The sequence below is a fragment of the Endoryza foliicola genome (assembly GCF_050589245.1).
In the GTDB taxonomy this organism is placed as follows: Bacteria; Bacteroidota; Bacteroidia; order Chitinophagales; family Chitinophagaceae; genus Endoryza; species Endoryza foliicola.
Window position 1 is genome coordinate 346,029 of record NZ_JBOBEW010000004.1, and the last position, 218,322, is coordinate 564,350.

At 40.6% G+C, this 218,322-nt stretch carries 206 protein-coding genes, 1 tRNA gene and 1 pseudogene (1 of these 208 cut by a window edge); 68 read left to right on the forward strand and 140 right to left on the reverse strand.

Features of this window, described 5'->3' with window-relative positions:
- The 4 genes in view from ACQ2HE_RS11250 to ACQ2HE_RS11265 are tightly spaced (at most 56 nt apart) and all read right to left on the reverse strand, a layout consistent with a single transcriptional unit that may run on beyond the window.
- Nucleotides 1-192 carry the beginning of an ATP-binding cassette domain-containing protein gene (locus ACQ2HE_RS11250; RefSeq protein WP_430899440.1) on the reverse strand. Its footprint begins 450 nt before the window's first position, so 192 of the gene's 642 nt are visible here — the first part of the coding sequence; its start codon is at nt 190-192; its stop codon lies off the left edge, out of view.
- Nucleotides 193-248: 56 nt separating this feature from the next.
- Nucleotides 249-1,931 carry a DUF4836 family protein gene (locus ACQ2HE_RS11255; protein ID WP_430899438.1) on the reverse strand — a complete coding sequence of 561 codons (1,683 nt, stop codon included), beginning with the start codon at nt 1,929-1,931 and terminating at the stop codon, nt 249-251.
- Between the two features lie 29 nt (nt 1,932-1,960).
- Nucleotides 1,961-3,340: a histidine--tRNA ligase gene (gene hisS, locus ACQ2HE_RS11260; protein WP_430899437.1), complete on the reverse strand. Its 1,380-nt coding sequence runs from the start codon at nt 3,338-3,340 to the stop codon at nt 1,961-1,963.
- Nucleotides 3,341-3,373: 33 nt separating this feature from the next.
- Nucleotides 3,374-3,835: a low molecular weight protein-tyrosine-phosphatase gene (locus ACQ2HE_RS11265; RefSeq protein ID WP_430899435.1), complete on the reverse strand. Its 462-nt coding sequence runs from the start codon at nt 3,833-3,835 to the stop codon at nt 3,374-3,376.
- Nucleotides 3,836-4,118: 283 nt separating this feature from the next.
- Between ACQ2HE_RS11265 and ACQ2HE_RS11270 the strand changes: the two genes are divergently transcribed.
- The 19 genes from ACQ2HE_RS11270 (at nt 4,119) to ACQ2HE_RS11360 (ending at nt 21,974) form a co-directional block, all read left to right on the forward strand.
- Entirely contained in the window at nt 4,119-4,922 is an 804-nt protein-coding gene (locus ACQ2HE_RS11270) for an energy transducer TonB (RefSeq protein WP_430899433.1), read from the forward strand.
- A 105-nt stretch (nt 4,923-5,027) separates the two neighbouring features.
- On the forward strand, nt 5,028-5,267 hold the full coding sequence (locus ACQ2HE_RS11275; protein WP_430899431.1) for a hypothetical protein: 240 nt from the start codon (nt 5,028-5,030) through the stop codon (nt 5,265-5,267).
- A 1-nt stretch (nt 5,268) separates the two neighbouring features.
- Nucleotides 5,269-6,201 carry a PstS family phosphate ABC transporter substrate-binding protein gene (locus ACQ2HE_RS11280; protein ID WP_430902446.1) on the forward strand — a complete coding sequence of 311 codons (933 nt, stop codon included), beginning with the start codon at nt 5,269-5,271 and terminating at the stop codon, nt 6,199-6,201.
- A gap of 50 nt (nt 6,202-6,251) precedes the next feature.
- Nucleotides 6,252-7,916: a tetratricopeptide repeat protein gene (locus ACQ2HE_RS11285; protein WP_430899427.1), complete on the forward strand. Its 1,665-nt coding sequence runs from the start codon at nt 6,252-6,254 to the stop codon at nt 7,914-7,916.
- Nucleotides 7,917-8,050: 134 nt separating this feature from the next.
- Nucleotides 8,051-8,455, forward strand: coding sequence for an NADH-quinone oxidoreductase subunit A (locus ACQ2HE_RS11290; RefSeq protein WP_430899425.1), 405 nt, complete (start codon nt 8,051-8,053; stop codon nt 8,453-8,455).
- 154 nt (nt 8,456-8,609) lie between these two features.
- Complete coding sequence (locus tag ACQ2HE_RS11295; RefSeq protein ID WP_430899423.1) at nt 8,610-9,188, forward strand: NADH-quinone oxidoreductase subunit B; 579 nt, start codon at nt 8,610-8,612, stop codon at nt 9,186-9,188.
- A gap of 28 nt (nt 9,189-9,216) precedes the next feature.
- Nucleotides 9,217-9,729: an NADH-quinone oxidoreductase subunit C gene (locus tag ACQ2HE_RS11300; RefSeq protein ID WP_430899421.1), complete on the forward strand. Its 513-nt coding sequence runs from the start codon at nt 9,217-9,219 to the stop codon at nt 9,727-9,729.
- Nucleotides 9,730-9,770: 41 nt separating this feature from the next.
- Nucleotides 9,771-11,006: an NADH-quinone oxidoreductase subunit D gene (locus tag ACQ2HE_RS11305; protein WP_430899419.1), complete on the forward strand. Its 1,236-nt coding sequence runs from the start codon at nt 9,771-9,773 to the stop codon at nt 11,004-11,006.
- A gap of 37 nt (nt 11,007-11,043) precedes the next feature.
- The gene (locus ACQ2HE_RS11310; protein ID WP_430899417.1) at nt 11,044-11,541 is read left to right on the forward strand and encodes an NADH-quinone oxidoreductase subunit NuoE family protein; all 498 of its coding nucleotides are present in this window, start codon (nt 11,044-11,046) and stop codon (nt 11,539-11,541) included.
- Nucleotides 11,542-11,544: 3 nt separating this feature from the next.
- Nucleotides 11,545-11,985 (forward strand): nuclear transport factor 2 family protein, encoded by a 441-nt coding sequence (locus ACQ2HE_RS11315; protein WP_430899415.1) that lies wholly within the window; start codon nt 11,545-11,547, stop codon nt 11,983-11,985.
- A 20-nt stretch (nt 11,986-12,005) separates the two neighbouring features.
- Nucleotides 12,006-13,355, forward strand: coding sequence for an NADH-quinone oxidoreductase subunit NuoF (nuoF, locus tag ACQ2HE_RS11320; RefSeq protein ID WP_430899413.1), 1,350 nt, complete (start codon nt 12,006-12,008; stop codon nt 13,353-13,355).
- Nucleotides 13,356-13,402: 47 nt separating this feature from the next.
- Complete coding sequence (locus tag ACQ2HE_RS11325) at nt 13,403-14,515, forward strand: NADH-quinone oxidoreductase subunit G (protein WP_430899411.1); 1,113 nt, start codon at nt 13,403-13,405, stop codon at nt 14,513-14,515.
- Between the two features lie 27 nt (nt 14,516-14,542).
- A complete protein-coding gene (nuoH, locus tag ACQ2HE_RS11330; RefSeq protein ID WP_430899410.1) occupies nt 14,543-15,604 on the forward strand; it encodes an NADH-quinone oxidoreductase subunit NuoH in 1,062 nt (353 codons plus the stop codon).
- A gap of 61 nt (nt 15,605-15,665) precedes the next feature.
- Nucleotides 15,666-16,220 carry an NADH-quinone oxidoreductase subunit NuoI gene (gene nuoI / locus ACQ2HE_RS11335; RefSeq protein ID WP_430899408.1) on the forward strand — a complete coding sequence of 185 codons (555 nt, stop codon included), beginning with the start codon at nt 15,666-15,668 and terminating at the stop codon, nt 16,218-16,220.
- Between the two features lie 34 nt (nt 16,221-16,254).
- A complete protein-coding gene (locus ACQ2HE_RS11340; RefSeq protein ID WP_430899406.1) occupies nt 16,255-16,758 on the forward strand; it encodes an NADH-quinone oxidoreductase subunit J family protein in 504 nt (167 codons plus the stop codon).
- Between the two features lie 32 nt (nt 16,759-16,790).
- Nucleotides 16,791-17,120, forward strand: coding sequence for an NADH-quinone oxidoreductase subunit NuoK (gene nuoK, locus ACQ2HE_RS11345; protein ID WP_430899404.1), 330 nt, complete (start codon nt 16,791-16,793; stop codon nt 17,118-17,120).
- Between the two features lie 24 nt (nt 17,121-17,144).
- A complete protein-coding gene (gene nuoL, locus ACQ2HE_RS11350) occupies nt 17,145-19,028 on the forward strand; it encodes an NADH-quinone oxidoreductase subunit L (protein ID WP_430899402.1) in 1,884 nt (627 codons plus the stop codon).
- A gap of 80 nt (nt 19,029-19,108) precedes the next feature.
- A complete protein-coding gene (locus tag ACQ2HE_RS11355) occupies nt 19,109-20,575 on the forward strand; it encodes a complex I subunit 4 family protein (RefSeq protein WP_430899400.1) in 1,467 nt (488 codons plus the stop codon).
- 19 nt (nt 20,576-20,594) lie between these two features.
- Entirely contained in the window at nt 20,595-21,974 is a 1,380-nt protein-coding gene (locus ACQ2HE_RS11360; protein WP_430899398.1) for an NADH-quinone oxidoreductase subunit N, read from the forward strand.
- Nucleotides 21,975-22,291: 317 nt separating this feature from the next.
- Here ACQ2HE_RS11360 and ACQ2HE_RS11365 read toward each other — a convergent pair whose 3' ends face one another.
- The gene (locus ACQ2HE_RS11365; RefSeq protein ID WP_430899396.1) at nt 22,292-23,572 is read right to left on the reverse strand and encodes an ABC transporter permease; all 1,281 of its coding nucleotides are present in this window, start codon (nt 23,570-23,572) and stop codon (nt 22,292-22,294) included.
- A gap of 92 nt (nt 23,573-23,664) precedes the next feature.
- Nucleotides 23,665-26,217, reverse strand: a complete 2,553-nt coding sequence (locus tag ACQ2HE_RS11370; protein ID WP_430899394.1) for a zinc-dependent metalloprotease — start codon at nt 26,215-26,217, stop codon at nt 23,665-23,667.
- A gap of 304 nt (nt 26,218-26,521) precedes the next feature.
- Here ACQ2HE_RS11370 and ACQ2HE_RS11375 point away from each other — a divergent pair, with 304 nt between their 5' ends.
- The 7 genes from ACQ2HE_RS11375 (at nt 26,522) to ACQ2HE_RS11405 (ending at nt 34,862) form a co-directional block, all read left to right on the forward strand.
- The gene (locus ACQ2HE_RS11375) at nt 26,522-27,382 is read left to right on the forward strand and encodes a MotA/TolQ/ExbB proton channel family protein (RefSeq protein ID WP_430899392.1); all 861 of its coding nucleotides are present in this window, start codon (nt 26,522-26,524) and stop codon (nt 27,380-27,382) included.
- A gap of 133 nt (nt 27,383-27,515) precedes the next feature.
- Nucleotides 27,516-28,187 (forward strand): ExbD/TolR family protein, encoded by a 672-nt coding sequence (locus ACQ2HE_RS11380; protein ID WP_430899390.1) that lies wholly within the window; start codon nt 27,516-27,518, stop codon nt 28,185-28,187.
- Between the two features lie 31 nt (nt 28,188-28,218).
- On the forward strand, nt 28,219-28,758 hold the full coding sequence (locus ACQ2HE_RS11385) for an ExbD/TolR family protein (RefSeq protein ID WP_430899388.1): 540 nt from the start codon (nt 28,219-28,221) through the stop codon (nt 28,756-28,758).
- A gap of 58 nt (nt 28,759-28,816) precedes the next feature.
- Nucleotides 28,817-29,644 carry an energy transducer TonB gene (locus tag ACQ2HE_RS11390; RefSeq protein WP_430899386.1) on the forward strand — a complete coding sequence of 276 codons (828 nt, stop codon included), beginning with the start codon at nt 28,817-28,819 and terminating at the stop codon, nt 29,642-29,644.
- A gap of 456 nt (nt 29,645-30,100) precedes the next feature.
- The gene (mnmE, locus tag ACQ2HE_RS11395; protein ID WP_430899384.1) at nt 30,101-31,486 is read left to right on the forward strand and encodes a tRNA uridine-5-carboxymethylaminomethyl(34) synthesis GTPase MnmE; all 1,386 of its coding nucleotides are present in this window, start codon (nt 30,101-30,103) and stop codon (nt 31,484-31,486) included.
- Nucleotides 31,487-32,052: 566 nt separating this feature from the next.
- Complete coding sequence (locus ACQ2HE_RS11400; RefSeq protein ID WP_430899382.1) at nt 32,053-33,777, forward strand: AAA family ATPase; 1,725 nt, start codon at nt 32,053-32,055, stop codon at nt 33,775-33,777.
- A gap of 2 nt (nt 33,778-33,779) precedes the next feature.
- Nucleotides 33,780-34,862: a hypothetical protein gene (locus tag ACQ2HE_RS11405; protein ID WP_430899380.1), complete on the forward strand. Its 1,083-nt coding sequence runs from the start codon at nt 33,780-33,782 to the stop codon at nt 34,860-34,862.
- Nucleotides 34,863-34,914: 52 nt separating this feature from the next.
- Here ACQ2HE_RS11405 and ACQ2HE_RS11410 read toward each other — a convergent pair whose 3' ends face one another.
- The 6 genes from ACQ2HE_RS11410 to ACQ2HE_RS11435 all read right to left on the reverse strand — a co-directional run bounded on the left by ACQ2HE_RS11410 (nt 34,915) and on the right by ACQ2HE_RS11435 (nt 44,402).
- Complete coding sequence (locus ACQ2HE_RS11410; protein WP_430899378.1) at nt 34,915-36,030, reverse strand: AbiH family protein; 1,116 nt, start codon at nt 36,028-36,030, stop codon at nt 34,915-34,917.
- A 58-nt stretch (nt 36,031-36,088) separates the two neighbouring features.
- Nucleotides 36,089-40,027 (reverse strand): HsdR family type I site-specific deoxyribonuclease, encoded by a 3,939-nt coding sequence (locus ACQ2HE_RS11415; RefSeq protein WP_430899376.1) that lies wholly within the window; start codon nt 40,025-40,027, stop codon nt 36,089-36,091.
- Between the two features lie 68 nt (nt 40,028-40,095).
- Complete coding sequence (locus ACQ2HE_RS11420; RefSeq protein ID WP_430899374.1) at nt 40,096-40,518, reverse strand: hypothetical protein; 423 nt, start codon at nt 40,516-40,518, stop codon at nt 40,096-40,098.
- A gap of 10 nt (nt 40,519-40,528) precedes the next feature.
- Nucleotides 40,529-41,656, reverse strand: a complete 1,128-nt coding sequence (locus ACQ2HE_RS11425) for a restriction endonuclease subunit S (RefSeq protein WP_430899372.1) — start codon at nt 41,654-41,656, stop codon at nt 40,529-40,531.
- Nucleotides 41,649-43,349, reverse strand: a complete 1,701-nt coding sequence (locus ACQ2HE_RS11430; protein ID WP_430899370.1) for a type I restriction-modification system subunit M — start codon at nt 43,347-43,349, stop codon at nt 41,649-41,651. The genes ACQ2HE_RS11425 and ACQ2HE_RS11430 overlap by 8 nt, the downstream gene beginning before the upstream one ends.
- A gap of 132 nt (nt 43,350-43,481) precedes the next feature.
- A complete protein-coding gene (locus ACQ2HE_RS11435; protein ID WP_430899368.1) occupies nt 43,482-44,402 on the reverse strand; it encodes a DUF4268 domain-containing protein in 921 nt (306 codons plus the stop codon).
- Between the two features lie 530 nt (nt 44,403-44,932).
- On the opposite strand from ACQ2HE_RS11435, the gene ACQ2HE_RS11440 reads away from it, so the two are divergent.
- A complete protein-coding gene (locus tag ACQ2HE_RS11440; protein WP_430899366.1) occupies nt 44,933-45,205 on the forward strand; it encodes a hypothetical protein in 273 nt (90 codons plus the stop codon).
- A 201-nt stretch (nt 45,206-45,406) separates the two neighbouring features.
- Here ACQ2HE_RS11440 and ACQ2HE_RS11445 read toward each other — a convergent pair whose 3' ends face one another.
- Together ACQ2HE_RS11445 and ACQ2HE_RS11450 are read right to left on the reverse strand one after the other, a co-directional pair.
- The gene (locus tag ACQ2HE_RS11445; protein WP_430899364.1) at nt 45,407-46,747 is read right to left on the reverse strand and encodes a sensor histidine kinase; all 1,341 of its coding nucleotides are present in this window, start codon (nt 46,745-46,747) and stop codon (nt 45,407-45,409) included.
- Nucleotides 46,737-48,080: a sigma-54-dependent transcriptional regulator gene (locus ACQ2HE_RS11450; RefSeq protein WP_430899362.1), complete on the reverse strand. Its 1,344-nt coding sequence runs from the start codon at nt 48,078-48,080 to the stop codon at nt 46,737-46,739. Before ACQ2HE_RS11450 ends, ACQ2HE_RS11445 begins: the two co-directional genes overlap by 11 nt.
- Nucleotides 48,081-48,461: 381 nt before the next feature.
- Here ACQ2HE_RS11450 and ACQ2HE_RS11455 point away from each other — a divergent pair, with 381 nt between their 5' ends.
- The 8 genes from ACQ2HE_RS11455 (at nt 48,462) to ACQ2HE_RS11490 (ending at nt 62,516) form a co-directional block, all read left to right on the forward strand.
- A complete protein-coding gene (locus ACQ2HE_RS11455) occupies nt 48,462-50,909 on the forward strand; it encodes an ABC transporter permease (RefSeq protein WP_430899360.1) in 2,448 nt (815 codons plus the stop codon).
- 115 nt (nt 50,910-51,024) lie between these two features.
- On the forward strand, nt 51,025-52,284 hold the full coding sequence (locus ACQ2HE_RS11460; RefSeq protein ID WP_430899358.1) for an efflux RND transporter periplasmic adaptor subunit: 1,260 nt from the start codon (nt 51,025-51,027) through the stop codon (nt 52,282-52,284).
- Nucleotides 52,285-52,307: 23 nt separating this feature from the next.
- A complete protein-coding gene (locus tag ACQ2HE_RS11465; RefSeq protein WP_430899356.1) occupies nt 52,308-52,985 on the forward strand; it encodes an ABC transporter ATP-binding protein in 678 nt (225 codons plus the stop codon).
- Between the two features lie 81 nt (nt 52,986-53,066).
- On the forward strand, nt 53,067-55,484 hold the full coding sequence (locus ACQ2HE_RS11470; RefSeq protein ID WP_430899354.1) for an ABC transporter permease: 2,418 nt from the start codon (nt 53,067-53,069) through the stop codon (nt 55,482-55,484).
- Nucleotides 55,485-55,513: 29 nt separating this feature from the next.
- On the forward strand, nt 55,514-57,970 hold the full coding sequence (locus tag ACQ2HE_RS11475) for an ABC transporter permease (protein WP_430899352.1): 2,457 nt from the start codon (nt 55,514-55,516) through the stop codon (nt 57,968-57,970).
- Nucleotides 57,971-58,000: 30 nt separating this feature from the next.
- Nucleotides 58,001-60,400 (forward strand): ABC transporter permease, encoded by a 2,400-nt coding sequence (locus tag ACQ2HE_RS11480; RefSeq protein WP_430899350.1) that lies wholly within the window; start codon nt 58,001-58,003, stop codon nt 60,398-60,400.
- Between the two features lie 13 nt (nt 60,401-60,413).
- Nucleotides 60,414-61,082: an ABC transporter ATP-binding protein gene (locus tag ACQ2HE_RS11485; RefSeq protein WP_430899348.1), complete on the forward strand. Its 669-nt coding sequence runs from the start codon at nt 60,414-60,416 to the stop codon at nt 61,080-61,082.
- Nucleotides 61,083-61,091: 9 nt separating this feature from the next.
- The gene (locus ACQ2HE_RS11490) at nt 61,092-62,516 is read left to right on the forward strand and encodes a TolC family protein (RefSeq protein ID WP_430899346.1); all 1,425 of its coding nucleotides are present in this window, start codon (nt 61,092-61,094) and stop codon (nt 62,514-62,516) included.
- Nucleotides 62,517-62,861: 345 nt separating this feature from the next.
- Here ACQ2HE_RS11490 and ACQ2HE_RS11495 read toward each other — a convergent pair whose 3' ends face one another.
- Nucleotides 62,862-63,944 (reverse strand): hypothetical protein, encoded by a 1,083-nt coding sequence (locus tag ACQ2HE_RS11495; protein WP_430899344.1) that lies wholly within the window; start codon nt 63,942-63,944, stop codon nt 62,862-62,864.
- A gap of 211 nt (nt 63,945-64,155) precedes the next feature.
- Between ACQ2HE_RS11495 and ACQ2HE_RS11500 the strand changes: the two genes are divergently transcribed.
- The 6 genes from ACQ2HE_RS11500 (at nt 64,156) to ACQ2HE_RS11525 (ending at nt 73,981) form a co-directional block, all read left to right on the forward strand.
- The gene (locus ACQ2HE_RS11500) at nt 64,156-65,592 is read left to right on the forward strand and encodes an NADP-dependent isocitrate dehydrogenase (RefSeq protein WP_430899342.1); all 1,437 of its coding nucleotides are present in this window, start codon (nt 64,156-64,158) and stop codon (nt 65,590-65,592) included.
- Nucleotides 65,593-65,707: 115 nt separating this feature from the next.
- Nucleotides 65,708-66,586 carry a DUF6671 family protein gene (locus ACQ2HE_RS11505; protein WP_430899340.1) on the forward strand — a complete coding sequence of 293 codons (879 nt, stop codon included), beginning with the start codon at nt 65,708-65,710 and terminating at the stop codon, nt 66,584-66,586.
- A gap of 13 nt (nt 66,587-66,599) precedes the next feature.
- Nucleotides 66,600-67,931 carry an amidohydrolase family protein gene (locus ACQ2HE_RS11510; protein WP_430899338.1) on the forward strand — a complete coding sequence of 444 codons (1,332 nt, stop codon included), beginning with the start codon at nt 66,600-66,602 and terminating at the stop codon, nt 67,929-67,931.
- A gap of 224 nt (nt 67,932-68,155) precedes the next feature.
- Nucleotides 68,156-68,938 carry an ImuA family protein gene (locus tag ACQ2HE_RS11515; RefSeq protein WP_430899336.1) on the forward strand — a complete coding sequence of 261 codons (783 nt, stop codon included), beginning with the start codon at nt 68,156-68,158 and terminating at the stop codon, nt 68,936-68,938.
- Between the two features lie 476 nt (nt 68,939-69,414).
- Nucleotides 69,415-70,914: a Y-family DNA polymerase gene (locus ACQ2HE_RS11520; RefSeq protein WP_430899334.1), complete on the forward strand. Its 1,500-nt coding sequence runs from the start codon at nt 69,415-69,417 to the stop codon at nt 70,912-70,914.
- Nucleotides 70,898-73,981 (forward strand): error-prone DNA polymerase, encoded by a 3,084-nt coding sequence (locus ACQ2HE_RS11525; protein WP_430899332.1) that lies wholly within the window; start codon nt 70,898-70,900, stop codon nt 73,979-73,981. Before ACQ2HE_RS11520 ends, ACQ2HE_RS11525 begins: the two co-directional genes overlap by 17 nt.
- Before the next feature lie 273 nt (nt 73,982-74,254).
- Here the strand turns inward: ACQ2HE_RS11525 and ACQ2HE_RS11530 are convergent, their stop codons facing one another.
- Nucleotides 74,255-75,316, reverse strand: coding sequence for an NADH:flavin oxidoreductase/NADH oxidase (locus ACQ2HE_RS11530; protein ID WP_430899330.1), 1,062 nt, complete (start codon nt 75,314-75,316; stop codon nt 74,255-74,257).
- Between the two features lie 137 nt (nt 75,317-75,453).
- Between ACQ2HE_RS11530 and ACQ2HE_RS11535 the strand changes: the two genes are divergently transcribed.
- Nucleotides 75,454-76,065: an alpha-ketoglutarate-dependent dioxygenase AlkB family protein gene (locus ACQ2HE_RS11535; protein ID WP_430899328.1), complete on the forward strand. Its 612-nt coding sequence runs from the start codon at nt 75,454-75,456 to the stop codon at nt 76,063-76,065.
- Between the two features lie 526 nt (nt 76,066-76,591).
- Entirely contained in the window at nt 76,592-78,385 is a 1,794-nt protein-coding gene (locus ACQ2HE_RS11540; protein ID WP_430899326.1) for a MutS-related protein, read from the forward strand.
- A 606-nt stretch (nt 78,386-78,991) separates the two neighbouring features.
- Here ACQ2HE_RS11540 and ACQ2HE_RS11545 read toward each other — a convergent pair.
- Entirely contained in the window at nt 78,992-80,188 is a 1,197-nt protein-coding gene (locus ACQ2HE_RS11545; protein WP_430899324.1) for an NAD(P)/FAD-dependent oxidoreductase, read from the reverse strand.
- 230 nt (nt 80,189-80,418) lie between these two features.
- The gene (locus tag ACQ2HE_RS11550; RefSeq protein WP_430899322.1) at nt 80,419-81,087 is read right to left on the reverse strand and encodes a MarR family winged helix-turn-helix transcriptional regulator; all 669 of its coding nucleotides are present in this window, start codon (nt 81,085-81,087) and stop codon (nt 80,419-80,421) included.
- 121 nt (nt 81,088-81,208) lie between these two features.
- Between ACQ2HE_RS11550 and ACQ2HE_RS11555 the strand changes: the two genes are divergently transcribed.
- The 14 genes from ACQ2HE_RS11555 to ACQ2HE_RS11620 all read left to right on the forward strand — a co-directional run bounded on the left by ACQ2HE_RS11555 (nt 81,209) and on the right by ACQ2HE_RS11620 (nt 98,469).
- On the forward strand, nt 81,209-81,907 hold the full coding sequence (locus tag ACQ2HE_RS11555; RefSeq protein WP_430899320.1) for an ABC transporter ATP-binding protein: 699 nt from the start codon (nt 81,209-81,211) through the stop codon (nt 81,905-81,907).
- Nucleotides 81,908-81,929: 22 nt separating this feature from the next.
- The gene (locus tag ACQ2HE_RS11560; protein WP_430899318.1) at nt 81,930-82,871 is read left to right on the forward strand and encodes an HlyD family secretion protein; all 942 of its coding nucleotides are present in this window, start codon (nt 81,930-81,932) and stop codon (nt 82,869-82,871) included.
- A 10-nt stretch (nt 82,872-82,881) separates the two neighbouring features.
- The gene (locus ACQ2HE_RS11565) at nt 82,882-84,018 is read left to right on the forward strand and encodes an ABC transporter permease (RefSeq protein WP_430899316.1); all 1,137 of its coding nucleotides are present in this window, start codon (nt 82,882-82,884) and stop codon (nt 84,016-84,018) included.
- An 11-nt stretch (nt 84,019-84,029) separates the two neighbouring features.
- Entirely contained in the window at nt 84,030-85,364 is a 1,335-nt protein-coding gene (locus ACQ2HE_RS11570; protein WP_430899314.1) for a TolC family protein, read from the forward strand.
- Nucleotides 85,365-85,713: 349 nt separating this feature from the next.
- Nucleotides 85,714-87,054 carry a sigma-54-dependent transcriptional regulator gene (locus tag ACQ2HE_RS11575; RefSeq protein WP_430899312.1) on the forward strand — a complete coding sequence of 447 codons (1,341 nt, stop codon included), beginning with the start codon at nt 85,714-85,716 and terminating at the stop codon, nt 87,052-87,054.
- Nucleotides 87,035-87,763 carry a hypothetical protein gene (locus ACQ2HE_RS11580; RefSeq protein WP_430899310.1) on the forward strand — a complete coding sequence of 243 codons (729 nt, stop codon included), beginning with the start codon at nt 87,035-87,037 and terminating at the stop codon, nt 87,761-87,763. The genes ACQ2HE_RS11575 and ACQ2HE_RS11580 overlap by 20 nt, the downstream gene beginning before the upstream one ends.
- Before the next feature lie 620 nt (nt 87,764-88,383).
- Complete coding sequence (locus tag ACQ2HE_RS11585) at nt 88,384-88,461, forward strand: potassium-transporting ATPase subunit F (protein WP_430899983.1); 78 nt, start codon at nt 88,384-88,386, stop codon at nt 88,459-88,461.
- Between the two features lie 2 nt (nt 88,462-88,463).
- On the forward strand, nt 88,464-90,161 hold the full coding sequence (gene kdpA / locus ACQ2HE_RS11590; protein WP_430899308.1) for a potassium-transporting ATPase subunit KdpA: 1,698 nt from the start codon (nt 88,464-88,466) through the stop codon (nt 90,159-90,161).
- Between the two features lie 11 nt (nt 90,162-90,172).
- Nucleotides 90,173-92,215 carry a potassium-transporting ATPase subunit KdpB gene (gene kdpB / locus ACQ2HE_RS11595; RefSeq protein ID WP_430899306.1) on the forward strand — a complete coding sequence of 681 codons (2,043 nt, stop codon included), beginning with the start codon at nt 90,173-90,175 and terminating at the stop codon, nt 92,213-92,215.
- Between the two features lie 10 nt (nt 92,216-92,225).
- Nucleotides 92,226-92,780, forward strand: a complete 555-nt coding sequence (locus ACQ2HE_RS11600) for a potassium-transporting ATPase subunit C (protein WP_430899304.1) — start codon at nt 92,226-92,228, stop codon at nt 92,778-92,780.
- Nucleotides 92,764-93,831, forward strand: coding sequence for a porin (locus ACQ2HE_RS11605; RefSeq protein ID WP_430899302.1), 1,068 nt, complete (start codon nt 92,764-92,766; stop codon nt 93,829-93,831). The genes ACQ2HE_RS11600 and ACQ2HE_RS11605 overlap by 17 nt, the downstream gene beginning before the upstream one ends.
- A 113-nt stretch (nt 93,832-93,944) precedes the next feature.
- A complete protein-coding gene (locus ACQ2HE_RS11610; RefSeq protein WP_430899300.1) occupies nt 93,945-95,069 on the forward strand; it encodes a sensor protein KdpD in 1,125 nt (374 codons plus the stop codon).
- 11 nt (nt 95,070-95,080) lie between these two features.
- Entirely contained in the window at nt 95,081-96,802 is a 1,722-nt protein-coding gene (locus tag ACQ2HE_RS11615) for a sensor histidine kinase (protein WP_430899298.1), read from the forward strand.
- A gap of 179 nt (nt 96,803-96,981) precedes the next feature.
- Nucleotides 96,982-98,469, forward strand: coding sequence for a glycoside hydrolase family 32 protein (locus ACQ2HE_RS11620; protein WP_430899296.1), 1,488 nt, complete (start codon nt 96,982-96,984; stop codon nt 98,467-98,469).
- Between the two features lie 109 nt (nt 98,470-98,578).
- On the opposite strand, the gene ACQ2HE_RS11625 is transcribed toward ACQ2HE_RS11620, so the two are convergent.
- The 12 genes from ACQ2HE_RS11625 to ACQ2HE_RS11680 form a co-directional block, all read right to left on the reverse strand.
- Entirely contained in the window at nt 98,579-99,289 is a 711-nt protein-coding gene (locus ACQ2HE_RS11625; RefSeq protein ID WP_430899294.1) for a hypothetical protein, read from the reverse strand.
- A gap of 68 nt (nt 99,290-99,357) precedes the next feature.
- Nucleotides 99,358-99,615 (reverse strand): hypothetical protein, encoded by a 258-nt coding sequence (locus ACQ2HE_RS11630; RefSeq protein WP_430899292.1) that lies wholly within the window; start codon nt 99,613-99,615, stop codon nt 99,358-99,360.
- Nucleotides 99,616-99,620: 5 nt separating this feature from the next.
- Nucleotides 99,621-99,893 (reverse strand): hypothetical protein, encoded by a 273-nt coding sequence (locus ACQ2HE_RS11635; RefSeq protein WP_430899290.1) that lies wholly within the window; start codon nt 99,891-99,893, stop codon nt 99,621-99,623.
- 403 nt (nt 99,894-100,296) lie between these two features.
- Nucleotides 100,297-101,736: an amidohydrolase gene (locus tag ACQ2HE_RS11640; protein WP_430899288.1), complete on the reverse strand. Its 1,440-nt coding sequence runs from the start codon at nt 101,734-101,736 to the stop codon at nt 100,297-100,299.
- A 93-nt stretch (nt 101,737-101,829) separates the two neighbouring features.
- Nucleotides 101,830-102,363, reverse strand: a complete 534-nt coding sequence (locus ACQ2HE_RS11645; RefSeq protein WP_430899286.1) for a hypothetical protein — start codon at nt 102,361-102,363, stop codon at nt 101,830-101,832.
- Nucleotides 102,364-102,454: 91 nt separating this feature from the next.
- Nucleotides 102,455-103,129 (reverse strand): dioxygenase family protein, encoded by a 675-nt coding sequence (locus ACQ2HE_RS11650; RefSeq protein WP_430899284.1) that lies wholly within the window; start codon nt 103,127-103,129, stop codon nt 102,455-102,457.
- A 22-nt stretch (nt 103,130-103,151) separates the two neighbouring features.
- Nucleotides 103,152-103,640 carry a PH domain-containing protein gene (locus ACQ2HE_RS11655; protein ID WP_430899282.1) on the reverse strand — a complete coding sequence of 163 codons (489 nt, stop codon included), beginning with the start codon at nt 103,638-103,640 and terminating at the stop codon, nt 103,152-103,154.
- Between the two features lie 74 nt (nt 103,641-103,714).
- A complete protein-coding gene (locus tag ACQ2HE_RS11660; protein WP_430899280.1) occupies nt 103,715-104,200 on the reverse strand; it encodes a hypothetical protein in 486 nt (161 codons plus the stop codon).
- A gap of 15 nt (nt 104,201-104,215) precedes the next feature.
- A complete protein-coding gene (locus ACQ2HE_RS11665; protein ID WP_430899278.1) occupies nt 104,216-105,301 on the reverse strand; it encodes a DUF695 domain-containing protein in 1,086 nt (361 codons plus the stop codon).
- Between the two features lie 63 nt (nt 105,302-105,364).
- Complete coding sequence (gene aac(6') / locus ACQ2HE_RS11670) at nt 105,365-105,814, reverse strand: aminoglycoside 6'-N-acetyltransferase (protein ID WP_430899276.1); 450 nt, start codon at nt 105,812-105,814, stop codon at nt 105,365-105,367.
- 20 nt (nt 105,815-105,834) lie between these two features.
- Nucleotides 105,835-106,245, reverse strand: coding sequence for a hypothetical protein (locus ACQ2HE_RS11675; RefSeq protein ID WP_430899274.1), 411 nt, complete (start codon nt 106,243-106,245; stop codon nt 105,835-105,837).
- Between the two features lie 111 nt (nt 106,246-106,356).
- Nucleotides 106,357-106,689, reverse strand: a complete 333-nt coding sequence (locus ACQ2HE_RS11680) for a hypothetical protein (protein WP_430899272.1) — start codon at nt 106,687-106,689, stop codon at nt 106,357-106,359.
- A gap of 1,243 nt (nt 106,690-107,932) precedes the next feature.
- Between ACQ2HE_RS11680 and ACQ2HE_RS11685 the strand changes: the two genes are divergently transcribed.
- Nucleotides 107,933-108,004 (forward strand) — tRNA-Ala (locus ACQ2HE_RS11685).
- A 773-nt stretch (nt 108,005-108,777) separates the two neighbouring features.
- Here ACQ2HE_RS11685 and ACQ2HE_RS11690 read toward each other — a convergent pair.
- The 5 genes from ACQ2HE_RS11690 to ACQ2HE_RS11710 all read right to left on the reverse strand — a co-directional run bounded on the left by ACQ2HE_RS11690 (nt 108,778) and on the right by ACQ2HE_RS11710 (nt 111,826).
- Entirely contained in the window at nt 108,778-109,074 is a 297-nt protein-coding gene (locus ACQ2HE_RS11690) for a hypothetical protein (protein ID WP_430899270.1), read from the reverse strand.
- Nucleotides 109,075-109,430: 356 nt separating this feature from the next.
- Nucleotides 109,431-109,793: a YrdB family protein gene (locus ACQ2HE_RS11695; RefSeq protein ID WP_430899268.1), complete on the reverse strand. Its 363-nt coding sequence runs from the start codon at nt 109,791-109,793 to the stop codon at nt 109,431-109,433.
- 10 nt (nt 109,794-109,803) lie between these two features.
- Entirely contained in the window at nt 109,804-110,346 is a 543-nt protein-coding gene (locus tag ACQ2HE_RS11700; RefSeq protein WP_430899266.1) for a hypothetical protein, read from the reverse strand.
- Nucleotides 110,347-110,417: 71 nt separating this feature from the next.
- Complete coding sequence (locus tag ACQ2HE_RS11705) at nt 110,418-111,218, reverse strand: sulfite exporter TauE/SafE family protein (RefSeq protein ID WP_430899264.1); 801 nt, start codon at nt 111,216-111,218, stop codon at nt 110,418-110,420.
- An 83-nt stretch (nt 111,219-111,301) separates the two neighbouring features.
- Nucleotides 111,302-111,826 carry a DJ-1/PfpI family protein gene (locus tag ACQ2HE_RS11710; RefSeq protein WP_430899262.1) on the reverse strand — a complete coding sequence of 175 codons (525 nt, stop codon included), beginning with the start codon at nt 111,824-111,826 and terminating at the stop codon, nt 111,302-111,304.
- 128 nt (nt 111,827-111,954) lie between these two features.
- On the opposite strand from ACQ2HE_RS11710, the gene ACQ2HE_RS11715 reads away from it, so the two are divergent.
- From ACQ2HE_RS11715 to ACQ2HE_RS11725, 3 genes are all read left to right on the forward strand, one after another.
- On the forward strand, nt 111,955-112,569 hold the full coding sequence (locus tag ACQ2HE_RS11715; RefSeq protein ID WP_430899260.1) for a hypothetical protein: 615 nt from the start codon (nt 111,955-111,957) through the stop codon (nt 112,567-112,569).
- A gap of 595 nt (nt 112,570-113,164) precedes the next feature.
- Nucleotides 113,165-113,743, forward strand: a complete 579-nt coding sequence (locus tag ACQ2HE_RS11720) for a YdeI/OmpD-associated family protein (protein WP_430899258.1) — start codon at nt 113,165-113,167, stop codon at nt 113,741-113,743.
- A gap of 9 nt (nt 113,744-113,752) precedes the next feature.
- Nucleotides 113,753-114,679 carry an SMI1/KNR4 family protein gene (locus tag ACQ2HE_RS11725; RefSeq protein WP_430899256.1) on the forward strand — a complete coding sequence of 309 codons (927 nt, stop codon included), beginning with the start codon at nt 113,753-113,755 and terminating at the stop codon, nt 114,677-114,679.
- An 11-nt stretch (nt 114,680-114,690) separates the two neighbouring features.
- Here the strand turns inward: ACQ2HE_RS11725 and ACQ2HE_RS11730 are convergent, their stop codons facing one another.
- From ACQ2HE_RS11730 to ACQ2HE_RS11780, 11 genes are all read right to left on the reverse strand, one after another.
- Nucleotides 114,691-115,386 carry a LytR/AlgR family response regulator transcription factor gene (locus ACQ2HE_RS11730; RefSeq protein WP_430899254.1) on the reverse strand — a complete coding sequence of 232 codons (696 nt, stop codon included), beginning with the start codon at nt 115,384-115,386 and terminating at the stop codon, nt 114,691-114,693.
- Nucleotides 115,376-116,428: a sensor histidine kinase gene (locus tag ACQ2HE_RS11735; RefSeq protein ID WP_430899252.1), complete on the reverse strand. Its 1,053-nt coding sequence runs from the start codon at nt 116,426-116,428 to the stop codon at nt 115,376-115,378. Before ACQ2HE_RS11735 ends, ACQ2HE_RS11730 begins: the two co-directional genes overlap by 11 nt.
- 1 nt (nt 116,429) lies before the next feature.
- Nucleotides 116,430-117,203 (reverse strand): ABC transporter permease, encoded by a 774-nt coding sequence (locus ACQ2HE_RS11740; RefSeq protein WP_430899250.1) that lies wholly within the window; start codon nt 117,201-117,203, stop codon nt 116,430-116,432.
- 6 nt (nt 117,204-117,209) lie between these two features.
- Entirely contained in the window at nt 117,210-118,112 is a 903-nt protein-coding gene (locus ACQ2HE_RS11745; protein WP_430899248.1) for an ABC transporter ATP-binding protein, read from the reverse strand.
- Nucleotides 118,113-118,223: 111 nt separating this feature from the next.
- Nucleotides 118,224-118,625, reverse strand: a complete 402-nt coding sequence (locus tag ACQ2HE_RS11750) for a hypothetical protein (protein WP_430899246.1) — start codon at nt 118,623-118,625, stop codon at nt 118,224-118,226.
- Between the two features lie 13 nt (nt 118,626-118,638).
- A complete protein-coding gene (locus ACQ2HE_RS11755) occupies nt 118,639-119,670 on the reverse strand; it encodes a patatin-like phospholipase family protein (RefSeq protein WP_430899244.1) in 1,032 nt (343 codons plus the stop codon).
- An 8-nt stretch (nt 119,671-119,678) separates the two neighbouring features.
- Nucleotides 119,679-120,791 carry a pyridoxal phosphate-dependent aminotransferase gene (locus ACQ2HE_RS11760; protein ID WP_430899242.1) on the reverse strand — a complete coding sequence of 371 codons (1,113 nt, stop codon included), beginning with the start codon at nt 120,789-120,791 and terminating at the stop codon, nt 119,679-119,681.
- Between the two features lie 403 nt (nt 120,792-121,194).
- Complete coding sequence (locus tag ACQ2HE_RS11765; RefSeq protein WP_430899240.1) at nt 121,195-121,668, reverse strand: hypothetical protein; 474 nt, start codon at nt 121,666-121,668, stop codon at nt 121,195-121,197.
- Between the two features lie 113 nt (nt 121,669-121,781).
- The gene (locus ACQ2HE_RS11770) at nt 121,782-122,954 is read right to left on the reverse strand and encodes an MFS transporter (protein WP_430899238.1); all 1,173 of its coding nucleotides are present in this window, start codon (nt 122,952-122,954) and stop codon (nt 121,782-121,784) included.
- A 142-nt stretch (nt 122,955-123,096) separates the two neighbouring features.
- Nucleotides 123,097-123,741, reverse strand: a complete 645-nt coding sequence (locus ACQ2HE_RS11775) for a WG repeat-containing protein (RefSeq protein WP_430899236.1) — start codon at nt 123,739-123,741, stop codon at nt 123,097-123,099.
- Nucleotides 123,742-124,370: 629 nt separating this feature from the next.
- Nucleotides 124,371-127,679, reverse strand: a complete 3,309-nt coding sequence (locus tag ACQ2HE_RS11780; protein ID WP_430899234.1) for an SdrD B-like domain-containing protein — start codon at nt 127,677-127,679, stop codon at nt 124,371-124,373.
- Nucleotides 127,680-127,753: 74 nt separating this feature from the next.
- On the opposite strand from ACQ2HE_RS11780, the gene ACQ2HE_RS11785 reads away from it, so the two are divergent.
- Nucleotides 127,754-128,038: a hypothetical protein gene (locus ACQ2HE_RS11785; RefSeq protein WP_430902447.1), complete on the forward strand. Its 285-nt coding sequence runs from the start codon at nt 127,754-127,756 to the stop codon at nt 128,036-128,038.
- Between the two features lie 226 nt (nt 128,039-128,264).
- Here the strand turns inward: ACQ2HE_RS11785 and ACQ2HE_RS11790 are convergent, their stop codons facing one another.
- The 19 genes from ACQ2HE_RS11790 to ACQ2HE_RS11880 all read right to left on the reverse strand — a co-directional run bounded on the left by ACQ2HE_RS11790 (nt 128,265) and on the right by ACQ2HE_RS11880 (nt 143,245).
- Nucleotides 128,265-129,173 carry a hypothetical protein gene (locus ACQ2HE_RS11790; protein ID WP_430899230.1) on the reverse strand — a complete coding sequence of 303 codons (909 nt, stop codon included), beginning with the start codon at nt 129,171-129,173 and terminating at the stop codon, nt 128,265-128,267.
- 89 nt (nt 129,174-129,262) lie between these two features.
- Nucleotides 129,263-129,736, reverse strand: a complete 474-nt coding sequence (locus ACQ2HE_RS11795; protein WP_430899228.1) for a pyridoxamine 5'-phosphate oxidase family protein — start codon at nt 129,734-129,736, stop codon at nt 129,263-129,265.
- Between the two features lie 6 nt (nt 129,737-129,742).
- Nucleotides 129,743-130,864, reverse strand: coding sequence for a DUF3179 domain-containing (seleno)protein (locus ACQ2HE_RS11800; RefSeq protein WP_430899226.1), 1,122 nt, complete (start codon nt 130,862-130,864; stop codon nt 129,743-129,745).
- Between the two features lie 117 nt (nt 130,865-130,981).
- Nucleotides 130,982-132,526, reverse strand: coding sequence for a rhomboid family intramembrane serine protease (locus tag ACQ2HE_RS11805; protein ID WP_430899224.1), 1,545 nt, complete (start codon nt 132,524-132,526; stop codon nt 130,982-130,984).
- A 14-nt stretch (nt 132,527-132,540) separates the two neighbouring features.
- Nucleotides 132,541-132,765, reverse strand: a complete 225-nt coding sequence (locus ACQ2HE_RS11810) for a DUF4177 domain-containing protein (protein WP_430899222.1) — start codon at nt 132,763-132,765, stop codon at nt 132,541-132,543.
- A gap of 139 nt (nt 132,766-132,904) precedes the next feature.
- Nucleotides 132,905-133,465: a DapH/DapD/GlmU-related protein gene (locus ACQ2HE_RS11815; RefSeq protein WP_430899220.1), complete on the reverse strand. Its 561-nt coding sequence runs from the start codon at nt 133,463-133,465 to the stop codon at nt 132,905-132,907.
- A gap of 58 nt (nt 133,466-133,523) precedes the next feature.
- Complete coding sequence (locus ACQ2HE_RS11820; RefSeq protein ID WP_430899218.1) at nt 133,524-134,024, reverse strand: hypothetical protein; 501 nt, start codon at nt 134,022-134,024, stop codon at nt 133,524-133,526.
- A 68-nt stretch (nt 134,025-134,092) separates the two neighbouring features.
- Nucleotides 134,093-134,542, reverse strand: coding sequence for a GyrI-like domain-containing protein (locus tag ACQ2HE_RS11825; RefSeq protein ID WP_430899216.1), 450 nt, complete (start codon nt 134,540-134,542; stop codon nt 134,093-134,095).
- A gap of 276 nt (nt 134,543-134,818) precedes the next feature.
- Nucleotides 134,819-135,256 (reverse strand): hypothetical protein, encoded by a 438-nt coding sequence (locus tag ACQ2HE_RS11830; RefSeq protein WP_430899214.1) that lies wholly within the window; start codon nt 135,254-135,256, stop codon nt 134,819-134,821.
- Between the two features lie 277 nt (nt 135,257-135,533).
- On the reverse strand, nt 135,534-136,208 hold the full coding sequence (locus ACQ2HE_RS11835) for a flavin reductase family protein (RefSeq protein ID WP_430899212.1): 675 nt from the start codon (nt 136,206-136,208) through the stop codon (nt 135,534-135,536).
- Nucleotides 136,209-136,289: 81 nt separating this feature from the next.
- Complete coding sequence (locus ACQ2HE_RS11840; protein ID WP_430899210.1) at nt 136,290-137,153, reverse strand: bifunctional transcriptional activator/DNA repair enzyme AdaA; 864 nt, start codon at nt 137,151-137,153, stop codon at nt 136,290-136,292.
- A 650-nt stretch (nt 137,154-137,803) separates the two neighbouring features.
- Entirely contained in the window at nt 137,804-138,316 is a 513-nt protein-coding gene (locus ACQ2HE_RS11845) for a DUF4199 domain-containing protein (RefSeq protein WP_430899208.1), read from the reverse strand.
- Nucleotides 138,317-138,426: 110 nt separating this feature from the next.
- Nucleotides 138,427-138,888 (reverse strand): response regulator transcription factor, encoded by a 462-nt coding sequence (locus tag ACQ2HE_RS11850; protein ID WP_430899206.1) that lies wholly within the window; start codon nt 138,886-138,888, stop codon nt 138,427-138,429.
- Between the two features lie 106 nt (nt 138,889-138,994).
- Nucleotides 138,995-139,456 (reverse strand): hypothetical protein, encoded by a 462-nt coding sequence (locus ACQ2HE_RS11855; RefSeq protein WP_430899204.1) that lies wholly within the window; start codon nt 139,454-139,456, stop codon nt 138,995-138,997.
- A gap of 30 nt (nt 139,457-139,486) precedes the next feature.
- Complete coding sequence (locus tag ACQ2HE_RS11860; protein WP_430899202.1) at nt 139,487-139,912, reverse strand: hypothetical protein; 426 nt, start codon at nt 139,910-139,912, stop codon at nt 139,487-139,489.
- Between the two features lie 139 nt (nt 139,913-140,051).
- Nucleotides 140,052-140,384, reverse strand: a complete 333-nt coding sequence (locus ACQ2HE_RS11865; protein ID WP_430899200.1) for a hypothetical protein — start codon at nt 140,382-140,384, stop codon at nt 140,052-140,054.
- Nucleotides 140,371-140,778: a DoxX family protein gene (locus ACQ2HE_RS11870; protein WP_430899198.1), complete on the reverse strand. Its 408-nt coding sequence runs from the start codon at nt 140,776-140,778 to the stop codon at nt 140,371-140,373. Before ACQ2HE_RS11870 ends, ACQ2HE_RS11865 begins: the two co-directional genes overlap by 14 nt.
- Nucleotides 140,779-140,901: 123 nt before the next feature.
- Complete coding sequence (locus ACQ2HE_RS11875; RefSeq protein WP_430899196.1) at nt 140,902-141,489, reverse strand: Crp/Fnr family transcriptional regulator; 588 nt, start codon at nt 141,487-141,489, stop codon at nt 140,902-140,904.
- A 523-nt stretch (nt 141,490-142,012) separates the two neighbouring features.
- Nucleotides 142,013-143,245, reverse strand: coding sequence for a hypothetical protein (locus ACQ2HE_RS11880; RefSeq protein ID WP_430899194.1), 1,233 nt, complete (start codon nt 143,243-143,245; stop codon nt 142,013-142,015).
- A 58-nt stretch (nt 143,246-143,303) separates the two neighbouring features.
- Between ACQ2HE_RS11880 and ACQ2HE_RS11885 the strand changes: the two genes are divergently transcribed.
- Entirely contained in the window at nt 143,304-143,537 is a 234-nt protein-coding gene (locus ACQ2HE_RS11885) for a hypothetical protein (protein ID WP_430899192.1), read from the forward strand.
- Nucleotides 143,538-143,763: 226 nt separating this feature from the next.
- Here the strand turns inward: ACQ2HE_RS11885 and ACQ2HE_RS11890 are convergent, their stop codons facing one another.
- The 8 genes from ACQ2HE_RS11890 to ACQ2HE_RS11925 all read right to left on the reverse strand — a co-directional run bounded on the left by ACQ2HE_RS11890 (nt 143,764) and on the right by ACQ2HE_RS11925 (nt 151,116).
- Nucleotides 143,764-145,041, reverse strand: coding sequence for a serine hydrolase domain-containing protein (locus ACQ2HE_RS11890; RefSeq protein WP_430899190.1), 1,278 nt, complete (start codon nt 145,039-145,041; stop codon nt 143,764-143,766).
- 103 nt (nt 145,042-145,144) lie between these two features.
- Nucleotides 145,145-145,690 carry a dihydrofolate reductase family protein gene (locus tag ACQ2HE_RS11895; protein ID WP_430899188.1) on the reverse strand — a complete coding sequence of 182 codons (546 nt, stop codon included), beginning with the start codon at nt 145,688-145,690 and terminating at the stop codon, nt 145,145-145,147.
- A 26-nt stretch (nt 145,691-145,716) separates the two neighbouring features.
- The gene (locus ACQ2HE_RS11900; RefSeq protein WP_430899186.1) at nt 145,717-147,429 is read right to left on the reverse strand and encodes a tetratricopeptide repeat protein; all 1,713 of its coding nucleotides are present in this window, start codon (nt 147,427-147,429) and stop codon (nt 145,717-145,719) included.
- Nucleotides 147,430-147,497: 68 nt separating this feature from the next.
- Nucleotides 147,498-147,890, reverse strand: a complete 393-nt coding sequence (locus tag ACQ2HE_RS11905; RefSeq protein ID WP_430899184.1) for a DUF1801 domain-containing protein — start codon at nt 147,888-147,890, stop codon at nt 147,498-147,500.
- A 15-nt stretch (nt 147,891-147,905) separates the two neighbouring features.
- A complete protein-coding gene (locus ACQ2HE_RS11910) occupies nt 147,906-148,637 on the reverse strand; it encodes a hypothetical protein (protein ID WP_430899182.1) in 732 nt (243 codons plus the stop codon).
- An 88-nt stretch (nt 148,638-148,725) separates the two neighbouring features.
- Nucleotides 148,726-149,910 (reverse strand): serine hydrolase domain-containing protein, encoded by a 1,185-nt coding sequence (locus ACQ2HE_RS11915; RefSeq protein WP_430899180.1) that lies wholly within the window; start codon nt 149,908-149,910, stop codon nt 148,726-148,728.
- A 29-nt stretch (nt 149,911-149,939) separates the two neighbouring features.
- Nucleotides 149,940-150,236, reverse strand: coding sequence for a hypothetical protein (locus ACQ2HE_RS11920; protein ID WP_430899178.1), 297 nt, complete (start codon nt 150,234-150,236; stop codon nt 149,940-149,942).
- 211 nt (nt 150,237-150,447) lie between these two features.
- Nucleotides 150,448-151,116: a pyridoxamine 5'-phosphate oxidase family protein gene (locus tag ACQ2HE_RS11925; protein WP_430902448.1), complete on the reverse strand. Its 669-nt coding sequence runs from the start codon at nt 151,114-151,116 to the stop codon at nt 150,448-150,450.
- A 61-nt stretch (nt 151,117-151,177) separates the two neighbouring features.
- Between ACQ2HE_RS11925 and ACQ2HE_RS11930 the strand changes: the two genes are divergently transcribed.
- Nucleotides 151,178-152,023 (forward strand): hypothetical protein, encoded by an 846-nt coding sequence (locus ACQ2HE_RS11930; protein ID WP_430899174.1) that lies wholly within the window; start codon nt 151,178-151,180, stop codon nt 152,021-152,023.
- A gap of 19 nt (nt 152,024-152,042) precedes the next feature.
- Here ACQ2HE_RS11930 and ACQ2HE_RS11935 read toward each other — a convergent pair whose 3' ends face one another.
- The 17 genes and pseudogenes from ACQ2HE_RS11935 to ACQ2HE_RS12015 form a co-directional block, all read right to left on the reverse strand.
- On the reverse strand, nt 152,043-152,654 hold the full coding sequence (locus ACQ2HE_RS11935) for a dihydrofolate reductase family protein (RefSeq protein WP_430899172.1): 612 nt from the start codon (nt 152,652-152,654) through the stop codon (nt 152,043-152,045).
- 207 nt (nt 152,655-152,861) lie between these two features.
- A complete protein-coding gene (locus tag ACQ2HE_RS11940) occupies nt 152,862-154,526 on the reverse strand; it encodes a glycosyl hydrolase family 95 catalytic domain-containing protein (protein WP_430902452.1) in 1,665 nt (554 codons plus the stop codon).
- Complete coding sequence (locus tag ACQ2HE_RS11945) at nt 154,522-155,307, reverse strand: glycoside hydrolase family 95 protein (protein ID WP_430899170.1); 786 nt, start codon at nt 155,305-155,307, stop codon at nt 154,522-154,524. Before ACQ2HE_RS11945 ends, ACQ2HE_RS11940 begins: the two co-directional genes overlap by 5 nt.
- Nucleotides 155,308-155,418: 111 nt before the next feature.
- Nucleotides 155,419-156,696, reverse strand: a complete 1,278-nt coding sequence (locus ACQ2HE_RS11950) for a hypothetical protein (RefSeq protein WP_430899168.1) — start codon at nt 156,694-156,696, stop codon at nt 155,419-155,421.
- A 25-nt stretch (nt 156,697-156,721) separates the two neighbouring features.
- A complete protein-coding gene (locus ACQ2HE_RS11955) occupies nt 156,722-157,531 on the reverse strand; it encodes a CPBP family intramembrane glutamic endopeptidase (RefSeq protein WP_430899166.1) in 810 nt (269 codons plus the stop codon).
- The gene (locus ACQ2HE_RS11960; RefSeq protein ID WP_430899164.1) at nt 157,524-158,945 is read right to left on the reverse strand and encodes a serine hydrolase domain-containing protein; all 1,422 of its coding nucleotides are present in this window, start codon (nt 158,943-158,945) and stop codon (nt 157,524-157,526) included. Before ACQ2HE_RS11960 ends, ACQ2HE_RS11955 begins: the two co-directional genes overlap by 8 nt.
- Nucleotides 158,946-158,992: 47 nt before the next feature.
- A complete protein-coding gene (locus ACQ2HE_RS11965) occupies nt 158,993-159,448 on the reverse strand; it encodes a hypothetical protein (protein ID WP_430899162.1) in 456 nt (151 codons plus the stop codon).
- Between the two features lie 286 nt (nt 159,449-159,734).
- Nucleotides 159,735-160,514, reverse strand: a complete 780-nt coding sequence (locus ACQ2HE_RS11970; RefSeq protein ID WP_430899160.1) for an aminoglycoside 6-adenylyltransferase — start codon at nt 160,512-160,514, stop codon at nt 159,735-159,737.
- A gap of 48 nt (nt 160,515-160,562) precedes the next feature.
- Nucleotides 160,563-161,213, reverse strand: a pseudogene (gene bla, locus ACQ2HE_RS11975) (subclass B1 metallo-beta-lactamase); the annotation flags it as partial.
- Between the two features lie 192 nt (nt 161,214-161,405).
- Nucleotides 161,406-161,849 (reverse strand): hypothetical protein, encoded by a 444-nt coding sequence (locus ACQ2HE_RS11980; RefSeq protein WP_430899158.1) that lies wholly within the window; start codon nt 161,847-161,849, stop codon nt 161,406-161,408.
- A gap of 70 nt (nt 161,850-161,919) precedes the next feature.
- Nucleotides 161,920-162,492: a dihydrofolate reductase family protein gene (locus ACQ2HE_RS11985; RefSeq protein WP_430899156.1), complete on the reverse strand. Its 573-nt coding sequence runs from the start codon at nt 162,490-162,492 to the stop codon at nt 161,920-161,922.
- Nucleotides 162,493-162,501: 9 nt separating this feature from the next.
- A complete protein-coding gene (arr, locus tag ACQ2HE_RS11990) occupies nt 162,502-162,903 on the reverse strand; it encodes an NAD(+)--rifampin ADP-ribosyltransferase (RefSeq protein WP_430899154.1) in 402 nt (133 codons plus the stop codon).
- A gap of 28 nt (nt 162,904-162,931) precedes the next feature.
- A complete protein-coding gene (locus ACQ2HE_RS11995; RefSeq protein WP_430899152.1) occupies nt 162,932-164,368 on the reverse strand; it encodes a S41 family peptidase in 1,437 nt (478 codons plus the stop codon).
- 313 nt (nt 164,369-164,681) lie between these two features.
- The gene (locus ACQ2HE_RS12000) at nt 164,682-165,179 is read right to left on the reverse strand and encodes a DUF2004 domain-containing protein (RefSeq protein WP_430899150.1); all 498 of its coding nucleotides are present in this window, start codon (nt 165,177-165,179) and stop codon (nt 164,682-164,684) included.
- 120 nt (nt 165,180-165,299) lie between these two features.
- Entirely contained in the window at nt 165,300-165,662 is a 363-nt protein-coding gene (locus tag ACQ2HE_RS12005; RefSeq protein ID WP_430899148.1) for a VOC family protein, read from the reverse strand.
- A 95-nt stretch (nt 165,663-165,757) separates the two neighbouring features.
- Nucleotides 165,758-166,126 (reverse strand): hypothetical protein, encoded by a 369-nt coding sequence (locus ACQ2HE_RS12010; protein ID WP_430899146.1) that lies wholly within the window; start codon nt 166,124-166,126, stop codon nt 165,758-165,760.
- A gap of 177 nt (nt 166,127-166,303) precedes the next feature.
- The gene (locus ACQ2HE_RS12015) at nt 166,304-166,663 is read right to left on the reverse strand and encodes a hypothetical protein (protein ID WP_430899144.1); all 360 of its coding nucleotides are present in this window, start codon (nt 166,661-166,663) and stop codon (nt 166,304-166,306) included.
- A 55-nt stretch (nt 166,664-166,718) separates the two neighbouring features.
- Here ACQ2HE_RS12015 and ACQ2HE_RS12020 point away from each other — a divergent pair, with 55 nt between their 5' ends.
- Nucleotides 166,719-166,898, forward strand: coding sequence for a hypothetical protein (locus ACQ2HE_RS12020; RefSeq protein ID WP_430902449.1), 180 nt, complete (start codon nt 166,719-166,721; stop codon nt 166,896-166,898).
- Between the two features lie 208 nt (nt 166,899-167,106).
- Here the strand turns inward: ACQ2HE_RS12020 and ACQ2HE_RS12025 are convergent, their stop codons facing one another.
- The gene (locus ACQ2HE_RS12025) at nt 167,107-167,652 is read right to left on the reverse strand and encodes an acyl-CoA thioesterase (RefSeq protein ID WP_430899142.1); all 546 of its coding nucleotides are present in this window, start codon (nt 167,650-167,652) and stop codon (nt 167,107-167,109) included.
- A 105-nt stretch (nt 167,653-167,757) separates the two neighbouring features.
- On the reverse strand, nt 167,758-168,264 hold the full coding sequence (locus ACQ2HE_RS12030) for a hypothetical protein (RefSeq protein ID WP_430899140.1): 507 nt from the start codon (nt 168,262-168,264) through the stop codon (nt 167,758-167,760).
- Between the two features lie 258 nt (nt 168,265-168,522).
- Here ACQ2HE_RS12030 and ACQ2HE_RS12035 point away from each other — a divergent pair, with 258 nt between their 5' ends.
- The gene (locus ACQ2HE_RS12035) at nt 168,523-168,723 is read left to right on the forward strand and encodes a hypothetical protein (protein WP_430899138.1); all 201 of its coding nucleotides are present in this window, start codon (nt 168,523-168,525) and stop codon (nt 168,721-168,723) included.
- A gap of 153 nt (nt 168,724-168,876) precedes the next feature.
- On the opposite strand, the gene ACQ2HE_RS12040 is transcribed toward ACQ2HE_RS12035, so the two are convergent.
- From ACQ2HE_RS12040 to ACQ2HE_RS12110, 15 genes are all read right to left on the reverse strand, one after another.
- Nucleotides 168,877-169,308: a VOC family protein gene (locus tag ACQ2HE_RS12040; protein ID WP_430899136.1), complete on the reverse strand. Its 432-nt coding sequence runs from the start codon at nt 169,306-169,308 to the stop codon at nt 168,877-168,879.
- Nucleotides 169,309-169,496: 188 nt separating this feature from the next.
- A complete protein-coding gene (locus tag ACQ2HE_RS12045; protein WP_430899134.1) occupies nt 169,497-170,114 on the reverse strand; it encodes a hypothetical protein in 618 nt (205 codons plus the stop codon).
- Nucleotides 170,115-170,245: 131 nt separating this feature from the next.
- A complete protein-coding gene (locus ACQ2HE_RS12050) occupies nt 170,246-171,157 on the reverse strand; it encodes a hypothetical protein (protein WP_430899132.1) in 912 nt (303 codons plus the stop codon).
- Between the two features lie 593 nt (nt 171,158-171,750).
- Nucleotides 171,751-172,122, reverse strand: a complete 372-nt coding sequence (locus tag ACQ2HE_RS12055; RefSeq protein WP_430899130.1) for a DUF2200 domain-containing protein — start codon at nt 172,120-172,122, stop codon at nt 171,751-171,753.
- A gap of 909 nt (nt 172,123-173,031) precedes the next feature.
- On the reverse strand, nt 173,032-173,610 hold the full coding sequence (locus ACQ2HE_RS12060) for a hypothetical protein (protein ID WP_430899128.1): 579 nt from the start codon (nt 173,608-173,610) through the stop codon (nt 173,032-173,034).
- A gap of 238 nt (nt 173,611-173,848) precedes the next feature.
- Entirely contained in the window at nt 173,849-174,568 is a 720-nt protein-coding gene (locus ACQ2HE_RS12065) for a hypothetical protein (RefSeq protein WP_430899126.1), read from the reverse strand.
- Nucleotides 174,569-174,711: 143 nt separating this feature from the next.
- Nucleotides 174,712-175,134: a hypothetical protein gene (locus tag ACQ2HE_RS12070; RefSeq protein ID WP_430899124.1), complete on the reverse strand. Its 423-nt coding sequence runs from the start codon at nt 175,132-175,134 to the stop codon at nt 174,712-174,714.
- 128 nt (nt 175,135-175,262) lie between these two features.
- Entirely contained in the window at nt 175,263-176,423 is a 1,161-nt protein-coding gene (locus tag ACQ2HE_RS12075; RefSeq protein WP_430899122.1) for a DmpA family aminopeptidase, read from the reverse strand.
- Between the two features lie 225 nt (nt 176,424-176,648).
- Nucleotides 176,649-177,062 (reverse strand): GNAT family N-acetyltransferase, encoded by a 414-nt coding sequence (locus ACQ2HE_RS12080; RefSeq protein WP_430899120.1) that lies wholly within the window; start codon nt 177,060-177,062, stop codon nt 176,649-176,651.
- A 57-nt stretch (nt 177,063-177,119) separates the two neighbouring features.
- Entirely contained in the window at nt 177,120-177,971 is an 852-nt protein-coding gene (locus ACQ2HE_RS12085; protein ID WP_430899118.1) for an alpha/beta fold hydrolase, read from the reverse strand.
- A gap of 156 nt (nt 177,972-178,127) precedes the next feature.
- On the reverse strand, nt 178,128-178,664 hold the full coding sequence (locus ACQ2HE_RS12090) for a GNAT family N-acetyltransferase (protein WP_430899116.1): 537 nt from the start codon (nt 178,662-178,664) through the stop codon (nt 178,128-178,130).
- 78 nt (nt 178,665-178,742) lie between these two features.
- Complete coding sequence (locus ACQ2HE_RS12095) at nt 178,743-179,372, reverse strand: hypothetical protein (RefSeq protein ID WP_430899114.1); 630 nt, start codon at nt 179,370-179,372, stop codon at nt 178,743-178,745.
- Between the two features lie 228 nt (nt 179,373-179,600).
- The gene (locus ACQ2HE_RS12100; RefSeq protein WP_430899112.1) at nt 179,601-180,449 is read right to left on the reverse strand and encodes a hypothetical protein; all 849 of its coding nucleotides are present in this window, start codon (nt 180,447-180,449) and stop codon (nt 179,601-179,603) included.
- A 128-nt stretch (nt 180,450-180,577) separates the two neighbouring features.
- Nucleotides 180,578-181,180: a trimeric intracellular cation channel family protein gene (locus tag ACQ2HE_RS12105; protein ID WP_430899110.1), complete on the reverse strand. Its 603-nt coding sequence runs from the start codon at nt 181,178-181,180 to the stop codon at nt 180,578-180,580.
- A 162-nt stretch (nt 181,181-181,342) separates the two neighbouring features.
- A complete protein-coding gene (locus ACQ2HE_RS12110; RefSeq protein WP_430899108.1) occupies nt 181,343-182,251 on the reverse strand; it encodes a hypothetical protein in 909 nt (302 codons plus the stop codon).
- Between the two features lie 859 nt (nt 182,252-183,110).
- On the opposite strand from ACQ2HE_RS12110, the gene ACQ2HE_RS12115 reads away from it, so the two are divergent.
- Together ACQ2HE_RS12115 and ACQ2HE_RS12120 are read left to right on the forward strand one after the other, a co-directional pair.
- Nucleotides 183,111-183,560 carry a GIY-YIG nuclease family protein gene (locus ACQ2HE_RS12115; RefSeq protein WP_430899106.1) on the forward strand — a complete coding sequence of 150 codons (450 nt, stop codon included), beginning with the start codon at nt 183,111-183,113 and terminating at the stop codon, nt 183,558-183,560.
- Between the two features lie 547 nt (nt 183,561-184,107).
- Nucleotides 184,108-184,557 carry a GIY-YIG nuclease family protein gene (locus ACQ2HE_RS12120; protein ID WP_430902450.1) on the forward strand — a complete coding sequence of 150 codons (450 nt, stop codon included), beginning with the start codon at nt 184,108-184,110 and terminating at the stop codon, nt 184,555-184,557.
- Nucleotides 184,558-185,028: 471 nt separating this feature from the next.
- On the opposite strand, the gene ACQ2HE_RS12125 is transcribed toward ACQ2HE_RS12120, so the two are convergent.
- The 33 genes from ACQ2HE_RS12125 to ACQ2HE_RS12285 all read right to left on the reverse strand — a co-directional run bounded on the left by ACQ2HE_RS12125 (nt 185,029) and on the right by ACQ2HE_RS12285 (nt 218,086).
- On the reverse strand, nt 185,029-185,454 hold the full coding sequence (locus tag ACQ2HE_RS12125) for a hypothetical protein (RefSeq protein WP_430899102.1): 426 nt from the start codon (nt 185,452-185,454) through the stop codon (nt 185,029-185,031).
- 20 nt (nt 185,455-185,474) lie between these two features.
- The gene (locus ACQ2HE_RS12130) at nt 185,475-185,882 is read right to left on the reverse strand and encodes a hypothetical protein (RefSeq protein ID WP_430899100.1); all 408 of its coding nucleotides are present in this window, start codon (nt 185,880-185,882) and stop codon (nt 185,475-185,477) included.
- 97 nt (nt 185,883-185,979) lie between these two features.
- Complete coding sequence (locus tag ACQ2HE_RS19920) at nt 185,980-186,333, reverse strand: FEKKY domain-containing protein (protein WP_472846344.1); 354 nt, start codon at nt 186,331-186,333, stop codon at nt 185,980-185,982.
- Between the two features lie 7 nt (nt 186,334-186,340).
- Nucleotides 186,341-186,601, reverse strand: a complete 261-nt coding sequence (locus ACQ2HE_RS12140; protein ID WP_430899096.1) for a hypothetical protein — start codon at nt 186,599-186,601, stop codon at nt 186,341-186,343.
- A 1,321-nt stretch (nt 186,602-187,922) separates the two neighbouring features.
- Nucleotides 187,923-188,375 (reverse strand): hypothetical protein, encoded by a 453-nt coding sequence (locus ACQ2HE_RS12145; RefSeq protein ID WP_430899094.1) that lies wholly within the window; start codon nt 188,373-188,375, stop codon nt 187,923-187,925.
- A 34-nt stretch (nt 188,376-188,409) separates the two neighbouring features.
- A complete protein-coding gene (locus tag ACQ2HE_RS12150; RefSeq protein WP_430899092.1) occupies nt 188,410-189,207 on the reverse strand; it encodes a sterol desaturase family protein in 798 nt (265 codons plus the stop codon).
- Between the two features lie 100 nt (nt 189,208-189,307).
- A complete protein-coding gene (locus tag ACQ2HE_RS12155; protein ID WP_430899090.1) occupies nt 189,308-189,835 on the reverse strand; it encodes a hypothetical protein in 528 nt (175 codons plus the stop codon).
- A 55-nt stretch (nt 189,836-189,890) separates the two neighbouring features.
- Nucleotides 189,891-190,688, reverse strand: coding sequence for an alpha/beta hydrolase (locus ACQ2HE_RS12160; RefSeq protein WP_430899088.1), 798 nt, complete (start codon nt 190,686-190,688; stop codon nt 189,891-189,893).
- Between the two features lie 632 nt (nt 190,689-191,320).
- A complete protein-coding gene (locus tag ACQ2HE_RS12165) occupies nt 191,321-191,851 on the reverse strand; it encodes a DUF2199 domain-containing protein (protein ID WP_430899086.1) in 531 nt (176 codons plus the stop codon).
- A gap of 133 nt (nt 191,852-191,984) precedes the next feature.
- The gene (locus tag ACQ2HE_RS12170) at nt 191,985-192,374 is read right to left on the reverse strand and encodes an RDD family protein (protein ID WP_430899084.1); all 390 of its coding nucleotides are present in this window, start codon (nt 192,372-192,374) and stop codon (nt 191,985-191,987) included.
- Nucleotides 192,375-192,765: 391 nt separating this feature from the next.
- A complete protein-coding gene (locus tag ACQ2HE_RS12175; protein ID WP_430899082.1) occupies nt 192,766-193,236 on the reverse strand; it encodes a hypothetical protein in 471 nt (156 codons plus the stop codon).
- Between the two features lie 34 nt (nt 193,237-193,270).
- Complete coding sequence (locus ACQ2HE_RS12180; RefSeq protein ID WP_430899080.1) at nt 193,271-193,753, reverse strand: hypothetical protein; 483 nt, start codon at nt 193,751-193,753, stop codon at nt 193,271-193,273.
- Nucleotides 193,754-193,922: 169 nt separating this feature from the next.
- Nucleotides 193,923-194,342, reverse strand: a complete 420-nt coding sequence (locus tag ACQ2HE_RS12185) for a hypothetical protein (protein WP_430899078.1) — start codon at nt 194,340-194,342, stop codon at nt 193,923-193,925.
- A gap of 246 nt (nt 194,343-194,588) precedes the next feature.
- Complete coding sequence (locus ACQ2HE_RS12190) at nt 194,589-195,080, reverse strand: hypothetical protein (protein ID WP_430899076.1); 492 nt, start codon at nt 195,078-195,080, stop codon at nt 194,589-194,591.
- A 153-nt stretch (nt 195,081-195,233) separates the two neighbouring features.
- Nucleotides 195,234-195,860: a hypothetical protein gene (locus ACQ2HE_RS12195; protein ID WP_430899074.1), complete on the reverse strand. Its 627-nt coding sequence runs from the start codon at nt 195,858-195,860 to the stop codon at nt 195,234-195,236.
- A gap of 47 nt (nt 195,861-195,907) precedes the next feature.
- Nucleotides 195,908-196,498, reverse strand: coding sequence for a hypothetical protein (locus ACQ2HE_RS12200; RefSeq protein WP_430899072.1), 591 nt, complete (start codon nt 196,496-196,498; stop codon nt 195,908-195,910).
- 205 nt (nt 196,499-196,703) lie between these two features.
- Complete coding sequence (locus tag ACQ2HE_RS12205; protein ID WP_430899070.1) at nt 196,704-197,528, reverse strand: hypothetical protein; 825 nt, start codon at nt 197,526-197,528, stop codon at nt 196,704-196,706.
- A 1-nt stretch (nt 197,529) separates the two neighbouring features.
- Complete coding sequence (locus ACQ2HE_RS12210) at nt 197,530-198,414, reverse strand: DUF488 domain-containing protein (protein WP_430899068.1); 885 nt, start codon at nt 198,412-198,414, stop codon at nt 197,530-197,532.
- A 415-nt stretch (nt 198,415-198,829) separates the two neighbouring features.
- Nucleotides 198,830-200,296: a ligand-binding sensor domain-containing protein gene (locus tag ACQ2HE_RS12215; protein ID WP_430899066.1), complete on the reverse strand. Its 1,467-nt coding sequence runs from the start codon at nt 200,294-200,296 to the stop codon at nt 198,830-198,832.
- 244 nt (nt 200,297-200,540) lie between these two features.
- Nucleotides 200,541-200,975: a hypothetical protein gene (locus ACQ2HE_RS12220; protein WP_430899064.1), complete on the reverse strand. Its 435-nt coding sequence runs from the start codon at nt 200,973-200,975 to the stop codon at nt 200,541-200,543.
- 218 nt (nt 200,976-201,193) lie between these two features.
- On the reverse strand, nt 201,194-201,517 hold the full coding sequence (locus ACQ2HE_RS12225; RefSeq protein ID WP_430899062.1) for a hypothetical protein: 324 nt from the start codon (nt 201,515-201,517) through the stop codon (nt 201,194-201,196).
- A 422-nt stretch (nt 201,518-201,939) separates the two neighbouring features.
- Nucleotides 201,940-202,152, reverse strand: a complete 213-nt coding sequence (locus ACQ2HE_RS12230; protein WP_430899060.1) for a GDCCVxC domain-containing (seleno)protein — start codon at nt 202,150-202,152, stop codon at nt 201,940-201,942.
- A complete protein-coding gene (gene merTP, locus ACQ2HE_RS12235) occupies nt 202,152-202,769 on the reverse strand; it encodes a mercuric transport protein MerTP (RefSeq protein ID WP_430899058.1) in 618 nt (205 codons plus the stop codon). The genes ACQ2HE_RS12230 and merTP overlap by 1 nt, the downstream gene beginning before the upstream one ends.
- Entirely contained in the window at nt 202,766-203,137 is a 372-nt protein-coding gene (locus ACQ2HE_RS12240) for an ArsR/SmtB family transcription factor (protein ID WP_430899056.1), read from the reverse strand. The genes merTP and ACQ2HE_RS12240 overlap by 4 nt, the downstream gene beginning before the upstream one ends.
- A 255-nt stretch (nt 203,138-203,392) precedes the next feature.
- Nucleotides 203,393-204,562 carry a tyrosine-type recombinase/integrase gene (locus ACQ2HE_RS12245; protein WP_430899054.1) on the reverse strand — a complete coding sequence of 390 codons (1,170 nt, stop codon included), beginning with the start codon at nt 204,560-204,562 and terminating at the stop codon, nt 203,393-203,395.
- Nucleotides 204,563-205,753: 1,191 nt separating this feature from the next.
- Entirely contained in the window at nt 205,754-207,283 is a 1,530-nt protein-coding gene (locus ACQ2HE_RS12250) for a S10 family peptidase (RefSeq protein WP_430899052.1), read from the reverse strand.
- Between the two features lie 412 nt (nt 207,284-207,695).
- Nucleotides 207,696-208,766 carry a PorP/SprF family type IX secretion system membrane protein gene (locus tag ACQ2HE_RS12255; protein ID WP_430899050.1) on the reverse strand — a complete coding sequence of 357 codons (1,071 nt, stop codon included), beginning with the start codon at nt 208,764-208,766 and terminating at the stop codon, nt 207,696-207,698.
- A gap of 397 nt (nt 208,767-209,163) precedes the next feature.
- The gene (locus ACQ2HE_RS12260; protein ID WP_430902451.1) at nt 209,164-212,796 is read right to left on the reverse strand and encodes a DUF7948 domain-containing protein; all 3,633 of its coding nucleotides are present in this window, start codon (nt 212,794-212,796) and stop codon (nt 209,164-209,166) included.
- Between the two features lie 63 nt (nt 212,797-212,859).
- Entirely contained in the window at nt 212,860-214,950 is a 2,091-nt protein-coding gene (gene recG, locus ACQ2HE_RS12265) for an ATP-dependent DNA helicase RecG (RefSeq protein WP_430899046.1), read from the reverse strand.
- 477 nt (nt 214,951-215,427) lie between these two features.
- On the reverse strand, nt 215,428-215,592 hold the full coding sequence (locus tag ACQ2HE_RS12270; RefSeq protein WP_430899044.1) for a hypothetical protein: 165 nt from the start codon (nt 215,590-215,592) through the stop codon (nt 215,428-215,430).
- A gap of 23 nt (nt 215,593-215,615) precedes the next feature.
- Nucleotides 215,616-216,017 carry a response regulator gene (locus ACQ2HE_RS12275; RefSeq protein WP_430899042.1) on the reverse strand — a complete coding sequence of 134 codons (402 nt, stop codon included), beginning with the start codon at nt 216,015-216,017 and terminating at the stop codon, nt 215,616-215,618.
- A 525-nt stretch (nt 216,018-216,542) separates the two neighbouring features.
- Entirely contained in the window at nt 216,543-217,145 is a 603-nt protein-coding gene (locus ACQ2HE_RS12280) for a hypothetical protein (RefSeq protein ID WP_430899040.1), read from the reverse strand.
- A gap of 407 nt (nt 217,146-217,552) precedes the next feature.
- Nucleotides 217,553-218,086 (reverse strand): LOG family protein, encoded by a 534-nt coding sequence (locus ACQ2HE_RS12285; RefSeq protein ID WP_430899038.1) that lies wholly within the window; start codon nt 218,084-218,086, stop codon nt 217,553-217,555.
- Between the last annotated feature and the right edge of the window lie 236 nt (nt 218,087-218,322).

Consider the following 218,322-nt stretch of genomic DNA (forward strand, 5'->3'; position numbering starts at 1 on the left):
AATGCTTCCGGTATAGCTGGAACGGGTACCGTAAAGAAAATGGATCAAGGATGTTTTGCCACTTCCCGATGGGGCTACAATGTGAACACGGCTGCCCTTCTCAAAACGTATATCTTGCTTCCAAATTTGTGAAGCGCGTTGATGCGCTTCAGTGAAGTAAACGGGCCATAATTCTTGTATGCGTAAACTCATAGCTGCAATTTAAAAAACCCCGCATTTGCGGGGTTTTTTATGAAGGAAAATATTCGTTATTTATTTTCGACTGCCGGTGGCGCCACCACTGCAGTGTCTGATATTACTGCATTGCCATCGTACATAGAGTAAGACGCTTTACGCTTTTCTTCAACAGCTGCCAATTTGTTTAAGTAGGTGTTCAACTGTTTTAAACTGTTGGTGGTTTTGTCGATTAAATTGATTTCAAAATAACCTTGAGATGCACCGTCTTTAAAACCTTCTGATTTAAAGAAAATGTCTTGCCAGAATTTTTCAGAAATCACCAGGCTTTCCATGCTCAAGCTGTCTGTAACGGCTTCTTTGCCACCTTTGATGAATTTTTGAATATCAACGAATCCACCTCCCGTTGCACCTTTCAATTGTTCCGCCCAAGCTTGTTTGGTAGAAGCCCCACCAAGGAATTTCGTATTATATGTTTGATCGTTTCCGGCAACAAACCAGTTCTTATCCAATTGATAATTGATGCCTGGAATTGAACCCGCTTCACCAAGTTGACCTTGTAGGGTAACAATCAATTTATCGAATGCAGCTCTATCGTTGATAGAAGCGGCAAACAAATACTTGGCATCAGGAGTTTTGTTGGTATAAGTATACGGCTCCATTCCGTCGCCACCACCAATGGTTTTGGTTTCACTTTTTACCGCGAAATCGGTAACTGCTACTAAAATGTCTCCTTTGTTTGCTTTTACAAACTCATCGATGCTGTAACCTGCTTTATCGAGGAAGCCATTAGCCAAGCCATCTACGCCCATAAGTTTGATGAATTCTTTCAATCCTTCAGGAGGATAGTTGAAAGCAAATGCCGCAGCTACATTGGTTGAAGGAATGCGGTTGTACAAATCATCGGAAATTGGTTTTGAAGGATACTTCTTGGCTAGGTCAGCTAATTTCTCGTTCACATATCCTTTTGAAACCACTGTAATTTTACCATTTTCAAAGTTCAACGTAGCTGTTGAAATATTGCCTTGAAGAATATCGTTGATTTTCATCATTCCTAACATGCTACCAGCTATTCCGTTCAAGTATTGTTCACCACTGATCCAGAAATGCATGTCACCTACTGTTGTGAGCATTTCATTGAAACGTTTATCGCTGCCAATACTTGCATCTCCACTGAGGTCAAGTGTAACCTGACCAAAAACTTTTAAACTATCTGTAGGAAACTTGTACAGTTCGCTCATTCCGCCACCAAAACCCGACATGCCATTCATGGCTCCTAGTGGAACATCGTTAATGATAGAGAATTGCTCATTACCCCAAACAATAGCAGGTCCATTTGTAATGTTGGCCGATTTGTAAGAACCGGTTTTGCCAACTGCTGCGTTGTTGGTGATTTTCGCAACAAACTTTTCAAAAGCGGCTGCATCTTTTACACCACCGCTAACGCCGGCATATCCGCCTTTGCCTTGTTTCTTCACAAACACATAGAAATCGCCGTCGGTATTCATACCGGAACTGGCAGGATTTTCCATCAGTTGTTTGGCAAAGCTGTCGGTTGTTTTATCAAATCCTTTTTGGAAGAATTCGCTTTTTTTGATTTCATCCCAGCTGAGTTTGCCGGAAAGACTTTTAGAGTTGATGTGCATTACGAACATCGCATCTTTCGGAACGGCTATTTTTGTTGATTTGCTGCCGCAAGCACTAAGAATTAGCAGGCCCATCGCGAGCATGCCGAGTAATAAGGAATTACGTTTCATAAAATGGTTAATGGTAATTGTATTTCGGGTCAAATAAATGAATATTTTTCGAGTTCTGCCAATGAAACCGTGATTTGGGTACGATTTTTCAAATCTTTCACCACACAAGTCCCTGCTATTAGTTCCGTTTCACCAATTATTATTACAAAGGGAATGTTCTTTTTTTCGGCGTATTTGAACTGTTTATCGAATTTAACGGATTCATGGTACAATTCAGCTCGAATTCCTCTGCTTCTTAACTGCTGTAACTGGGTAAAATTGGCGGTTTGGCTGGCCTCACCGGTATTGAAAAAAAGAACTTGGGTGCCCAAAGCCACCGTATTGGGGAAGAGGTTTAGTTCTTCCAAAACGTCGTAAATGCGGTCGAGACCAAAACTGATACCTACACCCGGAATTCCGGTTACACCAAAGAGGCCTGTTAAATCATCGTAACGGCCACCACCTCCAATACTGCCCATTTTCACTTCGGCAGGAGCTTTCACTTCAAAGATGATTCCGGTATAGTAATTAAGACCGCGAGCCAGGGTAAAATCAATCAAAACATTCAATCCGCTGGTACTTCCTACTCCATTCAAAACCGTTCTCAATTCCTCCAATCCTGCTTTGGCCAATGCTTCATTACCGAGTAAAGATTCTAAAGCAGCCAATCTTGTGGCATTATCGCCCTCAATTTGAAGGTATTGCTCAATTTTCAGAATTTGATCTGCATTCAATCCACTGGAGGTCAATTCTTCTTTTACTTTTTCAAGACCTATTTTATCCAATTTATCGATGGCTACTGTAATAGGCACCATGAAGTTTTCTCCACCACAGGCAGCTGCTAAAGCGGCGAGGATTTTTCGAGAGTTAAGTCGAATTTCATACCCTTTCATTCCTAGTTTGGTAAAAACATCGTGGTAAATAAGGGTCAATTCCATCTCATTTAAAAGAGATTTCGAACCCACCACATCGGCATCGCATTGGTAGAATTCGCGGTAGCGCCCTTTCTGTGGGCGATCGGCGCGCCATACCGGCTGCACTTGATAGCGTTTGAAAGGAAAAGTCAATTGCGCATGGTTCATGGCCACGTACCGAGCGAACGGAATGGTGAGGTCGTAACGCAAAGCACGTTCTGTTAAGTTTGGGTCGTTTTTGCCTTGTAAAACTTTTTCAAAAGCAACTTTACCCTTCTCTTGATTTTTCGGATCATTCAATCCGTTATTGAGAATTTTGAAGATCAGTTTGTCTCCTTCTTCTCCGTACTTTCCCATCAAGGTTTCCAGATTCTCCATCGCCGGAGTTTCCAAAGGTTGAAATCCGTACTTCTCAAAAACTTCTTTGATGGTATTGATGATATAACTGCGTTTGCGAACTACATCCGGACCAAAATCGCGGGTGCCTTGAGGTAGTGATACTGTTACTTTTGCCATAGTGCGTTCTGAATTCTTTATTTAGGGTAGGCATTAACGTGATCCGTATTTTTTGATGATTTGATCACAGGCCCGGTCTATCAATTCAAATACTTCGTGGTATCCTTCTTCTCCTCCATAGTAGGGGTCGGGAACTTCGAGGTCTTCCTGAGGATTTAATTCATGTAATAAGAGTTTCACTTTTTCTGCTTGATACGTTTTTTTCGCCAAGCGTTTCATGTCGTCTATTACATCGGGTGCCATTGCGTAGATCAAGTCGAATTGCTCGTAATCTTCGTTTTGAATTCTTCTCGAACGTTGCTTGCTGATGTCAATTCCATGGAGTTGGGCCACTTTTTGTGACAAGCGATGCGGGGCCTCTCCATTATGGAATCCATTGGTTCCCGCACTTTCCACACTCCAGTTCAATCCCGCCTCCCAGGCCCTTTTTTGCAAGATCCCCTCCGCTAGGGGTGAACGGCAAATATTACCGAGGCAAACCATGAGAATTTTCATGGGGCAAAGGTAGGTAAGTTTTTGGTATTGGGCCTTGGGTTTTAGGCCTTAGGCTTTTGGCTTTGGGCTGTTTTCGGCACACGATCAATGCTCTCGCTTCGAGTATAAAATCGAATACCAATTCACTACGAAGTGATAGACATCTCATCTATCAAGAACGGCCTAATGCCTAACACCTAAAGCCTAAAAACTAACCTCCACTTATGGAATCCCCCCACTCCCTGCATCTAACTATTGAGACCTGCGCATGTTTCATCTTTTCTAACCAATAAATCATTGCAAGATGAAACCCGAATCAATTTTAAAAGCCGATGTATTGGACATAGTATTTGAAGGAAGAAACAAAGAATACGGAGCGTATGTTCTTCGACGTGAGTATGATAAACGCATGTACATCGCCCTCTCCGGAATGTTGTTGCTCACCCTATTGTTTGTTGGGTTTCAGTTGATGCCCAAGAATCAAAAATTTGTGAATGCAACCACAGTTACCATTCCTCCCGATTTACAATTGAGCGAACATTTGGTAGAACCGCCCAAAGAGGAGCTTCCCAAGCCCCAAACCAAGGCAGCTTCAATACAATATACAACGCCCGTTATTTCGAAAATAGTGGATGTACCGCCTCCAACAGTTGATGATTTGAATAAAGATGTACAGATTAGCACCACTACTGTTGACGGGCCTCCTGCCTCCACGGTAGTGAATCCCGGTCCGGTTGATGTTCCACCTGCCGCTCTGGTTGTGCCCGACGAACCTGCTGCTCCCAGTATTCTAGAGCGCTCGGAAATAATGCCCGAATATCCGGGAGGTGAAGCTGCCTTGAGACGCTTTCTTCAACGTAACCTGCGTTTCGATTTTGATGATATGGAGCCCGGAGCACGCATAGAAATACGTTGCAAGTTCATTGTTGGAAAAACCGGTAAAGTTGAAGGCATTCAAATTACAAAAAGTGGTGGTCAACAAAAGTTTGACAATGAAGTGGTTCGCGTAGTGGGAAAAATGCAAGATTGGAAACCCGGACTACAAAATGGAAAAAACGTAAATGTGTATTACACCATTCCGGTAATAGTGGAAGTTCCTGTTGAATAATCACGCCCCCTGCCACTGATGTAAAATTTCAAACTACATCGGTTTGGTCAGGGGGATTTTAATTTAAATAACTTAACTTGCCCGAATTGTTAAAACTGCCGAAAAGTGGAAACATCTGAAGGAAGAAAAAAGAGAGCCTATATGACCCGCAGATCCATCATGGACTTCGGGATGGGCGCTATTATTGCCGGTTTTGGATTGGTGTTTTTGTTTTCCAAGAAATTACAAATGGTAGTTGATTTGGAGCCTGTTTTTTTGTACAGCATCGCGGGCCTGAACCTCCTCTACGGTGGGTTTAGAATTTACCGCGGTTTCCAAAAAGACTATTTTAAAGATGAAGAGTAATATGTTTTTGTTGAGATACAGTTGGAACTTGATTCTTGGGATGGGTTTGCTTGCCGGATTGCTCCTTCAATCCTGCGCGGGCAATGCCACGCAAAAACCCCAAGAAACGCTCACTTCAGGCGTGATCCACATCAGCGCCGATGCCAGTTTCCAACCCATTGTAGATTCTCAGATTCAGGTTTTCGAGTCGCAACACCCGGAGGCAAAGATCATCGTACACTACAAATCGGAGGCCGACTGCTTCCGCGATTTAAATGTAGACAGTATCCGCATGATCATTGTAACCCGCGGCCTTTCTCCCGAAGAACAGAAAATTCTAAAAGATACCCTTACCTACAATCCTCCATTTGGAGTAATGGCCTATGATGCACTGGCCCTGATCGTGAACAATCAGTCTAAAGACTCGCTTTTCACCATGCAAGACGTGCGTTCCATTGCCAAAGGAACCAGTGGCTACCCTTACAAAATGATGCTCGATGGCAAAACGGCTACTTCGGCGGTTCGTTTCGTGCGCGACACTCTTCTGAATGGGGAAAAAATTGGCCCCAGTATCGTTGGTGCCGAAAATAGTAACGCCGTAATCAATTATATTAGCGAGCATAACGATGCAGTGGGTTTAATTGGAGTGAGTTGGATCGGAAATCCGGAAGATTCCGAGCAAGCGAGTTTCTTAAAAAAAGTTAAAATTGCTTCCATCGAATGCCGCAAGTGTACCGATGGTCCTTACGTAAAACCTTATCAAGCAAACATTTATAGATCCAGATATCCCATGATCCGCCCTTTGTACTACATTTTAAAAGAAAATTTTGATGGCCTTGGCAGCGGGTTTAAGAATTTTCTCATCTACGAGAAAGGACAGCGAATATTCAAAAGAGCATATTTGCTTCCGGCTAGGATGAACTTTGAAGTACAGAATATGGACATAACTCAGTAAGCTAGGATTTTAATACATTTACAAACTATTATTAACACAAGCAATCGTACATGAAGCGTTTATTCAGTTTAGTAGCGGGGGTTGTAATTGCCAGCAACCTGTTTGCCCAGAGTGTGGATCAGGGTAGAAAGTTCTATTATTACGAGCGTTATAATAGCGCTAAGGAAGTTTTCGAAAAAGTATTGGCCGCAAACCCCAATAATTTGGATGCGGTGTACTGGCTCGGACAAACCTTGATCAGTTTGAAAGACACGGTGGCAGCAAAAGAAGTGTTTTCTAAGGCCTTGCAATCGAACGGAAGCGCTCCTCTGGTAATCATTGGAATGGGTCAAATTGAGTTGATGGAAGGCAAAACTGCCGAAGCTCGTCAACGTTTCGATTTTGCACTTACGTCCACAAAAAACAAAGACATCAATGTGATCAATGCCGTTGGTTTGGCCAATGTACGCGCCCGCTCAGGCGATGCAACCTATGCCATCGAAAAACTCACCTTGGGTACTCAATTGAAAGATTTCAAAAACGCAGAGACATACGTAATCATGGGTGACGCTTATCGCAAACTCATCGACGGGGGTAACTCTGTAGTTTCTTATACAAAAGCACTGACCTACGATGCTCGTTTGGCCGCTGCCAAACACAAAATTGGTATGGTGTACCTTACTCAGAACAACAAGGAGTACTTCCTCCCTGCGTTTGAAGAGGCGGTTGCACTCGATGCAGCCTACGCTCCAACCTATTTCGAATTGTTCTACTACTGGTATTTCCGTGACGTTAACAAAGCCGCCGGATACTTAGACCAATACGTGGCTAATACCGACCAAGGTCCTAAAGTAGAATACTTGAAAACAGACTTCTTGTATGCTTCCGGTAAGTTCGGAGAAGCAAAAGACAAAGCGAAGTCTTTGATCAGCCAATACGGTGAGAAAGTAGATCCTCGTATGTTCCGTTTGGTGGCATATACCGCCGATACTACCGGAAACTTGGCAGAAGCTAAGGAAGCCATGCTTACCTTCTTGAAAAAGGCAGATGCTTCTGATATTTTACCTACCGATTATGAAGAATTGGCAAATATCAGTGCAAAAACTGCCGGTGCAGAAGCTGAAGCTTTTGGTTATTTGCAAAAAGCAGTGGATCTCGATACCTTGGTTGAAAACAAAGTAAAATTGATCAACAAAGCAGCTGCATTGGCCAAGAAAATGGGCAACCGTAAAGAAGAAGCCAATTGGTTGGGTGTTGCGTACCGCTTGAAGAAAAGCCCTTCAAATACTGATTTGTACAACTGGGGTATCTCTAACTACCAAGCCGGCGATTACGTTACTGCCGACAGTATCTTCTGTGGCGTTTACCAGTCAAAATACCCCAACGAAATCTTCGGATATCTTTGGTGTGCTCGTGCGAAACAAGCACAAGACGATTCTACCAACTCAAAAGGATTGGCAGTTGAAGCCTACAAGATTTTGGCAGAGAAAGCACGCGCTTTTGATTCAGTGAAATACAAGAGCCAAGCGATTTCTTCTTATTTCTTCTTGATTCAATATTATAATGACATCGCTAAAGACCGTCCAACGGCCATTTCTTATTGCGATAAGATTTTGGAAGTAGATCCGGCGAACGAACAGGCGATTAAAATCAAGGATATTTTGAGCAAAGCCGCTACCAGACCTGCACAACCGGCTCCCAAGAAACCGGCATCAGGTACCAAAGGGGGCAAGTAACTCCAAAACCTGAAATTTATTTTACATATAAGCAATCCCTCCAATCATTTGGAGGGATTTTTATTTATTTGAATTGATACTATTGTTTTTATGCGTAGCTACCTTATTTTTGCCCATTAAATATCGATCGGTATATGATTCAATACCTATTGCAAGTAACGAATACTCATTCAGCCGACAGTTCATTCTGGTACCTCCCCGTCGGCGTCCAATTTATCTTCGCGATCGTCTTCGTTGCAGCCATGATGGGATTAACCCATTTTCTAGGCCCCAAACGTAAAACTTCCGACAAACTTGAAACATTTGCCAGTGGTATCAAAACACACGGTGATGCCCGTCAACCCATGGCAATCAAATACTTTCTGGTAGCAATCCTGTTCGTTCTGTTCGATGTGGAAGTCATTTTCTTCTACCCGTACGCAGTTAACTTCAAATCACTTGGTTGGGATGGCTTCATGGCCGTTCTGATGTTTGTAGCCTTTTTCCTTGCAGGATTCATTTACATTATCAAGAAAGGTGCTTTAAACTGGGAAGACTAATAACAAGCCTTTCCAACCCCTATGGATAAGAGGTTCCGCTAAATTCGGAGCTTTCAAGAAATAATGAAACAATAAAACAAGTTTGTTTGTTGTTGTATCGGTTGATTTGAAATTTGTTAGATCATAATTGAGCGTTTAAACTAAACATATTTTTATGGCACGTCCGGTTCAGTACAATATTTACGGCCAAACAGATGTGAAATTGGTGAAAGAAGGCCCCGAAGGCTATGCCGGAGAAGGTTTTTTCACTACTTCTCTCGACAAAGTGGTAGGCTTGGCACGTAAGAATTCCATCTGGCCTTTACCCTTTGCAACTTCTTGCTGCGGTATCGAATTCATGGCTACAATGGCTTCCCATTACGACTTGTCGCGTTTCGGCTCTGAGAGGGTAGGGTTCTCCCCCCGTCAGTGCGATTTGATGATGGTTATGGGCACGATCGCTAAGAAAATGGCACCGGTGGTTCGTCAGGTATACCTTCAAATGGCAGAGCCCCGTTGGGTTATGGCAGTAGGTGCTTGCGCTAGCAGCGGTGGTATTTTTGATACTTATAGTGTGCTTCAAGGGATTGACCAGGTGATTCCGGTAGACGTTTACGTTCCCGGTTGCCCTCCTCGTCCGGAAGCCATTATCGACGGATTCATGCGCGTTCAAGAATTGGTTCACAACGAGAGCCTCCGCCGCAGAACCAGTGATAAATACAAAGATTTGATGAACGCCTACGGCATTCAGTAATTCGATTATTAATGTTCAACTATATTTCGTGTTAACCAACGAGTCCATTCAACAGAAATTAACCGAGAAATTTGGGGATCAGGTTACCGGCTTCACCGAGAGTTTTGGTATGATGAGTTTCGAAGCCCCTAAAGATTTGAATCTGAAAGTACTGCAGTTCCTTTACGATGACGAGGAGCTGCAATTCCGTTTTTTGTCGGACCTCCAAGCCGTTCACTATCCCGATCAAATTGGTCGTGAGTTGGCGGTGGTTTACCACCTTCACAATTTGGTAAGCAATGTAAGATTGCGTTTTAAAGTGTTCACCAATATCCAAACTCCTGATGTTTTTAGTGCCACTGCACTGTTTTCTTCGGCGAACTGGATGGAACGCGAAACCTATGATTTCTTTGGCGTGAACTTCGTGGGGCACCCCAATTTAAAGCGCATTTTGAACGTAGACGAAATGGACTATTTCCCAATGCGGAAAGAGTTTCCATTGGAAGACCAAACCCGTATAGATAAAGACGACGAGATGTTTGGAAGAGGCGGAACCTTTTAATTTCAGTGCGAAGCACCGATCACAATTATTCAAAATCGATTATGTCAGATACTTCAACAATTCATCACATCAAGTTACCGGATGGATCCATTGAAAAGCAAACAACCACGCTAAACCTTGGACCCACACACCCTGCCACCCACGGGGTTTTCCAAAACATTCTGGAACTCGACGGTGAACGTATCATTTCAACCGAGTCAACCGTTGGTTATATTCACCGCGCTTTTGAAAAGCTGGCCGAACGTCGCCCGCTCTTTCAAATCACGCCGATCACCGACCGTTTGAACTATTGTAGCAGCCCCATCAACAATATGGGCTGGCATTTGACTTGTGAAAAATTATTGGGGATTCAAACTCCAAAACGCGTCGACTATCTGCGCGTCATCATCATGGAGTTGGCTCGTATTGCTGATCACCTCATATGTAACTCCATTGTTGGGGTGGATACCGGTGCTTATACCGGATTCCTCTATGTGATGCAATACCGCGAATTGATCTATGAAATTTATGAGCAGATCTGCGGATCTCGCTTAACTACCAATATCGGCCGCATCGGAGGTTTCGAAAGAAACTTTACCAATGACGCATTCAAAAAGTTGGAGAAATTCCTCGATGAATATCCAAAAGTATTGGCCGAATTCGAGAACCTCTTTACACGTAACCGCATTTTCATGGAACGTACCATTGGTGCGGGTCCTATCAGTGCAGAAAGAGCATTGAACTACGGTTTCACCGGTCCTAATTTACGCGCTGCCGGTGTTGACTACGATGTTCGTGTACACAATCCTTACAGCAGCTATCAAGATTTCCAATTTGAAATACCGGTGGGAACTACCGGCGATTGTTATGATCGTTTCCTCGTTCGCAACCAAGAAATGTGGCAAAGTATCAGCATCATTAAACAAGCCTATCAAAAAGTTCAAGAGTTCAAAGGCGCTGATGCTGAGGTTTACCATGCCGATGTTCCTGAATATTATCTTCCTGAAAAGAAAGATGTATATACGAAAATGGAAGCTTTGATCTGGCACTTCAAAATCATCATGGGTGAGATCAATATTCCTCCGGGTGAATTGTACTTCCCTGTGGAAGGTGCGAATGGAGAATTGGGCTTCTACCTCATTAGTGATGGTGGACGTACACCGTACCGCTTGCATTTCCGCCGCCCTTGTTTCGTTTACTACCAAGCGTTTGAAGAATTAGTAAAAGGAAGCATGTTGAGTGATGCGGTAATTGTAATGAGTTCGCTCAACTTGATTGCAGGAGAAATGGATGCATAATATTCCGTTTGAACGGAAGCAAACTATATCATTTGTTATGACTTTTTCAGAAGAACAATTAAAGAAAGTACAGGAAATCATCGCTCGTTATCCGGAAGGAAAACAAAAAAGCGCGTTGATTCCGGTATTGCATTTGGCACAAGAAAATTTCGGACGTTGGTTGAGTGCTGAGGCGATGGATTATGTGGCAGGCTTGCTCAATTTAGATCCAATTGAAGTGTACGAAGTAGCCACCTTCTACAGCATGTTCAATTTGAAACCGGTTGGTAAATACATTTTAGAAGTATGCCAAACGGGTCCTTGCATGTTGAGAGGTAGCGATAACATCATCAATTATATTGGTAAAAAGCTCAATATCAAACCAGGCGAAACTTCTGCAGATGGTTTGATTACCTTGAAAACAGTGGAGTGCTTGGGTGCTTGTGGATATGCTCCAATGTTACAGATGGGTAAGCATTACCATGAATTCTTGACCGAAGAGAAAATTGATCTCTTGATCGAGCATTGTAAAGAGAACCAACACTTGGTGAAATAAGAAATGAAAAAGCATTCTTATACCGCCCTTTTGTTCTTTCTAATAAGCTTCTTTGGCGTAAACGCCAGTGCACAATCTAAGCAAGACAGTACTCCGGTATTGAAAGCCTTGCAAGGAATTGAAAAAGCATTGCAAGCCAAAGACAGTGTTTCGTTGAAGCCACTCTTACACAATGACCTGGTTTTTGGTCATTCAAACGGGTGGACACAGTCGAAAACACAAGTACTGGAAGACATGCGTACCGGCTATTTGGTGTACGAAGAAATTGTTCCAACGGCAGTTTCTATTACGATGCTTAAAAAGAGAGCTTTTGTAAAAGAAAAAATGCAAGTAAAAGGAAAAGTAAACGGTACCGCTTTTCAATTGCAGTTGTTCATGCTTGCTGAATTTGTGAAAGAAGGAAAGCAATGGCAACTAGTGGTAAGGCAGAGTACAAAATTGTAAAGACTAGATAAGATTCAGATATGGGAGTAAAATTATTATTAGACAAAGCTCATGTTCCCGGAATTCGTTCTTACGAAGTATACCGCAGAGAAGGCGGTTATGCAGCAGTAGAGAAGGCACTCAAAATGAGTCCAAACGATGTTGTGGAAGAAGTAAAGAAAAGCGGTCTTCGTGGTCGCGGTGGTGCGGGATTCCCATCGGGAATGAAATGGAGTTTTTTGGCGAAGCCTGAAGGCGTTCCCCGTTATTTGGTGTGCAATGCCGATGAAAGTGAGCCCGGTACTTTTAAAGACCGCTATTTGATGGAATTCATCCCTCACTTATTGATCGAGGGTTTGATTGTTTCTTCTTATGCTTTGGGAAGTAGCAGAACTTATATCTATATCCGTGGCGAATACGCTTGGATTCCTGATATTTTGGAACAAGCCATTGCAGAAGCAAACGCCAACGGCTGGTTAGGAAAGAACATCATGGGAACAGGGTTTGATTGTCAGATCTATGTTCAACGTGGTGCCGGTGCCTATATCTGTGGTGAAGAAACAGCGTTGATCGAATCATTGGAAGGAAAGCGCGGCAACCCTCGTATCAAGCCTCCATTCCCTGCGGTAAAAGGTTTGTACGATTGTCCAACAGTAGTGAACAACGTTGAAACACTTGCTGCAGTTGTTCCCATTATGAATATTGGTGGTGAAGCGTATTCCAAAATTGGAGTAGGTCGCTCAACCGGAACGAAACTCATCAGCGCTTGCGGTAATATCAACAAGCCCGGTGTTTATGAAATTGACATGACGATCTCTGTTGAAGAGTTCATTTATAGTGATGAATACTGCGGTGGTATTGCGAACGGTAAAAAACTGAAAGCATGTATCCCCGGAGGTTCTTCAGTACCCATTCTTCCCGCTAACTTGTTGCTGAAAACAGCAAAAGGTGAAACCCGTTACATGAACTACGAAAGTTTGTCAGACGGTGGTTTTGCAACCGGTAGTATGATGGGTTCTGGCGGTTTCATTGTGTTAGATGAAGACCAATGCGTGGTGCGCCACACTTTGAGCTTGGCTCGTTTCTATCGCCACGAAAGTTGCGGACAGTGTTCTCCTTGTAGAGAAGGTACCGGTTGGATGGAAAAGATCCTTCACAAAATTGAATACGGAAAAGGTCAAATGAGTGATATTGATTTGTTGTGGGATATTCAAAGAAGAATTGAAGGAAACACCATTTGCCCATTAGGTGATGCTGCGGCATGGCCGGTGGCAGCAGCCATCCGTCACTTCCGTGATGAATTTGAATGGCATGTGTTGAACCCTGAAGAAAGTCAAACTAGAAATTTCGGATTGGCGCATTATGCAGACCCAAGAGAAGTGATAGCATAACCCTCATCCTTAATTGAAAATTCGCATTCTGTAAAGAGCAATATATTATGGCTGAAGAAAAAAAATTATTCAAAGTAACCATCGATAATATTACGGTGGAAGTGGAGCCCGGAACAACCATCCTGAATGCTGCGCGCATGATAGGTGGTGATGTGACGCCTCCTGCGATGTGTTACTACAGCAAATTGAAAGGCAGCGGTGGTAAGTGTAGAACTTGTTTGGTGGAAGTAGCTGCCGGATCTACTGCCGATCCTCGCCCGATGCCGAAATTGGTGGCCAGTTGTCGTACCACAGTTATGGATGGTATGATCGTGAAGAACATCACCAGCGAAAAAGTACCCGATGCCCGTGCCGGTGTGGTGGAATTTTTGTTGCTGAACCATCCGCTCGATTGCCCTGTGTGCGATCAGGCAGGAGAATGTCATTTGCAGGATTTGAGTTTCGACCATGGTAAAGAAGGAACGCGCTATGAATTCAAACGCAGAACCTTCGAGAAGCACAACCTCGGTCCTTACATTCAATTGCACATGACCCGTTGTATTCTTTGCTACCGTTGCGTGTACACAGCCGATCAATTGACTGAAAAACGCGCTCATGGTGTGTTAGACAGAGGCGATCATGCGCAGATTACTACGTTTATTGAAAAGAACTTAGACAGCGATTTCATTGGAAACGTGATCGACGTTTGTCCGGTAGGAGCGCTTACTGATAAAACCTTCCGCTTTAAAAACCGTGTTTGGTTTACCAAGCCGGTAGATGCTCATCGCAACTGTACCAAATGCTGCGGCGAAGTGCAATTGTGGATGCGTGGTGATGAAGTGTTTCGCGTAACCGCTCGTAAAGATGAATGGGGTGAGGTAAAAGAAAGTACCAAAGGCGGTACCGGTTGGATTTGTAATGACTGTCGTTTTGATAAGAAGAGTGTGAGCGATTGGACCATTGAAGGTCCAAGCAATGTGAGCCGTCATTCGGTGATTTCACAAGGACATTATGTTGGTATGCAAAAACCTGCGGAAACCATGCCTGCTATTATGGGCGGTCGTCAACCTCGTTTGTTGATGGACATTCACAGTGTGAGTCAGGTAAATCCGGAAAGTGTTGAGCTGAGCAAGATCAATCGTCCGGCGCACAGTTCAGATTTCAATTCAGATAAATCTTAATTACGAACGAACTCATAATTTTTAGAAATGCATTCTTCTTTATTAGTTGTAGACTGGTTTTTTTTATTGGAGAAGCTGATCATGATCATTGCGATCGTATCAGTATCGTTGGTAATTGCGATGTACGAAACCTATTTCGAGCGTAAAATTGCTGCATACTTGCAAGATCGCCGCGGACCTAACCGTGCCGGTCCATTCGGATTGTTGCAACCGCTTGCCGATGGTTTGAAATTGTTCATGAAGGAAGAGATCATTCCAAACACTCCCAATAAGTTTTTGTTCATTCTGGGTCCTTGTTTGGCGATGTTAACTGCAATGATGACTTCAGCGGTAATTCCCTGGGGTGGTACCATTGATGTGTTTGGTCGACCTGTAAGTTTACAAATTGCAGACATCAACATAGGTATCCTCTTCATTTTTGGTGTAGTGAGCATGGGTGTGTATGGTATCATGATCGGAGGTTGGGCTTCAAATAACAAATTCTCCTTGTTAGCTGCTTTGCGCGGTGCCTCTCAAGTAATCTCGTATGAACTTCCCATGGGCTTGTCGCTCATTGCTTTGTTGTTCATTACAGGTTCATTGAAAATGAGTGCCATCGTTGGAGGTCAATTGGATCAACTGTATAATATCACGTATCAGCCATTGGGCTTCCTTATTTTCTTTATCTGTGCATTGGCTGAGTGTAACCGTACTCCCTTCGACTTGCCGGAAGCTGAGAATGAATTGAACTTTGGTTACCACCAAGAGTACTCTTCCATGAAATTGGGATTCTATCTATTCGCTGAATACATCAATATGTTCATAAGTAGTGTGGTAATGGCTACCTTGTTCTTTGGAGGTTACGACATTCCCTTTGTGAACGATGCAGCCCTGGGTCAATCAATAGGTGCGAACTGGTTAGCTGTATTGGAAGCGATTTCCTTGATTGGAAAAGTGGCCATCTTCATCTTTACATTCATGTGGATTCGTTGGACCATTCCACGTTTCCGTTACGATCAGTTGATGAACTTAGGTTGGAAAGGATTGATTCCTTTAAGTTTGATTAATATGTTGATCACAGCAGCGGTAGTTTTGTGGCTGAAAAAGTAAGAGAGAATAAGATCAAAAAAATATATTTGCACACTTTTCAAAGAGTATAAAACGCATTGATATGCAATCATTAACAAGTAGAGCAAAGCAGGTAGATCGCAGTCCGATGACCGTAGTAGAGCGCCTGTATCTCTGGAACATCTTTAAAGGCATGTGGATCACGTTGAAGCACTTCTTCAGAAAGAAGCCAACCATTCACTATCCTGAAGAGAAGAGACCATTCAGCCCTGTATTTAGAGGATTACATATTTTGAATAGAGACGAAGAAGGAAGAGAGCGTTGCACGGCCTGCGGTTTGTGTGCCGTTGCTTGTCCTGCAGAGGCCATTACCATGGAAGCAGCAGAGCGCGTAAGTGGTGAGGAGAACAAATACCGTGAAGAGAAGTATGCGGCTCGATATGAGATCAACATGCTTCGTTGTATTTTCTGCGGATTGTGTGAAGAAGCCTGTCCGAAAGATGCGATTTATTTAAGTGAAACCTTTGCTCCGGCAAACTATCAGCGTAAAGGATTTATTTACGGAAAAGATGATTTATTGATTCCGCATCCGAAAGAGAATCCTGAAGAATATCAAAAAGCAGTGGGTAGCCGTGCGAAAGCTCCTGCCAACGCTTAATTTAAATTGTAGAAAAGACTAACCGAAGCATACAATGAGTGCAACACAAATTTTATTCTGGTTTTTAAGTGCATTAGCAATTGTTAGTGCATTATCGGTAGTGATCAGCAAGAACCCTGTTTACAGTGTGCTTTCTTTGATCATTACGTTCTTCGCTGTTTCCGGTCACTATATTTTATTAAACGCTCAATTCATCGGTATTGTTAACCTGATTGTGTATGCAGGTGCCATCATGGTACTCTTCCTGTTTGTGATCATGTTGATGAACTTGAATCAAGACAATGAACCACAGAAAAACAAATGGTTGAAAATGGCCGGCGTAGTTTCAGGTGGTTGCTTGATGTTGGTATTTGTTGCCGCTTTCAAAACTTCTGAGGTAAATGGAAAGATCGCTCAAACCATCGATGGAAACATTGGATTAACAGAAACATTGGGTAAAGCCCTTTTCAACGAATACGTTGTTCCTTTTGAAATTTCCAGCATTCTGTTTTTGAGTGCCATGGTAGGCGCAGTAGTAATTGGAAAGAAAGGAGACTAGTCATTTATTCAACTAACTAAGAAAACAACAACATGAACATAGAATATTACATCTACCTCGCGCTGGCTTTGTTCAGCATTGGTGTGGTAGGAGTGCTCACTCGCAGAAACGCTATCATCATTTTCATGTGTATTGAATTGATGCTAAACGCAGCCAATTTGCTGCTCGTGGCTTTTTCAAAAATGCATCATGGAATTGGCGCGGCCACTAATCCTACGGCCGGTATCGACGGACAATTATTTGTTTTCTTCATCATGGTGGTTGCTGCCGCAGAAGTAAGTGTGGGCTTGGCAATCATTGTAATGATGTACCGCAATATTCATTCTGTTGACATTAATTTCTTAAACCGGTTGAAGCACTAAGCTTTCACCATTGGCATATAGATTATGAACACTATTTTTGAATTGGTTTGGTTAATACCCGCACTTCCATTAATTGGATTCTTCATCAATGGTTTGCTGCGCAATCAATTACCAAAAGCAATCAGCGGTTTGGTTGCCTGCGGCGTATTACTCGGTTCTTTTGTTTTGAGCGTGCTGGTATTTTTACAGGTGAAAGCAGGAGCCGCTCAAACCGTTCACTTATTCGACTTCATTAATGTAGGAAACCTGAAGATTCCATTCGATTTCAAGATCGATCAATTGTCTTCTTTGTTCCTTTTGATCATTACCGGTATCGGTTTCTTGATCCATTTGTATTCTACTTCATATATGCATGAAGAGACCAACGGACATTTTGCTCGTTATTTCTCTTACCTCAATCTCTTCGTTTTCTCGATGTTGTTGTTGGTAATGGGTGCGAACTATGTAATCATGTTCATTGGTTGGGAAGGTGTAGGTCTTTGTTCTTATTTGCTTATTGGCTATTGGTTCAAAAACGTCAATTATACGGCAGCTGCAAAGAAAGCTTTTGTAATGAACCGAATTGGTGATTTGGGCTTCTTATTGGCATTGTTCATGATGATCAACCAATTTGGCACCCTCACTTATGGTGATGTATTTGCAAAAGCAGGAGAAGCGTCTACTACTATTATCACCGGCATCACCTTATTGTTGTTTGTTGGTGCTACCGGTAAAAGTGCTCAAATTCCTTTGTACACTTGGTTGCCCGATGCGATGGCGGGTCCCACTCCGGTTTCAGCCTTGATCCACGCCGCAACCATGGTAACGGCAGGGGTTTATATGATCGCTCGTAGCCAGGCTTTGTTTGTAATGGCACCGGTTACTACAAATATTATTGCATACATTGGTTTGGCCACTGCTTTGCTTGCTGCAAGCATCGCCATTTACCAAAACGATATCAAAAAAGTATTGGCTTACTCAACCGTAAGTCAACTCGGTTTCATGTTCCTCGCCCTTGGTGTTGGAGCGTATACTACCGGTGTGTTTCACGTGATGACGCATGCCTTCTTCAAAGCCTTGTTGTTCTTAGGCGCTGGTAGCGTAATTCACGCAATGAGTGGTGAGCAAGACATTACCAAAATGGGTGGATTGAGAAAGAAGATCCCCATTACCTATATCACCTTTTTGATCGGTGTATTGGCGATCGCAGGATTTCCTTTCACTTCCGGCTTCTTTTCGAAAGATGAAATTTTAGTAGCAGCCTATGAAAAGAGCCCGATTCTTTTCTGGGGCGGTGTTATTGGAGCCATCATGACAGCATTTTACATGTTCCGCTTGTTGTTCTTGACGTTCTTCGGATCCTTCCGCGGAACACATGATCAAGAACACCATTTGCATGAATCTCCTATCAGCATGACCTTCCCTTTGATGGTATTAGCTGTATTGAGTTTGGTAGGTGGTTTGGTGCAAGTACCTCATATTTTTGGCGGACACCCTTATTTCAATGAGTTTCTTGCTCCTGTTGTAAATTCTGTTGAACATACAGGTATTGAAACCCTTGAATATGCCTTGTTAGGAGGAACTGTGGTTCTGCTTGCAGCGATCATAATTATGACTTTCAAGAAATTCAGTGTGGATAGCGCTGATGGCGAATATACCGGTTTCAAAAAAGTATTGGCCAACAAGTGGTATGTAGACGAAGTTTACGATTTCATCATCGTGAAACCCATTCGTTTTTTAAGCAAAAAGATTTTAGTGTTCACTGAGAACGAAGTAATTGATTGGTTGGTGAATGGAGTAGGACGCAGCGTGCAGTGGACCAGTCGTCAAATTCGTTTGGTGCAAAGTGGTCAAGTAGGAAGCTATGTATTGTTAATGGTATTGAGCATCCTAGTGTTCTTGGGGATTCAGTTATTGACAAAAAAATAAGCAATTGATGCCGTTGTTACGGGATCAATAGGATCAAATAATATTTTCTAATTTAAATGTCCGCGTAAGCGGTTTTGGGAATGATACCAGTTTTATTGATAGTAATTCCGTTATTGAGTGGCCTGCTCGGGTTCTTTATGAAGCAGGAAAAATTGGCAAAAGGCTGGTCCTTATTGTCGTCACTCATTACCATGGCTGTAGCGATCAGTGCCTATTTTACAAAAGATGTGACCTTGCTGAGAAGCACACATGAATGGATTCCTTTGATGGGAAGTAATTTCAGTGTGTCTGTTGTAGATGGTATGGGTCGTATGCTTGCTATTTTAACCGGCATTTCTTTCCCACTTATTTTCCTTGCAACTTATAACACCAATTATACCAATGGCAATCGTTTTCATGCGTTGATGCTGTTGAGCCAAGCAGGTTTGATGGGTGTGTTTGTAGCTACTGATGCAATGTTGTTTTACTTCTTCTGGGAATTGGCTTTGATCCCAACTTATTTCTTGTGCAGCATTTGGGGAGGAGAGAAGCGCATTGCAGTTACGTTTAAATTTTTCATCTACACATTCATCGGTTCTTTACTGATGCTAGTAGGTATTATCTATTTATATTATCTCACTCCCGATCACAGTTTTGCGTTGCAAGCATTCTATGATCTGAAGTTGAACAACGATCAGCAAGGTTGGTTGTTCTGGTTGTTCTTCATTGCGTTCGCAATTAAGATGCCTATTTTCCCTTTCCATACTTGGCAACCCGATGCATATGAACAAGCACCTACAGCCACTACCATGGTTTTAAGTGGTATAATGGTGAAGATGGGTGTATTTGCTATGTTGCGTTGGTTGATCCCCATTTTCCCTGCTGCGTTCTGGAGCTGGGGCGATTTCATTTCTTTCCTCGGCATGTTCGGAATTGTATACGCAAGCTTGTTGGCAATGCAACAAGATGATCTGAAAAAATTGGTAGCGTATTCATCTATAGCCCACATCGGATTGATGGTGTTGGCATTGGTATCTACAACAGACTCCGGTATTCAAGGTGTGATGATTCAAATGTTCAACCACGGTATCAACATCATTGGTATGTGGGTAGTGGTAGCCTTAACAGAGCGTCAATTTGGTACGCGTAAGATTTCTGAATTGGGTGGTATTGCGCAGAAAGCACCGGCACTTACAATTCTATTAGTTGTGATTGCTTTCGCTAACATCGGTTTGCCTTTAACCAATGCGTTCATTGGTGAATTCTTAATGTTTACCGGTGTGTTCACTTCGAATGTATCTCAGTTCAACTATATCTACACAGCAGTTGCAGGATTGGGAATTATTCTTGCCGCCGTGTATACCTTGAACATGATTCAAAAAGTATTCTTCGGTAATACCAACAGCATTACTGCTAATGGGGTTGACATCAGTTTTACCGAAAAGTTAGCATTGTCTGTTCTCGTAATAATCATTTTAGTTGTTGGGGTTCATCCTCAACCAATTTTAGATTTAACGAACGACACAACCTTGTCTATCTTAAATAAAATGATCACCAAACATCCATAAGCAACACAAGATTTAAATTATGAACGCACTTATATTATCGGCTATTTGGGGAGTTGTGATGATGTTCTCCGGAATTTTCACCAAATCGGGTGCTGCTATACGTGGCATTGCGATTACCGGATTGGCATTGTTGTTAGTGGTGAACGTATTGGATTTTCAAGGAACGGCTTTGGTTGACATCAATACCAGAGGCATGTTGGTATACAATACTTTTAGCTACATGTTCCTCAACATTGTTTTTGGTGCCACTTTGCTGTACTTCTTTCTTTCCGGATCGGATATGGAGCGTGTGGGATTGCATTTGGCGGAATACTTTGCTTTGATCTTTTTCATTTTAGCAGGTATTAGCATTGTAGCAAGTTTCCAAACGCTGTTGATGTTATTCTTAGGTATCGAGATCATTTCTATACCATTGTACATCTTAACCGGTAGCGATAAAAGAAACTTGAAAAGCAACGAAGCGGCATTGAAATACTTCCTGATGGGATCTTTCTCAACAGGTTTGATGTTGATGGGTATTGCACTTATTTATGGTTCGAAAGGTTCTTTCTCTTTAGAAACCATTGGAGCCGGCACAGGAGTAATCACTCCTTTATTAGGAGGGGGTATGTTGCTTCTATTGGCTTCTATGAGTTTTAAAGTATCAGCTGCGCCTTTCCACTTCTGGACGCCTGATGTTTACGATGGAGCACCCACAGTGTTTACCTCTTTCATGGCTACCATTGTGAAGGTGGCAGGTTTCTTTGCATTCATTCGTTTGTTTGAAACTTCTTTTGGATCGGTTCAAGCACAGTGGCAATTGTTTGCCGCTATTATTACTGCCGCAACCTTGTTGATCGGTAATATTACAGCGGTGTTCCAACAAAGCGTGAAGCGCATGTTGGCGTATTCGAGTATTGCTCAGGCAGGTTTTATGATGTTTGCCTTGGTGAGTTTGAATGGGAAAGGGTCTGAAGGATTGATCTATTATGCGGCCGCGTATTCTTTGGCTACCATTGGCGTGTTCGCTGTATTGATCAAGTTGAATGATTATACATTTGAAGGATTTAATGGATTGGGTAAATCACATCCATTGTTAGCCGCAACAGTTACCATTTGTTTGTTGAGCTTGGCAGGTATTCCTGCAACCGCAGGATTTATGGCAAAGTTCTACATGTTGAGTGCGGCGGTGGAAAATGGTAAAGTTATTTGGTTGGTGATCTTGGGTGTGTTGTGCGCCGCGATTAGCGTGTACTACTATTTCAGAGTGATCCAAGCAATTTATTTTAAAGACGGTGAACCTCAGGTTGCTGAAGTTTCTACAACTTTTAAAGTAGTGATGGTGTTGATTGCCGTGTTGGTGGTGTACTTTGGTATCTTCCCGCAGCGATTGACGGATTTCTTGTATATGGTTTATTAATAGCGAAGAGCGTTATAATAGGAAGAGCAGGGAGTGGGTTTCTATTCCCTGCTTTTTAATTTTACACAAAGAGCGCAAAGGCCGCAAAGAGTTCGCAAAGAGTCGTGTTCTTCTTTCACCGCAGCGACCACAGCGAATACGCAAAGTGTTCTTTTTACTTGTATTCCGGCTGTTGAATTAATAGTGAGGCTATAGGCTTTAGGCCTTAGGATTTTCACCACAGATACCACAAATTATTACAGATTCCCACAGATTAGCCTCCGATATTCAATCAACCTGACTGCCGGCTGTTCAATTATTAATTATTAATTATTAATTTACTCGTATCGCAACGCCTCAATCGGGTTCAATTTCGAAGCTTTTCTTGCAGGATAGAGGCCTGCGCCTAAACCTGTGAGCGTACAAATGATCACGCCGCCAATGATCCAATTCCAAGGGATCAAGAAGCTAGTGCCTAAGAGGGCTCCGGCGATATTGCCTAAACCGATTCCTAAAATGATGCCGATGCCGGCACCCATTAAACTGATCAAGATAGATTCTATTAAGAATTGATCGCGAACCGTACCTTTTTTGCCGCCGATGGCTTTGATGAGTCCAATTTCTTTGGTTCTTTCAGAAACAGAAACGAGCATGATGTTCATTAAACCAATAGCCGCTCCTAATAAAGTGATGATGCCAATGAATACGGCTGCTGTAGTGATTAATGAGAGGTTTCTGATCAACATTTCTGCGAAGCTGTCACTTTTATCGATCACAAAATTATCGTCTTCTATAGTGGTTAATTTGCGGATAGGTCGGAAGATACCGGTAGCCTGACTAATAGCCGCATCCATCATCTTTAAATCGCCCACTTTCACTTGAATGGCAAAAGTGGCGTTGGGGTTGCTGTTGAAATAACGACGTACGTTGTTGTACGATGTAATAACGATATTGTCTAAACTCATTCCGAATGTAGAACCCTTGGCTTTCAAGGTTCCGATTACACGGAATGGGATGTTGTTTACTTTAATAATTTTCTCGATCGGGCGTTCCAGATTATCGCCAAAGAAACGCGCCGCCACATCTTTACCAATTACGCATACATTGCGTCCGGTACTGATGTCGAGACCTGAAAGATTACGGCCATATTCAACCGTAAATCCATTTTGACTTAAATAGTTTTCATCTCCACCAACCACACGCACGGTTGGATTCGATTTTTTACTTTGGTAGCTCACCACACCATCTCTCACACCAAACATATTGATGCTCACTTCTGCCGGAAAATTGTAGCTGTCTTTGAAGGTCTCTGCCTGAATTTTTGTGATCGGCTTGTTCAGGTTCGACTTCTTTTCTTTTTTCGCTCCTTTCTTTTCTTTCTTCAGGTCGTTGTTGTTTCCACCAAACCCGAAGCGGGGTTCTTTGAAACGTATGGTAAATCCATTGGCGCCCATCGACGAGAAACTCTCCGTGAATTTCTGCTTTACTGCTTCAATGGCGGTATTGATGCCCACGAGGGCCATGATACCAAAAGCAATAATGGAAACGGTGATACCGGTTCTAAGGCGATTGCCGCGAACGGTTCTAAAAGCGAGGGAGAAAGTGTCTTTGAATGCCATGGCTAGTTCTTTTTTTTCTAGGTAAGGTTCTGTTCTGCAAAGTTAGAAGAAAGAACCCTGATGCAGTTGATCAGGGTTCTTTTCAGAGAAAATTATCTTGGATTCAAAATGCGGTCGATGCGCTCGTTCAAATCTTGCAAGTGCATCTTGCTCATTTTGTCGGTATACAAAGGAAGTGCGGCTGCAATTTCTGCTTTCAATTGACGCAAGGTTCCTTTTGCTACTGAATATACATCCGATTTTTTAGGATCGATAGCTGGTCCGAAAGTGATGGTGATACCGCCACCGAGCGATGGAGTTGGAGCCGGGTTGATCAATGCACCCAAACGTTCTACAAAGCTCTTTTGGAGGTTACGACGGTAGTTATCGATCACCTTCTTAGTTGCCAATTCACTGTACAATCCTTTTCTGAGATCGTCCATGTACTCATCAATTTTATATGAAGAAGCATCACGGTTTGCATTCAACACAAAACGTTGAAGGCGGCCGATGCTCAACATAGAACCGAGGAATTGTTCTTGAATGGTAGCAACACGGTCGGTACCGGCCGGATTGTTGATACGCTCTAAAATGGTTTTATCTAACAACCAAGTAGGCGTTTCAAACAATTGCTTTTGCATGAAGGCCATTGCTTCTTTTTGTTGTGCTTTTGGAACAACAGAATACACTGCACCATCTTGATCGGTTGTTTTGTAATCGGTAAACACACCTGCAAGGTTGGTAGCTACGTGACCATTGTAACGAGAGAATTGAGACAATACTTCGTTGTATACTTCAGTAAGGTTCTCATAATTTTCAGCTCTTTCGTTTAACCATCCTTGTAATTTAGGCATCATCCACTTCAAGTTTTTGATACCATATTCACCGGCTTTCATGTTGTTATCACCCAAGCTCTCTGTTTGAGCGCGAGGATCGATACCATCTTGGTGAAGGAAACGAAGGCGGTTATTAGCAAAGCGAGCTTTCACCCACTCATTCAATTGTTGTTTTTCTTGCTCTTCGGTAGCACCATAGATAGGCTTATAACCCCACTCAATGCTCCACAAATCGTAATCACCGATACGAGGGAAAAGACCTACTTGGCTGATACCATCTTCAGGCTGTGCTACATAGTTGAAACGAGCATAGTCCATGATAGAAGGAGTGTGGCCATTGGCTTCTACCCAAGCTTTATCGCGTAATTTTTCAACAGGCACAGATGAAGAAGAACCCATGTTGTGAGGCAATCCTAGTGTGTGACCTACTTCGTGAGAAGAAACGAAACGGATCAATTGACCCATCAATTCATCTTCGAAGTTCGCTGTACGAGCTTTTGGATCACTTGGTGCTGCTTGAATTAAATACCAGTTGCGCAACAAACGCATTACGTTGTGGTACCAGTTGATATGCGATTCAAGGATTTCACCACTGCGAGGGTCGTGAATGTGCGGACCGCTGGCATTGGGGATGTCAGAAGGCTTGTAAACGATGGCTGAGTAGCGGGCATCTTCAAGGCTCCAAGTGCTGTCTTCCTGTTTAGTAGGAGCTAGGCGAGCTTGGATTGCGTTTTTGAAACCTGCTTTTTCGAAGGCTTTCTGCCAATCGTTCACCCCTTGAATAAGGAATGGAACCCATTTTTTAGGGGTAGCCGGATCGATATAATATATAATAGGTTTCGCAGGTTCAACCAATTCACCTTTTTTGAAACGCTCGAGGTCTTCAGGTTTTGGTTCCAGTCTCCAACGAGTGATCATAGAGATGTCTTTAACACCTTGTGGATCAGCGTCGAAATCGGTGTATTCGGTAGTGAAGTAAGCCACGCGGTCGTCGTAGTAACGAGGGCGCATGGGCACTTTCGGAAGGGCTACAATAGAAGTATTGAGTTCGAAAGTAGCATTACCGGTAGGACCGAGGTTGATTCCACCCTGCATCATTTGCGGGTTGGGGAGTTTACCGTAGGTTTTAACGGTTTTGATTTCGGTATTATTAGGGTAGGTTTTTACGTCAACGATATACGATTTATCGCCTTGTACACCACCTACACGTAATGCAGATTTGAAGAAAGAGGCGAAAAAGAGGATATCGTTATCGCCACTGATATAGTCGGTTAGGTCAATTACAGAACCGGTGCTGTCTTTAGAGAACGCTTTGATATCGAAAGCCGCTGCGATGGGCTGGATATTAGAGTTCTGCACGGTTTTGTACATGGGGGAAGTAGAATCTTTTGAGTAAACAGAGAAAGAGATGTTTCTCAAGAAGATTTTGTTATTAGGTCCTTTTTCGAAACGGATCACGTTTTCGTTGATTTCGTCACCGGCGTAGCCGAAGAAACCGGAGCGGGTGTCGATAGGGGCTTTAGAGATACGGCCTACTACAAGGATGTCTCTTCCGAGGAGGGTATCACCGATTTCGAAGAAATAACGGTCGTCTAATTTGTGGACGTTGAACAAACCTTTGCGAGAGATTGCTTTGTCGGTCACTACGTCTTTAAAGGCTTTTGGTCCGGGTTTAGCAGCTGCAGCCGGAGGGGCGGCAGGGCCACCTTGGCCGGGAGTGGGTGCACCACCGGTTTGAGGGGGTCTAGTTTGCGCCAGGGCCGATAAACCGAGGCTGGCAGCAAAAGCTACTAGGGTCAGTTTTCTGGCGAAGCAGATAGAAGTATACATGTTCGAAAAAAATTTAGAAAATGAAGATACAGAAAAGGGAAGGCACGCACGTGTACCGTTTATAGAATAGTAACGAAGGTTAATGTAGGGTATGAACAATCCATTAAGTGTATAAATGGTAATGTTTTTTCAAATCAATTCCCTTAATTTTAAGGCCCATTAAAATTGTGCAATTTCCATTCCTTTGAATCCCATTGAAAAATTTCCGCAAAATTTTGGCGGATAAGGCATTTTTTCAGTAGACTTGTGTGCTCTTAATTTTTTAAAATACAGTTTAAATTTCAAACACTAAAAACAAACGATCATGGCTGAAACAAAACCAACTGCTACTGCATCAAAGAGTAGTACATCTGTTCAACCCAAGAAAAAGAGTAACGCTATCTCGTGGATTGCGCCCGTTATGTGTATCGTCGTAGGATTTATCATTTGGCGTTTCATTTTGGGTAATCCATCAAATTTCACTACACCAGATTTGAATGGTGGTTTCTGGCCTAATCACAAAGGACCTAAGGGCGGATTGGTGAAAATGTACGAGGGTGGTATCATTGTACCGATCCTTATCGCTAGTTTCTTAACTGTAGTTGTATTCGTAATTGAGCGTTTATTGACCATCGTTAAAGCTACCGGTACCGGTAACATTGCTGAGTTCATCCGCAAAGTACAGTACCACTTAGCTAACAAAAACGTTGACCAAGCTATTGCTGAGTGCGACAAGCAAAAAGGTAGCGTAGGTAACGTAATGAAAGCGGGTCTTCGCAAGTACAAAGAAATGATCACTAACACTGAGTTGGATACTGAACAAAAAGTATTGAACATCCAGAAGGAAGTTGAAGAGGCTACTTCTCTTGAATTGCCTATGTTGGAAAAGAACTTGGTATTCTTATCTACCATCGCTTCTGTAGCAACCTTGTTGGGTCTGTTAGGAACGGTATTGGGTATGATCAAGTCGTTCTCGGCTCTTGGTGAAGAAGGTGGTGGTGCTGCTGCTGCTGAATTGTCAAAAGGTATCTCTGAAGCGTTGTACAACACCGCATTGGGTATCGGTACTTCAGCTATCGCGATCATCATGTATAACATCTTTACTACAAAGATCGATGGTATCACTTACGGTATCGATGAGTCTGGTTTCACTTTAACTCAAAGCTTCGCTTCACTTTATAAGTAATCGAAGAATTCCGGATCTGCTCCTAAAGAGTTGGTAATCAGGAATGAGTAAACTCCGAAACGCTGTGAATTACAGTGTTTTATGGAAATGGTGCCGAAAAGCATCTTAATTAAAACTGAAATCAAACTAAATCATGCCAAAAGTTAAAGTACCTCGGAAAAGTACCACGATCGACATGACAGCGATGTGCGATGTAGCCTTCTTGTTGTTGTCGTTCTTCATCTTGACCACAAAGTTCAAGCCTTCAGAGGCTTTGGCGGTAACCACCCCTAAATCGGTGAGTACCAAAGCTGTGGAAGCAAAAGATGCGGTACTGATTACGCTCGACAAAGACGGAAAGGCATATTTTTCTGTATCAGACGAAAATCCAAGTGAGAAAATGGACATCATCGATTATATCGATGAAACCAAATCATTGGGTTTGACCAAGGCAGAAAAAGACGCGTTTGCTAAGAAGAATGCTTCTTACATCGGCGTTCCTTTCAGTCAGCTTAAACAGTTCTTAAACTTATCGACCGAGCAACTTCAGGCTTTCAAAGCTCCCGGAATTCCGGTAACGGATTCTGCCAGCAACGAACTCGTTGAGTGGATGCGTGCTGCTAACACAGCCTTCGCAGGAACCAAAATGAACCTGATGTTGAAAGGTGATAATTCAGCCAAATACCCCGCTTTTAAAGGCATCATTTTCGCCTTTAAAAAGAATGATATCTTCAAATTTTCAATGGTAACCGATCCGGAGAATGCTCCTGTAGGTACCGATTTGTATAAGACTCAGACTAGCGGCGGTAAAAAATCTGAAGAGTAAACAACAGTTATAACCCAAAATATTTTGCGACATGGCAGAAATGGATACCTCGAGTGGGGGTGGACATAAGAAAGGCCCGGGAGTGAAGAAAGGTAAAAAACTTTCTACCCGCGTTGACTTAACCCCCATGGTGGATCTCGGCTTCCTGCTGATCACATTCTTCATCTTCACCACAACCATGAGCCAACCAACGGCCATGCGTTTGTTCTTGCCTAAGGACACTGAAAAGCCCGAAGAGCAGAACAAGGTGAAAGCTTCAGGCGCACTTACCATCATGCTTTCTAAGAATGATGCAGTGTTCTACTATGAAGGTGAATTAGCACCCGATGGTTCAAACTTCAAATCCGCTACATTCAAAGAATTGCGTACGATTATCATCGACAAGAAGAAGTCTACCGATCCTAAGGATTTCGTAGTGGTGATCAAGCCGGGTCCTGAATCTACTTACAAAAACACAGTAGATGCATTGGACGAAATGGCGATCAATGAAGTAAAACGTTATGCTCTGGTTGATATCTCAGATACTGAGCTTGGTCTCATTAAAGCAACTGAGGGAGCTTCTGGAAATTAATGTAAAAAAATGTATGGAAATTGGATGCTCGATGCATCTTAATAACAAATAACGTAACATGGATGTAAATAAAATTTTAAGCGCTGATATCCTCGATATCATCTTCGAAGGAAGAAATAAGGAGTATGGTGCTTATGATCTCCGCAAGACGTACAATAAGCGCCTCGCAACGGCTCTTATTGCAACTGCTGCTCTTTGTTTGCTCCTCTTTGTTGGTTATATCTTGTCGAACACTTTGGCCAATCAAAAGAAAGAAGTGGTTGTTCAAGACGTACAACTGGAAGACATGAAGACAGAAGAGAAGAAAAACGAACCACCTCCTCCGCCTCCTCCCAAACCACCAGAACCACCAAAAGTGGAAATGGCAAAGTTCACACCTCCTAAAATCGTAAAAGATGAAGAGGTTAAAGAGGACGAGAAACCACCTGAAATCGAAAAACTGGAAGACACCAAAATTGGTACAGTTAACCAGGAAGGTATTAAAGATGAAGGTATTGTTGCTCCTCCGGTGGACGACGGAAAGGGTGTAGTTGAAGCTCCTAAAAAGGACGAAGAAGATTACGACAAAACCTTTACGAAGGTGGAAATCGAGTCTGACTACCCCGGAGGTACCAGTGCTTGGGCGCGTTACTTGAACAAAAGTTTGAGATACCCTCAAGAAGCCATCGACAACGAGATTCAAGGTACAGTAGTAGTTCAGTTCATCGTAGATAAAGAAGGAAACGTGAGTGATGTAGAGGCCGTAAGTGGTCCTAACGAACTGAGAGACGAAGCGGTACGTGTAATCAAGAAGAGTGGTAAATGGACTCCCGCCATCCAGAACGGACGTCAGGTGAAATCTTACAAGAAGCAACCGATCGTGTTCCGTTTGGAAACAGAAGGATAAGCGTTAATTAATAATTAAGAATTAATAATTAATAATGAAGGTCTCGCGTTTGCGAGACCTTTTTCTTTAACTAGGATTCTGTAGGATGGGGCGAGATGAGGCGGGATTAATTAAGAATTAAGAAGTAAGAATTAAGAATTGAACAGCGGAGTACAGGAACGAGGATAAGAGGAAACGAGGAAAGACAGGAGGGAAGATAGAGGAAAGACAGAGAGACTGCCAGCGCTGCGTTTTCGCTGCGGACGCTGCGCCGCTGCGGTGAAAAAGAAAGATCGAGAGTCGGGAAATTGGAAAACAGGAAGAATGCAAAACAACCATTCTTCGCGACTCCTTTGCGGCCTCTGCGCTCTCCTGCGGTGAACCTCAAGCAGCGGAGCTGCGCAATACTAAAAAACCTAAAACTTAAAACTTTCCACTCAACTCTCTCTCCCCCCTACTATTTCTTACTTTTGCCCCATGTACGGAAAACTAGCACAATGGGATGATACCATCGTGGCATTGGCCACACCGCCGGGGGTAGGAGCAATTGGAGTGATTCGCGTGAGCGGTCCGGAAGCCTATCCTATTATGGATGCCTTGTTCCCTTCAAAGCGATTGGCCGATCAAGCCTCTCATACGGCCCATGTAGGCGTATTGAAGGACGGTCCGGTAGCGCTCGATGAAGTGGTGCTCACCCTTTTCAAAGGTCCACGCAGCTATACCGGTGAGGATGTAATTGAGATCAGTGCGCACGGGAGTCCCTACGTACAGCAACGCATTATTCAAGCCATTGTAAACAGAGGCGCCCGGATCGCCAAGCCCGGAGAATTCACTCAAAGGGCTTTTTTAAAAGGCAAGTTGGATCTGGCCCAGGCCGAGGCCGTGGCAGACCTCATTGCAGCCAATTCTGAAGCCTCTCAGAAAGCTGCGCTCCATACCATTCGCGGAGGCTTTTCCGCCGAATTAAGGCAGCTACGCAATCAATTGCTCAGTTTTTCGGCTTTGATAGAGCTGGAACTCGATTTTAGTCAGGAAGACGTAGAATTCGCCGACCGCAGTCAGCTCTACACCCTTCTCCGCGAGGCGGACGGCATCACCAAACAATTATTAGACAGTTTCTCTTTAGGCAATGTGATCCGCAACGGGGTAAGTGTAGCCATTGTAGGCAAGCCCAATGCGGGTAAGAGCACCCTGCTCAATGCCTTGCTCAACGACGAGCGGGCCATTGTAAGTGATATTGCCGGTACTACGCGAGATACCATTGAAGAAGTGTTGAATATTGAGGGAGTCTTGTTTCGCTTGATAGATACGGCGGGCATTCGTGAGCACACGGCCGATGTAATAGAAAGCATTGGGGTGGAGCGGAGTATGGAGAAGATCGAGCGGGCCGATGTGGTGGTGGTATTGTTTGATGCGGTGAATGAAACGCCGGCGAGTTTGCAGCAAGACTGGGCATTTTTGGAAGAAAAGAAATCGAAAGTGCTGTGGGTAGGGAACAAGATTGATGCGGGTGAATTGCAGCAGTTGCAGGAGAAGTGGCGGCCATTGTCGCAGGCCTTATTGATCAGTGCCAAAACAAAAAATCAGATCGACCTACTCAAAAAGCGGTTAGTGGATCTCGTTATATCGGGTGCCGTAAATACCGAAGGAACGATAGTGACCAATGCGCGTCACTACCAAGCCCTTCAAAAAGTAGCCCAATCGATCCACGATATTCTTTCCGGTCTTGATCGCGGCCTGCCCGGCGACCTCATCGCCCTCGACATTCGCAGGTGTTTGCATTTCTTAGGAGACATAACGGGTGAGATCACGAATGAGGATCAGTTGGATTATATATTTAGTAAGTTTTGTATTGGAAAGTAAGGGAGAGTTGTTGGGTTTTTAGTTTTTGAGTTGTTGAGTTTTGGGCTGCTTCGATGTTTGGGGTTCAGAGCGGAGGGAAGGAGGGAAGGAGAGGCGCGGCGGGTTTTTGGGGCTTCCTGAAATTCGAAGAGTTTACTCGACCGTAACGGAACAAAGAACGCAACGGTTCGCAACGATTTGGATATTACTCTGCGTTGCTTTATGACTCAGCTCTACTTTTAGACTCAATCAAATTCAGTTCTCCCTCTGCGACTATAGTATGTTCCTCTACGTACCTCTGCGTCTATAGAGGGAATTTTGTACATGTTTCAGGTTGGGAGTAGTTTATAGTGCAACAAAGATAGAAAGCGTTTGAAGTTTTTGCGGAGTTATTCTTTTGGTTTTTCCAACTTGGTCTTCTTGAGTTTTTTGGTACTTACAAATTACTTTTCACAATAAATTGTCTTTATTTAAAATTATTAGTTAACTTACTATCTAGTATATTGATAAATGATAGTGTTATAAAAACTTCGATTTTTTTCGAATAAGTGGGTTAAACTCTTTAGAACTATTTAGAATATCAAAAAATGACAAGCAAAATAGAATTACTGTATATCTATATTTTTGATTTCAAGTCGTTAAAAAACATTGAAATTGTATTGTCAAATAAATTTAAAAAATGCAAATACGATTCTAATAAAAATTCAATTGAATTTGAATATGAACTTGATATTAAAAATTCGATATATGGAAATGAAATTACAAATATTCATGCAATTGTAGGAGCAAATGGAGTTGGCAAATCAACAGTTTTCGATTTCCTTTGCTCTCTCTTGAATGGAGATATTAATTCATCGAGTGGATTCTTGATTTATAGTAATAGTGGAACTGTTTTTACCAATCAGATTAATTTGAATTATAGTAATAACAACTTTGAAATATTCTTTGATGATCTTTTAAAAGACTTTAAGTCCGAAGTAGATACAGTCTTAATAAATTCTAGCTTAGATATAAGTCGCTTGCAAGAAGAACAGATTTCTAAAAAGTATGTAAACGATTTGTCGTTCTCTCAACTAATTGTCAACTCCTCGAAAAAATACTTGCATTTTGAAGATAGTAGTATTAAAAGATTGCCTCTTCAAGATGCTGTGAATTATTACAAGGTTCTTGAGAATAGCCGAATCATTGTAGCTCTTAGCTGGTTGATCGAAAGTGAAAAAGAACTTAATCTCTCGTTTAATTTCCCAACTATTTTGAATATAGAAATTGTAGAAATGCCTAAGGGACAATTTACAGATTTTTATCATAACATAATTGGAGTAATTGAGAGTAAAGTAAAGTCATTTACAGATCTCGATTTTTTCAATAGTAAACTTTTACTTACACATTATTTTTTGATTTTAGAAAATAGGGCTCAATCAAGCACGTTCTTATCATCTTCCGAAATTAAGGATCGGTTACAAAAATTTTTGGCTCTTCTTGGGAATGATATGGAATTGAATAAGATTAAAAAATTTAAGGATTTATACAGATTGATGATTGATACTCTTAAACTCGAAAACGTACTTTTGTTTAGATCTACAGACTTTTGGAGAGTCATTAGGGAAGATAATTTAGGAAATAGCGTTATTGTGTCAAAACGGAACATTCGGTATAGATTTGATGGTAAGAATCAGCAAAATCAATTTATTAGTTGGCTGTTATCTTACTTAGGTCATGCAAGATATATTAGTGCCCTAGAGGTTAAGATTTCGCATGCTGAAAACTTTGAAACATCTTTAAGTGCAGGTGAATATTCACTTCTGAGTTTGTTAGGAAAAGTTTTTATTTCGGGTGAGCAAAAGGATAATATTTTGTTTTTGTTTGATGAAGTGGATATTAATTTGCATCCGGAATGGCAGAGAAAACTGGTTAATATTTTGATTAATGTCATACAGTTAAGATTTTCCGTTAAGAACAGCCAACTAATTTTCACTACTCATTCCCCATTCATATTGTCCGATATCGTTTCCGAAAATGTTTCATATCTCGATAGGGATTCAAGTGGTATTGTTTATTCAAGGAAACCCCAGTCTGGTGTAACTTTCGGGGCTAACATATATAAGATGCTTAGTGATAGTTTTTTCATGAAAGAAGCATTTATCGGTGATTTTGCGGTACACTTTATAAGAGAAATAATTGAAGAAATTAAACATTATAAAGGTAAAGAAAGTGAGAAAGAAGATAGTATCCGATACAAAATTAACCTTATATCTGACGATATAATTCGACTTACATTAAATGATATGCTGGATTCAAAAACAAATACTTAGTTATGATGAGAATTTATTTGAGTAATCCAACTAAAATTGAAAAGGAATTTTATGATTACTACAGGCCTGAAATTTCGTCAAGAATTGGAAGTCAAATCAAATATGTAAGTGATCGGATCAAAAATGTGAAGCAACGAGATCAGTTCTTTAATACCAAACAAATTAAAAAGCTAGATTTAAGTAAGGGGAAAAGACTTTCCAAGCTGAAAGATGTGTATTTCATTTTGAAAGGTCTTAGTTCAGAAGATGAACTCAAGCGAATATTAATAGGTGCTCCTTCTGTTTTAGCGGATCTTGCTAAATCGAAGCAATATGAATGTCGCCTTGTGAAGTTTTTTCTATCGAAGATTTTCGATTATAAAAGTTTGTCAAAAAAAAGTAAAGGTTATTATTTGTATAAATTGTCATCTGATATAGGTATAAAAGTCTGCGTTTATTGCAATATTTCATTCATAAAGACGGTTTATTCGAAAGAGAAAAAGCAGGTTTTAAGGCCTATTTTTGATCATTTTTACAGCAAGAGTAGATTCCCATTATTGGCAATGTCACTATACAACTTGATTCCTTGTTGCTATTATTGTAATTCTAGCTTAAAAGGCAATGTTGAGTTCTCTTTAGAAAATAATTTGCATCCTTACATAGAAGGATTTTCGAGTGACATTGAATTTGGGCTTAGTTATGAAAGCCAATCAAGCGTCAATTTTCTGGATGAAAGTAGTTTTTCTATAGTACTTAATAAGTCTAAAAGCTGTACTAAAGATAAAGAAAGAAGAGGTTTGGGGACTGCAAAGAACTCTAAGAATGCAAATGCAAAAGTTTTTAAAACTACTGATGTCTACAATAATTATAAAGATGTTATTGGGATTTTTTTGTTTCAAATTCAATCTTTTCAACAAGACTATCAAATCGCTGTTACAAATATTACTAATACTTCAAGAGAAAGTGTTTTGAAGCGAATAGATAGGGTACTTGGGATTAGGAGGCCTCCAGAGCAACAAATTCATCATTCTTTCGGAAAAATTAAAAATGATATTGGCCGTAAATTTTTAAAAGTTTCATATATGGTTAAATTAGACTCTAACTAGTAAGAACTATTTTAATCCTTTATTGAATTGATTCTATTTAGATATTATATAGTTATTGTGCATTTTTCTGATTTGTTGGTTTAGGCTGCATCATTGCCGAGCAGTATTGTTTATTCACAACCCTCGCTCTAAGTTCTGCTTTCGATTTGAAGTTCCGTGCAATAGCATAGCTTTTCTCTTCATAATCATCATTACCATTATTTTGATAAAAGAAAGGTTTGATGGAAATACAGTTTTCATGTTCGAAAATTGTATTTAGTAAAGTACGATCAGATAAGCCACAAGAATGTCCATATATGTGGATTTGGTAAGGCCTACTCTCAACAAAGTCTAAAAGAGCTTTGTAGTGTCCAAATTGCAAATATTTGAAAGATTTAATATGTTTAAGTAACTCGTCATTATTTTGGTCTTCGAATTGTTTGTAATTCGGGTCAAGTTCATCTCCAAATCCGAATACGGGTTTTTGAGTGTCACGATCATCGCCTCGTAGTTCACCGTGAATTGGAATGTATAGTTTATTTGGATACCATAACCCTCGCAAATACCATTTTGCGACTTCAGTATAATTAAAGTTTAGTATGCAATAGTTCGACGGTGGAGTATTTGATTTAAGGGTATTTGATTTTACTTCCTTTACATCGATTTGTTCCATAAATTGGCTTAGTAGAACTTTATCTGCATTTTCTGAATATTTTTCTTGTTCTTTCCCTAGATAGTCAATCAATTTAGATTTAATTATTTCTAAATCTGAATTGAGTTTTATTATCGAGGTCTTTGTATCTGATCTAAAGAACATTTTTAATAGTGCGTAGTATATTAATTCAATATCTACCCACTTCTTTGATTCTAAATTTGATTGTATGTGTTTAAATAGCGCTGAAGTGTATATTATTTTAAAGGTTTTATCATTTTCTATTTTTTTGAAATGCAAAAAGGATTGTTGAGGAGTGAGTACTTCAATTTGATGTTTTTCTAGATGAAGAGATCTTTCCGATGAGATTGAAATGAGTTCATCAAGAAATCTATTTTCATTGTATAGATTGTAGATCAAATTCTGGAAATAGGAGTAAATAAAGTCTTGGAAACTAGTTTTCAATCCATGCGCCAGATCAAATCCGTTTCCAATAATTATTAAACGATTGACTTTCTCAAAATCTTTATCATTCATTGTATGTGATTATAAATATTAACGGGGACATATTGTTCAAGTTTGTCTTACTTGTTTCTTAGTTCACGCCACTCACCTCATTCGCAATCAACTCCGCCTGTTTCAATACCGTATCTGTTGCAAGCATTTGCATGTCGGGGGGGTAGCCGTATTTGCGGAGGAGGCGTTTTACGGCGACGCGGAGTTTGGCCTTGACGCTTTCTTTGATGGTCCAGTCGATGGAGGCGTTTTGACGGATGGTTTCGGTGAGTACTACAGCAAGCTCTCTTAACTTGTCTTTTTGCATCAATTCACGGGCACTGTCGTTGTTGGCGACGGCTGTGTAAAAGGCATATTCGAAATCTGTGAGACCCATTTGCTTGGCTTCTTCATCACCCTTTACAATATCCTTACTTAAGTTGATGAGCTCTTCAATCACTTCCGCAGCAGTCAAAATTTTGTTGTGGTATTTCTTGATGGAGTTCTCTAGCATTTCAAGGAAAGTACGACTCTGTATGAGGTTCTTTTTCGCCCTTGACTTAATTTCATCATTCAATAACTTTTTTAATACTTCCAAGGCTAGGTTCTTTCGTTCCATTCCTCTTATTTCCATCAAAAACTCCTCTGAAAGAATGGATATATCGGGTTTCTTGATTCCCGCTGCATCGAAAATATCAATGACTTTCTCAGATACCAAGGCTTTATCAATTACCTGACGGATGGTCGTCTCTATTTCTTCATCTGTTCTCCCGGTTCCGGTGGCATCAAATTTCGCTAACCTGGCTTTTACCGCTTGAAAGAACGCAATTTCATCTTTGGCATCCATCGCTTCATCGTGTGGTATGGCAATGGCAAATGCTTTGGATAGTGCAGTCACTTCATTGATATAACGTTTCTTTCCATCTTCCAATCCTAATATGTGCTCTTCCGCCGATAGTATCAGCGATAATTTTTTGGAGGTATCGGCATCGAAGTAATCTTCATACGCAAAGCCGTGGAACATATTAGAGACTACTTCTAATTTCTCTCTCATCAGGCTTACCGCTTGTTCCTGCTGCTCCGTTGGATCGCCCTTGCCACCGGCATCTGAGTAGAACGACAATGCTTTCTTCAAGTCTGCCGCAATACCTAGATAGTCCACAATTAATCCACCCGGCTTGTCTTTGTAAACACGGTTGACCCTTGCAATGGCTTGCATTAAGTTGTGACCCTTCATCGGTTTGTCGATGTAGAGGGTATGCATACTGGGTGCATCAAAGCCCGTGAGCCACATGTCGCGGACAATCACTAATTTCAGTTCATCATCCGGATTCTTCATTCGCTCCGCCAACATTCTGCGCTGATCTTTAGTGGTATGATGTTTTGCAATTACAGGTCCATCAGAGGAAGCCGCTGTCATCACAACTTTGATCACACCTTTTGTTAGATCGTTGGAATGCCATTCCGGTTTTATTGCAATGATGGCATTGTATAGCTCTACGGCGATTCTTCTGCTCATCGATACAATCATTCCTTTTCCTTCAAATGCCTCTTGACGTTGGGTGAAATGAGTGACTATATCTTTCGCTATGTTTTGTATGCGATTCTCACTTCCTACCAAAGCTTCTAATTGCGTCCATTTTGCTTTGGCTTTTTGAGTATTAGTGAGCTCTTCTTGTTCCAATTCATCGTCTAGTTCATCAACAAGTTGGCGGCCCTCTTCACTGAGATTTACTTTTGCGAGTCGACTCTCATAATAGATACGAACAGTAGCGCCGTCTTCTACTGCTTGAGCGATATCGTAGATGTCAACATAATTCCCGAATACGGCGGGGGTATTTACATCCGTGTTTTCAATAGGTGTACCTGTAAAGCCGAGGTAAGTGGCATTCGGCAATGCATCGCGCATGTATTTGGCGAAGCCATAAACTACTTTCTTGCCAATCACATTTCCGTTTTCATCCTTCGCGTCTACTGTTTTCGCTCTAAAACCATATTGGGTTCTGTGTGCTTCATCGGCAATTACCACAATGTTTTTTCTATCAGAAAGAAGTTCGTATACATTCCCTTCTTCCGGTTGAAATTTTTGGATGGTGGTAAAAATGACACCACCTGAAGCCACTTTTAGTAATTCTTTTAATTGATATCGATCCTCAGCTTGCACGGGTTCCTGTCTCAATAGCTGTTTCGATGCAGCGAAAGTGTCGAAAAGTTGATCGTCGAGGTCATTACGATCCGTAATCACAAGAACGGTTGGGTTGTCGAGTGCCAATACGATTTTACCTGTATAAAATACCATCGACAAAGACTTTCCGCTTCCCTGTGTATGCCATACCACTCCTCCCTTGCGATCTCCCACGGGTTGACTACTCACCGCCGGCAATCCGTAACTCACCGGATCCTCCCCCAAGTCAAACTCGCGCCCATTCCCCTCCTTTGGAGGGGTGCCCGTTAGGGCGGGGTGGTTTGTATTCTCCTTTGGAGGGGTGCCCGATAGGGCGGGGTGGTTTGTATTCTCCTTTGGAGGGGTGCCCGATAGGGCGGGGTGGTCTGTATTCTCCTCCGTCGAACCCCCCGTTTCATACGGCAAATCCATCTCCTCTATCACCCATTGCTTTTGAAACGCTTCATGACCTTCTAAATAGCTCATTACCGCTCCCAGCGTTTTCATGATCTGCTCAACGGGTATATGTATGACTGTTAGATGCAGTGATTCCAAGTATTTATCTCTTGCTGCATCGTATTCTTGCTTGTCATCGTGACTGCTGCCATCAATTTCAATTACAACTCCGCAATTAGGGCAGTAGAAATCAACGATGTAGTTACCTATAATTTTTTGTCGGTCGAAGTCCAATCCCTTGAACTGTTTGTTCTTTACTTGGTTCCAGAACAGTACTTCCGGAAGGTTACCGGCTTGTCGTAACGCGCGCGCTCTTTCTTTGAGTTGCGGGTTGTAGGGTAGGGCGAAGTAGTTTTTGGAGGCGCGGTGGGGTGGGGTTTTACCTGGTGCAGGAGGGACCACCCCGGCCTGCGGCCACCCCTCCAGAGGAGGGGAATTGAACAGCCCCGCCTGTGGAGGCAGTTGCTGAGTGGGGGAATTGAACAGCCTTGCTTGCGGTGGCATATAGCCGGCGGCGCGGAGGGTTGATTCTACGGCGCGGTTGACGGCATAGTATTGATGATAGGCAGCGATTTTTTTGACGGTATGGATGCTTGTGATACCGGTTTGAGAGTCTTCTTTTTTTGATTTTTCAAAGACGATGAAATGACGGATGAGATCTAATAAAGTCCGCTTGTTTAACATGCCCTTGATGAGGGTTTCTAGTTGACTTACCAAATGCGAGGCTTCTGCTTTGCCATCTGCCGATTTCCAACTCATGAAACGACTGAAACCCGAAGAAAGGTTACCCGCTTTGGCTTCCAATCCATCTGAGATTACCAAGAATCCATTGTAAGTGAATAGACTTGGAATAATACTCTTGTAGGTATCTAATTGCTTGTAAGCGGAGAATGTGGTTGTGTTTTCATCGGTAGCGTTTTTGAGCTCTATCACTACCAAGGGTATCCCATTTACAAAGAGTAGAATGTCCGGTCTTTTATTGTTGCCGTTCTCGATGATGGTGAATTGATTGGCGACTACAAAATCATTGTTCAACGGATTTTTAAAGTCTACCAACCATACTCGATCTCCTCTGTCATCTCCCTCTACTCTCTTGGTTACCGGCACTCCTTCTGTGAGAAAACGGTGAAAAGTTTCGTTGTTAGTAAGTAGTTCCGGAGAGGCAATGCGCTGAATTTCTTTTATGGCTTCTGCTTGCACTGCAGCGGGAATGGAAGGGTTGATCCGCTTTACAGCTTCTTCCAAGCGATGCAAGAGAAGGACTTGTTCAAAACTTTCTCGTGTATCTGCACCTGAAGCTCCATCTGTATCCTCCCACTCACCCGCTTGTACAGGTGCGATAGAGGGCGCATAGATATACTCATACCCGAGTTGGGTCAGGAGCTCTATGGAAAAGGTTTCGATGGTGTTTTCGGTCATGGGAGATCGCTTTCTAAAGGAATTCTATTTTAAATATAAAACATATTGGCTAAGCCTCCAATTGCCCTCTATAGATTTAAGTGGGAAAGAAGTCTTTTTGCATCATTAAAATTCACGATTCTAAAAAGTGTTTCATCTGATGTACTTGTTTTGTTCTCGATTTTATGATCGGTATATTTTTCAACAGCGGATATGATTTTAGGATTGTTTCTGCATGCACAAATTGCGATATTGCATTTTTCCTTTTCTAGATTTAATAGAAGATTTTTTAGACTAGAATTTCCATTTATATAATCTCCCATAGCTACAATACCTAATTTAATATTGTCTTTTGTTAGTATATCTGTAAAGTCTTCGTATTTAGGGTTGCCTAGATTTTCAAATTTATTAGTCACCTGTATATATCCCATTTCTAAGAGTAAAGTGTAAGCAATGTTAATGGTGTGAGATTTTCCGCTATTTTCTGGTCCGTTTAATGCAATGACTTTCATAATTGATTGGTTAAGGTTTAATAGTTATTTCTCCAGACATGAGTTTAGGTAAAAGAATTTCTCGAAGTTCTTTTAAGTTAAGAAGTTCAATATTATTATTCTGTAATTTTTCAAACCAAGGGTTGGTGATTTCACCAAAATTATATACCAGCTCAGGAGGTGGAATTGAAATTTTTATGGCATCTAAATCAGATTTTCCTAGATGAATGACAGTTGTTCCGACTTTAGTCATTTCATAGAAGTGTAGATGTGGCTTGACTAATGAAAAAATGAAAAAGTTAGAAATTGAGTCGTTCTTAGGAATAAACTTACACGTACGTTGATTCATTAGGGAGTCAATGCCAGACCAAATGTATAGTCTGAATTCACCATCCATGCCAGCTACTAAATCTCCGTTTTTTAATATGTATTTTGTGTCAAATTCTTCATCAGTATAAATATTCGAATAGCCGTCTTTCAAGTCACGGATTCTAATTAAAGGCTTTCCTCTTCTTTCTTCATTGAAATGCTTTGATTTAAATGGAAAGCCATAGACAATATCCACAAAGTTATAAATATCTCCTTCCTCCCAATCCTCCTTCGCCTCTTCCACAAACCACTGCCTAAACAAAGTTTCCGCCATTTTTTCTAAGGTGGCGTTTTGACGATGAAGAAGATCTATTTTGTCGTCTAAACTGCTGAGGATGGAGGCGATGGCGGTTTGGGTTGCAATACTTGGAATAGCGATCTTATAATTGAGAATTGCGTCTTTGTCTCCTCGAGGCATTTTTGCTCCCTTTGAAGTCAAGACTGTATACTCTGTAAATTCAGGTTGGCAAAGTAAGTAGTACAAAAATTTACTAGTGCATTTCTGAGGTTTGCTTCTGAACACTAAAACATCTGGTGAAACAGTACCATTAAATTTGCTGTACCAGACTTTCTTAAAGTAAGTACGAATGTTTGAGAACAGTGTATCCCCTTCGTTAAAACTATTGATGGACGGAACGTTTGGAATACTTTCGGATTTTGATACTCCTCCGAAATTTGGTATTAGATTTTCAGTTGAAATATAGTTATCCAAGTTTGCCTTTGATATGGAAACTCGATTGGATATAATTTCGGCTATTTCTGCCAGAAAGTACTCTTTCCACTCACTCATCTATCTTAATTTTTGAAAGGTTAGCGATAATGAGTTCGTTCAATTTTGCTTCTTCTTTTAGTTGTTCTTCTAGTTCTGCTTTTAGTGTATTGAAGCGTTCTGCGAAGTTGAAATCGTCTTCTTCGTCGGGTAGGCCTACATAGCGGCCGGGTGTGAGTACGTAGTCGAGTTCGGCTACTTTACTGATGGGTGCTGAGGCGCAGAAACCGGGTATGTCTTGGTATACACCTCTTGAGCCATCGGGGGTTCGCCAGGCATGGTAGGTGTCGGCTATTTTTTTGATGTCTTCGGTGGAGAGCTCGCGGGTTCGGCGGTTGATGAGGTGGCCGAGGTTGCGGGCGTCGATGAAGAGGATGTGGGCTTGGTTGGTTGTTTGACCACCCCGGCCTTCGGCCACCCCTCCAGAGGAGGGGAATTGAACAGCCCGGCCTTCAGCGGCCTTTCCAGAAGAGGGGAATTGAACAGCCCCGCCTTCGGCGGCCTTTGCAGAAGAGGGGGATTGAACAGCCCGGCCTTCAGCGACATTTCCGAAGGCGGATTTTGGGCTGCGCTTCATGAACCAAAGGGCGGCAGGGATTTGAGTGTTGAGGAAGAGCTTGGCAGGTAGGTTTACAATGCAGTCGATGAAACCATTTTCTACCAAAGCTTTTCGGATATCGCCTTCTCCCGATGTTTTGGATGTGAGGGCGCCTTTGGCGAGTACAACACCGGCCTGGCCAATTGGCGACATGTGATGCAAGAAGTGTTGCATCCATGCGAAGTTGGCATTGCCTGTTGGTGGTACGCCGTATTGCCAACGACCGTCGTTGCGCATGAGTTCTCCACCCCAGTCACTTACGTTGAAGGGTGGGTTAGCTATGATATAGTCTGCTTTTAAGTCTTTGTGTGCATCGTTGAGAAAGCTTCCTTCGTTGTTCCATTTTACTTGTGAACTGTCGATGCCTCGGATGGCAAGGTTCATTTTAGCGAGTCGCCAAGTGGTTTGGTTGCTTTCTTGTCCGTAAATGGAGATATCGTTTACTTTACCTTTATGACTGTCTACAAACTTTAAGCTTTGTACAAACATTCCCCCTGAACCACAACAAGGATCGAAAACACGGCCTTTATAGGGTTCTAACATTTCTACTAATAACTCTACTACGCTTCTTGGGGTATAGAACTGGCCTCCTTTCTTTCCTTCTGCAAGGGCAAATTCTCCCAAAAAGTATTCGAACACATGTCCTAATACATCGGCGCTGCGGGCTTTCGCATCTCCAAGGGCGATGTTTCCTACCAAGTCTATTAGTTCACCTAAACTGGTGGGGTCAAGGTTTTGGCGGGCGAATACTTTGGGTAAAACTCCTTTAAGTGACGCATTTTCTTTTTCAATGGCGTCCATGGCTTCATCTACATATTTGCCTATTTCGGGTTGTTTGGCCTTTGATTGTAAGTACTTCCAACGGGCTTCTTGGGGAACAAAGAATACGTTTTCAGCTTTGTATTCGTCTTTGTCTTCCGGATCGGCACCATTTATTTCGTCAGCTTTAAGGATGGCAAAACGTTCTTCAAATGCGTCGGAGATGTATTTCAGGAAGATGAGTCCGAGTACAATGTGCTTGTATTCGGCGGCATCGATGTTCTTTCGGAGTTTATCGGCTGCTTTCCACAGTTGCTTTTCTAAGGGCTCTTCTACAGTAACTTTTGCTTTCGCCATGGGGTAATTAATTGTTTATGGGGCAAGTTAGATTTTTATGGGAAATTTTGGAAGACAATGATTTGTTAGCGTGACACTTGGATTACAAGAGAGAAGGATTCCATTGTTTCGAATTCATTTAACAGAAGGTCTTTATTTATTGATGAATGGAGCAATTGCTTTTTCCAATCGAATCATACTATCGATCATCATATCGGCCAATTCTTCCCAATTATCTTCGTCTTTATAGCCGATGCCGGTGAATGTTTTTGCGATCCTGGAAGCACGTTTGTTGTCAAGTCGTTGCCAGCTTAGCTCGCCTCCGTAACTTTTTTCTATTGCTTCTTTTTGTGCATAAAGACGGTCGAACAATTCTTTGTTTTCTTTTCCATCTTCTTTGTCTTTATCGATGTATAGCTCAGTTTTGGCATCGTGCTGTCCAATTACATAATTGTAGGTAACTCCTGCAATACCGGAGCCGGTTCCAACCCAACTATAAATATTGGGTGATATGTTAGCGTGTAATTTGGTTTTCTGTTTGGCTCGTTCCAATAGGAAAGTCCAGAATGATTTTCGGTGATGATGTCTTTCTGCGTATTCTTTTTTCGTTACACCGGCTTCTCGTATTTCCTCGCTTGGACCTACAATAAGAGTGAATAAAGGAGCAGGATCAGACGCGCCAATTTTAATCGCTTCTATTTTTATCAAATAGAATTCTGCCGCGGTTGATTCGTTCAACCATGAAATGGCTTTTACGTGTTCTTGTCTTGGATCCGAAACAATCCAAATTGCTTTCTCGGCTCCAATTGAAGCGAGGTACGTGATTACTTTTCCGAGATGGTCGTGGTTGCTTTTTTCTAGTTGATTTTCTATGATTACCGGATTACCATTTTCATCTTCGGCAACTAGATCTACGTTAAAATTACCCGTTGACTGTTCTCTTTCAACATTGGATATTTGAAAGTCGAGTACTTGATTTAAAGAATCGATGTTTTCCTGTAGCCAGGTAGTAAAGTCTTTTGCTTCGTGTTTCCAAATGCTCCTCAGAGCCACTTTTTCAATTTTTCCGATCATGGATAGGTTTTGTTAAGTTTTAATTTATTCGGAGAGCTGCACTCCTACAATATCCGATATCGATGATTTTAGAATTCAATGAATATTATTGAAAATATTCATGTGTTCGGCTTTTAGTACTGTTTTACAATTCAAGTTTTAGGATTGAATTGACTTTTAAAGTTAATAAAAACTTACGATAACAAATACCCGTATAATTACGGATTTAAACGACCGATGTGGGGCTATGTGAGGCAGTATTGCGTTGTTGATATTAAAGGTTTAAGGTGGTGTGGTTACTCGACCGCAACGGAACAAAGAACGCAACGGTTCGCAACGGAGGTTCATCAAGGAGAGTTGGCGGGAGTTTTTGGGGCGAGGCCGTTTTTTCAATGTATTGGCTATTTATTCCTTGTTTAACCTTAATTTATTTATCTGATTTCTCACATTTTTATCAAAGTTTTCATGTCTTCCGGAAATGCCTCATTCCTTGCGTGCATAGTAGAATTCAATTAATTTAGAGTAATTTACTAAAAATAAATACAACACCCATGCCCACCCTTAAAATTGTGATTAAAGCCGAATGGTTTGATGAAATTGCTTCCGGGAAGAAGACGATTGAGTACAGAGATGTGACGCCGTTTTGGACGAGTCGATTGTTTGATGAGAATGGAAAGAGAAGGGCATATGAAAAGATTGAGTTTATTAATGGTTACAATACCGATGCGAGAAGGATGATTGTTGAATACTTGGGTTTTACGACTCGGAATAATACTTATTGTATAAAGGTGGGGAAGATTTTGAGGAAGCCTTTTCGGAAGTGAGATGGTTCATCGCGGAGGGAAGGAGAGAAGGAGATACGCGGAGGTTTTTTTTGGGCTTCCTGAAATTCGAAAAGTTCCCCCTACCGCAACGGAACAAAGGACGCAACGTTTCGCAACGATTTTGATATGACTCTGCGTTGCTTTGCGACTCTGCTCTACTCTCAGACAAATAAACTTTAATACTCCCTCTGCGTCTAAAATTTAAAACACTAAGGTAAACACCGTTCCCTCACCCTCTTTCGAATTCACTTGAATGGTGCCGCGGTGGATGAGCATGATTTGTTTGCAGAGACTGAGGCCGATGCCGGAGCCGCTTTTTTTGGTGGAGAAGAAGGGGATGAAAATTTTGTCGGCGATTTCGGCAGGGATGCCGGCGCCATTGTCGATGACTTTGAGCTGCACTTTCTTGTTTTCTTGCTGGGCTTGTAATACAATCTTCGCACCGGCACGCTCTTTTACCGCATCGATGGCATTGGTGAGTAAATTGATGAGCACTTGCTCTATTAAATTGATGTCAACTTCAATTGTGAGCAACGGATCTTTTAAGATGATTTCTAACTCAATGTTCTTCTGCAACAGCGTTGGATGCATCAGCCGCTGAATATTGTCAAACAATTCGTGCACAAATACTTTCGATACATCTGCTTTTGTGATCTTGTTTAAACTGCGATAGGTTTCCGTAAACTTCAATAATCCATCGCTGCGTTTCTTAATAGTAGATATGCCGAGTTCTAAATCTTCGCGACTCGATTCGTCTAATTCCGACTCGCTTTGTTGCAATCTGTTTTGCAAAGTGCCTGCCAGAGAAGAAATCGGTGCAACCGAGTTCATGATCTCGTGCGTCATCACACTCAAGAGCTTTTGCCAAGCTTTCGACTCGGTTTCATCCAATGCCTCATTTACATTTTGAAAGGCAATCAATTTGTATTTCTGATCACCGGTTTGAAAAGAAGTAGCCGATAATAGAATTTTCAGCGTGGTTTTATCGTGATGAATAACAGTTACGATATTATTTCCCGCTTTCAAATTAATAATGTCTTGATAAAGCGTTTCATCTCTTCGTTCCAAACTCTGGATGGTCTTTAAATAAGGAATGTTCAAGAGTTTTTTCAAGGTTTCATTCATCCACAACACTTCTCCGGTTTCCAACTCATATGATAAGATGCCGGTATCAACCAATTCCAAAATGTTCTGTAAATACTGATACTGGGTTTCTTTTTCTTTCGTAATTAATTTGAAAGCAGAATTGATATCATTGAATCCCCTTCTTAAGGGCTGTAATTCAGTGGGCGCCTGCTTTACATTGAAGCTTCTCGAAAAATCGCGGTAGTGCACCGACTGCACAAAGTCTTCCACTTCCCGCTGCGCTTTGTTATGAAAACGGTAGAAATCAACAATTTGAAAGATAATAATCGGTACAACGATCAATTCATACACATACCATCCTTTTACAAACAGAAAAGAAGCGGTGAGCAAAGTAATGGTGAGTAAGATTACTTTGATAAGTATAGTGAAGCCCGATGGTCGTTTGTTAGAGATCATATTTGTTGAGTCTTCTGTACAACGCTGTTCTGGTAATGCCCAATTCCTTCGCTGCCTTGGTGATATTGCCGTTGTTCTTTTCAATCACTTTTAATATCGTGTTCTTCTCAATGGTGCTGAGTTTGCTGTTTTCGCCTTCCGATCCTTCTTCCATGGGAGCCGATTCAATAGGAGAGAAGATCAGATCATCCCCGCTGAGTTCCATCGAGTCTGACATAATAATGGCTCGCTCAATGATGTATTGCAATTCCCGAATGTTTCCGGGGAAATGATAGGTTTCTAGTTTTCGAATCGCTTCATTGCTCAAACTCACTTCAGGCTTGAAGTATTTATTGCCATAGAGTTTCAAGAAATGCTTCGCCAGTATTTCAATGTCTTCTTTTCTTTGGCGCAAAGGTGGCAATACAATCTCAACCGTATTGATTCGGTAGATCAAGTCTTTCCGAAAGCGCGCTTCATTGGCCAATTCTTGCAAAGGCAGATTGGTAGCACAAATCAAACGAATATCAATGGGGATGTTTTGATTGGAACCAATTCTTGTGATTTGTCGATTTTGCAAAGCCGTTAGTAACTTGGCTTGCTGTTGCAAACTGATGTTTCCAATTTCATCTAAAAACAAGGTTCCTTTATTAGCCGCTTCAAATCGTCCGGTTCTATCTTCACGGGCATCTGTAAACGCTCCTTTTTTGTGTCCAAACAATTCGCTTTCAAACAAAGATTCCGTCAAAGCGCCTACGTCTACTTTCACAAATGATTGACTTGCGCGAAGTGATTTTTCATGAATGGCTTTCGCCACCAGATCCTTACCGGTACCGTTTTCGCCAAGAATGAGGATATTGGCATCAGTAGGAGCAATCTTGTCTATTTTATAAAATATATCCTGCATGGCTTTACTGGTGCCTACCATACCTCCGGTATCGGAAGCCGAGCTATGCAAGTGTTGCGTTTTCTTTTTATAAAGTTCTGTAAGCGTAGTGATCAACTTTTCGTTGTGCCAAGGCTTTACAATGAAATCGGAGGCGCCTTCTTTTAGAGAACGAATAGCGAGTTCGATATCGGCATAGGCCGTTATCATGATCACCGAAGTTTGCGGCGCCCAGGTTTTGATTTGTTTTAACCAGTATAATCCTTCGTTGCCCGTGTTTACAGAGGCTTTGAAGTTCATGTCGAGTAGTACGATATCGAAACTATTCTTGGCCAGAATGGACTGAATTTGTTCCGGGTTCTTTTCAGTGATTATTTTCTGGATTTCCGTTTTTAATAGCAGACGCACGGCGGTTAATACGTCGATATCATCATCAATTACTAATATGCTTGCTTGTTTTAAACTCATGCTTCTTTTTCTTTTACCGCTAAGCAATGTTCGCTCGGAATTCGCGAAACGCATCGCTCCTTGTTCAAAAGTTTTTCAAAGTAACTACTTTCAACTGTTCGTGCTCGTTTTTTTGTGCTAAAAATTTGGAAATCAGTGTAGTGTAACGCTAGCGAACAACAACTGTATCAAAACCGAACAGTTTTTCGGTTGGATAAATACTAAGTGTATGATTATCAGTTGAATGGAATTTTGGCATTGCGTTTTGTATAAGTACTGTGGAACAATTGGACGGTTTCGAAAACGGATTAAAAAAAGCTTGGATGTGTTGTTTTTACTTAATTGGAACAGCATTCGAAAAGCCCAATGTTTCACAGCCATGAACCTGAACAAAAAATACCCATGCTGAGAAATTATTTCAAGACGGCTTTTAGAACCTTGGTTCGCCACCTTAATTATACCATCATCAATGTGGCGGGACTCACAGTTGGCATCGCGGTTTGTATGATGATTTTCGTGATCATACAATATCAAACTAGTTTCGATACCTATCATGCTAACCGCAGCCGTGTTTACCGTGTATTAACAGAGCATCGCAGTACGGATGCGGCCAATATCTCCTTTAGCAAAGATGTTCCTTTTCCTTTGCCCAATGCCTTGAAGACGAGCTTTCCCCAGATAGAAAAAGTAACACCGATTTTCGCGAGTAACAACGATCAGATTTTGGTGACAGATGAGAATGGCAAGACCCTACAACAGTTTATTGAACCCAAAGGAGTTTTCTTCACAGAACCGAGTTTCTTCGAATTGTTCGATTTTCCTCTATTGGCCGGTACTTATAATTCTCTTCAAGAACCGAATAATGTGCTATTGTCGAAGGCCACTGCTGAAAAATATTTCGGCGATTGGCATCTAGCCTTGAATAAAACCATTAAGATTCAAGTAGGCGGTTATGTTTTTGAACATGGAACAGAAGTGTTGAAAGTATCCGGAATTCTTGAGAACCCTCCAACCAATACCGATTTCCAATTCAAAGCATTGGTGGCTTATGGTACCGGATTCACGGGTAGTTTGATGAACAAGTCAATCGATTGGAACGATCGCACCAACCAAGGGTTCAGTTGCTTTGTGCGACTACCTGAGCAAACGGCTGCTTCCGGAATCAATAAAGAGCTGGCCAGTTATGCTGCTAAAGTTCAGTCGGCCGATAATAAAGACGTTTATCAATTACAGGCCCTTGCCGATGTTCATTACGATACGCAAGCCGGAAATTTTAGCAATACCGCTATCAGCAAACAATTGATCAATGTGTTGTGGGTGATCGCAGCATTTATTCTTTTGATTGCTTGTGTGAATTTTGTCAATCTTTCTACTGCTCAAGCTGTGAACCGCGCGAAGGAAGTAGGTGTACGGAAAGTATTGGGCAGCAACAAGTCGCAGTTGCAAATTCAATTTATTGTAGAAACGTTTTTGGTGGTTTTGTTTGCAGTTATACTGGCCATCATTTTAACAGTGCTAACCTTGCCTTATATCAATCAATTGTTGAATCTGTCTTTGTCGTTGCAAATAGTTGACCGCGTTCAAACCTTATTATTCTTATTAGCAATAACTATTGGTGTTACAGTGCTTGCGGGTTTTTATGCAGCGTTGGTACTGTCACGTTTCAATCCAATTGAAGCTTTGAAGAGTCGGTTTAAAGTAAATTCTGGAAAAGGATTATCGCTGCGTAGAGGGTTGGTGGTGTTTCAATTCATCAATGCTCAGGCATTGATCATCGGAACCTTGGTGATTGTGAAGCAGATGAATTTTTTCATGAATGCTCCTTTAGGATTTCAGAAAGAAGCAGTGGTAAACATTCCATTTCGAGTGGATAGTTTGCGCATCAGCAGACTCGATTATTTGAGAGGAAAACTGATGAGCATTAAAGGGGTAGAAGGGGTAAGTTTCAGTTCCAATACGCCGGTAGAAGATGGAGCCGATAACTGGACTAGTTTCCGATTCAACAATGCCACCAAAGAATCCGATTATAAAGTCATCACCAAGTTTACAGACGATCAATACTTGTCTACCTACCATTTACAATTGGTAGCCGGTAGAAATCTAAAGCCATCTGGTTATACCCAAGAATTTGTAGTGAACGAATCTTTTGTGAGAAGCTTGGGTATTAAGAATCCGGAAGACGTACTTCGTAAGAAAGTGAGTATTTGGAATGGATTGATCAACTGTGAAGTGGTGGGTGTGGTGAAGGATTTTAATAACCGCTCGTTCAGAGATCAAGTGGCTCCATTGGTAATGACCACTAATAACACGATGTACAATCAGGCCGGCATTCAATTAACGGCTACTAATATACCTGCAACCTTGGCCGCAGTTAAAGCCTTGTTCAGTGAAACTATCCCTGATTTTGTATTTGAATACAAATTTTTAGATGAGAAGGTAGATGGCTTTTATCGTTCTGAAATGCAATTGGCGCAGTTATATCAACTTTTTGCCATTATTGCCATTTTCTTGAGTTGCTTAGGTCTTTATGGATTGGCTTCTTTCATGGCGGCGCAACGGGTGAAAGAAGTAGGTATTCGAAAAGTATTAGGAGCGAGCACCGGAAACATCATCTACCTTTTTACGAAAGAATTCATTTTGTTAATCGGTATTGCCTTTGCCATTGCTACACCACTGGCTTGGTATTATATGCATCAGTGGTTACAAGATTATGCGTATCGCATTGAAATTGTTTGGTGGTTGCCGCTGATTGGTGGCATCGGCGCCCTTGTGATTGCACTTCTAACCATTAGTTTCCAGGCGGTGAAGGCTGCGGTGGCGAAACCGGTGAAGAGTTTGAGAACGGAATAAATTAAGAAGTAAGAATTAAAAATTAAGAATTGAGGGCCTTCATTACTTTTTTACGAAGCGACTAAATAGAGAGTTGAGATAAAATTTTTTAATACACATACTGAATAGAGCGATTATGGCTGATAGAATTATTGAAAAGAAAAAATGGAGTTCGAAGCGGATCTTGACGATTGTTGGGATTGTAGCATTGGTAGCATTGATTGTTGGGAGTTTTTATTTCACTTCCGGCGGTTCGAAGTTAAATGTAGAAGAAGAAAGGATCACTATTAGTGAAGTGAGTAAGGGGCCGTTTCAAGAATTGATCTCTGTGAACGGCGTAGTGCTTCCAATTACCACTATTTATTTGGATGCCATTGAAGGGGGTAGGGTAGAAGAGCGCTACGTGGAAGATGGTGCCATCATGAAAAAAGGGCAACCTATCTTAAAACTCTCTAATAGCGATTTGTTGATGAATATGGTGAGTCAACAGAATACCGTTTACAATACCCTTACCCAAATGCAGATCAACAAGAACGCAGCTTCTCAGAATACCGTAGTGAAGTTGAATCAGATGGCCGATGTAGAGAGCTTGTACAAAGAAGCGGAACGCTTGTATCGTCTCAATAAAAAATTATATGAAGAGAAGGCCATCGGTTTTCAGGAGTTCAAGAAGTCGGAGAACGATTACAATTACTATTTGCAAAAAAGAAATTTAACCCAGCAAATTTTACAGCAAGATTCCCTTTCTAGAAATCAACAAGAAGCACAAGATAAGCGCTCTTATGCCGCTTCTCAAAATGCCTTGGATATTATGCAGAAGAAGGTGAACGATCTAATTGTTCGTGCTCCGGTTGATGGACAATTGACATCTTTGGATGCTGAAGTGGGTCAGAATAAAAACAAGGGCGAGCGCTTGGGACAAATTGACGTGATGAGTGGATTTAAAGTTCGCGTAGATATTGACGAACACTACATCACTCGCATCTATGCCGGATTGGTTGGTCAAGTGCAAATTGGAGATGCGGTGTATAAATTGAAGATTAGCAAAGTGTATACGCAGGTTACCAATAGTCGCTTTCAGGTGGATATGCAATTTGAGGGCAAGGTTCCTGAGAATGTGCGTCGCGGACAGAGCTTGCAGATTCGTTTGGCCCTGAGTGACGAAAAGCAGGCCATTCGCTTGCCACGAGGTGGATTCTTTACTAAAACCGGTGGTAACTGGGTGTACAAGTTAAGTGCCGATGGAACCACAGCATATAAAGTTGACATTGTATTGGGAAGTCAGAACCCCGATTATTTTGAGGTAGTGAAAGGATTGGAAGTAGGAGATAAGGTGATTACATCCAGCTACGACAATTATGAAAACATTCAAGAACTCGTTATCAAGAAAAAATAAATACAAAAAATAAACACCGAGCTATGATAAAGATTACTGATTTAGAAAAGTTTTATCGCACGGAAGAAGTGGAAACCATTGCACTGAACAAGCTTTCGATGGAAGTAAAAGAAGGTGAGTTTGTTGCAGTGATGGGGCCTTCCGGTTGTGGTAAAAGTACCTTGCTGAATATTTTAGGCATGTTGGATGATGCAGACGCGGGCAGCTTCGTCTTCAACGGAATTGAAGTGTCGAAATTCAACGAACGCAAGCGTGCTGATATTCGCAAACACAATATTGGATTCGTGTTTCAGAGTTTTAATCTGATCGATGAATTGACGGTTTATGAAAACGTAGAATTGCCTTTGATCTATACAGGTGTGAAAGCATCGGAGCGAAAAGAGAAAGTAGAGAAAGTGTTAGATAAGATGCAGATCATGCACCGCAGAAACCACTATCCGCAGCAATTGTCGGGTGGTCAGCAGCAGCGTGTGGCAGTAGCGCGTGCCGTTGTCAACAATCCGAAATTGATTTTGGCGGATGAACCTACCGGTAACCTCGATAGTAGCAATGGTAATGAAGTAATGGAATTGCTTACCGATTTGAATGAGCAAGGAACCACTATTATAATGGTAACACACAGTGAGCACGATGCGCGTTTTAGCCACCGCATTATTCGCATGCTCGACGGACAAACCGTAACAGAGAATATTTTGGTGTAAGTATGTATCGTATAGCCATCGATCATATGTATAGCCACTGAAAAACAAAAATGTTCCCTTGGGTGGGAGAAAACCTAGACTATGTTCAAAAATTATTTCAAGATAGCTTTTCGAAATTTATGGAAGCACAAAACCGATAGTTTCATCAATGTTATTGGTTTGTGTATAGCCTTCACCAGTGCTTTGTTGTTGTTGTTGAGTGTTGCGTATGAGTTTTCTTATGATAAGTTCAATAAGAACGCGAAGGATCTTTACCACACTTATTTTCAAACGCAGTCCCCTTCGGGCGATACTCGCTTATCGAATGCAATGCCTGTTCCATTGATGGGCGCCTTAAAGCAGAATTTTCCGGACATTAAATATGCAACCAGAATGGCCAGTGGTGGTAGCTGGTTTCGGTATAACGAGAAGAAGATTGAAAAGGGCATCACCTATGCAGATGCTGATTTTTTCAAGATGTTTAGTTTTCCAATTGTTTCTGGTAATAGCAGCAAACCATTTGAAGGAACCAATAGTATTGTGATCAGTGAAAATGCAGCTAAAGCAATTTTTGGTACTGAAAATCCAGTTGGCAAAAGCGTACAGGTTCAAGTGGAGGATCATTGGGATGCGTTCACTGTTACAGCAGTGGTGCAAGATTTTCCTTCCAATTCCAGCATTAAGTACGATATCATCATGCCATTTGAAGCACAGTCGTATTACAAACAACTTGAAAATGAATGGAATTCGAACTTTTTGGATTTGTTTGTTCAACTGAATACGGCCATTTCGGGAGTGCAGTTTGAGAAGAAGATACAATCGTTCATTAATAAGCAATACGAGGAAACGATTAAGAACATGAAGCGCGATGGCGCTGTTCCTGCTAAGGATGGTTCTTATATTAAATTATCGATGCAGCCTTTGCTGGAAATGCATACCAATACTGAGATTGCTGGTGGCGACTCAATTGGACTTTTCTACCTCTACATGTTGATGACCATTGCCATTCTGATCATTGCCATTGCTTGTATCAACTTTATCAATTTAAGTATTGGAAAGAGTTTTACAAGATCAAAGGAGATCGGACTGCGCAAAACCTTGGGGGCTTTGAAAAATCAAGTAGCCATGCAGTTCTGGGCGGAAGCTTTTTTGGTTTGCTTTATCGCGTTCTTAATAAGCATTGTAGCTACTTATTATTTAGTGCCTCCATTCAAGCAATTGTTCGCCTTGAATATTCAGCAATCCATTTTGAAGGATGCGAGCGTTTGGCTTTATATTTTGATTGGGTTTGTTATCGTCACCTTGTTGGCCGGTGGATACCCCGCTTGGCAAATGGCTAAATTGAATGTGATCAATGTATTAAAGGGCAAGACGAATGTAGGGGGCTCTAATAGACTTCGAAATGCTTTGATATCCTTTCAGTTTGTTATTTCTGTTTTGTTGATTTCATGCACGCTTATTACCTGGCAACAGATGAATTACTTGAGAGCGAAGCCACTAGGGTACGATACCCATCAAGTAATTAGCATTCCCATTGCCGGAGATATTGATAAAACGCAGGCCTTGAATTTGATGAGAGATAAATTAGCGGGTTCAGCATTGATTGAGAGCGTTACCGGTTTGTATGATAATTTGGGATCCGGTAAAGACCAGAGTTCTCGCACATCTATTAGAGGATTCGATTATAAGAACCGAGAATTGAGGAGCACTTGGATCGGAACTAGCTACGATGTAGTGAAGACCCTTGATCTAAAACTGATTGCAGGAAGAGACTTCTCTCGCGATTTTGCAACCGACAGCGCTGCCGTGGTTATCAACGAAGCCATGGCCAAACAGATTGGAGAGAAAGATGTGATTGGGGTGAAATTGCCCGTTGATTCGGCAAGACCGTTAACGGTGATTGGCGTGGTTCAAGATTATAATTACAAGAGTTTGAAAAAGAAAATCGAACCCTTGACTCTAGTATTAGACGGCAATTTTGAAGTGAACTATATTTTGGTAAAAGTGAAAGGTGGCCAATTGAAAGAAAGCATGGAATTCGTGAAGAATACCTGGGCCAAAGTATCACCCGATTCTGAGTTTCAAGGCTCTTTTTTGGATGAAAACGTAGACCGCCAATATCGAAGAGAAGAGAAACTGATGCAAATGTTCTCAATTGGGGCTTCCATTGCCATCGTACTTAGTTGCATGGGCTTATTGGCGATGGTAATCTTGATCATTTCACAACGAACAAAAGAAATTGGAATTCGAAAAGTGTTGGGTGCATCCGTTGGTGGAATTGTAAAATTGATTGCGAAGGACTTTCTGCTCCTCGTTTTGATTGCAGCCTGTATCGCAACACCTATTGCTTGGTATTTTATGAATAAATGGTTGCAAAGCTTCGCATACCGAATCAATATCAGTTGGATGGTATTTGTGGTAGCTGGAGTGGTAACAGCGCTGGTTGCCTTTATTACCATTGGATGGCAAGCGATAAAGGCGGCGTTGGCCAACCCGGTAAAAAGTATCAAGTCGGAATAAATCTTATTCAAATAAACTAATTGCATCTTATGTTTAAAAAATATTTCACTACCACCCTCAGACATCTTTGGAAACAACGATTGTTTAGTGGTCTTAATATAATGGGATTAGCCATCAGCTTGAGTGTATGTTGGCTGGTTTATAGAGTGGTAAGTTTTGAATATAGTTATGAGAAGGATTTCAAAAATATCGACAAAACTTACCGTGTTGTAAGCGGGTTTATTTTTGACGAGAAGGAATCTTTTAACGGAGGAGCATCGAAACCGATTTACAAAGAATTGAGGCGAACTCCCGGAGGATTTGAAAAAGTAGTGCCTGTTTTTGGAATGTGGACGAAGTCGGTAAAGACCAATGATGCATCTTCTAAGCAAGTGCTATTGGAGGATGTGCAAGGAATAGTACAAACGGATTCCAGTTACTTTGAAATGGTAGCGTACAAATGGTTGGCAGGTTTTTCCAATACTGCTTTTAAAGCTCCCAATTCCGTTGTACTTACTGCGTCTCGTGCCAAAGAATATTTCCCCGGATTGAAGATTCCGGAAATCTTGAATCAAACACTGACCTATACCACCTATCGAGATACAACCATAAGAACAGTTACTGGAATTGTTGCCGATTTAACGTACAACACTGAGTTCAATGGCAAAGAGTTTTGTTCACTTCAAGAGATCGATTATCCATTGAGCCAATGGACAAACACCAATGGAAGTGATTTACTCTATATTCAATTGAGTAAAGAAACCGATGAAAAGAAGGCTTTGGCCGTGATTGAAAACATGGTTCAAGCGAAGACCAAGGAATTCATGGCGAGTAAAGACAATGGCTTCAAATTCAAACGTTGGATGCAGTTGTTACCACTCAGGGAATCCCATTTCTCTACTTATATTCAAGAATGGGAAATTCACAAGGCGAACAAGAAAGTATTGTTTGGTTTGATTGGAATAGCAGCCTTTCTTTTGCTGCTGGCGATCATCAATTATGTAAACATGAGTGTGGCTTCTATTCCTCAAAGAGCAAAGGAGATCGGAGTTAGAAAAACATTGGGAAGTAGCAGTGGTACCTTGATTTTACAATTCTTTATAGAGACTTTGATTATTACTGTTCTTGCCTGTGTGTTGGCCTATTTCTTAGGAAGCATTGAATTCAAGTTGTTGAGCGGTATTATTCCTGAAGGTGTAGGAACGATGCAAGACGGGATTGTAATGGTGCTGTTTATGGTTTGCCTCGCGCTGGTGGTGGCCTTATTGGCGGGCTTGTATCCGGGTTGGCTGATCACAAAAGTGAAAACGGTGAATGTGTTTAAAACAGCTTTTGTTTTCAAGAACAGTAGCAGCCGTATTGGTTTGCAAAAAGCGCTGATCGTATTTCAATTTATCATTGCCATTGTTTTTATTACGGGTGCACTTATTATGGGGCGTCAATTGAACTATGTGGTTCATACTGATATGGGTTTCAACAAAGATGCAGTGGTGCTTTTGAACATTCCCTACAAATACGCAACCGATGATAAATACAAAGGGAAGCATAAAGTGTTACTGGCTGAGTTAAAGACCTTGCGCGGCGTTGAAGCGGCTTCTTTGGGAACACCTCCTCTAACCGGCGGGTATTCGTCTAGTCATTTTAAATATTTTCAAGCAAACAAAGAACCCATTGAACGACAATTGTTCAAAAAATACATCGATTCCAATTATTTGAAACTATACGGATTTCAACTATTGGCAGGAAGGGCTTTAAGTCAATCCGATACCACCAATGAATTGATCATCAACGAAACTGCGGTAAAAGCCTATGGATTTGCTTCTCCTCAAGATGCCATCGGTAAAATGCTTGGGCAGAGTCAAGAAAGTTTGGTTCCCATTGTTGGCGTGGTGAAAGATTTCCATGCGCAAAGTTTTTACAATTCAATAGATCCCTTAGGATTTATGATGGATGGAGAGAATGTCTTCAATATTAATCTCAAACTGAACGTAAACGATGCCGCCAATTGGCAGAAAACCTTGAGTGAAGTAGAACGCAAGTGGTATGAGGTTTATCCACCCGATACTTTTAAGTATGAGTTCTATGACGATTCCATTGCTGCTATGTATAAAACTGAACAAAATTTGATCATCATGATCAACTTGGTAACCGGTATCGCTATTTTCATCAGTTGCCTAGGGTTGTTTGGATTGGCGGTTCTTACCGCATACCAACGAACCAAAGAAATTGGTATTCGCAAAGTGCTGGGTGCTTCTGTTAGTGGCATTGTAGCGCTGTTATCAAAGGAGTATTTGAAGTTGGTATTGGTTGCTATGTTGGTAGCAATTCCGGTGAGCTGGTGGGCCATGAATAAATGGTTGCAAGACTTCGCCTACAAAATTCCCTTGAGCTGGTGGCTATTCGCAATGGCAGGGGTATTGGGATTGATGGTGGCCTTCTTAACGGTAAGCTTCCATGCGTTGAAAGCTGCGAATGCCAATCCGGTCAACAGTTTAAAAACAGAATAATTCAACAGGGTTTATAAAAAACACAAAGCCATGTTTAAAAACTATTTGTTAGTAGCCTTGCGTAACCTTTCGAGGAATAAGGGATATGCATTCATTAATATCACAGGTTTGGTTGTAGGACTCACCTGTACCATGTTGATCTTGCTCTATATTAAAGATGAAGTAAGCTTCGACCGGTTTCAAACCAATGCAGATACTATTTATCGCATTGTAAGTAAGAGTAAGCGAGGTGGTAAACTGGGATATTCAGTAAGTACCGGATATTTTCAAGGACCAAAGTTTGCTCAGAATGTACCCGGTATCAAGCATTTTGTGAGAGTGCAGAGTAATTCAGAAGATATCAAAACAGGAAATGATATTCATTCTCAAGATTTGCTTTATGTTGATTCCAGCTTTTTTCAGGTGTTTAGCTTTCCCCTCATTGCCGGGAATAGAATCAGTTGTTTAAAAGATCCCAATTCGGTTGTCATTTCTGAGGATGTTGCCAAAAGGCAGTTCGGAACAAAGGATGCAGTTGGTAAGACGATTCAGATAAAAAGGGATGGTGCTTTCAAGCCATTTACAGTGTCGGCTGTGGCAGAAAATTGTCCTCAGAATTCCTCGATACAGTTTGAAGTATTGTTGCCAATAATGGAATCGGATGCTGACAAAGCAAATAGCGAAAACTGGTTTAATTTCTTCTTAAACACATTTGTAGTGTTGGATGAGAATGCAAAAGCGGAAACGGTTAGCACACAGATGCAGCAGTTTTACATAGCCGATGCCAAGCCTGTGTTCGAGATGTTGATTAAAAAGTACGGAGGTGGCCCCGATGCTTCTATGGGCGAATATTTTCTGCAACCCTATTTGGACATCCACATGAGTACCGATATGCCGGCACAGAATGGAATGGTTCATGCGAGTAATCCCATGTTTAGTTATATTTTGTCGGGCATTGCTTTGTTTATCTTGTTGATCGCCTGTATCAATTTCGTGAATCTATCGGTGGCACGTTCAGTGAAAAGAGCCAAGGAAATTGGCATTCGTAAAGTAGTGGGTGGAGATCGAAAGCAACTGGTATTTCAGTTTTTAGGCGAATCGTACATACTTTGTTTGATTGCTTTCTTACTATCAGTAGCTGTGGTAATTGTATTGTTGCCCTTTTTCAATCACCTAGCCGATAAGGCTTTAGCCTTTTCCTATTTGTTAGATACGAAACTGATCATTTCCTTTATTGTATTGTTTCTGATCACTGGATTTTTGGCCGGATTTTATCCTGCCATGGTGCTATCGGGTTATAATCCCGTTGAAACCTTGTACAGTCGATTCAATATTACGGGCAAGAATTATTTGCAGAAATCATTGGTGGTGCTGCAGTTCAGTTTGGCCTCTTTTCTTATTATCGCTGCATTCGCAGTGTACTACCAGTTCGATTATCTGACCAAGAAAGACCTTGGATACGATGATAAAGATGTGGTTGTTGTAAGTAAGAATCAGTTTTCATATTCTGGCGCATCTGCCTTTAGAGAAGAATTGGAGCGTAATTCTTCCATTGTAGGGGTAGCATTTAAAAATGCCGGCGATTGGCAAACAGCCGCTAGAAATGCAGTTGATACTACCATTCAATTTGCGTATGAAACGGTGGATGAGAACTACATTCCGATGATGAAGATCCCTTTGATTTCGGGACGTAATTTCTCAAAAGAGTTTCCGGCAGATTCCAATAGTTCCGTCATTGTAAACGAAAGTTTTGTAAAAGCAGCGGGTTGGAAGAATCCGATCGGAGAAACGGTTAATTTCTGGTATAATAACAATGAACGTTACCGGGTGATTGGCGTGGTAAAGGATTATCACTTCAAAAGTTTAAATGAGAAGATCATTCCTCAATTGTTTACAATGAAGCGCGATAATGGATACGGTGAGTTTTATATCAAAATCAAACCCGGCTCAGCCTCTGCTTCATTAGCAGCCATTCAAAAAACATTCCGTCAATTCTTCCCCTTGGATCCATATAGTTATGACTTCAAGGATGTAAAGAATTACCGTGAATACGAGTCCGTTTCTAAATGGAAACAGATCATCCTGTTTGGAGCAATACTTACAATTTTAATTTCCTGTTTTGGATTGTTTGGACTTTCTGTATTGAGTGCTGAAAAACGAATGAAAGAAATTGGCATTCGGAAAGTATTGGGTGCTTCTGTAAACACCATTGTACGTTCCTTATCAATAGACTTTGTGAAATTGGTATTGATATCATTGGTCATTGCTATTCCGGTGAGTTATTGGGCGGCCGAAAAATGGTTGCAAAACTTTCCGTATCGTGTTTCATTGGGATGGTGGTTGTTTGCTGCTGCAGCCGTTTTGGTGGTGTTGATTGCCTTAGCTACCATCAGTTTTCAATCGATCAAAGCGGCTGTTGCCAATCCGGTGAAGAGCCTAAAATCTGAATAATAATTTGAATGCTATGATTCGTATTAATAGGTTAAGTAAGTGGGTGAATAACGGCAACAATCGGATATTCTTACTAAAAGATATCCATGTTTCTATAGAAGAGGGAGAGTTTGTGTCTATTATGGGGCCATCAGGTTCCGGTAAATCAACATTGTTGAATGTGATGGGTATGTTGGATCAATTTGATGAAGGTGAATATGTGTTTATGGATACCCCGGTTCATCAATTAAAAGAGAAGCAACGTACGGAGTTGTACAAAACGCATATTGGATTTGTGTTTCAAGCCTATCATCTCATTGATGAGTTAACAGTGTACGAAAACATTGAAACGCCTTTGTTGTATCAAAACATAAAATCAAGCGAACGGAAGGCAATGGTAGCTGATGTATTGGATAAATTCAACATCGTTGGAAAGAAGGATTTGTTTCCGGCTCAACTTTCGGGTGGTCAGCAACAATTGGTGGGCATTGCCCGAGCCTTGATTGCCAAGCCGAAATTGATTTTGGCGGATGAACCCACGGGGAATTTGAATAGTAAGCAGGGGGAGGAGATCATGGAATTGTTTAGGAAATTGAATAAAGAAGAAGGGGTGACCATTATTCAAGTAACACACTCAGAGAAGAATGCACAATACGGAAATCGTATCATCCATTTATTGGATGGTAGAATTGAACAGCAATAACTAAAGAAGATGAAACAAAAGATTAAAATAGTAAGCGGACTAGTGATTGGAGTAATAATGAGTATCTCAGCGTATTCACAATCGAACACCGTGTATTCCTTACAGCAATGTGTTGACATCGCTCTCAAGAATAATCTGGATGTCTTAAATGCCGGTTTCCGTGCCCAAAATGCAGAAGTAAATGCTGCGCAGGCTAGGTCTACCTTGTTTCCTACGCTGAATGCGAACATTAATCATGGTATTAATCAGGGAAGAAGCATCAACCCTTATACGAATAGTTATCTGGATCAAACCTTGAATACTGCGCAGTACAATTTGAGTTCAGGAGTTGTTTTGTGGAACGGTTCTGCAACCATCAATTCCATTAAGCAGGGGCAACAAACATTAGAAGGCGCCAAAATGGATTTGCAGCAAGCGAAGAATGATTTGACCATCAATGTAATACTAGCGTACTTGTTAGTGCTGAACAACCAAGATCAATTAGCGCTGGCTACTAATCAGGCCGATGTAAGTAAAAAGCAAGTAGAACGCTTGACCTTGTTAGATAAAGATGGGGCTATAGCACCGGCAACCTTATACGATCAGAAAGGTCAATTGGGGAGTGATGAGTTGAGTATCATCGCTTCTAAGAATGCGTTGGAGAGTTCGAAGATTGCCCTGTGTCAGTTAATGAATATCCCTTATACCAATGAAATGGGACTAGAGAAAATTGATGTGAACGATTTGAAGCGCTACAGTACATCAATTGAAGAAGTGTACAATGCTGCCGGAAAAGGATTTGCATCGGTTCAAGCAGCGGCATTTAAAACACGTGCCGCTAGTTTGGGGGTGAAAGTTGCGCGCGGGTACCTGATGCCCACTCTAAGTTTGAATGCTTCCTTGGGTACGAACTATTCAAGCGCTGCTAATACATTGAAATTTTTAAGTACAACCGATGTTGCTACAAACGCTTATGTAACGGTTAATAACGTAAAAACTACGGTGTATACGAGTCAAGATAATTTTGAGAGTCAAAAATTAAGTTATGGGAGTCAGTGGAAAAATAACCTGAATTCTTATATTGGAGTGGGACTGCAGATACCCATATTCAATGCGGCTCGGGTGAGGGCTCAATATAAGCTTGCGAAAATTACGGAGCAACAGTTGGTGAATGCGGAGAAAGCCATCAATATTCGATTGAGACAGGCGATTGATTTGGCGTATATCAATATGAATACTGCGTTTGAGCGGTATCAAGTATTAGAGCAACAAGCGGCCGATTATGCAGTTTCTTTTAGAGCTGCAACTACAAAGTTTGAAGCGGGGGTGATCACATCTGTTGATTATATTATTGCCAAAAACAACCTTGATCGCGCGAATACAAATTTGATTGCAGCGAAGTATGATTATATTTTGAAGACGAAGGTGTTGGATTATTATCAGGGGTTGAAATAGAGAGGTTCATCGCGGAGGGAAGGAGGGAAGGAGAGGCGCGGAGTTACTATTTGTTTCTGTAGCGGGTTTACATTTGAAGATTTTTACTCTACCGCAAAGGAAGTAAGAGCGCAACGGTTCGCAACGTATTGCAAATAGCAGAGACGTTTTTAAATTTTAAGTCAGCTTGAAGTTTAGGCAGAGCTACTCAGAGTAATTTGAACTCCGTTGCGAACCGTTGCGCCCTTTGTTACGTTGCGGTAGAGTAAACTCTTCGAATTTCAGGAAGCCCCACAAACCTCCGTGCTTCTCCTTCTCTCCTTCTTTTTGCGATGAACAAGACCTCATTCCTTCTACTATGAATCATTACTGCCCAATCAAAATATCATAAGGATATCCCCCTAAATTATTAATCGTTGGAAGCGAAGTGATAGATCCATCTTTCCAATAAAACGGTTCTCTTGATCCGTTAGTAGCAACAATGAATCCACTTAAATACACGCTGTTGTTTGCTACTTTAATAGAAGATGCACGGTTTTGGCGGTTGGCACTTTCTGTTGCCAAAACGTTCATTACTCCGTCTTTCCAATAGCAAGCTTGATCGGGTTTTCCTTGCTTTACGTAATAGCCGGCAAGATAAACCGAACCCTTGTTTACCACCATATTCCCTTCTATCTTGCTTTCATTCGCCATTGGATTGGAGATAACCACACCCTCAAGATTGTCTTTCCAAAGCATACCGGTCCAGTATTGATCGTTTTTGTCGGTGGCAACACCAGCAACATAAACGGAACTGCCTGAAATAGCGATGGTATTGGGAATACCCCAAGTGCCAATGGCTGAGCTTGGTTGTTCCATAAGTCCGCCGTTCTTCCAAATTACCGGTACTCGCTTTGTTCCAAGTTGGCTATATCCAGTTAAATAGACATCGTTTTTATCTACAGCAATAGCGCTTACTAAATTGTATTTGTTGGGTTCTAAAATGGCAGTATAGGCTGTAGGTACATCGTTTTTCCAAACGGTAGGCAAATAAGAACTTCCACTCTTGCTGGTACCCCCTATGTAAACATCGGTACCTGAAACAAATACCCCCGTAGCATTGCCTTCTCCATAACCATTAGCGGGAGTAAGGCCTACCATAACACCGTTCTTCCAATATACCGGTTTGAGAACGCCGTTGATATACAGCGTGCCTACCACATAAATATCTTTTCCCAATTGTGCAATGGTTGCAGCGCCACCGTAAGCACCGGGCGGAATGGGCAAATCAGTGCGTACACCGTTTCTCCAGATACAGGGAGTACCTTGTCCACCCACCGGTTGAATAACGGTGCCGCTTACATATACAACTGTATCGGAAGGGTTGTTGGTAATGGGCTGCGCTTCGTGATCTTTCTTACAAGAAACGAAAGCAATTGAGAATAATAGGATGGTAATAAGCTGTTTCATGTGTTTAGTTTATGAAACAAACGTATTCGATACAAAACTCGCTTTCCTCCCCTAAAAACATGATTTTATAGGAGAGTGTAAGAAACTGCCTGTGAAGGATGCAGGAGCTTTTCAAATAACACATAAATAAAAGATAATGTATAATATAAAAACAATAAATATAAACTTATGAAAATTAAACCCAGTTTTGTGGTACAAAAAACAACAACCAATGACAAGAATCACCATCGCGAAAGGGGACGGAATAGGTCCCGAAATCATGGAAGCCACTCTCAAAGTGCTTTCTGCTGCAGGCGCAGCACTCGAGTATGATGAAATTGAAGTAGGTGAAAAAGAGTACCTCGCCGGTAATACTTCCGGTATCAAACCCGAATCTTGGGATGTAATCCGCAAAAACAAAGTTTTCCTCAAAGCCCCCATTACCACTCCTCAGGGCGGCGGTTACAAAAGCTTAAACGTATCAACACGAAAATTCTTAGGACTGTTTGCCAATGTTCGCCCTTGCACCAGTTTGTATCCTTTTGTTGACACGAAGCATCCGAAAATGGACATCGTAATTGTTCGTGAAAACGAAGAAGACTTGTACGCCGGTATCGAACACCAACAAACCGATGAAGTAGTACAGTGCTTGAAACTCATCAGCCGCCCCGGTTGTGAAAAAATCATTCGCTATGCTTTTGAATATGCAAAGCAAAACAATCGCAAAAAAGTGACTTGTTTCACAAAAGACAATATCATGAAACAAACCGATGGATTGTTTCATCAAGTGTTTGAAGAAATTGGAAAAGAATATCCTGAAATAGAGCAAGAACATTGGATCATCGATATTGGTGCGGCTAAAATGGCCGATACGCCTGAAAACTTTGATGTGATTGTAGTGCCTAATTTGTACGGCGATGTGCTCTCCGATGTTGCCGCACAAATTGCCGGATCGGTTGGATTGGCAGGTTCTTCCAATATCGGTGAAGAATGTGCGATGTTCGAAGCTATCCATGGTTCTGCTCCAAGAATGGCTGGTAAGAATACTGCGAACCCTTCAGGATTGTTGCAAGGTGCAGTGATGATGTTGAACCATATTGGTCAGAGCGATATTGCTGCTTCCATTCAAAACGCATGGTTGAAAACCATCGAAGATGGCATTCATACCAAAGATATTTATCAAGAAGGAATCAGTAAGCAACTGGTAGGTACCCAAGAGTTTGCAGACGCTATCATTAAAAACTTAGGACAGAAGCCGAATCAACTTCAACCAGTATCCTATAGTCAGGAATACAAAATTCAAATCCCTAAATACCAACGCAAACCGCAACAAGCCAAAACACTGGAAGGAGTAGACATTTTTGTACACTGGCCGGGATTTGAAGCCAACCAATTGGCTGAACTAATGACACAGTTACAGAAGGATAAAATCAAGTTGTCGATGATCACCAACCGTGGTATCAAAGTATGGCCCAATGGTTTCGAAGAAACCTTCTGTACCGACCACTGGCGTTGCAGATTTGTGAAGGAAGATTATCAAGAAATGTCGCGCGCAGAGATCATTGAACTCTTGCAAAGAGCCATTGAAACCAAAGTAGAGGTCATCAAAACTGAAAATCTCTACAGCTTCGAAGGCAAGAAAGGATACTCGCTTGGTCAAGGTCAATAAATGTATACCGCCGGCACTTGGTTCGCCATTAACCAACCAATCAAGTAGCCGGCATTTTTCTGCCTAATCAATCAAATAAAGCAAAGCCGCCTGATTGCTTTATAAAATAAATCATATGACCGTTTTAGCAATGTCAACCCAATTCAGTGTTCATCAGTTTTTTGAAGGAAGGCGCATTGCCCTTCTTACCAAACATGGAAAGGAATCGGTGATGGCACCACTATTGAAAGAGAAACTTGGAATGGAGCTAGAAGTAGTAACAGGGTTTGATACCGATCTTTTAGGAACCTTCTCAGGTGAAATTGAAAGAGAATTGGATCCTTTATCAGCAGCCAAACGAAAATGTGAATTGGCTTTGCAGTTTTCCGACTGTGATATTGCTATTGCCAGTGAAGGATCTTTCGGTCCACATCCGCATATTCCTTTTGCAAGCTGCGATGAAGAATGGGTAGTTATAATGGATCAGAAGAACAACTTTCTTTTTATCGAAAGAGAGTGGAGTTTGGAAACCAATTTCAGTGGAAGAGTAGTTAGTACGGAAGCGGAACTCATGGAATTTGCTCAAAAAGCACAGTTCCCTTCTCACGGATTGATATTGCGAAAAGAACAAGGCAAAAATAGTTTAGTGATTAAAGGGGCCAATACTCCTGTATTGCTTAAATCACATTTTCACTATTTAAACGAAAAGTGGGGAAAGGTATTTGTTGAAACAGATATGCGTGCGCATTGCAATCCAACACGTATGAATGTGATTCAGCGCACTACGGAAAAGTTGATTCAGAAAATGCTCAGTGCGTGTCCACGTTGTAAATTACCCGGTTTTGGTGTGGTATCGGCAAGCCCCGGGCTTCCCTGCAGCTTATGCGAAGCGCCTACGAACAGTGTTTTGTATTTGGTAAAAAATTGTCAGTTCTGTAATTATTCCGATAAGCTTTATTATCCGCATAACAAGCGAACGGAAGATCCAATGTTTTGCGACCAATGTAATCCCTAAACAAAAAAATAAAATGAAGACGCTTGTTAAAAACGTTACGATTGTTAGCGATCATGAGAAAAAAGTATCGGATGTGCTTGTGTCCGATTTTCGATTCGAAAAAATTGATTCAGTTATTGATGTAAAAGCTGATGTGGAAATTGATGGTACCGGATTGGTAATGTTGCCTGGTGTGATAGATACACATGTTCATTTTAGAGAGCCGGGATATACGAACAAAGCCACGATACTTTCAGAGTCTTCAGCAGCAGTGGCCGGTGGTGTTACTTCGTTTATGGACATGCCCAATACAAAACCGGACGCTACCAGTTTGGATGTTTTGGAAGAGAAGTACAAATTGGCTTCTCAATCATCTATGGCCAATTATTCCTTCTACTTAGGAACAAACGGATATAATATTGAAGAGATCAAGCGTATGAACCGCAATACGATTTGTGGTGTAACGGACGATGGTTTGTATTTCAAAGATGGTGCTTTGTGCAATCGCCCCGACTTATTAGAGAAAGTAATGAAAAGTACAGATGCAATTGTGGCGCTTCATTGCGAGCAAGAAGATATCATTGCAAAAACATCGTCGGTATTTAAGTTTAGTTTGCGCAATGCCATCACTCCGGAGAAGCATACCATGTTCCGAAGCAGAGAAGCTTGTTTTGAAGCGAGTAAGAAAGTAGTAGAATTGGCAAAAGAAACCGGAGCTCGTGTTCATTTGTTACACCTCAGTACAATGGATGAATTGGCTTTGTTGGAAGACAGTCCTTTGAGTAAGAATAAAAGAATTACGGCAGAAATTTGTTTGCCTCACTTGATGTTTTCTTATAACAATTACAAAGAACTAGGGTATAAAATGAAAGTGAATCCTTCCATTAAATTGGAATCGGATCGTCAGAAATTGATTGCTGCTTTGTTAACGAACAAGATCGACACCATTGGGAGTGATCACGCACCTCATTTACTTTCAGAAAAAGAAGGTGGATATGATGAGGTGAAATCGGGAATGCCCGGGGTAGGACATAGCCTGTTATCGCTTTTAGAAAAGTACAAGAAAGGGATCATTTCTTTAGAACAGGTAGTGAATAAGATGTGTCACAATCCGGCTAACCTCTTTCAAATTTTGGAGCGAGGATACATTCGAGAGGGCTATTTTGCCGACTTTGTGTTGGTAGATATGAATGCAAATGAAGTGAAGCCAAGCATTTCCTATGCATGTGGTTGGTCGCCTTATGAGCAAACAACTTATAGTACACAGATCAAAGCTACTTTTGTAAATGGAGTGCAAGCTTATAGTGAGGGAAGAGTGCAAGCCTTACCAGCCGGAATGCGGTTGCATTTTGCAGTAGAGAACTAGATGCCGGTTTCTTTTTCTAGTGAGGGAGAAGTAGTGGAACGATGGGATGAAAAGTGAAGCACATTTTTACTTGTAATAAATGTTTGATGATTTTGTTTGCGCGGTTTTTCGTATGAATCCGTGGGCGGAAGTGTTCTCACTTCCGCTTTATTTTTTTAAAAAAAGAGAATTTAAATTTGGTGAAATGCTAAAAATTTTAGTATTTTTGATTTAAATAAGTGTGGATGGATAAGGCAACAGTCATCTCGCAATTGCGAAGAGATCTGATGGCCCTAGGGGGTATTCGTGCCAGTACTGTGGGGAGTTTTCAGCCAACTTTACCTGAATTCTGTCGCGATCATTTTCCATTAGGAGTTTTTCCAAGTGCTGCCGTTCATGAGATATGTTGTTCGGATCCGGAGTCGATAGCAGCAGGGTATGGTTTTATAGCCGGAATGATAAAGTCGGTATTAAAAACCAATGGTGTGATAGTATGGATATGGGATCGATGGTCTTTATTTCCTCATGGCATATCAGCATTTGGGATTGATTCTCAACATATATTATTTGTTCGTCCACCAACATTAAAAGCACGTCAATGGATACTCGAAGAAGCAGTAAAATGCGAAGGGGTAGCCATTGTGATAGCGGAGACCCATAAGGTTGATTTCACCCTTTCACGGCGATTGCAACTGGCCGTTGAAACATCAAAAGTTACCACATTCCTGCTCAATACATCTAAGCAGGAACCCATCAACAATTCATGTGTGAGTAGATGGCGTATTCAGCCATTACCCAGTAGTTCAGACAATGCCCTGCCTGGAGTAGGATTTCCTTGCTGGAAGGTTTCTTTATTGAAAATGAGAAATGGAAAACCCGGCGAATGGGAGGTTCGATATAAGCAAGGTCAATTGGAAGAATGGACCAAACCTATTGAACTCGCCAACGAAGTGCTTGCACAAAAGCAAACACCATTAGTGTATAAGTCGAAAGGCGATGGAGAGGAGAAGGGGGTTGTGGCAGCGTAGGAGAGTAATTAAGAATTAACAATTAATAATTAAGAATGGAACAGCCGGGAGTAATTAATAATTAACAATTAATAATTAATAATGGAACAGCCAGAATACAGGAGGGAGGATAGGAGGAGACGAGGAAGGAGGAAATACAGAGAGCCTGTCAACGCTGCGAAAACGCTGCGATCGCTGCGCCGCCGCGGTGAAATAATTAATAATTAAGAATGAATAATGAAACAGCCGGAGAAAAGGAGGGAGGAAGATGGAGGAGGTAGATTATCCATCCTGTAAATCCTTTAATCCTGTAAATCCTGATCTAGGAAATACAGAGAGACAGCACCGCTGCGGTGAAAAAAAGAATTCTTTGCGAGAACTCTGCGCTCTTCGCGGTCTCTGCGGTGAACCCCAAGCAGCTGCACAAAACTAAAAAACTTAAAAACTAAAAAACTCAAAACTTATAACTCCTAACTCCCAACTCCCCATACCTTCCTTTGCCACGCTTCCTCACCATATGGTTCCCTTACTTCAAAACCGATTGGATATCAAAACGAGATGCCAACGCGAAATGCAATCCAACTGTTTTTTATACTGTATCTCACGGGAAACAATTAGTGATAGCAATGAATGCACATGCTCAAAAACTGGGTGCTCGAAAAGAGATGGTACTGGCCGACGCTAGAGCCATTGTTCCCAATTTGCAAGCAAAAGAAGATCAGCCCGAACAATTCAAATTGATCTTGCAAAAAATTGCGGATTGGATGATTCGTTATACGCCTCAAGTATCTGTACTCTCGGAAGACTGTATTTTACTTGATGCTACCGGCTGCGCTCATCTTTGGGGTGGTGAAAAATCTTACATCACCGCCATCAAAGAACGCCTGCGAAGTTTTGGATATACTGCTAAAATTTCGATGGCCTCCACCATTGGTGCAGCTTGGGCACTTACTCATTATGGTGAGGAAGATCAAATTGTTGCTCCCGGTGAAGAATTACAAGCTATTTTATCACTTCCACCCGAAGCCCTTCGTTTGGAACCGGAAGTAATTGAACGACTTTACAAACTAGGGTTCAAGCGCATCAATGATTTTGTAAAAATACCCTCTGCTGCGCTGAAACGCAGATTGGGTGAATCGTTCGTAAAAAGATATTATCAGGCCATTCAAAAAATGGATGAGCCTTTTGCTACTATTGTACCATCCGTATCCTATGTAGAACGCCTTCCCGCACTAGAACCAATCACTCATCGCAATGGTGTTGAAAAAGCGTTGGAAGGATTACTCGATCAATTGCTTCCCAAATTGGAAAAAGAAGGACTGGGTATTCGGAAGATTCGGTTAACGCTGCACCGAATCGATGGAACGCATCAATATTCCGATTGCAGTTCTTCTTTACCTACTCAAAACAAAACTAGTTTGTTGAAATTGTTTGAGTTGAAATTTTCCGACTTGCTCTTAGAGCCTGGTGTAGAAGTGTTTTTGTTAGAAGCGATTCATACCGAAAAAATGATCGCCACGCAAGAAGCCATGTGGGAGCAGAAAAAACATTTGGCCGATCCATCCGTAGCCTATCTGATCGATAAAATGCAACACAAACTTGGAAACAATGCCGTGAATCGTTACCTACCCTATGCTCAACATTTTCCGGAACGGTCTATACAACCACAGAAAGACTTGGGAGCCATTACTGATTTAAAATGGGAATCGAACATGATCCGACCTATTATGATGCTAGAAGATCCCGACCCTATTTCAGTAATGGCCCCGGTACCGGATTATCCTCCTATTTTATTTCGACATAAAAAGGAAGTTCATAAAATTATCAAAGCAGACGGGCCAGAACGAATTGAAGCTCCTTGGTGGATAGAAACCGGACTTCACCGCGATTACTACAAAGTGGAAGACGATAAAGGAAGACGTTATTGGATCTATCGATTGGGTCATTACGAAGAAACCGGAAACCCTAAATGGTTCTTGCATGGATACTTTGCTTGATGGATATGTGGAGTTGGAAGTGACTACCAATTTTAGTTTTCTACAAGGGGGCTCGCATCCTGAAGAATTGGTGGAACAAGCATTGCTATTAGGATACAAAGAAATCGCCATTGCCGACCACAATACACTGGCGGGAGTGGTGAGGGCGTATGCTGCTGCAAAAAAATGTGGTGTTCGAGTGATTGTAGGATCGAAGATTATCATGCAAGACGGTTTGTCTGTTTTGGTTTATCCTATCAATTTAAAGGGATACACCCAACTCTGCGAATTATTGTCGCGCGGAAACATTCGCACCGAAAAAGGGAAATGCGAATTGTATAAAGAAGATTTGTTTGAATTGCTTCACGACTGTATCCTAATCATGCCGGCACCTTTCAAGCTTACGCCGATCTATGAATTGGAAGAAAGTTTTGTATCAGCATTGCTTCAGTTTAAAGAAGTATTTCAGGATCGATTTTACATGGCGATTACGAGAAGGTACCAGTCGTTCGATCAAAAACTAATGTTTCAATTAGAGCAATGCAGTAATAACCACGGAATACAAATGGTGGCCACCAATGATGTGTATTATCATCATCCGAGTCGTCGTCCTTTGCAAGATGTGTTGACTTGTATTAAAAACAAAACGACCATTCAAAATGCAGGATTTCTGTTGCATTCCAATGCTGAGCGCTATTTGAAATCGATACGGGAAATGAACCGTCTTTTTAAATGTTATCCACAGGCCATCAAAAATGCTCGATTGATTGCCAATCGATGTCAGTTTTCTCTGAGCAAATTAAAATATGAGTATCCAGAAGAAATTGCTCCCGATGGAAAAGATCCACAATTGCTATTAGAGGAATTGTCATGGAAAGGAGCGCATGAATTTTATGGGGAGCATATTCCGGAGAAAGTTGTAAAAAACATCTTGCATGAATTGAGTTTCATCAAGCAAATGAACTATGCGCCTTACTTTCTAACCGTGCATGATATTGTTCGGTTTGCAAGGGAACGTGGTATTCTTTGTCAGGGAAGGGGTTCAGCAGCCAATTCAACGATCTGCTATTGTTTAGGCATTACAGCAGTTGATCCATCAAAATTCGATTTGCTCTTTGAACGATTTTTATCAGCCGCTCGCAACGAACCTCCCGATATTGATGTTGACTTTGAACACGAACGAAGAGAGGAAGTGATTCAATACATCTACAATAAATATGGGAGAGACAGAGCGGCCATTGTTGCTACCGTTACACAACAACATTCGAGGGGAGCCATTAGAGATATTGGTAAGGCAATGGGCCTGTCGATAGATACCATTGAGAAAATTTCAAAATCTGTTTTTAGGTATACAGATGAGATGCTTGAAAATGATCATCTGAAAGGCTTGGGCATCAATATTCAAGATGCCTATATTCAAAAAGTGATTCGTTTAACGCATCAGTACATAGGATTCCCTAGGCAGTTAGGGCAACATACCGGTGGGTTTATTATTTCTCGTAATAAGCTCACGCATTTATGTCCCATATTGAATGCTCGGATGGAAGATCGTACCAATGTGGAATGGAATAAAGATGATATTGAAGTACTGGGATTTTTGAAAGTTGATGTATTGGCGTTGGGGATGCTTACTTGCATTCGAAAATCATTTGATTTGATAGAACAGCATTATCATATAAAATATCGATTGGCAACTGTTCCACAAGACGATCCAAAAGTATATGAAATGATCAGTCGCGCCGATACCATTGGCGTGTTTCAAATTGAAAGTAGGGCACAGCAATCGATGTTGCCTCGACTTCGTCCCAAGTGTTTTTATGATTTGGTGATTGAAGTGGCCATTGTTCGTCCCGGTCCAATTCAAGGTGATATGGTGCACCCTTACTTAAGAAGAAGGAATGGGGAGGAGCCGGTGACTTATCCTTCGGAAGCAATGAAATCTATTTTGGGTAGAACCTTAGGGGTGCCTTTGTTTCAGGAACAAGCGATGAAAGTAGCGATGGTAGGCGCTGGTTTTACACCAACAGAAGCCGATCAGTTGAGAAGAAGCATGGCGAGTTTCAAATCGAAAGGGATGATTGCGGTGTTTCAAAAGAAATTGGTTGATGGTTTTCTGAAGAATGGATACAGTCTTGATTTTGCCAACAGAGTATTTGCTCAGTTGAAAGGTTTCAGTAATTATGGTTTTCCGGAAAGCCATGCTGCGAGCTTTGCGCAATTGGTCTATGTTTCATCATGGATTAAGTGTTATTATCCGGATGTATTCGTATGTGCATTGCTGAACAGTCAGCCCATGGGTTTTTACCAACCTGCGCAATTGGTTGCAGATGCAAAAGAGCATGGGGTAGAAGTGAGACCGGTAGATATCAATCATTCTTTCTGGGACAATAGCTTGGAGATAAGTGGTGGCAGATTCAAAGCCTTGCGACTTGGATTTCGTCAGGTAAAAGGAATGCACAAAGAGGATATTGATTTGATTGTTTCTAACAGAACAAAGCCTTATCGAAAAATTGCGACCCTGTATCAAATGGGAGTCAGCGATGCTGTATTGGAACGAATGGCAGACGCGGATGTGTTTCAGTCGATGGGATTGGATCGAAGAGCGGCTTTGTGGGAAATTTCTATTAAAGACAAACCGACAGGATTGTTTTCCGAAGAGGAGGATATTGAATCAACGCAACACGAAATTGTATTGCCCAAAATGCCAATGCAAGAAGAAGTGGTTTATGACTATGCCGCAACCTTTCTTTCTTTGAAAGCTCATCCGGTTAAATTCTATCGCGAAGCGTTGGATCAACTGAATGTTATTAAAATAAAACAGTTCGAATCATTAAAGAACAGTGCTTTTGTTAGAATTGCAGGACTGGTTTTATTAAAACAAATGCCGGAAACAGCCAAAGGAGTCATGTTTATTACACTTGAGGATGAATCCGGAACAGCCAATATCATAGTGTTCAACAATATATTTCAGGAATACAAGAAGGCCATTTTGCAATCGAGGTTGATGTTGGTGGAAGGTAAATTACAACGCGAGAAAGAAGTGATACATGTGATTGCGAGTAAGGTGAAGATAGTGTTGGCAAAATAAGAACATCATGTATTTTTTTTAAGAGAAGTATCTCAGATAAGTACAGATTTGAACAGATTGCAGATTGAAACTACATCTGTCTTTTAATAAATTGTTCTTTTACCGCAGCGGCGCGGCGTTCGCAGCGTATACGCAGCGAATCCTCGTGCCTATGTGCATCCGTGGTTCTGTATTTCCTACTTACTCTTTCGTCTGCCTCCCCCTGTTCTTCTTCCTGTTCTTTCTTGATCTCGCCGGCTGTTTAATTATTAATTATTAATTTTTAATTAATAATTATTTCGCTCTCACATACTGATTCGGCCAATCAATATCATCTCCCAATACCTTAGCTGCGTGGAGAGGAAAATGAGGGTCGCGGAGACTTTCACGAGCAATGAGAATGAAATCTGCTTTTCCATCTATTAGAATTTGTTCCGCTTGTTGCGGAGTGGTGATCAGTCCTACTGCACCAACCGGAATACTCACCGCCTTTTTGATTTGCTCAGCAAAGGGTACTTGATAGCCGGGTTCCAAAGGTATTCTCGCTAATACATTTCCGCCGGAGGATACATCGATCATGCTCACTCCCAGCTTTTCCAATTCAATGCTTAGCGCAACACTGTCTTCAACTGTCCAGCCGCCTTCTGTCCAATCGTTTGCAGAGATTCTAACAATCACCGGATAATTTTCTCCAACAGCCTTGCGCACGGCAATAACTGTTTCAACCAGGAATCGAATTCTATTTTCAAAACTTCCACCGTATTCATCGGTTCTATGATTGGAAAGTGGAGAGAAAAATTCATGAATGAGGTAGCCATGTGCTCCGTGAATTTCAACTAAATCGTAGCCGGTATTTTTTGCTCGAATAGCTGCAGTCGCAAAGGCGTCTATGATCGACTTGATTTCAGTTTTTGAAAGTTCAGCAGGCACCGGATGTCCTTCTTTGAAAGGAACTGCCGAAGGTCCTACGGTTTGCCATCCATTTTCAGAATTTGGATCAATGGGGTGTCCGCCTTTCCAAGGTAGATCACAACTTGCTTTTCTTCCGGCATGCGCCAATTGAACGCCCATTTTCGAACCTTGACTGTGAACAAAGTCTACAATTTCTTTCAGTTTAACGGTATGCTCATCTTTCCATAAACCTAAATCTGCATAGCTGATACGTCCTTCGGGCACCACTGCAGTTGCTTCTTGAATGATCAGTGCAGCACCCCCCACGGCTCTTGCTCCCAAATGTACCAAATGCCAATTGTTGGCAAATCCATCCACAGCACTGTATTGACACATGGGGGAAATTACAATACGGTTTTTAAGTTCTAACGGACCAATTTTATATGGAGAAAACAATACTGACATGGTTGAGATTTTAAACAAAATTAGGAGAGAATAGGTTAAGCATCTTACTATTAACAATTGAATGTTCAAACTGTTGACCGCCAAAAAAGCCGCAAGATTCGGATTTCAAGAATAAATGAAAATATTAATATTGTACTATGCAGTCGAACTTGTTTAATGAAGAAGCTTTTGTGAAACTTCCCATGTCAGATGGAGAAGTATATTATTATGGAAAGATCATGAGTGAAAAGGAAAGCAAACATTACTACGACGCTCTAATGAAAGAAATAGAATGGGAGCACGATCAAGCTATTATCATGGGAAAACTGCTCACCACCAAACGCAAAGTAGGATGGTACGGTGCTCAGCCGTTTCAATACAAATATTCCGGAATTACCAAAGTAGCGAAACCTTGGACACCGGCTTTGAAAGAATTGCTTGATTTATCGGAAAAACTTTCAAAGGAAACCTATAATTCTTGTTTACTTAATCTGTACCACGATGGTTCGGAAGGTATGGCTTGGCACAGCGATGCCGAGAAAGACCTCAAGCCGCTTGGTGCCATTGCCTCACTTAGTTTCGGTGTAGAACGCAAATTCGCGTTCAAACACAAACAAACCAAAGAAGTGGTGTCGGTTCAATTGGAACCGGGATCTTTGCTGGTGATGACAGGCCCTACACAACTTAATTGGTTGCACCGTCTTCCGCCAACAACCAAGGTGAAAGAGGCAAGGGTGAATTTGACGTTTCGAACAATAGTGGGGAATTAAGAATTAAGAGTTAAGAAGTAAGAATTAAGAATTGAACAGCCGGGGTAATTAATAATTAACAATTAATAATTAATAATGAAACAGCCGGGAGTAATTAATAATTAATAAGTAATAATTAATAATGGAACAGCCGGGAAAACAGGAACGAGGATGCGAGGAGACGAGGAACGAGGAAGAGTGCGGAGAAAGAAGAAGGGGGAATACAGGAAGGAGGGTGAGAGTAAACGGGCTGCGAGTAAGAGTATGGAGAAACTGAGAGCATGTGGAGTTTAAGAAATTATCCTGTACATCCTTTAATCTTGTAAATCCTGATCACAGTTATGTTGATTGAATATCGGAGGCTAATCTTTGTGAATCTCTAATAATCGGTGTTATCTGTGGTCAAAAAGGAACCTTAGAAAGACAAACACTTTACGTTTCTCTTCAACTCAATCCATCACTGCAAAACGAGAAGCCTACCATCTCCGCATCTTAATTAATAATTTTTAATTCTTAATTATTAATTAATTTCATCCAATATCACACTATGTATCCCACACCTCACTATACATCTTCACTCGAATCTGTAAATATTCGAATCAAAGAAGCTAAAGCCAATTCAAAGACTTATGGCTGGATCCGTTTTTCAATTATTGTTGGCGGCGGATTGTTGTGGTGGTTCGTTGAATGGCCAACCTTGCTGTGGAGCGCTTTTTATTTGATATTGGTGGTAGCTGGTTTTTTGATAGCCCTTAAAAAAGATTTAGCTAACAAAGACCGATTGGCATTGGATCTTGCATTGAAACAAATTTATGAGAATGAATTGGAGGTGTTAGAACACCGATTCCTGCATCAAGCAACCGGAGCTGAATATGTGAATCCCGAACACCCCTATACGCTCGATTTAGACATCTTTGGACGTTCATCCATATTTCAATATGTGAATCGCACTCATTCTGAAAAATCAAGTGATCTCTTAGCCAAATGGATGATGGCACCTGCCGATGCTGCTGAAATTGCGAAACGACAAGCAGCAGTGAAAGAGCTTTCTAACATGCATGAATTTCGCGAAAGGTATCAGGCTATCAATATTTTAACACCACTTACTTACGATACTGAAGACAAGGTAAAAGGATGGCTGAAAGAAGAACCTAAGTTCACCAAAGGCTATTTATGGAAGGTGATTCGCTGGGTAGTACCGGCTTTTATGCTCACAATTCTTGCGCTCTATTTCTTAGAATATGTAAGTACGGTGAATTTAATTCGAATCTCAGCAGCGGCTTCTGTTATTGCTTTTTCTATTTCTGCCGGTATTCAACAATATTACAATCAAATAAATAAAATCAATGCTGAAGTAAAAACCTTGGCTTTGTTGATGAAGGAGATAGAGTCGGCGAAGTTTACCGATCCTTATTTACAATCTTTACAAGCAAACTTCTTAAATAAAGAACACCGCGCTTCTGTTTTGATAAAGGAACTGAACGAGATATTAAATCGATTCGATTATCGACTGAATCTAGTGGTCTTTATTCCACTGAATACCTACTTACTCTGGGATCTGCAACAGGCCATGTATTTAGAAGCTTGGCGTGAAAAGCACAAGCAGTATATGAAAGATTGGATGAGTTTGTTGTCGACCTTTGAGGTATTGAATAGTTTAGGAACGCTCAGCTTTAACAATCCCGATTGGGTTTATCCTAGAGTTTCTGAGGAAAAGAAGTTTATTGGAAGGTTTATGTGTCACCCACTTATTCCTCCCGGTGCACGCATATTCAATAGCTTTGTTACCATTGGTGAGAAGCAAATCGCCTATATCACCGGTTCCAATATGGCCGGGAAAAGTACTTTTTTGAGAACGGTAGGAGTGAACCTAGTGCTTGCGAATATGGGAGCTCCGGTTTGTGCGAAAGAAATGGAGTTTTATCCTTTTGCCATTGCATCGAGTATGCGGGTGAAAGACAATCTGGAAGAGAATACCTCTACCTTCTACGCTGAGCTGAAAAAACTCAAGATGATCATTGATCGCGTGACCGCGAAAGAACCGGTGTTGGTTTTGCTCGATGAAATTTTCAGAGGTACCAACTCTAATGATCGACATATCGGTTCCAAAGCACTCATGAAACAACTCTTGCACGAGAATGCCATTGCAATAGTGGCTTCGCACGATTTGCAACTCGCCAGTTTAGCCGATGAATTCCCCGATCATTTCACGAACTATCATTTCGAAGCAACTATTAAAGGAGAAGAACTGCATTTCGATTATCAAATAAAAGAGGGCGTGTGTACGAGTATTAACGCGAGTATTTTGATGAAGAAGATTGGGGTGAGGTTGGAGGGATAATTAGGAATTAACAATTAATAAGTAATAATTAATAATGAAACAGCCGGCAGTCAGGTAGATTGATTATCGGAGGCTAATCTGTGATAATCTGTTATAATTTGTGTATTCTGTGGTCAGAAAAAGAAAATTTGCTAAAGCCTCTCTTTGTGTACCTTTTCTCTCTTCTCTAACCTTTGCGAATTCCAAGCAGCGCAGCTGCGCAAAACTTAACAACTAAAAAACTCAAAAACTCAAAACTTGATCTAAAGGTATTCTGTAGTCAAAAAAAGCCTAACACCTAAAGCCTAAAGCCCAATGCCTAATGCCTAATACACAGAACCTTCTCATAACTCTTCCTTCTTTCCAAAAAAAATGATACCCTTTCGGATATCACTTCTACAATTTTAGTGGTGTTTCTCGGCTATCTTATCGTAAAAAAATCAACTTAATAAGTGCAGTAATTGCAACAGCAGCGAGAATGATTAAGGCGGCCATAGTATAAGGTGTTGACGTTTTGTATCAACGACGAGTCAAAGGTATATCGCTTTGTTTCGATCCACCAAAAAAATCGGTATGAGTGGTATAGTTGCGTCCTAAAATATTGATTATCAGTCTGCTAAATTTTTGTTAATCGGGGTATTCGATCTTGAAAGCAGCTGCTTCATAGGGTTCAGGGAAGCTTCGGTTCTGCGCAAAAAAGGCACCCAATTTCCCAATACTGTCTGAACACATCGCCGAATATCCATTGCATCCTCCCGCAATAATAATTCCCTCAATACAATATTCACCAATGTAGGGCCTTCCATGTTTGGTATAACTCACCACACAAGGCTTACTCTGATAATTCGAATTTTCGGGTAAGGATGGTAGTATGTCTTTAAGTCCTTTGAATAATTTTTGAGAAAGGGTAGTAGACGGACCTGATTGAAACCATTTCGCTATTTCTTCTTTCGATTCAAACCATTCGTCTTCCGATACATTGGCACCGATCTTTATATAGGTTTTGCCATCTGGGTATTGCACCGGAGGTAATACATATATGGCTTCAATTTCAGGATGTACCAATTCGTATAAGATCGAAGGAATTTTTGACGTGTTTGGATCCTTGGTATCCCATTCAATTAAAATGACTGATTCTGTTTTGGAACGCATGGCCACCGGTTGCTCCAACAATCCACTAAAATTTTGATAGGATCCCGTTGCAATGATCACTTGACCTGCGTGAACGATAGTGCCTCTATTGGTGACAATTGTGAATACACCGCCCACCTTCTTTAGCGAAACGGCTACTTCATTGATTGTTGTTACTCCATTGCTCTTTGCTACCGTTAATTGTGCTTGAAGGAGTTTACGAGGATTGATCAATCCGGCCGGGCCCTCCTCCAACATTCCCACTGTTCCTTCAGGAAATGTAAGGAATGGGAACTGTTGATTGATTTCTTTTTCAGAGGAATAAAAAACGGGGTTGGTTCCTATTTGCGTCGCTTGGTGTGACGCAGCTTTTAAATAGGCATCTACGCCGTGTGGATTTACATACAAGCAGCCCATATTTTCATGGAAATGAATGCCTGATTCTTTTTCCAATGCTGCGTAAGCGTTGATGGCATCTTGGTTCAGTCGAGTCCAGTGAATGTCTTTGCCAATGATGCGTTGTACCCGTGCTTGGTCGTAATGACTCGCGAATATTTGTGATTGATGGAAGTCGCTTGGTTCGTCGGGGCCAATGATGGCTACTTTCGCTTCTTTGGAGAGGTAACGTGCAGCAGCGGCACCCACCAATCCTTTTCCGATGATCACGTAGTCGTATCCTGACATTCTGCTCATAACAATCGTTGATTAATGAGGCAAAGTTAGTGTATTCGGGTTTGCAGTTTAATGGTTCACCGCAAAGAGCGCCAAGCCCGCAAAGATTTCGCAAAGTATTCTTTTTTTTCACCGCAGCGGCGCAGCGACCGCAGCGCTCACAGGAACTCTGTATTTCCTCGTTCCTCGCTTCCTCGTCTCCTCGTTCCTGTATTCCGGCTGTTTCATTATTAATTATTACTTATTAATTATTAATTAATCGCTCTTCCCACCAATTCATCCAACCCCACATTCCTCTTGTTCACAAAAATATCATTGTGAAAATGATCCAATTTGCGCAAGATGTTTAAGAGTCGTTGTTGCTCTTCATTCGATAGATCTCCGGCAACAATGGTGCTTACTTTTTGCATTTCGGGTAGCAAGGCGTAGAGCAGGTATTTTCCTTTTTCGGTGATTTTCACATGTACACTTCTCTTGTCTTCCTTGTCTTCTAACTCTTCCATCAATTCAAGTTTAATGAGTCGTTTGATGATATCGGCTCCGGAAGTTTTTTCGACTAGGTTTTTATTGATGAGTGCTGTTTTGGAAAGACTAGGATAGGTGAGTAGTGTAATAAGAAAGCCAAACTCATCGGCTGTTTGAATGGGACTGTCTTTCAAGGCCTTCTTGATATACATTTTCGCATAGCGATACATGAGTGAAATGAGCACTGTAATGTCGGTTTGAACCGATTCGTATTTTTCTTCCACCCATTTTTCCTCTCCTCCGGAGATTTCCCTTTTGGCAACTTCATCGGGTTGTTGATGATTTTTTAAAAAATCTCCGAATTCTGCTAAACTAAACTCCTGCTTTGAGGGTTGTGCTTCCCGAAAGAGATAGAACTGTTCGATCAGGGAATGGAGAAAAGCTTGTTCTTTCATGGTCGATTTCGTATAAAATTCAGCTCAAAAATAAGACAAATAATACGAAAACGTAAAATAAATTTGGTTAAAAGAACGAAAACGTTATAAATTTGCCTCATCAATACGAAAACATATTAAAATGACCGTAGTAGCTAAAGTGGTAAATGCCAGCAAAGAATACAAGACAGGGGACACCCTGATCACGGCTTTGCAGCCTACCAACTATGAGTTTAAGAGCAACGAACTGACTTTGATCATTGGTCCCTCCGGTTCAGGCAAAACAACCTTACTCTCTCTTTTGGGATGTGTGATCTTCCCTACGAAAGGTGAAGTATACATCAACAATCAGTTGGTAAATGGGCTCGATCAAAAATCGCTTGCGAAACTCCGCCTCAACAATATTGGTTTTGTGTTTCAAAGTTTCAATTTGATCGCCCCGCTCACCGCATTGGAAAATGTAATGCAGCCCTTGCTTCTAATGGGGATCTCAAGAAAAGAGGCTTCCGAGAAAGCCAAAAAAGCCTTGGATAAAGTGAACATGCTCGATCGCATGAACAATTTACCGAAAGCGCTTAGTGGCGGTCAGCAACAGCGTGTTTCCATTGCGCGCGCGCTCGTTACCGAACCTTCTTTAATTCTCTGTGATGAACCGACCGCTGCACTTGATATCAAAAGCGCGGCTATGGTAATGAATGAATTGAAGACCTTGTCTCAAACCGGTAAATCGGTGGCCGTAGTAACCCATGATTTACGTCTTCGAAAATTCGCTGATCGAGTTATTTATGTAAACGATGGTATTGCTTCTGATACCGCTACCGACGAACAATTTTTACACTAACACTTATACAAAATAGAGATACATGACACGCAACATTCTATTCATGGCAGCCCTTGGTTTACTCGTTTCTTGCGGAGGCAAAGAAGACAGTCCTTCGTCCATTGCCAAGCAAAACTTAACGGTTGATACCATTGCTGTTAAAGAAGTAGTGGCTATTGGAAAAATTGAACCGGAGAAAGGATTGATAGATATAGCCAGTCCAAGTGATGGCATTGTTACCGACTTGTACAAACAAGAAGGCGATTCTATCAAAGCCGGAGAACTCATTGCACAATTGGATGCCTCCAGTACGAACTTAAAAGTAGCCGATTTAAACGAACAATACCGCGCTCAGCAATCGCAAGTGCAACTAGAAGAAGCTTCCTTGCGTGAAACGATGGCTACGTATTCCAATCAACAACGCAAAGTAACTGTTGCTAAAGATCTAGTTGCAAAAGGAGCGGAGCTCAAAGACAATTTAGACGATGCTTCCATGCAATTAAAAGCTACAGAAGCGCAAGTAGAAAAAGGAAAAGCAGGTGTTCAAGTAGCACAAGCAAAATTATTAGTATTGAAAGAACAGATCAAACTTGCTGCCTTTGAATCTTCTCAAAAACAAGTACGCGCGCCTTATTCCGGAATATTACTCACGGTTCCTGTGAAGAAAGGCAATGCTATGAAACAATACGAGACCTTGGCAACACTTGCTCCCGATGGGGCTATTATAGTACGAGCTGAAGTAGATGAGTTGTTCAGTAGCAGATTGAAGTTGGGACAAGAAGTATCGATTCGATATGTAGGCAATACTACTTTAATTGCAAAAGGAAAATTGATTTACATGGCTTCTTATCTCAAAAAGAAATCTATTTTTTCTGAGCGTGCCGATGATCAAGAAGACAGACGTGTTAGAGAAATCAAAATTTCACTTGACACCAAAGACAACTTGTTGTTGAGTTCAAAAGTAGAATGTACCATCAAACTCTAATACCATCGATATGATCAGAACAGCATGGAAATTTATGAAGTTCGACCGGGCCAAGAGTTTCGGTATCATTATCGGAATTGTGATCAGCATTTTCTTGATCGGTCAACAGTTGGGAATTCTTACGTTCCTAACCGGCTTGATGGGTGGATTGGTTGAGAATTCTCGTCAAGACATTGGTCAAATTTGGGTGATCGACAATATTACCAAAAACGCCAACGAATTGGCGCCCTTAGATGAACGCTTGGTGCGTGAAATTCGCTCCCTGCGCGGAGTTGAATCTACTTATCCAATTATTGCCGCAAATGCTTCGGTGAAGTTCTCAAATGGTAAAACGGCTCCGATACTAATGGTGGGAAGCGAAGCTCCCTTGTTTGTAGGTGGTCCGAGTCCTGATAAGGTATACCAAGGAAATTTACAATCGCTCAGCGATGAAGCAGCGGTGAGCGCAGAATTTTTCGATGAAGCCATCTTCAATAATTCAGTTGCCATTGGAAACAGGGTAGAAATCAATGGTAAAGAAGCTTTCATTAAAGTGCAGACGAAAAATGCCCGCGGCTTTGCAGGAGCTTTCTTCTATACTAATTTAAGCAAGGCTCGCTTTTACACTGCATTCTCAGAAAACAAAGTAAGTGCGGTGGCAGTAAAAGTGAAGCAAGGCTATTCTATTGATGAGGTGGTGAAATCGATCAACGATGGTATTTATGGAGTGAAAGCATGGAATGCCGAGACCTTAAAAAATGAAACCATTCGCTTTATTACCATTTCTTCAAATATTGGTACAAGTGTTGGTTCTTTGGTGGTGTTTGCTATTATAAGTGGCTTTTTCATTATTGGATTAACGCTTTATTCATCTGCCTTGGATCGCATCAAAGACTACGGAACATTGAAGGCCATTGGTGCCACGAATGGGTATATCCGAAAATTGATTTTGATGCAAGCATTTTTGTTTGCCTTGGTCGGATTTGTATTGGCAATGTTGTTGCTAGAAGGCTTCCGAAAAGGTGTGTCGAACGCCGGCTTGGTGTTTTCTTATTCGCCGGTGCAATTGACTGCATTGTTTCTCATTACATTATTTATTGCGGTAGGTGGATCCTTGTTTGCGATACGCAAAATCAATGGAGTGGAACCTGCTTCTGTATTCAGATAAAACATAGTTATATGAAATATTTTGGGGTCTTGTTTTTTGGAATGATGCTGAGTTGGTCGGCAACAGCGCAAACAATCAGTTTGCCGTATTGCTACGACCAGGCTTTGAAACATCAAGCAATTTTGCGTGTGAATCAAGCCGCGGTATTGAATGCAAGTTTGAAAGTAGAAGAATTGAGAGCGCGATTTTGGCCACAGATCAGTGCGGCTTATGACTATCGCTACAATCCAATTTTGCAAAGTTCAGTGATACCGGTGGGCTTGTTCAATACGGCGGCCCCTTCCGACAAAACCATTGCCGTGAAGTTTGGTACTTCTTGGAATCAAACCGCCGGTGTAACGGTATTGCAACCCATTCTTGATTTTGCTGTGAAAGCCAATAAACAAGAATTGCAAACACAGGAACGCATTGAAAAGAACAAATTGCAACAACAAGAGCAAAGCTTGCAATACCAATTGCTCAGTTCCTATATCAAGATTCTTTTGCGTGAGAAAGAATTGGCGGCTGCTGCTGTCGACTCACAAAGAACCTACACGACCCTTCAATTACAAAAAGTGAAACTAGATGCGGGAAAATTACTGGTGACCGACTACAATACTGCCTTGATTCAGCACCGCGCAAACATCAAAGCCTTTCAGATGAGTGCTTCGGCTTGGATGAAAGAACAAGTAGTATTGAGTTATTTGACGGGTATTTCACTCGATAGCTTGATAGGATTGAAATTTGAAACGAAAGTATTGGATCAATTGCAGCAATCCGGTTTGGGAGAGATTGTTCTGGATTCACTCGCGAATTACCGCGATTTGAAACTGCAAGCCGATTTATTAGAGCAGCGTAAATACTCCGAGAAAGTAAAATACAAACCAATTCTTTCAGCACAAGGGTACTTGGGGGCGAATCAGTTCACAAATCAGTTCAACCCCTTTCAATCGAATACTTGGTTCGGTAATAGTTATGTGGGGATCGTAGCCAAGTTGCCGATTCTTATTGGAGAAGATAAGAAGAAGCGCATTCGTCAGCTCGAAGTACAGCAAAATGGATTGCAGGAGCAAATGACGGATCTACAACAAAGTTTGGAGCAACAAAGAAGTTTGGCAAGAGAAGAATTGAAAGAGTTGAATTTTGAGGAAAAGCTCTATGAGGAGAATGTTCAGTTGTATCGTCAGAACGTACAAGTATTGCAAGATCGTTTTGAAAAGGGATTGGCTACTGCAACCGATCTGAATCAGCAAGAATTGTTATTACAAGGCGATCAATTAAAAAAGCAACAAGTGGCCATTTCCGCTGCCGAAAAGCGATTGGAGTATTGGAAGAATAGTGGGAGTTTGGTGGGGTTTTTTAAATAGGGGAGTTAATTAAGAAGTAAGAATTAAGAATTAAGAATTGAACAGCGGAGTACAGGAACGAGGAAAAGAGGAGACGAGGAGCGAGGAAATACAGAAAGCCGCTAGCGCTGCGCAAACGCTGCGATCGCTGCGCCGCCGCGGTGAGAAATAGACCGCTTCGCGAAATCTTCGCGGTCTCTGCGATCTCTGCGGTGAACTAAAAGCATTAACACCACTGATAACATCTTCTACGCCCCCAGCTCAATAACTCAAAAACTTAGAACTTTAAACTCAGAACTATCTACCCTAACAATTCATCCCTCCTTCCCCTACCTTTGTACCCAAGTACCGCTAATGGGTACCCCTTTCTATGCAAGCATCCGTTTTAATTATTGACGACGAAGTAAAGATCAGAGAGCTCTTGGCCAAGATCATCCAATTGGAAGGTTTTGACGTACAAACGGCTGTGGATGCGAAATCGGGCTTGAAGAAATTGCAGCAACAAGCATTCGATGTGGTGCTGAGTGATATCAAACTCCCCGATGCCAATGGCTTAGACCTGCTGCCTGAAATAAAGAAACTCCAGCCTACCGCCGAAGTCATTCTATTGACGGCCTACGGTACCATCCCTGATAGTGTAACTGCCATTAAATTGGGTGCTTTTGATTACCTCACCAAGGGCGATGATAACAATAGAATCATCCCGCTTTTATACAAGGCGGTTGACAAAGCAGCGCTGAACAACCGCTTGGCACGACTTGAAGCACAAGTGCAGAAAAAATATTCCTTTGAATCCATAATTGGTGAATCGAAACTGATCAAAGACGCCGTGAATGCAGCTTCTAAAGTAGCTGCTACCGATGCAACGGTATTGTTGGCGGGTGAAACGGGCACAGGAAAAGAAGTGTTTGCGCAAGCCATTCACCAAAACAGTGGACGTTCCAAAGCTCCTTTTATTGCCATCAATTGTGCCGCCTTCAGCAAAGAGTTATTGGAAAATGAATTGTTTGGTCACAAAGCCGGAGCCTTTACAGGTGCGGTTAAAGACAGTAAGGGTATTTTTGAAGAAGCGAATGGAGGCACGGTTTTTTTGGATGAGATCGGTGAAATGGCACTCGATTTACAAGCCAAGTTGCTACGCGTATTGGAGACCGGTAGCTTTTTAAAAGTAGGAGATAGTAAGCCTACACAAGTAGATGTGCGTATTGTAGCAGCTACCAATAGAAATTTAAAGGCAGAAATTGAGGCGAAGAATTTTAGGGAAGACCTGTATTACCGCATTTCCACTTTTACCATCGAGTTGCCGGCCTTAAACGAGCGGAGATCTGATATTCCATTGCTTACCGATTTTTTTATTGTTCAGTTGTCGAAGAAGATCAATCGTCGCATTACTGGCGTGGAAGCAGCCTACAGTGAGGCATTGCAGAAGCATCATTGGAAGGGGAACATTCGAGAATTGAAAAATGTGTTGGAACGAAGTGTGATATTGTCGGACGATGGTGTGCTTTCGGCAGCAACATTACCTGCTGATTTTTTAGGGCAAGCGTTGCAATCCGGCAGTGCGGCTACAGATACATTGGCCACAGTAGAAAAAGCGCATATTCAGCGGGTGTTGAAATATACAGAGGGAAATAAGGCGGAAGCAGCGAAAATTCTTGATATTGGACTAACAACTTTATACAGAAAGATCGATGAATACAAAATTGGTTAATCTTTATATATGCCTATTATTACTGGCCTTGAGCTCATGCTCTGTTATTCAGAAAAGTTCAGTTGACGAAATACCCGAAGGTATTTACCGCGTTCAGTTGCATCAAACTGCCGTTATAAAAGACACAACGAAAAGAATTCCTGAATGGACAAAAGTGTATTTGATAAATGATAACGATTCGATAAAGGGATATGCGTTAGACACCACCAAATACCATTCCGAGCCTTTTTTGTTGTATCCTGCAATGCATGTAGGAAAAGGGGTATCGTTGATTCAGACATCTTTTGATTTTGATGTTTTCACTACGCCTTTTAAATATCGAGCTCCCATTGCCGGCTTCCCCAGACAATTCAATGCTGATTTTAATGGATCTGTTTTTTTAGGGTATAGAATTGATAAATTGACCATTAATCAAAAAACACTCTTCAAAGATGTTAAACGAGATCAATTTAAGAAACGTGGATTTGGTATTGGTGGCTTTGCCGGGTTGAGTACTGTTTTTATTTCTCCGGCGTTTATGAACAATACCATCGACTACGAATACGATGGGTTGGGAATTGATTATGGTATTGCCGCATTGTTTGGTTTCCGAAAATTCAATACCGGTCTCTCCTTGGGCAATGATTTGTTGATAGATGCCAATGCGAAGAACTGGGTGTATCATAATAAACCTTGGATTGGTATTTTTATTGGGTTTAATTTGAATTGATTGGATTTTTTATCCAAGGTAATAAAGTACTCATCGCAAGGATTGTTCTACTTAAGGTTCACCGCTACATCGCGAAGTACAGAAATTGCTTACTTTTTCTTCTACCTTTTCTTATTAGTTTTTTTACCGCGGCGGCGCAGCGGTCGCAGCGGCAACGCAGCGAATCCCCGTGCCTCTGTGCCTCCGTGGTTCTGTATTTCCTCCCTTCCCGCAACGGCTTCGCCTGTCCGGTATCGTTCCTCACGGGATAGACTCGACTGCTTTTGCTACGCAAAACCAGCCTACTCCTTCGTCTGCCTCCCCCTGTTCTTCTTCCTGTTCTTTCTTGATCTCGCCGGCTGTTTCATTATTAATTATTAATTGTTTTTCCATTTTGAAAACCCACCCTTCCATTTTGAAAAAATAATGCTACTGTTTTTTTTATTCATATTTTCTAATTATCACATTATCAGATAGTTGTCGCTTGTTCTTCAAATCGGTCTTTGGTTTGGTATGCTACTGTTGAAACAAGCATTTCTCAATCCAAATTCAGTCAATATGACCATTCTCCTAACCGTATTAGGCATTGCGATCTTTCTCGCGATGTATAAAATCATTCACTACTTCGAAAAAATTTAACCATGGTATTCCTCTTTGTTGTGGCCTTGTTCCTCTTCGGTTACATCGCCTATGTTCTTCTTAAACCCGAAAAATTTTAGTTATGTTTTCAGAAATACTGGGCGTAGTGCTCATGTTTATCCTACTATTCTTACTGGCCATTCCTTTGGGTAAATACATGGCCAAGGTGTTTCAGTTTCAATCTACCTGGTTGGATAAGATTTTCAACCCCCTCGACCAATTGATTTTCAAAATAGCCCGCATTCGTGTGAAAGAGGAAATGAATTGGAAACAACATTTAACAGCTCTTCTAACCATCAATCTTTGTTGGTTTTTGATCGCCATGTTTGTATTAACGAATATGAGTTGGTTGCCTTTAAATCCTGATGGAAATCCTTCTATGACGGGTGATCTGGCCTTCAATACGGCTATCAGTTTTATTACCAATACCAATCTTCAACACTATTCCGGTGAAACAGGCGTGAGTTATTTAGGTCAACTCACCTTGCAATTGTGGCAGTTCATTAGTGCAGGTTGCGGTATCGCTATTGCCGTAGTGGTGTTTTTTGCGATGCGCGAAAAAACACAAACAAGCTATGCTAATTTTTATGTGTTGTTTGTGAAATCTTGTACACGCATTTTATTGCCACTATCATTGGTAGTGGCTGTGATCTTGTTGTTCAATCATGTTCCTATGACATTTCAAGGTAAAGACACCATGATTGGCTTGCAAGGTGATACGGTGCAGGTGAGTCGCGGACCGGTTGCGGGCTTTGTGGCCATCAAACAACTTGGTACAAACGGTGGTGGTTTCTTTGGCCCGAATTCAGCGCATCCATTAGAGAATCCCAATTACTTAACGAATATCGTAGAAACCATTGCCATAGTGTTGATTCCGCTGGCTTTGATTTTTACAATGGGTCATATTTTAAATAGAAGAAAACTGGCTTGGTCTATTGTGGGTGTTATGACCATCGGTTTCTTCTTGCTTTGTATCCCCACCATTCTTCAAGAAGTGAAAGGAAATGCGGCAATAGCCAAAATGGGCATAGCACAACCTCACGGAAGTATGGAAGGAAAAGAGCTTCGTTTTGGAGCCCCTGCTTCAGCTTATTGGGCCATCAGTACAACTACTACCAGTAATGGTTCTGTGAATGCGATGCATGATAGCTTGACGCCACTATCGGGTATGTTCACTCTACTGGGTATGATGGTGAACGCCTTTTACGGTGGTGTGGGTGTTGGTTTTCTGAACTACTACATCTTTATTATTCTAGCTGTATTTATAAGTGGATTGATGGTAGGGCGTACCCCTGAATTCTTAGGAAAGAAAATTGAAGCCCGCGAGATGAAGATCGCCATGATCATCGCCTTGTTGCATCCGTTTTTAATTCTTACAGGAACGGCCATTGCTTCACATGTGTATGCTCACAATCCAACCGCCTATGCTGCTTGGTTAAACAATCCCGGCTATCATGGTTTTAGTGAAATGCTCTACGAGTTCACTTCTTCCAGTGCCAATAATGGTAGTGGCTTTGAGGGATTGGGCGACAATACGCCTTTCTGGAACATCGCCTGTGGTATTGTAATGCTGCTTGCGCGATACTTGCCTATTATTGGTCCGGTGGCCATTGCAGGCAGTCTTGCCGCAAAAAAATACATTCCTGAAAGTGCCGGTACGCTGAAGACAGATACCCCCACTTTCTCGCTTATGGTATTTGCAGTGATTGCCATTGTGGCCGCACTCTCGTTCTTCCCAGCGTTAACCTTAGGTCCTATAGCAGAATATTTTTCTATCTAAAGCATTGAATCATGAAATCAGAATCTTCTCAGCAACTCTTTAATGCAGGCATCGTAAAAGAAGCCTTGAAAGAGAGTTTTATAAAATTGAATCCTACCAAAATGATCAAAAATCCGGTGATGTTCACCGTATGGGTGGGAACATTGGTGATGATGGCTGTGTGTGTTTGGATTGCAGCCGGTGAGGCCAATCAAGGTGGTTTGCTCTACAATATCATTGTAACAGCCATTCTTTTCATCACCCTCGTATTTGCCAATTTCGCGGAAGCCATTGCAGAAGCTCGTGGTAAAGCGCAGGCCAATAGTTTGCGTAAGACCCGCGAGGAAACACCTGCAAAGCTGATACAGCCGGTGGGTGAAATGTATGTGAACGAGATCAAACGCGTTCCTTCTTCCCAATTAAGAAAAGGTGATGTATTCCTCTGTGAAGTAGGCGATATCATACCTACTGATGGAGAGATCATTGAAGGATTGGCCACTATTGATGAAAGCGCCATTACAGGAGAAAGTGCTCCGGTAATTCGCGAAGCGGGGGGCGATAAAAGCAGTGTAACGGGTGGTACTAAGGTGCTCAGCGATAAAATAAAAGTGAAAGTAACCACCGAACCCGGTGAGAGTTTTTTGGATAAGATGATCGCCTTGGTAGAAGGGGCATCGCGTCAGAAGACACCGAATGAAATTGCGCTGACTATTTTGCTGGCCGGATTTACATTGGTCTTTATCATTGTAACGGTTACCTTAAAACCATTCGGTGATTATGCACAAACACCCATTACCATTGCTGCATTTATATCACTATTTGTTTGTTTGATTCCCACTACCATTGGAGGATTGTTGTCGGCCATTGGTATTGCAGGGATGGATCGTGCCTTGCGTGCGAATGTGATCACCAAGAGCGGTAAGGCTGTGGAAACAGCCGGCGACGTAGATGTATTGCTGCTCGATAAAACCGGAACCATTACCATCGGTAATCGGAAAGCCACTCAGTTTCATCCGGCTCCCGGAGTTGAAGAATCAGCCTTTGTAAAAGCAGTGGTGCTGAGCTCACTCGCCGATGATACTCCGGAAGGAAAATCTATTTTAGAATTGGCGGGTGATTCGTATCGAAATATTTCGGTTAATGATCCGGTTTATATAAAGTTTACGGCTGAAACCAGAAGCTCGGGAATTGATTTTGAAGGACAGAGAATTCGGAAAGGAGCTTCTGATGCCATTCGTAATTTATGTGCCATTAAAGGCAATGAATTTCCAAAGGAAGTTGACGAAACCGTTCGGAAGATTTCAAGTAATGGCGGTACACCTTTGGTAGTTTCAAAAAATGAAAGCGTACTAGGTGTGGTAGAATTGCAGGATATTATTAAGCCGGGTATTCAAGAGCGTTTCGAGCGATTGAGAAAAATGGGAATTAAAACTGTGATGGTAACGGGCGATAATCCGCTTACTGCAAAATTCATTGCGGAGAAAGCAGGGGTAGACGATTACATTGCAGAAGCCAAGCCGGAAGATAAAATGAATTATATCCGCAAAGAGCAGCAGGGCGGCCGATTGGTAGCGATGATGGGAGATGGTACCAATGATGCACCTGCTCTTGCTCAGGCAGATGTGGGCGTTGCCATGAACAGTGGTACGCAAGCAGCGAAAGAAGCCGGTAATATGGTGGATTTAGACAATGATCCTACTAAATTGATTGAGGTAGTAGAAATCGGAAAGCAGTTGTTGATGACGCGTGGAACCCTTACCACTTTTAGTATTGCCAATGATGTAGCGAAGTATTTTGCCATTGTTCCTGCTTTGTTTATCAGCTCTATTCCTGCCTTGCAGCATTTAAACATCATGAAACTGCACAGCCCTGAATCTGCAATTTTATCAGCAGTTATTTTCAATGCCATCATTATTCCTTTGTTGATTCCTCTGGCATTGCGTGGAGTAGCTTACAAACCCATTGGTGCCAGTGCATTGTTGCGTAGAAATTTATTGATCTATGGTTTGGGCGGGGTGTTGATTCCTTTTATAGGAATCAAGTTGATTGATCTTTTTGTATCTCTTTATTTTTAAATCGAACACGATGAAACAACATTTCTATATGGCCCTTAAATTGACTGGCCTTTCATTTCTTCTTTTCTCATGCTTGTACACCGGAACTGTATGGGTGATTGCGCAGGCTACTCCCGACAAAGGGCAAGCCGAACGTGTAACCGTAAATGGCAAAACCATCTATAAAAATATCGGAGAGCGATTTGATTCTGATGAATATTTTTGGTCACGACCTTCTGCTGTAAATTACAATGCGGCCGGAGCAGCCGGTTCGAATAAAGGGCCCACCAATCCCGATTATTTGGCCACTGTTCAAGCACGTATTGACACCGTATTGGTGCATCACCCTTATTTAAAGAAAGAGCAGGTTCCATCCGATTTGGTAACCGCTAGTGGTAGTGGCTTGGATCCGCATATTTCGGCTGAAGCTGCAGCCGTACAAGTGCAACGGGTAGCCATGAAGCGTGGAATGAGCTATGAAGCGGTATCTGCTTTGGTGAAAAAATCGGAAGAGGGTTATGGAATTGGTCCGAAAGTTATCAATGTAAATACGTTAAATAGTTTACTAGATGAAACAAAGAACTAGTTTGGTGGGATTGCTGATGTTGCTAGTTCTTGCCGTGCAAGCACAGGATAGCAGTAGTTTTCATTGGTCAGGCTATGCAGACGTTTACTACAATTATGATTTTAATAAGCCGGTAAATCACACGCGTCCGGGGTTCATCTATTCTCAAAATCGTACTCAAGAGTTTGCACTCAACTTGGCGGCCATCAAGTTAAACTATGCGCAAGAAGGTATACGTGCTAATTTGGCCTTGGGTACAGGAACCTATATGAATGCGAACTATGCTGCTGAACCGGGTTTGTTGAAGCAAGTGCTGGAAGCGAATCTTGGTTTTGCCTTGGATCGAAAAAAACAGTGGTGGTTCGACGCCGGTATTTTGCCATCGCATATTGGATTTGAATCGGCTTATAGTAAGGATTGTCCCACTTATACAAGATCCTTGCAAGCAGACAATAGTCCTTATTTTGAAACAGGTGCGCGACTGAGCTATTCGAGTGCAGATGGCAAATGGTATGCAGCGTTGTTGGCTGTAAACGGTTGGCAACGAATTGTGCAGGTCGATGGAAATAACGGCGTAAGTTTTGGACATCAGTTAACCTATAAGCCAAACTCAAAATGGACCATCAATAGTAGTTCTTTTGTTGGAAATGATAAACCACAACAAACAAGAAAGACTAGGATATTTCACGATCTCTATGCTTCTTATACGGCTAATCAATATTGGACATTCTATGGTGGATTTGATATTGGATGGGAGCAAAAGCAAAAAGGAAGTTCAGCGTATTATCGATGGTCGAATGGAGTATTCATTGCGAAATATCAAATCAATAGTCAAAACGTAATTGCAGGTAGGCTAGAGTATTTCACGGATAAGAACCGGGTACTCATTTCAGAAGCAGCTCCGGTAGAATTGTGGGGATGGGGTGTGAACTACGATCGAACCATTTGGAAGAAGCTTCTATGGAGAACCGAGATCAGAAATTTGACGAATAAAGAGGCTTTGTTTTTGAACGACAATCAGTTGGTAAGAAATAGTCTTCAATTGATTAGTGGGATGTCGATCAATTTCTAAGCGCCTTGAATCGGGTGAATGAAACAGCGGAGTGCAAAGACCTAAAGCCTAAAGCCTAAAACCTAAAGCCTAAAGCCCAAAGCCCAAAGCCTAACCCCTAACCCCAAAGTTCAATGGAATCAAAAGATCAATCAGCCGCACATTTTTTAGACTTGCTCAAGAAGTCGAAGCGAGGCAAGTTTAAAGTGTACATTGGCATGAGTGCCGGTGTTGGGAAAACCTATCGGATGTTGCAAGAGGCGCATACCTTGCTAAAGAACGGGATTGATGTGAAGATCGCCTATATTGAAACTCATCACCGAAAGGAAACCCATGCATTGTTGGAAGGATTGCCTATCATTCCACGAAAGCAACTCTTCTATAAGGGAAAGGAACTGGAGGACATGGATTTGCAACAAGTATTGAACCTTCATCCCGAACTGGTGATAGTAGATGAACTGGCTCATACAAATATGGAAGGTTCCAAAAATGAAAAGAGATGGCAAGATGTGTTGGAGATATTAGAAGCAGGGATCAATGTGATCAGTGCCGTAAACATTCAGCACATTGAAAGTTTGAACGATGAGGTGAAAGCGATCACCGGTATTGAAGTGAAAGAACGGGTACCCGATCGGGTATTGGCCTTGGCAGATGAAGTGGTGAACATCGATTTAACGGCAGATGAATTGATCACCCGATTGAAAGAAGGTAAGATCTATGACCAAGCAAAAGTGGAGACAGCCCTTCGTAATTTTTTCAAAAGCGAGCATATTCTTCAGTTGCGTGAATTGGCATTGAAGGAGGTAGCAGCACAAGTAGAACGGAAGGTAGAATCAGAGGTGACCAAGGAATATGCATATAAGCATGAAAAGATATTGGCCTGCATTAGTTCGAATGAAGTAAATGCGAGAACGGTGATTCGGAAATCGGCGCGACTGGCCAATTATTACAATAGTAAATTCTATGTTTTATATGTGCAGCTTCCGGCTGAGAGTACGGATCGAATTCCGCTCGATAAGCAGCGACATTTGATCAATAATTTTAAGTTGGCTACTGAATTGGGGGGAGAAGTGTTGCGCGTGAATCATGAGAACATTGCTAGAGCGGTGATGGAAGTATGTGAGCAGAAGAGTATCACCACCGTTTGCATCGGTAAACCTCGTATTGGTTTGTGGAGCATTCTGGCTTCGGGGAATGTTTTCCTTAGTTTAACCAGAAAGCTGGCGCAAACCGAAATCGATTTGGTAATTTTAAGTTAGAATTAATCTTTATGCGGCTACGCAGTAAATTATACATCGCGATTGGATTTTTGTTCTCTTTGGTTGTTGCCTTGGGAGCACTGAGTATTTATTTTTTGAATCGTTCTAACCAAGACTCAAGATCGGTACTACAAGCAAATTTGAATTCCATTCGGTACATGTCCGATTTGTTTGATGAATTGAATCAAGTGCCTTTATCTGATTCCAATCATCATAAAATTGAAAAGCTGATTTCAAGTCAAGAGAAGAACATTACAGAAGAAGGGGAGAAGGAATTAACCACATTACTCCGAAAGAATTTCTCCGGATTGAAAACAGATTCCGGCTCGAAGATCCGAATGGAAGAAGTGGCCAATGATATTTTGCAATTGAATTCGGAAGCCATTCAGCGCAAAACAAATGCGATGGAAAGGTCGACTGAGAATGCATTGATCTGGCTTTCCTTTATTGGTGGTATCAGTTTTCTTTTGAGTTTTACTTTGTTTTTGAATTTGCCCGGGGCCATTGCCAATCCCATTGAAGAAATGATTGAAAGTGTAAGGGCCATTGCTTCGCAGGATTATTCGAAACGTTTGCACTTCAAAGAACATCATGAGTATTCCATTCTGGCGCAATCGTTCAATACCATGGCAGAGGAGTTGGAAAAATTTCAAGCCAGTAATATTCAAAAATTATTGGTAGAGAAAAGTAGAATTGATGCGTTGATCAATAACCTGCAAGATCCTGTGTTGGTATTGGATCAACAGAACAATGTGGTGTTTTATAATGATGCGGCAGAAAAGATTACAGCCGTTTCTCGCGATCAAATATTAGGAAAGTACATTCAGGATGTGGCGGTTAACAACGATTTGATCAGGGCGATGATCAAAGAATTGTTTCTTACTAAAACAGAGGAAGCGGCTTCTACTTTGAAAATTGCTGTGGAGGGGAAGGAACGATTTTACCAAAAACAACTTATACCCATTAAAGTAGCTAGAACCGGTGGGGAAACGGCAGAGCCCATGGGTACCTTGATTCTTCTACAAAACATTACTACGTACAAAGAATTGGATGTAGCTAAAACCAATTTCATCGCCACTGTTTCGCACGAATTGAAAACACCGATCGCTTCTATTCAATTGAGTACGCAATTACTCGATAATAAACGGATGGGGAATTTGAGTGATGAGCAGTCGCAATTGGTAAACAGTATCAAAGAAGACGCAGCTCGATTGTTGAAGATAACTTCGGAGCTATTGAACATGACTCAAGTAGAAACAGGTGTTATTCAATTGAAAGCGAGTGGAGTGGTGGTCAATGATATGTTGTTTGACTTGATTGAACGAAACAAGCTGATGGCGGAGTCTAAACAAATTCGAGTGGTGCGTGAATTTGTAGGAGAAACGGATTTGAAGATCTGGGCCGATGAAGAAAAGACCAGTTGGGTATTGAATAATTTGTTGACGAATGCGATCAAGTACAGTCCTGAAAAATCAGAAGTAAAAATTAAAGTGGAGAAAAAAGAGAAGCAGGTTTGGATTTCAGTGGTGGATCAGGGCAAGGGTATTCAGCCGCAGTATTTGGATAAGATATTTGACCGTTATTTCCGAATTCCCGGCTCGGAGAAAGAGGGCACGGGACTGGGTTTGAGTATTTGTAGGGAGTTTATGGAAGCTCAGGGTGGATCTATTTCAGTGAAGAGTGAGTATGGAACTGGAGCGGAGTTTGTTTTGAAATGTCAGGTGGCTGTTTAAGTTTTATATTTAGAGTTAATTGGTTTTAGAGTTCCCTTTACCGCAAAGTTTAAACGAACGCAAAGGTTCGCAACGGGGAGCTAAATCTTTGCGGACCTTTGCGTTCTTATTTACGTTGCGGTAGCGTAAGCAATATTAAACTTTGATTTCTTTGTATATTTATATTTCAAAATTGCTATATGAAGAAGCTATTGCTGCTCCTCGTTTTTTTCTCAACCACACAACTGCTTATGTCTCAGAACCGCGACGAACTCTATCGTCCGAAGATACATTTCTATCCTCCTAAGAATTGGATGAACGACCCGAATGGAATGGTTTATCACAATGGTGTTTATCACCTGTTCTATCAACACCATCCGGCTTCCAATGTTTGGGGGCCGATGCACTGGGGACACGCCGTTTCAAAAGACATGGTACATTGGGAGCACAAACCCATTGCCATATATCCTGATAGTATCGGAACCATTTTTTCCGGTAGCGCTGTAGTGGATAAAGACAATACCAGCGGATTCGGAAAGAACGGGCTGGTTCCGCTTGTTGCTATTTATACTCAGCACAACCAACAAAGAGCGGATGCAGGAACGAGTGATTTTCAAAATCAAAGCATAGCTTACAGTTTAGACAATGGTGAAACCTGGGCCAAGTATTCGGGCAATCCTGTTTTGAAAACGCCTGGTATTAAGGACTTCCGTGATCCAAAAGTGTTTTGGCATGAAGAAACAAAGAAATGGATCATGACCCTAGCAGTGGTGAATACCATTCATTTCTATTCTTCGCCGAATTTGAAAGATTGGACGAAGGAATCAGAGTTTGGTAAGGACTTGGGGGCGCATGGGGGTGTATGGGAATGTCCCGATCTTTTTTCAATGAATTTTGAAGGAAAAGAACAGTGGGTATTGTTGGTGAATTTGAATCCGGGTGGGCCTAATGGTGGTTCGGCAACGCAATATTTTGTTGGGGCGTTTGATGGTCATGAATTCAAAACAACGCAGAAAGAAGTGTTGTGGGCCGATTATGGTCCGGATGAATACGCCGGTGTTACTTGGTCGAACACAGGCAATAAACGTTTTTTTATTGGGTGGATGTCGAATTGGAATTATGCGAATCAAGTGCCCACTAGTGCTTGGAGAAGTGCATTTACCTTGACTAGAGAATTGAATTTGTTGAAAACGGATCAAGGGCTTCGCTTGCGTTCTTTACCGGTTAATGATTATGTATTGATTCGGGAGAAGGGGAATGTGTTGATGAATCAAAATCTTGAGAAGGGGATTGAGATCAACTTGCAATCGCAGGCGTATCGATTGGAGATACGTCAGGAGGATTTAAAGGACTTGAGGATTGTTCTTTCTAATGCGAAAGGAGAGGAGTTGGTGATTGGATATGATCCTGGTAAAAGCGAATACTTTATTGATCGTACTAAGGCGGGTGTGTCTGATTTCAATGCGGATTTTGCGAAGCGATTTACGGCGCAGCGTTTTTTTAAGCGAAAGGCGGGGTATTTGGAATTGTATTTGGATGCTACTTCAGTGGAGTTGTTTGCGGATCGGGGTGCAACGGTAATGACTACTTGCTTTTTCCCGACGGCTGCGTTTACTCAGCTGCGGATAAGTGGAAAGGGGACGGCGAATCATGTGGAATGGGAAGAGTTGAAGTCTATTTGGAAGTAGCGGATTCTTCAATTTTTGACTTAATAAAAATTCAATAGTTTATTTACAGCAACGAAACAAATGGCGCAAAGGTGCGCAAAGTAAGATAAATGAAATTAATAGTGGTAAGTTATAAAATGGTGTAACCCAGTCCGATTCTAAAATAATTCAAGTAAGCCTCACCGTTTGCATTGTTTGTTTGATAGTTGGTAAGGCCTTTGGCGTATCCCACTGAAAGGATTATCTTATTGTATTCAGCGGTTGCTTGAACTCTTGGTCTTATATCTAGAGAGGGTTTTTCAGGGTTCTGTGTAAATGTAACTTCGTTTTTAGATATTGTTGGTACAATGTATGTTGTTTTTGCCTTTAATTTTTGTGGAATAGCAAAATCTGCTCCTATTTTCAGCCCTAGTTTAAATCCGGAAATAGACTTAGTGTAACCAATATAGGGATTTAGGTTGACATATGTTCCCGTTAGCACCGTTTTACCATTGGCATCATATACTATTAAGACAATTCCAGCTTGAGTATAAGACACGACCTTCGAAGTTGTTGATATTGATTCAAAACCTGCTCCGATGCCTAAATCAATGTTTGATTTGAAGGTATAAGAGGCTTGCAATTCAACGCCGTAAGATGTACCTGAATTTCTGCCGTAATATTGATTTGCCAGTATTGTTGGACTAAAACCTATTGTATAGTTTGTTACTTGAGTAGCTACTGCACTTCCACTACCTTTAAAAGATGCAAATCCCGAGTTGCCCAAAACTCTTAGGTTCATTGATTGAGAAAGTGCCGGCAGGCTTAGTGTGCTTAATACAAAAAACACAATGATACGCATATTGAGAGAGTTTGAACAATAGACATTATTACGGTTGCAAATGCTGCTTTTATTGGCTTTGCGATGTATTATTCTTTTAGTTCATACATAAATGTGTTGTCAACAATTGACATTGGGTAGCGGTTGCTTTCGCTCCAATTGGTGCAAGCTTTCATGTATTCTTCCCATTTGTCTTTGGCCCAGTCGGGCGCTTGTTTTTCCCAAAGTTCTTTTGAAGGAAAGTACACATGTTCTACTCCCATGGTGAATTCAAACACTAGTTTTCCGGATTTACTGGTGGCTACTAGTTCTTCTTTCCAGCGGGGTGCAAAGTGAATGTAGTCCATGGTTGTTATTTATAATCTCCAAAAATCATATTGATAAATAGGAACAAAACGATCAAGATCCAAGGTCCTATTGCGAGGAGTAAAGTGATTTTGAAGTTTTGTTTTACGAACATATAGTAGGCGCCTGCTGCTGCAAGGGTGAGAAAGGCGATAGCATAGAAAAGAGTAGCACCTTTTGAATATTTACTGGTTTGTAAAATGCCGATTACATTCAATAGGAACCGCGTTCCTAGGTAGGCGTCGAATGCGAGAAATAGGGTGAGTAGGAGTTGTTTCATGGTTAATTAGAATTTACTAATTCTTTCTTTCGTACTTTTTTTTTGACCACGGATAACTCAAATTATAACAGATTCGCACAGATTAGCCTCTGATGTTCAAAGCGGCTTCACCGCGAAGATCGCAAAGCCCGCCAAGTTGTCGCAAAGAGCCTTCATCCTCTTTTCCATCTTGCCGAATCTCGATCTTTTTCTTTCACCGCGGCGGCGCAGCGTCCTTCGACTGTGCCTTCGGCCCGCCCTTCGACAAGCTCAGGAACCGCTCAGGACAAGCTCGCAGCGGCAACGCAGCGAATCCCCGTGCCTCTGTGCCTCCGTGGTTCTGTATTTCCTCCGTCTACTATCCTCCTTCCTCCCTCCTGTATTCCGGCTGTTTAATTCTTAATTCTTACTTCTTAATTATTAATTACTCCCTGTAATTCAACGCCGGTGCTCTATCTCCCAACAAAGCTTTGTATTGATAATCGCCTACTGATTTTTTGAATTCTTCGGTTGCTTTTGTGATAAGGTCGGGATTTAGGAACAAATCGATGGCAGTGTATACAAGAGTTTTGCTGGCTACCATCATTCCTTTTACGCCGATATCGGTTCCGCCGCATGCAACTGCTTGCCAGCTATGTGCCGGTGTGCCGGGAACCCAAGTAGCAGCGGATACGCCTACGGTGGGCACTACATAGCTCACATCGCCAACATCGGTTGAACCCATGTTTTTTTCTGCTCTCAAGGGTTTAACATATGCCGCTGAATCGATGGATGGAACTCTTCCCATAAAACTGGTTTGCAATTGTTTCGCGAATTCAATTTCAGCAGCAGTGTACTGAACGCCGCCGACTTTTTCCAAATTCGTTTGCGCAAGTTTTGCAAGGGTATTGTTGATGAGTAGATCGTGTGTGCCATCAATTACTTCGAAGTCCATTTTGGTATCTGTTCCCAATGCAGCTCCCTTTGCTGTGTTTACAACGCGATCGAAAATGCTGACTACTTGTGAACGCTCCGGATTTCTAACATAATAGAACACTTCCGCGAAATCAGGGATTACATTCGGTGCTTTCCCTCCGTTGGTAATTACATAGTGAATACGAGTTTCTTGAGGTACGTGTTCGCGCATCATGTTTACCATATTGTCCATGGCTTCTACGCCATCGAGGGCTGAACGTCCTCTGTCGGGCGCGCCGGCGGCGTGCGCTGAGATGCCATAGAAACGGAATTTCGCTGATTTGTATGCTAAAGCACTGGTGTAGGCTACTGAGTTTTCATCGCCCGGATGCCAGTGCAAAACAGCGTCTACGTTATTGAACAGTCCCGCTCTAACCAGATATACTTTTCCGCCACCACCTTCTTCAGCAGGACTTCCATATACTTTTACGGTCCCTTTTATTTTTCCTTCTTCAATTAATTTTTTTATGGCAATTCCGGATGCAACTGATCCTACGCCAAATATGTGATGACCACAACCATGTCCTGCACCTTTCCCTGCAATGGGATTTCGGGTGGGACTGTTGTCTTGCGATAATCCTGGCAGTGCATCGAATTCGGCGAGGATACCAATTACCGGTTTGCCGCTTCCATAAGTGGCTACAAAAGCTGTAGGCATGCCTGCAACTCCTGATTCTACCGAGAAGCCGTTTTCTTTTAGTTTGTTTTGAAGAAGGGTAGAACTCTTAGTTTCTTTGAATCCTACTTCTGCGTAGTCCCAAATAGTGAGGATCATTTTTTTATATTCCTCGTATTGCGCCTGTATAGATTTGGCCGATTCGGATTTCAATACCTCTACTTGTTTTGCATTGGGTTGTGCCAAAAGAGTGCCCGTTGAAAAGAGTAACATCGAAAAGAAAACCTGTTTCATCTGATTTGATTTGAAGGTGTGTGTATTACGGTTGGATGGAAGTTAAGGAAAGAATGCGAATCATAAAAAAAGCCGGCAGTTGCCGGCTTTTTCCTAAAGTATCTTAAATGAATCAAAAAAAGTTTTTTGATCAGTGTTTCCTTCTTTGTCAGGCTTCACGAATACCTGTGCCATAATGAGTTTGTTTTTTACTAAGTATAGCTGCACAACAATGGTGGCCACCCCATTTTGATAATCTATTTTTACTTGGCGACCGGAGTATCCTTTCATTTCTAAATTTTTAGATTCGAGCAATTGCCCTCCGGTATTTTTAAGCATCCCTTCAATTGATCCTTTAAAAAATGTTTCTAATCTATCTGTATATTTTGAATTCACAACCGTATCGGGATAATCGGTTTCATTGGTCATGTATAATAGAATGTCTTCTTTGTCGCCGTCTTTCGCCTCCAACATGTGTAGATTTAAAGTGAGTTCTCCTACAGCCGATGGAATTTGTTGTGTGCTAGCGGTTGGCTTATTTGGAAAACTTATTTCAAAAACCGGTGTGCTGAGCTTGTACCATGAGTTGGTTTGGCCAAACCCTGCAATTGAGATTAATAAGAAAGCGAGAACCGTAATTTGTTTCATGTAGTTTGAATTGTTTGGAATGGTAACTTACAAAAATTGGACAATACTACAAACTACTGTTTGATGTTTTAAACCGCTTTCAAATCCTTTCTCAATGCTTTGTAGAAGGATAATTGGGAATATTCTTTCCTAATACTATGTTCCGTTTCCCTTCCCATACACTGTCCTTTTTTTCTAAATGAAGGATTCCGGAACCGCATCTAAGTTCTTGTTTCGATACATATGATGGGGTTACTAAGCTATCATCGTCAAATACATAATCATCGATATAGTATTCATTGATAGTTGGTTCAATGATGGTAGCATGAATATGAGCGGGTGCGTCACGAGTGGGGTATACGCCAGGACGAATGGTGTAGATATCGTACCGGCCATTCAAATCCGATACTACCCAACCTCGAATGTATCCATGTGTTTGACCGTTTTCATTTGGAGGCATACTCCTCGGTTCATCCGGTTTGTGCAGATAGTGCCCTTCCTCGTTGGTTTGATAATAATAGAGTACCACGCCCTGAGCCGGTGTTACCCCATCTGATTGATAGATGGTTCCGGTGAGGTGGAGTCGGTTGATATTGCGTTTCCAGCCCGGACTGGTATCAACAGTTGCACATACTTTTGGGATTTTGGTGTAGGTGAATTCCGGGTTTTCAAAGGCGCCGCCAACCCTTGAATTATTTGGAGCCTGATTGTTTGAATTGGGTTGACTTTTGCAGGCGTATGCTAAGATGCAAACGCAAATGATACGAGTAAAAGTTGAAACAGTCATGGATGCTGTTTTGATGAGTGCTTTATTTTTTATTCAAGTAAGTTACAAAACCTGATGAATCGTTTGGTGTTAAAACTATCTTATGATTCGTAGTAAAAGCAACCAGAACAGCATCTTTTCTTCTAGTGGCATACCATGTTGTAACGCCGTATTTCACGTTGGCGAATTTCCCCCAATAACCAAAAACTCCACCAACACCAAAAGTGCGAATGGATTTGCGGAGGACAATGTTTTCAATTGGAACTACTTGTGCAATGCTAGAACGATCGTAGATTTTGTTTTTGAAGGGGCGCTTGATGATCAGTTCTGTATCTGTTATTTCATATCCGGTTGTGTGAAAACCATAGGTAACAAGAAAGAGTGCTAAATACAAACTTCCTGACAGCCCAATTGACCAATAGTTGATTTGTGTAAATGGAACTGTCTGAAAAACGATCAATATCAAAAGCAAACCGGCAACTGCTGTTGTGGTGATCTTTGAAAAAATATCGAGTGAGGCTTTGAAATACATGATATAAATGTACTGCTATTCTTCTTCTTCAACAGAAATTAAGCAAGTGGTTGTATGGGACAAGTTAATCCAATTCACTTTCCCGTCGCCATTCTTAAATAGGCGATCTCTTCCGGATTCGACAACTGCGTTTCCCAACATTTACTTGTAAGAAAATGATTCTTGACTGTTCGAGGTCGATTTTTTCTGTCTTTCTGAACTGATGCTGTTCGAGGTAGTTCTTTCCATTTTATCGCATAAATGATATAGTCTTTGTTTAGTTCAAATTCAAATCCGCATATATCCGGTGTTGTTAGAATTTTTACGTTTCTTCCGGTTTTGAAGGGTGCTTTGAATTCGTCTTGAACGATAACCGTAATTTCTAAATAGGTTTTGTTATTGGGTATCGAATCTTTGGTGTGATAGTCTTTTATGTCTACCACAGTTCCTCTTATAATGTAGTCAACATAGTCTTCTCTATGATGCAAGCTGGTGTCCGTTTTGGGAGGACAATTGCAAGGCTGTGCATTGGATTTTACAATGGCAAGCAGGCAGAACAAAACAAGGAGTATTTGTTTCATTTCACTATAATTTGATTAAGCAAAGCGTTCCATGGTTCTCCAATATTTGTCCTTGTACAAGGAGAATTCTACTTTAAACTGCGGATATTGTTTCTCTATGGCATCGAAATAGATAGAAGGTTTTCTAAAGTCTTTACAAGCAAAATATACTTTGCGTTGGTTTTGACCTGTTTCTCTTCCTAAGTTTAGGTAGCCATCTTCATCTTTCAATGATACCATGAATGCGTCTTCAATGGTGTTCAACAGTTGATAGTCGGTGTCAGTAGGCATTCCATTGCCTTCCGAACCATCATAATTAAAAGTGAGAACAGTCATCCAAGGGTGAGATGCTTTGCTGTCCCATTCCAATAATTCCGAGTTCAGGGCAGCCATCATGGGAGTTCCGTCCGGTGTTTCTGCTTCCAGCACGGAATAGGTGTCATTATCCGTATTGTAACGGATACCTTCGTATTTTTCGATGAATTCTTTTTTTCTCCAAGTAAGAAAGCCTTTCAACTTCTCAATGGGGATCAATTCTTCGGTGGCATTTTGTGGGGTAGTGAACTCCAGACTGTCGATGTCTTCCATCAAACTCAATTCTCCTAAGTAGTTATCGAGAAAAACATAGATGCCGTTTGAAATGGCTTCTTTGTTTTCTTCTGTCATATCGGAGTGAACAAACGTGAGGTCAATTTCGTCGGGATAATTCTCGTCTATATTTGAATAGAAGAAGATATTGTTTTTGTTGTAGCGTAAGCCCGACATGGCTATTTCTACATTCTCAATATCCAATTCCGGTTTTAACGCTGTAAGCTTCCAATTGGGCAGTGAGGGTGCTTCTGCAATGAGGGCTTCTACAAACGCAATGTTTTTTAAATTGCCGTCGGCTGTTACAATTAATTCGGCCGTATTTTCATCTTGCATGCCTGCAACAAAATAATAGCCTTCGCGGAGTTGATCGAGTTGATCGCTCATTTTGGCAAAAAAATCATTTTCTACATCGCCTTTGTTTTTCAATACTTTGAAAAACGTTTTTTCATTTTCTCGGAACCAAGCCCAAAATGCGGCATTGGAATCAATTACGGGCTGTTCTTTACTAAATAGTTTCTTCAGAAAACTCATGAAATCGGTCTAAACGGTTAAGGATGATTGCGGCAATATAATGCTAATTCTCTTAAAACCGGGTTAAGACTGGGTATCCAATTTCTTGGTATAACAGATGATGCGGTTGGCCTCTTTAAAACCGTGAGACTGATGAAATTGAATTCCCGAAGCATTGTTTAGTTCAGTATCGGAGGCCAGTACCGTACACCCTCTTTCAAGGGCCCAGGCCTCAGCATGCGCCAGTAATAAGGTGGCAACGCCGGTTCCTCTGTTTTCGGGAGATACATAAATGGCCTCCAGATAGGCGGTAGGAGATTCATCGGAGCCTTCTACATAATCGTAGCGGAGGGATACATGAACGAAGCCAATTGAATTGGATTGCTCTTTGGCGATGAAACATTGATGATTGTGGTTGTTAAGAAACGACCGATAGGCAAGGTCTTCTTCATGAAGTATAGAATCCGGAAATAACTGTTGATTTAGGTTTAGCAGTGCGTCATGATTTGACAGCATGTGTTGTTCGATCGTCATTACAAAACCTAATTTGTGGATTATTGAACAGCTTGGTATTTGAATCGAATCGTTCCTTCAATGCCCTGCATGTCGATGATCAGCGTGCTTGGAGAAAGTTCTGTCACATTTTTGATATAAGAAACGGTGTTGCAGTTATCGTTGATTTGAACCTTCATTCCCGGGAAAATTGTGTAAGAACCAAAGCAAATTTGATTGCTGCCTCGGTTAAAATATTCTTGGGTGAATTCTCCATTCACGGCAAATTGCAAAGTGTGTGAATCTTCAGATGGAATAGGGTTCCATTTAAATCCGCCTCCATTGAAATACCCATCGTAGACTTCTGTGAGTTGCCATTTGCCAATTAGACCATCGTTTACAACACCGTCTTTCTTAGCACAAGAACTAAGGAGGAGAACGATGGATATAAAAATGGTGCCGGTTATTTTCATGACAATTGCTGGTTGTATCAACGTGTTATGGACTAGACAAATGCGGACTTCTGGATGCTGCATCTTACCGAACTTATAACATTTTTTTGGGTCACTCGGTTCAAAGAACAGTTAGTTCCACAAGGTTCCGTGAAAGCCCAGTACGATACCCATCCAAAGACCTACCACGTAAATAATAAAGTTGGCAATATTGGTCAACCATTTCTGTGCTCCGCCTTTTGCACGCTGGAAATCAAGTACATAAAAAGCCAATCCACCCATGGCGCCGGCAAAGGGCAATACGATCAATGGCTGGATCATCCAGTACGAAGGCCATTCCGGCTTTGGATGATCAACGCTTAAGATGAAAAACAATGCCAGTGCTAAGGCAGGAATACAGCCCTGTAGCATGCGTTTTCCGGCAGCAGCGCCGTGTGGGGCATCGGTGATTGTTTTTAAGTTCATGGCTAAGTAGTTTAAAAAGTACTTTGAAATACAAAGTAATGCTATAAGAAGCAAAGCTCCAAATTTTTGCACCAGTTTTAAGAGCGATTTTAGTGCATGATTGGAATATTTTGAAGACGATCTGATTTGTCAACAATGATTTTCCGGCGAGAACTATTTTTAGCATGAATGGTGATTTACATTCATGCCGATGCTCGAAAACACGCTTCAACTTCGATGGTATTGCGGCTTATTGATGTAAAAGCCATTCGAGTGACTTCAAATTTCTGGAAGTTTTGAGTCTTAAGTTCGCTTATTCTAAGTCAAATTTTTGCACCCTTCGACACCCTTGTGCCATGAGCGTGAGCAATTTTTTTGAAGTACCTGCTTTCTGAGTGGCTTTGGTATTGTTTCCGTTTACTAGATAATACAGAGCAAATGATTCGTGTCTTTCCGGCTAAGCTTAAGATGAGAATAGTGATTGTAATTGTGATAAAACAGCTGAGGTATTGTTTAATTATTGACTTCGAAGAGCCTTTCCACCCGTAGGACGACGATTTCTTTTGGGTATCACTCAATTTTAGGGAGATCTTGGTTAATCTTATCAAGCAAAATGATGAGTTTTTTGATTTTTTGGGAAGTGGAGGGGGCTTTCAACCCACCTTCTGAACGAAATTTAATTTAGTGATTGATATGATCGATTTCAGCTTTTAAAAGCTTGATCTATTCGTTTTTATCAGTTCTAAATTTATCCAGATCTCCCATGAATTGGGATTCGTTTATCTGTTAAAGATAGTGGTTTGAACTAAGAGAAATGGGGTGCAATTTTCCAAATATTTTTTTCTTGATTTTGTGTACAAGATTCAAGTGTGGCCTACAATGCAGCTTAGATTGGGGTTGCAAGAATAACAACAGGTTTATTCCACAGGCTGTGCATATCATTCGAGTTGCTTTTTCTATTATTTCGCCAAATTAGTGTTAGATTTGATTGCTTCATAATTAACCATTCCAAAGAGCCGAGCCAAAAGTGAAGAGTGATCATTGAGTAACAGCAGAATTGATCAGTAAATAGTTACATTCAACTGCGCCGAATCAACATATGATGGAACAACAAATGCAAGCGTACGAAAGTATGCTTACGCTATAAAAAAAGCGGTCTCATTTTATTGAGACCACTTTAAACGAATTAATTCGCAAAGTTGATTGATGAGACTAGCGCCTAGGAAGCAAATAAGTCAAATCAGATACGACTGCGAATATGGAAGAAAGCGTGACCGAGGGGTCAGGTACCTTCTTTGCAAGGGGGGGAACGTGGGTTCGAATCCCACCGCTTTCTCTTTTCGAAGCACAATGTACTCAGAATTCGTATTAAAAGTACAATTCTTTGAAAAAATTGCGCTTCTAGGAAATGAACGGGTTTTCATGTGGATAGTCGGGTAATTCTTGGAGGATTTTCCTATTGGGAAACTCTCCAAGGAGGTAAGTTTTGGTACTAGATAATTATCAGTTCAGTGTCGGTCGACCCCCAAGATTACTTTGTTTTTTTTCCTAATAAAAAAAGTTGTAAAAACCTGTCTTTTTGTAAAAAGCTGAATATTTATTATAAAACAATTCAACCTTCTAACTAACAATTAAAAAAATGCACATGAACAAAGTAGTTGTAATTCATGGTTCGAGAAAACCTCCGGACAAATTTTTAACCGAAGGGCATCCGGTTAGTATGTCCATTTTAGCCTTATGGCAAACATCAAAAAGGGGAAGATTACCCCAAAAAAAGAAAACCCGTCCTGCAGATGCAAGAACGGGACTGTTTTTACTCCGTTTATTGTCGTGAAAGGAAAACGAATTGACCATCCTAAAGGTGGAGTATTCAAGTTTCCTTGTTCACGTTGTGGGCAGTAAAAGGGTTATTCAGGCACTTTTACGTCCTAAGCTCCTCGAAAAGTCGGGGAGCTTTTTATTTCCACACATTTAAACCAAAAACGGAAAAAATTTTACTCGGGTTAAAGTGCAAGTATAATACTTCTTCCTGATTAAGAAACTACCATACAAGGAAAATATTGTCTCCAAACTTAAATTCTTGATCTTACACAATTAAAAATCAGCTAATTATGTATGTTTTCTAACTGAAGTTAAAAATTCGATGAATTGACCATACTGGGGGTGCTGGTACTGTCCTCCGAACTCATTATCCAGCTTTTTACCGAATGCTGAAGAGTCGATTCCCTCCTTTCCAAAGTGTCCTGTATCATACGGATGCTTTCGAGCTTCCTTGGACATTTCAGAATCTTTGTCGCTATAAAGAAAGGCCATATATATAGCCATTTTACTTATGGACATTTTTTTGTCACGGTTTTCATCCTCCAGATGCTTTACGTAAACCCTTGAAAGTTCAGCGAAGTCCACTCTGTTTTTCTTTAGTAACTCAAAAAAAAACAAAGTTGATGCGATTGAGGTCCAATTTCAGGCATTCTTCAAGTGCTTTTTCGTGTCCAATCATTAAAGAAGTCGATGAATTATTGATTTGATTTCGGTAGGGTATCTCTCAGGTCCAGCTAGCCACCGTTTTTTTGTTTGGCGAATTTGTTTTGCGGAAAATGGTGATCAAAAAATAGGTTGAACACAATGCCGTTTTTTTCCCAATTCAAGATCCAATGAATTTTTTCTATATGCGGCGCCTTCTAGAGCAAGCACAGGAATGATAAGAAATGCGAAGAGAGAATGAAGAAGTAGTTTTTTGAACATACGTCGGGTATTGTAGCTTATTGATGTAGAAGCCATTTTATTCTCTTCCAATTATACAGATAGTGAACCACCCAGAATATGCTAAATAAGAGGGTCCAAGGCATCGGTTTTATTTGATAAAGCATGAATGAAGCAATACTGAACAGCATCAATTCATAGCAGAGTCTTAACCACCCCGGTATCGCTATCGGCGCTTTGCCGGGATCGCCCTCCACGCGGAATACGCCCCAAATAGTAGCGGCAAGGATAGGGAGACCAATTCCAACTATCGGCTTTAGCGCTCCTTCAAATTGATTCCAGCCCCAATTTGAAAATATGATCAATAAAAGTATCTCAAGCAGAAAGCGCAAGGCATGATTTAATGTAACGATCCCTTTCATATTTGATCTGTCAGATTTTTTTCTTTCTAAATACATATGAAAACTTCACATCAAGGGAGGGGTACAGGGTTCCAAACAGAAAATCTGCATCAATGGCATATCCAATTCCGGCGCGCGTGTTGATGGTCCACCTGCGGGCAATGGATCTTTGCATTCCCCAATGGATATTGTATAAAAACCCGGGGTAGGTATTGTATCCATTGATGGCTCCAACAAATTTCGCCATTGCACCGATGTAGTTACCGGCATTCAAATCACTGCTCTTCCCTTTACGAGCCCTTTTCGGTAGATTGAAATAGAACTTAGGTTGTATGGAAAAGTATGGTCCGATTTCATTTAAATAGTATTCCAGGGTGCCTTCGGCTATATAATAAGCGCCGCCCAAGCCGGCACTGAGTTCCATGGTAGTATAGTTGCCTAGTTTGGGTTCGTAAGTAAACCCTAACCCATTTAGGCCAATGTCAATTTTTGAGAGGCTGGTTAAGTTTGATTTGAATTGTGCTGTACCTGTGAAGGCTGCAATACAATAAAATAATGAATGAATGTATTTCATAAGCAGGCCGATTTATGGTGGTGGTTGTTACAAGATACAATCTAAGTACGATCTACAAAGTTAAGGGGTCTTTAATTTTTGAGTGTAAAAACATCGTAAGCATAGCGTATTATCATGATGCCAACAATAATAAGGAATACGATCCGCACGAATCCATTACCCCGCTTCAACGCCATTTTTGTTCCAAGTATATTCCCTAGCACGTTGAAAGCAGCCATTAGAATTGCTACTGAAAGAAGATAGTTCCCTTGTTTGATGAATACCAATAATGCTGAGAAATTGGTGAAGCAGTTGACTATTTTCGCATAAGCGGAGGCGTGAAGAAAATCGAATCCCAAAATCACTACAAATCCGAGTACTAGGAAACTGCCGGTTCCCGGTCCAAAGAAACCATCGTAAAATCCTACCACTATTCCTATGAGCGCGCCATATAGTAAAAGTTGACGGGTAGGGAGGGATTTGGTTTTTTCAGCTCCTAACTCTTTTTTGAAATAGGTATAAATTGCTATCGAAATCAAGATCACCAAAATCACCGGTTTTAAGATGGATACATCCAATTTGCTGACGGCTTTCGCGCCAAGATAGGAAGCTCCAAAAGCAGCCAAGGAGATAACGAGTAGTAGGGCGGGATTGAATCGGATTCTTTTGGCATAGCCGAATGCGGCAACGGAAGTACCTGAAAAAGCAGCGATCTTATTTGTGCCAAACAGCGTAGCAATGGGCTCTTTAGGGAAATTGATCAAGAGGGCAGGCAATTGAATGAGGCCTCCTCCACCCACCACAGCATCTAAGAATCCCGCAATGAAAGCCAGACCCGTTATTGCGATAAGAGTGTACAGCGGTATTTCATCTAAAATAGAAAGTAAGATCATAGGGTTCTTGCTTAGAGTAGTGCGATGAATGGGTCGTGGTCTTTATCTTCCACCCATACATATTCAATTTCGGTTGCTAGTTTTCATGCGAACTCGATTCCCTCTCTTTCGGCCAAGAAACCGAGGGTCATGTCCATACCCGCTGTTACACCTGAGGAAGTATAATACTTGCCATCTTTTACCCATCGTGCTTTTTCATTCCAATGAACTTTTTCCCCAACACTCATCACCCATTTGAAGGCGATCTTATTGGTAGTAGCATGCTTGCCATCAAGCAATCCTGTTTTTGCGAGCAGGGAAGTTCCTGTACAAACGGTAAGTACGTATTGACAGGAGCTTGCAATTTGACGAATGAGAGCAATCAAAGCATCGTTGTTCACTTCTTTCCTTGTGCCATATCCGCCGGGGATAAGGAAGAGTTCAATATCATTGAGGCAGTCTGCTAGTTTTAGTGTAGGGGTAGAAACGCCGTGGTTATTCGAAACCAATCCTCCATTTAGCGAAACAAACTTAATTGGATAGCTGTCTTTCCTTCTCCCAAATAATTCTACCGGCCCGAATACATCGAGTGTTTCGAAATCATCAAAAAGCAAAACGGTTACGTTCATTGACTTTGTTTAAAGGATTAAAATTAGGTCAATTCAATCGAACGATTGCAAGCCATTTATGCTACATCATTTTAGGTATTTTCTATCGCGGGTTAAGAGAGCAGTTTTGTGATACAAATTTATCAATCATGAAACAATCACTGCTTTTAGTTTACTGCCTGTTAACTTGCATAATACTTGCAAGTTCCTGTTCTAAGAAATCGAACACTACTTCGGATCCAATGAATGGTGTAACACCATTACGCACTTCGATTGCAACAAAATATCCTGCCGATACCATTTATACCATGCCATCCAATATTGGAAATCATGGACTGAAATTTCATGCAACCTGGCCGGGTTCCATTACCCAATTGGGCTGCCGCATGCCAACTCCCGGTACTTATGAAGTAATATTGTTCGACTACGATGCAAACACGCTTATTGCCAAAGCGAATGTAGTAGTAACAAATGGAAATGATTTTGCGTATACGCCAATTAGTAGTGTGTCCATAGTGGTGAATAAATTTTATGTGGTTTCTGTGAACAATGCCAGCAATGGTGTGGGACAGCGATACTTTCAACTCTTTAAAAAACCTACCACTATCTACAGTATTTATCCATTTAGAGTGAAGCAAATTACCATTGACATGCCATTTTCCAGTACAGGCAATTCATCCGTTTTTCCGAGAAGTAATAATATCAGTGATTATCCTTTTATTAGGGGCGTGCCTGATTTCGTATTTGAACCCGCGGCGAGATAGTATATAGTTAGAGCAGTGTTGAGAAGGTGTTGGGAACTACTTGGGTTGAGTTGTTGAGTTATTTAGTTCTTTAGTTTTTGAGTGTTGGCATCAGTAATAGTTTGGTGTAATAGTTCTTCTGGAGAGATCGAAATGTGGGTAAGACCTAAGTTTAGAAGAAGCACTCCGGGTTTTCAATCATTTTACTCTACCGCAAAGAAAAAAAGCCCTTCGACAAGCTCAGGGACCACGCAAAGGTACGCAACGTAAAACGCTGCGTCTGCCAGCGCTGCGTTACCGCTGCGGACGCTGCGAGGTTCCTGAGCGAACCGAAGGTTCAGTCGAAGGGCCGCCGCGGTAATAATCAATTGTAAAGAAGTTGCCAGTGTGGTTAACTGTAAATTTAGAGGCTAATCTGTGCCAATCTGTAATAATCGGTGTTATCAGTGGTCAAAAAAAGGATGTTTGCTACAGCCTCTCTTTGTGTAACTTTTCCACCTTCTCTAACCTTTGCGAATTCAAAGCAGCGCAGCTGCGCAAAACTCAAAAACTCAAAAACTCAAAAACTTACAACTCATAACTCATTACTCCCTACTTTTGCTCCAAACTACTTACCATGCATCCCAAAGCCGACGCCTATATAGCCAAAGAAAAACAATGGCAGAAAGAATTTGAACTAATGAGATCCATTGCCCTCGAAACCGGAATGGAGGAGGATTTCAAATGGGGACATCCTTGCTACACTTACAACGGAGTGAATGTGACTCTCATTCACGGCTTTAAAGAATATTGTGCTTTTTTATTATTTAAAGGAGCATTGATGGGCGATCCAAACGGAATTTTAGTACACCAGTCGAAGAACGTGCAATCTGCCCGTCAAATTCGATTCACCAATGTAAAAGAAATTCAAAAATTGAAGAAAGTACTGCTTTCTTACTTGTATGAAGCCATTGAAGTGGAGAAAGCAGGATTGAAAGTAGCGTTGAAGAAAACATCGGAATATGAAGTGCCGGAGGAATTTCAACAACAGTTGAATAAAAGTGCAAAATTGAAAAAAGCATTTGAAGCACTCACGCCTGGCCGACAAAGAGCCTACCTTCTTTTCTTCTCATCAGCCAAACAAGCAAAAACAAGAGAAGCGAGAATTGAAAAGCATTTAAAAGATATCTTAGCAGGAAAAGGGTTGAACGACTAATTTTAACGCATGAGTATTGTTCAAAAATTTCAGCAGGCACTCGAATTGCAATTCAGCGCTAAGGGTGTAAATGCCCCGCGATTGAATTCAGGTGCGTCTTTAGATGCATTCTCCGCTATAGAATCATTGATTCAAGAACCGCTTCCCTTAGCCTTTAAGGAACTGTATGAGTTTGCGGATGGTCAGTCAGCAGAAGACGAGCCGGCTTTTTTAGGCGATGGTTTTATGAGCTTGCAACAGATCACTCAGCAACTTCAATTTTCATGGAGTTTGGTAAAGCCTACCAACAGACAGATCTCTGATCCGGAACGATCTGAACAACTAATTCGAGCCATTATCGCATTTTATACGAGCAAAGCTCCAAAGGGGAAGCTGTTTGGATTGAAGAAGGCCTGGTACAAGATGGAGTTCAGTTGTGGTGATGGATCATTCGGTGGACCTTATTTGTATGAAACCGAAACTACGAGTTCGAAGGAAAGAACAATTCTTAAAATAGATTTCACAGACTATCAGAAAATAACCCCCACCATTCAAGCACTTAAGAAACTAGAAGAATCGAGCTTTAATTGGGACGAACTGGAATTCGTGTTGTTTGAAAATGGACATTATACGGTGGAACGAAAAGATTATAATTTGAACGATCCGGGAAACTTCAGTTCGGTGCCGGAAGGGGCGGTAAAGCGCATTTATTTTCACTACAAATGGCTTCCTTTGTTTGAAGATTTTGGAGGCAACTATATCGGCATTGATCTCGATCCCGATACTGCAGGTCAAAAAGGACAGGTCATCGTTTTCGGTCGTGATGAAGAGGTGCTCACTGTTTTAGCTCCAAGTTTGGATGCTTTTTTTGATAAAGTATTGGCAGACTTGAACAGCGGATCTTCAGTACTCTTGCAATCAGAGCGCCATGTTCACGATTTATTGAGAAAATTGTAATGAATACTCTACTAGAAATTGCCTCTCTTGAATTTTTTGTAAAATTCTTCTCGGTAAGACTCTGAGATTGGGATGTTGGTATTATGGATCTTTATCTCGTGCCGTTCAACGGATTCTATTTTGTCAATATTCACCATATAGGATTTATGAACACGTGCCATTTTTTCTTTCGATAGAGAGGATTCGAATTCTCGAAAGGTTTCGAGTGTCATGATTTGTTTTGTAATGGTGTGTAGTTTTCGATAGTCGCGCACTCCTTCAATATAGAGCAACTCACTGTAGTTTACTCTTTCTAATTTATGCCCCGATTTTACAAAGAAAAATGCTTCTTCTTTTACTGTTTTCTTCTGTTCAATTCTTTGCAATCCTTTTTGAACGGCTTGTTGCAAGCGTTCCTTGGAAAAGGGTTTCAGCAGATAATCGGTTACGTTCAGTTCGTATCCCTTTAACGCATATTCATGGTGTGCCGTAGTTAAAATAACTGCTGCATCAATGGGTACACTTTCTAGTAGCTGAATACCATTCAGTCCTGCAACTTGTATGTCTAAAAACACCATACCAATATCATTGGTTTTGATGTACACCAATGCTTCTAAACTGTTTTCGAAAGCAGCCACAAGTTCCAAATCCGGAATGGTTCGGATATAAGCAGCTAATTTTTGCTGCGCCAAAGGTTCATCTTCTATGATGATGCATTTAACTGCCATGTTTCAATTCAATTTTTACTTCATAAGAAGTTTCAGTGTCGTTCACTGATATCGTATTTTTTTGAGGATAGAGGAGCTGTATCCTTTTCTTCGATAGCTCGTTTCCTATTCCTTTGGTGCCTTCCAACTTAGTAATTTCTTCTTTCTGATTCGAGCACGTGAATATCAGTTGATCTGCGGTTACCGAAAAATGAACGTTTATGCCAATCCCGATTTTCGATCTGGCTCCATGCTTGAATGCGTTTTCTATGAAAGGTAAGAATAACATTGGTGGAATCATGACCTCTTTTATTGGGCCATTTACTTCGAAATGCACAAAATTGGGATTACTGTAGCGAATTCGTTGGAGTGAAAGGTATTTTTCAATGTATTGAATATCCTGTTCTAATGGAATAAATGGCAATTTCGTTTCGTACAATAGACTACGCATAATATCCGAAAGGTTACGGATGTATTCGGATGCTTTTTCTGCGTCTGTTGTGAGTAAACTATCAATATTGTTAAGGGTATTGAATAGGAAATGAGGATCGATTTGACTTTTAATGAGTTCTAATTCCGTTTGCAATTGCTTTTTTTCAATTTCTTCGCGTTGCTTTCGTTCACTAACCCAACTAATGAATCCTCTGATGATCAATGCAATGACTCCGTTTACGAGCGCATTGAACGACATGATACCAATGATCACCGGTTGAAAGAAAACTGATTTTGCAGAGAAGTTTGGATTCAATAGCGAGGGCATTTGTAAGAAGCCGGCACCTATAAAAGCTGCAATAACGGATGCTATAATGGCAAATACAATCACTAAAAGGTATTTTTTGGTTGCTAGAAATCGGGGGAATATCCAACTGTAAAATCCATAGAAGCTAAAGATGGCAGGAATCACGGCGAATCCTATCATCAAGGTAAAAAGCATTTGGCGTTGCCCGGGTACGGGCTTGGATTGCAGTTGCATTCCTATGAGAAAGGCAATGAATACCAAGATCAGCAGGCAATACATAATCCAGTAGCCAATGTGTATGAGCACTTTTACCGTTCTCGACATATTATCCTTTTTCTTTTTGGGTAAGATACAGAAGGTAAGCCAATACAATGAAAACAATGGTATAGATGGCTGCCGAACTGTAAATTTGAGTTGGATCGATACCCGTTATGTTCTTTCTACTCATGAATTGAAGTGTAGAATGACCGTAAGGTAGTAAGTAATTGTGTTTCCAGGATATTCCAATGAGAGAAGCAACCCAAAGTCCAATTCCCCCTGCTAATGGTATCAGAAAGTTTTTGAATCGTAAACTGATCAGAAACTGAAATGCTAAGATAGGCATACAGGCACTGAAATAATCCCAGTTGTCTTTCCAAACAGTTGCAGCCGGTACAAATCCTTTAGGCATCTTAATTCCGGAAATAAAAAAAGTTGGAATAAGAGCAGATACATATATAAACAGGTTGAAAAGCAATAAAAATTGCAGGAACATGATAATTAATACAGATAGTTTTGCTGTAAAGATGGAAGTGTAAGATTGAGGGCTGGTATGCAATTGTTTCCATGTATTGTTACGAAACTCAAGTTGCGTTACCAAACTAGTGGAGAGTATAACGCCTAGTGGACAGAGAAAGGTAGCCACCGGGTTCCACGCATTGCTCCAATACAGGTCCCAGAAATTGGCTTTAAGATATAGTGAACGGGCACTGTCGGGTCGGAATAAATTAGCTAATAACATTATGAAAGGAACAAAGGCACTGCCAATAACAACAAGCCAAGATGAAAAGCTTCTTCTGGTTTTCATCCATTCAGCCGATAAACATGCGGTGTATGCCATATATGATTAATTGATAAGGTTCATGAAAATGTTTTCTAAATTTTGATGTTGCTCCTCTATTCGATAGACATCAATGTTTTGGTCGACAAGTTTTTTCACCAATAAAGCTGTGGTAGCGTGCTCGGGAGTGGTAAACTGTATTTTGTTATCAATAATTGTTGCACTTAAACTACATTGTTCTGCTATTCGTTTCGCTGCTACAGAATCGGATGTGAATAGGGATAGTGTGTTGCCGGAATTCCGTTTTGACTGCAGTTCTTGTAAGCTGCCTTGAAACTTCAAAGTTCCTTGATGAATGATTCCAACATGACTCACCATCTTTTCGATTTCAGATAGAATGTGGCTGGAAATTAAAATGGTGGTCTTTTTTTCAGCATTCAGCTTCATCAGCAATTCTCGAATTTCTATGATGCCGTTGGGGTCTAGGCCATTTGTTGGTTCGTCTAAAATCAGTAGTTCCGGATTATGGTAGAGGGCAATGGCCAGGCTCAATCGCTGCTTCATTCCAAGAGAAAACTTTCCGGCTGTTTTCTTACCGGTGTTCGCAAGTCCTGTGAGATCAAGAACCTCTTTAATTCGGTCTTTCTTTATTCCGAATAGTCGTGCGTGAATGGCTAAATTCTCATGCGCAGTCAAATGACTGTAAAGTGAAGGGGTTTCAATTAACGAGCCGATTCGCGAGAGTATTTTGATTCGGTTAGACTGAACATCTTCGCCAAAAATGGAAATGGTTCCTTTTTGCAGCTTCAACAAACCTAACAGCAATCGAATGGTGGTTGTTTTACCGGCTCCGTTAGGACCGAGAAAACCATAGATTGCACCTTTCGGAACTGCCAGGTCTATTTGTTGAATCACTGCTTGATCATGGCTATAGTAGTGGGACAGGTTTTTTGTTTCAATGCAATTCATATGCTTATTTGAAACAAATCTATGCTTCAAACTACTGCTTGAAATCCTTGAATCGATGAATAGTAACGAAAATCTGTGAAACCCTTGAATTGATCTGCAAAACAGAGTGCATCAGGCCTGTGGAACGGCTTTTCCGAGTTTGCGAGTATGTAAAATATTCAAAATACAAACGATGTGAAAGGGCAGAATGGAGAGAATGATTTTCCAATTCATTTCTAAAAAGCCAATGAGTAACACGAAGGATAGCAGCAGCGCAATACTTGCCATTCCAACATAGATGAACATTTTTTTCGGATATTTTTGAAGAAGCGTTACTACTAGTAAAAGTTGCCCTAGTAAGGGTAATAATATAAAAGGATGCAGCGTGGCTTTTGGATCTGTGAAAAACTTATAAATAATTTCATACTCGCCTTGAGCTAAAAAAAGATGATTGTTTCCTTCCCATTCTAAGTAGCCTATTAATGACGTTAGGATCACCAATAAGTTCAACAGTTTTGTACGCGATACATTCATCTGGTTCTTAGTTTTAGCTCTTCGAGCGCTCAAAATATTCACGAGCGGCTTTTTCACCGCTTTCCATCAAAGATAGCTTCTGTTTTTGACTTAAACGCTTGATCTTTGGTCCAATACCTACATTCGATACCGATATTGTTCGCTGCCAATCTTCAGGCGCCAATTGATTTCGATTCAAATTCTCCAAAACAATATTATAGAACGCTTGAACATAATCGCTCAACTTATTAATGGAAACAGGAGTAAGCTGCGGATTTAGTTTATCTTGTGCAATTTGTTCATCCGTATCAATACGAATTCCAATGGTTGAAGTATTAAAAACTCGTTCGTTGATTCCTTTGGAATTAAGTGTTTGTTGATCGAATATGAAAATGGGGAAGTTTCCTAAAATGCCTCCGTCTACCATGATATCTAAACCCGCACTGTTCTTAGGTTTTTCTATTATTGTGCCAACCGAATCAACAAAGCTTGCTTCGAAATAAAAGGGCACCGACATCGAAATGCGAACGGCATCTTTGATTTTCATAGTTGGATAGTTGGCTGCCGATAGTACCACCAATTTTTGTTGATTTAAACAAGTTGCGGTTACATATAGATTTTTGAATCCACGATCTTTGAGTTCTGAAAAGCGTATATCGGCATTGCCCGTTTTCTGTTCAATAATGGTTTCCAGCCATTTCGTAAACGCTTTTGAACGGTACCATCCATACCGTTTTTTAAACCGATGCATACCTCCGATGAAAAAGTATTGGCCGTCGTTGAATTTTTCAAATTTGGTATCGGCGATTATTTTAAAAATTTCCTCAGAAGTGTAGCCAAGCGATAACATCATGGCTGTGATAGCGCCTGCAGAAGTGCCTCCAACGTTTTCAATAGATGTAAGTATTTTTCGAGTTTCCAGTTCTTTGATCACACCCGAATAAGCGATCCCTCGAATTCCGGCACCTTCGAAAACAAGATTGCGATATTGGCTATTGGTTTGAGAAACAGCCGAACCAAATGCAAACAATGCTCCGCACACTAAATATATGCTTCTTAAACTCACGTTGCAGTTTATTTAACTTGCAAATAGTTGATAAAGCGTTGCATTTCTTTCATCGTTCCCACAGTTATGCGCGTCCATTTGCCTTCTTTTTCATACAATCCCGTTCCTTCAATTTTATTGGTTTCAAGAATCTTGAAATAATCTTTCTTGAAGTGTTGGATGGAGAAATAGATAAAGCTTGTAGTTGATGGGATCACAATCATTCCCAATTTTTCCAGTTCTTTAATTGTATATGCTCTTGCTTCGGAGATCAAACGATAACTGTCTTGAACGAACTTAAGATCGTTGAGTGATGCAAGGGCAGCGGCGGTAGAAGCCACGCTGGTACTGCCGTTGGGCCAGGATTGAATTTCGCTCAACTGTTCAATTCTTTTCTTAGTGGCTACACCGAACCCTACTCTAGCACCTGCCAATCCATATATTTTTGAGAAAGTGCGAGCTACAATGATGTTATCGTTTTTAGCAGCGAGATCTACCATCGATTTTTCAGTAGAGAAATCAATATAAGCTTCGTCTATTAATACAATAGCTGTTTTCGATGCTTCTAGAACAAATTGTTCCAGATCGTTTCTTTTATGAACAGTGCCGGATGGATTGTTGGGATTGCATACATAGATCAGTCGAGTTTCAGGGGTGATGGCTTTTTGCATTGCCGGGAGATCCAGTTTTTTATCCGTAGTTAATGGTACCGTCAGTTTTCTCAAACCCGCTGTTTCAGCAGTAATGCTCCAATAAGGATAGCTGGGAAAGCCAACGATGAAATTTCCCTTTTCTGAAGCGGCCAATTTGCAAACAAGGTCTAATATTTCAGTTGATCCGGCTCCTAATAACACATTCTCAGTCGCTACTGCTGTTTTTTTGGCAATGGCTGCAATCAGGGCCGGGCCTAGCGTCCAGCTATACCTATTGCTGGCGTTAGAATATTTTGCAAATGCTTGTCGGGCAAGTGGCGAAGGTCCATATGGATTTTCATTTGAACTCAGTCGAAGTCCGGGTATGGGGTCTGCCTGAAAATCGCCAAACAATTCCTGATCAGATGCAAAGGTTTCTTGAGTTGAGAATCCAATACCTGCTATGCCTAGTCCAATTTGTTTAAGGAGGGCTCTTCTGTTTGTTGCCATGGGAGTTGAGGTAGGTGTGGTATGAAGATAAGGAATAAAAGAACAGGAGACGAGGAAACGAGGAGCGAGGAGAAGAGGAAATACAGAGAAGGAGGAGGGGGAGGAACAGGGGGGAGGACAGGAGACGAGGAGACGAGGAAATGAGGAGCGAGTATAAGAGGAAATACAGAGAAGGAGGAGGGGGAGGAGCAGGGTTTGAAGAAATAATCTTGACAATCCTTTAATCCTTTAAATCCTGATCAAGGAAGAGATTCAGGAACAATTCTTTGCGAACCGTTGCGCCCTTTGTTCCTTTGCGGTAGAGGGAACTCTGAGAAGTTTAGGGTGCAGCGAAAATAGGTGAGGGACCTGGGGGAGCAAGAAGATGCATAGAGAAGGAAGAAGGGAAGTTGGACTACTTTCTTTAATTAGAGTTGATTTTGTACAGAAGAAAGTTTACATAAGTGATTTGCACTTCCTTGGGTTGGTTTTCTAAATAAGAATAATACCAGTTTTCAAAGCTTGGTTGCTGCGCAGGAGTAAGCTGTAATATGGGTTGCTTTTCTGATGGCGAGGCTTTTTGATTGAAACTTACTAATAGTGGATACAGTTCTTTCCAGGGTTTTTCAGAAATTTTTACATCTTTTTCCAACTGCTGTTTAATAAACTGTAATTTGAAAACTATCAATGATTTTAATTCGGACAGCGTATCGTCTTGCTTGGATTTTTCACTCAATGTTTCTGTTGCTTTTTCTTCATTTTTTTTCAAATCAGAATCCACTGACTTGAAAGCTTCCAACAGTTCATCTGATTTCTTCTTTGCTTTAGTTCCCGAACTATAAAAGTATGCTACTGCTGCCACTATAATAACTAATAACAATACAAATCCTCTTTTCATAGCAAATATTAAGGTATTGATTGAAGTAGTAGCAAAATTAATTCATTGATTGGAAAGTCATAAACTTTCATGACTAAAATGAATGTCGACCTTACTCGAGAATTTGATACTACTTACTTTGAAATTGTTGTTCCTTTTACAAGTGTTGCTATTCCAACAATTGGACCAAATGCTAATAGTGGTAATAAAGTCTCAATTGAATGGTGATTACCGATCAAAAATCGAAGGAGTTGAATGCTGACAATGGTGATTGAAAATCCAATACAATTAACTATTGTAAGCGATGAACCCTTGATTGTATTGGGAACAGAACCGGCAATGAGCGTTGAAAACATCGGTGAATCAGCCACTACACTGAATCCCCAAGTGAAAAGGAAAAGGAAAAGGAGAAAAGTAGATGGTTGGGATACCATCAAAGGAGTTAGCAAGCAACATACGCCAGATACCATGAGCGATAGAAGCGCTATTTTTCGGGGAGGTCTTTTTTGAGAAGCAATGCCCGCAGCGGCACAAGAAATAAAGCCGGTGGCTATTATACAAAAAGACCAAAATGAGACTGAAAAATGATGGATTGGATGAAGTAAAAGATATCGTTCTAAGATCAATGGAAGGAAGGTCCAGAATGCATACAATTCCCACATGTGACCAAAATAGCCGATGGCTGCGCTTCTAAATTCCGGAATTTTAAAACCAGAAAGAAAAGCGTTCAATTGAAATCCTTGTCCGGCCTTTCGATAAGGGCCATCCGGTACCAATACGAAAATACAGAGCCCACCTATTACCGATAACGCACTGGTGGATAATAAGACTATTGACCAGTTCAAACCTAGGCTCAAGGATTTAAGCAAATGAGGGAAAGCTGTTCCGAGAACCAGCGCACCCACTAAAAAGCCGAGGGATTTGCCTAAACCTGCTTGGAAATAATCTGCAGCTATTTTCATTCCCACCGGATAGATGCCGGCCAGAAAGAATCCGGTGGCCACCCGAAATGCGAACGCAATAGAAAAATTAATTTCGGGAATTAGGATTCCTAAATTAAAGAGGGCGCCCAAAAGTGCAGATACAAAAAATACTTTCGAAGGTGAGTAGCGATCTGCAATAGACAAACTTGCAAATACAAGGGTGCCAAGAATAAAGCCAAGTTGAACTGCTGTCGTTAAATGCGCAAGATTCGCTATGGGTATGTTCAATTGGACCAATATCTCTTTCATCACGGCATTCACTGCGAACCACGCCGATGTGCAGAAGAATTGAGCAATAACAATGATAGGTAATTTTGTATTCAAGCAATGAAGTTAACCAATTCTTGTTCGATCTTAATTCAAAAAGAACGAAGAATGTTTAATACAAGAAGCGTATTGTTTTATTGATCAAAAAGGCAGGCAGCATAGCTCAACTACTCAAACATAGAACGAAATGTAAAAAGGGCTAATTAGAACTTATTTTATTTCCATTAAGATCTATTTGAAACCAAACTCCGTCTTTTTTTACCGTTGCCAGTTTCAGTTTTTTAGAAAATGTTCCGTTCGCCTCATAAATGAAGGGGATCACAACTTCACCTTTGCGATTGATATAGCCTGCTTTACCGTCTTTTCTTACTGCTGCGAGACCAAGTGAGAATTCAAAACAAAGATCGTATTCAAATGGGATCACCGTTTCTCCTTTTGGATTGATATAGCCCCATTTTTCATTCAAAACTACCGCTGCTAGTTCTTCGCTGAAATTGCTTGCGTTGCTGAACTTGAAAGGAATTACTTCATTTCCTTTTGTATCAATATATCCGATGAGCAAGCCTTTTCTCACAAATGCCAGTCCTTGAGAAAATTCCCCTGCCCCAAAATCATATATAAAAGGGATAATGACTTCCTTTTTTAAATTCGTATACCCGTACTTTCCCATTCTTCGAGAAAGTACTAAGCCTTCCGGAGTTAAAGTATAGTCGAGCACTTGATGAATGCTACTATCTACTTTTTCCAGTTGGCTGGCAACGCCTTCTTGCTTCGCATCAGAATTTTGTGCAAAGCCTAAACTAGCTACTAATAATAGAAGTGTTGTAAATGTGAACCTTTGCATGATTCGAATCTATGATATTTTTGTGAATTTATTTCTTACGCAGCTATGCTGCTTGGAATTCGCAAAGGTTAGAGAAGGTGGAAAAGTTAGACAAAGAGAGGCTGTAGTAAACTTCGTTTTTTGACCACAGATAACACCAATTAAAACAGATTACCACAGATTAGCCTCAGATATTCAATTATTCTAGTTGCTTATTATTTTGAACCGCAGCGGCCCTTCGACAAGCTCAGGAACCACGCAGCGATCGCAGCGCCCCCTTTTCCTCTCCTTCTTTTTTTGTATTTCCTCACTCCATCATTCAACGCGATAAATCGCGTTGCTACAAGAACACTTCTATTTACATCCGCTGCGATAAATCGACGGCGGACCTCAGCTACAATCACCCCTTCTATTTAATAATATCTTCAACGCTGTACTTCCTCGCTCCTCGTCTCCTCCCTTCCCGCAAAGGCTTCGCCTGTCCCGTATCGTTCCTCACGGGATAGACTCGACTGCTTTTGCTTTGCAAAACCAGCCTCCGTCCTACCTCCTGGTATCCGGCTGTTTCATTATTAAATATTAATTGTTAATTATTAATTAGGCCCGGCTGTTCCATTATTAATTATTACTTATTAATTCTTAATTTTTTCTCACCGTACATTACTAATACTATTCTTCACTGTATCGTGTTTTGTTTTCAAAACCGTTACCATATTGGTACCATCTTCATCGGTAGTGAAAAGCAAGAGCAAGTCATCGGTTCCAATGAAACTAATATTCATTAGAATCTTGTGAGGAGTGGCTTTGGGAACATCTCTGAAAGAGAGTTGTCCGTTTTCATTTGTGGTTCCTAGATAGGAATTGCCACTTGCATCTTTTAATAAGATCGAAGCATTGACAACGGGTTGGCCGGGTGGAAGTCCATTTAAACTGCCTCCATCTGGAATCTCAGCGCCTTTGCCACTAATGATAACTACAGTGGCTCCCCCATAACTAAGTTGTTTGATGGAAATAGGAGATGAGGTCCAACGTTCTGCGGGAACGGAGGTTTTATCTTGAAAATAGAGTGTTCCATCTTTCTGATCTACATGTGGATCACCATGCACATGAGCAGCCGAACCGTCGTTTCCAACCCAGGCAGGAGGTGCAGCCATTCTAATCTGAGTTTTCACCGTTTCTGTTACTCCATTTGTTTCTTTTCGTTTATTTCCACGTGTCCCCTGCTCGGTAATATTCAAAGTGGCAATTTCTCCTATTACATTGGTAAACGTAGTTTCCATGGTGCCATCGCCGTCTAAGTCGGCAACTACGATTGCATTGTCTGTTCTATTGCTTCTTACTGTATTGTTGTTCTGAGCGCGAGTAGCAGCTGCAGTATTGTTATCCTCTGAAGAAACTCTTTCTCCAAAACTTGCTCCCTGCGTTTGTTTGGGAACTGTTACGTTCATGGAAATTCGATTGGGCATACCGCCGTTAATTCCGTTGATGCGCAAGGATTGACTGTTTTGAGAGGCTGTGATCTTCACGTCTCCTTTTAAATTCGATTCACTGGTTACAATATTATTGGCCGGTTCTGCATCCGTACTTTGCGCCCTGTTTCTGATATTGCTCCTACTGGTGCTTACACTCGCCTTTTGTTGGTTTCCGGCCCCGTCTTTGTTTGCTACCGGAGGTATGTCTTTTAAGTTAGATTCTGTGGTGTTAATGTTTGTGCCTGTTTCTAGATCGCCCACAATTAGCGTAGTGATATCTGAAACCTGATAGGTTGTTGAACTTGTTATTTTGTAAGAACCGGGCTCCCAATCGGTAAATTCAAATTCACCAAATTCATTGGTTTGAGTAGTGCGCATTTGTCCACCCGGATTTTTACCGCCTTTGATACTAATTCCTCCAATTGGATTACCCGGACGCATAGCCGCTGAAATTACTTGACCGCCGGGCAATGCTCCGCCTAGTAAACCCAATTCGGTAGATGCATCCAACAGTGCACTATTACCTATCCATAATTCAGCTGTTCCATCACCATCTACATCTGCTAGTGAAACCGCCATGTTTTTGATATTACTTCTAGAAGTATTGATGATGGCTTTGCCATTGTTCATTTGTCGATCGTTCGATTGATTGCTTTTTGTTTTCGATTTCAAAATAGCCGGGGCGTCTTCCGGATTGCCTTCGGCAGTAATGATCTCTACCGACCAAAGATCGCTTGATAAGCGAAGTTCACCTGCTACATCATTTTTCTGATTTCCGGTAAGTGTGGCCTCGTACTCTTTCGAAATATCAAAACTACCGGTAATGTATACTGCATAATTGCCTGAAGGTACATTCGCAAAATAGAATGCGCCACAAGATTCTGTTTCGGTAGTGGCTACAATTGCTTTCGTATTCAAATCAATTAAGTTAACTTTTATACCGGCGATGCCGTCGCAATCATTATCGCCGCCCGCCATTCTGCTCGTTCCTTTGTACAAAGGGTTGTCGCCACCTTTTCCATTGTCTTTATATAAAGGGTTATTCGATACTTTCAGCGCACAATCAGTGCAGTTGTTTCCCTGTCCTTCAACATACATTTTCTGATACTGACGTCTACCCGTTGCCAATCCCGATGCCGGATCACGCGCATAAAAAGTGGCTTGGGTACCAGTAGGACTGCTGCCGGTATTGGAGTTCGTACCTGCAGATTTATTGGTTACAATTCCGTTGCTCGTACTGGCCGACCAATGAACTATGCCTGCTATGATATTGTTTCGTTTCGCTCCTGCGCCCTGCGATATAGCGGAACCCGCAGCGTGCAATCCTTGATTTACTTTTTCTCCAAATGTGGCTCCCTGGGTTTGTTTTGCGTAGGACGCCGCATCAGCCGGACAGCTAAAAGTTTTTTCTTCTATTGTTCCATCCGGACTTGTTGTACGCAAGGTTACCGGACCGCAATTTGATTCTGGTGCTGCTGCAGAACGCTGGCCAGTAGGTAAGCCCGACTGTGGATCTCGAGGAGAAAATATCCGTTGACCTGTTGGTAATCCCGATTGTGGATCGCGGGGAGAGAGAATTCTCTGTCCGGTAGGCAATCCACTTTGGGGATCTCTAGGAGAAACAATTCTGCGACCTGTAGGTAGCCCACTTGCAACATCTCTTGGTGGAGCTTGGTTTCTACCGGACGACATGCCGGTTCCCACGTCTCTAGGTGTTGCTCTTCTTCCGGTTGACATACCGCTTGCTGCATCGCGCGTGGTATGGAAACTTTTTACGATACCGATACCTGCAGTGAACAATTGAAATTTTCTATTTTGTTCGATGGCTACATCAATGCCTTGAGTAGGATCGAGCAGTCGAATGGTATTGGAGCTTTGTAAGAAATTGCTTTGAAGGATGAATTTGGTGCCCGGGGTGAGTGGATAAGCAATGCTTAGTGCGCCACTAAAACCGGGGAAGAGGTTCTTCGATGCAGCATCGAATCGATACAAGGCTTTGGAAGCACCCGGTTGATTGATAAGCAAGGAACCTGAGTTATTATAGAACAAACCGCCTCCCAAATCGATGTTGAATTGAACAATGTGGCCGAAGCTAAAACTCGGTCCAAACAGCATATAAGCGTTCAAAGATTTTGTGTAATTAGCGACTGCGTCTGTCGGAAAACGACGAGAAGCGATGAAACTACTGATAGAAGCCTGATCTACGGCACCCGGTAAAATCCCTGTTTGAACACCGAGTCCTACTGCTCCAAATTGGTAGCGCCCAAACATATTAGTGGCCATGCTATTGGTTCGAAACAAAGTACTTTCTCCTTTTTTTAAGGCGAAGGAAGATCCGGTTGAAGCCCCGAAACTCCATCCGGGAGCGAACTCTAGCCATCGGGTGCGGTTGCTGCGACTGCTATTGAAATTTTGCGAATACGATTTTTGAGAGGGTAGTAACATGGCAGTTACTATGAGAAAAAGCAAAACAATGAACTTTTTCATACGAAGTGGTTTGGTGGTGTTAGAGGCTGAGCGCCATTTACCTAAATATAACGAAAAAGAGAGGGGTTAGGTATGTGGAGGAGAGGAGGGAGGATGAGAGGAGACGAGGAGGCGAGGAAATACAGAGAAGGAGGAGGGGGAAGAACAGGGGGGACAGGATGAGAGGAGACGAGGATGATAGGAGACGAGGAGGCGAGGAAATACAGAGAAGGAGGAGGGGGAAGAACAGGGGGGACAGGATGAGAGGAGACGAGGATGATAGGAGACGAGGAGGCGAGGAAATACAGAGAAGGAGGAGGGGGAAGAACAGGGGGGAGACAGGAGGAGAGGAGACGAGGATGATAGGAGACGAGGAGTAAGGTTTGAAGAAAGAATCTTGGCAATCCTTTAATCCTGTAAATCCTGATCAAGGAAGAGTGGCAGCAGAAGACAATCCCTCCGTGCCCCAGCTACCTCGTGGTTTTGTATTCCCCGTGAAGCGGCGATCTTGAGTAAAGAAGTTTCGAAATTTTAAATGCCCAAAACTTAACTAATAACGAATACGCCGACCTGCAATCATAATCCTTTCCGTTAACTGTATTTTTTTTAATTCTGCTTCTCCGTTGCATTCAAGCGATACAAATTCTCAAACACTTCTACTTCAATATTCTCAAATACACCATTTTCAAAAACAGTCTTCTTACTGCCAAATCCATTCAAGGTTACATTTTTCAATGATCCGCTGATCTTTCCTGAAATGCGTGCTTTGTTGGGGCCTAGTTTTTCGTATTTCGTGATTTCAATTTTGAAATCAGTGTCGCCTTTTCCATTAGCAAAACCAAACAGTGTGGTGTTTTTCACATTACCATCGGCGGCTCCTGAGAAATTTACTTCTAGGTCTTTTGAATTGTATACTGCCGCTGTTTCTTTTGGTTGCATTATTTGAATGGTGAGCGCTCTCGAATCGGGTGCATCAACGGACATGAATTGTAGTTGCATGTAAGGTTTCTCCAAAACTCCTTTCACTCCCTTTTTCCAAAAGCTGGCACCGTGCACCGATACCTTTCCGCGAAAAGGTTGTCCATCCAATGTAACTTTTAATGATACTGTTTTTTCGATGGCGGCTTTGGTGTCGGCTTTGGTGGCGCCCGTGCTTGCATTGTAGCCGGCCGGAAAAATTTTATAGCCTTTTCTCAAGGCATCCTCGTATTTGGGAGCTTTGTCTTTTGTTGTAAAATCAACATAGCCGTCCTTACCGGTCTTGATCTCTTTTACTTGTTGCTTTGAATCCAGATCTTTGATAGCAGTTACCACGGCTGTGTACTTGAATCCTGATGCCGTGTAGATGTCAATTTTGTCGTTTAATTTCAACACCCCCGATTTTACGCTGATCAATCCATAATAATTACCTTCTGGCTCGCCAATATAGATATCGCCGGTTTCAGCTACAAAAGATTGTGAGTAGGATGAAAGAACACTGATCAAAGAAATCATTAAAAGGATGCGGTACTTCATGGCTTTAATTTATACCATTAATATAGTAAGGAATTCAAGCAGGTAATTGGGGATTTTTCTTTTAATAAATTATTGTTTGTTATCAAGTGTTATGATTCTTCCTTAAGAATCGGTTTAACATTATATGTTTTCATGGCGTTTTCTATTTGGGAGGCCTCTGTTGTATCTTTATTTAAGTAGTAATTAGGGGCAATTATTGGGCTTACCGAAACAACCTTTATTTCAATGAGTGCTTGAATGGGATATATGTCCGAATACAAGTCAATGAGGGGTTTGATTCGTTCTTTATAAGAGGTGTCAGATTTGGAAACGAGTGTTGCAATTCCCTTTAATTTGAATCCTTTTTGAACGAATACATCTACAAAGCTTACGCAAACTTGATTGTTCTCTTCGATATTTCTTACACTATTAGGTGATGCTAGGTGAGCAATCAGTAAGGTCTGCTCATCGCGGTATGTAAACAGTTCCTTTGGAGAAACATTGGGTTCTCCTTTGCTATCACAGGTGGCCAACCAGCATAGCACAGATTGTTGAATATATTTTTTTACTTCTTCTGTTATCATGATTTCTTATTGATGAAACTCCCTCCAACTGTGCCAAAATTCTTGATAGGCATTAAGGGTTGATAAGGAGCCCACTGTATCAATACCTACTCCGTTCAATTTGTATTTCTTATTATTCACATAGATAGTATCATTGGAAAACTGAGGTGTGGAACTTAAATTGTATTCAAAGGCGAAGAAACTTTTGTTGTCTTTTCCTAGTACTACAAAAGCGGGTAACCGACCTACTTTGGTTAGCATGATTCGTTTTTTCTTCAATTCATTCCAATCGATGGCAGTGTCTTCACCGGCTTTTGAAATTCCTACCACCCAGCTCTTGTTTTTCCAGCTTAGACTATCGGTTCCTGTAAGTTTACTTTTGCTAGCGCCACTTTCGTATTTCAAACTGGTATCGTATTTTGAAACGCTGTTGGGGTCTTCTTGCATTATGAGCGATTCAGGGTAAAGTTCCAGCCACTGTGCTAAACTGGTTTGTGTGCTGTGCACTTCTTCCAATTGAGATCCTTTTAAAGGTCCAACGATGGCTTTTCCGGTAGCCTGACGCCACCAGCTATGTGTTGTTTGATCTTCAATCATGGCATTAAAATGATCCATTCCTACCAATCGGAATTGTTCCGGCTTCCCATTCACTGATGGATCGAAAACTCTTCCGGTTCTACAAACGGTGCAATAAGTAATTAATAGTGGTTTTCCATTGATGCTATCGTAAACAAAGTGATGATAGGCCAGAAATCGGATAGGATAAGCTTTTGCAGTGGTGCCATCTACTACCCCTACTATGAGTCGGGCGGTATCTACTTTGTTTTCCTTTTGATTTGCCAAGACTATGGATGCCGGTTGTTTGAACATACCATCGGCAGCCATTACAAAATTGAGTATGTAAATACCGGCGGCCACCACTAAAAGGGGGATTGCTACCGTCCATTTTCTTTTCCATTGAGTATTTAGTAATCCGGTAAGGAGCACCAATACAAAAAGCGTTCGGAAGATCCAGCGCCAATTGAACAGGAAGTAAGCCAAATCAATGCTGTTCATTTGTTGACTTCCCGGCATGGGCATGATGAAGTACACATTGGCAGCTTCAAAAAGCAGAAGGCCGAGGCAACCGATGTAGAATAATTTTTTCATACTCGCTTTTTTGGGGCTAGGATTAAAAGTATTATGTAGGATTAGTAGGATTTCCGTTGGTTTCTCAGGAACAAAATCAAGTGCATCACATCAATCCTTAGAATCCTAGTTTGTTTTTTATACTTCTTGCTGCTCAAGCTTCTTTTTAATTTGATGGGATAACAAAAAGCCTATAATAAATCCTGATAGTAATCCACCAACATGCGCCGCATTATCAATTCCTCCGGTAAGCCCCATAGCTAAATTATATCCAATGAATACAAGGGTACTGGCAAGAAATGCTTTACCAAAATCGGGAGGAAATACCTTTAATAGTAAAGTAGCAAGAAAGAATCCGTACATGCCAAAAATAGCTCCTGACGCACCAACACTAACTGTATTCTCGTGCCACCAAACACTGGTTAAACTAGCGCAAATTCCTGCTACAGTATATACCAACAAGAATTTGCCGGAACCCATCACAGGTTCTAATATTAAGCCTATGAAAAATAATCCAACCATATTTGCAAGTAAGTGGATTATTCCACCGTGTAAAAAGATATTGCTAATCAAACGCCACCAGTCTCCTTTTAAAGTTGCTTCTTTCAAATTTCCACCCCAATGATACAAGTCGATTGCACTGAAGTTGATGAAGCCAAGCCCCGCTACAACCATAGCTAGAAAGAAAAGTACATTCACGTCTATGAGAATTGGTGTGGCAGCAAAACCTTTAGAAGGGATGAATAACTGAAGCAATTCTTTCCATTCACTCTTTGTTTCTTCAGTTTCGGTAGTGTTAGGAGCGGTTTCTCTAATTTTTAGGAAAGCTATTATGATCAATATGATTGCAAAACTAATTCCTGTTGAGCCGAAGATCCAAGGAAAACTCGTATTGGTTCTTGTTTCAAAAGAGTCGGATTTACCGGATAATATGATTTGACTAGAAGGATCCTTTACTTCAATGGTTTTAAGGGCAGTGATGTATTCATCGTGCTCGTCAACTTGTCCCAATCTTTCAAAATAAGTATACTTGTTAAATGAATCTTTGTCAAATAACTCTTGCGATTCATTTGCAAATTGATCATATGCCTTTTTTTTCTCTTCCTCGCTACTATTGTTGGATATTTTTTTACTGTAAAATGTTCCTAGCCATAACAAGGGATTGCCTTTTGCTGTGTCTTCAGCCGAAGAATAAACTGGTAATACAACATATATACGATAGTTCAAATCATTATTGTATTTCCCCGATACTGTAGCAGTAGTTTGAATGCCTGGGTGCGATTTGTCGATATAGTATTGATCTAATTGATAATACTTGGTCTTTTCTTTCGTGATAATTTCATTGGGCGACTTTAGGCTAGTTAACTTACCCGTTGCGCTTGTAAGGTAATGCTGCGCTATAGTGGTTGGTAAACCTATAAGCAGTGTGGCTAGTAAGGAAAGATTGAAAGCTCCGTTTTCTCTCTTGTATTGAACTCTGTTTAATTTAGGATACAACCATATGAAAACAGGAATGGCGGCTAGTCCGAAGGGTAACCAAAGTTTGATCAAGTCTTCATTTACTGCAAGACCTGCTTTAATGATTAGCCCCCAATTGAGAAGACTATAGATAATTAAAAAGCTCACTAAAATGAGTGCGAAAGGCTTAAAAAGTAGCTTGAGTTTTTGGCTGTAAGTATTCATCTTTGATGATAAGGTTAGTTAAAGCTTACTTGCTCTATTTTTCTCTTAAAGAAAACCACGATTTCAGTGCTTTGCGTAGTACCGGATTTAGCGATAGCCTCCAGCATGCCTTCAGTTGATACCATTTCCCAACCTTCGCTTCCAAGCTTATTGAGGGTTTTCATTAATTCCACTTGCAAGTTTTTTTCGTGCAGATGATCGTTTGAAAAGCGATACACTTTGTATTCGAATTTATCCATTTGTAGATTTAGGTTTAAATTATTGGGGCTAGGATTAGTAAAATTATGTAGGATTTGTAGGATTTTCGTTGGTTTCTCGAAAACAAAATCAAGTACATCTAATCTATCCTTATAATCCTAATTTGCTTGTTATACCTCTTTAAATCATCTTAATCAATTTAGCAGGTACGCCGCCTACAATGGCATTATCGGGTACATCTTTTGTAACAACTGCTCCGGCCGCAATTACAGCGTTTTCGCCAACGGTTACACCGGGTAAAATGGTGGCGGCGGCACCAATCCAGGCATTGCGTTTGATATGCACCGATTTTAGATCCAAATTTTTGCGTTGAGCGGGATCTAGAGGGTGATTTTCTGTGATGATATTCACTTTCGGGCCTATTTGTACATCGTCGTCTATAGTGATGCCACCCAGATCGAGAAATGTGCAGCCATGGTTGATGAAAATCCCCTTTCCAAATTTAATGTGTTTGCCGAAATTGGTATGGAAGGGTACAAAGATCATGGTGCTTGGGTCAATTGGACTGCCAATGATATCACCCAAGATCATGCGCACTTGTTCCACGGTGGTCGATTGATTTAAGGAAGGAATCAAACTCAAAGTTCTGTTTACCACATTCCAAGCATCTTGCATTTTGGGGCTGTGAGTTTCAATAATGCCTCCGGCCAGTAGATCTTCAAAAATGGTTGTTTCTTTCATAAGTGAACAGCGTTCGTAGTCAATTACGATAAAGATAACACAAATTCAGAAGGGAATTCTAGTGGTAATCAACATCAAATTTCCCGCCCTCATTTAAAGTAGCTCCTTTTTCATAAGTGGTCGAGATATTTCCTATGAGTAAGTAAAAACGATCGGTGAGATGCTTAGCCTCAGCTTTAATTTTGAGAACAAGATGATTTCGAATAAGGCTATCGCTTTTGATGTTCTTGAATGATTTATAATTCAGGGAATCTAGATAAAGTGTGTAGATTGTACTGTCATTGGTATGAAGATCGATGTTTGGAGCATAAAGTCGCTTCTCTAATTTTAACAGTTGAAACAGATCTTTTATTTTTTGAGTAGAGGGGTCATTAGCTGTTAAGGTATCTATTGAATTTTGGAATGCATTTACTACACTGTCGGGTAGGTTGTAAAAGCTCCCGATTCTGAAAGCAGAATAATACAAGTCACCTTCTATTACTTGTGAATTATCCTTTGAAGAACTACACCCCATAATTACGAACTGCAGGACCGCAAGAATGAAAAGAAATCGATTCATTGCATACTATTTTTTTATATGCGGCATCGCCACAAATAACTTTGAACTCATAACTTACTACTCAAAACTCATTTCACCGCTATGTATACCGCTACTTCCGATTCTGCGCCGTTCATCGATTGAGGTCCGTATACTTCCAGATCGTAAGTGTATGCTCTGTTCAGTTCAGCATCCATTTGCCAAATTTTGATCCAAGTATCTACAACGGCCATTGGTATTTCGCCTTTAGCGAGAAACTTATTCATTTCAGCAGCAGCAAACGTTCGGCCTTCAAGTCCCTCGGGTATTTGATCGAGCGAACTGACTTTCATGCCTATTATGGCGGTGTAAGCTCCCATGAAGTTCGACTCGTAGTCGGTGTAAATGGTGATGACTTCTTCTGAAATTTTATTGGGAATTTTCTCGGGAATTTGTTCGTCGAAAAAACGGCCCCATAGTGCGCCCAGATCTTCTTGTGCTTTGTATTCTTGATTGGTGGTGCGAACGGCGATGCCGATAAAATGAAAAGGAGCGTTCATGTGAGTTGTATGATTGTGGGTGCAAGGTATGAATCGGTTTGCTACTTTAATGTAAAACTTTTGTTGTGCGGCGAAGATGGAAATTATATCTTAATTTTTATCATGTTGCCCCGATGGTGGCGGGTTTGGGTAGTGGAGGAATTTTGAATTGGAGTCATTTTGGTGGTGTTTTTTGACCACAGATTCAACAGATTAGAATTGATTAACACAGATTATAAGCTGCGGGTAGAGAAACGCTGATTGAATAGCAACTGCTAATCTATGTTAGCTGTTGTTTTATGCGCGCATGCTTTGTATCTGCTGTATGATATTCATTAAGCCGATTCGATCTTTTACTGAAGCTGTTGGCGCAGTAAATGCAGTACCCGATACTGTCGTAAGAACAAGTTCGTTATGAGAATTATCGGAATAGTCTTTGGCTATTTGGAGAAATGGAACGGTAGATTGGCTTTGATCAATTGCTTGGATTGGGATGTACTGTAGCTGATTTCGTGATTTGGTAATCAACTGTATCGTGCATACAAGAGTCCAATTATCTTGGTCTTTCCAAAACAAAACAATCGGTTCGCCGGAAGAGTCAGGAACTTGTTGTTGTAGAAAGAATTGTAGATCTGACGTAAGATCGCAGTACAATGCTGCATGCGCTGTAGGAATGCCAAATTTTGGAGCGTTTAAAACAATTTGGTCGATGATGTAGTCCTCTGATTTTCCCATTGTACGGTGGTATAAGCACAGTGTTTTTTGAATCTTAGCTCAAGTTCGACTGTGTAGTTTTCAATTCGTTTAATGTTCAACAGGAAAGGTGTACGGAATTTATAGAACGGTTGGATCAGGCAGCTTTGTAGCCGAGTTATTTACATACGTAAACAAAATACATCACGGATTTTAATATATAAAGTAAGTTGAATATTTGTTGATGGAAATCAAGTAAAACTAGTAGAAGTGATTTTGAATTATTTTGATAAATAGTTGACTAGGAGTAGGTTAAATTCTAGGATGTCATAGTTTCAAGAATTTCTTTCCGATCTAAAGAATTGTATAGGTGCTCGGGAATTTCAGCTAGAGTAGAGTGTTGTAGCTTGGTGCCCAACGTGTAGAATTCTTGAAAACTCATGATAAGTGGTTTCCAAACATCGGGGTTTATTTTGTTTGAATTAGGAGCAGTCAACAGTTCTTCTTGAACATAAACCCGGGTGATTTTGAATTCAAACAGTTGAATAGCACCTTTTTGTCTTTCGTCTTCAGCTGCAAGATCGTAAGCATTGGCCAACCGAGCTTCTAGTTGTACAGGGCAATTCGATATGCGTTTGGCTTTTACCGTTTCAGATTCTTGTGTTTGAAATCCCCCTTGAGTTAGTTTGTCTTTTAGATAAGTATAGCCTTTCTCTAGCTTTGATTTGGGAACGGGGTCTGCTCCGGTGGTTTTTGCCAAACTATTTACCAAGTGCACTTCCTTCGCTGATGGTAAATTGATGACTGCTTCCTTTTGTGATCTAATATTTCTCGCCGTTTGCGAGGCTGCATTGATGCCTAACACACAGCGCCAACCCAACCAAAATACAGAGGAAAAGGGAGCTAGGTTGGTGCTTCCATCAGGGTTTACCGTGCTCACAAGGATCACCGGGGTGCCAAAGTATAAGATAGAGGGATGAACTTTTTGATGCATGATGTTTGTTTTTTTTGACGTGCAATAGCGATCCTGTTCCATAACTTGTATAGAACAAAATGGTAAAACATATAAGCTTTTTTATTTTGTTAGCAGCGCCGATTCCCAGCCAAGAATGGCTGATTTACGCGTAGGTCCCCATTTGTAACCCCCTATTTGTCCGGATGATTGTATAACCCTATGACATGGAATGAGGTAGGCCACCGGATTGGATCCAATAGCAGTGCCAACGGCTCTTTGTGCAGTTGGATTATTGATTTTTGAAGCGATGGCTCCATAGGTTGCCACTTCACCAAATGGTATTTTTAATAGTGACTCCCATACTTTCAATTGGAATGGGGTAGCTTTCAAATGAAGATGCAATGATGTTGGGTGTTCCCAAGTTCGTTGAAAGAACTGAATGGCTTGCAAATGAAAATCGGTTTGTTTTTCTACAAATTGAGCTTTGGGAAACAATTGCTGTAGCTCAATCAAAGAGTCGGATGATGCTGTTTCAAATGCTAAAAAGCAGATGCCTTTTGAAGTAGATGCAACTAGAAATTCACCAAAAAAACTACTTGCATAGCTGTATTGTATCAGTAGTTCTTTTCCTCCATTTTTGTATTCTGCCGGCGTCATTCCTTCTAGGTTAATAAACAGATCATGTAATCTGCTGGTACCCGACAATCCGGTTTCATAAGCAACATCGGCTATTGAGAATTGACTCTTTTGAAGAAGTGATTTTGCATATTCCAATGTTAAAAATTGTAAGAATTTTTTGGGAGTGGTTCCCGCCCATTCGCTGAATAATCGTTGAAAATGAAATGGGCTGAGATGAATTTTCGCGGCTACTTCATCTAAACTTGGCTGCTCCTTGAAGTGTTGCTTCAAGTAATCGATCGCCTCAGCGACGCGGTTATAATTTATCGTATCCTGTGTATTCATCGATTCTTTTCTATAGAACAAAATTGGAGAATTGAGACGGGATAAAAAATCCGATTCTTGCGGAAAAATAGAAAAGGTGAAGTAAGTCTTGAGTTGTTCTTTAGTTGGGTGGGATAGTGAGGGTTTTTTGACCACGGATTCTCTTTCGATCTAGTATTAAGTTTAAAGTTGTTGAGTTTTGTACAGCTGCGCTGCCTGTGATTCGCAAAGGGGAAGAAGTTTTAAAAAGTAGCGCAAAGGGTTTGTCCCTCTAAAGTTCTTTTTAGACCACAGATTCAACAGTTTTGGATTGATTAACACAGATTAGCGGCTGTGTGTGTTGTAATGCTGATTGAAATGCAGCCGCTAATTTGTGTTACAATCAGGTCTATCAGTGAGGTTGGGTTTTGCATTGAAGAAGTGGTGACGAAGGTTTATCTTTTGTATTATACATGTATCTCAATTCCTGTTTTTATCTTCTTTATTGCGATTGATATTTCCCAAAAGTTGAAATTGATTCAATGGATCACTAGCCCCGTAGGGGCGAAATGATTGTAGAAGAATAGACAGCAATAAGAACCGCATTTATAGCCCCATCGGGGCGACATGATAACACCAAATGTTTTTTTAACCACAGATTCAAAGGATTTGAATTGATTAACACAGATTAGCGGCTTCGTTTACTGTACCTTTTACTGAATGCCAACCGTTTTCTTTTTCAGCAGCAGTGCACTAATAAGCGCCACTAATAATCCTACCGGTAAAACTTCGGCATATGTAATCAACACCACAAAAACCGGGTTTTCATACATTTTTTTGAAGCTTTCCATGCTTGCTTTGGTGGCTTCCAGTTGGTCTTTTGCGCAGGTATTGATCACATGTTCTGCATATCGATCTATGAAATCGGGAACAAAAAGATAGTATCCAATTAGCCAGGCCACCACGTACATGGTAGAAGCAACCAATACAATCAGCGCCCCTGTTTTAAATCCCTTCCCGAAACTAATGACGCCCCCTAATTGCTTATCACGATAGTTTCGAATGCCAAAATAAATGACTGAAAATACCAATATCTGAATGGTATAGCCTACTACTGCATTCCCTTCAAAGTTGGGATTGTTGTACATGAGGTTCACCATAACAGCAATGTTAATAGCGAGGATGGTCCCGATGATCAGACCTACGATGAGCACAATACGTTTCATGTTGTTGATTTTTTTGGTTGAGGGCAAATCTATAGGCCTTCGAAAAAATCGGCCTCATACTAAAGTACCAATTTGTGAAAAAACATTTCTCCTACTAAAGTATGATGATTTTAAGCAATGATTTTCAATTGCTTAGCTTTTTCGATGGCTTGAGTCCTACTTTTTACATCTAACTTAAAATACAGATTCGATACATGGGTTTTAACCGTACTTACGGAGAGAAAGACGGTTTTTGCAATGCCATCATTGCTTAGTCCCTTGGCAATAAGTTGGAGAATTTCATACTCGCGGGCACTCAATTCCAACTTTTCAATCATCGCTTCGTCAATTTCCGGACTGGGATAAACCAATACTTCTTTTTCCACCACTTTGATCTCTACTTTAGGCTTTATCAATTGTTTCGCAATCCAAATACCGAGAATAGTAAAAAAGAGTGCGATGAGACCAATATAAATTTCTATGGAATTGTTAGCCAAGAGGAATTTCCATTCCATCCATTTTAGAAACAGAACCAAGGCCGCCAAAGCAGCGGCATAAATGAAGATGTGTTGACGTTCTTTTGATACTGTCATCGGGATCCCTTTTTGGCATGTTTGGGTGTCCTAAATATACAGATTAGTGAAGAAATGGGAGTGGGATGATCTTTTGTAGTTGCAGGTTCTTCAATTTTCTCTGCCATTAAAAAGTAGAAGTGTAAGGGAAATACTTGTCAAGTTCAGGCAGCAGGGACTTTATTTGATCCTTAAACGCTAGTATGTCTGAAGGCAATTTTAAATGATTGGGTTCATACTCATTCACAACAAAAGAAATGATTGTTCCATTTATTAGTTCAATTTCGATAAAATAAGTGCACTCTTCTCTGTTGCCGGGTTCATTGAGTTTTGGTAATTCGTACGTTAAAATTTTGGAAGGAATTTTTTCCATTAAACCTGTTAATTGATTCTTTAGAGTCGGAGGAATTGAAACAGCCTTACCCGCAACATGATAGCTTTCTTTCGTAAAGCGTTTTGAAAAAAATGCTTCCGATTCCTCTAAATAGAAATCGGATTTAGAAATTTTGTATGCTTTGAGAATATAATAGGCATCACTTTGGAACAAGCCAAAGCTCAGCGATTGAATGGATGTTGAAGGGTAGTACATTAATTCCGACTCAAATCAATACAAATATTTTTATAGTTCTCTTATGTCTTTCACTATTAATTCCATGCCTCCCTTATCATCGGGGTCGGAGCCGAAATAAACTTTCAGTTTCCCTTCTTTTCCAATTAACTTGATCACGCTTTTTTCTTGAACAGCTCCTTTGTCCGTTGTTACTTTAAAACTGCTGATACCTTCTTTGAAAGCCTCTTTCCATTCACATTTTTCAGTTTCATCAATTTTTGAATAAAAGGTCGCTTCGTTCCCTTGAATGGAAATAGTAAGGGTGATTTTTCCTTTTTCGAACTTTACGGAAGATTCTGCTTCAATTTCAACTCTTTCATCGTTCGGTTTTACAAAATAGGCTTTAACCGATTTGCACTCAAATGATTTGTCGCATTGAGCGAATGTAACAGTGCTTATCAAAGTGCTGGCGACAAGAAGAAGGAGCTGCTTCACTAGAATTGGTTTATATCTAAATATACGAAATAATTGCTGATTTTCAGTTGTAGCATATTTGAACAATTTTTGTGATGCCTTTAATTTTTGTATACTTAATTGAGAGATTAGTTTACAGTTTATTTTGGTAGTAGGACTCCTACTTCGAATTAGAGAACTTTTTGAGTAATGTGGGTCTGTGAGAAAAGCTACAAGCTTGTTTTAACCAGTAGCCAATAGGTGAAGCATTAAGTATAGTTGGTAAATTCTGATCAAACAAATCACAATTGCTCCATCGCAATAGCAGCATTACTTTTGATTCACTTAGTAACAATACCTGCATACCTGTGTAGCCGGGCAATTCACAGAAAAAGTGGTGAATGGATGTTTCCGCTTCGAAAAATGATGCCAGCAAATTTGGCTGCAAATCGAGCTCGAACAGTTCCGCCACTTCTTCTGTATCGTCCCATAAATATCTATTAGGCTCTTGCATAGATTGGTGCTTTTTTCGTTCTGCCCCAAGCAATGAAAATTGCAATGGCTACGAAAACCAGGTTGATACCAATGAACGCATATTCACCTCTTGAAATATGAAATACGGCCGCAAATACTTGAACCAATGCCAAGCCAATTGCAGCGACAGGCGTTAAAATTGGTTTTATTCGAAGTAAAGCCGGAAGAATGAGTCCAAGTCCGCCCAAGAGTTCACTGGCACCGATAAAGCGTACCAATTCTACTGAAACGCTGTTTACCCATGGCATTTGTTTTGCTAACTCTTCAATAGGTTGAAACGATTTGCCGGCGCCGGCCATAATGTACAAAGCACCCAATACTACTTGAAGAATCCATAGGGTGATATGATACCCTTTTGAAGTTTGTTGTGTCATAACTGTTGATTGTGTTGAATAAATTTATGACACAAAAATGCGAACAATGGAGGGCGAAGGGCAATAGCATAGGATAAAAAAAAGCGTTGACATAGATCAACGTTCATCACTTTTGGAACCCTGTTATTTCTTTATCATTTGCGCACGAATACGACTGAGAGTTTCTTTGGTCATGCCTAAATAGCTGGCAATAATGTGTTGGGGAAAACGCTGGATGAATTCTGGGTAGGTTTTTTCTAAATCGAGTAAGCGTTGCTCGGCGGTGAGCGTCTTGGTGGCGTGTACTCTTTTTAGGAGTTTTAGCGCTTGACGTTCAGTTAAAGTGCGGGTTAGTTCCGCTACAAAGCGTTGATTTTTGAAATGCGCATTGAATACCTCTTTGGTCATTACAAGCAATTCAGAATCTTCAAATGCATCGATAAAATAAGGCGATGGAGTGCCATTGGCAAAACTTTCGCGGTCGCCTGCCCACCAGTTCTCAAGGAACAATCCGAGGATGTTCTCTCTTCCTGTTTCATCTACCGTATACATTTTCAATGCCCCTTTCACTACAAATCCGGCCCACTTGCTGATATCTCCTTCTTGCAGCAAGAACTGATGTTTGCGCAATTTCTTTGGCACAAAGTATTCTTGTATCAGTGCACATTCTTCCTCTGTTAAAGGACTTGCAATTTGGCGGTTAATGTAGGCTATGAGGGTTTGATGACTCATAAGTGCAAGTTAGGGATTAAATGGGATACAGGAGGGAGGATAAGAGGAGACGAGTAAATACAGAAATGAAGAGGGAGGAGGGAAGATAGAAGCTGGTTTTGCGAAGCAAAAGCAGTCGAGCCTGTCCCGTGAGGAACTATACGGGACAGGCGATAGCCGTTGCGGGAAGGCGAGGAAAAGAGGAGGCCCTCCGTTTCTCTGTGGTTATAATTTTTTAGAACCACAGATTCAAAGGATTATAACCGATTTACACAGATTAGAGGTTTCAACTAAAATCTTGCGGATCGAATCACAACCGCCAATCTGTGCTATCCTGTATTCAAAATTCACAGAATCTGTGGACAAAAAAAACTTTAGAATAACAAACCCTTTGCGCTCCTTTTTTAACTTCTTCCCCTTTGCGAATTCCAAGCAGCGCAGCTGCGCAAAACTTAAAAACTTAAAAACTTAAAACTCAATAACACAAAAACTTGATCTCCAGGTTAACTGTATTACAAAACATTCACATGAATTCTCCCTTCTCCTAACCCCAAAACTTCCACCACGGTTTTTTCGATGGCGGTGGAGTGGGCCGGGAATAATTCAATGCAAATCCGCTATAGGCATTAAGCCCTAAACGTTTTCTATTGGGATTTACTTTAAAGTACTCTTGTATCAATACCGGTATGCGTTCCCAATACTGTTCTTCAATTTCTTTCTTTTTTTCTTCAATAACTGCCGTTTCAGTAGAATAGAAATCGGCAATATGAGGCGCGAAGGTTTTCCAACTGCCGGTTGAATTCTTTCCTTCAATCAAGTCTTGCTCCAATTCTCCACCATTCTTTCCATACATATTAATTGATAGCAAACGCTGACCTTTTTCAATTGCAATAGGCGGTTCATAGCCTTCCGGAAAGAGCAGTGGTACTACGCAGTCAATATCGTATGCATAGGCTACCACCACCAAGGGTTTTAATTGAAATACAATCGCAGGATTGATGGCCCCATTCGCTAAGGCCGTTTGAATGTATTTTTTGATATCTGCCAAAGAACCATCCGGTTGCGTTAATTTAATTTTCTGGTATCCGTATTGTTCTGGTTCTAGGCGATCGTATAATTCATCTGAAAGGGTTAGATCGCCGGCGATTTCAGCTTTTGTATTTGAATCGTAATATTTATTCTTCTCAAATCTTTTGAATACAAGTGTGTCGAGTGGGTTGTTAACATCGTTCAATGCATATCCCGTATAACGTTGTACCAAATCAAATACCAATTCTTCTCCAATTGCATCGGCACTGTATTCTTGACCGTCAATGATGTAATAAACAGCGCCGTCTTCTTTTATAATTCTATTTTCCAGCAGGCCCATTTCTTCCGGAAGCGGATTTCCATGATCTATTAGAACAGGCGCCTGGTAGTTGCCTCCATAGGCTCTTATCTTTTGCTTATTTTGAATGATGCCATATCCCCAATGATTAACGCTACTTTGCAGGGTAACACCTGCTATTTCAGCGTCTCCAAATTGTTCGATGAGGTATTCTTCCGAACCTGTAATTCCATCATTTAGAAAATACAGAGGAATCTCTTGTGTCCCTATAACAATGGTATCATTGAAATAGGCTATATAGGTTTTGTCTTCATCAGCAAACATTGCTTCTTCGAAACTGGCGTCTCCCGTATAATCCCATCCCACTTGCCAAAGGGCGTCTAATACTTTTTTATCAGTAACGGGCTGGTTACCCGCTTTAATGAATATCAATGAAGCAGAAAATCCCATAGAGAAGTTTTGGAGGGAAGATAATTATTAATTAAGAATTAATAATGAATAATTAATAATGAAACAGCCGGAATACAGGAGGGAGGAGGTAGGAGACGAGGAGAGAGGAAATACAGAGAAAGAGCATGAAGAAGAACAGGGGGAATACAGGAACGAGGAACGAGGAAATACAGGGAAACTGCCAGCGCTGCGGAAACGCTGCGAGCTTGTCCTGAAGGTTTCTGAGCTTGTCGAAGGGCGGGCCGAAGGCACAGTCGAAGGACGCTGCGCCGCCGCGGTGAACATTTCTTGACCACAGATTCAATAGATTTAAAACAACGGATTTACACAGATTGAATCTGAAATTCACTTAGCGTAATTAATTTATCTGGCTCTAATCTCTTCTAATTCACACTATCCGTGGTAAAAAAGCCTAACGCCTAAAGCCCAATGCCTAACACCTAAAGCCTAATGCCTAACACCTAATACACAGAACTTAAAACTCACAACTCACTTTAATGGTTGGCTATAGTCAAGAATTAATCTTTGTGAATCTTTGCAATCTTCTTCTGATACTTATAAACAATCGATAACAAGTCTCCGAAATCGGAATCTCTTAAATTACAGAATCCAACTGCACCTGTATTCGAATTTGGATCAAAAAAAAGAAAAGAATAAATACCCACATTTCCTCCAAAATGCTCGTAGTATCCTTCCCCTGTGATCGACCAAAATGTACTAATAGCAAATTTATCATTGAAAATAGCTGAATCTGATTTGTTGAGCCCTTCCACGTCCGGTGCCGCTTGAAACAATTGCTCATAAGTTGCCGCTTTTAATAAACTGCCTTTTCCATGTTTTGCTTTGATCATTTCCATAAGATACAAGCTGAGATCATTTATACTCGATTTCAAACCACTTACCGGAAAATTCGTCATGTAGTACTGAGGATGCTCCACCACACTGGTAGGGTCCTTTTCTTTGTTGTGGGCATAAAGCTGCGAAACCTTTGATGGGTCCGCCTCTTCGATGTTCCAAAATGTTGCTTTCATCCCAAGTGGATCAAATATGAACTGTTGCGTAAACTTCTCATAAGTCATACCCGATCTGATTTCTACAATTCTAGCAGCAATACTGGCACCTAGATTTGAATACATAAAAAAGGTTCCGGGTTGCTTGTTCAAAAAGCTGCTATCGGTATACCATTTACCGCCGGCTACAGCATAATTACGAATGTTTTGATCCAAGCTGATTCGTTTACCCATTCTATAATATTCGAGGTTGGGTTGTAAATAAGCCGGAAGACTATCGTACTTTTTTTGATCATTGATTATACTAATGTCCGCTTCTCCAATATAGTATGGCACAAAGGCATCGTCAATTAAGGTTGATTGATGGGTCACCAAATGCCGAACCGTTATCGGAATATTCGGATAATAAGGGTTGATGATTTTATAGGGTAGGATGGCGTTAATGGGTTCGTTGAGCGAAAGTTTTCCTTCTTCTACTAATTTCATTACAGCCAAGGCAAGAAAGGTTTTTGAAACCGAAGCAATGGAATGTACGGTAGAAGTGGTAAATGCGATAGAATCTTTAATCTTGGCAAAACCAAATCCTTTGCCGTACAGCATTTCTTTTTCATTCACAAGCCCTACTGCAAATCCCGGAATAAGGGTTGTTTTAGAGAAGGAATCGAGTTCTTTTGTTAAACTATCTGTAATAGAAGTCAGGTTTTTACTTCGACCGTTATGAACTGAATTGCACGACAATAGAACCGTCCCGGTTAATAGAGTAAGTGCAAGAGAAATGCGTCTCATAACAGCCGAATTTTAGTGTTACACTAAAAGACAGGCTGTTTTATCAATTGTTGCATGCTTTAAATGAATTCAACAGCCCGTTTTTTCGAAGATCGATTATGACTTATCGGTTTATCTGATAGCTAAGTTCTACCATTCCATTTTTATAGGCGTTTACCTGTTTAAGATGGAGCGGAAATTCAGCTTTCACTTGCTCGAAAAAAGGAAGCCCTTCACCAAGAAACACAGGTAAGATCATGAGGCTGAATTCGTCGGCCAGCTTTGCTTCCAGTGCCGATTTTGTGAGTGCTGCTCCGCCAACAATCCAGATCGTGGAATAATTCTCTCTTAAATCTTTGAACAATTTCTCCAAACTGTTATGGTAGAATTTTACAGATGCTCTTTCAACCGGTAAAGTTCGTTTGGTTAGCACATAAGTTGGAGTATCACCATATGGCCATCCGTATTTTTTTGAAAGAGATAAAGCCAACTCGTAAGTCTTTGATCCCATTACGTAACAGTCGACGCTTGTGGGCATAGACTCCGGTTCCGAAACTCCTTTCTCATAGTTATCAGTGGTTTCAAACCATTCGATACTGTTATCGGGTTTGGCTATTTTGCCATCGAGGCTGGAGACCATATGGATGGTAATCTTGCTGTCTCGATTCATTACGAAATTATTTATAGATGTTTCTATTACTGAATTATTTTCTCAATTGGAGTGTTCGCATATCTCCACGATTCATCAAATTTTTTCTTGACTGATGTTGCTTCGGGTTTGGCTTGATTCTTTAAGGAAAGAAACAAGCCAAACAAAGCCCATCCATTGTCCTTATAAGTAGTCAGGTCTTCCCTATAAGTTTTCTCTGCTTCTTTAAATTTCCCACATTCGAGGTAAACACCACCAAGGAAATGCCGAACGGAAAAAAACCAATCGGGCGGTTCATCGTAATTGAGATTGTCTTCTATTTCAATGGCGACTTTATAAAGTTCAATGGCTTTTGCATAGTCTTTTTTTGCGCGATGAAGCTGTGCTGCCAATACATTGGTTGCAATTCTCACGATGTCTTCGGAACTATTGATTCCCCAGATGGTGATTTCTTTGAGTCCGGGATCTTTGGAAATTGCAGACAATGCCTCCCATTCTTTTTCTGCCTCAGAAATTTTTTCCTTCGCAACTAAAGCCATACCTCTTGCATAATGTAAAATTGCTTTCGGATAAATAAGGTCATTGAAACCGGGCTTTATTGCCAGTATGGTGTCCCATAGTTGAAATTTGACGGCAACGTAATAGGGAATGGTATAATAGTGCTGCAGCGTACCCCAGCCCGGTTGACGCATAATTTCTTCCGCGGTTCTGGCGCGCACTTTCATCGCTGCTTCCCAAGCCAATTTTTCATTGCCTTCGAAGGTGGCCGTAGCAGTTAGATAGTGATAGTTGTGTGGGAAATAGGATAGCGGATAAGCACCTTGAGCATGACATGTAGTAACGTAAGCACTGTCAATTTTTACGGCTTCTGAATTGGCGATACTGCCCTTATGATAGTCTCCTGTCCAAATATAAATATGTGATGGCATATGAACCAGGTGACCGGAACCAGGCACCAGTGTGAGTAAAAGATCGGCACTGGCCAGAGCTCTTTCAGGATGTTTGGAAGCCTCTACTGCGTGAATGTAAAAGTGAGGAGCTCCCGGATGTTTAGGGTATTTTTTAATCAACGATTCTAAAATGGCAACGATTTCAGGTGTCCATGGACGTGGTTCTTTCGTTTTTTTAACATACAGATCCCAAGGATGCATGTCCATAATGGATTCAACGTACAATGCATTTACGTCGGGGTCGTTTGGAAATTGTTGCTGCACTTTTTTCATTGCCGCGGAATATGCACTGTCTAATGAGTGACGATCTTTTGGCGGAGTAGGTGCATATCGAAAGCTTAAAGCTTTTATCAGAGCTTGTTCTTTTTCAGTTGCCGCAATTGAGAGTTGTAGGGCTTTTTGGGAAGCTTGGTAAGCTCTTTGATAGTTATCGTCTTCCATGCCTGCATTGTAATTGGGTCCCAATACATAGGCGAATCCCCAATATGCCATGGCACAGGTGGAGTCGATTCGAGTTGCTTCATAAAAGGAGCGTGCTGCTTCTGCGTGGTTGAAGCCATAGGCTAACATCAGACCTTGATTAAAGTAGCGTTGCGCTTCTTTGTTTATGGTGGATATAACAAAATCAATTCCCTCTAAGCCGTTGAGCAAGGGTGCTTTGGTATTGGAACTGTACCAAGCTTTGTCGGTGGTTAGAGGAGCACAGTGAATGACCTCTGTTTTTTCACTACTTACTTTTGGAGGTTCTTTTTTTGTTTTACAGGAAAACAACAAGATACTCGTTAAAACGAAGATTAATATTTTATTCATGTAAGTTCCTTTATTAAAATGAATTTATTGTTTACTAGGGTAGGAACAAACATTTCAATAGGTACGTTTTAGCCTGCAATTCTTTCCAATACTCCTTTTCTTTTCACGATATTCTTATAATCCCATTGAATTTCTATTGCTTTCGTCAGCCATCTCTTCAAATCTTTTTTATTGATTTCTTTTACATCATTATAGTAGCGATTAGCAGCTTTGAACTTGCCTTCGGCTTTTAACTCCGGTTCATCGAAGCTTTGCCCACTCCAGAACAATAATTGAAGGCCTTTTTTGAGTTTAGAATAGCCTACAATAGGATTGCCGTTGATAAACCAAACAGGATGACCGTGCCATACTTTGGATTCACTATTGCCGAGGTTATCAGAGATCTCGCTATAAAGTAACTCGCAAATAACTTTGTCAGATGCTGATTGTAGATTATGATAGTCTGAAATGTCTTTGTTCATTTGAAAAGCTTTTGTTTATCCTTTAATCAAATACTTTAAAAAATTTTGAACCTGTTCCGAATGTCCCAATACGCCAACAAAGCAATTGAATAAATTTACGATCAAAGCTAAATAGGTAGCAGGATGGCGCAATTTATTGTATTTGTAGGCTCCCAATAGCAGCATTGCAATGATCATGATATTGGCATAATAAATGGGAGTCATAATATTGATATTAGGCCATTGATCAGCGTGCAATCCCACATAAATATTTTGAACCCCTCTACCCAAGGCCGGCATCATAATGATAAACACGGTTGAAATCAACCACCAGGCATGATTTTCTAATTTTTTTCGATGGATGATGCTTTGGATAATAGCAAATCCAAAAGCCAACATCATTACTATTTCAACGGCGGCAACGCCCATAAAGAACCAAGGTTGGAAGGGACCAAAATCGTTAGCTTTTTCCGCCGCGTGTTGCGCATTAAGAAGATCACGATGCATCATGCTCAAAGCAGTGATGCACACGCCACCGGCAAGGAACATTCCGATGATGCCATTCGTTCTGTGCCGAGCCAATTGTCCATGAGTAGCCCAATAAGGTTGTAAAATAAGGTAGAGGTACCACGCGGTTCCGGTCCAGTAGTGAACATGCACCGACCAAGCATTGTCGCTGAAGTCTCCCCAATAGTCTCTAAAGATCCCAAATTGCATGAAGCTCATGGGTACGATCATCCAAAGATGAAGTGATTTGTACTTTTCCATTGCCAGTGTTTTGGTGAATGGATTTCAGAGGATAAAGGAGCCTCAGATATGAGTGGCAGAAACTTACTTTCTAGTAGTGAAATTTACACTATTTTTTATTATAGGGAACATATCCATTCCATTTCCAGGGAATACAAGTAGGTCCTATTAGTGTATCAATAATGGGCTGGAAGATGCTCTCGCCATTTTCATCATTACTGAGTATTATAAAAGCTGTTCCTTGCTCCAAGAAATTGATCGTATAATTTCTCCAAGCACCTCCGTTTCCTTCTTTGAAAATAGCTTTTCCATTTTTACAGTAAATAATGCCCCAGCCGAGTCCATAACTCAAATTAATTGAATTATTCTCTGTTGTGGTTTCGGTAGTGATGGGTGGGAATTGCACCACCGACTGTATTTTGATTTGTGGTGTAGTGAGTTCCTCAAACCATTTTTTAGTCAAACCCTTGTGTTGAAGAACGGCTTGGGTAAATCGCGCATAGTCGGAGATGGTAGTTACCATGGAACCACCGGCCGCTGCTTCAGTGCGTTTTTTCTTTTTGTCGATCAATCCATTTTGAGTGTGGCCAACAGCTACATTGTCGTCACCAAAATCATTGTGCCATACATATCCCGTTCGGTACATGCCGAATGGTTTGAAAATTTTTTCGGTGGCCCAATCGTCAACTGTTCTTCCTGTGCTTTCTTCGATGGCCAGTTGAAGTAATTTGAAGCCTTCTCCTGAATAAGCATATTTAGAGCCTGGTTCGAAATAGATCTTCATAATACCCGCTGTGTCTTCTTCACCTGTAATGGGACTGAACCAGCGTACATTGGGGAGACCAGTGGTATGAGACAGGCACATTCTCGGTGTTATCTTCTTCCATCGTTCATCCGATTGCAGGTCGGCGAAATACTCGTATGCTGCAATTGGTTTTTTTAGGTAGGATGCGATGGGTTTGTCTAAATTGAGCAGTCCATCTTGCGCCAACATCATGCAGAGGTAGCCAAAGACGGCTTTGCTGAAGGAGGCAGCGTACATGATGGTAGCGGTATCGAGTTTTTCGCCTGCTGGTTGGTTGCGATAGCCATAGGCTCTTAAAAGCACAGGCTTGTTTCCATTGATGATAGCAATAGCAGCTCCTTTAACTTTTGATTCCGCAAGCGTTTTTTTGATGAAACTATCGGCAGCAGCAATGCTTACCAAAGTGCGGTCGAGTCGGAGGATACCTCCCGTTTGTGCAGTGCCGGCTAAGCTGAAAAAAAGCAATAGAAATGAGCAGAAATATTTCATACAACGTTGAGTTAGCTTGAGTGAGTCACTCATGGTGAAGCACACTTGAATTGTTTGATATTGATGCTACTGAACCAAAGCAGATAACTTGCGAAGCTGATTTTTTGAACAATGGGTAGGAATTGAATAAGATTGCTGTTATAATATAGTACATTATTGGCAATTACCAATAGAATGTTGATAAAACCCCAAGTAAAAACTGCGTACCACTTGCTTTTGTAGAGTCCAATCAGCGTAAGTGAAATTGAGATCATTCCTAGTAGGCTGGCGGCGTTGATAATTAGGTCGTGAGGCAGTGGGCTTACCAAAAGCGAAGCAATGAGCATGGATCCGATAGCGGAGAAACGTTGATTTTACCGTGTTTTTTTAACCACAGATTCTGTGAATTTTAAATACAGGATAGCACAGATTGGCGGTTGTGGTTCGGTCAGCAAGATTTTAGTTGAAATCTCTAATCTGTGTAAATCTGTTGTAATCTTTTGAATCTGTGGTTTAAAAAATTATAAACACAAAGACACGGAAGGCCTCCTTTCCTCCTCACACCTGCACCCAACTCTGCAACCCCTTCTCATAATCTATCAAAAATCGTTTGTGGCCGGAATGGTGCAGGAATAAAACATCCATTGCTTGAATTGTAGAGAGAACTACCGCAAAATTTGATCGGGCGAAGGTTTCATCTTCAATAGACATCTCCGCTACATTGAACTGTATTAGCTCAGGCGCTTCAATTAATGTACCCGGGCCACCGGTAGTAGTATAACACATTTTCGCAGAAACACGCGATTGCTCCCACGCCATTTCAGCAACTTCATCGCTAATATGTATACTTGCTTGCGCTTTTATGCGTACTTGAATTCGGAGTTCCTTGTCGTAAAACAGCCAACTTATGTTTGGGTTCTTTTCTAAATGCTGGATTTTGGGCGACCTAATATCCGTATGAAAGCGTAAGGACTTTTCTTCCCTATTGGCTGCCCTCAATACCACTGTCCGGATGAACGGAAAAGTGTCACCTACAGTAGCAATGGTGGCCGTGTGAAAAGCTGATTTGTGGTTGGAAGCTCCGGATTTCAACAAATCCCATATTTCATCCTCTATCTCGGCTGCGGATACAGCCCTAATCTCTGCATTCATGCCCATAAAAACAGACAAAGAAGAATTTGGTTCAAAAAAATACCAAGAAAACAGGAGTGAATATCCCTGAATCAAGGGATACCTGTGCATTACTAGATGGACTACTTTGCAGCCATACAGTTAAAATTAGACTTTTATGAAATTTCATTCCTTCTTGATGACTATGATGGCCAGTTTTGGTTTTGTAGCCATCGCTGCTGCTCAATCCATTGTTTTAACCATCAATAAAAATGCCTCGCTAATACAGAACTTAACTCGCACCGATGCAGTTGATGCAACGGGTGCCACTGTGCACACAGCGAGTTTTGATATTCAGCTCAACAACCTCCCTGCTACGAAAGCTGTTGTACTTGCACTCCAAACATTGGCAACAAGCAAAACAAGCTTGCAACCAAAAGTAGCGGCTAGTATTAGCACTGTTCCACTCGAATTGGAATTTCAAATGTTGGATTTTAATAACAACAATTTGGAAGACAAAGTATATTCATCCGTTAGTATTGAAGAAGTGAAAATATCTGCGTTGAATGCTTCAGAGAAAAATACAGTGGTCTTGTCTTATAAAATAAAAGCGAAGAAAGTAGCCGCTTTGCCCACCGGACAAAAAATTGCTCCGCCTAGTTTGAAAGCTGCAAAAGCATTGTCGTCTAATTATGCGATTACCATTGGGAACTTACCAACGAAGCGCGTTTCAAAGATATCAGAAATGATCATTCGACCCACTTCTAATGCTTTAGTTCCTTTTACTATTGAATTGGTTGCCATCGATGGCGCCGATTGGAGTCAATGGCTCAATACCGGTGCGGCTGGTTTGAGAAAAGAGCAGGGAACTATTGATTTGTTGACACCCAACCTTCGTACTACAATTCTAAGTTTAAAATTGAGTGATGTTCAAATTCAATCATATTCGGTAAACAATGCTACAGGTGGAGCTATTTCCAAGTCAACAGTGGGATTGGCAGCAGCAGCCATCACAATTCTATAGATCAAGGTTATTTTGACGACTATCCCGCATCTATATCCTTCGTTTTAACCGAACCATTGCGTTGATAGCTGGCGATAATTACGCCTTTCGATGTGGTGATGCTTTCCTTTAACTTGAAGGCTACCGGTATCGCGCCACTACCGAAAAGCTTCTTGCCCTTTCCCAGTATGATTGGATGAATTTTTAGACGAAGTTCATCCACCAGATCATGCTTTAGTAGTTGTTGTATTAACTCGCTGCTTCCCCATACATGCAGGTGCGGACCTTTCGATTGTTTCAATTTTTTTATAGACGCAATGGTAGGCACCACGGTTGAATGTGCCCAGTTTTTAATCAATGGATCGGTATTCTTTAGTTTTTTAGAGAATACATACTTCATGCCCTTGTTAATACCGGGCCATATTTCATCATGTTGGGGCCAATATTTCGACCACATCTCAAAGGTTTTTCTCCCTAATAAATAGGCGGCCGGTGCCAATTCTTTTTTCACTACTTCATTGTAGGTCGCGTCACTGAATGGCGCCACCCATCCACCGTATTTGAATCCATTGGAAACATCTTCTTTTTTGCCACCGGGCGATTGAATAACACCGTCTAACGACATCATGGCTAATACCGTAATTTTTCTCATTCAAGTGATTTTTGTGATGATTAAAGCTACAGCAGCGGATTGAAAATCCGGATGTATTCTTGCGTCAAAATAGGAGTGTTTTGCGAACAATTGAGATTTCGGTTTTTTCTTTCGGTGTATAAAATATCATTGCGATGTATACAGAATATTTTCTGATGTATGCAATGTTCTTAAACAGGGTGGCGCTTCATTCTTCATTCTTAATTCTTAATTAATCTCATAGTTCCCCATCCGTTTCGTTTCAAATCGGTACAACCCATTTCCAACTTCGGTTATTCTAACCGTTTTTCCATTGCACAATACCGTGGGTACGTGGTCGAATTTGATTGTAAACGGCATTCCGGCTTTGGATACTACTTTCAATGTACTGACCCTGCCTTCTTGCCATTGAAAATTCAATTCAAATGCTCCTCTCGTAATTACACCGCTAAACGATCCATCTGCTTTCCATTCATCGGGTAATGCTGGCAACAATTGAATAAAACCTTCGTGCGATTGTACCAACATCTCGTTCACGGCTGCTTCCAATCCAAAAGATGCATCTACTTGCATCGCGGCATAACATTTACCAAACAACGATTTGGTACACTGTTCCTGAATGTATCCTTTGAATATTTTATTCGCTCTATTGCCATCAAACAATCGAGCCCATTCGCACATTTTCCATACTCGCGACCAGCCCGATGCACCGTCACCTCTCTGTTCCAAGACTTTCTTCACCGGATCTATTAATTCGGGTGTTCGTAGGGGTGAAATAACATGCCCCGGATAAAGCCCATATAAATGGGAGAAATGCCGGTGATTCTTTTCCGTTTGCGGCCAGTCTTCAATCCATTCTTGCAAAGTACCGTCTTTCCCAATCTGCATAGGCGCAAGTGCAGCTCTGGCTTTTAGTACTTGCTTTTTAAAAGATGTATCAATTTTCAATACTTCAGTGGCTTGTGCCATGTATCCAAACAAATCGGTCAGAATTTGTTCATCGATGGTAGAGCCATAACAGATCTGCGATCCATTGTAATAGGCTCCATTCATTTCGTCGAAAAAGCGGGTATTGCCCGGACTGCCTGGAACATTCTCAGGAGAAGTAGATGGATTGGTGACCAACCATCCATGTACCGGATCTTTTACCAAGAACTTCAAAAAGAACTGAACATTGCCTTTTAAGAGGGCGTAGTTTTTTCGAAGAAAGGCAGTATCACGCGTGTATAAGAAATGCTCCCAAATATGTGTGCAGAGCCATGCTCCGCCTGTAGTAAACGCGCCCCAGTTCGATCCATCCATCGGTGCTGCAACCCGCCAGATATCAGTATTCTGGTGAAATACCCATCCTTCATTTACTCCATAATGTTCCTTGGCCACTTGCTTTCCTTGATCCGAAACTTCTCGAATCAAATCAAACAAAGGTTGGGAACATTCACTGAGGTTTCCTGCATCTACATTCCAATAGTTCATTTGCGTATTGATATTGGTGGTGTATTTGGAATCCCACCAAGGATTCTGGTCGTTGTTCCAAATGCCCTGTAAATTACTGGCTTGGGTTCCCGGACGTGAAGATCCCATCATAATGTACCTTCCAAACTGATAGCCCAAAGCTGCAAATGAGGGATCCGCACCCTCGTGCACTTTCTGAATTCTTTCATTGGTGGGTAGAAATGATTGAGCAGTAGTGGGCAGTTCTAACTCTACTCTGCCAAATAGAGCCTTGTGCTCTTTTATGTGATCAGCTTTGATAGCTTCATAGCTCCGATGCTCAATTGATTTAAGGTAGGCTGCTACCCGTTGTGCAGCATTGGCACTTACATCTTTGTAGTTCTTGAAATTAGTGGCAGCAACTAGTATTATTACTACTTCATCAGCCCCTTCAATTTCAATGGACTGTACAGTCTTTTTTTGTAGTTCCGCCTTTTACGCGGGCCACCAATCGCGCTTCATAGTGAAGTTGACCTTTCACGCCAAGGTAGTCGGCGCTTTTGCCACTGAGTTTTAATTGTTTCGAGTCGATCACTTCCATGCTAAAATAATCGGTAGCATAGTTAGAATGGGTTTGGTTTCGCACTCCTTGGAGTTCAGCTTGAAGGTCAATGGAACCGGCTTTATTAGAACTGATGCGCATTACAATGGCTTGATCGGGGTAAGAAGAGAACAGTTCTCGGGTATAAGTTACTCCCTTGTGTTCGTATCTGATGCTGGCGATGCCGGTGCTGAAGTCAAGAGTACGTCTATAATAAGAGATGGGATCAGTATGATTGAATTGAAGCACCATATTCCCCATATTTTGATATTTCTGTTGCTCTACAGGGTTGCCAAGCAGGTGTTTTCCAAACAGGAGATGCCCTTCTACAAATTTCTTTTCGAATAAAAGTTGCTGCAGTTGCGGCAGTACTTTGTATCCGCCTTTTTTTACGGTAGAGTAGGGGCCTCCACTCCAATAAGTGTCTTCGTTGAACTGCAAGCGATCGGTATGCACATTGCCGAAGTACATGCCTCCTAAACGGCCGTTTCCGATAGGTAAAGCGTCCTCCCATTTATCTACTGAATCTTTATACCATAAACCGGTAGAAGGGTCGAATTGAGCCTTGGTTTGATTAGTTGCGATCGAAAGAAAGCAAAACAAGGAAACAAGGGTTTTTTGAAAGAGGGCAGAAGTATTCATGCAAATGAGGTTGAGTCGTTCAATTGACCGCATTGAGTAGTTTTTGTTGTGTGCGGGTCTCTAAATTTACTTAACTCTATCGAAAGCAATTCAAAAAGAAAATGGCAAGCGTTAACAGTCGTGGTATTCCGGTTTTATGTCTATTTCAAGCTGTAAGAGTTCGCTAATTGAACTACTGAAGGGATCGAAATATTTGTACTGTTCTGTGAAAACAGCGTAGGGATAGTCTCGGTTTTTAAGATTCAGTTCCAGATAGCTGCCACCGCCGCCTTTGGCAGGAATGATGTTTTGTATGGAGACCGACAGTAACTCCGATTGGCTGAATAATTGTGAAAAATTTCCACAAGCAAATCCAATCATTTTATTTAGGTCATCTCGCCAAATAACTGTTTTGGTTCCAAACTGTTTCAATATCTCGTCCGGTCTTTTCTTTATTCGGGCCGATCTCTTGTACTCAGCATTCATTTCCATAGAACCGGATAGTACGAGGCTTGCGTCTATTTGAATGACTGATTCGTAAGACTCATTAAGAAGTAGTTGAGGATAGTCACGATTGTTCTGAACGGAAAAAATGGTGTACCCCGTTTCGTAAGTCCAATCATTTGTGCTGGTGTATGAAATAGTGTAGATCATTCCTTGCGATTGCAAAATGCAGCTTTTTTGATCCTTTCTTTCATAACCGCCCGTAATTGCAGATTTTCCCATCATGTGCAACAGCGCTGCCTTTAATTCGAAGTAGCTCCGGTCATTTCCTTCTTCGTTGCTGCATGCGGCGTAGAAATGAAGTACCGGTGCATCGGTTCTTCCATTGTCAAAATAGGAACCAAAATCGGAAAGTAGAATTGATCCGATGCGAATGGGGTACTTGAATTTTTGAATCTTTTGTCCAAATGGAGATTTTTCAAAAACAATAGCAGGATGTTGTTCTAATTGATCGTACGTAAGATCCCAATGAAGGATTTCTTTTTCCGGGCTTTGAATTTCATATCCGAAGGATTGGTCTTTAGGTCCGTTCTCTAAAATTTCATAATTAACAGTGTGCTTTGCTGTCCATAACTTTTTCTTGATCGAATAGGCGTGATCAACATATTTGAAAAAAGCAGCATCATCAAATTCAAAGCGATTTGATAAATATTCATAAATAGCTTGAAAACCTTTGAAATTTATAGGAATATAATGCTCGGTGAAATCGAATAAATAAAGCAAAGGGGTTTTCTCTCCATCGGTTACCAGATACACTCTTGATAGTTTTGAGAGATCTATTTCACCGGTTCTAATGGATTCAGTATCGTATACTATTATTAGCTCGCCTTCCAATGAAATGGTACCCGCCTCCGTTTCAGGCGGGAAGTTTTTTTGATTAAAAAAGTTTTTGAGGAATTTGAGCATTTCTTGAATGATTCAAATAGCAATATCAGTGTTGGAGTTTATTTCTTTCAAACCTAATATATGATTCCATTACCAAAATCGCAAATATCAACAACCCCAACTGCTGTAACAGCGTCTCCAACTCACTTGCTTGATATTCTTCTAAACTGCTCCCCGACTTAGTTGTAAGAACCCAAAGTGCTGCTCCGCCTGATTTTACACTAAATGCAGAAGTAGTGAGGTTGGCTGCATAGTGCAGTCCGGTGGGCATGGCCAACCCTTTAGAATAAAGGGCTGCAATTCCATATACAACTCCCCAAACTCCGGCACCTAAAAAAGCAGTTTGAAAAGTCCAGTTATTTGCAATGTGGTAAAGAGCAAAGAGTATTGATGTACTAACGAGTGCTATTCGAGTGGAGGTTCCTTCTTTTAAGATAAGCAGCGGATAGCCGCGAAAAGCAAGCTCCTCCATATAGGCAAGCGGTAATAGCACAGCCGTTGAAAGGAGAAAGTTTAGTAGACTGGCATTTGTATTTGTGTGAATGGAGAAACTGGAAAATAACACAACTGCTAGAACTAGAGTCCCCATGATAAAGATTCCAAAGAGAACACCTTTTAAGAAGTTAGGAATGGAGCTTGATTGGAGACTTACCCCAATTTCTTTCCATGATCTTCGATCTTGTTTTATAAAAACATAGCTTATTCCAAAAGCTACAAGGCAACCAACGAACGCGTGAAAAGGTCGACTCGGTTCAGAGTATATAGGAGATACAAAGAAATACACGAGTACATAGATAGCGGTAAACAAGAAACAGAATAAGAAAGCGTTTCCGTAAAGTTTAAGTTGACTATTCATCTGAAAATTTTACATCACTTTTTTTGCCGTGATTGATGAGCGTTACTTTTTTTAGTTTCTTTTGTGTGTCCAATTCGAAGTCAAGCAACATGTAAGGCTGTTTTGCAAAAAAGAATCTGGTATTGGATTCTGGTTTTATTTCCTGCTTTTCTCCGTTTGCGGAAACAAAGAATAGCTTGCCTGCTTTCTGTTCAATTTGGAAACGTTGTTTTCCCTGGTATTTGCCCACAAATACTTTAAGCGCGTTAGAATCTAATTCAATGGCTTTGTGTTCATAGGCAAGAACAATTTCTTTTCCATTAACAATATCCATCAGAGCATTGGAGATGGCCGGTGAATTGGAAGCATTGTTAGAGAGTACAATATAAGTCTGGTCTTTCACAACATTACGCGCTAAGTAGGTGACGTAACCTGGCCAGCCACCGGAGTGAGCAATGATATCGCCGGAATCTGTTTTTTGAATACCTACTCCAAATCCATAATACCAATTATTGGCTGTATCCATCAACGCCTGTCCTTTCAGCATTTCTGCTTGAGATGTCTCACTAAGAAGGCGGTGCGTTTTCACAGACCGATCCCATTTCAAAAGATCAGCAGTAGTTGAATTCACTACTCCATCACCGAAAATGCCATCTAAATAATACACAAAGTCCATACCCGGCATGCTATCGGGCATCTGGTATTTTTTTGTACTGTCGTTGTAAAGGAATCCGTAGGCATAGTTGGGGATGGTGTCTTTCAAACTTCTGCGGGTATTATAAATACGTGTGCGCGACATTGATAGCGGAGTAAAAATGCGTTTTGATAGAAATGTTGGAAAGGGTTCTCCTGAAACTTTCTCTACTATGCTTGCCAGAATCGCATAGGCAGTATTACTGTACAACCATTTAGCTCCGGGTTTGAAAAGAGCTGCCGGCTTTTCTTTTGCAAAGAAGGAGATGATATCGTTGTTAAATGCGATCTTTTTGTGATCCCATTTAATCGACATAGCTTCTTCATAGTCGGGAAGCCCTGAAGTATGTGTAAGCATTTGGTAGATAGTGATACCTTGGTAAGGGAGTTCGGGAAAGAAATTGCGAAGAGAATCGGAAAGACTGAGCTTGCCTTCATCTTTCAACATTAAGATAGCCGTTGCTGTAAACTGTTTGCTAACGGAAGCAAGTTCAAATACAGTACTATCATTGAGGAGTTGATGGCTGTCGAAATTGGAGAGCCCATAACTTTTTTGAAAGAGTATTTTGCCATTTTCAGCGATCAACACGTTTCCATTGAATCGATGATAAGTCGCTTCCGCCTTCAGGTAAGCATCCAGTTTTTCTGAAAGGGAATTATCTTTCTTTTCAGGGCTTTTACAAGCAAATATTAAGAGCCCGAGAACAACGATTGTCAGTGCCCAATAGCCTTTATTTTTCATGGCAGTTTGTTTAGTAAATGAACAATTTACCAATTGTAAATTGGTTATTAATTTTTAATGCGAACGTACTTCTCGATGTTTAGATGATCAATGCCTGCTTTTTCCACTTTTTCAATTCCGATGATTGAAAGCGAATCTCCTGAAACCGTATAATCGAAATCAAAGGTTCCGCCTTCCCATTCACGGTAATTGCAATAGTCTAATAATTCCGTGTACTTGCCCTCGCCAATTTTCACGCGGCCACCGCCGGCGGTAAAGGAGGCAGTGGAATCTTTTCCATGATTCAAATCGTGGTTGAGAAATGAAAAATGCGTGGCAGTAATGATCTTGATCATTTCTTTGCCTTTGGTGTAATCGGTTGTGGTGGTATCGGTTCCTTTAATGGTTGTTCCCGAAATTAGTTTCCAGGTGCCTATGATGGGAGAAGGGCTTGGCTCTTTTGATACAGGGGTATTGCAAGCTACTACTGTGAGTAGGCTTAAGCAGATGAGGGTGAATTTCATGTTGCGTTTTGGAGGTGAATGTACGCCATTTTAAGCTAGGATTAGGTTGGATTGGTAGGATTTGGGTTAGGATTACCTTTGTAGCTTTGGTGGCCCCGTTCAGAATAGAATTGAATTGTGGCACTGTTGGCCAATTGTTTTGTGCTAGGATTAGGTTGGATGAGTTGGATTAGGTTAAGGATTACTTTTTTGCTTTGGTGCTCCTGGTAAGTACAAAATTGAAGTTTGGCACTGAAATCCAATTATTGTATTAAATCTCTACTCAGAGAGGGTGAAAAGAATAGCATCAGTCTTTCTCTAACTGATCGAAATAGTTCATCACCGCTCTTTCCGTTGCTTCTTGAAGCTGAATTGTTTCATCGAATAGTGATGTTCTTAATTGTTTGTACAGATTTACTGCATTTCTTAAACTCTTTAGCAAATCATTTCTGTTGTAGGTGGATAAAGTTTTACGAAGCTCGTTTATTTCATCTTCATCTAATATGGATTCAAGTTTGCGCACTCCCCTTGGCAAACTTGATTTTTTGATGTGAAGAAGCGGACCGAACACCATCATTCTTAAGGATGCTAGAAAGTCGTGCGCTTCTAAATATTCCCCTCTTCCTATTTTTGTTAGTGCATAATGAATCCAGGTCCAAATGCGGTCTTCGATCCACTGGTAATCGGGATAGGGGAATTTCGGATCGGATTTTTTAAAACTTGAGGCTAATAGATTTTTCTTATCCAGCAATATAACAGGATTCTCTACTCTAACGTGAAATTCGTTGAGTGTTAGAAATTTCAGATCCACATGTAGCAAAGGGTTTTCATATAAACAAATCAACAATCTTGGTTCCCCTACGTGCTCGCCGGTGAACGCTGAAAGAAGATCACCGAGTGAATCAGCAATTTCTTTCATTTTGGTAATCTGATCGGAAATTTTATCGACCGTAACAACTATCAAGTCAAGATCTGAAAATTCATCTAACTCATTTGTAATCCACGATCCTCCCGCAGCCAAACCAATCACTGACTCATTTTTATTTAAAATGGAAACAGCTCTATTTGCAAAATCTTTTTGAATCATTCTTGAAGTTAAACAGATTTCTATTTTCTAATACGAAGATTGAGGATTTTACTTTTGCGGCAATTCCTTTGCTAGCTTCAGCGTATGTAGGATAGTTTTAGGGCTATATCCCGGACTGTGGGTTATGACAACATATTTCGGATTTTTACAATATTCGATTACCCTTTGAACTGTAGCGGCATAGGCTGCCGGATTGGCGTCTCCTAAAAAGCCAAGATTTTCTGCATCTAAGCCTTTTATTAAACAACCAGCTATTAGAACCCGTTCTTTTTCAAACCAGATCACAATATTGTCTGCCGTATGTCCTTCTCCGGGATAGAAGGTTTTGAATCGATATCCCCCAACTGAAAATAGGGTATCGTTTGAAATCAAATTGTCGGCTCTTTTCATATTTCTTTTCTCACTCCACTGATCGGTGAGAACAGTTGTATAGGTTTTGATTCCCTTTAGTTTGTAATATTCAAGGCCGGCTGTTTTATCATCGTGGAAATGCGTGGCAATACAAAGAATCACTTTTTTGTGGTGTTTGTATTCAATGCTATCGAGCAAAGGTTGAAATTGGGTTGTATCCCAAGGTGTGTCAAACAGCACCACACCTTCTTTTGTAACCAAATACATTCCATTTGCTTGTACCGGTTCATTTTGATAAAGATGATAGGTGGTGTATATATATAAATTTTCTGTTAAGTTTTCAATTTTTAAGGGAGCTTGCTTCGGTTAAGCGAATAAGGAAGTGGATTGAATGAATACAATTGCAAGAATTGATAGATTTTTCATGGTGTAAACTTACACAAATGCCGGCTAATTTTTGAGCCGCTTATAATGCTTTCCGAAAGTTTTAAAGTACCGGTAGCAGTAAGTCAGATTATTGGGTCAATGCGAGGGCCTGGTTTATTTTGCAAAGCTGGTGTCGTTGGAAATTTTCACATAGTAATTCACTACTCCATCGGCAGCAATCATCCCGTAATAAATTTTTAAAGTATCATTTACGAGTTCCATGCTTTCAGCGGCTTCGTTGTTAAAGTAGAATTGGTCTATTGGACGTGATTCATTTAAGTCGGTTCCTGTTCCTACACTTATTCTATAAATCCCGGATCTGTAGATAGAATCTTTGAAAACATACTGGAATTTGCCGGTACTGAATTTCCATAGATTTCCATTTCCGGGTGCAAAGGAGGCAGGATCAGGATAGGCTACCATGCCGCCCTTGGAGCCACGGTATTCCCAAATTCCTTTTAAGTCTTTTGAATCTATAGGATTGGACAGTCCGTTTCGATCACAAGCTGTAAATGCCACTACCGCAGCAATAAATAAAATGGTTTTAGTCAATTTCATTTCACTTGTTTTCAGAAAGACTTTTACTTGCATCAAAACGCTGCACCAGTCACAGCTAATTAATAGAAAATTAAGAAGTCTTCACTTCATAGTTCAATTCGGTTACGCCATTTTTGAATTCATGTGTAGAAATTCGTTGAAGCAGTTTTTGGGAACTGCCATTACTAAATAGCGGAATTCCTGAACCTAATAGTATCGGGTTTATAAAGAGCCAATAGCCGTCAATCATACCGGCATGAATAAGCGCATGAGTAGTACTTGGACTCCCAAATACCAGAATTTCCGATCCTTCGGTTTCTTTAATTGCTTTTAGGTCGGCGATAAAATTCTCTGAAAGAATGGTTGTGTTTTCGAACTGCTTGTCTTTTAAACGATTCGATAGCACGATCTTGTGTGCTTTACTGTACCACTTCGAATGATTCTTGTCATGATTACTTGCATTCGGCTGATCGGCTGCAGTTGGCCAATAGCTTTGCATCATTTCGTAAGTAACTCTGCCGTACAAGGCAGTATCAGTCTTCATGATACGTTTCTCAACGTGATCAAAAATTTCATCGTCTACTTTGATCCAATTCATCTCTCCATTGGGTCCGCAAACGAACCCGTCGAGAGAAATGTGCATGAATGAAATAATGTTGCGCATACTATGAATTTAATTGATGATGGCCCCTTTGATGTTTGCAATACGTTCTTTCCAGTTATTTAGTTCTTCACTCGTCAGGCGGGTCCATTCCGTTGCAATTCCAATAATTTTTAGAGGCGCGGTACTTCTGTACGATCTGGTTGGATTGCCGGGAAATTTTTTATCAGTAACATTCGGGTCGTTTTCAAAACTGCCGGTTGGCTCAACTAAGTATACAGTTGGAGGATTGTCTCCGTTTGCTAGTTCTGCCGCTAATCCCGCACCATTGATCAAGGCAGCAAAATAAATGTGATTCATGATTACTTCCGGGTAATAGTTCGACTGAAACCCCGCTGTTAAATAATCGCCGATTTTGAGTTGGGCCCTTGTGCCATGATAAAAAGGTCCACTGTCAAGAACATCCATAATCATCCGTTTTTATACGTTTATGGAAATAAAACTAGTTCATTTTCAGATATTGTATCGCTTGTTCTATCCAATCACCATTTTTGAATTTCAATTGGGGTGATAACCCTGCTTTATCAACCGAAAAACCTGTATTCAACCACAACATTCGATCAATGGGAATTTGTATTCTTATTGTTGGATAGGTTGTTTTGTAACGCAGTACATTTCCATAATCCATCATTCCACCTGAGTTGGCACCCATTACTACTACTTTGTCACTCTGCTGCGCCAACATTGTAAAGAGTTCGCCGCTGCTTATGGTATTTTCGTTGATTAAGATCGCAATCTTTTTAGGGTTGGGAAGTATTTTTGCTAGCTGCAAGGTGTCGGTGGCTTTGTTACGGCCATTGTACATTTTTCCAATCTGACTTCTCATAACGGCGAGTTCATCATCAATTTCTTTCTTCGTTTTGTCATCGGCTTGGTCATAGTAATTCTTAATAAAACTATTGAACCAGAGCTCTATGTTTTGCTTCGATAAACGCATTTCACCGTAGTATTTCACTACAGGTTTGGAATAGATATAGGGGAACAATTGCCATCCCACTCTGTAATCGCCGCCGGCATTGTTTCTCAGGTCAATGATCCAATAAGGTGTTTCAGCCAATTTGTTTTTATATTTTTCGAGAAGAAAAGCCGTTTGCTCTTCTGAATTGCTATAAAAAGTTGGGAAGGTCCAAATTGCGAGATCATTTTTGAATTGAAGACTAGGGGCGTCTTTGTCTTTACTGATCTCGTATTCTGTGAGATCACGTTTGGTTCCTGAGTAGGGACTCAGTTTTTCAAAAAACACAATATCAAAATCCAACACATTGTCGACCAGCGAAACAGTATGAGTGGAAGTTTCTGTTTTATCACCCGCGTAGAAGGTACCCAAATAGGCAGCCCCCTTTTTTTCTATGGTAAGTTTTACTTCCCCTACTGTCCAATTTTCGTTTTGAGAGCTTAGTATGACAGCGTAGAATAGATTTGGTTTTGCTTTTATTATGGCAAGCTTGTAATTGGCGTTGCTGTAGATGCCCTCAATAGGATCTAAGGTTGTTGCTGTTTTGAAATAGTCCTGAGCGCTTGCTTCAGTTAAGGAGTACTTGATAATTTGAATGGGGGTGTCGTTTCTTTGTTGGGGCGTTGAGGCTTTCAGAGGCTGACTATACAAAATTCGAAGGTGTTTGTCTTTGAAAAATCCGATCCATTCTTTTAACAGTTTCGCGCAGGTGCTGTCGGTTTTCACTGCTTTGGACTTCAGGTATTTTTGTTGCGTCCAATTTTGATATGCTGCCTTGTTTTTCGGACTTACTTTATCGAACCATCCAGCATAATTTTCTTCTACTAATTGACGAGTTTCCAGAAAGAGGCTATCACAATGACAGTTTTGAGAAATAGCGATGAATGGTGTGATGAGAAGAGATAAGGTATAAAAAAATTTCATGGTAATTCTTATAAATGTAATCAGTTAATATATTGATTTTATTCAATATGGTATTGGTTTTGGAAAGATAAGGCAGTAAGATGGAATCACCTCAATGAGGCGGATTTTTATTTGAGTTTGCGGCTCTCGTTTGAACAAGCTAAGAAGGGAGTATTTGAGTGATTTAGTGATGGAGTTTTTAAGTTCGGCGCATTTCACAAGTCTTCCGCTTAAAGAAGCGTTTTTAAAGGTGGATATTTTAGGTGTAACGATTTTTTGGTGCGATCACTGAATTACTAAACAACTTAACAACTCAATCACTGGTTTTCATGTATTAGCTTTCCATGGTTATATAGTTCAAATTACCTTTCTTGTCTACATCCACTACAATAATATGATCAGTTAGGTTTCTTCCAATAGAATAATCAAATACAACAATCTGCTCTTCATCATGGGGGTAAAAACCAACACGCACTAATTTGATAGCTTTGAACAGTTGTTCCTCAGGACTAACTGCTGTATCGTTAAAATCAACAAGGCCGACCAATTCGTCTTTTGGTATTTGTTCTAAATGAAAACTGAGGTACTCTTTTACGGTGTCTCCTTTCTCATTTCGAAAATCATTTAGAATGTGTTGGTGGTTTTTAGCATCAAACTCTGTTAGTTTGTCCAAAAAGTTCTTGACAATATCCAAATGTTTTTGCTCAATTTTTGCTTCGTCGAAATTCAAGTCGGCATCTATTTCTTCGCCATTAAACTCAAAGCTAACATCGTATCTGTCTTCAAGATCGGTTAAATCCAATTCGCCAAAATAGGGGAGGGTGTATTTCATACAGTTCGTTTTCTAAACTAGGGGGATAAGTTACAAAAAAATATGATGTAGGTGAAATTTTGATTTTTTAGTGGGTGATTGCATACGTTGGTTCAACAGATGGGTGGAAAGCAAAGGGTATTACCATTCCTGAATGATGATTCCTAGTTGCCCGTCTTTCAATGCAAATTCTTTGGCGCCCCAGGGCCTTAGTGTTATTTTATTCAAGTTCGGATGCAGTAATTGCGGATGTGTGCTGGAAACCTGACGGTATACTTCTTCAATAGAATTGGTTACCAATCGGAATTCAGGATGGTGCTCTTTTGCATAAAATGCATCTTGAAAAAGATTAATCCGAAGCCCGTCCTTCTCTACAACACAAAAGAGGGTAGAGGCATTCAATTCTTGATGCCCAATTTTGAATTGCAGGCAATCAACCCATAGAGCGAGTCCATCATGGATGTTTTGATAAAATATATTGGGAACCAATTTCGAAAAATTCATAAGTCTTTTTCTGAAAGGTACAGATAAAATGGTGAACCCATACACTACCGAAGGGTTATGAATGAGTTCACGAGTAATGTTGGTATTATAGAGTTTTATTCAATCGGATTTACTTTAATCACCTCGAAATTAGGATGCTCTTTGCAGTACTGTAAGAATTTTTCAAGTTCTTTTTCAGCTTGCTCAGAACTAGCATAGGTGTTAAGATCGGAACTGCAGCGAACTTCATTTTTGCAATTCCCATCAACGTAGGCGCCCCATTTTTTAGCTAGTGGTTTTAGCTGGTCTTCCGAAAGAGTGGTTTCTTTGATTTCAGTGTACAAAACAAATACTTTGTCTTTTGTTTCTGTCCAGTTAGACGCACGAGAAGTGCAGAAATAGTATACTTTCCTAGGCGTATCGTTAACGGGTGTTCCGACAAACTGATAAAAGTAGGCGAAAATTAAAAGGAGTAAAGCTTTCATGATCAAAAGGTTTAAAAGTAAGAGAGATCGGTTTCTAATTAAAGATAGGAAGAATCCGTTAAAAATGCTTCCGACTAAAGGTTTATCGTTAATTCTTCTAAAATTGAATTGAAGTGTTTGGTAAATGATTGAATTTGAATGGCATGTAATATATTAGGATAGACTATTATGTTTGGTTTAGTGATTGGAGTCTTTTAATGGCCTGGTGGCAACAATAATTCCCCAAACAATAGCTAAGATTCCGATGAATATGCGCAGAATATCAAACCTAGGACTATCTGATTTGATATCAATAAAGATAATTGATAAGAGAGTGATGATTCCTGCTAAAATGAATTGGAAGCCTCTGAGCCCTTGTCTGGTACTAACGTGTTTGTTTGATGCATTTGCTCGTTGTAATAGCACCTTTTTAAGTGCATCGTCAATTGTGTGTGTATCGTAACCAATACTTGCTAAGTGAGTACGAATATCATTCAATTCGAATTGACGATCGAGAAGATTGGAGATTTGACTTTCAATGGTGTCGTGTTTCATCATTAGTTAAGTCTATTTTAAATTATTAGCTTTTTAGATCCATCTAATCGATTTACACATGCAAATGATCGTCGTGCCTTACAGCCCCGCATCCATGAAAGCGGATTTTGGAGGATGGCAATTTCAATCTCGTTTTCAAATGGGGTTCAATGAAGAGTTTCTTCACCGCAACGAGCGCAAAGCGCGCAAAGGTTTCGCAAAGGGGATTTCGCAAATCAGCATTTTCACTACGATATAGTAAATTTAAGATTCAATTTATTTATTTTCAATTCAGATTTAGCCCTGGAAGGGTAACATGCTTGTAGCCAATAACAGTTTCTTATTTCCCACATTCACAGTCCCGTAGGGGTAGCATTATAGTAGCAAATGGTAATAATGTATGCCCCCAATTCATAGCCCCGTAGGGGCGACATAATTGCAACCGTGGGCATTTATATCGAACCTAATTAAGAAGTCAAATCATCGATAGTTCCGGCAATGATATCATGATCGTTTTGAAATAATTGTAACACCCATTCGGGTGGTTTTTTGTTGAGATCTTTTACACCGGCATTCGATAAAATTTGATGTAAAATTTGAGGTTTGTCTTTTCTCCAAATTAAAGCTCGAGTAATACCAATTGCTTTTACTTCGCCCCCTTGTTCGAATTTATGAATATGATACACCCATTTTTCATCCCATCCGGCTGTGGTGCATTTTAGAGTAAATTTTGTCCAGCGTTTCAGCGGCTTTCGATAAATTATTTTTTGTGAACCAAGAGTAGGTGCCAATCCTTTTAATACAATTTCTTTGTATAAATTCGAGCGTGCAATCATTTCCCAGCGAATAAAATCCATATAAGCAGGATACTTGAATGCAGTCATCACACGCAAGCCGTCACAATCAAACAATCTTACACGAAATGTTCTGCTCAGTTCCTTTTCAATATCAATCTTCGATTGAAAGTTTTTAGCGATCAGTATTCCGGCTATTTTGTACCAATAATATAACATAACTATTTCTTGGAGTTGTACAGATGGCAATAATCTTACTGCTATAAGTTACTGATAATAGCCGGAAAACCCGTCAACATTCTTGCGCACGTGAAATTGGTAGACCTATTTTTTTTCCACCTTCGATTTCACCCAAGCCTCCAATTCTCCCTTATCATTCAGTTCTATTAAGTTGTCCATGAACTTGTCTTTCTTGAGCTTGTTCGATTGGTACACTTTGATTGCGCTTTTGAGCCCGGCAAGGGTGCATTGAACATCGTCTTTGGAATAGTTGTTTTCTAAACTGTACTTTGTCCAACCACCCATGAAAATGACTAGCAAAATGCTGTTTTTCTTATTGAAATCTATTGTACTGGCGTTGAGTGAAACAGTAACTTGCGGACTTCCGCTTATCCAAGCTATTAAGAGCGAACGCTGTTGTAACTGCTTTTCGTCTTTGTCGTTGATGGGCGTATTTTCTAAATAATTGATGGTTGCAATCACTTGCTTTTCGGTAGCACTAAATTCTTCTTTCGTAGACGGAACAGAGGTCAGTAATTCTTGTGAGAAGCCTTTTTGAGAATAAAGTAAAGCAATGACTGTTAGAAAGCCGAAGATCGTTTTGGAAAGCATTGTTAAAAGGTTTTAGGTTTGAACAATTATTCTTATAGTAATTTATGGGTTTTTTCTGAAATAAATTGAAATTTTCGAGTAGGGGTATTAGTTTATAAGTAGATTAACTGCTTAAGGCTCATTCCCCATTTTAAGGAATTAATGTAGGTTGGATTAATAGCTCGAATTGCTCCTTTTATTTCAATCCGACGGAGTTAATAGTTTTGTTCATTTAAAATTCCACTTAAACGAATCCATTTCCGTACTTTCAATATAAAAATGGCACTCGCGCCCGTATTGATAATTGCATTGCTGGTAGACGGATATATGGCTTACTGGATTGTATCCAAATACGTTCGGTTTTCAAATCCCCCTAAATACGAAGTTTTTATTAAGATTGTAATCGGGATGGTTCTTTTCTTAGTTTTTGCATTTCTAACATTTTTAGTGGTGATTGATAATGTAAGATTGGAACAATAGAAAGGATGGATCGAATTCGGTAGTGCTGATTTCATACTCCTGTTTCTGCAATATTCGGTGCTTTCTTTATGGGACAATTGCTGTTCTTCATTCAATAAAAAAGAGTGACTTTTAATTTGTCACTCTCTAATTCTAATATCGATCGTTGGTATACTAAGCTCGCTGAGTTTCAAACGAAATCATCCACTCAATTCCATACTTATCTCTGAACATGCCAAAATAGGAACCCCAAGGACTATCGGCCATTGGCATTTCAACTTCACCACCTTCTGAAAGTGCGGTAAAAAGTTGGTCCGCTTCCTCCTTAGTGTCAGTATTGATGGAAATTTTGCTGCGTGTTTCTTTCTCATTGTGAGTGCCCATCATGGAAGGGGTATCGCTTCCCATCAGTGTGCTATGCTTCCCGATGGGTAAGGAAACATGCATTATTTTGTCTGCCTCATTTCCCCAATCGGGAGCGCCTTCAAATTTCATGTCTTTGAAGCGAACAAGTGTCGCATACTCGCCTCCGAAAGCTTTTTTGTAAAAACTAAATGCTTCTTCAGCATTTCCATTAAAGTGTACATAAGGATTGATCGATGCCATGGTTGATTGTTTTAAGAGTGTCGAAAGTAAGGTGTTTTGTGCGATCGAGGCCTGGTAATTTCTAATTTCTAGCCTTCTTTCGCAGCTCAAAGATAGCCTTCGTTTAATGAACCCTTGATGTGCGGAAACGACAAGTTAGGGGGTGAAATACGACAAGTTTGAATGGTGGAAGCCGGAATATTCGACGTTCAGGAATTCGGTGGTATTAATTTTGTTATACTTGGCGGCTGTTTGTACCTGGTCCAAATCCGGTACAAAAGATAGGCAGAGAGTGCTATTCCCACTCCAATTACACCGTTTGGACCTAGCAAGCCCACCACGTAATTGAATATTCTCGACTTTGATGAACTCGGCTCCGACTCCGTGCCATTTGCTATCGATACAGCAACCGTATAGGAAAAATAGGTAGCTGGGATAACAATAACCAATCCAATTAAATAGCCTCTAATGGCTCTAAAGGGGGAGAGGGTTTCGTTAATTCGCATAAAGTACTGCTGCTTTTCCATGTATTGGAAAAATTCTTCGCAGTCGGGTGCGTCATCGAATGTGAATTCACATTCTCCGGGTAGACCAACCATTGTTTTGTAAATGATTTTTACTTCATTTTCGCTGTCTTCTTTTGTTATGGATTTGATCTTTTCGTATTTGATTTCAGTTTTATTCGACAGCGATAGCGTTTTCCCAAACGAGTCTCTAAATCCTTCTACCGTGAAGTTGGAAGTTGATGAAGAAAATTTCAAAGACTCTTCATCTGCAATAAAGGAAGCGATTTTGTTTCCTGAAATGCGGAATATTTTGTCAAGCATGAGTTACTTGATTGATTGGTGAATTGACTTCGAATTGCCTTTGTATATAAAATTGAATCTACGAAAATTATCCTGATAGTTTATTTTCCCAGAACTGCTTCTTTATGAAAGTTTGGTTTTGAATATGGGTATTAATGAATCTGGATTTTTTTCATCAGTTCGTTCAAGGCGGGTTCGATAGCAACGGCATGGGCACCGCCAAAGGCAACGAAAATCCGATCGTTTGTTTTAAAAGCGGTTTCGATGGTTTTTAGGAGGTGTTCATCTCGAACCATTTTTGAGCTTCTACCAACTTCGCAAAGTCGACCTCCATCTTTTAGAAAACTGTATTTTTCAACGGGTACATTGTATACATCCAGCTCAGTACCGAAGATCTTTTTGTAAGCAATTTTCATGAAATTGAATTTCTTTTCTTCCGGTTGGAATTGAAGTTTTTCAGATTCAAGGTATTGAATAAAGTCTTTTTGGTAAGCTGCTTCAATACCTTTGGTGGTATCAATCCATCCATTTTTATAAAGGGCGAAGAAGCGTTCGCAGCATGTGTAAAGTAGCACTTGTTCTCTTCCGTATTGTTTGAAGAGGGCTTCCATTTCTTCACCGGAGCTCAGGTCGCCATTGATCATTTCAATTTTTTGCTGATCGCACAAGTATTTCAGTTGACCTATTTCTGCATCATTGGCTATGGCATCGTTTCTAGTTTTATAGTGTTTTTCTTTTGCAATTTGACCTCCCTCATTGAAGGCAATTTGAGGTTTGAGTAGGTTGAAGTAGAAATCAATGCTATCGGCTTGTTGAGTTACATCGCGCGTATGAGCGGTACCGATGAAAACCAATTCTTTTTTCCCTTCTTTTAAATGAATAACGTAGGGGAATCGAGCGTTTTTTACGGTATCGAAATAATGGGCTACTTCAAGGTAGTTTTTGGTGGGGTAGGTGTAAGAAGAGGGAGAGGAAGAGGAGGGCTGGTTGGCGCAACTAAATAAAAGTGCAGTGGTGAGTAATGAGAATAGAAAACATGGGAATATCAGTTGATGAAATTTCATAATGATTCAATCGGTTTATAGATAAAGATAGGTTGTGTTCTGCATGTTACAAAAATGGGAGAAATAGGCAAGGGATAAGCATTCGGCTGAGCTTGATTTGTTCACCGCAAAGCGCGCCAAGATCGCTGAGAAGTCGCAAAGGTTGGAAGGTATTGTTTCAAACAACTAGTAGGTCTTATTCAGTGGAAACGAGCCTATTTGATTGCAGCCAGCGGCGTTCTAGACTTGTAAGAAAATTCTTTATTTGGTAGGTGCAAGCCCCGTAGGGGCGGCATGATTGTAGCATAAATCAAGGGAGGGCATCACATTTCCAGCCCCCGTAGGAGCGACATAAATTCAACCCGAGGTTGTTTCCTACAATTTGAAAGTCTTTTATTTTTTAGATTGCAATTCGGAAAGATAGCTTTCGCCAAATGCTTTTTTGTATATAATGATATGGCGAAAGTTAGTATCCTTAGCTAGCTATTTGAAAAGGTAGTATTAAATTCGAATTCTTACTCCTTCTAAAACACATCCTAACAAATTCAAAGTCATTACCTCTTCGTATGTAACCCCTGCAACCTCCGCTCTACCACGCACCCAATTATTAATTCTTAATTATTAATTGTTCTCAATATCTTCTCCATCTTCTTCCCCTTCGCCAATTCATCCACCAACTTGTCTAAATAACGGGTTTGCCTTGTTAGGGGATTTTCAATTTCCTCGATTCGATAGCCACAAATGGTACCGGTGATCAGAGAAGCATTGGGGTGCAAACTAGCTTGTTGAAAGAACGCTTCAAATGTTACTTTCTGTTCAATCAGTTCTTTCAGTTTTGTATCATTAAAGCCCGTTAGCCATTGAATGACTTCGTGCAATTCTTCTTTCGTACGACCCTTGCTCTCCACTTTTTTTACATAATGAGGGTATACAGACGCGAAACTCATTTTCGCAATCTTGGCATCGTGTTCCGGAGTAGTAGCCATTTGATTCTTTTTTGCAAATTAACAGAAAAATCGAAACGAAGAAAGCGTTGTATTAATGCAACCGGAAACAAACCCAACTTACAGTAGCTGAAAAGAATGAATTGTAACTCACGACTCTTTTGGGGATGTATATCCGTAGAACGGATTTGCGACGAAGGGGCCCGACCCTGTAGGGGTCGCATGTCAGTAGCAAAAAAGAAGGTGTTTCGAATTTCGACCCTGTAGAGGTCGCACATGTGTAGAACAGGATTTGTGAAGAATGGTCCGACCCTGGAGGGGTCGTATATGCGTAGAACCGGATTTGCGACGAAGGGGCCCGACCCTGTAGGGGTCGCATGTCAGTAGCAAAAAAGATGGTGTTTAGTATCTCGACCCTGTAGGGGTTGCGCATGTGTTAAATAGAGTTTGTGAAGAATGTCCGACCCTGGAGGGGTCGTATATGCGTAGAACGGATTTGCGACGAAGGGGGCCCGACCCTGTAGGGGTCGCATGTCAGTAGCCAAATGAAGGTGGTTCGGATTTCTACCCTGTAGGGGTAGCACATGTGTTAAACGGGGTTTGTGAAGAATGGTCCGACCCTGGAGGGGTCGTATATGCGTAGAACGGATTTGCGACGAAAGGGGACCGACCCTGCAGGGGTCGCATGTCAGTAGCCAAATGAAGTGTGGTTCGGATTTCTACCCTGTAGGGGTAGTACATGTGTTAAACAGGGTTTGTGAAGAATGGTCCGACCCTGGAGGGGTTGCATGTCAGTAGCAAAAAAAGAAGGTGTTTCGGATTTAGACCCTGTAGGGGTCGCACATGTGAAAAACAGGTATTGTGAAGAATGGTCCGACCCTGGAGGGGTCGAATATGCGTAGAACCGGATTTGCGACGAAGGGGCCCGACCCTGTAGGGGTCGCACATTCGTTAATTCAATACAACAATCGCGTTTCTGATGTTTTCAGAAATAGAAACAGTGGCTTCACTTTTCGCAATCGCAAAATATATAAATCGATGAATGTCTTCTTCCTCAAAATCTGCTTTTTTAATGATCAGCTCTTTTTTATTGGAGAATCTTAGAAAATATTCTTCGTCATAATCGTCGTACACCACTATACCTAGCTCTTGAAGATTGTATTTTTTGATGAAAAGCTCATTGTATACAATAACGCCTTTGTTGATATAATACACAGGAATCGTTTTGTTTTTTGTTACTAGGTACTGGATGAAATAGTTTAAAGCTAGAACATATACCCATATAATTGCAGTAACAATAGTGAATGTTTTAAACAGGCATAGAGCGCCAAATACAATCGCTAACAAAATAAGAACGTTTAAAACAGCTTGACTTAGTTTCAAAGGAGACCCGCTGTGCTTCTTTATCAACGCCTGCTCCCAATGAATCTTTCTTGATGCAATGATGTATTCAGTTAAGGTATAAAAACTATGAGCAATTGAAAGGGACACAAGAATCAAAGTTTGAGAGGAGGCTTTGGTAAAAAGCATCCCGGTAATTGCAACCGAAAAATACAGAACAGTAAAGAGTGTGTTACGCGTTAGCATTGTCTTTAACTATTGATATGACGAAGCATCGTAGGTAAATATCGGGAAAACAATCTGATTTCATTTTATAGCTACTATTAGTTGTTAGAGAAATATGCTTCCTAACATGTGTCTGCCTGGAAATAATTGATAATTACTATATGAAATATATTGATACATTACTGTACAGTAAGTGTGCGGGCTAATCTGTGGCTAGTTCAGAATTGTCCTCGCCGGATTTAGCGGCAGATTTGAAGAAATTAACTGTTTTCAAATCTTCAATTATTTGCACCTCGGGTATCATGACTCCCGGCTTCTTCAACATACGATCGGCTAAAAAATGAATGGCGGCTCTCACTTCTTTGTATTGATCGTAGATATCATGCACTGCTTGTTTGGCTTCTTCGGGCGGCCAAGCTTGATCAACTTTTTCCAGATAATCGTGAATATTTTGGATCACATTCAAGTCTTCTCCTTGTTGTGTATATCCTTTTGAATTTGTGCCCAAATAGTAATTGGGAACATTGAAAACTTTTTGAACAATCAAGTCGCCGGCATACAAAATCAACAATTGTTTCTTGGCAAATTGAATAGTGCCCTCATCTCTCGGTAAGGCATCCCTGTTTAGGTTGATGATCATACTATTTTTGATCAAGTCAAATTCATTATGAAACGGAGCTGTATCGATTAAAGCAGTGCCATGTATGTCTGCATACTCAGGACGGATGATTTCCGGCTTACCGGCCGTCACATTCAGGATGACTCCTTTACAACGAAATCCGCAATGAATGCCCATAATAGCATGTGCGGCTTCGTGAAAGGCAACGTGCTTTTGATAATTGGGATCCTCCGTTGGTTTGGGTCTTTGTAATATAAAAAGCAGCAGTCCTACAAAAATAGCTATCGCAAGTTCAACAGGCATTTTGCAACTAGTTGTGTTTTGATATCAAAAGGAAGATATTAAATTTAGATGGAAGTTCCAATACCAATGCTACAGCGCATAGCCTTCTATAAGGTAATCTTCTGCTTTTTTATATCTGTTCGAATGTTCTTGAATTCAATTGTTTACCCGTCAATTAAAACACTGATGGCGCTAAAATCATTCATGGTTATTGAGAAGCAATGATTTTTATCATGAATTGAGTCGAATGAAATTTCCCAAACGATGGGTTTCGATTCCATTCTAGGAAGGTGGATAAAAGTGGGTTGAAACTCGACTGAAAAATCTTCTATCTTAAAGTCTTCTTGCCAATTTCTGAATTCATCTTCAATAATTGGGATGATTGATTGAGAGATCGATGCGTAGTTTTTTTCAATTTCTTTGTAGAATTCAACTTGACTTGCTGTTGGTCCGCTAGGCGCGGCATCAATGAACAACTCTATGACTTCAGTTGATAAGGAAAAGGGCATTTTTGCGTAAAAGTAGTCGTTGCCGGTAAAATTCTTCCGACTGCTATAGATGAGCTCACCAAAAAAATCGTGCTGCACGATAAGCTTTTTTCCGAAGAATAGATCGAAGAGCCCCATATTATTTTATTAGTTAGAGTGAATGGATTTCTTATTCGAACCTAGTTCGTATATGTAAAAGATTCAATTAGCAGGTTATCTAATTACCGCTATTTAATTCTTCCGTATTTCTTTAATAAGTCCACAACCAACTTTTGCGGCAATGCATATGCTTTGTTTCCATTGATGCCCTCCATTGTTTCCGCTGCAACCATGGCATTGATAATTGCCTCTTCAACTGCTTGAACGGTGGCATCAAATAGTGGATTGATTAAATCATTCGGTAATTGTTCTACAGTGGTGAACGATTCGCGTTGAAAAGCAGTGCTATTTGCGGTAGAGAAAGCAATAAAAATATCGCCTGATCCATTTTCCCCTCTGCCACCTACAATTCCAACACCCAATGGCACTCTAGCCGCTATACGCTTGAGTTGATGAGGCAATAAGGGTGCATCCGTTGCTACTACAACAATGATGGATCCATCTCCTTCTTGACGATAAGAAGGGGCTGCCTTAAATTCATAGTTCAATGTATCTTTTAATTCACGACCAATGGGTACACCGGCAATGGTCAGATTCTGTTTGGCTCCAAAATTAGACTGAACAAGAACACCCACTGTATAACTGGAATCTTTGATTTTTATTACTCTTGAAGCCGTTCCAGTGCCGCCTTTGAAACCTAAACACATCATGCCGGTGCCTCCTCCAACATTTCCTTCAGCTAGAGATCCTGATTTCGCATTGTCCAATGCTTCAAAAGCATTGCTTTCCTTTACATGAAAGCCGTAAATATCGTTCAAGAAGCCGTCGTAAGTTTCTGCTACTACCGGGTAAGTATACCAGAAATCTTCTTTGTACCATCCCATTCTTACAAACCATTTTAGTACAGCATCTCTTACCACTCCCACGCTATTCGTATTGGTGATCAATATAGGCGTTTCCAAGAAACCCGATTCTGTGATCCAAGTGGTTCCTGTCATTTCACCATTGCCATTTAGGGAATACCAATTCGCGTATACCGGATTGTTATTTCTTCCTCTTGGAAGAATGGCTGTAACTCCGGTTCTTACCGGGCCCTTGCCGCGAATATTTTTACCCTCGCCGGAGATGATAGTGCTGTAACCTACTTCTACGCCTTTTACATCGGTAATTGCATTGTGCTTTCCCGTGATTCCCTTAAATGGAATTCCAATATCTCTTGCCCTGGGTTTTTGAGCATAGATAGTATTGTTTAAGAAAAATAGTAAGCAAATGAGGAGGAGTTGACGCATGAGGGCAAGTTTAGTTGTAAGAAAATTAATAATATAAATTATTTCATGGAATGAAAGGCTACAATATTCCCTTCAGTATCTGCTTTTTGTATTGCTAAAAGCAAAGCGAGAAAGAAAAGTGTATCTAGCTTGCTAGCATTAATTTACGTAGGATTTAACGAATCGGAAAATAATGTTTTTGAAAGGGGAGAATGAGTGAGCAAGCGTCACACGTTAAAAAAGTACCTATTCCTTATTTCTCCAGTCTGCTCGATCGATTATAAAACTACTTTCTTGCTTCTTAAAACCCACTTTAGGATAGTATTCCATTGCAGTGGGTACTGAAAGCAATAGTAACATCGATTGATCGCCCAATTTCTCTTTCGTTAAGCGAATCAGCTCTTTTCCAATGCCTTCTTTTTGGTATTCTTTTCTAATAGCAAGATCTGCTAAATAGCACGACCAAACCCAGTCCGTTATGGATCGCGCAACGCCTACCAACAGGTCGCCATCCCAAGCGCTGATGATCAAGTTCGAATTCTCGTACATCTTCTGAATTCGTTTCGAGTCGTGAATCGGTCTTGGTAAATCGGCACTTCCATAAAGGTCAATGATTGCTGCTGCATCGGGACAAATAGTATCGCTGTAAGTGAGTTTCATGATGTGAATCTAGTGATTTGTTGCAGTTTTACAGTTGCATTACCTTTTTTAAGAAGACTATTTTAGAAAGGCTGTGATAAATTCTAGTAGAAGGGAGGTTTGCATCATTAAACTTACATGCGCTTGCGATGGTAGTATGGCAAGTTGCGACGCAGGCATAGGCCTTAAATCTGCCGAAATGCCTCCTCCTAATAATTGGTAGGTTTTTGCCAATTCAATTTTATCTACTCCGTCATTATCGCCCGAGATGATTAAAACCGGCTTTTTTAGTGCAGCAATTTTGGCATCGCCTACATCAAATGATACCTGAGAGAAATCAAACATTTGTTTCAAGAATTTATGCCATTTCGATTTATCAGGCGCAACTGCGTCGTAGCCGATTTGCAAAGGACTGCCATCGAACAACTCGGGCTTAAAATCGGTAAAAGCATTGTTTACCTCAGGCAACCAGCCACTAGATTTGTAGGTTGAAGAGAGAATGACCAATCTTCTCAAGCGTTTTGGAAAGTCAACCGCAAATTGATAGGCTATAGAACCTCCCATGCTGTAGCCTGCAACATCGGCAGTGTCAATTCTTAGATAATCCATTACTTTTGCTACGTCACTGGCCAGGGTTTTGATGTCAAGTTTTCGATCAGAGTACGGCGAATGGCCATGACTCTGCATTTCAAGGGCAATCACTTTTCGCGTTTTCGACAGTTCCGGTAACAGTTCGGCCCAATTCATTGAAATCGTATAAAAGGCGCCGTGAAGAAGAATTAATGGTTTGCCTTCCCCATATACTTCATAATACACTTTGATTCCGTTAACAGGAGCATATCCTACTTGAGAGGGAGCTACTTGTTGCCCCTTTGTTGAATTTGCTAACAATAGCAGCAAAAAAGTGACCAGTAGTGATGTCTTTTTCATATCGATTGATTAGAGTTCAGTACTATTAACTTTTCAAAGGTAAGCGGCTGTTCAATAGAAATGGAAGGACGAAAGCGTCAAGTTCAGGGGTGTATTGCGACGGGAAGTGCCGGAATCAATGGTTTTTTAAATCTCAATGATATCTCTAGGGAGTAACTACAGGGTGTTTATTCTTATACATTCCAAAGCAAGTTCCGGTTGATGCTTGCTTTTTTCTTGGTCGAGTTTGAAACCAAGCTTTAAAAGCAATTGCAGGGAAGCATTATTTTGAGGGTGTACATTGGCTTCAATCTTCTTTATTGAAAGGGAATCAAATGCAAAATTCAGGGCTGCGTTTAATGCTTCTTTCATCACACCTTTCCCTTGGTGCTCAGGCATTAGTTCATATCCAATTTCACCTTTGTGGTCTGTTTCTGAGATGTTGTAGAATGCGATACAGCCAATGATAGTGTCATCCGTTTTTAAATGGATACCCCAGTAAATGGCCTTGCCTTCTTGAAAATACTTCGTTACATTTTCGATAAAGCTGCGCGCCTCATCAATACTTGTACACAATTTTCGGTCGATGTATTTGTTTACAGATGAATTGGATCGAAGCCGAAAAATAGCGTTTGCATCAGATAGCATTACTTGCCTGAGTACTAGTCTAGTGCTTTCTAATTTTGGAAATAAAGAAAAAGGAAATATGGTCATAAATGGAGCAGCTGTTAGAGATGGTAAATCTTTGGATAGTATTCGTTTTTAGGATCAACTTGCTTGTTCTCAAATGTATTACCAAAATTTCCACCAAGGCTTTTTAGCAACTTGAATACTTTTTTGCTCGTTTTTAATCTGTTCAATTTGTGAATTTAATTCAGCATTGTTAATGAGCTGTTTTACCGTGAATTGTTTTAATTGTTCTGCAGCGTAGTAGTCTATCCCCAAAGTGGCTGCCAGTTCAATAATATCGTCGTAATATAGGTCTTCGTTGATGTTCAGATTTGCTTCTTGAGGAAGAGGTGTGCCTGTATTTTCGATGGTTTCTCCGTCTTCTATAAAGAACGTTCGGGATACTGTAGGAGTGAAGTGCCAGAAACCATGACTATTGCTCGTGCTTTGACTTAAGAAAGAATAAATACACAATCTACCTTCTAGAGCATTCTTCTGTAAAGCTTCTGTATCAGTACACAAGAGGAGAGAATGGTCTTCAATTATTGTCCAATTGTTTTGAAACCAAACAACTCTTCGCTGTGAAAAATCGTTGGGCTCGAGGTATTCTTGTTCAATGATTTTACTGGCTTCTGCCCATGAATTCAGATGAAGGTCTTTGTTGGTGTCTATCAATTGAAAGCGACTGAATATTTCAGCAAGACTTGATAATTGATTTCCTTCTATGGCAATGAATCCGATGGTAGTGCTCATGGTTGATGGTTTGGAATCTATCTCAATAATAAAATAAAGATAATTATTTTGATTATTGCGAAGTATACGATACTCGAAGGCTCCAACCTAAGCGCCGCCGTCGATTTATTGCGGCGGCATTTTGTAAGTTTGTGTATGGTAGCAGCGCGATTCATCGCACTGAAAAATCTGTATCAGTTTTAGAAGGCGTTGAATAGTTTTTTAGTAAGGTATTCCGGGGCCTTAGAACTACTCCACTTCGTAACTAACTTCCTTTTTTACAACGATTCTTTTATTATAAAGAATATAGTCTATTACAATAGGAATTCGATATACACCTTTTGCTTCCGGAGCTTTCATTTTGTATTGAAAGAATCCATTTTCTGAGCTTGCAATGGGTGTACCATTCACCAATATCTTGGGATAGCTAGGGTAGCTTAAGAAGCCAAGACCAACATTTATTTCCAATTCCTCTTTTGCCTTTAACTTCTTTACATTCTGATTTATCAATGGAGTTTCATTGTAATAACTGTCATCATAGTTAGGAACTCTACTATTACAGTATTCTATAAAGTAGGTTTCGCTCAATGAAACTTGACTTTGAAGTTTTGTGAGAATTGCCAATGCTTGTTCTTTGGAAATATTTGCTTTGATTTGATCGATAGAGTCCGCTACTGTTTGTAAGCTCTTGCAAATAGTAGTGAATCGACTGAATGCTGAGCTGTCTAATTGTTCATAGGCTCGGCCGTAGGCTTGCAGGTTTTTGCGAATGCTGTCTGTTGAAAAAGGTGTATTTTTTGATCGAATATTTTCTTTTAGTAGAATGATTTGGCTGTCTAAAGTAGTAGAGTAAGCTTTAATTGAATCAGCGATTAAATACCATCTTTTGGCTCTTTCTGCTGTTGATGGATCATAGGTTTTTGCTAGAAGTTGATGAAAGTTCTGTTGAGTAAGACTCTTGGATACTTTAATATTTTCTTCCAATTCTTGAGTAATAGCAGTGAGGGTAAGTTCTTGATTGGAGATTCTTGATCTACATGATGTAATTATCAATAAAGTAAGAACGATGGCTGATAATAATTCACTTTTATAAAACATAGTCTTATTGTTTGATAGAATTGTACAGAATCTATTTTCAAAATCTTGAACAGGCTGAGTAGTCATTAGGACTGGTCAGTGTAATTTTTGAGTTTTCGGAGAAAGGCCCACCAGGGCAAGCTGAGGCCTCAAATCTCCGGCAATGATATCTTTCTCCATCTGGAAAGAATTCGAACCGCAACAACAATCACAATACAAACCGACATTGAAATATTGAAGTTCACTCCCTGCTTCTCCAAGAGTACTTGAATGGTTCCGCCAACCAAGCAAGCGGTTGCATAGAGTTCACCTTTTTTGAGTAAGTCGGGAACCGTATTGCTGAGGATGTCGGCCAGCAATCCACCAAAGGAAGCTCCAATGGTTCCCAAGATCACGGCATAGCCGCTGTTGATTTCTGCCAGAATACATTTTTGAATTCCCAATGCAGTGAAGAGACCAAGTCCAATGGCATCGGTAATGAAAATGGTATACTTTAGCTTGAGTACTTTTTGATTGAATAGAAAGACAAGAATCAGGGCAAGCAGCACTAGTAGAAGTGCCGTATAATCGTTGATCCAACTCAAAGGGCGAATGCCTAATAGGATGTCGCGAATGGTTCCTCCGCCATATGCGGTTACAAAAGCCAAGAGTGCTGCGCCAAAGATATCCATTTGATGCCTGCGTGCTTTCAGCGCACCCGTGAGTGCGAAAACAAACGTTCCTATGTATGAAACCAAGCTAAGAAAATCCATTGGTGGTCTTTTTTGAAGAAATGCTGAATTCTACAAAGTCATAAAGGTAGCTTTTTAGATGGAAGCTGGGGAGGTTTTGGGAACTTTGCTAAAGTGTCGATGGCGGGGGCGTGTACTGTACTTGAAATAGTGTTTGGTTGGACTATGTCAAGTTTAAATTATTCAGCTTTTGGGAACATTCAGTTGCATCACTTCTTGCAATAGAGCGGGCAGTCCATCCTTACCAATCAGATCATTATCCCAAAAGCTCATAACGCAACTTACATAGTAAAGAGTAGCGGGAGCGGCAACAAAGTACACCGTTAGCGTTTTGGCGCCACTCATACCCACCAGCAGCGATTTCACTCCCTTGATATCGTACACTGCTTTGATGGCTTTGGCGGGTTTTCCTTCAAATAGGATGTCAACAGTATCTTCAGAAAGGATCTTCCCTACTTTCTTAGATTTGATTAAATTGTATTGGTCAGTAATTCCGGCCGACGCTCCAACAAGTGTTTTATGGACACTCCAATTCATTTGTCCGTTGTACGGACATTGTACATTGTTGATTCCCATCCAATGGCAACTTCCTCCCAACTTTATCATTCTCCCGGCAAAATTGATGCTATCAATTTCAATTCTATGGAAAAGAGACGACGGTATTTTTTTGTTAAGAATCAGCTGCGTTAAATTACGTTCAAAGTCTTTATCTCCCGGATGGAATCCACCGAAAGTGATGGCAGTAATTCCCCCTGTATTATTCTCAATAAAATAGTAGGAAGTGTATTGAACAGTCCCTGTAATTATTTCCTCCGATTTTGATACAACATAATTCTGGCCGCCCAAGATACTATCACTAACTACTAGATCGGATTCTTTGATATTGTACCGTTTGTATTTCTTAAGGATGTTTTTTTTGCTAAACTCACCGGGCATATTCTGACTTGTAATTTCAATGCCGTCCACATTAAAGAAATCGACTCCATTGTTGGAAATTGCTTGCAGCCGAGTAAATAGGCTATCGTCGACTTGTGCTAAAAGATTCGTATTTAAAAGACTCAAAAGTAGTAAGAGCCAGAAGTTTATTTTCATGGAAGAACCAGTTTGTTAGTACTGTTGTATTGAACTCTTAATTTAGTTCAATTCATTGATATATTCCAAAGCACTTTTTGGTCTTTCTAAAACAGCTCCTATTGATAGTAGTAGGTAGCCATCAGTATTGATGAGCAGTTGGAGTGGTGCTTTCATCAGTAGATTGATTTCTGTTTTTGATCAAGTGTGATTACCCACCATTTGTGCTTTTCATGTTCTATTCAAATTACTCGTCTGATACTTTATTCCTTCCTTATAATTCTGCAGTGTCAACGCTTCTGTTGCTCCGCGGCGCTTTTCATTATTAAGTTAATATAATTTTATTGTTTAAAGTACCTTCTATCTATTCTTGTCGAAAACGTTATTTAGTGCGAATTTCGAGCATTCTTCGCAAGGCCGCAGGCCTGAAGAAGGATGCGAGAAATCTGGGTGGTTTTAAATACTTCCCCGTCATTCCGATCGACTGAGTTTGCGCAGCAAATGAAGGAGAGAGGAACCTCAAAACGCTTTGTTATGGAAGGAGCGTTTTTGAAACTGTTTTTTTCACTAAACTCAATGGTGAGTTTTTGAGTGATTTAGTTGTTTGGTTTTTGAGTGGGGCATTTAAAACGACACCGGTTTGAATTTGTTCTTTTGGGCATTCTTGCGTGAAGATGAGCGCTATAAGTCAATGGTGAAGCAACTTAAAAACTAAACAACTAAATTACTTAATACCATGTAGCTTTAATGCTTCGAAACCGGCTTCTTTCTATAAAACCCATTCTGAGGTTCCTCTCTTCGCTTTTTTGCTTCGCAAAAAATGCTCGTTCGGAATGACGGGCTGGGGAGGGAATAACCCAGATTTCTCCCATCACTTCGCTTGACCTTCTCAGTACCTTCGGTACGCTCAGGTCTGCGCTCGGTGCTGCTCGAAATAGCGGCTTCAGAGAAAAACCTCGGCGTATTATGTTTCTTTCACCATCCAAGTACTTTTCTGATTGTTGATCTTAGTGGGATAGTTAAAAATAGGCGTATGTTTTATGTTTATATTCTGACAAATCCTGGTAAGACAGTTCTCTACATTGGTTTAACCAATGATTTGAAACGGCGATTAACTGAACACATTGAAGAACGAGGTGGACAAAATAGCTTTACTGTGAAATACAACTGTTATCAGTTGATTTATTATGAAGAATTTGCATCAATAAAAGACGCTATCTTAAGAGAAAAGGAACTCAAAAAATGGCGACGAGAAAAGAAAGAACAGTTGATTGCTTCGAAGAATCCGAAATGGCGTTTTTTGAATCCTGACATATTAAGGAGCAGCTGATCGCCAAATAATTTCATTACAGAGATAAGCTCGTCTTTGTTTCGGAGTTGTTTTTGGTGCGAATTTCGAGCATTCTTCGCAAGGCCGCAGGCCTGAAGAAGGATGCGAGAAATCTGGGTTGTTAATAAAAAATCCCGTCATCCCGAACGAGCGAGGCTGCGAAGCAGCCGATGCGAGAGAGGAACCTCAAAACGCTTTGTTATGGAAGGAGCGTTTTTGAAACTGTTTTTTTCACTAAACTCAATGGTGAGTTTTTGAGTGATTTAGTTGTTTGGTTTTTGAGTGGGGCATTTAAAACGACACCGGTTTGAATTTGTTCTTTTGGGCATTCTTGCGTGAAGATGAGCGCTATAAGTCAATGGTGAAGCAACTTAAAAACTAAACAACTAAATTACTTAATACCATGTAGCTTTAATGCTTCGAAACCGGCTTCTTTCTATAAAACCCATTCTGAGGTTCCTCTCTTCGCTTTTTTGCTTCGCAAAAAATGCTCGTTCGGAATGACGGGCTGGGGAGGGAATAACCCAGATTTCTCCCATCACTTCGCTTGACCTTCTCAGTACCTTCGGTACGCTCAGGTCTGCGCTCGGTGCTGCTCGAAATAGCGGCTTCAGAGAAAAACCTCGGCGTATTATGTTTCTTTCACCATCCAAGTACTTTTCTGATTGTTGATCTTAGTGGGATAGTTAAAAATAGGCGTATGTTTTATGTTTATATTCTGACAAATCCTGGTAAGACAGTTCTCTACATTGGTTTAACCAATGATTTGAAACGGCGATTAACTGAACACATTGAAGAACGAGGTGGAGAAAATAGCTTTACTGTGAAATACAACTGTTATCAGTTGATTTATTATGAAGAATTTGCATCAATAAAAGACGCTATCTTAAGAGAAAAGGAACTCAAAAAATGGCGACGAGAAAAGAAAGAACAGTTGATTGCTTCGAAGAATCCGAAATGGCGTTTTTTGAATCCTGACATATTAAGGAGCAGCTGATCGCCAAATAATTTCATTACAGAGATAAGCTCGTCTTTGTTTCGGAGTTGTTTTTGGTGCGAATTTCGAGCATTCTTCGCAAGGCCGCAGGCCTGAAGAAGGATGCGAGAAATCTGGGTGTTTATTATACAACCCCGTCATCCCGAACGAGCGAGGCTGCGAAGCAGCCGCAGCGAGAGAGGGACCTCAAAACGCGTTGTTATGAAATAGGCGCTTTTTAAAGGGATTTTTTTTCACTAAACTCGTTGGTGAGTTTTTGAGTGGTTTAGTTGTTTGGTTTTTGAGTTTGGCACTACAAAAAGATACCGGCATGAATTTGTTCTTTTGGGCTTTTTTGCGTGAAGATGAGTATCATGCTACAAGTGTTTGAAACTCTTTAATACGAAGAAAACACAACTAGCCAAAATGTATGGCTGTGGGTGATTTATCCATCAAGTTGATTGATTCTCCAAGGTTACTTTTTTCCACCAGCTATTTTTTGAGTCTTTTTATTTCTTCTAAATCTTTCTTGGCCATTTCAGAAGAGAGTGGGGGACAATTAGCATGGCATTGTACTATAAAGAGAGGTCCCTTTTGGCTTGTTTCGAAGGCATAAATTAAATAGGGTTCTCCTATTTTTAAGAATATCCCGCAATCACTTTCCTCAGTCAATACAACCATTTCTTTTTTAGTGCTATCTCCCTTAATTGTTGTGTGCACACTTATAAAGAATTCGTTATAGCTCTTTCCTGTTAGAGTGTCTTTAAAGTTTGATTTTTTGCTGCTAATTATTGTTCCGGTGAAAACAGCTTTGGAATTATTCAATTTGCTTTTTACTGATGGCGTCGGTTGGTCGCAGTCACAAGCAAGAATAGTAAGATGAATGGAAAGGGCTACTAGTAATAATATGTGTTTCATTTCGACTTTATCTAATTACTTTATAAACTCTTTCTTTCACGAATCATGCCTGAAATTACAATGATTCCTATGATTGCAAACAATGCTAGTAGAATTGAAGCCACTAGTTCCTCGCTCTGTATACATTTAAGGATGAATGGGTTATCGTAAAGTTCATAGAAAGTTGCTAGTGTACAAGTAATTACTAAAATTACTGCGCATGCAAACAGTTTGAGTGACACATTGTTGTCTTGTTTTCTCGCATTTGAATATAGGTAGAGTACAATATTAGTTATGATAATAAAAACGTAGAGCGAGTATTCCCCCGGGGCGTCGTGTGGATTATGACCGGCTGCATAAATCAATAGCTTGCCCAGCAAAAACAGTGGAATGGCTTGTAACAGTACCGTTCGATAGATGGGCAATGATATTTTAAAGAGAAATTTCATATTTGGTTCATTCGAAACTAATTTTCTTTACTTTACTGCTGGAGGATTGGTTAATTCGTGAACAAATAATCTTTTTATACTAATCATTTTAATTCGCTTATTTTTCATTCACGATCCCAACCACATTGCCCCTTAATTCTAGTCTCCATTTCTTACCAAACCTACGATCTAAATAACGTTCTACTTTTCTGTTATATTCGGACATGGCTTCATGTTCATAGTCTGGTTCACAACCAAATAGGACATATTTCACGCAATACTTTTTTTCAAATAAACTGTCCCTCTTGCTAAAAGCTACCGGATCAGGTCCTCCAACTGAGAAAAAGCGAAGGGTATTGTTTAATAAATCCTTCGAAAAATTTGGTTTATTTTGTTGAAAATACTGGGCTCTCGTAGTAAGTGCTTGCACTAGAAGCAAGATTGTTAGGCTTAATAATGGTCCCCTTTTCATGTTAGTGCTAAGATTTTAGTTTCGGCTCGTACTTTTTAAAAACCATCAATGGCTTTTCCGGTGCACTTAGTTTTAATACTTCAGTGTCTAGTTGTTCAATATCGCCCTCCAGTCCTTCGATTTTTAGGTGTTTACCTTTTCTGGTTAGTTCTACTTTGCCTTCTGCATACGGCTCATTTTTCCCTTCGGTTTTATTCCAGATTAGATAAGTTCCATCAGCATTGAAGGTTACTACCAAATTCTTATTTTGTTTGTTAGCCTTTTCCATTTCTTGCATGGTTTCCTCATTTATTGGACCCTTGTACTCGAGGCCAGAATAGATCCAATTCCCGATTAACTTCTTTTTTGTTTCGGATTCTTGAGCCAGTGCGGAGGTGCAGGTTAATAGAAGGATAAACTGAAGGAGGATACTACACTTGTACATATATTTTTTTGAATTGATTCTGGTTGGAAAATTAGCAAAATTGAGTTGCTAAGCCAACATAATATGGAAAATTTAGTTCACAGCTTTTATTGTATAATAAGCTTTTGATTTAAGTTCTGTGAGCATTGCTCCTTCGATTTTTATAAACAGTATTGGCGGGAATCGCTTCTTTGTTGTATCAGGCATAGAAGTGCACGAGATTTTCAAACTGTCTTGTTTTATTTGGTAGAATACTGATGCTCCGCTTTCCCATAAACAGTCATTTGTTTTGTCATGGCGCCAATTGGTCAGCAAAGTGTCTCTTTGAGTCAATGGTGAAGCAACTTAAAAACTAAGCAACTAAATTACTTAATACCATGTAGCTTTAGTGCTTCAAAACCGGCGTCTTTCTACTAAACCCATTTCTAGGTTCCTCTCTGCGCTTTTTGCTTTGCAAAAAATGCTCGTTCGGAATGACAAACTAGGGAGGAAATAACCCAGATTTCTCGCTATCGCTCGATATTGATTCGCTGCACACGTCTTTATCAAGTCAATATAATTTCATTCTTTAATGTACCATTCGTCTAACTCTGCCGACAACGATGTCCGAAGCAATTTCGAGCATTCTTCGCAAGGCCGCAGGCCTGAAGAAGGATGCGAGAAATCTGGGTTGTAATAAGAAAATCCCGTCATCCCGAACGAGCGAGGCTGCGAAGCAGCCGCAGCGAGAGAGGGACCTCAAAACGCGTTGTTATGGAATAGGCGCTTTTTAAAGGTTTTTTTTCACTAAACTCATTGGTGAGTTATTGAGTGATTGAGTTGTTTGGTTTTTGAGTTTGGGCTTTGCGCAAGACACCGGTTTGAATTTGTTCTTTTGGGTATTTTTGCCTGAAGATGAGTACCATGCGTCAATAGTGTAATAACTTAAAAACTAAATAACTTCGCAATTAATAGAAAGGGACCTCAAAACGCATTGTTAGAGTCGAAGCGCCAATGAAGCTATTTTTTTTACTAAACTCGTTGGTGATTTTTTGAGTGATTTAGTTGTTTAGGTTTTGAGTTTGGGCATTACAAAAGATACCGGTTTGAATTTGTGCTTTGGGAATTCTTGCGTGAACTTGAGTACCATGTGTCAATAATGTATCAACTTAAGAACTTTAAAACTAAACAACTCAAAACTTCACTGTTACATTCTCACAGCCCTTTCAATCTCCTTCAAAGTATTAATATTATAGCCATACCGATTGCCGATTTTATAAAGTCCGCCAGATTCAACAGTTATCAGCAGTTCGAAAGGAGATCCTGTATATTTTCTTAGCCCTGAATGTTCTACAAGTTCTATTTTTATCTTATTAAATTCGTATTCCCTGACTTTAGTCCCTGAAAGGATACTCTCTAGAACAATCTTTATGTTGGCCTCTTCTTTATCTATTTCAATTTGGCTTACATAGTATTGAGTAATTCTATCTGCAATTCTTATTAGGAGAAGTACTGATAGTAAGAGTGCTATTTTTTCTGTTGTTAACATAAAGACATAGTTTGATACTAGTACAACTATTCCCAATAAAACAAGATACTCAAGCCAATATTTGAGTTCACTTTGCTTTTGAAGCCTACTGTCTGGTTTGAATGTGTTCATGAATAGTTTGTATTAGATGATAAACAATCTTATCTTATCTTGAACTTTTAAATGGTCCGGTAATCAAGTGTGTAAGTGATTGTTGATCGTCGGTTTGTGAGTCTTCGAGGCCATAATGAATATTCTTTGGGTCTGCTTTTTGGTAGGTACGAAAAAGTCTATCCCAGAAACTAAAGACTGCTCCATAATTTGAGTCTGTATAATGTTGTGGGTAGGAGTGGTGAATTCGATGAAAATTGGACGTTGCAAAAATAGTTTCAAAAATGCGTTCTATTTTATCAGGAAATCTGAAGTTAGCATGCTGTACGAAGAGCAATGGAAGATAAATCAAGAAGTAGATAGCTATTGTGTCAGATCCGTACCCAAAAATCAATGCAGTGAACATTTCCATCATAACTAGTCCAATATTGTCAATTGGATGAAATCGAAATGCGGTAGTTGAATCTACATCAAGATCACTGTGGTGAATTTTATGAAATCGCCATATGAAGTTTGATCTGTGGGAGATTCGGTGATAAAAGTAATCCCCACAATCCATTAATAAGAGGCCAATTCCAATTCTTAGAAAGGATGGAAGCGCAAATTGATGTAGCAAACCGAATTTCTCGGTATCAATGCATCCATACCAAGCTGTTGCAATATAATTTATAGGTGTTGTCACAACTAAATAGAAAAGAAGCACCCCTAAATTTCTGAATGTATGTATGGACCTGTTTTGTTTGAATTTAAAATAAGGCCAGATAGTTTCAATAGCAAAGAAGATACTTAATAATACAAATAAGTTTAAATTGTTTTTAAACTCTCTTATTATTAGGTCTACAACTTGTTGCATAATTTATTTATATTTAGAATTCCAGCAATAACTTAATGTAAAAAATTAGTTTGAGTTCGCTCGGATATTCTATCATTACTGCTTCTAGTAATGAATGAAGCTAAATCAGGACTGAGCAGAAGCCAAATGCTTCAATTTTCGCTCCTTTTATAAAGTCGACTTTACCGTTTGAGCTTCGCGTTTCATCATCCTTCAGTTTTAGAATATACAATAGAGGATTGGCTACTCCTTCATTCCAAAGCAGAAATGTATAGATCCTTGCTGAATCGTTTTGATTTGGAAAGTAAATGCGATGAAAGTTACTGATTAACATTTTACCGATGTATTCGATAGAATTTGTTTTGAACGATCGATCTGGCCTCGTACTTGCGCTAGTAATAATAGAGGGGGCTAAAAGCCCGTTTTTGAATATTTGAAAGGCTTCTGATTCTGAGTTTGTTAAGATGATCATACTTCTATCAAAATGAATTGTATCATTATTGATAGTTACCTTGCCTTCATATCTCGGAAATTCAATTTTAGCGGTGGCCTTTTGGATGCTTTCAAGGCATTCAGCCTGCTTTTCTGTTTGAGCCCAAAGCGAAAATGATATGCATAGATAGAATAATACTAGTACAACTGCTCGCATATAGAAGAATTTTAACTCGCAAGGTTTGAAAATACGAATATTTGAGGCGAATTGATTACCTAAGAAATCTTTCAATTTGGTTTTTATAATCCGGATTATCGGTCATTCCGTTATGCCCTTGCCCTCGAAGTGTTATCAATGTGTCGGTTGTTTTGAATTCTTTCTGAAGGTTTAAGGATGAGCCATAATAGATTACTTCATCCTGATCTCCATGAAATATGACAATTGGCGCCTGGCAGTTTTTGATGAATTCATTGGTTTCAAACTTATACTTTAAGATGAAAGTTGGAATAATTGGGAATCTGTGTTTCATCATATCTGTTAGACTATAATAAGGGGCTTGTAAAATCAGAAGTTTTGGATGATTGGTAGAGGCAATTTTTGCTGCCGGACCGGTTCCTATTGAATACCCCAATACGATGATTTTATCTTCTCGGTATATTGTTTTGAGTTTGTCATAAGCGGTTTGGATGTCTTGAAAGAATTGGTCCTGTCCATTGATCGTTCCTTCACTTTTCCCGAAACCTCGGTAGTCAGGCATAAAAACATCGTAATGCATTGCGGTATAGGTGTTAGCAACCTCACCCCAAGAGGCAATAGAACCTGCATTGCCGTGTAAATAGAAGATGACACCCTTTGAACTATCTGATTTAAAGAGAAGGGCATTGAGAATTGAACTGTCTTTAGTTTTAATGCTGAGTTCTTCGAAATTTTGCTCAAAAGAGTACTTATAATCAGAGGCTATTTTTTCGGGAAAAAAGATGAGTTTTTCCTGGCTAAAATAAAGAAGTACACATGCAAGTACGTATAGGCCAACAATGAATTTAATTGATTTGATTACTAGTTTTTTCATTGGTGTTGATGTCTTGAATAGATGATCTGGATTAGTTATTTGATAACGAAAGTATTCGCCTTTAATGGGTTTGTTATTGATCTCGGATATTTGCCTACCTTTTGTTATGTAATATCGTGATTTGGCAATCGTATATTGAGGATCCTAGACTGTGTCGGCAAGACTACCTAAAATCTGATTAATCTATTTTTGATGGGGCCAAAATTGCGAATTCATTTGAGCTCATAAGATGGTTGTTCCTAACTTGAATTGTTTACTAGGGTATAACCAAAGGCCAGTATTCTTTCTGAAGATACAATGCCAATCCGATATAAAAATTGTATGCGCATAATATTCCAAGAATTAATCGTTGGACTATTTTGTTCGAAATTACCAACGTAATAAGCAGAAAGATGAGTAGGCTTGCGGCACCGATTGCAAGCGGATAGATGTAATTAATCATTGCGCCAAGTTCTTGATGGGACATGTCGGTGGAGGTGGCAAATAAAAAAGACACTAGTGCGCAAATTGAAAGAAGAAAGAATCCCTTCATTCTTATACTAATCGTTCGTTCTTCAGGTGGCATATCCTATTTAATGATTGGGTATTGAAATTGGTTGGAACTGCTTTGTTGTATCTGGTTTAGATATGGTCTATTTAATTTCCATACCATAAGCTGCATGTATCCGTCTTTCGGCTTCTTCTCGTGTTATTCCTTCATAATAGTCACGTACAAACGGATCATCCATTTGATCATCATGTGGAAAAATTTCAGGTCTGTTATTATTGATTGCCGTTTCTACAGTTGTTTTTATTGAAAGGGTGCTTTCGTATCCTGGCAATTGATTACTTAAATACCCAAAGTAGCTGGCTATATAGTCTGGTGACTTAAAATGTGCTGCATAATCATTGTAACTCTTTTCGCTTAACGAAACCCATACGCCGTATTGCAGTGTCTCTTCTGAACCGATGATTTTTTGGTTTAACACCACTCTTATAAAGCGGTCAGTTTGATCGGAATATTGTATTATACAAAAATCATGGGTAAGTACAGCCAGTTCAATTCTTTCTTGTTCAGATAGGTTATAATAGTAGTAAGGGGCTTCATATACAATTGCTGGCAACTCTTGATGTGTTTGTCCACAAACGGAGCAGGTGAATGTCATTTTTAATTGTTTGGGCATCCATAAAAATTACAATTGTTTATTAATTTGTTTTTGAGTTTTCATCTAAATCCGAATATACAACAAGTCATCACGATGCCATTGTGTTCTTGTTTTTGTAATAGTAAGCGAGTATCTTCTATTGAATACTAGTTCAAATTTTAATCATTACGCTTCCAGCAACTAAGTCATGTATCGCTCTTTTTTTTGGATTACTGTGAATAGTTAAGAAAGAAATCCAACCCAAAAAAAACTTGATGGGATATCTCACAATTGCCTGAAGTAGATTGATTCGCTTAGTTGAGTCTGAATCCTTTCTTACTCTAATACCTTTCAAATAGTTTCCTAAAGTAGAACCAAATGTCATACAAACAGGCTCGTATACAATAAATAGTCCGGCAAATACTGATATTTTTACCCAGTCGGGTACATTTTCGTACCTGTCCAAAATACTTCCGGAGATGAACATTAATAAAACAATTAAAATTGTGTCTATAAATGTTGATTGAATTCTGTCAGTTAAAAGGGGATATTCTTCTTTCATTAATTTTGTCTTTTTTGAGTTTAGAAAGATTATTCAGGCATTTCTGTTAGCAGATTGATTTGTGGGAGCTGAATATTTATTTATAAGTTAACTATATTACCCGCCTGTAATATATGTTTTTTGTCTCTTGCAACAAACCTTATCAGCTGTATAGCCTGTTTTAAAAGAGATTATATATTCTATGATTTATTTTTGACGACAGTTGCCATTACACAATATCTTGGGTAGACTCCCCATCTACTTCTGATTTTAAAGTATTCTGAGACCAAGAATGTCTTTGCTTTTCCAATCTTTAAATTTACCTGATATTTCAAAATAAGTTCTATACTCACTCATCAATAGGGAAGGATAGATACCCCAAATTTGCATAATTCCAATGTTTTGTAATGGTTTATTTTTTGAAGTAGAAAGTATAATAATTATTTGCACCGCTGATCACTTGCCCATTTACTTGGTACGATTTAATAAAATTTATACAACCAATTTTATCCATTGAAAGACCGGTCCTGATACTCCGATATTCTTCGGTGATTTCTGTTATAAGATATTGTCTGTTCACTTTTGGTAATTCAATTTTATAGTCATATTTACTTAAGAAGCCATTGTCTAGACCGAACGAATAGCTTACCTGCAATGTATCATTGTATCTGCAATAGTTGCTATTAGTCTGATTAATAGAAAACGATTCGATGAGGATTGTAAAGTTTGAAGCCTTTTCGTATTTTTTAACGAGAATTGTATCGGTTTCATCTACAGGAAAAGAAATGAATGCAATATTTGTAACTGCTTCGGTGCAAGGATATTCTTTACATCCAAAGAGAATGGCACACACTGCTAAAAAGGCGGTTGAAAAATGCTTCATGAATTAGTGATTATTGTTTGAGACATCTGTATTGTTAGATTCTTTTTGTGTCTATCCATTTGTTGGTTGTAAATAGCTCTGCTGATTTTTTGAAGAGTTCAGCCGTATTTTCTAGAACCTTTGGCCACCCTACAGATGCGGGATAAAAATCATAGTGGTCATAATGGTTATTGGTTAATAGGACGGCTAAATCTTCAAAACTTATATTGTTATCTGCATCAGAGTAGGGGCGTAGCTCGTCGTCTATAAGCCGTCTTATTTCTGCGTGAAAATAGCTTTGGTTGCCTTCTAATTCAACTTGTATAAATTGGTTTCTTAAAACTCTTACATACCTATCTCCGCCGGTAATTGAATAGCTTTCCATCACCATTTTCAACCCATACTCTTTTGTCAGAAAATGAAAGTAGCGGGTAAAGTCAGCTGATGTCTTTTTGGTATTTTCTGTTGTTTGTGGCATCTTTTTAGGGCTTACGGCAGGGACTTTATAGAGATTGTCACTTGTGGTTCGTTCACCCATAACCTGTTCAGACCTATTCCGGCTTTAGTTTCGTGATGGTAAAGCCGGTGTTGAAATTAGGATATAATATTGAAGATGGTATGTCCTACCTGAACCGCAGATTGGATTTTTAATTGGCTAAAGTACTCTTATTGTACGCAAGTTGCATAAACCCTAATGTTGTATGCTGCTAATTTGTGTTATGAAATAGAATTCCAACTAATTTTCCAATCCCTTTCCAATCACAATTATTTACTGTATATATCTTGCTCAATTTATCTATTGAAAGTGTGTAAACGTCTACAGTTGTACAAATAAAATGTGAAGCAGAAACAGAGATTAGCTGTCTTTCGAAATTACGCACCGAGTCAATTTGATAGTCACCAAGTTTTATCTTCTTTAATGTGGTATTTACATTTTTATTTTCAATATTTCCTTTCATTTTAAAACATGCAAAGTAGCCGTTTGTTTCTTTTGAAATAACAAGACTAAGATTGCTTTGATGAAAGCAGCCGTTTGATTGAACATTTATAAAATAATCCTGTCCGAGTTTCAAGCTGTCAATACATAATATAGATGGTGATGAGTCAATTTTGTTAGCTGTATTCAATAGTGTGAAATTACTTTGATGGTTTGGCTTCTGGACGTGCTGTAAAAAACTCTTGTTAATACCAAACAGAAAAAAGGGTATAACAATTTTCAAAAAATTTATGTTTAGTGAATAGTGCATAGTGGCGAATCGCCTTCCAGTTTTTTTTGTGTTGATGTTCTATATTACTTTAGCCCGCAACTCTGGTTTATCAAAGATTGAGAGTTGAAGGTATAAACTAAAACCGGCATTTTAGAATATTGATTCTTAGCGGCACTCCGCCAATCGTTCAAAAATCTCGGCACTTTCAATGTCTTTAAAAGCCAGTATTATTTCATCCTGTTTTTTATAAGTAAAACTACCATCAAAATTCTCGTTTATATTACCAGTTATCAATATTAAATGTTGTGAGTTAAACTGTAAATGTATCTTATACACGTAGCCATGGTCAACACCAACTGATACAACTTTTACATTTGAGTTTACCTTCAACTCTTCGAGTGTTCTGTCAACTCCGGCGGTGTTTTTATCTGCCCAAAATGTATCGAGACCAATATTCGTTTGCGACGTGAATAATCTATAAGTAGAATCTTCTGTATCAAGCTGAATTTGGATAGTGTAGAGAAAATGAAAAGGGATTGAAGATAAATCGAACTTCGGTTCTCTATCAATATCAAACAAAATCGTTTTCACCAGTCGATTTTCAATAGCAGAAACGAATGTTGAAATATTTTCTCTATAAGGTCTTACGTCATCCATATATTTATTTTGTGGCTAACCGCTGAAGCTTTACGTTCGTGACGGTTTCAGGGAACCTCAGCCAGCCCGGTATAAAGATGATTAGAATTACTGACGATCAGGTTTAAGCATCTGCAAGCATGACGCAAAAACCGGTGTAAGCTGCTGTCAGGCTCAATTGTGCCATAGGTAAATTTTGTATTCTACCTCCCAAGTGTCACTACTTTTCTTCAAAACGGCTAACGCGCCATGTCCATTTAAGCCGTTTCTTTTAACCCAATAACATACAATCGCGGTAGTATTGCCCAAATAATAATTGATTCTTGAAAACGAGAAAATACCAGCCGCATTAGGGTATCTCTCATAAAATGCAATCCAATCTTGTTGAATATGCTTTTGTCTAATAGGAAATCTTTTAACAACTAAAGTATTATGTTCGTGGCTAAAATTATTGTTTATTACAACCTTTTCATTATTACTTCCATAGAAGTTCGCAAGCAACTTTGTCAAGCTACTATCTATAACCGTTGGTCTCTGCCCGTTTCTGTTCTCTGTCCACATGTATACCTGCTGCCTATCACTTAAATTTGATGAATTAAGTTGTTGAATTGTTACTCTTGTTTGAACACTCTTTTCCAAACTATCAATACCATTTCTCAAAATAACGGCCAAACTACTGCTGTCTCTTATCTCTGTTCGAATAATGCTACCATAAATGACATAGTCCTCTGCTCCCAGTTGTCCGAATGAACATACCGCTATAAGAAGAGGTATTATTCCCAATATATATGCCTTAGACATGCAGGTCATAAATTTGTAGCAAGTCCCTTGATGTATGCTGCCTTTCTCTATAATTTTTTGTAAAGGCTTACAATTTCTTTGAACTTGTCAAAGTTTTTAGGATAGGTTGTATTTGTTGCTGTAAAGTCTATCCAGACATACGATGTACTGGTCTCTGTAATTATATAGCAACAGTCATAAATTTTGTTTCCTCTAAGTAATTGTACTTTGTAAGCGTTACCTAAATATTTAAAGTCTGTCAACTCTTTTTTAAGAAGCATTTTATGTTGAGAACTCCATTTTGGCGATTGTCCCATACTATAATCTTTAACTACCCAATTTTCAAAGTCTGATAAACTTTTGAAGTCGTCTTTTTTGAAGTTTTTAAAAAGTAAAGCATTTTCTATTGAGTCAACTGCTGGAAATGTTCCTCCAAATAAATTTAGAGGTGTCTCCCTAATATGCCACCACTTTGGAATTGTTATTTGAAAACCGTAAGTTGAATCTATGTGTATTATTGAATCTCTACCTGAAAATTGTTCAAGTTCAATCAAGTAAGCTGGTAAGTTTATATGCTTAACATTGTCCTCAGGTCGTGTTTGAGAAAAGCAAGCATTAGTCGCAATTAAGAATGACAAAATTAATAAGGGCCTTGTCATAAATATGTATTGTTAAATGATGAATTGATACTGCATGTTTCTTTAAGGATGCATACAACGAACAAGTGTTGCCGATGGCAGGGAATTTTTGCACTAAAGTTTATTAGAATTACTACTGTTGAACCTTACACAAATGCCCAATAGAAGCAGTTTAGCCCGCTTTTGGCAATACCTTGTTATGGGCAGTACTTCTTGCCATTCGTTATCAGAACAATGAAGTTTGAGTTTCAATCTTCGGGTGAAAAGTGCCGATAATCATAAACGGATTCTTACCGGTTAAATGATGAATTTGTGATGTTCCTAGAAATAAATGCAAATCTTTTGTTTTTGCAAAGTCGTCAAAGTATTTTTTCTTCACATCTTCAACTGCTTTTTCTTCGTTGCCTTCGTGTCGAGAAAGACAATTCCAATAAAGTTGCCCTATTTCCCAATCTTCAATCATCATTTTGCTTTGTTTTCCATTGCAATCACGCAAAACATAAGAAAATTTATAAGGTAGCTTTCTAACAACTTCAAACAAATCTTCATCTTCTTGAGCAAATAAATTACTGCTTCTGTCTTGTTTTAGTTTTTCGAGTTTCGTTTTATCCCATTCCCTTTCTACTTGCTCAATAGTGAAATCGACAATTTCTGTTGGCTTAAAGACAGCAAGAGAAGTCATTATTTCCCGATTTTTGGCTTCTGCAATAAGTTCTTCAATATCAGCATAGATTTTGTTTTTAAACACAATTTCTTTGCGTAGCAACCAATTGCTTCTTGTGTCTAAATGGTCTAAAATCTTAATTTCCGTATCATAAGAAACAGGTCTAAAACTTTCTTTTCTAAAATCGCTTGTGTTTTTCACAAGGTCAATTTCTATCCAATCGTATTTTTTGTATTGTTCCTCAAATGATTTTTTACGGAATTGAATAGGATAAATTCTAATCCAACTTCCGTCTTCAAGAAAACCTGCCGTACAAACTAATTCATCATATTTGCTTGAAATTGCAGGGTAGGTTTTTACCGTGATTAAAACTTTTGTCTTTGCCATTTTAAATATGTGTTACTTCGTATTCAAAATCAGGCAGGTTCTCAATGGCTTCCGCTAAATGTTTGCGATGGCATTGGCATATATTCGCTTCAAAACAAGTTAAAGCAATGCGTTTTCTTTCTTTCAGCAAGTTTAAAATTTTCTCTTGCGAAGATCTTGTTTTCGTCAAGTTGTTTTCGCAATAAACAGCAAATAATTTATCATAATCGTCTTGTGTATTTAATTCTTGTCGTTGTTCGGATTGTATACCAACTTCAGGGTAATGTGCATACTCAATTCCCAAACTGTTGCAATAGCGTTTTAATTGATTTTTGCTAAATCCATATTTCATACTTAACGGATTGTTACGAACATCAACTAAAACTTTTACATCATTTTTAAGCAAACGATTTAAGTATTCCTCTAACGAAATACCTTCGTAGCCAATAGTAAACAAAACAGTTTTGTTGTTTTTTGGACGACTGCTATTTACTTTATCAAGTTGTTCTGTCGTTAAAATTTCCTTTGCTTTTATACTGTTTATAGCCGTGTATGGAAAGTTTAAATAAGTGTGCTTCATCAAAGCATCAGCATTCATTTTTCCGTATTGGTCTTTTACATACAACATCAACTTTTTATCGTCAGATTTTAGTGTGTTGAAATAATTTGTTGTTTCGTTACAAGTAAAATGGCTTGTTGTTTCGCTCAACATTCCTTTTTTTACCATAGCCGTTAAGTCTGCATTAGCGGAATACGAATAACAACCGTATTTATATGGAATAAAATCGTATTCGGGTTTAGCCTGATGTTTTGTAAAAAGGTAAAGCAATTTTTGTAGGCTGATTTTATCAATCGTTCCTTCAAAAATTTGCAACAAGGCTAATATAACTTTTCGTCTATAAAACATTCGGTAAAGGTAGTAAATTTGACTTGACTTGCTATGGCATTTAGTTAAATTTCATCATTTGTCCAAGTTTTTGTTTGTCTGATGGGTGTTGCGTGGGTATTGCCCGTAGCTTTCGGGCCTTGCTGCGGTCGTGGTGTAGGCGTACCCAAGCTTTGGCAGTTGAAAGTGTCTTTGTGAGTATGATGACTTTTTAAATGAAGCCCGACGTTTGAGTATTTGCGAAGGCAGGGAATTCATTGATTGTCCTTCGCGGCATCTCGCCCAAGGCGAGACCCATTTGAAAATTTGTTGTTGAATTTAAGAACTAAAGCTGAACATTGAAAGTCAATCCCGAGCCACTGCTGATGCTTGCACATAGCTGATGTTACAATGTCCAGCCCTGCTTTTGCAACTACTTTTGTTGGCAGCAGTATTTTTATTTTCGCTCAATTTTTACTAATCCTTGTCGTGTCGCTAAATATAAATTCCCCTTGTCATCAAAAGTCATAGTAGAAATGTAGGATGTTGGAATATCAGAATTTTCATTGTGATAGTTTTCCCAACCATCTTTTAAGTTATATCTAACTAAACCGGCTCTGTCAGTCGAAATCCAAAGAACTTTTTCATTTTTGTCATATAGAACGCAATTTGTGTGATTAAATGGCATTCCTGAATTGTCTGTTGTAAATTGTTTGAATGTTCCGTCTGTGTAGCGAATTGCAATACCCTCATCATTGTTTACTTTACCTTTTTCTTTTCTGTCGAACTCGTAAAGAGTAAAGTAAAGATTTCCGTTTTCGTCTTCATCCATTGAAGTAATACACTTTCCTTTCAAAACAGTTTTTTTTGTATTTTCAAAATTTGTTACTTGATTGCTTTCATCAATCACTGCTGTTCCACTAAACGTGCCGATCCAAATTCTGTTTTTTGAATCTCTTTTTGCAAACGTTACTCTATTTGAGGGCAAGTCTTTGAGTTTGCTTTTATTTAGGTTAGTCCATTTTCCGTCTTTATATATAGTCAAGCCCTCGTCAGAGCAGAAGAATAGTTCATTTGTTTTTGGGTTATTAATAATTTCATATGCTCCATCAATTCCTATCTCGGTTGAGTCATACTTTGTCCATTTTGTATTGTCAAAACTATAAATATTGTTTTTTCCGTAAACCCATTTCACATCATTGTTGTCTGACGCTAATGCGTAGTAGGCGAAATATTTGCCCTTGTCTGTGATGTTTTGTTCGGCATTTTTAAATTCTTTACCGTCAAAGGTCACTAAACCTTCATCTACAGTAAGCCAGATAAATCCGCTTTTGTCTATTGCAATATTGTCATTCATATTGTTAGGAAGATTTGAGTTATTAGAGTTCCAAACGGTTATTTTGTAATTTTTTAAATTTTCATTTTTGTAAACATAGGATTTATTGAAAATTTCTGGACTTCTCGGATTGTCGAACGAATTTTTGAAAGCGGTCATATCAACCCGTTCAATCTGCCCGGAAATTTTATTGTCGTTGATTACGAAAATTAAATTCATAGAAGATTTTTCTTCTTTCTTTCCGCTTGTTACTGCAGGTGTCCATTTTTTGAACTTGTTAAGTTCTTCAATGATTTTCAATGTAATTGGATTGTTTGATTGGTCAGTATGACTTAAGACACAAGCCAGACCTTTTGCATCAACAAGTACTTGAAATTTTACAGCACCTTTTATTCCTTGTAAGTTTAATTCCTTGTTTAGTTTGTCTTGTAGTTTTAAAAACTCGGTTTCGTCATACCCTGCCTTTATATCTCCGCAATCAAGGCAAAATCTTTCAGTTATACAGTTGTCTAATTTTACAGGAAATAAGTTTTGTGCAGTTAAGTTCGATGCAAATGCAATCAGTAAAATAAAAATCGATTTTTTCATTAGTTATGTTAGTTTTTGAAGGGTCGCTTCAATATTGTGGCGAACGGTCAGGGCTTTGCGCTGCTGGGGAAATGTTGCTGTGTCCGCCCCGGCTTGCAAATGCCGATTAATGATTTGAAGTTAATGATTAATTCTGAAGTTGAAGTTTAAGTGTCCGCCCGAACCACTGCTGCCCAGAGCTGGGAAAGTTGAAAGACACTGTTCGTCCGCCCCAGTATGCGCAAAACCCCATGTAAGCTGCAGTTTAGGTCAAGCCTGTCACTGCGATAAATTTATAACTGTTGTGTCCGCGGCTACCATTTATAAGACTTTTCCATTTTAACTTAATCTCACCGTCTTTTTTTATCCGTCCTCTATACTTTACAATTCCAGTCTTGCTTTTAGTTGAAAAAGATATTCTTCTGCCTTTAATCTCAAAGTCACCCTTACCGACTTGCTCAGCACTAATATTAAACCAATTTTTTAGGTCGTTTATACTTCCTTCACAGTCTGTACCAACATTAATTACTTTTCCGTCTGAATAAAATCTTAAATAATCTTGGGTTCTCTCGTCGTCACCTTTTTCTATATAACAGTCAGTTTGATAGTATCCGTCAAATTTCAATAAAGTTTTTTTTTCGCTTTGTCCAAAAGATAAAAGCGAAAAGAGTAGAGTTGGTAACAGGAATAAGGTTTTCATATGTCAGTTTAAAATGCTTTTTTATATCTGTCGCTATTATGGAATGTGCTTTATGAATTATGGAGTCTCTCAAAATTGCAGCTTACGGCCGGGGCTTTGCGTTCGTGGCGGTATTCAGGGATCCTCAGCCCAGCCCTGGTTTAAAGATGATTAGAATTACTGGCGATCAGGTTTAGGCGTCCGCCGCCATAACGCAAAACCCGGTGTTGGCTGCACATTTATTTCGAATGTCCCAATTCTGCACTAGTAGGATCCTTTTTATCCTTCCAATCTTCAAATTTTGCTACTAAGTCCAAATAAATACTATACTGACTCAACTTTAATGAAGGAAAAACGGAATTCAATGCGTCAATACGCTTTTCTGAAATTATATAGTTAACTGACTTGTTAATTGCTATAGGCAATTTTTCGGGTATCTGGCTTTTTCCTTTTAGACCTAGTCTATTTTGTTTGGAAATATATGATGTTAAAATAACAGACAATGTGTCTCCTGTAATGCTATACTTGCCTTCATATGTTTCCTTAAGCACAGTCTGATACATGCTTTTATAATCAGTGGAATAAATAATATATATAACGGTCGAATCATTCTTAAAATGTAGCAAGTAGTCAATCTCTTTCGTTCCGATATAATAACATGTTTGTTGATGTACGTAGTAAGTTCTGTAGGACATCGCTGACTGTCCGTAAACACTAGAAAAGCTTATAATCAATAGGTATAATATGTAGATTTTTCGACGCATATGTATTGCAGCTAACGGCCAGGGCTTGCTGCTGTGCTGGTATTCATTGAACGTCCAGCCCCGAACCGCTGATGATTGAAAATATGAAGATGAAGTTAACAACAAAAAGCTAAATAGAATTACGTCGGCTGGAACTGCTGCTGATAGCGAACAAAAAGATGAGAATATATTCGTCAGCCAGCATAGCAGCAAACCCCCTGTTAGCTGCATACCCTTCTCTGTCAGCAACAAGATTTGCCCAATTGAATAGGCGGACACTTTACTGTTCCGTAACTGCAATAAACACAACAGTCGCCTTCTTTTGGTTTAAGTCGTGTCTTACAATTTGAACACTCATAAAAATACTGACAAGCATCTGTTGGCATTGTTTCTTCTTGTCTGTGTCCACAAACGGGGCAAGTAATAACAGATTGAAGTATGATAGTTTTTTCCATTAGTTGTTGATTACAGATTGAGAAGTTACTTTATAACCAGTTTTATTAATGACGGATACAAGGCTATCAACGGAAGTTTTACTGTTGTCAAACTTTACAAGGCTGTTGCCCTTTTCGTAAGAAGTATTGAACTCAATCACTCCCGATGTTTTTGAAAGTTCGCTATTTATATGTTCTGTGCAGCCTTCGCAGGTCATACCTTTTATTTTAAATTCTGCTGTCTGTATGTTGCTTTTGTCAACAATAATAACCTTTGCTTCCTGTGGCTTTGGATAAAATACTTTTGCATAGTAAGGAAATGCAATTACCAGTCCTGCAAGCACTGTAACGATTGCTAAAAATGATTTTGATTGCCAAAATGATTTTTTGTTGTCTGCTTCACAGTCGCAGTCAACTTGTTTTTTTGGTTTTAATTTTTGATACCACGCAAACGCAAAAACGGCAACAGTCAAACCGATTAAATATGGACGAAAAGGTTCAATCCACGAAAACGAGGAAGCAAGTCCACTTGCACCACCTAAGAAAGCTAAAACTGGTGTTATGCAACAAAGCGAAGCAGCAACTGCTGCCAACAGACCTGCAACCCAACCTTTACTATTTTTTGTTTTCGTTGTCATACTGTCGCCAAATTTTGTTGATTAATAATTTTAAAAAACGGTCTTAAAGTTTTTAAATGTTCGCTGCGTAAAGAATAGAAAATAGTTTGCCCTACTTTTCTGGCTTCAATGATGTTTCCGTCTTTTAGTTTGCGTAGATGTTGCGATATAGCTGGAATGCTCATTCCTAAAATGTCGCTTAGGTCGCAAGGGCAAAGTTCATTTTCTTCTTCAAGTAGAAACATTATTTTTAGCCGCACTTCGTTGCCTGCCAAAGCAAGAACTTGCCCCAACTGCAAAAAAGATTTTGAGTTTGTCTTTAATTTTTCACGGCAACTTTTAATTTGTTCTATGTCCGCCTGTAACCGTATGCAAGTGTCGTTTGCCATTGTCAAATTTTTTTGTTGTGGCAAATGTAGGAAAGATTACTTATTTAAGCAAATACTTAAATACAAAATTGTCAGACAGGTTACAAAGCTGTTTTGAAGTGTCGAAAAAAATGTCCAATTAGTAAACGGGAAGTGTCCAACAGGGTTGCAGCTAACACGTAAATATATGAATCCCCACATAAAATTGTTATACAACTAAGTGTTTGATTCCTATATGGTTAGTGATATACAAAATTTATTGTTTGTTAGTACAATTCACCAGTCTATCTCGTTACTCTTCCACAAATCATCAAACGGACTAACAATGTTTACCAAGCTCTTTTTGCTTACATGTAAATACCGCTCCGTTGTTCTGATGTCAAAATGACCTAATAAATCCTTGATATACCGAATGTCTACACCTTTATCCAACAAATGAGTTGCAAAACTGTGCCGCAAACTGTGAATACCCACCGATTTGCTGATGCCCGCCTTCTGCTTTGCATTCGAAAACACTTGCTGAATAGTTCGAGTAGGGTAGGAGCTACCGGTCTGACTAGATTCAAACAAATACTTTCTAGGCTTCGGCTCACACTCTTGAATATAGCGACGTAAAATGTCTAACAAAACCGGACTTAAATTTACATACCGGTCTTTTTTACCCTTTGCATTCCGAATATGCATCTGCATTCGCTTGCTGTCAATATCCGATAGTTCTAATGCCACTACTTCGCTTACCCGCAATCCTGCCGAATAGGCTGTAAACAACATAGCCTTGTGCTTTTTATTCTGTAACGCATTGAACAAACGCGTTAACTCATCTTCGTTCAACAATTTAGGTAATTGTAATGGCTTTTTGGGTCGTGGAATCTCCCAAAAGAATTTCTCTCGTTTCAATACCTGCTCATAGTAAAACTTTAAAGCATTTATTCTACTATGCAATGTATTTTCCGATAGATTCAACTTCTCAAAACAATATTGGAGATATGCCTTGATCCGATCCGGCGTAAAACTTCGCGCATCACGATCTTTTATGGTTCCTAAAAATGCATGCAGCTCATTTAAGTAGGTGCGTATGGTAGAAGGACTGTAGGCCTTTAAAATCAAATGCTGACGCACATCTTCCAACACCTGCTTATTAACGTCGTAGATTCGATCTAACGTATAACCTGCACCCCTTTCCGTTTTCTCAGACAACTCCCTGCTCATTCCACCTGCCTTTCCCAATTGCTCCTCAATGATAATACACCCCGCTTCCTTTAACAAATGATGCAATCTTTGTAAGTTCGATTCGCTAAATCCTACATACCAACATTTATGAGTCTGACTCCACCTTGCACCCATTTTTTTCCGCAGCAATCCATTTAAACTACTATAGTTCTCAAAATAGATCCCAATGCATCTTGCACCCCGATGATCCATTACTTTAATGCGAACTTCTTTCACGTTTTTGCCCCGAAAGCTAGCTCGCCTATCTTACATACTCATGGTGTTTTCATCAATTTACAACCTGTTATTAACCATATATCAAACTTTAGTATTTGCTCTGTCCTCCGCTACGCTTCATAAATTTCTACTTCCTTCCTCCCTTTTTTTGCCACAGATACTCCAGATTACAACAGATTTCCACAGATTAGCCTCCAATATTCAATCAACCTGACAGCGATCAGGATTTACAAGATTAAAGGATTTACAGGATGGATAGTCTACCTCCTCACCCTCGTTTCCTCTTATCCTCCTTCCTGTATTCCCCCTGTTCTTTCTTGATCTCGCCGGCTGTTTCATTATTAATTATTACTTATTAATTATTAATTGCCCCGGCTGTTCAATTCTTAATTCTTACTTCTTAGTTCTTAATTAACTCCCCCTGTTCCTCCCCCTCTTCTTTCTTTGTATTTCCTCGTCTCCTCGTCTCCTCGTCTCCTCGCTTCCTCGCTTCCTCGTTCCTGTCTTCCCGCACTTCGTGCCTCTCAGTTACAACATTACATCATAACCTACTCATATTCAATTAGTAAGCCGATTTGAAGGAAAATGTGTTTTTGTAATTCAGACCGGCTAGGTATGTACACACCGGTCCCTGAAGAGAAGGTAAAGATCACTCCTCGGACTCGGTTTGTTCCCTAAATATACTTATTTACCTAATAACCACAAGGTCGTATACACGAGATTTTTTGATGGGGATTTGTTAATGTTTGGTAGGGGTGGGGTGGGTTCTTTTCGGTCAGGTATCAAGGTTGAGGCATTGGGCATTAGGCTTTAGGCTTTAGGCTTGGCGCAGCTGCGCTGCTGCTAAAGTCGCAAAGTTTCACGGAGGTAGAGAAGGGGCGCTAAGTGGGAATGACTTACTATTTGATAGGTTTATTTTTCCCTTAACCTCTATTTGTACTGTGTTTTCTTTACCGCGGCGTCCTTCGACTCAACTTTCGGTTGGCTCAGGAACCAGCGCAGCGAACGCAGCGGTTTCGCAGCGGAAGCAACGGATACACCACCACTACAACAAAAAAAAGACGGCCTCTCAGCCGTCTTACTCTTTCATATTTTTTATTCCCCAATCGCGCAGCGATCAAAACCTAACACCTAAAGCCTAACGCCTAACGCCTAACACCTAAAGCCTAACACCTAACGCCTAACACCTAATCAGTATTTCGCTGCTTTCCCCCCACTCGCACTCTTCCGAATAAACTCCCTCAAATCCTCATTGCTGCTTACCAAATCCTCTCTTCTCAAATACATCATATGACCGCTTCGGTAGCCCTTAAAGCTGATCCTGCTGGTCAACTTACCCGATGGATCGATCTGCCACATATTGTACTGCGCATTGAAATAGTCACAGGCACCGTCGTAATAACCCGATTGCACCATTACATGCAAATACGGATTCGAACGCATCGCCTTGCCCAAATTCTCTCCCGTAGTGTTGTTGCTGTTGTCCCAAGGGTGCACCGGACCAAACATATTGTACTTCAGATCCGTTTTGTACCCCAATTCCTCTCGTAAATACATATTAATGGGAGGAGTGAAGGAATGCAACCAACTGGTCAACTCCGAGTTGAAATCCGGACGATCACCCGCATCCTTCTTGTCAATGCCCTTATATCTTGAATCCAATCTACCCACCGTATAGCCCTCCGCTCTCAACAACTCTTTCCAGAACAATTGCGTGGATACATCAAAGTTGTTTTGCAATATTACTTCTTCCGATAGTCCCGAATAACGCGCCATCTTCTTCGCCAAATCCTTGCGCTCGGCATCAGTGATCAAACTGCCTTTATTGATGCCCACCAACAATTCTCCCATCGCAAATTTCTCTACCTCCGGTAGCATAGCCGTCAAATCCTTCGATTGCAAATCGGCCGGTAATTTCTTATGATACCAGGCCGTCGCCGCGAAATAAGGCCATCTCAGGGCGGTTGCTTGCTGCGGACTTCTCGTTAAACCTAAATCGGTAGGCGATACCAATACCACGCCGTTAAAATACATCCACTGACTTTCCTGCAATTCCAACGCCAATCCCGATACCCGCGTGGTTCCATAACTTTCACCAATCAAATACTTGGGAGAAGCCCATCTATTGTACCTGCTCATAAAAGTATTGATCCACTCCGCCAAATACTTCACATCGGCATTCACACCAAAGAAAGTAGAACGGGGCGTATTCTTGTCTACAATGCGCGAGAAACCCGTATTCACGGGATCTACATACACAATGTCGGCTACATCTAAAATGGAATTGGGATTGTCTTTGAATCCATAAGGTTGAATTGGATTGCCCTCGTCATCAATATTCAATACCACCGGTCCCGTATAAGCGATGTGCATCCACACCGATGCCGATCCCGGTCCACCGTTAAAACTCACCACAATAGGTCTTGTGGTTTTATCTTTTACATCCGTTCTTTCGTAATAAGTGAAAAACAATCCGGCAATGGTCTTACCATCTTCGTTCCACACCGGCATGGTACCGGTAGTTGCCTTATACGGCACTTTCTGCCCTTTAATGGTTACTTCATGTGCACTCACCACCACTGCATCCGGATTAAAATTCACATCCGGTCCTGCATTTTTTACTTCCTTAACCGGGGCTGGGGGAGTAGCCGGCGCCGACTTCGGCTGCGCCATCAAGCAATACGGACTTGCCACCGCAAGTACCATCAACAATTTTCTCATAAGTCTATTTTTGGTTGGAAAGGGAAGGTAATTAATAATTAAGAATTAATAATTAATAATGAAACAGCCGGGGTAATTAATAATTAATAAGTAATAATTAATAATTGAACAGCCGGCGAGATCAAGAAAGAACAGGAAGAAGAACAGGGGGAATACGGAAAGGAGGCTGAAAATTGCGAAGCGAGGCAGTTGTGGGAAGGGGAGAAGGAAAATAGAGTAAATACAGAGAGACTGCCAGCGCTGCGTTTCCGCTGCGACCGCTGCGCCGCTGCGGTAAAAAAACTATGATTTAGGAGCAAATAGCCGGCGATCAGACTGATTGAATATCAGAGGCTAATCTGTGTCAATCTGTATAATTTGAGCTATCTGTGGTCAAAAAAAGCCTAACACCCAAAGCCTAAAGCCTAACATCTTATCTGAAACTCGGACACAAACTCTGCCTCTTATCCCCATTATACTCACTATAAAACCCTCTCTTCATCAACGCAAACTCCAACGCACCTCTCGTATTATTAAACTGACTCAAGCTAGAAGTAGTAGCATCATACGTAAACGTCAACCGAACACCCTTCCATTCCAAACCCACCAAAGGAATAAACGCATCACCCGGACGCATATAGATCCCCGCTAAAAACTGATTCTCTCCACTATTTCCCAAATCAAACTGCGCAAAGCCCCCAATCACCATCTCACTCGCACCCGCTTGTCTACTATAATACCCCATCGGATTCACGATCACCGATTCACTCACTTTCACACTCGCATTCACAAACGCAGAATAACGCGGTTGCAATCTGCTATCAAAACCAACCGGATCAGTGGTGAAGAAACTTTCTCTGGGTCTGTTCAAATGCCACATCGAAACCCCTCCGTTGATGTACAATTTATCGTTGGGGAAGAAAGCATAGTTCAATCCCGCCTGTACATCCAAGTAGTTATTATTCGGTGCATCAATCACCACACTGGTAGGCAAAGTATTGTCGAAGAATTGACCGTCGAATTGGTCAGGGAATTTCAATTCAGAAGTGTTGATGCGCTTGTTCGACCAGCCCATATTCACACCAAAGCTCAACAAATGCGCTACGCCCAACATTTGGTGATAGGCTGTTGATAGGTATACTTTGGTAGAACTCAAACTTCCGCTTCCGGCCACATCGCGCATGATCACGCCACCAACGCCCAACCATCCACTTTCAATGCGATCGCGGAACAATTGCGCATCACCCCAAATACTCATGGTTTTATAGGGAATGCTCATGATCGAGCTCCATTGATTGCGGTAATTGGCACCAATTCTATAGTCTGCATCGGGGATAAAACCGGTATTCGCCGGATTCGTCACAAGTGGCGTATTGTACCATTGTGAGAAATGCAGATCCTGCGCTGTAGCTGAAACCGAACATACCATGCCCAGCACCCACATCATTCCAATGCGAGCACTCCAATTCTTGATCACACTTTTTATGTTCCGGTTATCGTTCATGCGCTTATAAATATACTGTTAAATGCCCTGAAAGGTTTGCCACTGAAACCCTATTTAGCAATCATTAACTAAGTTTTAATGTTGGTTCACCGCAGAGCTCGCCAAGCCCGCAAAGAATTCGCAAAGTTCTTTTTCTTGTTTTTTTACCGCGGCGTCGCAGCGCTGGCAATCCCCCCTGTATTTCCTCGTTTCCCGCAACGGCTTCGCCTGCGGGACTGCTTTTGCTTCGCAAAACCAGCCTCCTTCCTCGTCTGCCTCCCCCTGTTCTTCTTCCTGTTCTTTCTTGATCTCGCCGGCTGTTTAATTCTTAATTCTTAACTCTTAATTCTTAACTCTCTCCCCCTGTTCCTCCTCCTGTTCTTTCTCCTCGCTCCTCATCTCCTCGTTCCTCGCTCCTCTATCTAATCAACGTTATATCCCCCGTCTTCCTCGCCTTCGTTCCATCACTAAACTCCGCCTCCAACGTATACGCATACACGTCCATCGGTTGTGGCTTGCCGTTGAAGGTTCCGTCCCAACCAATCTTGCGATCGGTGGTGGAAAATACAACCTGACCCCAACGATTGTAAATCGTAAACTTCATCTTCACAATACCAAAACCACGAACACCAATTACGGAGTTGTTTCCAAATCGATTCGGTGTAAAGGCATTCGGTACATCTAACAAGGGTTTTACCAAGGCTTGTATCGGCTGACAAATAGTATCGGTACAACCAAATTGATTGTAAGCGATCAAACAAGCATTGTATGTTCCCGAAATATTGTATTGATGCAAGGTGGTATCTGCTGTATTTTTCAAGGTACTATCACCATCACCAAACAACCATTTATAACGTACCGCATTCTGCGATAGATTAGTGAAAATAGTAGGCGTGTTCAACACCGGGGTTACCGGCGTATAACTGAAATTAGCCGTAGGTATGGGGTTCACCGTTAACGTCACAATCAAACTATCCACCTGGTTACAGGTATTAGGGTCAGTGGCATACATCTTAACGGTATAGGTGCCTATATTGGCGTATAAGTGTGTTGGACTTATTTCGGTAGAAGTAGTGCCATCACCAAAATCCCAGAAGAAACTGGTTCCCGCCAAAGAGGTATTGTTGAATTGTGCATTGTAAGGCACACAACCATTCAAGTTGGTTTGGAACTGCGCATCCACATTGGAGGCAATACGCAAGTCAACACTCATTGAATCGGGTGCGTTACAATAATTGGTATCGGTTAAAATTAATTTTACTTTATAAGTTCCGGCCGATGGGAAGGCATGGGTTACAGAACCCGTTCCTGAACTAATGCGCGTGCCATCACCAAAGTCCCAAACAAATCCTTGACCCGTAAATGGCTTGCCCGGAGGTGCGGTCGATAAATTATCAAAGCGATAGGTGATCGATTCGCAAGGAGGCAATTTGGTATTGGTGAAGTTCAAATTCGCCTTATCATCTCTTACACGTACATGAATAAACGCGGTGTCTCGAATATTACAAGTATTCGAATCGACAGCAATCAATCGAATGGTATAGGTTCCGGTTGCTGTGAAAGTGTGCGAAATATCGGTATTGGTAGTTCGAATTGTACCACTACCATCACCAAAATCCCATTCGTAGCTTTTAGCGTTCTTTACTGTATCTCGGAAATTGATGGTCAGTGGTAAACAACCCACCGTATCTTGAACTCCATTTATAAAAGCTTTCGGTCCCGATGCCACACCTGCAAAATTGAAGGAGATCTTCACTGCAGCGAGGTTACATCCTCCCGAGGTATTCACGGGAGCAACTACACCGGGCGTTGTCGGAAAATTCACACCTCCACCACAGTTGGCACATATCGCTTGGTAAATCACCCCTTGGGCATCAAAGCGACTGGTTCCGCCGTCCACATGTTCTCCTTCACCTCCATCCTGACCAAAGAAACTTCCATACAATAGGGCGGAAGCATTTTTCTGAATTACGATGAAGTAGAAATCTTTATTATCGGTTGTTTTTTTAATTGCATCGGTTGTGGTAGGCATACCTGCTACACCTGCCATATCATATGGATCGGGTCGATTGTCGATCCATCCACCCCAACCGGAGATGTACACGTTTTCACAACGGTCTACCAGAAATGCTACGGGCGACATATTCGGCTTTGGCGCACCACTTCCAAACACCGTTGAATACACGAAAGCTGATAAATTCGGTTGAAGTTTGGCAACAAATTGCTTGCTATTGGCATTGCTATAAGTGGCATTCACAACCGGCCAGGTGCCACGTGTAATTCCCATTACATAGGGGAATCCCAATCGATCGAACTTGATTCCATAAATAATATCGAGGGCCGTTGTTCCCAAATACGTAGAGCGAATGATAGCAGAACCATTGTTTGCAATTTCTGCTACATAACCATCACTCAACCCACCGTTGAACGTACCTTGAAGTACGCCACCGGAAATGCCGGGAAAATTGCTACTAGCGGTTCCACCCGCAACAAAAATATTTTGTGTGGCCGGATTGATCTCCAGTACATAAGCACCATCATCACCTGTTCCTCCTAAATAACTACTCCAAATTACAGCATTACAATTGGGGTTAATTTTGAGTACAACACCATCTTGTAAACCACTTCTGGTTGTTTGAAAAGCACCCGCGGTAGTAGGGAAATTAGAAGAATTGGAATTGGCAGCCACATAAATATTGCCGCCGGCATCCAATACCACTTCGCTTCTACTTTCATCGCCATAGTTTTGACTTAAACTCTGAGGCACGTGATTCAGTGTAACGAAATTGTCGGAAATGTTTACTCCATCAGCACCGGAGCCACCAATTTTCAACGAGCCAATTAGCGCCGATCCTGTAGCATTCAATTTCGTAACAACAATATCGGCTCCGCCTCCGGTACCAACCTGCGCTACTGTAGTTGGATAATCGGAAGAATAACTTCTACCCAACACCACCAAATTCCCTTGAGGGTCTGCAAACAAACTATGAGGAAAATCATTTCCATTTCCACCTAAATAGGTCGCATACATGCGAGCCGTACCGGTAGGGTTAAATTTCATGATACCAATATCGGTTGGTAGGTTACTTCCTGCATTGCCTCCGCCAAAATCTTTCTGAAAAGCCCCGGGCGTTACCGGAAATCCTGCCGCAAAAATGAGACAACCTGCAAACAGGCCACCATCCGGTCCCGGAGTGGCAGTAAAACCATAGTTATTAGAACCACCGGTAAAAGTGGAAAAGATCAGTGTAGGATCAATGATCAATGTTTGTGTGGCATCGTAGGGTTTTATTTTGAAGCGAACCACGCTGTCTTGCACAATCTCATAATCACAGGTCACTTCTTTCTTGCCCACACCTGGAATAAACTGATAACTGTAGGGGTACAATTCTTTAATTTCTCCTACCGAAGTGCCAATGATCAATTCGCGCTTCTTAACACTCAATTTTGTAACACCCGCATATTCCATTTGAATGTCGGAAACCCTTCCTCCCGGATGTACAACAAAATCATATTTCAATCTACCGTTCTCTGCATAATAGCGAACGTCAATATTAGGATATACATTTGCGTAAGTAACAGCGCCAAATTGTGAAACATTACTGGCCCATTTCGAAGGGTCATTTCCCATGAAGTAGTTGCTGTATTCTTGCATCTTCTTTTCAGCACGCACAGGAATAGCTGCATTGGCTCCCAAAAAGCTTACTTTATAGGCATGAGAGTGAAGCGTGATCACTTCATTGATCGATGATTTCGGAGGTTCAACCAATTGAATGGGTTTCAATGGATCTCGGCCCACACCATGTGCAGTTTCACCGGGCATGTGCATCCGCTCTTGCAAACGGGTTAAATCGTATACATTGTGTTGAAGTACGGTGAATCCGTTGTTGTGTAAGTAGAACGCTCCGGCCGGAACATCACTCTGATACAAGATCTTTGAATCCCATTGACCTTTGTTCTCCACGAATTGAAAATTACCTGTTTGAGTCCAGGCAAACAGGGTAGGGAAGAGAAGCAAACCCAAAATCAGCAAATAGTTTTTCCAGCCCAAAGGATGTTTTTTACAAGTTAACGATAAAAGCACGGTTTTCCTATACGGCACCGGCTAGCGGCTTTACGATATTTTGCTCCAGGGAGTCTTTCCCTTTTGCTCCATCAGGTAGTTTTTTAACGGCAAATTTTCTGCCGAATCCAAAGAAGGATCGTTTTCAGCTACCTGTTCAGCCCATTTTTTTGCGAGGTCCAGCAGGGGCTTGTCATTGAGGATATTGGCTAATTTGTATTGATATTCGCCGCTTTGGCGTGTTCCTTCAATTTCACCGGGCCCTCTCAGCTCCATATCCTTCTCCGCAATCTTAAAGCCATCGCTGGTGGCGCACATGGTCTTTAACCGTTCTTTGGCATCATTGTTTAGTTTGGTGCCCGTTAATAAAATGCAAAAACTTTTCTCACTGCCTCTTCCTACCCGTCCACGCAGCTGATGCAACTGGCTCAACCCAAACTTTTCAGCACTTTCAATGATCATAACGCTGGCATTCGGCACATCTACTCCCACTTCAATTACGGTAGTGGCTACCATTATTTGCGTTTCTCCGTCTTTGAACCGTTTCATATTGGTTTCTCGCACGTCCAATGGCTGACGCCCATGTACCATGCTGATCCAATACTTCGGCTCCGGAAACCAAGCCTGCACATTCTCGTAGCCTCGCATCAAATTTTCATAATCCAATTTTTCCGATTCTTCGATCAATGGGAAGATGATGTACACTTGCCTTCCTTTCTCAATTTCCTCCTTCATAAATCCCATCACCTGATGCCTCGCGCTCTCATAACGATGTACGGTTAAAATTGGTTTACGGTTGGGAGGCAATTCATCGATCACGCTATAATCCAAATCACCGTAAGCTGTCATCGCCAATGTTCTTGGAATGGGCGTTGCGGTCATCACCAATACATGCGGAGGTATAGATGCTTTTCCCCACAATTTTGCACGCTGGGCTACACCAAATCGGTGTTGTTCATCAATAATGGCTATTCCGAGGTTCTTAAATTGAACAGGATCTTCCAATACCGCGTGGGTTCCAATGATCAGTTTCAATTTTCCTTCCGCTAAATCCTGCAATATTTTTTTGCGAGCAGTCCCTTTTACCGATCCGGTGAGCAATGCCACTTCAATGTCCATTTCTTTCAAAAGCCTGCTGATGTTCTGATAATGTTGTTGCGCGAGAATTTCAGTAGGCGCCATCAAACAGGCTTGGAATCCATTGTCAACGGCAATCAACATCACCAACAAGGCCACAATGGTTTTACCACTGCCCACATCTCCTTGTAACAATCGATTCATCTGTTTTCCCGTTCCGCAATCTTGCCGAATTTCTTTGATCACTCGTTTCTGCGCACCGGTTAGGGGGAAGGGCAGGTATTGATTGTAGAACGTATTAAAACAATCGCCTACTTTTTCAAACACCACTCCTTTGCTGTAGCGATGGCGTTGTGCCTTCATCAATCCCATTCTCAATTGCGCAATGAACAATTCGTCGAACTTGATTCGATTGAGGGCCGATTCAAAACTTTCCTGATTGGCAGGAAAATGAACCGCATTAATGGAGGCATATCTTGAGGGAAGATTCAATTCTTTTACGATGGACTCAGGCATGAACTCAGGTAGATCGCGTTCGCGCAATTGCATTAATAAGGCGTGTACCAATTTGGAGAAATTCTTGCCGCCTAGTCCGCGCGCTTTTAATTTTTCGGTAGAAGGGTAAACAGGTTCTAAGTAGGCCTTACCCTGACTGTTTTCGGCAACATAAGTTTCAATTTCAGGATGGGTGATTTGTGCTTGCCCCTGAAAGAATCCCACTTTACCGTAAATAAGATAGGTATTTCCAATCCCTAAAATTTTCTGGACATAATTGATTCCTTGAAACCAGGTTAGTTCCAAAGTTCCGGTGCCATCAGTAACTACGGCCACCAGTCGTTTTGCGCGATTGGTACCCACTACTTCATGGCTCACCAGTTTTCCCACCACTTGAATGTATTCGGTAGTGAGATGTATATCACAAATGCGATTGATGCGGGTTTTGTCGACATGTCGGTAAGGATAACATTCCAACAGGTCTTTAAATGTGAAGATAGAAAGCTCTTTTTTGAGCAAATCGGCCCTTTGGGGTCCCACCCCTTTTAAATATTCAATAGGCGTACTCAATATGTGCGATCCGGGAACGATGGTAATTTTTTGGCAAAGTTACGGAGAACCATGGTTGCAATGAAAAGCTGTTGGGGTGGTGGTGGGGATTTAGTTGTGGCGATAGGCTTTAGGCATTAGGTGGTTAGGCTTTAGTGAAAGTTCTAAGTTTTTAAGTTTTTGAGTTTTTTTGCTGCTTCGCAGCGACATTCGTTGCGCACCTTTGCGTGGTCCCTGAGCCAACCGAAGGTTGAGTCGAAGGGCTTCCTTACGTTGCGGTTGAGTAAACTGTTAGAAAATTTAAACGACAGGTAGTCAATTAGAGATTTCGTTTCTATTTCACCACAGATATCTCAGGTTAGTGCAGATTAACACAAATTAGCCTCCAATATTCAATCAACCTGACTGCCGGCTGTTTCATTGTTAATTATTACTTATTAATTATTAATTAACCCGGCTGTTTCATTATTAATTATTACTTATTAATTATTAATTATCTCAGTTCTTCTTCGCTCTCCTCATCATCGACAACAATATCAACGACGTTCTTCTCTTCGGGAAAACCGACAGTTTTTTATTGAAATGGGGTTTGGCGGTGATGCGTCTTGCTTTAGTAGCCATAACAGGAGTTTCGGTTGAGTTCAGTAATTTGTTCAAATCCATAAATAAGCAGTTGATCATTTCCGTTAGCCTGCTGTACGCTTCAACGCGTAGAAAGCAGGAGTGTCCATCATTCGTTGTACAGTATTCAATAAATCCAGTGGATTGAAGGGCTTCAGAAAGTATTCTTGAATGCCCATTTGCAGGCACCGCTTGGTTGTTTCAATTTTTGAATAATTGGAAAGAACCAAGAGGGGTATGTCTTTATAGCTACGATGGGTAATGAAATGTTCAATCAATTCCCAATCGGCCATATCTGTTTGTTGAGTAGAAACAATGATCAGGTCGGGCAATTTCTTTTTCGACAGCATGTAAAATGCCGAATGATGGTCCGGAGCGGTCACCACATTAAAATCGCCACCCAACACGCTTAATAGTAAAAAGCGGGTCGACTTTTGATCATCAATTACAAGAATATCTTTTTTCATCCTTCTACGGTTAGAATCATGGAATGAAAGGGTAGGAGATCGTAGAAGTCTTTAACAGGAATGGACAGAAATGTTCTCGCGAACCAAATTCATGTTTAAAGGGAAATGATCTAATTGAGAGGTGTTTCGAAGGATGTGAACAGCTTGATTGTCAGTGAGATAGACAAGAACTTCAAGCCTTATGCGGTAAAAGTAATATATAATTTCGAGAAATCCAATAGAGGGGGAAGAAGGAAATTTGTGAATTTGAGTATTAGTCAATGAGGGAATGAAACAGCCGGCGAGCTAATTGGTGAATTTGGGAATGAAATGCAGAGAAAGAAATTGGGGAAATACAGACGAATTGCCAGCGCTGCGAAACCGCTGCGTTCGCTGCGCCGCTGCGGTTCAAAAATGAACAATAAAACTGCTTGAATATCAGAGGCCAATCTGTGTCAATCTATACTAATCCGCGTTATCTGTGGTCAAAAAAGCCTAAAGCCCAAAGCCCAACCACCTAAGGCCTAAACACCTAAAGCCTAACCCCTATTTCGCCTTAAACGACAACGGAATATTCACCCCCGCCTTAATCACCGGCACCGCTCTTCCATAGCTATCTGTATACGGCGAATTTTCATTTCCCGAAACATCCCACAACACCGACATATAAAAGAATCCGGTATTGCTTTTTCTCAATCTACCACTACAATAACCAGCACCCACCAACACACTGTTCGCTTGATCGGTGGTTCGGATTGTAGTACCTGTATTGCCTGGTGGAAGGTATTTTTGAGTTAGCCAGTTATGCTCCACTTGACCCACCGCAAATAAAAACGGCAATGGATACACTCTCGCAAAGGCGCCCCCACCATAAAGGGTTTGTCTCAACCGATCATCGAAAACCGCATAATCCCGAATCGACGAATATTGAATATTCATGAGCAAACCCGCATCTGCAAATCCACCAAGTTTATAGCCCAACATTGGGCTCGCACCCACCAAGAACGTGTTATTAAAAAACGAGAGAGAAATACTTCCCCCGGTAAACAAATTATCCGGATTAAATCCACCCTTTTCCTCCGCTTCTTCCTGTGCAAATGCCCCACTCATCACCATCACTGCTACAGCTAACAAAAGGTATTTTTTCATTTTTTACTTCTTTTTGTGTCTTTCAATCAAATTTTATTCCAATACCAAGCACTAAGATATACAAACGTTAACAGGGTTTAAAGTAGTTTGTGAATTTTAAGAAAAAGTTCAGAAGCAATTAATAATTAATAAGTAATAATTAATAATGAAACAGCCGAGAGATCAGGAGCGAGGATAAGAGGAAGCGAGGAACGAGGATAAGCCAGCGCTGCGTAATCGCTGCGGCCGCTGCGCCGCTGCGGTGAAAAAAGAAAGCAATTAATAGTGTACCAGCACCGACAATCAGGCTGATTGAATATAAGAGGCTAATCTGTGTCAATCTGTAAAATCTGCGCTATCTGTGGTCAAAAAACCTAAAGCCTATGGCAACAAAACTCAAAAACTCAAAAACTTAAAACTTACAACTTTCACCAAAGCCTAACACCAATACTCCCAACCTCACTCACCACCACCACTCTCTCTTCCAACCTATCATACAACAATCCTTCTTCTTCTAATTTCTTCAAATGCGTCACCAGTCCATCATAAAACCCACCCGAGTTCAGCAAATAGATTTTTTTATCATGAATTTTCAACTGATTCCAGGTAAGCATTTCAAACATTTCATCCAAGGTCCCGAATCCGCCCGGAAGCACAATGGCCGCGTCGCCATGTTCGTATAGCAATCGCTTACGTTCATGCATATCCTTTACTACCAATAGTTCTTGTATACCCGTATGTTGATGTTCCCATTCCACCAATAATTCCGGAATAATGCCCATCACTTTTCCGCCATGTTTCAATACCGAATCGGCAATGGCGCCCATCAATCCCACTTTCCCGCCGCCATACACTAATTTAATGCCCTTCTCTGCCAACAATTTCCCCAACGCAATCGCCTCTTCCCTATAAACAGGATTCATCCCATTCTTCGATGCGCAAAACACTGTAACTGATTTCATATTCATTTCATTTTTTTCTTGCTGTTGCTACTGATGTGCGACCCCTCCAGGGTCGTTTACTCTGTACATGTTCATCGTTGCTACCAACATGCGACCCCTCCAGGGTCGTTTGCACTGTTTACGTTTATCGGTGCTACAGATATGCGACCACTACAAGGTCGTTCAAAACGCTCTGTCTGTCCGTAAAGCCGAGCGAGCGTCAGCTCGCGGAGCTCCTTGCAAGCGTAAGCTTGAAT

What these genes read in the sequence shown, in the direction of transcription:
- ACQ2HE_RS11255 (WP_430899438.1), bottom strand. Translation starts at nt 1,931, where the DNA reads ATGAAACGTAATTCCTTATTACTCGGCATGCTCGCGATGGGCCTGCTA.
- hisS (WP_430899437.1), bottom strand. Translation starts at nt 3,340, where the DNA reads ATGGCAAAAGTAACAGTATCACTACCTCAAGGCACCCGCGATTTTGGT.
- ACQ2HE_RS11265 (WP_430899435.1), bottom strand. Translation starts at nt 3,835, where the DNA reads ATGAAAATTCTCATGGTTTGCCTCGGTAATATTTGCCGTTCACCCCTA.
- ACQ2HE_RS11270 (WP_430899433.1), top strand. Translation starts at nt 4,119, where the DNA reads ATGAAACCCGAATCAATTTTAAAAGCCGATGTATTGGACATAGTATTT.
- ACQ2HE_RS11280 (WP_430902446.1), top strand. Translation starts at nt 5,269, where the DNA reads ATGTTTTTGTTGAGATACAGTTGGAACTTGATTCTTGGGATGGGTTTG.
- ACQ2HE_RS11285 (WP_430899427.1), top strand. Translation starts at nt 6,252, where the DNA reads ATGAAGCGTTTATTCAGTTTAGTAGCGGGGGTTGTAATTGCCAGCAAC.
- ACQ2HE_RS11290 (WP_430899425.1), top strand. Translation starts at nt 8,051, where the DNA reads ATGATTCAATACCTATTGCAAGTAACGAATACTCATTCAGCCGACAGT.
- ACQ2HE_RS11295 (WP_430899423.1), top strand. Translation starts at nt 8,610, where the DNA reads ATGGCACGTCCGGTTCAGTACAATATTTACGGCCAAACAGATGTGAAA.
- ACQ2HE_RS11305 (WP_430899419.1), top strand. Translation starts at nt 9,771, where the DNA reads ATGTCAGATACTTCAACAATTCATCACATCAAGTTACCGGATGGATCC.
- ACQ2HE_RS11310 (WP_430899417.1), top strand. Translation starts at nt 11,044, where the DNA reads ATGACTTTTTCAGAAGAACAATTAAAGAAAGTACAGGAAATCATCGCT.
- ACQ2HE_RS11315 (WP_430899415.1), top strand. Translation starts at nt 11,545, where the DNA reads ATGAAAAAGCATTCTTATACCGCCCTTTTGTTCTTTCTAATAAGCTTC.
- nuoF (WP_430899413.1), top strand. Translation starts at nt 12,006, where the DNA reads ATGGGAGTAAAATTATTATTAGACAAAGCTCATGTTCCCGGAATTCGT.
- ACQ2HE_RS11325 (WP_430899411.1), top strand. Translation starts at nt 13,403, where the DNA reads ATGGCTGAAGAAAAAAAATTATTCAAAGTAACCATCGATAATATTACG.
- nuoH (WP_430899410.1), top strand. Translation starts at nt 14,543, where the DNA reads ATGCATTCTTCTTTATTAGTTGTAGACTGGTTTTTTTTATTGGAGAAG.
- nuoI (WP_430899408.1), top strand. Translation starts at nt 15,666, where the DNA reads ATGCAATCATTAACAAGTAGAGCAAAGCAGGTAGATCGCAGTCCGATG.
- ACQ2HE_RS11340 (WP_430899406.1), top strand. Translation starts at nt 16,255, where the DNA reads ATGAGTGCAACACAAATTTTATTCTGGTTTTTAAGTGCATTAGCAATT.
- nuoK (WP_430899404.1), top strand. Translation starts at nt 16,791, where the DNA reads ATGAACATAGAATATTACATCTACCTCGCGCTGGCTTTGTTCAGCATT.
- nuoL (WP_430899402.1), top strand. Translation starts at nt 17,145, where the DNA reads ATGAACACTATTTTTGAATTGGTTTGGTTAATACCCGCACTTCCATTA.
- ACQ2HE_RS11355 (WP_430899400.1), top strand. Translation starts at nt 19,109, where the DNA reads ATGATACCAGTTTTATTGATAGTAATTCCGTTATTGAGTGGCCTGCTC.
- ACQ2HE_RS11360 (WP_430899398.1), top strand. Translation starts at nt 20,595, where the DNA reads ATGAACGCACTTATATTATCGGCTATTTGGGGAGTTGTGATGATGTTC.
- ACQ2HE_RS11365 (WP_430899396.1), bottom strand. Translation starts at nt 23,572, where the DNA reads ATGGCATTCAAAGACACTTTCTCCCTCGCTTTTAGAACCGTTCGCGGC.
- ACQ2HE_RS11370 (WP_430899394.1), bottom strand. Translation starts at nt 26,217, where the DNA reads ATGTATACTTCTATCTGCTTCGCCAGAAAACTGACCCTAGTAGCTTTT.
- ACQ2HE_RS11375 (WP_430899392.1), top strand. Translation starts at nt 26,522, where the DNA reads ATGGCTGAAACAAAACCAACTGCTACTGCATCAAAGAGTAGTACATCT.
- ACQ2HE_RS11380 (WP_430899390.1), top strand. Translation starts at nt 27,516, where the DNA reads ATGCCAAAAGTTAAAGTACCTCGGAAAAGTACCACGATCGACATGACA.
- ACQ2HE_RS11385 (WP_430899388.1), top strand. Translation starts at nt 28,219, where the DNA reads ATGGCAGAAATGGATACCTCGAGTGGGGGTGGACATAAGAAAGGCCCG.
- ACQ2HE_RS11390 (WP_430899386.1), top strand. Translation starts at nt 28,817, where the DNA reads ATGGATGTAAATAAAATTTTAAGCGCTGATATCCTCGATATCATCTTC.
- mnmE (WP_430899384.1), top strand. Translation starts at nt 30,101, where the DNA reads ATGTACGGAAAACTAGCACAATGGGATGATACCATCGTGGCATTGGCC.
- ACQ2HE_RS11400 (WP_430899382.1), top strand. Translation starts at nt 32,053, where the DNA reads ATGACAAGCAAAATAGAATTACTGTATATCTATATTTTTGATTTCAAG.
- ACQ2HE_RS11405 (WP_430899380.1), top strand. Translation starts at nt 33,780, where the DNA reads ATGATGAGAATTTATTTGAGTAATCCAACTAAAATTGAAAAGGAATTT.
- ACQ2HE_RS11410 (WP_430899378.1), bottom strand. Translation starts at nt 36,030, where the DNA reads ATGAATGATAAAGATTTTGAGAAAGTCAATCGTTTAATAATTATTGGA.
- ACQ2HE_RS11415 (WP_430899376.1), bottom strand. Translation starts at nt 40,027, where the DNA reads ATGACCGAAAACACCATCGAAACCTTTTCCATAGAGCTCCTGACCCAA.
- ACQ2HE_RS11420 (WP_430899374.1), bottom strand. Translation starts at nt 40,518, where the DNA reads ATGAAAGTCATTGCATTAAACGGACCAGAAAATAGCGGAAAATCTCAC.
- ACQ2HE_RS11425 (WP_430899372.1), bottom strand. Translation starts at nt 41,656, where the DNA reads ATGAGTGAGTGGAAAGAGTACTTTCTGGCAGAAATAGCCGAAATTATA.
- ACQ2HE_RS11430 (WP_430899370.1), bottom strand. Translation starts at nt 43,349, where the DNA reads ATGGCGAAAGCAAAAGTTACTGTAGAAGAGCCCTTAGAAAAGCAACTG.
- ACQ2HE_RS11435 (WP_430899368.1), bottom strand. Translation starts at nt 44,402, where the DNA reads ATGATCGGAAAAATTGAAAAAGTGGCTCTGAGGAGCATTTGGAAACAC.
- ACQ2HE_RS11440 (WP_430899366.1), top strand. Translation starts at nt 44,933, where the DNA reads ATGCCCACCCTTAAAATTGTGATTAAAGCCGAATGGTTTGATGAAATT.
- ACQ2HE_RS11445 (WP_430899364.1), bottom strand. Translation starts at nt 46,747, where the DNA reads ATGATCTCTAACAAACGACCATCGGGCTTCACTATACTTATCAAAGTA.
- ACQ2HE_RS11450 (WP_430899362.1), bottom strand. Translation starts at nt 48,080, where the DNA reads ATGAGTTTAAAACAAGCAAGCATATTAGTAATTGATGATGATATCGAC.
- ACQ2HE_RS11455 (WP_430899360.1), top strand. Translation starts at nt 48,462, where the DNA reads ATGCTGAGAAATTATTTCAAGACGGCTTTTAGAACCTTGGTTCGCCAC.
- ACQ2HE_RS11460 (WP_430899358.1), top strand. Translation starts at nt 51,025, where the DNA reads ATGGCTGATAGAATTATTGAAAAGAAAAAATGGAGTTCGAAGCGGATC.
- ACQ2HE_RS11465 (WP_430899356.1), top strand. Translation starts at nt 52,308, where the DNA reads ATGATAAAGATTACTGATTTAGAAAAGTTTTATCGCACGGAAGAAGTG.
- ACQ2HE_RS11470 (WP_430899354.1), top strand. Translation starts at nt 53,067, where the DNA reads ATGTTCAAAAATTATTTCAAGATAGCTTTTCGAAATTTATGGAAGCAC.
- ACQ2HE_RS11475 (WP_430899352.1), top strand. Translation starts at nt 55,514, where the DNA reads ATGTTTAAAAAATATTTCACTACCACCCTCAGACATCTTTGGAAACAA.
- ACQ2HE_RS11480 (WP_430899350.1), top strand. Translation starts at nt 58,001, where the DNA reads ATGTTTAAAAACTATTTGTTAGTAGCCTTGCGTAACCTTTCGAGGAAT.
- ACQ2HE_RS11485 (WP_430899348.1), top strand. Translation starts at nt 60,414, where the DNA reads ATGATTCGTATTAATAGGTTAAGTAAGTGGGTGAATAACGGCAACAAT.
- ACQ2HE_RS11490 (WP_430899346.1), top strand. Translation starts at nt 61,092, where the DNA reads ATGAAACAAAAGATTAAAATAGTAAGCGGACTAGTGATTGGAGTAATA.
- ACQ2HE_RS11495 (WP_430899344.1), bottom strand. Translation starts at nt 63,944, where the DNA reads ATGAAACAGCTTATTACCATCCTATTATTCTCAATTGCTTTCGTTTCT.
- ACQ2HE_RS11500 (WP_430899342.1), top strand. Translation starts at nt 64,156, where the DNA reads ATGACAAGAATCACCATCGCGAAAGGGGACGGAATAGGTCCCGAAATC.
- ACQ2HE_RS11505 (WP_430899340.1), top strand. Translation starts at nt 65,708, where the DNA reads ATGACCGTTTTAGCAATGTCAACCCAATTCAGTGTTCATCAGTTTTTT.
- ACQ2HE_RS11510 (WP_430899338.1), top strand. Translation starts at nt 66,600, where the DNA reads ATGAAGACGCTTGTTAAAAACGTTACGATTGTTAGCGATCATGAGAAA.
- ACQ2HE_RS11515 (WP_430899336.1), top strand. Translation starts at nt 68,156, where the DNA reads ATGGATAAGGCAACAGTCATCTCGCAATTGCGAAGAGATCTGATGGCC.
- ACQ2HE_RS11525 (WP_430899332.1), top strand. Translation starts at nt 70,898, where the DNA reads ATGGATACTTTGCTTGATGGATATGTGGAGTTGGAAGTGACTACCAAT.
- ACQ2HE_RS11530 (WP_430899330.1), bottom strand. Translation starts at nt 75,316, where the DNA reads ATGTCAGTATTGTTTTCTCCATATAAAATTGGTCCGTTAGAACTTAAA.
- ACQ2HE_RS11535 (WP_430899328.1), top strand. Translation starts at nt 75,454, where the DNA reads ATGCAGTCGAACTTGTTTAATGAAGAAGCTTTTGTGAAACTTCCCATG.
- ACQ2HE_RS11540 (WP_430899326.1), top strand. Translation starts at nt 76,592, where the DNA reads ATGTATCCCACACCTCACTATACATCTTCACTCGAATCTGTAAATATT.
- ACQ2HE_RS11545 (WP_430899324.1), bottom strand. Translation starts at nt 80,188, where the DNA reads ATGAGCAGAATGTCAGGATACGACTACGTGATCATCGGAAAAGGATTG.
- ACQ2HE_RS11550 (WP_430899322.1), bottom strand. Translation starts at nt 81,087, where the DNA reads ATGAAAGAACAAGCTTTTCTCCATTCCCTGATCGAACAGTTCTATCTC.
- ACQ2HE_RS11555 (WP_430899320.1), top strand. Translation starts at nt 81,209, where the DNA reads ATGACCGTAGTAGCTAAAGTGGTAAATGCCAGCAAAGAATACAAGACA.
- ACQ2HE_RS11560 (WP_430899318.1), top strand. Translation starts at nt 81,930, where the DNA reads ATGACACGCAACATTCTATTCATGGCAGCCCTTGGTTTACTCGTTTCT.
- ACQ2HE_RS11565 (WP_430899316.1), top strand. Translation starts at nt 82,882, where the DNA reads ATGATCAGAACAGCATGGAAATTTATGAAGTTCGACCGGGCCAAGAGT.
- ACQ2HE_RS11570 (WP_430899314.1), top strand. Translation starts at nt 84,030, where the DNA reads ATGAAATATTTTGGGGTCTTGTTTTTTGGAATGATGCTGAGTTGGTCG.
- ACQ2HE_RS11575 (WP_430899312.1), top strand. Translation starts at nt 85,714, where the DNA reads ATGCAAGCATCCGTTTTAATTATTGACGACGAAGTAAAGATCAGAGAG.
- ACQ2HE_RS11580 (WP_430899310.1), top strand. Translation starts at nt 87,035, where the DNA reads ATGAATACAAAATTGGTTAATCTTTATATATGCCTATTATTACTGGCC.
- ACQ2HE_RS11585 (WP_430899983.1), top strand. Translation starts at nt 88,384, where the DNA reads ATGGTATTCCTCTTTGTTGTGGCCTTGTTCCTCTTCGGTTACATCGCC.
- kdpA (WP_430899308.1), top strand. Translation starts at nt 88,464, where the DNA reads ATGTTTTCAGAAATACTGGGCGTAGTGCTCATGTTTATCCTACTATTC.
- kdpB (WP_430899306.1), top strand. Translation starts at nt 90,173, where the DNA reads ATGAAATCAGAATCTTCTCAGCAACTCTTTAATGCAGGCATCGTAAAA.
- ACQ2HE_RS11600 (WP_430899304.1), top strand. Translation starts at nt 92,226, where the DNA reads ATGAAACAACATTTCTATATGGCCCTTAAATTGACTGGCCTTTCATTT.
- ACQ2HE_RS11605 (WP_430899302.1), top strand. Translation starts at nt 92,764, where the DNA reads ATGAAACAAAGAACTAGTTTGGTGGGATTGCTGATGTTGCTAGTTCTT.
- ACQ2HE_RS11610 (WP_430899300.1), top strand. Translation starts at nt 93,945, where the DNA reads ATGGAATCAAAAGATCAATCAGCCGCACATTTTTTAGACTTGCTCAAG.
- ACQ2HE_RS11615 (WP_430899298.1), top strand. Translation starts at nt 95,081, where the DNA reads ATGCGGCTACGCAGTAAATTATACATCGCGATTGGATTTTTGTTCTCT.
- ACQ2HE_RS11620 (WP_430899296.1), top strand. Translation starts at nt 96,982, where the DNA reads ATGAAGAAGCTATTGCTGCTCCTCGTTTTTTTCTCAACCACACAACTG.
- ACQ2HE_RS11625 (WP_430899294.1), bottom strand. Translation starts at nt 99,289, where the DNA reads ATGCGTATCATTGTGTTTTTTGTATTAAGCACACTAAGCCTGCCGGCA.
- ACQ2HE_RS11630 (WP_430899292.1), bottom strand. Translation starts at nt 99,615, where the DNA reads ATGGACTACATTCACTTTGCACCCCGCTGGAAAGAAGAACTAGTAGCC.
- ACQ2HE_RS11635 (WP_430899290.1), bottom strand. Translation starts at nt 99,893, where the DNA reads ATGAAACAACTCCTACTCACCCTATTTCTCGCATTCGACGCCTACCTA.
- ACQ2HE_RS11640 (WP_430899288.1), bottom strand. Translation starts at nt 101,736, where the DNA reads ATGAAACAGGTTTTCTTTTCGATGTTACTCTTTTCAACGGGCACTCTT.
- ACQ2HE_RS11645 (WP_430899286.1), bottom strand. Translation starts at nt 102,363, where the DNA reads ATGAAACAAATTACGGTTCTCGCTTTCTTATTAATCTCAATTGCAGGG.
- ACQ2HE_RS11650 (WP_430899284.1), bottom strand. Translation starts at nt 103,129, where the DNA reads ATGACTGTTTCAACTTTTACTCGTATCATTTGCGTTTGCATCTTAGCA.
- ACQ2HE_RS11655 (WP_430899282.1), bottom strand. Translation starts at nt 103,640, where the DNA reads ATGTATTTCAAAGCCTCACTCGATATTTTTTCAAAGATCACCACAACA.
- ACQ2HE_RS11660 (WP_430899280.1), bottom strand. Translation starts at nt 104,200, where the DNA reads ATGAAACAAATACTCCTTGTTTTGTTCTGCCTGCTTGCCATTGTAAAA.
- ACQ2HE_RS11665 (WP_430899278.1), bottom strand. Translation starts at nt 105,301, where the DNA reads ATGAGTTTTCTGAAGAAACTATTTAGTAAAGAACAGCCCGTAATTGAT.
- ACQ2HE_RS11675 (WP_430899274.1), bottom strand. Translation starts at nt 106,245, where the DNA reads ATGAAAATAACCGGCACCATTTTTATATCCATCGTTCTCCTCCTTAGT.
- ACQ2HE_RS11680 (WP_430899272.1), bottom strand. Translation starts at nt 106,689, where the DNA reads ATGAACTTAAAAACAATCACCGATGCCCCACACGGCGCTGCTGCCGGA.
- ACQ2HE_RS11695 (WP_430899268.1), bottom strand. Translation starts at nt 109,793, where the DNA reads ATGAAAGGGATCGTTACATTAAATCATGCCTTGCGCTTTCTGCTTGAG.
- ACQ2HE_RS11700 (WP_430899266.1), bottom strand. Translation starts at nt 110,346, where the DNA reads ATGAAATACATTCATTCATTATTTTATTGTATTGCAGCCTTCACAGGT.
- ACQ2HE_RS11705 (WP_430899264.1), bottom strand. Translation starts at nt 111,218, where the DNA reads ATGATCTTACTTTCTATTTTAGATGAAATACCGCTGTACACTCTTATC.
- ACQ2HE_RS11710 (WP_430899262.1), bottom strand. Translation starts at nt 111,826, where the DNA reads ATGAACGTAACCGTTTTGCTTTTTGATGATTTCGAAACACTCGATGTA.
- ACQ2HE_RS11715 (WP_430899260.1), top strand. Translation starts at nt 111,955, where the DNA reads ATGAAACAATCACTGCTTTTAGTTTACTGCCTGTTAACTTGCATAATA.
- ACQ2HE_RS11720 (WP_430899258.1), top strand. Translation starts at nt 113,165, where the DNA reads ATGCATCCCAAAGCCGACGCCTATATAGCCAAAGAAAAACAATGGCAG.
- ACQ2HE_RS11725 (WP_430899256.1), top strand. Translation starts at nt 113,753, where the DNA reads ATGAGTATTGTTCAAAAATTTCAGCAGGCACTCGAATTGCAATTCAGC.
- ACQ2HE_RS11730 (WP_430899254.1), bottom strand. Translation starts at nt 115,386, where the DNA reads ATGGCAGTTAAATGCATCATCATAGAAGATGAACCTTTGGCGCAGCAA.
- ACQ2HE_RS11735 (WP_430899252.1), bottom strand. Translation starts at nt 116,428, where the DNA reads ATGTCGAGAACGGTAAAAGTGCTCATACACATTGGCTACTGGATTATG.
- ACQ2HE_RS11740 (WP_430899250.1), bottom strand. Translation starts at nt 117,203, where the DNA reads ATGGCATACACCGCATGTTTATCGGCTGAATGGATGAAAACCAGAAGA.
- ACQ2HE_RS11745 (WP_430899248.1), bottom strand. Translation starts at nt 118,112, where the DNA reads ATGAATTGCATTGAAACAAAAAACCTGTCCCACTACTATAGCCATGAT.
- ACQ2HE_RS11750 (WP_430899246.1), bottom strand. Translation starts at nt 118,625, where the DNA reads ATGAATGTATCGCGTACAAAACTGTTGAACTTATTGGTGATCCTAACG.
- ACQ2HE_RS11760 (WP_430899242.1), bottom strand. Translation starts at nt 120,791, where the DNA reads ATGGCAACAAACAGAAGAGCCCTCCTTAAACAAATTGGACTAGGCATA.
- ACQ2HE_RS11765 (WP_430899240.1), bottom strand. Translation starts at nt 121,668, where the DNA reads ATGAAAAGAGGATTTGTATTGTTATTAGTTATTATAGTGGCAGCAGTA.
- ACQ2HE_RS11775 (WP_430899236.1), bottom strand. Translation starts at nt 123,741, where the DNA reads ATGCAAAGGTTCACATTTACAACACTTCTATTATTAGTAGCTAGTTTA.
- ACQ2HE_RS11780 (WP_430899234.1), bottom strand. Translation starts at nt 127,679, where the DNA reads ATGAAAAAGTTCATTGTTTTGCTTTTTCTCATAGTAACTGCCATGTTA.
- ACQ2HE_RS11790 (WP_430899230.1), bottom strand. Translation starts at nt 129,173, where the DNA reads ATGAAGTACCGCATCCTTTTAATGATTTCTTTGATCAGTGTTCTTTCA.
- ACQ2HE_RS11795 (WP_430899228.1), bottom strand. Translation starts at nt 129,736, where the DNA reads ATGATAACAGAAGAAGTAAAAAAATATATTCAACAATCTGTGCTATGC.
- ACQ2HE_RS11800 (WP_430899226.1), bottom strand. Translation starts at nt 130,864, where the DNA reads ATGAAAAAATTATTCTACATCGGTTGCCTCGGCCTTCTGCTTTTTGAA.
- ACQ2HE_RS11805 (WP_430899224.1), bottom strand. Translation starts at nt 132,526, where the DNA reads ATGAATACTTACAGCCAAAAACTCAAGCTACTTTTTAAGCCTTTCGCA.
- ACQ2HE_RS11810 (WP_430899222.1), bottom strand. Translation starts at nt 132,765, where the DNA reads ATGGATAAATTCGAATACAAAGTGTATCGCTTTTCAAACGATCATCTG.
- ACQ2HE_RS11815 (WP_430899220.1), bottom strand. Translation starts at nt 133,465, where the DNA reads ATGAAAGAAACAACCATTTTTGAAGATCTACTGGCCGGAGGCATTATT.
- ACQ2HE_RS11820 (WP_430899218.1), bottom strand. Translation starts at nt 134,024, where the DNA reads ATGAATCGATTTCTTTTCATTCTTGCGGTCCTGCAGTTCGTAATTATG.
- ACQ2HE_RS11825 (WP_430899216.1), bottom strand. Translation starts at nt 134,542, where the DNA reads ATGAACGCTCCTTTTCATTTTATCGGCATCGCCGTTCGCACCACCAAT.
- ACQ2HE_RS11830 (WP_430899214.1), bottom strand. Translation starts at nt 135,256, where the DNA reads ATGGGAAAATCAGAGGACTACATCATCGACCAAATTGTTTTAAACGCT.
- ACQ2HE_RS11835 (WP_430899212.1), bottom strand. Translation starts at nt 136,208, where the DNA reads ATGCATCAAAAAGTTCATCCCTCTATCTTATACTTTGGCACCCCGGTG.
- ACQ2HE_RS11845 (WP_430899208.1), bottom strand. Translation starts at nt 138,316, where the DNA reads ATGAAACGTATTGTGCTCATCGTAGGTCTGATCATCGGGACCATCCTC.
- ACQ2HE_RS11850 (WP_430899206.1), bottom strand. Translation starts at nt 138,888, where the DNA reads ATGACAGTATCAAAAGAACGTCAACACATCTTCATTTATGCCGCTGCT.
- ACQ2HE_RS11855 (WP_430899204.1), bottom strand. Translation starts at nt 139,456, where the DNA reads ATGTACTACCCTTCAACATCCATTCAATCGCTGAGCTTTGGCTTGTTC.
- ACQ2HE_RS11865 (WP_430899200.1), bottom strand. Translation starts at nt 140,384, where the DNA reads ATGCAAGAGCCTAATAGATATTTATGGGACGATACAGAAGAAGTGGCG.
- ACQ2HE_RS11870 (WP_430899198.1), bottom strand. Translation starts at nt 140,778, where the DNA reads ATGACACAACAAACTTCAAAAGGGTATCATATCACCCTATGGATTCTT.
- ACQ2HE_RS11875 (WP_430899196.1), bottom strand. Translation starts at nt 141,489, where the DNA reads ATGAGTCATCAAACCCTCATAGCCTACATTAACCGCCAAATTGCAAGT.
- ACQ2HE_RS11880 (WP_430899194.1), bottom strand. Translation starts at nt 143,245, where the DNA reads ATGGGATTTTCTGCTTCATTGATATTCATTAAAGCGGGTAACCAGCCC.
- ACQ2HE_RS11885 (WP_430899192.1), top strand. Translation starts at nt 143,304, where the DNA reads ATGAAACAGCCGGAATACAGGAGGGAGGAGGTAGGAGACGAGGAGAGA.
- ACQ2HE_RS11890 (WP_430899190.1), bottom strand. Translation starts at nt 145,041, where the DNA reads ATGAGACGCATTTCTCTTGCACTTACTCTATTAACCGGGACGGTTCTA.
- ACQ2HE_RS11895 (WP_430899188.1), bottom strand. Translation starts at nt 145,690, where the DNA reads ATGAATCGAGACAGCAAGATTACCATCCATATGGTCTCCAGCCTCGAT.
- ACQ2HE_RS11900 (WP_430899186.1), bottom strand. Translation starts at nt 147,429, where the DNA reads ATGAATAAAATATTAATCTTCGTTTTAACGAGTATCTTGTTGTTTTCC.
- ACQ2HE_RS11905 (WP_430899184.1), bottom strand. Translation starts at nt 147,890, where the DNA reads ATGAACAAAGACATTTCAGACTATCATAATCTACAATCAGCATCTGAC.
- ACQ2HE_RS11910 (WP_430899182.1), bottom strand. Translation starts at nt 148,637, where the DNA reads ATGGAAAAGTACAAATCACTTCATCTTTGGATGATCGTACCCATGAGC.
- ACQ2HE_RS11915 (WP_430899180.1), bottom strand. Translation starts at nt 149,910, where the DNA reads ATGAAATATTTCTGCTCATTTCTATTGCTTTTTTTCAGCTTAGCCGGC.
- ACQ2HE_RS11920 (WP_430899178.1), bottom strand. Translation starts at nt 150,236, where the DNA reads ATGCTCATTGCTTCGCTTTTGGTAAGCCCACTGCCTCACGACCTAATT.
- ACQ2HE_RS11930 (WP_430899174.1), top strand. Translation starts at nt 151,178, where the DNA reads ATGAAATTTCATTCCTTCTTGATGACTATGATGGCCAGTTTTGGTTTT.
- ACQ2HE_RS11935 (WP_430899172.1), bottom strand. Translation starts at nt 152,654, where the DNA reads ATGAGAAAAATTACGGTATTAGCCATGATGTCGTTAGACGGTGTTATT.
- ACQ2HE_RS11945 (WP_430899170.1), bottom strand. Translation starts at nt 155,307, where the DNA reads ATGAATACTTCTGCCCTCTTTCAAAAAACCCTTGTTTCCTTGTTTTGC.
- ACQ2HE_RS11950 (WP_430899168.1), bottom strand. Translation starts at nt 156,696, where the DNA reads ATGCTCAAATTCCTCAAAAACTTTTTTAATCAAAAAAACTTCCCGCCT.
- ACQ2HE_RS11955 (WP_430899166.1), bottom strand. Translation starts at nt 157,531, where the DNA reads ATGAATAGTCAACTTAAACTTTACGGAAACGCTTTCTTATTCTGTTTC.
- ACQ2HE_RS11960 (WP_430899164.1), bottom strand. Translation starts at nt 158,945, where the DNA reads ATGAAAAATAAAGGCTATTGGGCACTGACAATCGTTGTTCTCGGGCTC.
- ACQ2HE_RS11965 (WP_430899162.1), bottom strand. Translation starts at nt 159,448, where the DNA reads ATGAAATTCACCCTCATCTGCTTAAGCCTACTCACAGTAGTAGCTTGC.
- ACQ2HE_RS11970 (WP_430899160.1), bottom strand. Translation starts at nt 160,514, where the DNA reads ATGATTCAAAAAGATTTTGCAAATAGAGCTGTTTCCATTTTAAATAAA.
- ACQ2HE_RS11980 (WP_430899158.1), bottom strand. Translation starts at nt 161,849, where the DNA reads ATGAAATTGACTAAAACCATTTTATTTATTGCTGCGGTAGTGGCATTT.
- ACQ2HE_RS11985 (WP_430899156.1), bottom strand. Translation starts at nt 162,492, where the DNA reads ATGCGCAACATTATTTCATTCATGCACATTTCTCTCGACGGGTTCGTT.
- arr (WP_430899154.1), bottom strand. Translation starts at nt 162,903, where the DNA reads ATGATTATGGATGTTCTTGACAGTGGACCTTTTTATCATGGCACAAGG.
- ACQ2HE_RS11995 (WP_430899152.1), bottom strand. Translation starts at nt 164,368, where the DNA reads ATGAAATTTTTTTATACCTTATCTCTTCTCATCACACCATTCATCGCT.
- ACQ2HE_RS12000 (WP_430899150.1), bottom strand. Translation starts at nt 165,179, where the DNA reads ATGAAATACACCCTCCCCTATTTTGGCGAATTGGATTTAACCGATCTT.
- ACQ2HE_RS12005 (WP_430899148.1), bottom strand. Translation starts at nt 165,662, where the DNA reads ATGAATTTTTCGAAATTGGTTCCCAATATATTTTATCAAAACATCCAT.
- ACQ2HE_RS12010 (WP_430899146.1), bottom strand. Translation starts at nt 166,126, where the DNA reads ATGAAAGCTTTACTCCTTTTAATTTTCGCCTACTTTTATCAGTTTGTC.
- ACQ2HE_RS12015 (WP_430899144.1), bottom strand. Translation starts at nt 166,663, where the DNA reads ATGATGAAACACGACACCATTGAAAGTCAAATCTCCAATCTTCTCGAT.
- ACQ2HE_RS12020 (WP_430902449.1), top strand. Translation starts at nt 166,719, where the DNA reads ATGCAAATGATCGTCGTGCCTTACAGCCCCGCATCCATGAAAGCGGAT.
- ACQ2HE_RS12025 (WP_430899142.1), bottom strand. Translation starts at nt 167,652, where the DNA reads ATGTTATATTATTGGTACAAAATAGCCGGAATACTGATCGCTAAAAAC.
- ACQ2HE_RS12030 (WP_430899140.1), bottom strand. Translation starts at nt 168,264, where the DNA reads ATGCTTTCCAAAACGATCTTCGGCTTTCTAACAGTCATTGCTTTACTT.
- ACQ2HE_RS12035 (WP_430899138.1), top strand. Translation starts at nt 168,523, where the DNA reads ATGGCACTCGCGCCCGTATTGATAATTGCATTGCTGGTAGACGGATAT.
- ACQ2HE_RS12040 (WP_430899136.1), bottom strand. Translation starts at nt 169,308, where the DNA reads ATGGCATCGATCAATCCTTATGTACACTTTAATGGAAATGCTGAAGAA.
- ACQ2HE_RS12045 (WP_430899134.1), bottom strand. Translation starts at nt 170,114, where the DNA reads ATGCTTGACAAAATATTCCGCATTTCAGGAAACAAAATCGCTTCCTTT.
- ACQ2HE_RS12050 (WP_430899132.1), bottom strand. Translation starts at nt 171,157, where the DNA reads ATGAAATTTCATCAACTGATATTCCCATGTTTTCTATTCTCATTACTC.
- ACQ2HE_RS12055 (WP_430899130.1), bottom strand. Translation starts at nt 172,122, where the DNA reads ATGGCTACTACTCCGGAACACGATGCCAAGATTGCGAAAATGAGTTTC.
- ACQ2HE_RS12060 (WP_430899128.1), bottom strand. Translation starts at nt 173,610, where the DNA reads ATGCTTTTTACCAAAGCCTCCTCTCAAACTTTGATTCTTGTGTCCCTT.
- ACQ2HE_RS12065 (WP_430899126.1), bottom strand. Translation starts at nt 174,568, where the DNA reads ATGCCTGTTGAACTTGCGATAGCTATTTTTGTAGGACTGCTGCTTTTT.
- ACQ2HE_RS12075 (WP_430899122.1), bottom strand. Translation starts at nt 176,423, where the DNA reads ATGCGTCAACTCCTCCTCATTTGCTTACTATTTTTCTTAAACAATACT.
- ACQ2HE_RS12080 (WP_430899120.1), bottom strand. Translation starts at nt 177,062, where the DNA reads ATGAAACTCACTTACAGCGATACTATTTGTCCCGATGCAGCAGCAATC.
- ACQ2HE_RS12085 (WP_430899118.1), bottom strand. Translation starts at nt 177,971, where the DNA reads ATGAAAAAGACATCACTACTGGTCACTTTTTTGCTGCTATTGTTAGCA.
- ACQ2HE_RS12090 (WP_430899116.1), bottom strand. Translation starts at nt 178,664, where the DNA reads ATGACCATATTTCCTTTTTCTTTATTTCCAAAATTAGAAAGCACTAGA.
- ACQ2HE_RS12095 (WP_430899114.1), bottom strand. Translation starts at nt 179,372, where the DNA reads ATGAGCACTACCATCGGATTCATTGCCATAGAAGGAAATCAATTATCA.
- ACQ2HE_RS12100 (WP_430899112.1), bottom strand. Translation starts at nt 180,449, where the DNA reads ATGTTTTATAAAAGTGAATTATTATCAGCCATCGTTCTTACTTTATTG.
- ACQ2HE_RS12105 (WP_430899110.1), bottom strand. Translation starts at nt 181,180, where the DNA reads ATGGATTTTCTTAGCTTGGTTTCATACATAGGAACGTTTGTTTTCGCA.
- ACQ2HE_RS12110 (WP_430899108.1), bottom strand. Translation starts at nt 182,251, where the DNA reads ATGAAAATAAACTTCTGGCTCTTACTACTTTTGAGTCTTTTAAATACG.
- ACQ2HE_RS12125 (WP_430899102.1), bottom strand. Translation starts at nt 185,454, where the DNA reads ATGAAACACATATTATTACTAGTAGCCCTTTCCATTCATCTTACTATT.
- ACQ2HE_RS12130 (WP_430899100.1), bottom strand. Translation starts at nt 185,882, where the DNA reads ATGAAATTTCTCTTTAAAATATCATTGCCCATCTATCGAACGGTACTG.
- ACQ2HE_RS19920 (WP_472846344.1), bottom strand. Translation starts at nt 186,333, where the DNA reads ATGAAAAGGGGACCATTATTAAGCCTAACAATCTTGCTTCTAGTGCAA.
- ACQ2HE_RS12140 (WP_430899096.1), bottom strand. Translation starts at nt 186,601, where the DNA reads ATGGAAAAGGCTAACAAACAAAATAAGAATTTGGTAGTAACCTTCAAT.
- ACQ2HE_RS12145 (WP_430899094.1), bottom strand. Translation starts at nt 188,375, where the DNA reads ATGAACACATTCAAACCAGACAGTAGGCTTCAAAAGCAAAGTGAACTC.
- ACQ2HE_RS12150 (WP_430899092.1), bottom strand. Translation starts at nt 189,207, where the DNA reads ATGCAACAAGTTGTAGACCTAATAATAAGAGAGTTTAAAAACAATTTA.
- ACQ2HE_RS12155 (WP_430899090.1), bottom strand. Translation starts at nt 189,835, where the DNA reads ATGCGAGCAGTTGTACTAGTATTATTCTATCTATGCATATCATTTTCG.
- ACQ2HE_RS12160 (WP_430899088.1), bottom strand. Translation starts at nt 190,688, where the DNA reads ATGAAAAAACTAGTAATCAAATCAATTAAATTCATTGTTGGCCTATAC.
- ACQ2HE_RS12165 (WP_430899086.1), bottom strand. Translation starts at nt 191,851, where the DNA reads ATGCCCAAACAATTAAAAATGACATTCACCTGCTCCGTTTGTGGACAA.
- ACQ2HE_RS12170 (WP_430899084.1), bottom strand. Translation starts at nt 192,374, where the DNA reads ATGAAAGAAGAATATCCCCTTTTAACTGACAGAATTCAATCAACATTT.
- ACQ2HE_RS12175 (WP_430899082.1), bottom strand. Translation starts at nt 193,236, where the DNA reads ATGAAGCATTTTTCAACCGCCTTTTTAGCAGTGTGTGCCATTCTCTTT.
- ACQ2HE_RS12180 (WP_430899080.1), bottom strand. Translation starts at nt 193,753, where the DNA reads ATGGGTGAACGAACCACAAGTGACAATCTCTATAAAGTCCCTGCCGTA.
- ACQ2HE_RS12190 (WP_430899076.1), bottom strand. Translation starts at nt 195,080, where the DNA reads ATGGATGACGTAAGACCTTATAGAGAAAATATTTCAACATTCGTTTCT.
- ACQ2HE_RS12195 (WP_430899074.1), bottom strand. Translation starts at nt 195,860, where the DNA reads ATGTCTAAGGCATATATATTGGGAATAATACCTCTTCTTATAGCGGTA.
- ACQ2HE_RS12200 (WP_430899072.1), bottom strand. Translation starts at nt 196,498, where the DNA reads ATGACAAGGCCCTTATTAATTTTGTCATTCTTAATTGCGACTAATGCT.
- ACQ2HE_RS12205 (WP_430899070.1), bottom strand. Translation starts at nt 197,528, where the DNA reads ATGGCAAAGACAAAAGTTTTAATCACGGTAAAAACCTACCCTGCAATT.
- ACQ2HE_RS12210 (WP_430899068.1), bottom strand. Translation starts at nt 198,414, where the DNA reads ATGTTTTATAGACGAAAAGTTATATTAGCCTTGTTGCAAATTTTTGAA.
- ACQ2HE_RS12215 (WP_430899066.1), bottom strand. Translation starts at nt 200,296, where the DNA reads ATGAAAAAATCGATTTTTATTTTACTGATTGCATTTGCATCGAACTTA.
- ACQ2HE_RS12220 (WP_430899064.1), bottom strand. Translation starts at nt 200,975, where the DNA reads ATGAAAACCTTATTCCTGTTACCAACTCTACTCTTTTCGCTTTTATCT.
- ACQ2HE_RS12225 (WP_430899062.1), bottom strand. Translation starts at nt 201,517, where the DNA reads ATGTATCAGACTGTGCTTAAGGAAACATATGAAGGCAAGTATAGCATT.
- ACQ2HE_RS12230 (WP_430899060.1), bottom strand. Translation starts at nt 202,152, where the DNA reads ATGGAAAAAACTATCATACTTCAATCTGTTATTACTTGCCCCGTTTGT.
- merTP (WP_430899058.1), bottom strand. Translation starts at nt 202,769, where the DNA reads ATGACAACGAAAACAAAAAATAGTAAAGGTTGGGTTGCAGGTCTGTTG.
- ACQ2HE_RS12240 (WP_430899056.1), bottom strand. Translation starts at nt 203,137, where the DNA reads ATGGCAAACGACACTTGCATACGGTTACAGGCGGACATAGAACAAATT.
- ACQ2HE_RS12250 (WP_430899052.1), bottom strand. Translation starts at nt 207,283, where the DNA reads ATGAGAAAATTGTTGATGGTACTTGCGGTGGCAAGTCCGTATTGCTTG.
- ACQ2HE_RS12255 (WP_430899050.1), bottom strand. Translation starts at nt 208,766, where the DNA reads ATGAACGATAACCGGAACATAAAAAGTGTGATCAAGAATTGGAGTGCT.
- ACQ2HE_RS12270 (WP_430899044.1), bottom strand. Translation starts at nt 215,592, where the DNA reads ATGGATTTGAACAAATTACTGAACTCAACCGAAACTCCTGTTATGGCT.
- ACQ2HE_RS12275 (WP_430899042.1), bottom strand. Translation starts at nt 216,017, where the DNA reads ATGAAAAAAGATATTCTTGTAATTGATGATCAAAAGTCGACCCGCTTT.
- ACQ2HE_RS12280 (WP_430899040.1), bottom strand. Translation starts at nt 217,145, where the DNA reads ATGAAAAAATACCTTTTGTTAGCTGTAGCAGTGATGGTGATGAGTGGG.
- ACQ2HE_RS12285 (WP_430899038.1), bottom strand. Translation starts at nt 218,086, where the DNA reads ATGAAATCAGTTACAGTGTTTTGCGCATCGAAGAATGGGATGAATCCT.